Annotated in this window: 178 protein-coding genes, 4 tRNA genes and 1 pseudogene (1 of these 183 cut by a window edge); 61 read left to right on the forward strand and 122 right to left on the reverse strand. The window is 43.6% G+C overall.

The window, feature by feature from the left end:
* Positions 1–509, reverse strand: partial view of a phage shock protein PspA gene (gene pspA / locus AAC006_RS02250; RefSeq protein WP_126871954.1) — the 5' portion only. Its footprint begins 175 nt before the window's first position; only the first 509 of its 684 coding nucleotides appear in the window; it begins with the start codon at positions 507–509; the stop codon falls past the left edge of the window.
* A gap of 199 nt (positions 510–708) precedes the next feature.
* Here pspA and pspF point away from each other — a divergent pair, with 199 nt between their 5' ends.
* The 6 genes from pspF to AAC006_RS02280 are packed head-to-tail and all read left to right on the forward strand — an operon-like array spanning position 709 to position 7186.
* A complete protein-coding gene (pspF, locus tag AAC006_RS02255; protein ID WP_013785054.1) occupies positions 709–1851 on the forward strand; it encodes a phage shock protein operon transcriptional activator in 1143 nt (380 codons plus the stop codon).
* Between the two features lie 4 nt (positions 1852–1855).
* A complete protein-coding gene (locus tag AAC006_RS02260; protein WP_013785055.1) occupies positions 1856–3478 on the forward strand; it encodes an ABC transporter substrate-binding protein in 1623 nt (540 codons plus the stop codon).
* Between the two features lie 59 nt (positions 3479–3537).
* Positions 3538–4506 (forward strand): ABC transporter permease, encoded by a 969-nt coding sequence (locus AAC006_RS02265; RefSeq protein WP_083820196.1) that lies wholly within the window; start codon positions 3538–3540, stop codon positions 4504–4506.
* Positions 4493–5386, forward strand: a complete 894-nt coding sequence (locus AAC006_RS02270; protein ID WP_013785057.1) for an ABC transporter permease subunit — start codon at positions 4493–4495, stop codon at positions 5384–5386. The genes AAC006_RS02265 and AAC006_RS02270 overlap by 14 nt, the downstream gene beginning before the upstream one ends.
* Position 5387: 1 nt before the next feature.
* A complete protein-coding gene (locus tag AAC006_RS02275) occupies positions 5388–6383 on the forward strand; it encodes an oligopeptide/dipeptide ABC transporter ATP-binding protein (RefSeq protein WP_126871955.1) in 996 nt (331 codons plus the stop codon).
* Positions 6380–7186 carry an ATP-binding cassette domain-containing protein gene (locus tag AAC006_RS02280; protein WP_126871956.1) on the forward strand — a complete coding sequence of 269 codons (807 nt, stop codon included), beginning with the start codon at positions 6380–6382 and terminating at the stop codon, positions 7184–7186. Before AAC006_RS02275 ends, AAC006_RS02280 begins: the two co-directional genes overlap by 4 nt.
* 201 nt (positions 7187–7387) lie before the next feature.
* On the opposite strand, the gene AAC006_RS02285 is transcribed toward AAC006_RS02280, so the two are convergent.
* The 10 genes from AAC006_RS02285 to AAC006_RS02330 form a co-directional block, all read right to left on the reverse strand.
* Positions 7388–8518: a sodium ion-translocating decarboxylase subunit beta gene (locus AAC006_RS02285; RefSeq protein WP_013785060.1), complete on the reverse strand. Its 1131-nt coding sequence runs from the start codon at positions 8516–8518 to the stop codon at positions 7388–7390.
* Between the two features lie 3 nt (positions 8519–8521).
* Entirely contained in the window at positions 8522–10321 is a 1800-nt protein-coding gene (oadA, locus tag AAC006_RS02290) for a sodium-extruding oxaloacetate decarboxylase subunit alpha (RefSeq protein ID WP_126871957.1), read from the reverse strand.
* A 25-nt stretch (positions 10322–10346) separates the two neighbouring features.
* Positions 10347–10607 carry an OadG family transporter subunit gene (locus AAC006_RS02295; RefSeq protein WP_126871958.1) on the reverse strand — a complete coding sequence of 87 codons (261 nt, stop codon included), beginning with the start codon at positions 10605–10607 and terminating at the stop codon, positions 10347–10349.
* Between the two features lie 162 nt (positions 10608–10769).
* Positions 10770–11246 carry an acyl-CoA thioesterase gene (locus AAC006_RS02300; protein WP_126871959.1) on the reverse strand — a complete coding sequence of 159 codons (477 nt, stop codon included), beginning with the start codon at positions 11244–11246 and terminating at the stop codon, positions 10770–10772.
* Positions 11247–11437: 191 nt separating this feature from the next.
* A tRNA-Arg gene (locus AAC006_RS02305) sits at positions 11438–11514 on the reverse strand.
* Between the two features lie 54 nt (positions 11515–11568).
* A tRNA-Arg gene (locus tag AAC006_RS02310) sits at positions 11569–11645 on the reverse strand.
* Between the two features lie 41 nt (positions 11646–11686).
* A tRNA-Ser gene (locus AAC006_RS02315) sits at positions 11687–11777 on the reverse strand.
* A 283-nt stretch (positions 11778–12060) separates the two neighbouring features.
* On the reverse strand, positions 12061–12252 hold the full coding sequence (csrA, locus tag AAC006_RS02320) for a carbon storage regulator CsrA (protein ID WP_013785064.1): 192 nt from the start codon (positions 12250–12252) through the stop codon (positions 12061–12063).
* Between the two features lie 133 nt (positions 12253–12385).
* Positions 12386–14983 (reverse strand): alanine--tRNA ligase, encoded by a 2598-nt coding sequence (alaS, locus tag AAC006_RS02325; RefSeq protein ID WP_126871960.1) that lies wholly within the window; start codon positions 14981–14983, stop codon positions 12386–12388.
* 243 nt (positions 14984–15226) lie between these two features.
* Positions 15227–15676 carry a regulatory protein RecX gene (locus AAC006_RS02330; protein ID WP_126871961.1) on the reverse strand — a complete coding sequence of 150 codons (450 nt, stop codon included), beginning with the start codon at positions 15674–15676 and terminating at the stop codon, positions 15227–15229.
* Between the two features lie 104 nt (positions 15677–15780).
* Here AAC006_RS02330 and AAC006_RS02335 point away from each other — a divergent pair, with 104 nt between their 5' ends.
* Positions 15781–17055: a GNAT family N-acetyltransferase gene (locus tag AAC006_RS02335; RefSeq protein ID WP_126871962.1), complete on the forward strand. Its 1275-nt coding sequence runs from the start codon at positions 15781–15783 to the stop codon at positions 17053–17055.
* The gene (locus AAC006_RS02340) at positions 17052–19130 is read left to right on the forward strand and encodes a M13 family metallopeptidase (protein WP_013785069.1); all 2079 of its coding nucleotides are present in this window, start codon (positions 17052–17054) and stop codon (positions 19128–19130) included. The genes AAC006_RS02335 and AAC006_RS02340 overlap by 4 nt, the downstream gene beginning before the upstream one ends.
* 145 nt (positions 19131–19275) lie before the next feature.
* On the opposite strand, the gene betI is transcribed toward AAC006_RS02340, so the two are convergent.
* From betI to AAC006_RS02360, 4 genes are all read right to left on the reverse strand, one after another.
* Positions 19276–19857: a transcriptional regulator BetI gene (gene betI, locus AAC006_RS02345; protein WP_013785070.1), complete on the reverse strand. Its 582-nt coding sequence runs from the start codon at positions 19855–19857 to the stop codon at positions 19276–19278.
* Between the two features lie 74 nt (positions 19858–19931).
* Positions 19932–22346: a TonB-dependent receptor gene (locus AAC006_RS02350; protein WP_013785071.1), complete on the reverse strand. Its 2415-nt coding sequence runs from the start codon at positions 22344–22346 to the stop codon at positions 19932–19934.
* Between the two features lie 184 nt (positions 22347–22530).
* Positions 22531–24168 (reverse strand): SulP family inorganic anion transporter, encoded by a 1638-nt coding sequence (locus tag AAC006_RS02355; RefSeq protein WP_013785072.1) that lies wholly within the window; start codon positions 24166–24168, stop codon positions 22531–22533.
* Positions 24169–24203: 35 nt separating this feature from the next.
* Positions 24204–24851 carry a carbonic anhydrase gene (locus AAC006_RS02360; protein WP_126871963.1) on the reverse strand — a complete coding sequence of 216 codons (648 nt, stop codon included), beginning with the start codon at positions 24849–24851 and terminating at the stop codon, positions 24204–24206.
* A 138-nt stretch (positions 24852–24989) separates the two neighbouring features.
* Between AAC006_RS02360 and AAC006_RS02365 the strand changes: the two genes are divergently transcribed.
* Both AAC006_RS02365 and AAC006_RS02370 read left to right on the forward strand, forming a co-directional pair.
* Positions 24990–25934: a hydrogen peroxide-inducible genes activator gene (locus tag AAC006_RS02365; protein ID WP_013785074.1), complete on the forward strand. Its 945-nt coding sequence runs from the start codon at positions 24990–24992 to the stop codon at positions 25932–25934.
* 100 nt (positions 25935–26034) lie between these two features.
* On the forward strand, positions 26035–26928 hold the full coding sequence (locus AAC006_RS02370) for a LysR family transcriptional regulator (RefSeq protein WP_013785075.1): 894 nt from the start codon (positions 26035–26037) through the stop codon (positions 26926–26928).
* Positions 26929–26942: 14 nt separating this feature from the next.
* Here AAC006_RS02370 and AAC006_RS02375 read toward each other — a convergent pair whose 3' ends face one another.
* The 36 genes from AAC006_RS02375 to AAC006_RS02550 all read right to left on the reverse strand — a co-directional run bounded on the left by AAC006_RS02375 (position 26943) and on the right by AAC006_RS02550 (position 66796).
* Positions 26943–28964: a methyl-accepting chemotaxis protein gene (locus tag AAC006_RS02375; protein WP_126871964.1), complete on the reverse strand. Its 2022-nt coding sequence runs from the start codon at positions 28962–28964 to the stop codon at positions 26943–26945.
* 543 nt (positions 28965–29507) lie between these two features.
* Positions 29508–30104 carry a DUF938 domain-containing protein gene (locus AAC006_RS02380; RefSeq protein ID WP_126871965.1) on the reverse strand — a complete coding sequence of 199 codons (597 nt, stop codon included), beginning with the start codon at positions 30102–30104 and terminating at the stop codon, positions 29508–29510.
* Positions 30097–32721, reverse strand: a complete 2625-nt coding sequence (gene metH, locus AAC006_RS02385) for a methionine synthase (RefSeq protein WP_126871966.1) — start codon at positions 32719–32721, stop codon at positions 30097–30099. The genes AAC006_RS02380 and metH overlap by 8 nt, the downstream gene beginning before the upstream one ends.
* Before the next feature lie 8 nt (positions 32722–32729).
* Positions 32730–33797 carry a homocysteine S-methyltransferase family protein gene (locus tag AAC006_RS02390; RefSeq protein ID WP_126871967.1) on the reverse strand — a complete coding sequence of 356 codons (1068 nt, stop codon included), beginning with the start codon at positions 33795–33797 and terminating at the stop codon, positions 32730–32732.
* A gap of 3 nt (positions 33798–33800) precedes the next feature.
* On the reverse strand, positions 33801–34739 hold the full coding sequence (metA, locus tag AAC006_RS02395) for a homoserine O-succinyltransferase (protein ID WP_013785080.1): 939 nt from the start codon (positions 34737–34739) through the stop codon (positions 33801–33803).
* A gap of 100 nt (positions 34740–34839) precedes the next feature.
* Positions 34840–35280 (reverse strand): DUF2802 domain-containing protein, encoded by a 441-nt coding sequence (locus tag AAC006_RS02400; protein WP_013785081.1) that lies wholly within the window; start codon positions 35278–35280, stop codon positions 34840–34842.
* Between the two features lie 89 nt (positions 35281–35369).
* On the reverse strand, positions 35370–35861 hold the full coding sequence (locus AAC006_RS02405) for a chemotaxis protein CheW (RefSeq protein WP_013785082.1): 492 nt from the start codon (positions 35859–35861) through the stop codon (positions 35370–35372).
* Positions 35836–36687 (reverse strand): chemotaxis protein CheW, encoded by an 852-nt coding sequence (locus AAC006_RS02410; protein ID WP_013785083.1) that lies wholly within the window; start codon positions 36685–36687, stop codon positions 35836–35838. Before AAC006_RS02410 ends, AAC006_RS02405 begins: the two co-directional genes overlap by 26 nt.
* Before the next feature lie 6 nt (positions 36688–36693).
* The gene (locus tag AAC006_RS02415; RefSeq protein ID WP_013785084.1) at positions 36694–37458 is read right to left on the reverse strand and encodes a ParA family protein; all 765 of its coding nucleotides are present in this window, start codon (positions 37456–37458) and stop codon (positions 36694–36696) included.
* Between the two features lie 71 nt (positions 37459–37529).
* Positions 37530–38660, reverse strand: a complete 1131-nt coding sequence (locus AAC006_RS02420) for a chemotaxis response regulator protein-glutamate methylesterase (RefSeq protein ID WP_013785085.1) — start codon at positions 38658–38660, stop codon at positions 37530–37532.
* Positions 38661–38690: 30 nt separating this feature from the next.
* The gene (locus tag AAC006_RS02425; RefSeq protein ID WP_126871968.1) at positions 38691–40907 is read right to left on the reverse strand and encodes a chemotaxis protein CheA; all 2217 of its coding nucleotides are present in this window, start codon (positions 40905–40907) and stop codon (positions 38691–38693) included.
* Between the two features lie 12 nt (positions 40908–40919).
* A complete protein-coding gene (locus AAC006_RS02430) occupies positions 40920–41684 on the reverse strand; it encodes a protein phosphatase CheZ (protein WP_126871969.1) in 765 nt (254 codons plus the stop codon).
* Positions 41685–41718: 34 nt separating this feature from the next.
* On the reverse strand, positions 41719–42102 hold the full coding sequence (gene cheY / locus AAC006_RS02435) for a chemotaxis response regulator CheY (protein WP_013785088.1): 384 nt from the start codon (positions 42100–42102) through the stop codon (positions 41719–41721).
* Positions 42103–42138: 36 nt separating this feature from the next.
* Complete coding sequence (locus tag AAC006_RS02440; RefSeq protein WP_013785089.1) at positions 42139–42870, reverse strand: RNA polymerase sigma factor FliA; 732 nt, start codon at positions 42868–42870, stop codon at positions 42139–42141.
* Positions 42867–43733, reverse strand: a complete 867-nt coding sequence (locus tag AAC006_RS02445) for a MinD/ParA family protein (protein WP_126871970.1) — start codon at positions 43731–43733, stop codon at positions 42867–42869. The genes AAC006_RS02440 and AAC006_RS02445 overlap by 4 nt, the downstream gene beginning before the upstream one ends.
* Positions 43730–45121, reverse strand: a complete 1392-nt coding sequence (gene flhF, locus AAC006_RS02450; RefSeq protein ID WP_013785091.1) for a flagellar biosynthesis protein FlhF — start codon at positions 45119–45121, stop codon at positions 43730–43732. Before flhF ends, AAC006_RS02445 begins: the two co-directional genes overlap by 4 nt.
* 29 nt (positions 45122–45150) lie before the next feature.
* Entirely contained in the window at positions 45151–47250 is a 2100-nt protein-coding gene (gene flhA, locus AAC006_RS02455) for a flagellar biosynthesis protein FlhA (protein WP_013785092.1), read from the reverse strand.
* A 210-nt stretch (positions 47251–47460) separates the two neighbouring features.
* Positions 47461–48591, reverse strand: a complete 1131-nt coding sequence (flhB, locus tag AAC006_RS02460) for a flagellar biosynthesis protein FlhB (protein WP_126871971.1) — start codon at positions 48589–48591, stop codon at positions 47461–47463.
* An 18-nt stretch (positions 48592–48609) separates the two neighbouring features.
* Positions 48610–49389, reverse strand: a complete 780-nt coding sequence (fliR, locus tag AAC006_RS02465; RefSeq protein WP_126871972.1) for a flagellar biosynthetic protein FliR — start codon at positions 49387–49389, stop codon at positions 48610–48612.
* A 1-nt stretch (position 49390) separates the two neighbouring features.
* Complete coding sequence (fliQ, locus tag AAC006_RS02470; protein ID WP_013785095.1) at positions 49391–49660, reverse strand: flagellar biosynthesis protein FliQ; 270 nt, start codon at positions 49658–49660, stop codon at positions 49391–49393.
* Positions 49661–49668: 8 nt separating this feature from the next.
* Positions 49669–50427: a flagellar type III secretion system pore protein FliP gene (gene fliP / locus AAC006_RS02475; RefSeq protein WP_013785096.1), complete on the reverse strand. Its 759-nt coding sequence runs from the start codon at positions 50425–50427 to the stop codon at positions 49669–49671.
* A complete protein-coding gene (fliO, locus tag AAC006_RS02480) occupies positions 50420–50839 on the reverse strand; it encodes a flagellar biosynthetic protein FliO (RefSeq protein ID WP_013785097.1) in 420 nt (139 codons plus the stop codon). Before fliO ends, fliP begins: the two co-directional genes overlap by 8 nt.
* A 28-nt stretch (positions 50840–50867) precedes the next feature.
* Positions 50868–51269 carry a flagellar motor switch protein FliN gene (gene fliN, locus AAC006_RS02485; protein ID WP_013785098.1) on the reverse strand — a complete coding sequence of 134 codons (402 nt, stop codon included), beginning with the start codon at positions 51267–51269 and terminating at the stop codon, positions 50868–50870.
* A 17-nt stretch (positions 51270–51286) separates the two neighbouring features.
* Positions 51287–52345 carry a flagellar motor switch protein FliM gene (gene fliM, locus AAC006_RS02490; protein ID WP_013785099.1) on the reverse strand — a complete coding sequence of 353 codons (1059 nt, stop codon included), beginning with the start codon at positions 52343–52345 and terminating at the stop codon, positions 51287–51289.
* A 13-nt stretch (positions 52346–52358) separates the two neighbouring features.
* Positions 52359–52895 (reverse strand): flagellar basal body-associated protein FliL, encoded by a 537-nt coding sequence (gene fliL, locus AAC006_RS02495; RefSeq protein WP_013785100.1) that lies wholly within the window; start codon positions 52893–52895, stop codon positions 52359–52361.
* A gap of 150 nt (positions 52896–53045) precedes the next feature.
* Positions 53046–55331 (reverse strand): flagellar hook-length control protein FliK, encoded by a 2286-nt coding sequence (locus AAC006_RS02500; RefSeq protein ID WP_339350090.1) that lies wholly within the window; start codon positions 55329–55331, stop codon positions 53046–53048.
* A gap of 269 nt (positions 55332–55600) precedes the next feature.
* The gene (gene fliJ / locus AAC006_RS02505) at positions 55601–56047 is read right to left on the reverse strand and encodes a flagellar export protein FliJ (protein ID WP_013785102.1); all 447 of its coding nucleotides are present in this window, start codon (positions 56045–56047) and stop codon (positions 55601–55603) included.
* Positions 56048–56053: 6 nt separating this feature from the next.
* Complete coding sequence (gene fliI / locus AAC006_RS02510) at positions 56054–57388, reverse strand: flagellar protein export ATPase FliI (RefSeq protein ID WP_126871974.1); 1335 nt, start codon at positions 57386–57388, stop codon at positions 56054–56056.
* Complete coding sequence (gene fliH, locus AAC006_RS02515; RefSeq protein WP_126871975.1) at positions 57381–58166, reverse strand: flagellar assembly protein FliH; 786 nt, start codon at positions 58164–58166, stop codon at positions 57381–57383. Before fliH ends, fliI begins: the two co-directional genes overlap by 8 nt.
* Before the next feature lie 87 nt (positions 58167–58253).
* Positions 58254–59294 carry a flagellar motor switch protein FliG gene (fliG, locus tag AAC006_RS02520; protein WP_013785105.1) on the reverse strand — a complete coding sequence of 347 codons (1041 nt, stop codon included), beginning with the start codon at positions 59292–59294 and terminating at the stop codon, positions 58254–58256.
* A 13-nt stretch (positions 59295–59307) separates the two neighbouring features.
* Complete coding sequence (fliF, locus tag AAC006_RS02525; RefSeq protein ID WP_126871976.1) at positions 59308–61002, reverse strand: flagellar basal-body MS-ring/collar protein FliF; 1695 nt, start codon at positions 61000–61002, stop codon at positions 59308–59310.
* 12 nt (positions 61003–61014) lie between these two features.
* Positions 61015–61344 carry a flagellar hook-basal body complex protein FliE gene (gene fliE, locus AAC006_RS02530; RefSeq protein WP_013785107.1) on the reverse strand — a complete coding sequence of 110 codons (330 nt, stop codon included), beginning with the start codon at positions 61342–61344 and terminating at the stop codon, positions 61015–61017.
* Between the two features lie 392 nt (positions 61345–61736).
* Positions 61737–63077 (reverse strand): sigma-54 dependent transcriptional regulator, encoded by a 1341-nt coding sequence (locus AAC006_RS02535; protein WP_126871977.1) that lies wholly within the window; start codon positions 63075–63077, stop codon positions 61737–61739.
* An 18-nt stretch (positions 63078–63095) separates the two neighbouring features.
* Positions 63096–64259: an ATP-binding protein gene (locus AAC006_RS02540; protein WP_126871978.1), complete on the reverse strand. Its 1164-nt coding sequence runs from the start codon at positions 64257–64259 to the stop codon at positions 63096–63098.
* A 132-nt stretch (positions 64260–64391) separates the two neighbouring features.
* Positions 64392–65843, reverse strand: coding sequence for a sigma-54 dependent transcriptional regulator (locus AAC006_RS02545; RefSeq protein WP_126871979.1), 1452 nt, complete (start codon positions 65841–65843; stop codon positions 64392–64394).
* 155 nt (positions 65844–65998) lie between these two features.
* Positions 65999–66796, reverse strand: a complete 798-nt coding sequence (locus AAC006_RS02550; protein WP_126872080.1) for a flagellin — start codon at positions 66794–66796, stop codon at positions 65999–66001.
* Positions 66797–67165: 369 nt separating this feature from the next.
* On the opposite strand from AAC006_RS02550, the gene pseF reads away from it, so the two are divergent.
* The 17 genes from pseF (at position 67166) to AAC006_RS02635 (ending at position 85528) form a co-directional block, all read left to right on the forward strand.
* Positions 67166–67870, forward strand: a complete 705-nt coding sequence (pseF, locus tag AAC006_RS02555; protein WP_126871980.1) for a pseudaminic acid cytidylyltransferase — start codon at positions 67166–67168, stop codon at positions 67868–67870.
* Positions 67867–68946 carry a UDP-2,4-diacetamido-2,4,6-trideoxy-beta-L-altropyranose hydrolase gene (pseG, locus tag AAC006_RS02560; RefSeq protein ID WP_260563422.1) on the forward strand — a complete coding sequence of 360 codons (1080 nt, stop codon included), beginning with the start codon at positions 67867–67869 and terminating at the stop codon, positions 68944–68946. Before pseF ends, pseG begins: the two co-directional genes overlap by 4 nt.
* The gene (gene pseI / locus AAC006_RS02565; RefSeq protein ID WP_126871981.1) at positions 68943–69992 is read left to right on the forward strand and encodes a pseudaminic acid synthase; all 1050 of its coding nucleotides are present in this window, start codon (positions 68943–68945) and stop codon (positions 69990–69992) included. Before pseG ends, pseI begins: the two co-directional genes overlap by 4 nt.
* Position 69993: 1 nt before the next feature.
* The gene (locus AAC006_RS02570; RefSeq protein ID WP_126871982.1) at positions 69994–70917 is read left to right on the forward strand and encodes a LicD family protein; all 924 of its coding nucleotides are present in this window, start codon (positions 69994–69996) and stop codon (positions 70915–70917) included.
* On the forward strand, positions 70917–71846 hold the full coding sequence (locus tag AAC006_RS02575; protein WP_126871983.1) for an ATP-grasp domain-containing protein: 930 nt from the start codon (positions 70917–70919) through the stop codon (positions 71844–71846). The genes AAC006_RS02570 and AAC006_RS02575 overlap by 1 nt, the downstream gene beginning before the upstream one ends.
* Before the next feature lie 9 nt (positions 71847–71855).
* A complete protein-coding gene (locus tag AAC006_RS02580) occupies positions 71856–72512 on the forward strand; it encodes an HAD hydrolase-like protein (RefSeq protein ID WP_126871984.1) in 657 nt (218 codons plus the stop codon).
* 173 nt (positions 72513–72685) lie between these two features.
* On the forward strand, positions 72686–73687 hold the full coding sequence (gene pseB, locus AAC006_RS02585) for a UDP-N-acetylglucosamine 4,6-dehydratase (inverting) (RefSeq protein ID WP_126871985.1): 1002 nt from the start codon (positions 72686–72688) through the stop codon (positions 73685–73687).
* Positions 73684–74856 (forward strand): UDP-4-amino-4,6-dideoxy-N-acetyl-beta-L-altrosamine transaminase, encoded by a 1173-nt coding sequence (gene pseC / locus AAC006_RS02590; RefSeq protein WP_126871986.1) that lies wholly within the window; start codon positions 73684–73686, stop codon positions 74854–74856. The genes pseB and pseC overlap by 4 nt, the downstream gene beginning before the upstream one ends.
* Before the next feature lie 110 nt (positions 74857–74966).
* Positions 74967–76094 (forward strand): GDP-mannose 4,6-dehydratase, encoded by a 1128-nt coding sequence (gmd, locus tag AAC006_RS02595; RefSeq protein ID WP_126871987.1) that lies wholly within the window; start codon positions 74967–74969, stop codon positions 76092–76094.
* A 2-nt stretch (positions 76095–76096) separates the two neighbouring features.
* On the forward strand, positions 76097–77065 hold the full coding sequence (locus AAC006_RS02600) for a GDP-L-fucose synthase (RefSeq protein ID WP_126871988.1): 969 nt from the start codon (positions 76097–76099) through the stop codon (positions 77063–77065).
* Positions 77066–77138: 73 nt separating this feature from the next.
* Positions 77139–78431, forward strand: a complete 1293-nt coding sequence (locus AAC006_RS02605) for a hypothetical protein (protein WP_126871989.1) — start codon at positions 77139–77141, stop codon at positions 78429–78431.
* A gap of 235 nt (positions 78432–78666) precedes the next feature.
* Positions 78667–79380 (forward strand): SDR family oxidoreductase, encoded by a 714-nt coding sequence (locus AAC006_RS02610; RefSeq protein WP_185864138.1) that lies wholly within the window; start codon positions 78667–78669, stop codon positions 79378–79380.
* Positions 79374–81755 (forward strand): FAD-dependent oxidoreductase, encoded by a 2382-nt coding sequence (locus AAC006_RS02615; RefSeq protein ID WP_126871991.1) that lies wholly within the window; start codon positions 79374–79376, stop codon positions 81753–81755. The genes AAC006_RS02610 and AAC006_RS02615 overlap by 7 nt, the downstream gene beginning before the upstream one ends.
* 9 nt (positions 81756–81764) lie before the next feature.
* Positions 81765–82850, forward strand: a complete 1086-nt coding sequence (locus AAC006_RS02620; protein WP_126871992.1) for a hypothetical protein — start codon at positions 81765–81767, stop codon at positions 82848–82850.
* Positions 82844–83890 carry a class I SAM-dependent methyltransferase gene (locus AAC006_RS02625; protein WP_126871993.1) on the forward strand — a complete coding sequence of 349 codons (1047 nt, stop codon included), beginning with the start codon at positions 82844–82846 and terminating at the stop codon, positions 83888–83890. The genes AAC006_RS02620 and AAC006_RS02625 overlap by 7 nt, the downstream gene beginning before the upstream one ends.
* A complete protein-coding gene (locus AAC006_RS02630) occupies positions 83883–84572 on the forward strand; it encodes an acylneuraminate cytidylyltransferase family protein (protein ID WP_126871994.1) in 690 nt (229 codons plus the stop codon). Before AAC006_RS02625 ends, AAC006_RS02630 begins: the two co-directional genes overlap by 8 nt.
* Positions 84569–85528: a Gfo/Idh/MocA family oxidoreductase gene (locus AAC006_RS02635; protein WP_126871995.1), complete on the forward strand. Its 960-nt coding sequence runs from the start codon at positions 84569–84571 to the stop codon at positions 85526–85528. The genes AAC006_RS02630 and AAC006_RS02635 overlap by 4 nt, the downstream gene beginning before the upstream one ends.
* 50 nt (positions 85529–85578) lie before the next feature.
* Here AAC006_RS02635 and AAC006_RS02640 read toward each other — a convergent pair whose 3' ends face one another.
* From AAC006_RS02640 to AAC006_RS02700, 13 genes are all read right to left on the reverse strand, one after another.
* On the reverse strand, positions 85579–86529 hold the full coding sequence (locus tag AAC006_RS02640) for a hypothetical protein (RefSeq protein ID WP_126871996.1): 951 nt from the start codon (positions 86527–86529) through the stop codon (positions 85579–85581).
* A gap of 6 nt (positions 86530–86535) precedes the next feature.
* Positions 86536–87315 (reverse strand): glycosyltransferase, encoded by a 780-nt coding sequence (locus tag AAC006_RS02645; protein WP_185864139.1) that lies wholly within the window; start codon positions 87313–87315, stop codon positions 86536–86538.
* 386 nt (positions 87316–87701) lie between these two features.
* A complete protein-coding gene (locus AAC006_RS02650) occupies positions 87702–88631 on the reverse strand; it encodes an SDR family oxidoreductase (RefSeq protein WP_126871998.1) in 930 nt (309 codons plus the stop codon).
* Positions 88632–88653: 22 nt separating this feature from the next.
* Positions 88654–89682 carry a glycosyltransferase family 2 protein gene (locus AAC006_RS02655; RefSeq protein ID WP_126871999.1) on the reverse strand — a complete coding sequence of 343 codons (1029 nt, stop codon included), beginning with the start codon at positions 89680–89682 and terminating at the stop codon, positions 88654–88656.
* A 33-nt stretch (positions 89683–89715) separates the two neighbouring features.
* The gene (locus AAC006_RS02660; protein WP_126872000.1) at positions 89716–90750 is read right to left on the reverse strand and encodes a glycosyltransferase; all 1035 of its coding nucleotides are present in this window, start codon (positions 90748–90750) and stop codon (positions 89716–89718) included.
* Complete coding sequence (locus tag AAC006_RS02665; protein ID WP_339890614.1) at positions 90751–94131, reverse strand: 6-hydroxymethylpterin diphosphokinase MptE-like protein; 3381 nt, start codon at positions 94129–94131, stop codon at positions 90751–90753.
* A gap of 2 nt (positions 94132–94133) precedes the next feature.
* A complete protein-coding gene (locus AAC006_RS02670) occupies positions 94134–94370 on the reverse strand; it encodes a hypothetical protein (RefSeq protein WP_260563423.1) in 237 nt (78 codons plus the stop codon).
* A 74-nt stretch (positions 94371–94444) separates the two neighbouring features.
* On the reverse strand, positions 94445–94873 hold the full coding sequence (gene fliS, locus AAC006_RS02675; RefSeq protein ID WP_126872003.1) for a flagellar export chaperone FliS: 429 nt from the start codon (positions 94871–94873) through the stop codon (positions 94445–94447).
* 18 nt (positions 94874–94891) lie between these two features.
* Entirely contained in the window at positions 94892–96325 is a 1434-nt protein-coding gene (gene fliD, locus AAC006_RS02680; RefSeq protein WP_126872004.1) for a flagellar filament capping protein FliD, read from the reverse strand.
* A 24-nt stretch (positions 96326–96349) separates the two neighbouring features.
* A complete protein-coding gene (locus AAC006_RS02685) occupies positions 96350–96838 on the reverse strand; it encodes a flagellar protein FlaG (RefSeq protein WP_126872005.1) in 489 nt (162 codons plus the stop codon).
* 89 nt (positions 96839–96927) lie between these two features.
* Positions 96928–97767, reverse strand: coding sequence for a flagellin (locus tag AAC006_RS02690; RefSeq protein ID WP_126872006.1), 840 nt, complete (start codon positions 97765–97767; stop codon positions 96928–96930).
* 732 nt (positions 97768–98499) lie between these two features.
* Positions 98500–99351, reverse strand: coding sequence for a flagellin (locus AAC006_RS02695; RefSeq protein ID WP_126872007.1), 852 nt, complete (start codon positions 99349–99351; stop codon positions 98500–98502).
* Between the two features lie 660 nt (positions 99352–100011).
* On the reverse strand, positions 100012–100863 hold the full coding sequence (locus AAC006_RS02700; RefSeq protein WP_126872008.1) for a flagellin: 852 nt from the start codon (positions 100861–100863) through the stop codon (positions 100012–100014).
* A gap of 227 nt (positions 100864–101090) precedes the next feature.
* Here AAC006_RS02700 and AAC006_RS02705 point away from each other — a divergent pair, with 227 nt between their 5' ends.
* Positions 101091–102077 carry a hypothetical protein gene (locus AAC006_RS02705; protein WP_126872009.1) on the forward strand — a complete coding sequence of 329 codons (987 nt, stop codon included), beginning with the start codon at positions 101091–101093 and terminating at the stop codon, positions 102075–102077.
* On the opposite strand, the gene flgL is transcribed toward AAC006_RS02705, so the two are convergent.
* The 13 genes from flgL to AAC006_RS02770 all read right to left on the reverse strand — a co-directional run bounded on the left by flgL (position 102054) and on the right by AAC006_RS02770 (position 114835).
* Complete coding sequence (flgL, locus tag AAC006_RS02710; protein WP_126872010.1) at positions 102054–103277, reverse strand: flagellar hook-associated protein FlgL; 1224 nt, start codon at positions 103275–103277, stop codon at positions 102054–102056. The two genes, AAC006_RS02705 and flgL, sit on opposite strands and share 24 nt — an antisense overlap.
* A 6-nt stretch (positions 103278–103283) precedes the next feature.
* Complete coding sequence (gene flgK / locus AAC006_RS02715; RefSeq protein WP_126872011.1) at positions 103284–105413, reverse strand: flagellar hook-associated protein FlgK; 2130 nt, start codon at positions 105411–105413, stop codon at positions 103284–103286.
* A gap of 17 nt (positions 105414–105430) precedes the next feature.
* On the reverse strand, positions 105431–106381 hold the full coding sequence (flgJ, locus tag AAC006_RS02720) for a flagellar assembly peptidoglycan hydrolase FlgJ (RefSeq protein ID WP_126872012.1): 951 nt from the start codon (positions 106379–106381) through the stop codon (positions 105431–105433).
* Positions 106381–107493, reverse strand: coding sequence for a flagellar basal body P-ring protein FlgI (locus tag AAC006_RS02725; RefSeq protein WP_057793370.1), 1113 nt, complete (start codon positions 107491–107493; stop codon positions 106381–106383). Before AAC006_RS02725 ends, flgJ begins: the two co-directional genes overlap by 1 nt.
* Positions 107494–107513: 20 nt before the next feature.
* Complete coding sequence (gene flgH, locus AAC006_RS02730) at positions 107514–108194, reverse strand: flagellar basal body L-ring protein FlgH (RefSeq protein WP_126872013.1); 681 nt, start codon at positions 108192–108194, stop codon at positions 107514–107516.
* An 11-nt stretch (positions 108195–108205) separates the two neighbouring features.
* Positions 108206–108994: a flagellar basal-body rod protein FlgG gene (flgG, locus tag AAC006_RS02735; protein WP_013785145.1), complete on the reverse strand. Its 789-nt coding sequence runs from the start codon at positions 108992–108994 to the stop codon at positions 108206–108208.
* A 48-nt stretch (positions 108995–109042) separates the two neighbouring features.
* On the reverse strand, positions 109043–109786 hold the full coding sequence (locus AAC006_RS02740) for a flagellar basal body rod protein FlgF (RefSeq protein ID WP_013785146.1): 744 nt from the start codon (positions 109784–109786) through the stop codon (positions 109043–109045).
* Between the two features lie 127 nt (positions 109787–109913).
* Positions 109914–111290 carry a flagellar hook protein FlgE gene (flgE, locus tag AAC006_RS02745; protein WP_126872014.1) on the reverse strand — a complete coding sequence of 459 codons (1377 nt, stop codon included), beginning with the start codon at positions 111288–111290 and terminating at the stop codon, positions 109914–109916.
* Positions 111291–111304: 14 nt separating this feature from the next.
* Complete coding sequence (flgD, locus tag AAC006_RS02750) at positions 111305–111994, reverse strand: flagellar hook assembly protein FlgD (RefSeq protein ID WP_013785148.1); 690 nt, start codon at positions 111992–111994, stop codon at positions 111305–111307.
* Positions 111995–112025: 31 nt separating this feature from the next.
* Positions 112026–112448 (reverse strand): flagellar basal body rod protein FlgC, encoded by a 423-nt coding sequence (flgC, locus tag AAC006_RS02755; RefSeq protein WP_126872015.1) that lies wholly within the window; start codon positions 112446–112448, stop codon positions 112026–112028.
* Between the two features lie 2 nt (positions 112449–112450).
* Positions 112451–112882: a flagellar basal body rod protein FlgB gene (flgB, locus tag AAC006_RS02760; protein WP_013785150.1), complete on the reverse strand. Its 432-nt coding sequence runs from the start codon at positions 112880–112882 to the stop codon at positions 112451–112453.
* A 178-nt stretch (positions 112883–113060) separates the two neighbouring features.
* Entirely contained in the window at positions 113061–113891 is an 831-nt protein-coding gene (locus tag AAC006_RS02765) for a protein-glutamate O-methyltransferase CheR (RefSeq protein ID WP_126872016.1), read from the reverse strand.
* 14 nt (positions 113892–113905) lie between these two features.
* The gene (locus AAC006_RS02770; RefSeq protein WP_013785152.1) at positions 113906–114835 is read right to left on the reverse strand and encodes a chemotaxis protein CheV; all 930 of its coding nucleotides are present in this window, start codon (positions 114833–114835) and stop codon (positions 113906–113908) included.
* 208 nt (positions 114836–115043) lie between these two features.
* Between AAC006_RS02770 and flgA the strand changes: the two genes are divergently transcribed.
* From flgA to flgN, 3 genes are all read left to right on the forward strand, one after another.
* On the forward strand, positions 115044–115766 hold the full coding sequence (flgA, locus tag AAC006_RS02775; protein ID WP_013785153.1) for a flagellar basal body P-ring formation chaperone FlgA: 723 nt from the start codon (positions 115044–115046) through the stop codon (positions 115764–115766).
* 103 nt (positions 115767–115869) lie between these two features.
* Positions 115870–116202 (forward strand): flagellar biosynthesis anti-sigma factor FlgM, encoded by a 333-nt coding sequence (gene flgM, locus AAC006_RS02780; RefSeq protein ID WP_126872017.1) that lies wholly within the window; start codon positions 115870–115872, stop codon positions 116200–116202.
* Positions 116203–116212: 10 nt separating this feature from the next.
* Positions 116213–116641, forward strand: coding sequence for a flagellar export chaperone FlgN (flgN, locus tag AAC006_RS02785; protein ID WP_126872018.1), 429 nt, complete (start codon positions 116213–116215; stop codon positions 116639–116641).
* A 97-nt stretch (positions 116642–116738) separates the two neighbouring features.
* Here the strand turns inward: flgN and AAC006_RS02790 are convergent, their stop codons facing one another.
* The gene (locus AAC006_RS02790) at positions 116739–117191 is read right to left on the reverse strand and encodes an LPP20 family lipoprotein (RefSeq protein WP_126872082.1); all 453 of its coding nucleotides are present in this window, start codon (positions 117189–117191) and stop codon (positions 116739–116741) included.
* A 355-nt stretch (positions 117192–117546) separates the two neighbouring features.
* Here AAC006_RS02790 and AAC006_RS02795 point away from each other — a divergent pair, with 355 nt between their 5' ends.
* Positions 117547–118680 (forward strand): flagellar assembly protein FlgT, encoded by a 1134-nt coding sequence (locus AAC006_RS02795; protein WP_260563424.1) that lies wholly within the window; start codon positions 117547–117549, stop codon positions 118678–118680.
* Positions 118681–118817: 137 nt separating this feature from the next.
* Positions 118818–118892 (forward strand) — tRNA-Arg (locus AAC006_RS02800).
* A 41-nt stretch (positions 118893–118933) separates the two neighbouring features.
* Here the strand turns inward: AAC006_RS02800 and AAC006_RS02805 are convergent.
* On the reverse strand, positions 118934–120001 hold the full coding sequence (locus AAC006_RS02805) for a transporter substrate-binding domain-containing protein (RefSeq protein WP_338454100.1): 1068 nt from the start codon (positions 119999–120001) through the stop codon (positions 118934–118936).
* A gap of 312 nt (positions 120002–120313) precedes the next feature.
* Here AAC006_RS02805 and smrA point away from each other — a divergent pair, with 312 nt between their 5' ends.
* Positions 120314–120904, forward strand: a complete 591-nt coding sequence (gene smrA, locus AAC006_RS02810; RefSeq protein WP_013785165.1) for a DNA endonuclease SmrA — start codon at positions 120314–120316, stop codon at positions 120902–120904.
* 91 nt (positions 120905–120995) lie between these two features.
* On the opposite strand, the gene AAC006_RS02815 is transcribed toward smrA, so the two are convergent.
* Positions 120996–121136 (reverse strand): hypothetical protein, encoded by a 141-nt coding sequence (locus tag AAC006_RS02815; protein WP_013785166.1) that lies wholly within the window; start codon positions 121134–121136, stop codon positions 120996–120998.
* 235 nt (positions 121137–121371) lie between these two features.
* Entirely contained in the window at positions 121372–125271 is a 3900-nt protein-coding gene (purL, locus tag AAC006_RS02820) for a phosphoribosylformylglycinamidine synthase (RefSeq protein ID WP_338454098.1), read from the reverse strand.
* A gap of 176 nt (positions 125272–125447) precedes the next feature.
* Between purL and mltF the strand changes: the two genes are divergently transcribed.
* Entirely contained in the window at positions 125448–126815 is a 1368-nt protein-coding gene (gene mltF, locus AAC006_RS02825) for a membrane-bound lytic murein transglycosylase MltF (protein WP_013785168.1), read from the forward strand.
* A gap of 300 nt (positions 126816–127115) precedes the next feature.
* On the opposite strand, the gene tadA is transcribed toward mltF, so the two are convergent.
* Positions 127116–127658 carry a tRNA adenosine(34) deaminase TadA gene (gene tadA / locus AAC006_RS02830; protein WP_126872023.1) on the reverse strand — a complete coding sequence of 181 codons (543 nt, stop codon included), beginning with the start codon at positions 127656–127658 and terminating at the stop codon, positions 127116–127118.
* 396 nt (positions 127659–128054) lie between these two features.
* On the opposite strand from tadA, the gene AAC006_RS02835 reads away from it, so the two are divergent.
* The gene (locus tag AAC006_RS02835) at positions 128055–128282 is read left to right on the forward strand and encodes a hypothetical protein (RefSeq protein WP_126872083.1); all 228 of its coding nucleotides are present in this window, start codon (positions 128055–128057) and stop codon (positions 128280–128282) included.
* A 93-nt stretch (positions 128283–128375) separates the two neighbouring features.
* On the opposite strand, the gene AAC006_RS02840 is transcribed toward AAC006_RS02835, so the two are convergent.
* Entirely contained in the window at positions 128376–130343 is a 1968-nt protein-coding gene (locus AAC006_RS02840; RefSeq protein ID WP_013785171.1) for a cation:proton antiporter, read from the reverse strand.
* 262 nt (positions 130344–130605) lie between these two features.
* On the opposite strand from AAC006_RS02840, the gene AAC006_RS02845 reads away from it, so the two are divergent.
* Positions 130606–131505 (forward strand): GGDEF domain-containing protein, encoded by a 900-nt coding sequence (locus tag AAC006_RS02845; RefSeq protein WP_013785172.1) that lies wholly within the window; start codon positions 130606–130608, stop codon positions 131503–131505.
* Positions 131506–131836: 331 nt separating this feature from the next.
* Here the strand turns inward: AAC006_RS02845 and tilS are convergent, their stop codons facing one another.
* From tilS to rpsB, 17 genes are all read right to left on the reverse strand, one after another.
* The gene (gene tilS, locus AAC006_RS02850) at positions 131837–133150 is read right to left on the reverse strand and encodes a tRNA lysidine(34) synthetase TilS (protein WP_126872024.1); all 1314 of its coding nucleotides are present in this window, start codon (positions 133148–133150) and stop codon (positions 131837–131839) included.
* A gap of 31 nt (positions 133151–133181) precedes the next feature.
* Entirely contained in the window at positions 133182–134138 is a 957-nt protein-coding gene (gene accA, locus AAC006_RS02855) for an acetyl-CoA carboxylase carboxyl transferase subunit alpha (protein ID WP_013785174.1), read from the reverse strand.
* Between the two features lie 68 nt (positions 134139–134206).
* Positions 134207–137671 (reverse strand): DNA polymerase III subunit alpha, encoded by a 3465-nt coding sequence (dnaE, locus tag AAC006_RS02860; protein WP_126872025.1) that lies wholly within the window; start codon positions 137669–137671, stop codon positions 134207–134209.
* Between the two features lie 2 nt (positions 137672–137673).
* Positions 137674–138249, reverse strand: coding sequence for a ribonuclease HII (gene rnhB / locus AAC006_RS02865; RefSeq protein WP_013785176.1), 576 nt, complete (start codon positions 138247–138249; stop codon positions 137674–137676).
* Positions 138242–139390 carry a lipid-A-disaccharide synthase gene (gene lpxB, locus AAC006_RS02870; RefSeq protein ID WP_013785177.1) on the reverse strand — a complete coding sequence of 383 codons (1149 nt, stop codon included), beginning with the start codon at positions 139388–139390 and terminating at the stop codon, positions 138242–138244. Before lpxB ends, rnhB begins: the two co-directional genes overlap by 8 nt.
* Before the next feature lie 15 nt (positions 139391–139405).
* Positions 139406–140176, reverse strand: a complete 771-nt coding sequence (gene lpxA / locus AAC006_RS02875; protein WP_126872026.1) for an acyl-ACP--UDP-N-acetylglucosamine O-acyltransferase — start codon at positions 140174–140176, stop codon at positions 139406–139408.
* Between the two features lies 1 nt (position 140177).
* Positions 140178–140627, reverse strand: coding sequence for a 3-hydroxyacyl-ACP dehydratase FabZ (fabZ, locus tag AAC006_RS02880; protein WP_013785179.1), 450 nt, complete (start codon positions 140625–140627; stop codon positions 140178–140180).
* A 174-nt stretch (positions 140628–140801) separates the two neighbouring features.
* The gene (locus AAC006_RS02885; protein WP_013785180.1) at positions 140802–141317 is read right to left on the reverse strand and encodes an OmpH family outer membrane protein; all 516 of its coding nucleotides are present in this window, start codon (positions 141315–141317) and stop codon (positions 140802–140804) included.
* Positions 141318–141373: 56 nt separating this feature from the next.
* A complete protein-coding gene (gene bamA / locus AAC006_RS02890; RefSeq protein ID WP_126872027.1) occupies positions 141374–143851 on the reverse strand; it encodes an outer membrane protein assembly factor BamA in 2478 nt (825 codons plus the stop codon).
* 58 nt (positions 143852–143909) lie between these two features.
* Positions 143910–145262, reverse strand: a complete 1353-nt coding sequence (gene rseP / locus AAC006_RS02895) for a sigma E protease regulator RseP (RefSeq protein ID WP_126872028.1) — start codon at positions 145260–145262, stop codon at positions 143910–143912.
* Positions 145256–146443 carry a 1-deoxy-D-xylulose-5-phosphate reductoisomerase gene (gene ispC, locus AAC006_RS02900; protein WP_126872029.1) on the reverse strand — a complete coding sequence of 396 codons (1188 nt, stop codon included), beginning with the start codon at positions 146441–146443 and terminating at the stop codon, positions 145256–145258. Before ispC ends, rseP begins: the two co-directional genes overlap by 7 nt.
* Positions 146443–147306 (reverse strand): phosphatidate cytidylyltransferase, encoded by an 864-nt coding sequence (locus AAC006_RS02905; protein WP_126872030.1) that lies wholly within the window; start codon positions 147304–147306, stop codon positions 146443–146445. The genes ispC and AAC006_RS02905 overlap by 1 nt, the downstream gene beginning before the upstream one ends.
* A gap of 54 nt (positions 147307–147360) precedes the next feature.
* Complete coding sequence (uppS, locus tag AAC006_RS02910) at positions 147361–148143, reverse strand: polyprenyl diphosphate synthase (protein WP_082604957.1); 783 nt, start codon at positions 148141–148143, stop codon at positions 147361–147363.
* A gap of 8 nt (positions 148144–148151) precedes the next feature.
* Complete coding sequence (gene frr, locus AAC006_RS02915) at positions 148152–148709, reverse strand: ribosome recycling factor (RefSeq protein ID WP_013785186.1); 558 nt, start codon at positions 148707–148709, stop codon at positions 148152–148154.
* Positions 148710–148731: 22 nt separating this feature from the next.
* The gene (gene pyrH / locus AAC006_RS02920; RefSeq protein WP_013785187.1) at positions 148732–149469 is read right to left on the reverse strand and encodes a UMP kinase; all 738 of its coding nucleotides are present in this window, start codon (positions 149467–149469) and stop codon (positions 148732–148734) included.
* 241 nt (positions 149470–149710) lie between these two features.
* Positions 149711–150583 (reverse strand): translation elongation factor Ts, encoded by an 873-nt coding sequence (gene tsf, locus AAC006_RS02925; RefSeq protein ID WP_013785188.1) that lies wholly within the window; start codon positions 150581–150583, stop codon positions 149711–149713.
* Between the two features lie 123 nt (positions 150584–150706).
* A complete protein-coding gene (rpsB, locus tag AAC006_RS02930) occupies positions 150707–151438 on the reverse strand; it encodes a 30S ribosomal protein S2 (RefSeq protein ID WP_013785189.1) in 732 nt (243 codons plus the stop codon).
* A 362-nt stretch (positions 151439–151800) separates the two neighbouring features.
* On the opposite strand from rpsB, the gene map reads away from it, so the two are divergent.
* From map to dapD, 3 genes are all read left to right on the forward strand, one after another.
* Positions 151801–152595: a type I methionyl aminopeptidase gene (map, locus tag AAC006_RS02935; protein WP_013785190.1), complete on the forward strand. Its 795-nt coding sequence runs from the start codon at positions 151801–151803 to the stop codon at positions 152593–152595.
* A 483-nt stretch (positions 152596–153078) separates the two neighbouring features.
* Positions 153079–155730: a [protein-PII] uridylyltransferase gene (gene glnD, locus AAC006_RS02940; RefSeq protein WP_013785191.1), complete on the forward strand. Its 2652-nt coding sequence runs from the start codon at positions 153079–153081 to the stop codon at positions 155728–155730.
* Entirely contained in the window at positions 155727–156551 is an 825-nt protein-coding gene (gene dapD, locus AAC006_RS02945; RefSeq protein WP_013785192.1) for a 2,3,4,5-tetrahydropyridine-2,6-dicarboxylate N-succinyltransferase, read from the forward strand. Before glnD ends, dapD begins: the two co-directional genes overlap by 4 nt.
* Positions 156552–156636: 85 nt before the next feature.
* On the opposite strand, the gene AAC006_RS02950 is transcribed toward dapD, so the two are convergent.
* The 3 genes from AAC006_RS02950 to AAC006_RS02960 form a co-directional block, all read right to left on the reverse strand.
* Complete coding sequence (locus AAC006_RS02950) at positions 156637–157086, reverse strand: flavodoxin (RefSeq protein ID WP_013785193.1); 450 nt, start codon at positions 157084–157086, stop codon at positions 156637–156639.
* Positions 157087–157154: 68 nt separating this feature from the next.
* Positions 157155–157952: a tRNA pseudouridine(65) synthase TruC gene (gene truC / locus AAC006_RS02955; RefSeq protein ID WP_339890629.1), complete on the reverse strand. Its 798-nt coding sequence runs from the start codon at positions 157950–157952 to the stop codon at positions 157155–157157.
* Between the two features lie 3 nt (positions 157953–157955).
* Positions 157956–158339, reverse strand: coding sequence for a YqcC family protein (locus AAC006_RS02960; RefSeq protein ID WP_339890631.1), 384 nt, complete (start codon positions 158337–158339; stop codon positions 157956–157958).
* A gap of 102 nt (positions 158340–158441) precedes the next feature.
* On the opposite strand from AAC006_RS02960, the gene AAC006_RS02965 reads away from it, so the two are divergent.
* Both AAC006_RS02965 and AAC006_RS02970 read left to right on the forward strand, forming a co-directional pair.
* Positions 158442–159488, forward strand: coding sequence for a DUF3549 family protein (locus tag AAC006_RS02965; protein WP_339890633.1), 1047 nt, complete (start codon positions 158442–158444; stop codon positions 159486–159488).
* 3 nt (positions 159489–159491) lie between these two features.
* Complete coding sequence (locus AAC006_RS02970; RefSeq protein ID WP_013785197.1) at positions 159492–159797, forward strand: DUF3301 domain-containing protein; 306 nt, start codon at positions 159492–159494, stop codon at positions 159795–159797.
* Positions 159798–160385: 588 nt separating this feature from the next.
* On the opposite strand, the gene AAC006_RS02975 is transcribed toward AAC006_RS02970, so the two are convergent.
* On the reverse strand, positions 160386–160553 hold the full coding sequence (locus AAC006_RS02975; RefSeq protein WP_156454627.1) for a hypothetical protein: 168 nt from the start codon (positions 160551–160553) through the stop codon (positions 160386–160388).
* A gap of 344 nt (positions 160554–160897) precedes the next feature.
* Here AAC006_RS02975 and AAC006_RS02980 point away from each other — a divergent pair, with 344 nt between their 5' ends.
* Positions 160898–161311 carry a S24 family peptidase gene (locus tag AAC006_RS02980; RefSeq protein WP_013785200.1) on the forward strand — a complete coding sequence of 138 codons (414 nt, stop codon included), beginning with the start codon at positions 160898–160900 and terminating at the stop codon, positions 161309–161311.
* Positions 161311–162567 carry a Y-family DNA polymerase gene (locus AAC006_RS02985; RefSeq protein WP_013785201.1) on the forward strand — a complete coding sequence of 419 codons (1257 nt, stop codon included), beginning with the start codon at positions 161311–161313 and terminating at the stop codon, positions 162565–162567. Before AAC006_RS02980 ends, AAC006_RS02985 begins: the two co-directional genes overlap by 1 nt.
* A 58-nt stretch (positions 162568–162625) precedes the next feature.
* Here AAC006_RS02985 and AAC006_RS02990 read toward each other — a convergent pair whose 3' ends face one another.
* The 3 genes from AAC006_RS02990 to AAC006_RS03000 form a co-directional block, all read right to left on the reverse strand.
* The gene (locus AAC006_RS02990; RefSeq protein ID WP_288388314.1) at positions 162626–163054 is read right to left on the reverse strand and encodes a GFA family protein; all 429 of its coding nucleotides are present in this window, start codon (positions 163052–163054) and stop codon (positions 162626–162628) included.
* 67 nt (positions 163055–163121) lie between these two features.
* Positions 163122–163784: a GNAT family N-acetyltransferase gene (locus tag AAC006_RS02995; protein WP_339890659.1), complete on the reverse strand. Its 663-nt coding sequence runs from the start codon at positions 163782–163784 to the stop codon at positions 163122–163124.
* Between the two features lie 141 nt (positions 163785–163925).
* Entirely contained in the window at positions 163926–164291 is a 366-nt protein-coding gene (locus tag AAC006_RS03000) for a DUF3192 domain-containing protein (protein ID WP_339890638.1), read from the reverse strand.
* A gap of 245 nt (positions 164292–164536) precedes the next feature.
* Here AAC006_RS03000 and AAC006_RS03005 point away from each other — a divergent pair, with 245 nt between their 5' ends.
* Entirely contained in the window at positions 164537–164827 is a 291-nt protein-coding gene (locus tag AAC006_RS03005) for a hypothetical protein (protein WP_256771721.1), read from the forward strand.
* A 103-nt stretch (positions 164828–164930) separates the two neighbouring features.
* Here AAC006_RS03005 and syd read toward each other — a convergent pair whose 3' ends face one another.
* Complete coding sequence (syd, locus tag AAC006_RS03010; RefSeq protein WP_288388315.1) at positions 164931–165488, reverse strand: SecY-interacting protein; 558 nt, start codon at positions 165486–165488, stop codon at positions 164931–164933.
* Positions 165489–165587: 99 nt separating this feature from the next.
* On the opposite strand from syd, the gene queF reads away from it, so the two are divergent.
* The 7 genes from queF to AAC006_RS03045 all read left to right on the forward strand — a co-directional run bounded on the left by queF (position 165588) and on the right by AAC006_RS03045 (position 173373).
* Positions 165588–166439 carry an NADPH-dependent 7-cyano-7-deazaguanine reductase QueF gene (gene queF / locus AAC006_RS03015; protein ID WP_288388316.1) on the forward strand — a complete coding sequence of 284 codons (852 nt, stop codon included), beginning with the start codon at positions 165588–165590 and terminating at the stop codon, positions 166437–166439.
* 72 nt (positions 166440–166511) lie between these two features.
* A complete protein-coding gene (locus AAC006_RS03020) occupies positions 166512–168053 on the forward strand; it encodes a GGDEF domain-containing protein (protein ID WP_339890640.1) in 1542 nt (513 codons plus the stop codon).
* 2 nt (positions 168054–168055) lie between these two features.
* Positions 168056–169414 (forward strand): nucleotide 5'-monophosphate nucleosidase PpnN, encoded by a 1359-nt coding sequence (ppnN, locus tag AAC006_RS03025; protein ID WP_339890642.1) that lies wholly within the window; start codon positions 168056–168058, stop codon positions 169412–169414.
* 166 nt (positions 169415–169580) lie between these two features.
* Positions 169581–169955, forward strand: coding sequence for a DUF3192 domain-containing protein (locus AAC006_RS03030; protein ID WP_129736873.1), 375 nt, complete (start codon positions 169581–169583; stop codon positions 169953–169955).
* The gene (locus AAC006_RS03035; protein ID WP_339890644.1) at positions 169912–171618 is read left to right on the forward strand and encodes a histidine kinase; all 1707 of its coding nucleotides are present in this window, start codon (positions 169912–169914) and stop codon (positions 171616–171618) included. The genes AAC006_RS03030 and AAC006_RS03035 overlap by 44 nt, the downstream gene beginning before the upstream one ends.
* Positions 171619–171819: 201 nt before the next feature.
* On the forward strand, positions 171820–172827 hold the full coding sequence (locus AAC006_RS03040; protein ID WP_129736869.1) for an isocitrate dehydrogenase: 1008 nt from the start codon (positions 171820–171822) through the stop codon (positions 172825–172827).
* A gap of 228 nt (positions 172828–173055) precedes the next feature.
* A complete protein-coding gene (locus tag AAC006_RS03045) occupies positions 173056–173373 on the forward strand; it encodes a helix-hairpin-helix domain-containing protein (protein WP_013785213.1) in 318 nt (105 codons plus the stop codon).
* Positions 173374–173483: 110 nt separating this feature from the next.
* Here the strand turns inward: AAC006_RS03045 and galU are convergent, their stop codons facing one another.
* The 4 genes from galU to wecA form a co-directional block, all read right to left on the reverse strand.
* Positions 173484–174377: a UTP--glucose-1-phosphate uridylyltransferase GalU gene (gene galU / locus AAC006_RS03050; protein ID WP_013785214.1), complete on the reverse strand. Its 894-nt coding sequence runs from the start codon at positions 174375–174377 to the stop codon at positions 173484–173486.
* Positions 174378–174761: 384 nt separating this feature from the next.
* Entirely contained in the window at positions 174762–175631 is an 870-nt protein-coding gene (locus AAC006_RS03055) for a glycosyltransferase family 2 protein (protein ID WP_126872034.1), read from the reverse strand.
* A complete protein-coding gene (locus AAC006_RS03060) occupies positions 175628–176515 on the reverse strand; it encodes a glycosyltransferase (RefSeq protein ID WP_208804169.1) in 888 nt (295 codons plus the stop codon). Before AAC006_RS03060 ends, AAC006_RS03055 begins: the two co-directional genes overlap by 4 nt.
* A gap of 127 nt (positions 176516–176642) precedes the next feature.
* Positions 176643–177698: a UDP-N-acetylglucosamine--undecaprenyl-phosphate N-acetylglucosaminephosphotransferase gene (gene wecA / locus AAC006_RS03065; protein ID WP_208804167.1), complete on the reverse strand. Its 1056-nt coding sequence runs from the start codon at positions 177696–177698 to the stop codon at positions 176643–176645.
* Between the two features lie 420 nt (positions 177699–178118).
* On the opposite strand from wecA, the gene AAC006_RS03070 reads away from it, so the two are divergent.
* From AAC006_RS03070 to galE, 8 genes are all read left to right on the forward strand, one after another.
* Entirely contained in the window at positions 178119–178523 is a 405-nt protein-coding gene (locus tag AAC006_RS03070) for a hypothetical protein (RefSeq protein ID WP_208804165.1), read from the forward strand.
* A 49-nt stretch (positions 178524–178572) separates the two neighbouring features.
* Positions 178573–180351 carry a polysaccharide biosynthesis/export family protein gene (locus AAC006_RS03075; RefSeq protein ID WP_260563427.1) on the forward strand — a complete coding sequence of 593 codons (1779 nt, stop codon included), beginning with the start codon at positions 178573–178575 and terminating at the stop codon, positions 180349–180351.
* A gap of 2 nt (positions 180352–180353) precedes the next feature.
* On the forward strand, positions 180354–181133 hold the full coding sequence (locus tag AAC006_RS03080) for an ABC transporter permease (RefSeq protein ID WP_126872038.1): 780 nt from the start codon (positions 180354–180356) through the stop codon (positions 181131–181133).
* Positions 181130–181804 (forward strand): ABC transporter ATP-binding protein, encoded by a 675-nt coding sequence (locus tag AAC006_RS03085; RefSeq protein WP_129736851.1) that lies wholly within the window; start codon positions 181130–181132, stop codon positions 181802–181804. The genes AAC006_RS03080 and AAC006_RS03085 overlap by 4 nt, the downstream gene beginning before the upstream one ends.
* Positions 181805–181815: 11 nt before the next feature.
* The gene (locus AAC006_RS03090) at positions 181816–182940 is read left to right on the forward strand and encodes a capsule biosynthesis protein (protein WP_218396098.1); all 1125 of its coding nucleotides are present in this window, start codon (positions 181816–181818) and stop codon (positions 182938–182940) included.
* Positions 182941–183311: 371 nt separating this feature from the next.
* Positions 183312–184832: a peptide MFS transporter gene (locus AAC006_RS03095; protein ID WP_288388342.1), complete on the forward strand. Its 1521-nt coding sequence runs from the start codon at positions 183312–183314 to the stop codon at positions 184830–184832.
* A gap of 145 nt (positions 184833–184977) precedes the next feature.
* Positions 184978–185280: a DUF6170 family protein gene (locus AAC006_RS03100; RefSeq protein ID WP_057796321.1), complete on the forward strand. Its 303-nt coding sequence runs from the start codon at positions 184978–184980 to the stop codon at positions 185278–185280.
* Positions 185277–186299: a UDP-glucose 4-epimerase GalE gene (gene galE / locus AAC006_RS03105; protein ID WP_013785225.1), complete on the forward strand. Its 1023-nt coding sequence runs from the start codon at positions 185277–185279 to the stop codon at positions 186297–186299. The genes AAC006_RS03100 and galE overlap by 4 nt, the downstream gene beginning before the upstream one ends.
* A 146-nt stretch (positions 186300–186445) precedes the next feature.
* On the opposite strand, the gene AAC006_RS03110 is transcribed toward galE, so the two are convergent.
* From AAC006_RS03110 to ccmA, 10 genes and pseudogenes are all read right to left on the reverse strand, one after another.
* Entirely contained in the window at positions 186446–187306 is an 861-nt protein-coding gene (locus AAC006_RS03110) for a VacJ family lipoprotein (protein WP_339350302.1), read from the reverse strand.
* Entirely contained in the window at positions 187306–188604 is a 1299-nt protein-coding gene (gene ccmI / locus AAC006_RS03115) for a c-type cytochrome biogenesis protein CcmI (RefSeq protein WP_013785227.1), read from the reverse strand. Before ccmI ends, AAC006_RS03110 begins: the two co-directional genes overlap by 1 nt.
* On the reverse strand, positions 188601–189044 hold the full coding sequence (locus tag AAC006_RS03120) for a cytochrome c-type biogenesis protein (protein WP_013785228.1): 444 nt from the start codon (positions 189042–189044) through the stop codon (positions 188601–188603). Before AAC006_RS03120 ends, ccmI begins: the two co-directional genes overlap by 4 nt.
* Positions 189041–189661: a redoxin family protein gene (locus AAC006_RS03125; protein WP_013785229.1), complete on the reverse strand. Its 621-nt coding sequence runs from the start codon at positions 189659–189661 to the stop codon at positions 189041–189043. Before AAC006_RS03125 ends, AAC006_RS03120 begins: the two co-directional genes overlap by 4 nt.
* Positions 189658–191703: a heme lyase CcmF/NrfE family subunit gene (locus AAC006_RS03130; protein WP_339890650.1), complete on the reverse strand. Its 2046-nt coding sequence runs from the start codon at positions 191701–191703 to the stop codon at positions 189658–189660. Before AAC006_RS03130 ends, AAC006_RS03125 begins: the two co-directional genes overlap by 4 nt.
* Positions 191704–191843: 140 nt before the next feature.
* A pseudogene (ccmE, locus tag AAC006_RS03135) lies at positions 191844–192290 on the reverse strand (cytochrome c maturation protein CcmE); the annotation flags it as partial.
* Positions 192291–192325: 35 nt separating this feature from the next.
* A complete protein-coding gene (gene ccmD / locus AAC006_RS03140; RefSeq protein WP_013785232.1) occupies positions 192326–192541 on the reverse strand; it encodes a heme exporter protein CcmD in 216 nt (71 codons plus the stop codon).
* A complete protein-coding gene (locus AAC006_RS03145) occupies positions 192541–193290 on the reverse strand; it encodes a heme ABC transporter permease (protein WP_013785233.1) in 750 nt (249 codons plus the stop codon). Before AAC006_RS03145 ends, ccmD begins: the two co-directional genes overlap by 1 nt.
* Positions 193290–193958, reverse strand: coding sequence for a heme exporter protein CcmB (gene ccmB, locus AAC006_RS03150; protein WP_013785234.1), 669 nt, complete (start codon positions 193956–193958; stop codon positions 193290–193292). Before ccmB ends, AAC006_RS03145 begins: the two co-directional genes overlap by 1 nt.
* Complete coding sequence (gene ccmA, locus AAC006_RS03155; RefSeq protein ID WP_013785235.1) at positions 193955–194608, reverse strand: cytochrome c biogenesis heme-transporting ATPase CcmA; 654 nt, start codon at positions 194606–194608, stop codon at positions 193955–193957. Before ccmA ends, ccmB begins: the two co-directional genes overlap by 4 nt.
* 183 nt (positions 194609–194791) lie before the next feature.
* Between ccmA and AAC006_RS03160 the strand changes: the two genes are divergently transcribed.
* A partial coding sequence (locus AAC006_RS03160) for a hypothetical protein (RefSeq protein WP_339890653.1) occupies positions 194792–196452 on the forward strand: 1661 nt, incomplete at its 3' end.

Consider the following 196452-nt stretch of genomic DNA (forward strand, 5'->3'; position numbering starts at 1 on the left):
TGTTCAAAGCGCCCCATAGCTGAATCTACTTTTGTACTATCTAGCGTACGTTTCACTTCTAAGCGTGAACTTACCGTTTTTTGACGCATGATAATCGTTTTTTGACGACTCTTCGCATCAGCTAGCTTGTCTTGAAGCTGACCAATTTCATCCTGAAGTTTGCTAATTTGCTGTTCAACAACGGTCAATTCGTTAGTCAGTGTCTCAGCAGCTTCGGCTGATTTCTTTCTTTCCTGCAGTGCTGCGCGGGCTAAATCATCACGGTCTTTGCTTAACGCAAGTTCCGCTTTCATCTGCCAATCGTTGGCGTCTGCTTCATATTTATTAATTTGGCTTACAATTTCCTTTTTGTTCGCCAACGTTTTAGCCGATGCTGAGCGCACCTCTACTAATGTGTCTTCCATTTCCTGAATAATCAACCGGACCATTTTCTCCGGATCTTCCGCTTTATCTAAAAGCGCATTAATATTCGAATTCACAATGTCAGTGAAACGCGAGAAGATACCCATAATAATTACCTCATAGTCGAAAACTGGTTGTACCAAGATAAACTTGTAGTAAGACTATTCAATATGCTTGCCAGTTTTTTGAATTACCCTAACTTGATAATTTTAAAAGATATTCGTTTAGTTTAAATAATGCTCGAACAACAAGTTTTTTTACTCTACACTATTAATTGGTCGAAATGACTAATATTTGAGGGATTTAATGAGTAGGTATCGTCAGCAGGATAATTTGCTAGGCCAAGCGAATAGTTTTTTAGAAGTGCTAGAGCAAATTTCACAAATAGCACCACTGGATAAACCCGTATTGGTAATTGGTGAGCGCGGAACCGGTAAAGAGCTTATAGCAGCCCGTTTACACTTTCTGTCTAAGCGCTGGGATCAAAATTACGTCAAGCTCAATTGTGCCGCGCTTAACGAAAGCTTATTAGAAAGTGAGCTGTTCGGCTATGAAGCTGGCGCATTTACTGGCGCAGCAAAGCGCCGAGAAGGACGCTTTGAGATTGCCCACAATGGCACCCTATTTCTTGATGAGCTGGCGAACACGTCTGGTTTAATCCAAGAAAAATTATTGCGGGTAGTAGAATACGGCGAATTTGAACGTGTGGGCGGGAATAAAACGGTTAAAACCGATGTGCGCTTGGTTGCTGCTACAAACGAAGATTTACCGGCCTTAGCTGACGCTGGAGAGTTCCGTGCTGACTTACTCGACAGGCTCGCCTTCGATGTTATTACCATCCCTCCTTTAAGAGAGCGACGTGAAGATATCATGATGCTTGCTGAAAATTTTGCCATTAGTATGGCAAGAGAAATGGAGATGGAGCTTTTTAGCGGCTTTACCGAAAAAGCAAAACGCACCTTGCTTGATTACGAATGGCCTGGAAATATTCGAGAGCTTAAAAACGTGGTTGAACGTGCGGTTTATAGAACGAACAACCCACATTTACCTGTTCATGATATTGTTCTCGACCCTTTTGAGTCTTTATTCAGACCAACCTCTCGTATTAAAACAAACGACAGAACCTCGAGTACATCTGAAGCAGAACCAACAGTGCCTTCCAATACAGTTGCAGCTAATGTAGAAGGCATAGTCACCAATAGTGAACCTGCGGCAAACTCATCGCCTGCTGTATTACCGTCGTTAAAACCCGAAACGGTTGAATACCCAATTGATTTAAAAGACCGCTCTCAGCAATACGAAATTGACATGATTAAGCAAGCATTGTCCGACAGTCAATTTAATCAGAAGAAGACTGCTGAGAAACTTAGTCTCACTTATCATCAACTTCGAGGTTATCTAAAAAAATACAACCTGTTAGACTCTTCCCCTGAATCGATGGAGTGCTAACTGAATGCCTGTAAAACCGCTTTTTTACGCTGCCTTTACTGTTGTTATGGTAATACTGGTAGCGGCCTGTTCAAAACAAGATGAACATGCATTTTATAATAGCGGTTTGGTGTATTGCTCTGAAAGCAACCCTGTGACGTTTAATCCTCAGTTAGATACGTCTAGCACTACAACCGATGCGTCATCGCATCAGTTGTATGACAGGTTGCTCGATTTCGACCCTGATTCAGGCCGTATTATACCTAGCGTGGCGAGTAGCTGGTTAGTTTCTGATGACGGCTTAACCTACACCTTTCAACTCAGAAAAGACGTTGAATTTCATACCACCAGCTATTTCACGCCTAGCAGAAACTTTAATGCTGATGATGTCATTTTTAGTATTGATAGGTGGCGACTTACCTCACACCCATACCATTACGTATCGGGCGGACGCTACCCGTACTTTGAAAGTTTGGGGTTGGCACAAAATATTGCTTCAGTTGAGCGATTAAACGGGTACAGGGTAGAAATAAAATTAACGCGCAGGGACAGTTCTTTTTTAGCTAATTTAGCCACGGACTTTTCGGTGATGTTGTCACAAGAGTACGGTGAGGCATTGTTACAACAAGGTCTGCCCAATCGAATTGACCAATACCCTATTGGTACAGGCCCGTTTAAATTCGAAAACTACCGCAAAGATCACTACATCCGTTACCAACGTCACCAAACCTATTGGGGTGAACAAAACAATGCGGAACGCTTAATTTACGATATAACGCCGAAGAGCTCGTTGCGTTTGGCTAAGTTAATGACCGGCGAGTGTGATGCGACGGCATTTCCTGCACAAACGGAATTGGAAATTATCCGCTCCCGTGACGACTTATTACTGGCTGAAAAGCCCGGTTTGAATGTTGGTTTTTGGGCATTCAATACCCAGCGCCCTCCCTTCGATAATCCCGATGTACGGCGTGCATTAGCCGCGGCTATTGATAAAAACACGTTATTAGAAGCGGTTTATTTCGACAGTGCTACCCGCGCGAAAACACTGCTACCAGCCGCAAGTTGGGCCTTTCAAAACGATGCGGATGATACGGCTTACAACCCTGTACTAGCAAGAAAGCTACTAGAAAATGCAGGCGTAGAGCCTGGGTTTACCATGACCATATGGGCTATGCCCATTGAGCGTGCTTATAATCCTAACGCGGCCAAAATGGCGGAGCTGATCCAACGATATTTACGGGAAGTGGGCGTTATCGCCACAATCGTTAGTTACGACTGGGCGACATTTAGACGTCACTTGCAAGAAGGCCTACACGACTCTGTATTAATAGGCTGGTCTGCCGATAATGGCGACCCTGATAACTTTTACCGACCGTTACTGAGTTGTGGTGCCATACCTTCTGGTACTAACCGAGCCATGTGGTGTGATAACGATTATGACGAGCTCTTAGATAAAGCCTTGCAGACAGAAGACCTTGAAGCGCGGCGACTAATCTATCAACAGGTAAATAGACTGCTTTACGAGCGATTGCCGTTGGTTCCTATTGCCCACGCTTATCGTTATCAAGCCTATAGAAATGAACTTGAAGGCATGACCATTAACCCCTTTGGCGGTGTTAGATTTGGCGGAGTAGGTAAATCACTGTGATTCAAATATTATCGCGATACGGTGTGTTATTTATCTTAACCCTTTTGGTGTTAACCGCCATGTCATTCTCATTGGTGTATCTATTTCCTGGTGATGTGCTAGAAAACCTTACCGGCATTGTGCCGCAGAATGAGATTCAGCGTGAGGCGCTTATGCGTCAATTTCGCCTAGACCAACCCTATGTAGTACAGTTTTTTTACTATTTATCGTCTTTACTACAAGGCGATTGGGGTTACAGTCTAGCGTCAGGCCTGCCCCTTCGAGAAGAAATTGGTATCGCCATGCCCGCGACTATCGAGCTCAGCACTTATGCGATGCTGATGGCGCTTTTCATTGGTATCCCCTTGGGATATTACGCAGGGCTGAAAAGTTACTCTACTACCGACCACACTATTAATGCATTGAGCATTACCACTTATTCATTTCCCGTGTTCTGGTTGGCACTTATTCTAATCCTGTTTTTTAGCTTACACCTTGATATTGCGCCTTTGTCTGGCCGGCTTAGTTTATTGTTCGATATTGAACCTGTAACTGGCTTTGTGCTTATAGATATTATGCTGGCCGAGGATATCGATCATGGGCTTGCCTACCGAGATGCTATTTCGCACCTTGCTTTGCCTACGCTGGCAATAGGAGCAATAACAACCGCTTCAATGGTGCGAATTACCCGTCGCTCGGTTATTGATGTTATTCACCGCCCGTATATAGTAGCCGCGCGCTCTAGAGGTGTATCTGAATGGCAAATTTTCTTTAGGCATGTTCTTCGCAATGCATTGCTGCCTATATTGCCCTTAATGGCAATCCAAATTACTACGCTCATCACCAATGCCATGATAGTTGAAACCTTATTTTCATGGCCAGGGATTGGTAGCTGGTTAATTCAAGCAATTTATCAACGAGACTTCCCTGCGCTTCGAGTAGGAATGCTGGCGGTATCAACGCTCGTTATTACGTTAACTATTATGGTCGATTTGTTTAACCGCATTATCGATCCTAGCCGAGAAAAGTACGAACGTGCCACAGTTTAGTTTATACGAAGAGGAGTTTCATCCGTCTCCCTGGCAACGCACTTGGGCAGCCTTCCGTGGCAGTCACATTGCGATTGTTGGTCTTATTTTGCTTGGCTTCTTTATCATTTTTTCACTGTTCGCCCCGGTGGTTTCGCCATACAACCCAGCGGAACAAAATATAGATGCGCTACTCATTCCCCCTAGTTGGGAAAGCAGTGGTTCAATAACTCATTTATTTGGCACCGACCCCCTCGGCCGAGATGTTTTCTCTCGTATTATTTACGGCTGCCGCACTACGTTAGGGTCGGGGTTTCTTATGGTAGTGCTAGCCATGCTGATTGGCGTAAGCATAGGTACATTTGCGGGTATGCTACGGGGCGTGCGTTCAAGTATTGTGAACCACTTGCTAGATGCCTTAATGGCCATTCCAACCTTACTTATTGCTATTATTATCGTGGCTATTCTTGGAACAGGGTTGGTCAATAGTATGTGGGCTATTACGCTTGCGCTCATTCCACAATTTGTTCACCGTACACGTACCTTTGTGCGCGCTGAAATGAAAAAAGAATACATTATGGCGTCGAAATTAGACGGCGCGAATAGATGGCAACTATTCGTACACTCTATTCTTCCTAACATGACAGAAATGCTTGTGGTGCAAGGTACTGTGGCACTTTCGATTGCGGTAATTGATGTGTCTGCATTAGGCTTTTTGAATTTAGGAGCGCAGTCACCACTCGCAGAGCTTGGGGCAATTTTGGGCGACGGTCTTGATGTGGCCTACCTCGCCCCTTGGAATGTGGCATTGCCTGGCATTGCGATTTTCTTATTGGTGTTGTCGATAAATATTGTGGGTGACGGTCTACGTTCTGCACTCAGAAAAAGAGTGAGCCACTAATATGCCTATGCTAGACATTAAAAATTTGACCTTAGAAATGGTAGATGGTGACACCACCATCAAGGCGCTCGACAAGGTAAATTTAACCGTTAATACCGGTGAAATTCGCGCTCTGGTGGGAGAGTCTGGCTCGGGGAAAAGTCTAATTGTATCTGCCATCTGTGGCGCCTTGCCCTCGCAGTGGAGAATGACTGCAGATCGCATGAGTTGGAAAGGGGAAAACTTATTAAGCATGTCAAAATATCAGCGCAGAGAAGTCATGCGCCGAGATATTGCTGTTGTATTTCAAAACCCTCAAACTAGCTTAGATCCCTCAGCCACCTTAGGTGAACAACTTGAGGAAAGCATTCCCGACGAATTTGTAGAAGGTTACTGGTTTTGGCAACGTGCGCAACATAGAAAACGCATAGCCATAAGCACTGTACATAAGGTGGGCATAAAGCAACACAGGCATTATTTGAATGCCTATCCCCACCAAATCCCCAGTGATATTGGGCAAAAGTTTATGATAGCCATGGCCTTGGTATCTCAGCCGAAACTATTAATTGCTGATGATCCCACCCGTGGGATGGAGCCAACTACCAAAACACAAATTCTTAAGTTATTTACTCGCTTAAATCAAACCCGTTCGCTAAGTATATTGTTTGTGAGTCACGATTTGCTGGCTATTGCCAGTATGTCCCATTCCATGACCGTGCTTTACGCAGGGCAAACCGTAGAGTCGGGTAAAATGAAGCACATTAAGAAACGCCCGCTTCACCCGTACACCAAAGCATTGTTGGACAGCGCACCGAGCTTCAGGAAGGATTTGCCGCCGAAATCTCAACTTCCTACGCTGGGCGGCTCTATCCCTACGTTGCAGCATTTACCTATTGGGTGCAGGTTAGGGCCACGCTGTCCTCGTGCACAGCGTGCTTGTGTGTCTAGACCTGCAGTAAGGCATATTCACGACCACACCTATAACTGCCATTTCCCGCTGCATATGGAGAAGTTATGACAGATATCATGCAGGTAGATGGATTAACGTTTAGGCATAACGATAAGAAACGTTGGCTAAAAAAGCCTGAGATATTTGAATTAGGGCCTATCGACCTGACAGTGCAACGTGGCGAAACCATTGCGATTATTGGTGAAAACCGCGCAGGTAAGTCATTGTTAGCAAAATTACTAGTGGGCGCTATTCCTGCTGATGAAGGGGTTATTGAGCTTAATAGCCACAAATATTTGGCGAAATACAACCAACACAACAATCAACAAAAACGCACCCACGACATTCGTATGATATTGCAACACAGTAGTGAGTCGATGAACCCTTCTGTGCCCGTGGGAAAAGTGCTCGACGAACCCCTTCGTTTAAACACAGAGTTAACGGAAGCGGAACGTAAATCCCTTATTGAAGAAATGCTGACAAAAGTAGGCTTGCTACGAGAACATTATTATTTCTATCGTCATATGCTGTCTGACGGCCAACAACAGCGTGTATCCCTCGCCCGCGCCATTATATTAAAGCCGAAAGTACTGATTGCCGACGAACCGTTTGCAGCCCTAGATCCGTCTATACGCTCGCAAACGGTAAACCTTATTTTGAAGCTACAACAAGAAATGGGGTTGGCGTTTATTTTCATAAGCCACAATTTGGGAATAGTTCGACATATCGCCGATCGGGTTATTGTGATGGAAAATGGCAATATTGTGGAAGAGGGGAAAACCGAAACGATTTTTCGTTGGCCAGAACATACCATCACTAAGAAGCTGATCTTGGCCTATCAGTCGTTAATTACGAACAATACCATTAGTTAGCTAACGTTGGTTTTTGAAGGTGCTTGGAAATTGATTTGACGCTACGTCATTCAGCGACTCTGACGCCATTTCTTACAACGCCTTTTAACATTGCGCTTTATACCCAAACAAAAAATGCGGCCTAGGCCGCATTTTGTTATTTATATGAGTGAGTCTATATAACCTCGCACTGTCGCCAATTTAAGCAAATTAGCTTAAACATTAACCTACTAGCGCCAGCAAGATACCCGCAGCAACAGCTGAACCAAGTACACCTGCCACATTCGGCCCCATGGCATGCATCAATAAGAAGTTATGAGGGTTAGCTTCAAGTCCAACTTTATTCACAACCCTTGCAGCCATTGGCACTGCCGATACACCAGCAGCACCAATCAGTGGATTAATTTTACCACCACTCATTCGGCTCATTAGCTTAGCCATTAACACGCCTGTTGCAGTACCAATAGCAAACGCTACAGCGCCTAACCCAAGAATACCCAAGGTTTCAACGGTTAAAAATTTCTCGGCAGATAGCTTAGACCCTACCGCTAGCCCTAAGAAAATAGTAACGATGTTAATTAGCTCGTTTTGCGCTGTTTTGCTAAGCCTATCTACTACACCACACTCTTTTAATAAGTTACCAAAGCAAAACATACCCACTAGAGGCGTTGCTGATGGCAAAAATAGGATAGTTAGGAATAGTGTAGCCAGTGGGAAGATAATCTTCTCACGTTGCGATACAGGGCGTAATTGCGCCATTTCTATGGTGCGTTCTTCCTTGCTGGTCAGCGCTTTCATAATTGGAGGCTGAATAATAGGTACCAGCGCCATATATGAATAAGCTGCGACCGCAATAGCCCCTAATAAATCGGGCGCTAATCGAGAGGCCAAAAAGATAGCCGTTGGACCGTCAGCACCGCCAATGATAGCAATCGCACTGGCATCTTTGAGAGTAAACTCAAAGCCTGGGATCATATTAAGCGCAATAGCACCGAACAAGGTCGCAAAAATACCAAACTGCGCAGCCGCGCCTAGCAACAACATTCTAGGGTTTGCAATTAAGGCACTGAAGTCCGTCATTGCGCCCACACCCATAAAGATAAGCAGCGGGAAAACCCCGGTGTCTATACCGATAGCGTAAATGTAATGAAGCAATCCTCCCGCCTCTGAAAACCCAGCTAACGGGATATTGGTTAATAAGGCACCAAACCCAATAGGAATTAACAACAGCGGTTCAAATTTTTTCACAATCGCTAAGAACAGCAACAGGAAACCTACTGCCATCATGATTAACTGGCCTGACTCAAAATGTGCCAGTGCAGTGCTGTCCCACAGCACCATCAACTTATCCATGAATTACCCCAGCGCAATAAGTGGTTGAGCACTGGCTACGGCATCGCCTTCACCCACGAGTACTTCACTAACGGTACCGGAAATAGCAGAGCGAATTTCAGTTTCCATTTTCATGGCTTCTAAAATAATAACCACATCACCTTCGTTCACTACATCGCCAGCACGCACTAGTATTTTAAACACATTACCGGCTAACGGTGCGTTAATGCTTTGTGCACTTTCACTACTGCTAGCAGATGCCGGCTGAGGTGCGGCTGTCGATGGCTGACTTGGGGTTACACTAGATAATTCACCGGATGCTGCTACTTCAACATGGTATACCTTACCTTCAACTTTCACATCGTAGGCCGCCGGTGCGCCGCTAGCAGAAACCGGTGCCGCAGCAGTTGGTGCACTTGATGCAACATCAGATTCAGTGCCGGGTGCAGGTTCAAATGCGTCAGGATTACCGCGATTCTCTAAAAACTTAAGGCCAATTTGCGGGAACAAGGCATAGGTAAGTACATCGTCAATCTTAGTATCTGACAATGTAATGCTTTTCTCTGATGCTAACTTAGTGAGCTCGGTTTCAAGGCTGTCTAGTTCAGGTGCAATATTATCTGCCGGACGACAGGTAATGGGCTGGCCACCATCAAGCACACGCTCTTGTAATTCTTTGTTCACTGGCGCAGCTGTAGCGCCATATTCGCCTTTAAGGACACCTGCCGTTTCTTTGGTGATGCTCTTGTAACGTTCGCCGGTCAGTACGTTTAATACAGACTGCGTACCTACAATTTGCGAGGTTGGCGTAACCAAAGGAATAAAACCTAAGTCTTCACGTACGCGAGGAATTTCTTTTAATACTTCTTCAAACTTATCTTCAGCGCCTTGCTCTTTTAACTGGCTTTCCATGTTGGTTAACATGCCGCCAGGTACTTGAGCGAGCAAGATACGGGCATCAACCCCTTTCAAGCTACCTTCAAATTTACTGTATTTTTTGCGCACGCCACGAAAGTAGCTGGCGATTTCTTCAAGATCCGGCAATGACATGCCCGTATCTCGTTCTGTGCCCTCTACAATAGACACCATGGTTTCCGTTGCGGTATGACCGTAAGTCATACTCATTGAAGATATGGCTGTGTCGAGCATGTCGATGCCGGCATCGATGGCTTTTTGGTAAGTGGCCGTACTCAATCCTGTGGTGGCATGGCACTGCATAGCAATAGGCACACTGACGGTTTCTTTAAGCCCTTTAATAAGTGCTTCACAGTCGTAAGGCTTAAGCAGCCCTGCCATGTCTTTTACACAAATAGAATGAACGCCCATATCTTCAAGTTGCTTAGCCATATCGAGCCACAGTTGAAGATTGTGAACAGGACTTACCGTGTAAGAAATTGTACCTTGGGCATGAGCGCCACTGTCAACAGTCGCTTTAATCGCAGTTTTTAGATTACGCATGTCGTTCATGGCGTCGAAAATACGAAATACATCAACCCCATTCTCATGTGCACGCTCAACAAAACGTGTCACTACATCATCAGCGTAATGGCGATAGCCTAATAAGTTTTGACCTCGCAACAACATCTGTTGCTTCGTATTTGGCATTGCCGCTTTAAGCTGGCGAATGCGATCCCAAGGATCTTCCCCTAAATAGCGAATACAGGAATCAAATGTCGCCCCGCCCCAAGATTCAACAGACCAAAAACCTGCTTTATCAAGTTTTTCGGCAATAGGCAGCATATCTTCTATACGCATACGCGTAGCAAGTAGCGATTGATGGGCATCACGCAAGACTAGCTCGGTTAAGGCCAGTGGCTTAGACATGGTAACTCCTGAATGATTTGTTTAATTAATTTTTATTGGCTTGACGATGAGTATGAACAGCAGCGGTGATAGCAGCAACAACATTACCATCGACACCAGCTTGAACCGCTTTTCTACGAGGTGCAGCATACTGAGGTGCGGCTTCGCCCGGAAATACTTCACAAAACTTTGCAATTAGGTGAATTCCAACGATTAACAATGCCAGGAATGAAAAAACAAATACCATTCCTATTAGCATCAGTGAGCCGGCTTCAAGCAGCAAACTGCTAACTGATTCTGTTTCCATGGTGAACCCTTCAAAAATTTCGTTGTGAATAAGTATCATGCGAGGGTATAAAACACAACAAAAAAGCAAGTAAAATGCATATGCAATCACACTTTATGCTAATAAAAAGCAATAAAATAACTATTTATGCTAAGTGAATGGATATATTTTCACAAAATGTAATTAATGAACTCCTGTGGTTTTCGTGAAATGCATATCAAGTTGTTTAGTGAAATGTTTAGCGTGCATAGCAACAAGGTCTAACTGGAAGTCGTTTTTCTCTTGAGGAGTATAAGAAGATACATTAACCGAACGTCCTTCTTTATCAATCGCCATGAAGGAGATGAAGCAACGATTCGCGACAGTCATCTTACTTTCTGTTGCCTCACCGGAACTAACAGAAACATAGATATGCATACTAGAGGTACCTGTGTGCACTATAGAGGCGGTTAACTTTACCAATTGCCCCACTTTGATTGGTTTAATAAACCGAATGCCGTTGGCCGACACAGTAACGCAATATTCCTTCGACCACTGCGCCGCACAGGCATAGGCCGCTTGATCTATCCACTTCATCACCACACCACCATGAACATTACCACCAAAGTTCACATCGGTAGGCTCAGCGAGAAATTGAAATGTTATTGTTGCAAGTGACATTAGTACTACACCTTCGTAGGGAAACTGCTATTTATAAAGGTTAGTTCATAATTCGAACAGAGGTTAGCGTAAGGCAACGATAGGAGACTAAAGTGTATAGTGGGCTAGAAGTGAATTATGTAGAACTACAAAAGAATAGAAATTTAATAGGCGGAAATAAAAAAACCCACCAGATGGTGGGTTTTCTTATATGGCGCGTGTGGAAGGATTCGAACCTCCGACCGCCTGGTTCGTAGCCAGGTACTCTATCCAGCTGAGCTACACACGCGTAAACTTTTTTACTTTAGGGTATTACCCCCAAAGGTGACGCATTTGAAAGAAGTGGCGCGTGTGGAAGGATTCGAACCTCCGACCGCCTGGTTCGTAGCCAGGTACTCTATCCAGCTGAGCTACACACGCGCAGTAAAACTTTTGTTGACCGTCACACCATCAACGAACAATGGCGGAGAGGGAGGGATTCGAACCCTCGATACCAGTATTAGGTATGGTTCCTTAGCAGGGAACTGGTTTCAGCCACTCACCCACCTCTCCTTAAGTGGTGCCGCATTTTACGGATTCACCGGCCGGAGTCAAACCTTTTTTAGATAAAAATGTTTACTCGCTGTCATTTTGTACGATTCGTACAAAAAACCTGTATTTTGGTTAGGTTATAATCAAATTTTAGCGGATTAATTTAGGAATGCACGCCTTGGCGCAAAATGAACTTTTATATTAAATATCGAAAAATACCTAAATTTTTTTAAATTAATTTAAAAAAAATCCCTATAAACAAAAAAGGCCAGCATAAGCTGACCAATTTTTGTGCAGAGAGTGATTACTCAGCCGTTCCAGGTTGTCCACCTTTCTCAGCTTGAATTCTCATGTAAATCTCTTCACGGTGCACAGAAACTTCTTTTGGTGCATTCACACCAATTCGGACCTGATTCCCTTTAACACCCAGAACAGTGACAGTTACATCATCACCAACCATAAGTGTTTCACCAACTCGACGAGTCAAAATAAGCATTCGCTTGCTCCTGTTCCTTAATACTGAACATTTCCTTAATTACTCCGCCACTCATCGGCACGACCCGACGGTAGCAACAGTGATTCCATGTTTCTGTGTCACTTCAAAAACTCACTGCAAGTTTCAGATTTGATTATAGCTTATCTTCTAACCAAGCGTTAACTGATTCTAACGCTGTGCTTAGATGCTCTGGCTTATCGCCACCCGCTTGAGCCATATCAGGGCGACCTCCCCCTTTTCCGCCAACCTGCGCGGCAATAAAGTTAACCAACTCGCCTGCTTTCACTTTACCGGTAAGGTTTTTCGTCACCCCAGTGATAAGATTGACCTTATCTTCACTTGCCACACCTAATACTACGATGCCTTCGCCAATTCGGTTTTTAATATCATCCATCATTGAACGCAGTGATTTCGCTTCAACACCTTCTAACTTAGCAATAAGTACTTTTACGCCATTTATTTCAATAGCGTTACTAAGCATATCAGCACCTTGCTGACTCGCCAGTTTTTGTGTGGCAGAAGTGAGAGATTTCTCTAGTTCTTTAGTATGAGTTTGTACTGCGACTACCCGTTCAACCAAGTTTTGCGTATCGGTTTTTAACAAACTAGACAGCTCTGCTAGCGTAGCTTGCTGGTCTTGAACATAATGCAGCGCCTGCTCACCAGTAATGGCTTCTATACGACGCACACCTGATGCTATGCCCGCTTCGCTGGTAATTTTGAATAAACCAATATCGCCAGTACGATTAACATGCGTTCCACCACATAGTTCTACAGAGAAAGGTCCCATAGTGACTACACGTACTTTCTCGTCGTACTTTTCACCGAACAACGCCATTGCCCCTGATGCTTTGGCTTCATCTAAATCCATCAGTTGGGTTTTCAACGCATGGTTTGCACGAATTTCTTCGTTAACTCTGCGCTCAACCTGAATAAGCTGAGCGGGTGTTACTGCTTCAAAGTGAGAGAAGTCGAAACGCATACGCTGCGCTTCTACTAATGAACCTTTCTGGGTAACGTGCTCACCTAACGTCTCGCGAAGTGCTGCGTGAAGTAAGTGTGTAGCACTGTGATTCTTCTTCACAGCATCACGGTTTGAGTTATCAATCGCAGAAGTAACTCGCTCACCTTTTGTAATGGTGCCCTTTACCTTACCTTTATGCGCAAAAGCATTACCCATTTTTTGAGTATCGCTAACGATAAACTCGCCATTCGCGACACGAAGTACCCCTTTATCACCAGACTGACCACCACTTTCTGCGTAAAAAGGCGTTTGATCTAAAACCACAACCCCTTCTTGACCGTCTTCTAAACGCTCACAAAACGCATTATCGGCAATAAGCTCTACAATATTTGCTTCGCCTGCAACATCACTGTAACCGGTGAAGGATGTCGCATGGTCTATAGTCAGCGTATTGTTATAATCGGCACCAAAGTTACTGGCTTGTTGCGCACGGGCGCGCTGTGCCTGCATAGCACTTTCAAACCCTTCCACGTCAATTTTAAGGTCGTGTTCGCGGGCAACATCGTTAGTTAAGTCTGTGGGGAAACCGTAAGTGTCATAAAGCTTAAACACCACATCACCTGGAATAGTGTCACCTTCGAGGGTTTCTAGCGTATCGTTTAGCATTGCCATTCCACGGGCTAAGGTTTTGCTGAACTGCTCTTCCTCTACTCGTAATACCTTTTCAACTACCGGTAATTGGTCTACAAGCTCTGGGTAAGCTTCACCCATTTCTTTGCTTAGTGCTGAAGCCAATTTGTAGAAGAAAATATCGCTGGCACCTAGCTGGTAACCATGACGTACAGCACGGCGAATGATACGGCGAAGTACATAGCCTCGGCCTTCATTAGAAGGCATTACGCCATCACAAATCAGGAAGCTACAAGAACGAATGTGATCGGCAATAACCCGTAAAGATTTATTCTCTAAATCTTCGCTGCCTACAATTGTGGCCGCCGCTTGAATCAGGTTTTGGAATAGGTCAATTTCGTAGTTGCTGTGCACATTTTGCAAAATAGCTGAAATACGCTCAAGCCCCATACCGGTATCGATAGACGGCTTAGGCAATGGCTCCATCGTGCCATCAGCTTGCTTGTTGTATTGCATGAATACCAGGTTCCAGATTTCGATAAAACGATCGCCATCTTCTTCTGGAGTTCCTGGAGGCCCGCCCCAAATATGCGCGCCATGGTCGTAAAATATTTCTGAACACGGACCGCATGGCCCTGTGTCACCCATAGACCAGAAGTTATCTGATGTACTGATGCGGATTATCTTTTCTTTAGGAACACCAATGTGGTTTTCCCAAATATCAAAGGCTTCTTCGTCTTCTGAATAAACGGTAACCAGAAGCTTTTCTTTTGGAAGGCCGATTTCTTTTGTTAAGAAATTCCATGCAAACTCAATGGCTTCTTTTTTGAAATAATCACCAAAACTGAAGTTACCTAGCATTTCAAAGAAAGTATGGTGACGGGCGGTATAACCAACGTTTTCTAAATCATTATGCTTACCACCAGCACGAACACAGCGCTGAGAAGAAACCGCACGCGTGTAGCTGCGTTTTTCCGCTCCTAAAAACGTATCTTTAAACTGGTTCATTCCCGCGTTAGTAAAAAGAAGCGTTGGATCATCTGCTGGAACGAGAGACGAGCTAGCCACAGGCTGGTGACCATGACTCTGGAAATAATCTTTAAACTTTTGGCGTAAGTCAGCAGTTGATAATGTCATTGAAAACCTAACTTCCTTAATACATTGAATGAGAATGTGCGGGATTGATGCCACTAGCCGATTAATCCTTAGATTAACCTTTCTAATAAGCGCCTAGCTGTTTATGCATTTCATGCCCTCGCACGGATGTGCGCAACAATACCATGGTTAGCGCTTTTTTGTTAAGCCCATAGCCTGCTCTACTAGTATAAATAAGCCCTTTTATACCCGTTATAAAGGGCATAAATGAATTTTATGCGATTTTTATTCACCTTTGACGGCATATTCAATGTGTTCGCTGTAAAAACCTCGATATTGAAGAAACTGCTTTTGCTTCATCAATAGCTTAAAATCGGTTTCTTTGAAGGGGCCAAATTTTTTGTCTTTAACCCATTTCGCTTTTTCAAACCAGTCAGGTTCTATTTCATCAAGGGCCTGTTCAGCGGCAAGTTCATCCACCCCGTATTGCTGCAAATCGAGTTTAATTTTTCGAGGGCCAGAGCCTTTCATGTACAAAGCACGGGCGCGACTTTCAGCGAACCGCTCGTCACTTTGAATATCCGCCTCCCGAAAGGCTTCCAGTACAGGCATAAACGCCTCACTCTCGATGCCTTTTTGTGAAAGCTTGCGGCAAATCTCTGAAAAGCTATGCTCTCGTCGTGCAAGCATGCGGGTAATCGCGTCGGTAATGAATTTTCTGTCAAATTCTGACATTTTATTAATCGAAACCTTCTTAAAATACTTTTCAATCTCGTTATATTACTATTAATGGTAATCTTTAGCGTCGTTGAACGAAAGTGAATAAAGTAAACGTAAGCATGGAATATAAGGTAAAAGTTGTTAGTGCGGTGTCGGATGTTCCCCAAGCTACATGGGATGCGCTTGCAGAAGGCGAAGGCCCATTTTTACGTTACGACTTTTTAAATGCGCTAGAACAAAGTGCGTGCTGCGATGAAGCGTCAGGCTGGTTCCCGCAACATCTTGTCATTGAACAAGCGCAAACGACTGACCAGGCGGCTATTAACAAGGATGCGTGCCCTTCGTCTGTTGAAAGCACGGTAATAGCCATTATACCCGGCTATTTAAAGACACACAGTTACGGCGAGTACGTGTTTGATCATTCATGGGCAAATGCCTACCACCAGCACGGTATTCCTTATTACCCTAAATGGGTTGCTGCTATTCCTTTTACGCCAGTCTCTGGTTCGCGAATACTAACGCATGAAAAGGCGCCCTTTAGTGACGCGCTTTTAGCCCTTATTTCTCAAGCCGTGCAGTCCATGGGCGAAGAAGCCGTCTCTTCCTGTCATTGGCTATTTACTAATAGCCTCACTCAAGCGTTACTCGCTAATCATTCAGGCTTGCTCACCCGCTACGCCGTTCAATTTCAATGGCACAATTACCAATATACCAATTTCGACAGTTTTTTGAATGCGCTAACATCACGCAAGCGCCGAGACATGAAAAAAACACAGCGAAAGCTTGTTGAACAAGGCATTCGCTACCATCATTTAACCGGCAGTGAAATAACCGATGAGGTCATCGACTTTTTCTTGCAGTGTTATCAAGCAACGTATTTAAAGCGCAGCGGGCATACAGGCTACTTAAACGAGACGTTTTTTCGGCAGTTGCGTAACACCATGGCCAAGAACATGCTTATTGTCACGGCTTACAAACATGACTCTCCTATCGCCAGCGCTTTGTTCTTTTTTGATGATACAGGCTTATATGGCAGATATTGGGGCGCGTTAGAGGAAGTCAGCGGCTTACATTTTGCGTGCTGTTATTTTGAGGGTATTGCTTTTGCGATTGAAAAAAAGCTTCCACTTTTTAACCCTGGCACCCAAGGCGAACATAAAATTCTTCGTGGTTTTGAACCTATTTACTGCCAATCGCAACATGAACTATTTTCGGCCCCCTTTCATGATGCTGTAGCGTCATTTTTACAACAAGAATCAGAACATATTGTGGCGTATTTCAATCAGGCCCAAGATGTTTTACCTTTTAATAACGATATAACACCTACCCTTAAAACGACAAACACCCCTAATCCTTTATTAGCGGTGAATAATCATAATGAGAAAACGATATGAAACAAAAACTACTCGCGCTAGCCATAGCAGCATCGCTGGGCTTAGCAGGCTGTGGTCAGCCAGAACAAAATAAACAACAAGCAGCTGACAAGACGGCGATGGAAGAAGAAATGGGTCAGGCTGAACTCGGTTCATTTGGCGTAGATTTATCTGCCCGAAACGAGGCGGTTAAACCTGGCGATGACTTCTTCATGTACGCTGGCGGTACCTGGTACGACAATTACGAGCTTCCTGCAGATAAAACCCGATTTGGTGCTTTTACTGCCCTAGCCGAGCGCAGTGAAGAGCAGGTTAAAAATATTATTGACGGGTTAATGGAAAAAGAAAACTTGAACGCTGATGAGCAGCTTGTTCATGATTTCTTCGTCTCCTATATGGATGTAGAAACCCTTAATGAAAAAGGCCTTACACCTATTTCTGATGTGTTGTCGTCTATTGATGCTATTGCTTCAACCAAAGATTTGACCGAAGTATTTGGTAAAAGTTGGCTCACCGGTGCTAGCTCTCCTATTGATACTGGCATGTGGTACAACCGTTTAGATCCTAATGAGTACCAGCTTAGCGTTGGTGTTGGTGGCCTTAGCTTACCCGATCGCGATTACTACATTAGCGATCACGAAAGGTTCGTAAAAATTCGTGAAGCTTACCTTGCGCACATTGAACAGATGTTAAACTTTGCAGGCGTTGAAAATGCCGCAGAGGAAGCAGCCACTATTCTTCAACTTGAAACCGAAATAGCAAACATCCAGTGGCCGCGTGAAAAACGCCGCGACCGCGACCTTACATTGAATCAAATTGAACGCAGCAAACTTACCGATGCTTATCCTCAATTTGATTGGGACACTTTTCTAGCACAAACCGGCTTTCAAGCCCCTGAACTTAATATCACCCAACCTGAGCCTATCAAAGATGTCATTGATATTATCAATGAGACCAGCCTTGATGACTGGAAGGCTTACCTGACGTACCACACCATTAAAAACAACGCTGGCTTACTATCGGAAGATATTTATTTAGCCAACTTTGATTTCTATGGTACTACGTTAAGTGGTCAGCAAGAGCCTCGCCCTCGCTGGAAACGTGCAGTAAGCCAGATGTCGAGCACGGAATCTCTAGGGTTTGCTATAGGTAAGATATACGTTACTGAGTACTTCCCAGAAAGCTCGAAAGCGCAAATGGCCGAGCTGGTTGAGAATTTACGTACCGCGCTAGGTGAGCGTATCGATAACCTAGACTGGATGGGAGAGGAAACCAAAGTAAATGCGAAAGAAAAGCTTATGGCGTTTCGCCCTAAAATTGGCTACCCAGACAAATGGCAATCTTTCGATGGACTAACCATTAACAGTGATGATTTGGTGGGGAACGTACGTCACCTAAGAGAATTCTTTAAAGCTGAAGATATCGAAAAAGAACTAGATAAAACCGACCGTGAGCGCTGGGGCATGACCCCGCAACGGGTTAACGCGTATTACAACAGTTCGTTTAATGAAATTGTTTTCCCTGCCGCTATTCTTCAGCCGCCGTTTTTCGATCCTAACGCAGATGCCGCGGTAAACTATGGCGCAATCGGCGCAGTTATTGGTCATGAAATGGGACATGGCTTTGACGATCAGGGCTCTAAGTCTGATGCTAATGGTATTCAGCGCAACTGGTGGACTGACTCAGACCGCGCTGCATTTGAGAAAAAAGCAGATATGTTAGCCGAGCAATACAACCAATATGAGCCGATTGAAGGTAACTTCGTTAATGGCCGTAATAGCTTAGGCGAGAATATTGGTGATGTAGGTGGTTTGTCGATGGCTTATCATGCTTACAAACTAAGCTTAAATGGTGAGGAAGCGCCGGTTATTGATGGCCTAACTGGCGATCAACGTTTCTTCCTTGCATGGGCGCAAGTCTGGCGTGAAAAGCGTACCGAGGAAAGCATGTTAAACCAGCTACGTGGTGGAACGCATGCTCCGGGTCGTTACCGTGCACAAGCCCCACGCAACCACGACGCCTGGTATGAAGCGTTTAACGTGCAACCTGGCGATGACTTGTATCTTCCGCCAGAAGAGCGTGTTCGTATTTGGTAATGTAAGTGGATACCCATGCGGACGCTTTGTCCGTGTGGGCTTCTTTGATGACTGTATTTTTAAATGCCGCTTTCATGATTGAAGGCTTTTAACGTCAACTTCCCGGCGACTTACATGCCGATTTTACTGGTAATAAGACACCGTTTTATTGATATTGTGATAGCACCAATCGTACATAACGCTTAACTGCGTTGCTTGCCTTAGTCACATTTTCCTTAGTATTTTGCCTTTCACCTTCAAGGGCATTACGTAACCAAAAACCATCAATCATGGCTGCGGTAGACAACGCTGCCTCTTTCGCATGCTCTCTAGGGATAAGGTTTGTAAAACTATAAGTTAGGTTGCTTTCTAGTCGTTTGTGGTTAATTCGCTGAAGTCTATGTAAGCCCTCACTATGTAACGACAAAGCCCAAAAGTTTAGCCATGTATTCGTTGCCGACGACTCTTGCTGTTCAACCGAGAAGTTGCTTTCTATAATGGTGTCAATACGCTCTAAATGACTACTAAAACTCCCTTGGAGTTTGAGCTTTTCGAGCAGGTATCGCATAGCGGCTTCAATTAACCCCTGCTTACCGCCGAAATAATGACTAATAATACCGCTTGAAAGACCCGCTTGTTTACTAATTAAACTAATTGTGGCGCTGTGAAACCCGTACTCAGCTATGACCACCAAGGTGGCATCAATTAGCTGCTTCTTTCGAATGGGCTCCATTCCTACTTTTGGCATGTAACTGCTCCATACCGTATGAGCCGCTGCAACGCACTCGAAATGTACGTTACAGCAACCCGTCTTACAGTGAATTAAAACGTTAAACGCGCATTAATGGCAACCGCGCGTGGCGCACCTATCCAAAATGCATTAGGGGCAATGGTAGACGCATAATCTTCATCTAGCACGTTGTTTACGGTTAAGCGAACTTCAAGTTCTTCCATGCCTTGACCTATATTGCTAATGTAACCACCAATATAAAGGTCGCTAACTAAATAGTCATCTACTTCAGCGGTATTGTAAATATCGATGAAACGAGAGTCGACATACTTTGTCGATATACCTGCGAAATAATTGTTTTTACTCCAATCTAGGCTAATAACTGCCATGGTATCTGGCGTACCAATAACCGTATTTCCTTTTACAGCTACCAGTGAAGACTCAGCGTTAGTAGTATCGGCAATAGCGGCTTGTGCGCTAGCCAGTGAGTCATACTGCGTACCCGTGCCACCAATGGTTTCAATGTATTCCGACTCGCTTAACGTTAGTGACGTAAATACAGTAAGGTTATCGGTAATCGCAAAGTCTGCAGACATTTCAAAACCGCTAGACTCAATACCACCCACATTTCTATATCCACCTGCCGCGGCTTCTAAGAAGTCGATACCGCTAGCAGTTTCATTGCTGGTGAATTGAATGCGGTTATTGAACTCGATGGTGTAATAAGTAATATTGGCATTGAATTTAGCACTTGAATAACGAAGACCCACATCAATGTTCTCTGCGGTCTCTGGTTCAATGAAGCGTAAATCCGTGTCGTCGCGCTCAAGTTGTGCATCTTTAATTGAAGCGAAGTTTTCACCGTAACCAGCGAAGAGCTCCAACCCATCTACTGCGATAGGCGCTACAAAACCGGCAGAAAATAGCGTGTCAGAATCTGAATTAACCTCTAAGTTGTTAGCGCTGTCGAAATTATCGTTCTTCGCAATATCAACGTTGAAACGCTTAGCGCCTAGACGTACTTTCGCTACCCCAAAATCAATTTCGTCTTCTACATAATACATTAGGGTATCAACGGGGAAACTGCGGTCATACTGTACCCAGTAAGGCGAGTTATTAAAATCGTACCCAATCGCTGAGTCGGTAATTTTGTGCCAGTCTCGGTACTCATCACGCTCATAATCTTCCCACCACAAACCAAAGCGAAGCGTGTTATCGAATTCGCCTAACTTGGCGTACCAGATACCATCTGCATTAAAACCGATGCGTTCTTTGTTGTAGTGGGTGTGTCGGTATGAACCAACTGGAATTGCACCTTGTTCATGACAGCTTGGATCGTACTCTGCACCCGCGCCACCATAAGGAAAAGTAATTGAGCTTTCGCAGCCAGCAATAGGAGAAAGCTGCATGCCATCGCGGTCGACAAAATAAATATTGCCCAGTGCGCTCCCACCGTAAACCGTATTCCCATTAACCAACTCTGAATGACCTTCAGTGCCGTCATCTTTTACGTCTACAAGGTAAGGCGGTACCCAATCACCACGCCCTTCGTTCTCATGATAATAGGCACTAGTAGAAATATCGACCGCGCCAACAGAGAACTCAGCTTTTAAATAGGCCAATAGGTTTTCCCGTAGCGTAGACCAGCCTCGACGATAAGATTGATCTTGATAAGGAATACCCGTCCACTCACTGGTAAGCTGATCCCAGTCTGGGTTTTGCGCATATTGCTCTAGGCTATAGATACGCTGGTAGTTTTCTTCGTGGGTATCGTCGTACGAGACGTAACCAGTTAACGCAACGTTTTCCACCATAGAGGTAACTTTCAACGCTAGATGGTCACGGGTGTTTTCAGCTACCTGATCCATGAAATCACTGCTTTCTTGCGTAGAAAGACTTATCCATGCATACGTATCTTTTAAGATCTCGCCGGTGTCATAACGCACATAGTATTTAGACGCATCGAACTCACCCGCCGTAACACTTGCAACAAAGCCTTCTTCCTCACTAGGATTGATAGTAGTGAAGTTTAAAGTGCCACCCAGCGCTTCATGAGAGCGAGAAGCAATATCGGACGTGCCTTGCGATACCTCAATGGTTTGTAAGTTTTCGGTATCGATATAGCGGTTTGCTTTAGCACCGCCACCATAGTTAGAGTTGCCGTTGGCAATACCATCTACTGTCATACCGATTTGCTGTTCGTTCAAGTTAACTTGAAAGCCGCGAATAACAATAGAAGTAGACCAATCATCGGCCCCAAAGGTATCCCCTTCGTTAATTAGTACACCCGGTAAGTTATCTACAACAGCAAGCACACTGCTTAAATTAGCTTGTTGCTTTTGCATGTCGTCAGAAGCGGCGTTATTAGCGTATGACACGCTTCGGCCAACAACCGTAATTTCCTCTATTTCATTAGATTTATCTTCGGCTATCGCTTCGGCGTGGCTATTCGATGTGCCTGATAATCCGGCAAGTACACTAAGTGCAATGAGATGGTAACGCGTCATGTGTAATGTTCCCTTTTTAATCGTTTGAGTGTGTTTTACCCAACCACCTTAAAAAGCAGATGTGACAGTTACGTTAAGTTAAATTGAACATTCAATTAATAAAAAGTGACAGGAAATGAAAAAAGCGAAAAAAAAAGCCCTTCATGAGAAGGGCTTTCATTAAATAATCTTATTTAACAGTAAGTTAAGATTGCGATACAGCCTTAAAATTAACTTCTTGGTTAGGTGTTTCCGTCACTTTTTTTTTCGCATAAAGCAATGCATCATGCAGGTTGTCATAAATAACGATGCCTGGATGATTAACACAGATACTCTCTAACACTTCGTTCACAGCGGCATTAGCACCGCAGATCACTAACTGTCTACCAGCCGCTATAGCATCCACAGTCACTGTTTCTACCGCCATTGCTGCAGAGACATCCACAGTAGGCACACGGGTGAAATCTAAGATCATCACCTTCGATCCCGCTTTCACGTTATCTCTTACATGGTGACCTACATCAGCAGCAGCACCAAAGCTTAACGGGCCACCGAAGCTGAAAATAGAGACCTTGCCTTTAAGCGACTCAAGTAATGCATTTTCTTCTGGATCGTTAAGCGACTCTGGAATTTTGCGAAGCTCTTCTAATTGCAAGTGAGCAACTTGGCGCACATAAGCAAGGGCTGCGAATACCACGCCCACACCCACAGCAGTGATAAGGTCAACAAACACAGTGAGTGCAAGTACCAATATCATCAGACCGAAGTCCCAACGAGGCCCCTTATGAGCACGCTTTAAGTAGCTCCAATCGATAATATCTAAGCCCACTTTAACCAAAATACCAGCAAGTACAGCATGAGGAATTTGCGCCGCGAGCGGGCTAAGACCCAACACTATCGCAAGTAAAACCAATGCGTGAACCATACCCGAAATACGGTCTTTACCACCGCTACGAATATTCACAACCGTTCGCATGGTTGCACCGGCACCCGCAATACCACCAATTAAACCCGCTACGGTGTTACCAATACCCTGACCGATTAGCTCTCTATTGCTGTCATGACGAGTACGGGTCATGTTGTCTGCTACCAATGACGTCAACAAACTGTCGATAGCGCCAAGAACTGCAAGAATAAACGCAGCTTCTAAAATTAGTAATGCTGTACCTTGCTCGAATACTGGCATTTGGATGCTTGGTAAGCCCGTAGGAATTTGACCTAAGATAGGTACAGATAACGCCAAGCTTACAAGAGTACCAATGATCAGTGCTGCTAGCGCACCCGGTACATATTTACCTAATGACGCAGGCCATTTGTAGGCAATAATTAATGTACCAATACCTAAGCCTAGCGTTGCAAAATTAATATCTGCAAGTGCTGTGGGTAGATAGCTTAATGCGCCAATAGTGCCACCTGGAGGCTCATGCCCCAACAAGCGGCCTAATTGTAGAATGATAATAATGGCACCAATACCCGACATAAAGCCTGAAATAACAGGGTATGGAACTAGGCGGATATATTCCCCAACTTTTAAGAAGCCGAAGATAATTTGAAAAATACCGGCGAGTATAACTGCGGTAAAGATCAAGCTTGCATCGCCTGAGAGGCTGGCAAACAAACCTGCTAATACAACAACCATAGGCCCTGTAGGCCCAGAGATTTGTGAGGGTGTGCCACCAAACAACGCGGCGAAGAAACCCACCGCAATAGCACCATAAAGGCCGGCCATCGGACCAAGTCCTGAGGCTACCCCTAGCGCTAAGGCTAGCGGCAAGGCAACAATACCGGCGGTTAAACCACCGGTGATGTCACCACGTAAATTACTTACATTTAACTTAAACATGGAATGTTTCCTAAATTCTTATCGCGCAAAAGTGCTTATCGCTTAAGCTGCGCTTCTGCGTGAGATTGATCCATTACCTCAAACTCACCAGACTCGCTGTTGTAGCACAACACTTCGCCACTACCTATATTATAAACCCAACCATGAAGCGTAACGTGTTTGTTCGCAATTTTTGCGGCAACAGCAGGGTGTGTACGTAAATGCTGAATTTGCTGTACCACGTTTTCTTTCGTTACATCTTCTAGGTGATCGTGGGTTAGTTCAGAACAACCACTACGCTCTTTAACAACTTCAGTTGCAGCGCGACAATGGCCCAGCCACTCTTTAACGTGCGGCAATGAAGAAAGCCCTTCTGGCTTTAATGCGCCTTTCATTGCGCCACAATCTGTATGTCCACAAACAACGATATGCGTAACGCCTAGTGCTGCAACAGCAAATTCGATTGAGGCAGTCATACCGCCCGTTTGGTTGCTATGCGGCGGCACGATGTTGCCCGCGTTACGACAGATAAACAATTCACCCGGCTCGGTTTGCGTTACCAAGTTTGGATCTATACGAGAGTCTGAACACGTGATGAAAAGCACTTCTGGGTTCTGACCGTTCGCCAGTTTTTGGAAAGCTGCTTTTTTTCCTGGATAAACTTCTTTCTGGAATTTAGCTACACCTGAAATTACGTGATCCATAAATATCTCCATTGAATAATTATTTTTTTACTGTCTGCACCAGTGTCACCTGATAGATTAATAGTTTAATACACTAGTTCGTGATAGCCTACACCTATCAAGCGTGAGAATTAAAAAAATTAAGGCGACGTAATAACCATGTTACTGAACGGTAAAACTCCATCTATTAACCAAATTCGTTATTTTGTTGCAGTAGCTAAATACTTAAGCTTTCGTCAAGCAGCCACAAGCCTAGGTATTAGTCAGCCTACTTTAACGAGTCAAATTAATGCCCTTGAAAACAGTTTAGATTTAGTCTTATTTGAACGTTCAAGAACTGGCACCTTATTATCGCCTCAAGGCAAAGCGCTACTCGAAGCGGCGGAAGAAGTACTTCAAGCGAATCACCGTTTCAATGAAATAGCACGGGATCTGGCTGAAGGTGAAGTGGTTACTTTCCGCCTTGGTATCCCCCCTACGCTTGGTCCTTACTTGTTGCCCCATATTTTACCCGAATTGCATCAGCGCAAGCCAGGGCTTCGATTCTACGTGCGAGAAGCTGCACCACAGGCACTACAACATGGATTGCTGCACGGTGAATACGACTTAATTATCTCACCACTTTCCAGTGAATATTCGCAGCTTATAACTGAGCCTCTGTTTAACGAACCGCTTAAATTCGTTGTGCCTTCTGATCATAAGCTTGCCGGAAATGCCTTTGTTCGCCCTGAGCAAATTGCTGGAGAAAAAGTACTCACGCTAGAAGATAGACACCACTTTCATCATCAAGTGCAACATATTTGCGATGAAATTGGCGCAGACCTGCAACGAGACTATGAAGGAACAAGCCTAGATACACTGCGACAAATGGTAGTCATGGGTATGGGCGTTGCATTTTTGCCGGGGCTATATATACATTCAGAGTTGCATCACCCTGAAGCACTTCACGTTTGTGAAATAGAGGGTATGCCTATTGAAAGGCAGCACTCCTTGGCATGGAGAAATACCGCCCCGGGGCGCAAGACCTTTAGAGAAATTACCTCTGTGATAAGAGATATTATAGGTAATCGACTTTCCACTGCGGTGGAAGTTATTAACGATTAATCACTTGTCTAGATATTATCGCGAGCTACCCCATGTTCATGACACGATTGATAAAAAAAATGGTATATTTGCGTTAATACATGAACAAAATTCATAAATTATGATTGAACGTCAGCACCTTAAAATAATTAGCGCTATTCATAAACACGGCACCATGACGGAAGCTGCCAAGTCGTTGTTCGTTACTCAGTCAGCGCTTAGTCATTCGATGAAAAAGCTTGAAGCAAGCTTTTCGTTGCCACTGTGGCAAAAGGAAGGGCGAAGGTTAGTGTTAACCCAAGCTGGCAAAAGCCTGGTTGGGCTTTCTCAGCGAGTGCTTCCTCAATTCGAGCATACCGAAGCACAGCTTCGCCGTATGGCGGAAGGCAAGCAAGGTATATTGCGTATTGGAATGGAATGTCACCCTTGCTTCGAATGGTTGTTAAAAGTGGTTGCACCGTTTTTAAAGGCCTTCCCCGATGTAGACGTTGACGTAAGACGGGCCTTTTCATTCGGTGGCTTACAAGCCTTACATGGCTACGACATCGATTTATTACTCACGCCCGACCCATTACATTTAGATACAATAAGTTACACCGGCGTATTAGATTACGAACAAGTATTGGTGATGCATAATGAGCACCCTTTGGCTGAATGCGCCTATATCACACCTGCGCAATTAGCCAATGAAGTGGTGATCACTTATCCGGTAGAAACCAATAGACTGGATATTTTTTCAGGTTTCCTTACCCCTGCTGGGGCAAGCGTGAAACAACACAGAACCATTGAAACCACAGAAATTATTTTGCAAATGGTGGCAGCGGGGCGCGGTGTTACCGCACTACCTAAATGGTTGGTTGATGAAGCGAAAGAATCTGCGGTGTTAACGTATAAGCCCTTAGGTGAAAAGGGCTTACAGAAAACCTTATATTTGGGTCACCGAAAAGAGGTTGACCCAATTGGGTTTGTTGACGAATTTATCTCGTTAGCCAAAGCAACCGTGCGGCCTCAATAAGTACTTATAGGTACTTAAATTTTAAACTGCCCTACCAAATCATTTAACTCAGTTGATACACCGCTAAGCTGGGTTGCTTCAACCGCCAGTTCTTCTGCGTGTTGGCTTGTACGATCGCTTAAACCTGTAATTGCCACCAAAGATTTATGAATATCTTGGGCGACTTCAGTTTGTTGCTCAGTAGCATGGGCAATATGCGTGCTTTGTTCATGCACGGTGCCTATCGCTTGATTGATTTGCTCCAACGAAGTCACCACTTTAGCGGTTTTTTCAACGCCACTTTGAGAAAGGCCCTTGCCTGTTTGCATAACTGAATCAGTTTGCTCTGCCATATGCTGCAAACGCTCTACCATTTTACGGATATCCGTGGTGGACTCTTGCGTACGACTGGCAAGAGAGCGGACTTCATCTGCAACGACAGCAAATCCTCGGCCTTGCTCACCAGCTCGAGCAGCTTCTATGGCAGCATTTAGTGCAAGTAGATTAGTTTGATCAGCAATACTGTTAATAACATCGATTACCGCGCCAATGTTATCCGATTCCTGACTTAACCCACTCACCACTTCCACCCCTTGGTCGATGGCTTCGGCTAAAGAAGTGATTTCAGCCATGGCGTCTTTTGCTTGTTGACTACCTTGAGTAACAATAGCTTCTGCTCGGTTAGCCGCTTCACTAGAGTGCGCCGCATTTGTTGATATTTCCACGACTGTGGCGGCCATTTGAGTAACCGCAGAAGATACATTATCAACTTGGCTTCGCTCTTGATGAATTTCTGCACTGGTACTTTGGGATACGTCTCGTAAATGATCAGCTGCATCGGAAACAGCCTTAGTGTTTAATGCCGTTTCCGTTAACAAACCTCGGAGCTTGTCGGTAAAACGGTTAAATTCTACCGCCAATGCTCCAATTTCATCTTTACTAGTAATGTCTAATCGTTTTGTTAAATCACCGTCGCCACTAGCGATATCCGCCATTGCAACACGCATTTTGGTTAACGGCTGAGTGATTTTTGCACTGGCTACATAAGTGATAAGTGCAATAAGGCAAATAATCGCTAGTGCCACAATAACTGCGGTAGAAATAGCGTTATTAATTGGTGCCGCTATAATACTCGCGGGGATCAAAATACCTAACGACCAATCCATCGTAGGGTTATCAAGCTTAGCGTGCCTGAATATCGCCACGTATTCTTCACCTTGCCATATTACTGACACTTGCCCTGATGATGTCGACGCTATCTTTCTCGACAAGGCACTAAAACCCTTAGTATCACTAAATACTGAATCAAATGACGTTAACGACGAGCTCAGCGGGAGCGGTGTGGTTTGCTTTGGAAAGTAAACAATGTTTTGGTTCTCATCCAGTAGGAACGCAGTACCTTGACCTTCAAACCGAATATTGTCGATAACCGACCCTATGGTACTGATAAGAATATCAATGCCACCTACGCCTATCAGCCTACCGTTTTGATAAACAGGTGATTGTACTACCGCTGACACACTGCCATCCTGCGAATCTACCGCGGGAGGGGTAACGTAAAGCTCTCCCTTGCTTACCGCCGTTTGGAACCAGGGTCGTTTAGATGCAAAGTAGCCTTTATTCACATCTCCAGCATCAGGGCCGCTTTCATCAACCCCAACACGCCCTTGCTCAAAAAAGTACTCACTGGTAGCGGCAGATGCAAAAAAAGCCGACTTAATATTAGTGTCTTGGCTACTTATATTGTCAAAAACAGTGTAGACAGTGGCGGCGTCAGACAGTTGGGCTTCACTGGCACCACGACGGGTGTGTTGTATAAAGAAATCTTTAAGAAAAGGGTTACTTAAAAAGGTTTTGGCTACACCACCATAGAGGGAAAAAAAAGCTTCCACTGAATCGGCTTCGTTAGCCACTAGTGCTGCAACTTCTTGTTCTACTTGGTGCCTCGTACTATCACCAACTATATTCACCAAAAAGAACGCGGTGATAAGCAACATAACTGCAATGCTTCCCCCCACGATCAACATAAACTTCTTCTGAAGGGACAATGAACTCATGATTACTACTCTATTTGTTTTTTTATTTTAGTCGCGCGCAATAGATAATGAACATCTGGCGCTTAATATCGTCCACTCTCTTAAAATAGTAAAAGGCGCTCCCTTCCACTTTACTCATAATAATCAGTGCATTATTACTTTCCAATACAAGCGAGTCGATTTCAACTCATATTTAACGCAAAAAGCCAATTCAACTAAAGTTTAAAAAACAGATTAGATATTTTTGTTTATTTTGCACACAAGTTAGCTTTAAGTGGTTAAATTTACTGCAATCAATGAAGGGAAGTCGATACAAAAAGCTGTAAGCTGTAAGCTGTGATGTCAGTAAGAAATGCTACAGTGAATAAAACACTGATAGAGAATAAAGCCAACAGAGAATGAGATGCTGAAAACTGATTAGAGTAATAACAGAAGATAGGTCTTCGAAAATTTCCAAAATTTTTAAACTATTTCGAAACGACTTCAAGACTCTTTTAAAAATACAAGATGAACAATACAGCCACGACCAAATACATCATGGCTGTATGCGGAAAAACATAAGGGTTACGGCTTATGCCACCCCAATAACAAGTTATTGGCCGGCATCTTATGTATTTCACGCAGCACTAAGTCATTACTCCATGCTGTCAGCTCGCTGATATCACGATAGCCACCATATCCACGTTCGATAAGTGATTCATGAAATACTCTGTTACTTTCAGAAGAGAATTCGCCGCCAATAGTAAAGGGGCCATATTGACAAAAAACACCACCCGAAGGTAAGTATTCACTTACTGATTTCATCAACAGTTCAGCTTCATGACGCTGCATAATGTGGGCGGTATTAGCACTGTAGATACCTTGAATGGGTAGCGATGGAAAGCTGTCTTTACCTATAGTTAACGCCACGGGCTTTGTGACATTGGGTAACGAAGCTTCTTCTAACCAGGCTATAATACCTTCATGATAGTCAGGTTGGTCGCTACAATACCATTGCAAATGCGGCAAGTTTTCAGCGAAATATACCGCGTGCTGACCTGTCCCACTGCCAACTTCTAATACGCCTTTACAATTAGCAAACGTGCGATTAAGCACAGCTAAGATTGGCGCTTTATTGTTTTCGCACGCTTGGCTAAACGGCTTTGAGAACGACTCAGTCATGTAAATTAGGCCCCAACCATTTCTCAGCTTCTTCCAGTATCCAACCTTTGCGCGTGGCATAGTCTTCCACTTGGTCTTTTTGTATTTTAGCCACGGCAAAGTATTTACTTTGAGGGTGGGAGAAATACCAACCCGACACCGCCGCACCTGGCCACATGGCGTAGCTTTCGGTTAGTTTCATGCCGGTGTGTTGTTCCGCCGATAATAAATCCCAGATAAGCTGCTTCTCGGTATGCTCTGGGCACGCGGCATAACCTGGCGCAGGGCGAATACCTTGGTACTTTTCACGAATAAGGTCGTCATTGGTTAAGTTTTCACTCTCGGCATAGCCCCAATACACTTTACGCACTTGTTCGTGAAGGTATTCGGCAAATGCTTCGGCTAACCTATCGGCCACGGCTTTCACCATAATACCGTTGTAGTCATCACCAGCTTTAATGAAGCTATCGGCTAGCTCATCTTCACCTATTCCGCCTGTCACTGCGAAAGCACCGATATAATCATTAATACCTGATGATTTCTCTGCAACATAATCGGCTAAGCAGTAGTTAGCAAATTTATCTTTTAAGGTTTGTTGACGAAGATGATGCGCTACACCTTGCACTTCTGAGCGCGACTCATCGGTATACACTTCAATATCATCATCTACGCGGTTGGCAGGAAATAAGCCAATAACCCCTTTAGCGGCTAATGAGTTGTTAGCAATAATGTTATCTAGCATCTCATTAGCATCGGCGAATAAGGATCTTGCTTCTTCCCCAACGACTTCATCTTCTAAAATTCGTGGGTATTTACCAGCCAAAGACCAGGTTAGGAAGAAGGGCGTCCAGTCGATATACGGACGCAGCGTAGCAATATCTACATCCACTGGCGTTACGCCTAATTTTTTAGGGGTTACCGGTGCTTCTGTAAAATCTGGCGTGAAGGCATTAGCTCGCGCTTGCGCTAAGGTCACAGGCTTACTTCGAGGCTTCTTACGAGCATGCTGATCGCGTACTTTGTCGTATTCTTTTGCCAGTTCTTCGGCGTAAATATCTCGAGAGCCACGATTAAGTAGTTTTTGACACACGCCAACAGCGCGACTCGCATTGGGTACGTAAACCACAGGCGCATGATAGTTTTGCTCTATCTTCACCGCAGTGTGTGCTTTGGAAGTAGTTGCGCCGCCAATTAATAACGGTAAGTCGAAGCCTTGACGCTCCATCTCTTTTGCCACATGCACCATTTCATCAAGTGAAGGGGTAATAAGGCCAGAAAGGCCAATCATATCTACGTTTTCATCTTTTGCCACTTGCAAGATAGTGGCAGCGGGCACCATCACCCCAAGATCAATCACTTCAAAGTTATTACATTGAAGTACAACGCCTACAATGTTTTTACCAATGTCGTGAACGTCGCCTTTCACGGTAGCAAGCAATATTTTGCCATTGCTCTTAGTACCATCGGATTTTTCGGCTTCAATGTAAGGCTGTAAATGAGCCACGGCTTTTTTCATTACCCGCGCCGATTTTACAACTTGAGGCAAGAACATTTTGCCTTCACCAAACAAGTCGCCAACAATGTTCATGCCGTCCATCAACGGCCCTTCAATTACGTGTAGCGGGCGCTCGGCTTGAAGGCGGGCTTCTTCAGTATCATCAATGATGTAATCGGTAATGCCTTTTACAAGCGCATGGGCCAAACGTTTATTCACGTCTTGCTCTCGCCAGCTTAAATCTTCTTTTGCCGCTGCTTTACCGTCGCCTTGATAGTTAGGGGCAATATCAAGCAAACGCTCCGTAGAGTCACTACGGCGGTTAAGAATGACATCTTCTACCGCTTCGCGAAGCTCCTTTGGTATTTCATCATAAACTTCAAGCTGCCCCGCATTCACAATAGCCATATCCATACCAGCACGAATGGCGTGATACAAAAACACCGAGTGCATCGCTTCGCGAACAGGGTTGTTACCTCTAAACGAGAACGATATATTAGAAAGCCCCCCCGAGATATGCGCATAAGGGCAAAGCTCACGAATTTTTCGGGTTGCTTCTATGAAGTCTACGGCGTAGTTATCGTGCTCTTCTATACCCGTTGCTACCGCAAAGATATTCGGGTCAAAGATAATGTCTTCTGGCGGAAAGCCGATAGACTCTGTCAGTAATTTATAACTGCGCTGACAAATCTCTACTTTTCGAGCTTGCGTATCGGCTTGGCCTTTTTCGTCAAAAGCCATGACTACCGTGGCAGCACCATAACGTTTGATTTTTTGTGCTTGGGCAAGAAAGCTTTCTTCGCCTTCTTTAAGGCTGATTGAGTTTACAATCGCCTTGCCTTGCACACATTTTAGCCCCGCTTCAATCACTTCCCATTTTGATGAGTCAATCATAATAGGAACCCGACTGATATCGGGCTCGGACGCAATCAGGTTTAAAAAGGTAACCATGGCCTGCTTGGAATCAAGCATGGCCTCGTCCATATTGATATCGATAATTTGCGCGCCGCTTTCCACTTGCTGGCGGGCAACATCAAGAGCCGTTTCATAATCGCCTTCAAGAATAAGACGCTTGAAACGTGCTGAACCGGTAACGTTAGTACGTTCACCAATATTAATAAATGTAGAAAATTGTGCGCTCACGCTGCCTCCTAATGTACAAACGGCTCAAGGCCAGACAAACGCATTTTGGGTTCGAACTTAGGCACTTTTCTTGGTGCTATGCTGCTTACCGCCTCGGCAATAGCACGAATATGTTCTGGCGTACTGCCACAGCAGCCGCCCACAATATTCACTAAACCTGATGCTGCCCATTCTTTGATATGCTCGGCCATTTCAGGCGCTTCTAAATCATATTCGCCAAACTCGTTGGGTAAACCCGCATTGGGGTGAGCAGAGACAAGGCACTCGCTAATAGTTGAGACTTCTTCAACATATTGGCGTAACAAGTCAGGCCCCAAAGCGCAATTTAAGCCAAACGAAAACGGGCTAATGTGGCGCATTGAATAATAAAAGGCTTCAGAGGTTTGCCCCGAAAGCGTTCTGCCTGAGGCATCGGTAATGGTGCCTGAAATCATCACTGGCAAATACTTACCTAGTTTTTCGAACACGGTTTCCACGGCGAAAGCTGCCGCTTTAGCATTTAGCGTATCGAAAATGGTTTCAAGCATAATCAAATCTACGCCGCCTTCGATTAGCGCTTCGGTAGACTCTGTATAGGCTTCTACTAAGGCGTCGAAAGTCACGTTGCGCTTACCTGGGTCGTTAACATCAGGAGAGATAGACGCAGTACGATTCGTTGGGCCTAATACACCAGCGACAAATCTGGGTTTATCAGGGGTTTTCGCTGTGAACTCATCAGCGGCTTTTCTGGCTAATTTAGCGGCAGCAATATTGATGTCTCTAGACTGCGCTTCCATGTCGTAATCGGCCATGGCTATTGTGGTAGCATTAAACGTATTGGTCTCAACGATATCGGCGCCAGCTTCAAAGTAATCACAATGAATTTGATAAATAATATCCGGCTGTGTAATGGCTAAAAGGTCGTTGTTGCCTTTCACATCACAGTGCCAATCGGCAAACTGGGTACCACGGTAATCTTCTTCTTCCAGCTTATGCTGCTGGATCATGGTTCCCATCGCACCATCTAATACAAGAATACGTTGTTGTGCAGCGCGTAGCAGTGTTGCTTGGGCGCTAGAAACTGGATGTTGACTCACGCGTTACCTCTTTGGCTGTGATTTTTCAGCTAACTGATTTAAGTCATATGGCGTTGTTTGGTAAACATAGTAGTTTAACCAGTTCGTAAAAAACAGACTCCCGTGGGAGCGCCATCTGACGATAGGTGGCTTGGTCGGATCGTTATCCGTAAAATAGTTTTTGGGTATAGACGGTGTCTGCCCTGCCTTTACGTCTCTAAAATATTCATCGCCAAGGGTATCAGCATCGTATTCTGGATGCCCCGTAACAAACACCATGCGCTTATCTTCTGAGGCGACAATATAAGCGCCTACTTCTTCAGACTCTGCCACCACATGCAGTCCATCTACACTATTGTAATTCGCGGTATCGATATGACCATAGCGAGAATGAGGCGCATAGAATACCGGGTCGAAGCCACGCAATAATTCATTATGGGGGTCGTTTACTTTGTGCTCGAACACGCCTGAAAATTTTTCTTTGCGCAGCGTGCGGGTAAAGTTATAAAAATGGTACATAGCAGCATGTGCAGCCCAGCATAAATATAGCGTGGAGTTAACGTGACGCTGTGCCCATTCTAAAATGGTAGTCATGGTATCCCAGTACTTTACGTCTTCGTATTTCAACAATGCTAGAGGAGCACCAGTCACGATAAGCCCATCGTACTTTTTGTCTGCCACTTGTGAAAAGTCGTGATAGAAAGCATCCATGTGAGACTGAGGGGTATTTTTGGGTGCCTGACTATCGATGCGAATAAAATCTACATCAATTTGAAGTGGCGTGTTGGAAAGTAATCTCAACAGCTGTACTTCAGTCTCAATTTTATTAGGCATCAAGTTTAAGATACCCACTTTAAGAGGACGTATATCCTGATTCGCCGCCCTATTGCTCTCCATGGTGAAGATGTTTTCGCCCAACAACACATTCTGCGCAGGCAGTTGTTCTGGTATACGAATTGGCATAGAAGGCTCCAGTCATAAGTTACTATGACTGTATTGTGGCAATTACCACACAGATGTCAACATCTTTACGTCTAGACGTCTAAACGGACGTTTAATTACATTACCCAGAAGGGGATTGTTTGTGTACCATAAATAACATTTCTGCTTCGGCACGAGGAATATCACAAGCCTCCATCACTTCCTCGATACTAGCGCCTTGCTTTACTAACTCGGCCGCTCGCTGATAAAGCCTTAGGGAGGGATCCTGGAGTTTTAGTTCACGAATCTGATTTTCGAAGTCATCTTGTTTAGTTTGAAGGGCTTGTAGATGGCGAGTGACCACTAAGCTTCTGGTTTGTGCTTCATTTTGTTGATGACCAAAATCTCGAATTTGGGTATCCATGTCATCGGTTCTACGCGTTACCAGGTCTTGCAGTTCGCTTAATGCCGCATGTGTTTTTCGCTCTTTAAACGTCAGCCATATTGCAAAAACACCAAGTGCTATCACAAGCGCAAGCAATATAAGTTCGTTGATTGTTGGAGCAATAAACTGCAGATCCATATGCGAAGAAGCCTTAATTCGTACCTATGTAAACCGGAAATAAAAAAGGCAGATAACTTAGTTACCTGCCCTTTAGACGTGTAGGTTGACTAAATTGAACTTAGTTCATCCCACTCTTCGTCACTTAAAAGCTTGTTTAAATCCACGAGAATAAGAAGCTCACCGTCTCGGTTGCTTACACCTTGGATAAACTTAGCACTTTCTTCAGTACCCACGTTTGGCGCACTGTCAATTTCAGACGAGCGAAGGTAAACCACCTCAGCCACGCTATCAACAAGTATACCCACGACTTGTTCATCAGACTCGATGATCACAATACGGGTATTGTCCGTTATTTCTGTTGGTGGTAATCCAAAACGTGCACGTGTATCTATGACCGTAACAACATTACCACGTAGGTTAATGATACCTAGTACGTAGTCAGGTGCGCCGGGTACAGGTGCAATTTCAGTGTAACGCAATACCTCTTGTACTTGCATTACGTTAATACCGTATGTTTCCTCACCTAAGCGGTATGTCACCCATTGAAGGACTTCATCGTTACTATCGGTGGTATTACTGTTCGTTCTTTCGTCGCTCATGAACCTGGCTCCCAATACTCGGTGTCTGGTCGTTACTGCCTAAGCCTTTGTTAAGCATAGATATTAATTCGTTAACGTCAATTAACGCGCACATTTTCTCTTTAACCATCCCCGCTAACCAGGGACGCTTACCGGTAGACTCACGCCATTTGACGTCAGCTTTTGCCAAGGTGACCGTGTTAACCAGTTTCTCACTGGCCAATCCCCACGAACTATCCCCTAACATAATAAGATATCGGTAGTTCAATGACTCTGCGAGACTCTCATCATACTTTTCTGGCATGACCCATCTTGCAGAATCTACAACGCTAAGCTTCTCTTCGCGATGTATCATTACCCCCATGAACCAATCCGGCTTCCCAAATAGAGGGCCTATCTTTTCAATCTGATGTATACCACCTAGGGTGGTTAATGGCACTGCTAATGTTAACCCTGCCACTTCAAAAAATAATGCCTGAAAATTATTTTCGAGGCTGTCGACCAACAATGCTTTTTCTAAAGGTTGCTCCTCTTCTGAAGAGGCATCGACTGATTCAGCAGTCTCATTATCTATTTCATTGTAGTCGCTTTTTTCGTATTGCGTAGTTTCTTCGACATCTTTGCCTGTGCTAGATGACACTGCTTCAATAATGGCTTCTTCAACCACTACTTGTTCAGTGGTAGGTGCTTCATCAAATGTGGCTTCTTCGGCTAACGTTTGCACCGCTTGCTCAAGCAATTTTGCCGTTCGCGCAGTCACGTCTGCCGGATCATCTGGCTCTTTTAATAGGCTATCGAGATAAGCCTCTACAACGTCTTCCCGTGCAAAAGGTCCTTGATTGCTCATCTAACTTTACTTCTCCAAAACCTCAAGTAACTTGCTATAAGCCGTTACCCCTCGGGTTTTCGGGTATGCTGCGGAAATTGGCAACTGTACTAAACTCGCATCTCTAAAATGCGTATCTACGGGAATTACACCTTGCCAAACCCGCTCTCCATAATCGCTCATTAAACGCTTTCTAGATTCAAGCGCCGCGTTAGTGCGTTTGTCGAACATAGTAGGAATAATCACAGTGTCAAAAGACTTTTGAAGAGAGCGCCCCATTATTTCCATAGTGCGTATCATTCTGTCTAAGCCTTTCAGCGCCAAATACTCTGTTTGTGTCGGCACTATCACTTTATTGCATGCTGCCAATGCGTTGACCATAAGTACACCAAGTACTGGCGGACAATCAATAATGACCACATCAAATTCTTTCTCTACTTTGGCCAGCGCTTTTTTTAGCACTAAGCCCATTCCTTGCTCGCTACCCATTGTTCTGTCTAATGTGGCTAGCGCCATGGTAGCGGGCAAAACGTACAAATTATCTAGCTTAGTTGGACACAAACAGTCCATGACCATATCGGCAGTAATTTCAGAAGACTTAATAAAAATGTCGTAGACAGATTGACTGAGTAACTCTGCGTCTATGCCAAAATAGTAACTCAATGAGGCGTGGGGATCGGTGTCGACCATCAATACCCGCTTCCCGCGTTGAGCTAACAAACCACCTAAGGTTACTGTTGTTGTTGTTTTACCAACTCCGCCTTTCTGGTTTGCAACTGTCCACACCTTCATCGTTTTAATTCCCAGCTTATATTTACTTGGGTTGTCATTCACTCACAGGCAATACTATCGCTGCGCTTAGGCTATGTCATTTCGGTTAAGATACAGCTGCTCATATCATCTATATCAATACTGTTAACCGATATGTTTGCAACAGCTACCGCTTGAGGCATGCCATAAACAACACATGAATCCTGATCTTGCGCCCAAATAGTGGCACCGTTGTCTTTCATCAACCGGCAACCTTCTCGCCCATCTGCACCCATACCAGTTAATATAATACCCAATAAATCGCCACCATAAGCTTTGGCCAGCGAACCGAAGGTTAAATCAACACTCGGCTTATAGTTTATTTTATCAGACGGGTTAGCGTCGGTAATTACTACTTTCTTATGAGAGCCTGAACTCTCTATCAACATTTGTTTACCGCCGGGCGCTAAATAAGCGCAACCTGGTTTCAATATGTCACCATGTTCAGCTTCTTTAACCGCAATATCGCAATGTGAATTAAGTCGCTGTGCGAATGCGTTAGTAAAAGTGCCTGGCATATGTTGCACCAACACAATTGGATAAGGAAAGTCTGATGGCAGTGCTACCAGTATCTTCTGCAATGCCACTGGTCCACCCGTAGATGCTCCAATTGCTAAACACTTATACCTTTTACCAGAAGCCTTAATCGAGGAAACGGTGGGCTGCCTCGTGGCATCTTTCCTTCCGCTAAGTAGATTAGAACTCTTGAAAAACGCTGGTTTCGGCGCGTTATCAGGAAACTTCCTACTTTCAATACGCTTTAATACAGGGCGTTTTATACCGACACCACGCCGTGCAATCAATCTTACTTTTGTACACAGCAGTCGTGCTGCGTCTTTACGGTCTTGGGCGATATCTTCGAATTTCTTTGGTAGAAAATCTAATGCTCCGGCTTCTAACGCATCTAGGGTCGCTTGTGCACCATGGTGCGTAAGCGACGAAAACATCAAAATAGGCACGGGCCGTTTTTCCATAATGGCTTTTACCGCTGAAATGCCATCCATTATCGGCATTTCCACATCCATTGTGACTACATCAGGTAGCAGTGTATCTATTTTATCTAGTGCATCTTGCCCGTTACGAGCTTCACCAATAACTTCAAGCTCTCTGTCATCGTCGAGAATCTCGCGAACTCGACGACGATAAAAAGTAGAATCGTCCACGACCAGGACTTTAAAGACCATGGATGTTAATTTCCTATTTGTTACGCCGTTTTACTTTAAGGGCTTTTTAGCATAACGCTTCAGTAAGCTAGGAACATCTAAGATGAGTGCAATTCCACCGTCGGATGTGATAGTTGCTCCCGCCATACCTGGCGTTCCTTGTAATAAGGCATCTAATGGTTTTATCACCACTTCTTCTTGGCCTATTAGCGCATCAACAACAAATCCAACTTGCTGGGTGCCTATTTGAACCACGACGACGTGACCTTTTTCTTTGCTTATATTTTTAGGTCCGCGGATCAACCATTCTCCGAGGAAGAACAGTGGTATCGCTTTAGAACGAACTATCATGGTTAATTGGCCATCAACCGTATTGGTTTTCTTGATGTCCATATTGATAATTTCGTTGACCGCACCTAACGGTAACGCGAACGTTTGTTTCCCAACCACAATCATTAGGGTCGGTAATATTGCAAGCGTGAGTGGGACTTTAATATCGAGTCGAGTACCTTTCCCAAGCTGGGAATCAATATTAATAGTACCGTTAAGCTGGTTAATTTTTGTTTTAACCACATCCATGCCTACACCACGGCCCGAGATATCACTAATCTCAGTTTTCGTTGAGAAACCAGGTGCAAAAATAAGATTGAACGCTTCAACATCAGACATACGCGCAGCCGCATCGGCGTCTAAAACACCTCGGCTTATAGCAATCTCTTTCAGTTTTTCAGCATCCATCCCCTTACCATCATCTTCAATGGTAAGTAAGATATGGTCACCTTCCTGAGAAGCCGATAATCTCACGGTCCCCATTCGGGTTTTACCTGTAGCAGCACGGTCATCAGGCATTTCAATACCATGATCCACTGAGTTTCTTACTAAGTGAACTAAGGGATCAGCCAATGCTTCTACCAAGTTTTTATCTAAATCTGTCTCTTCACCTTCCAATTCCAAGGTAATTTCTTTTTTCAAACTACGTGCTAAGTCTCGAACAACGCGAGGGAAGCGGCCAAACACTTTCTTAATTGGCTGCATACGGGTTTTCATAACCGCACCCTGCAAATCACCCGTCACCACATCTAGGTTAGCAATTGCCTTCGACATACTTTCGTCGGCATTGGTTATTCCTAAACTCAGCAAACGATTTCGTACTAATACTAACTCGCCAACCATATTCATAATTTGGTCTAGGCGCTTGGTATCAACACGAACTGTAGTTTCTGCTTGAGGAGGTGCTGGGGTTGCTTTTTTGTCGTCTTTCTTAGCCGCTGGTTTAGCGGGCTCTGACGCTTTTTTAGCTGCTGGACTAGGCGCTGGCGCTTTTGCGGCAGGCGTTGATTTAGCCGGCGTACTAGCGGCAGATTGCTCTGCCTTGGCTTTCTGAATTGCTTCTGTCGCCTTTTTATCTACGGGCGGCGTATTTGCTGCTGGTTCAGCACCTTGCGCTGTAGGGCCTTGTCCTGAACCATGTAATTGGTCAAGCAATGCTTCAAATTCATCGTCGGTAATTTCTTCACCGCTAGGCGCTGCCGCTTTCGACGCAGCTACAGGCGCTGGTTCTTCTTCTTTGAATTTACCTTTACCGTGCAATTCGTCTAGCAGTGCTTCAAATTCATCGTCGGTAATATCATCACCTGAACCACCAACCGCGGGGGCTGCCGCTTTTGGTTCTGCTTTCGCAGATTTACCTGGGGCATTTGAACCATGAAGTTCATCCAGCAAGGCTTCAAATTCATCTTCAGAAATCTCGTCGATGCCGCCATCGCTACTTGCGGCAGGCGCTTCAGGTACAGGCGCTTCTTCTAACGCGAATTCTTCTTCGGCAGCGGGGACTTCAGCCGCTTCACTACTGTCACCAAAGATGTTTTCGTCTGGGGTTTCTGGGGTGCTTAACTTATGCAGCAAATCAACTAACTTTGCGTCTGCAGGAATTAGTGGTTCTTGCGCTTTAACACGCTCAAACATATCGACTACTACATCGGTGGCCTGAAGAATGGTATCCATTAATTCAGGCGTAAGAGTACGTTGTCCGTTTCGCATTACATCGAAAACGTTTTCTGCACCATGGCAAATTTCAACTAATTCGGTAAGCGACAAAAAGCCGGCGCCACCTTTTACGGTATGGTAACCACGGAAGATAGCATTCAGTAAATCTGCATCTTCAGGATTATTTTCCAGATCAACGAGCTGTTCTTGTAATTGTTCAAGGATCTCCCCAGCTTCAACTAGAAAGTCCTGTAATATATCCTCGTCAACATCAAACGCCATGCGCCCGCTCCCCTAAAAACCTAAGCTAGACAAAAGATCATCTACGTCATCTTGGCCAGATACCACATCATCGCGTTGGTCTGCATCAATAATTGGACCTTCGGCTTCGACACTATCGATCTTGTTAACTTTTTCGACTTTCGCTTCCAATGGCTTGTCTTGCTCCGCCTGTTCGGGTTCACCGAACATCGTCAGCATATTAACTAAGCTATCTTCCACTTCTTTTACGAGTTCAATCACTCTGCGAATAACTTGACCGGTAAGATCTTGATAACCTTGTGCCATTAACACTTCGGTAAGCAATGATGTAAGCTTAGCTGATTGTTTCGATCCGTCTTTTAGCAATTCGTCTAAATCTGCACATAAAACTTTGAATTCGCCCAACTCAAGTTGACGATTCATCAGTTTCTTCCATTCCGGCATAATTTTTTCGATACGGGTAGAGAGCACTTCAGCAATTGGCATACTCTCTTCAACTGCGTCCATGGTGGTATTGGCAGCTTTTTCCGTTTCTTCGATAACGTACATCAGTCGCGTTTGCGCATCAGGAATGTCATCAACGGTTAAATTTTTAATACGTTCATCGATTTGGAAGTTATTCAACGAGTCATGAAGTTGACGCGTTAATTTACCCACTTCAGCAAAGAGCTCAATGGACTCTTTCATCGAAACAGCTTCTAAGACAGCGTTCGCTGATGCGTTATCGCCCTCTTCAAGATACGCTACCAATTTTTTGGCTTCTTCGAGCGTTATGGAGACACTTTCATTTGTCGACATCCAGTAAACCTCATTTCTCTGGTGAGCGTCTGGATCAACCTAAACGTTCGAAGATTTTATCTAATTTTTCTTTCAACGTAGCGGCAGTGAAAGGTTTAACAACATAACCATTCACACCAGCTTGCGCTGCGGCAACGATTTGTTCTTTCTTCGCTTCTGCTGTCACCATAAGAACCGGTAGGTGTTTCAACTTATCGTCGGCACGTATAGCGCGTAATAAGTCGATACCTTGCATACCTGGCATATTCCAATCTGTTACAACAAAGTCAAAATCACCTTGTTGTAGCATAGGCAGCGCGGTGTTACCGTCGTCCGCTTCCTGGATATTGGCAAAACCCAAATCTTTTAGCAGGTTCTTTATGATACGTCTCATGGTAGAAAAATCGTCAACCACGAGAATTTTCATACTTTTATCCAAAATAGCCTCCAATGAGGGGTTAATTGTTATTAATTTCTATTCTTCGTCAACTTGCCACGATTTCATTCGTGATTTGAGTTTTAACATGGCCTGACTATGAATTTGACTTACTCGCGATTCACTAACATCAAGAACTTCGCCTATTTCTCTAAGATTCAGTTCTTCATCATAGTATAAAGAAAGTACAATCGCTTCCCGTTCGGGTAATGTAGTAATAGCATGTGCTAGCGCTTTTTGGAAAGCCCCTTGCATCAAATCTTCTAACGGTGCGTCGCTGCCTCGGTTTTTTTCTGTAGAAATGACATCTTCAGAAACCCCAAGGTCTTCAATCCCCACCAATTTTCCGGCATTCACTTCGTTCAGCATTTGATGATAATCTTGCATGCTAACATTCATTTTAGCTGCAATATCTACATCTCGCGCGTCTCGGCCTGTTTCACCTTCAACTTGAGAGATGGCTTCTGTGATTGCCCTACCGTTTTTATGAACGGAACGAGGAGTCCAATCACCTTTTCTTATTTCATCAAGCATGGCGCCACGAATACGAATACCTGCAAAGGTTTCGAAACTTGCCCCTTTGGAACCGTCAAAGTTTCGTGCAGCTTCTAGCAGTCCAATCATACCTGACTGGATTAAATCATCGACAAGAACACTGGCTGGTAGTCTCGCCATTAAGTGGTGTGCTATCCGCTTCACTAGCGAAGCGTGACGCTCAACTAATTGTGACTTGTCTGTTTGCTGTTGATAAGCGGCTGCTTTGCTATTCAACGCTGACTTCCTACTGCTTTATCTGCTATTAGTTGCTCAATAAAAAATTCTAAATGGCCACCCGGTTGCGCAGGTATAGGCCATGATCCTGCTTTGGCTGCTAGCTGGCTAATCGCCACTGCTGCCGGAGAACTTGGATAAGCATCTACAATTGACGTTTGCTTACGTACTGCTCGGCGTATGTTCTCGTCAAAAGGAACTATTGCTACCAATTCTAGCGCAACATCTAAGAATCGCCCTGTTACTTTAGATAATTTGCTGAAAAGTTCCTGACCTTCTCTAACATCGCGGACCATGTTAGCGACCACTTTAAAGCGAAAGACACCGTGTTCTCGGTTAAGAATTTTAATTAATGCATAGGCATCGGTAAGTGAAGTGGGCTCATCACACACTACCACCATAATATCTTGGGAGGCTTTGGAGAAGCTTAGCACCATATCGGAAATACCCGCTGCGGTATCCACAATAAGCACATCAATGGGCGTGCGCAACTCGCTGAATGCTCTTATGAGTCCTGCATGCTGCGTTGGTGATAGCTCTGCCATTGATTGAGAACCTGATGTGGCTGGTGCTATTTTTATACCGTGAGGACCCGTAACGAGAACATCGTCCAAGGTACACTCACCAGATAATACGTGGGAGAGGTTTTTCTCTACTCGCAATCCTAGCATTACATCCACATTGGCCAGACCTAAGTCTGCATCCAATACCATTACCCGCTTTCCCTGCTTTGCCATAGCAATAGCTGTGTTTAGCGTAATATTTGTTTTACCAACGCCACCTTTACCTCCGGTGACGGCGATAACTTTGATTAATCGTGATTGCTTCATTTTTCGTAAGCTACTCGCTTGATCATCAATCATACTGCTCGTGCTGTTTTAACCACATTGTTACTAGTAGTATGATTCAAACCGTACTTTTTATAAAGCTTTGCAGCAGCAGATACTAAAGATTTTGCTTCTGCAATCTTAATGTCTTCAGGAACTTTCTGTCCATCTGTTACATAACTGACAGGTAACTGGTACTCCACCGCTGCGCTAAGCACTTCGCCTAGAGAGTAGCACTCATCAAGCTTTGTAAAGATACAACCGCTAAGTTCCACCCCTTCGTACGCATCTATAATACGTTGTAATGCAGCATATTGGGTATTCGCTTGCGCTACTAGGTATTTTTTCACTGGCTGCATTTGACCGTTATCAAATTGATTTATCTGTTTAATTAATCGACTATCTCGTTGACTAAAGCCTGCCGTATCAATTAACACTAGTCTCTTATGGCGTAATTGAAACAATAAATCTGATAATTCTTCACTACTTTGTGCTTTACGCACTGTGCAGCCAATAATTTTTCCATATGTGGCTAATTGCTCAAACGCTGCAATACGATAGGTATCAATCGTAATCATGGCAACGGAGTCGGCGCCGTATTTCTGTGCGTAACGAGCAGCTAATTTAGCAACTGTAGTGGTTTTACCTGTTCCGGTAGGACCCACTAACGCTACTGCGCCCTTTTGCGTAAGTATATCGTTACCTGTCACATTAATGCGATTAGCCAATAGGTTTAAAAGATATACCCAAGCGTCACGCTCGTTGTAATGCGACGGCGTATAACTAATCAGTTGCTCTGCCAATGATTGGCTTAACCCCATGTCGGTTAAACGCTGAATTAAATAATGATGTACAGGCTGCTGACGACGACTTTTTGCTTCCATCAAATCAGCAACTTGGTATTGAAGCACATTTCGTAGTGACGCCAACTCTTCTTTAATTTGAGATAATTCGTCAGACTGAGGAGCACTGCTGTTATCAATGCTTTCATTAAGACTTGACGCTTGATGGCTTGGGAATTCTGAGGCGACTTGACTGGCTTCTACATCGTCGATAAAGGCTTCTGAAAAGTCTAAGTGTGATGCAATTTTATTGGCATGCTGAGCGTTAGCACTAGGTGCTGAAGCTGGGCTTTGAATACTGCCACCATGTTGTTTTTCCAACAGCGCTTTTAAGCTATCTGGGCCATCATCACCGATGATTTCGCTAAGACTTGGAACAGCCGCTTTCGCTCGCCCTGCTGCACTAGGCGCTGGCTTTTTAATCGACAGTTTGGCTTCCGGTTCTTTATCGTAAGCGGCGACCAATTCGATACCGTCAGCAAGCTTTCGGTTTGACATGATAACGGCATCGCTGCCCAATTCCGCTTTAACTTGGCTTAAAGCTTCTCGCATATCTTTGCCAAAGAAACGTCTGATTTTCATTGAAAACTCTCCAATCACCCAGTGTCAGATTATTGACCGACCGAACTGACTATTTTTATCTGCTTATCGTCGGGTACTTCCTGATAGGAAAGTACATGTAAACCCGCGACCGAATACTTTAAGAAGCGAGATAGTACGGGGCGCAACATACCGGAAGTGAGAAGTACTGCAGGCTCACCTTCTAATTCTTGTTGCTGACTAGCTTGCTGCAATGATTTTTGCAGCTTATCGGCCAGTCCTGGTTCTATACCAGCGCCATCTTCGCCACCTGCTTGTAATGACTGGTGCAACATCTGTTCCAACTCTGGCGCCAAGGTTATGACGGGTATCTCTTTCGCACCTTGGGTAATTTCTTGGGTGATTAGGCGTTTAAGCGCAATACGTACCGCAGACACTAGTACATCTGGGTCTTGGCTACGCGGGCCGTATTCGCTCAAGGTTTGTACAATGGTACGCATGTCACGAATAGGCACTCCTTCAAACAGCAAGGTTTGCAGCACTTTAACAATGGTGCTTAACGGCAGAATATCAGGCACTAACCCTTCAACTAGTTTAGGATGCTGCTTAGCTAGCATATCTAGAAGCTGCTGCGCTTCTTCATGTCCAAGTAGTTGGTAGGCGTTGTTAGTCAGCAATTGACTTAAATGAGTAGCAACCACAGTAGCAGCATCAACCACGGTATAACCCAGTGTTTGCGCATGCTCACGCTTATTCGGTTTTATCCATACCGCATCTAAGCCAAAGGCAGGGTCTTTGGTTGCACGGCCTTCCAGCTTGCCAAATACTTGACCCGGATTAATCGCAAGTTCTTCATCGTGACTTATTTGCGCATCGCCAATAGTTACGCCCAACATCGCAATGGTGTATAAATTAGGTTCTAAATCTAAATTATCGCGAATGTGCACCGGTGGAATAAGAAAGCCTAACTCTTGAGATAACTTCTTACGCACCCCTTTGATACGAGTGAGCAGTTCTCCGCCCTGAGACTTATCTACTAAGGGGATTAATCGGTACCCGACTTCTAAACCGATGGTATCTACGTGCTGCACATCATCCCACCCAAGCTCTTTTATTTCGGGCGCAACAGTGTCATCTTTCACGATATTCGCTGGGGTTTTAGGTTTTTCTGCCTCGCGTTTAGCCGCAACACCCTGCCAATAAGCGTAACCAGCGATAAGCACTGAAAACCCAATAAAGGCCAAATGAGGCATACCAGGAATAATCCCCATGACAAATAAAACACCAGAGGCAATATAAAGGGCTTGGCTGTTACCTAATTGACTACGTATTTCTTTGCCCATTTCTTGGGTTTCGTTTTCACGAGTAACAATAATAGCGGTAGCCACAGACAGTAACAGTGAGGGTATTTGCGCCACCAAACCGTCACCAATGGTTAAAATGGTGTATACCTCGATGGCGTTACCAAAACTTAATCCGTGTTGAATCATGCCAATAAAAAGGCCACCCACAATATTGATAAGCATGATAAAGAGTCCGGCGACCGCATCACCTTTCACAAATTTTGACGCACCGTCCATTGAGCCATAAAAGTCTGCTTCGGCGGTTATTTCTTCTCGGCGAGCACGCGCCTGATCTTGGTCGATATAACCCGCATTCAAATCGGCATCAATAGCCATTTGCTTACCTGGCATGGCATCAAGCGTAAAGCGGGCACTTACTTCTGAAATACGCCCAGCACCGGCGGTGACTACTTTAAAGTTGATAATAAGCAAGATAGCAAAGACCACCACACCCACTGCATAGTTGCCGCCAATAACCACCGCACCAAATGCTTCGATAACCTTACCAGCCGCATCGCCCCCCTCATGCCCATAAAGCAATACCACACGGGTAGAGGCCACGTTTAGCGCTAAGCGCAAAACAGTAGCGATAAGTAATACTAGGGGAAAAATACCGAAATCAACTGGCTTTTGCGTTAATACTGCCACCAAAATAATGACTAAAGACAGGGCTATATTAAAGCTGAACAATACGTCGAGCAGAAATGGCGGCATGGGAAGAATAACCATGCCCATAATGGCAAGAAGAACAATGGGAGCGCCTAAGCCACTGGTAATGTTCTGCAGCTGACTTTTATCGAATCGCTGAAGGTAACCGGATAACTGCATTACAGGGAGTCTCTCTATCGGAAAATTGACGCTTAACGCTATCTTTCAATGAGTATTACAACTACCGTGCCAGCTTTATACAAAACCGATTAAACGTAAGTAGGAGGGGCGCAATTTACAGAATTACAATTAAGAGGGGCTCACTTTGAGCCCTGGCCTTAGCGATATCTTAGCCGTAATTTAGCGCTAATTTAGGCCAAAAGCAGCGCTCTAACGGCGTAGCTCTGGTGGTATGGGTAAATCACGTTTAAGCGGTTTGGGTCGTTTCCCTTTACCCGCTCTGTGTGCTTTTAACTGATAAACGTGGGCTAATACTTGCGCTACCGCCATAAACAAGGCATTAGGCACTTCACCGTCAATCTCAGTTGAGTAGTAAACGGCTCGGGCTAACATGGGCGATGGAATAAGCGGTACATCGTTAGCAGTGGCTATTTTACGAATATGCATGGCTAATTCATCGGTGCCTTTTGCCACAACGACTGGGGCACGATTACCACTGTCATCATATTTTATTGCTACAGAGTAATGAGTTGGGTTGGTTACCACCACATCGGCCTGAGGAACTTCTTGCATCATTCGTTTAGTGGCAGCTTGATACTGCAAGCGACGGATGCGCCCTTTTACCAAAGGATCACCTTCAGAGTTTTTACGCTCGTCTTTCACCTCTTGCTTAGTCATCTTAATTTCTTTGTTGTGCTTATAAATTTGATAAGGCACATCAATAAGCGCAATAGGTATCATGCCGCAAACCAACATGATAAAAGCCCATTTCAGCATATCTAACGCGTGAAAAATATTACCCGGGTACAGATCTAAATCAAGGTGCAGCGCTTCGTCTTCAAAAAACAGCAGTGCACCTAATGCCATCCCAACGATGACAACCACTTTGGCGATAGATTTAATTAATTCTACCAAGCCATTCATGCCAAACATACGCTTAAATCCACTAAGCGGACTCATTTTAGAGCCTTTAAATTTGGCACCTTCCCAGGTGAAGTTGTAGCCGCCTAACGCAATAGAGCCATATATTCCGGCTAACATGGCCACCGTCATATAAAGCAATACAGGTACACTGACTGTCGAAATTGCTTCACCCCATGCACCAAACATATGGGTGGTATCGTAGGTTTCATCTCGAGACAGAACAAACATGCGCTGCGTCAGCTTAAATACCGACTCGGCAATCCAGCCTCCAACGAACAAAAACATAAAGGCACTGACCACTAACACTAAGGTTGTGGATAGCTCTCGGGATCGGGCTATCTGCCCTTTTTTTCGGGTGTCTTCGAGTTTTTTCCCCGTGGGGTCTTCTGTTTTTTCGCTAGAATCTGAATCAGCCATGTATCACCTGACTTATTTTCATGGGCAAATCCTAAGAAGTTGACACATAAACTGCTCTGCCCGCAGCCACTGCGTTTCAAAATGCGCAGTAAAGTTATCTAGGGTTATCCAAATGATGAGCAACCCCATCACCTGGGCAATAGAAAAGCCGATACTGAAAATATTAAGCTGAGGTGCCGCTTTGGTCATTACGCCAAACGCTAAATTTACAATGAGAAGGGACACAATGGGCGCCAATGACAACGTAATCGCTGAGATAAACATCCAACCGCCCCAGTGGGCAATTTCCCTAAACTGCTCCCCTGTCCACCATGCTTCTCCTATTGGGAACGCATGAAAGCTCAACACAATCATGTGGATCATCGCGAGATGCCCGTCTAAGGTCCAAAAAAGCAAGGTAGCTAGAATTAAGTAAAATTGGCCTACGGCTGGCACGTTAATACCATTGACGGGGTCTACGATTGAGGCGAAACCTAAGCCCGTTTGCATCGCGATAATTTGCCCAGCCAGTACAAAGGTATTTAGCACCATCATGGAAACAAACCCGATAGCGACACCAATTAACAACTGCTGAATGCCAAGAATGAATGTACCTAGATTCACTAAATCATCAACAGGTGCTGGCGGCACTACCGGCATGATAATAAGGGTCAGCATAATACCTAGCAAAGCACGAACTTGCGGAGGAATAGATTGTGCACTTAAGCCAATCATCGCCACAAACAGGCCACTAATGCGCATAAAAGGCAGCATTAAATCAGCAAGAAACTGATTGATGGTAGCCAGTTCAACGACCATATTAACCGACAACCTGAGGTATCATTTCTACCATGTGGAAAGTGAAGTCCATTAACTTTTGTACTAGCCAGTTACCACCCCAGCTAAGCGCTAGTAAGGTAACAAGTAAGCGCGGCAAGAAACTCATGGTCTGCTCGTTAATTGAGGTAGCAGCCTGAAACACGGCTACCACTAACCCTACAATAAGACTTGGAACAATAACCGCAGACACCAGAACGATAACCATAAACATGGCTTCGCGGAGTATTTCAACAAAGACTTCTGGTGACATAAGCCCTCCTACACACCCATACCGAAGCTGGTAGCCAGTGTGCCAAATATTAGATTCCAGCCATCAACTAACACAAACAACATGAGCTTAAATGGCAGTGAAACAATCATGGGCGACAACATCATCATACCCATGGCCATCAATATTGAGGCCACTACAAGGTCGATAATAAGAAACGGAATAAACAACATAAATCCGATTTGGAACGCGGTTTTTAGCTCGCTGGTCACGAACGCAGGAATAAGGATAGTTAGCGGTACTTCGTCTGTATCTGCATATTTCCCCTCATCACCAGCAATACGCACAAAGGTTTCTAAATCTTTCACCCGAGTTTGCGACAGCATAAAGGCGCGCATAGGCCCTTTAGCTTGCTCTATGGCATCCAAACTTGTCATTTGTTCCGACAGATAAGGCTGCAATGCGCGTTCATTAATTTCTTCAAACACCGGTGCCATAATAAACATAGACAAAAACAAACTCACCCCAACCAAAATTTGGTTAGAAGGAGATTGCTGCAAACCAATCGCTTGGCGCAAAATTGATAACACCACTATGATGCGGGTGAACGAGGTCATCATCATGATGAATGCAGGAATAAGACTGAGCGCTGTCATGATAAACAGCGCTTGTAACGTCATAGTGTAATCTTGCGACCCATCGTCATTAGTCACAACGGTCACGGCTGAAATGCCTTGCTGTGCCAGTGCAGGCTCAGCAATCACCCAAGAAGCTAACACTACAAAAAATGCGGTCCAAAACTTACGCATCGTTTTTATCTTCCTTTATTGAAGGGTTCAGCTTACCTGCCATGGCGGCAACCAGCTTTTGTTTAAATGCGTCACCGCTGCCTTGCTGCCCATTTGCCACTGGTGTGTCCAAGTGCTTTTCAAGTTTACTTAAATGGGAAATATTATGACTGGTCACGCCCACTAGGTGCTGTTCATCGCCCACCTGAATAACCATTATTTTTTCTTTAGTGCCTGCCACCATACTGGCGACCACCTTCATTTGCCCACTACCCATGTTACCGACATTAAACCGACGCATGAGGTAAGCAAGCGCAAAAATAATTCCAACCACTAAAAGAAGTGATAGAAAAATTGACACTACAGAGGTGGGGTTAGTGATTGATTGGGTAGATTGCGCATTCACTACTTGCGTAAATATAAGGGGCAGCATTGCGCAACCCCTTGCTATGTAAGAAGATTTATCGAAGCTTCTTGATTCTCTCGATTTGACTAATAACATCCGTTAACCGAATACCGAATTTATCGTTGACCACTACTACTTCACCATGAGCAATCAACGTGCCATTTACCAATACATCTAATGGCTCACCAGCAACTCGGTCCAGCTCCACCACAGATCCCTGGTTCAACTGTAGCAGATTTCGGATACTTATTTGACTACGCCCTACTTCCATCGAGATAGTGACTGGAATATCCAAAATGGTATCCAGCTTCTTTTTCTCTTCTTGGGTTATGGGTGTGTCGTCGGTTAATTCGTCGAGTTCTGCAACCTGAACATCATCATTTTCCTGATCGTCAGCCTCAGAATCGGCTTGCTCCGCCATGGCGGCAGCCCAATCGTCCATACCGTCTTCACTCATGGGATATTCCCCTCACCTTACAGGTCTTCTTCGAGTACTTGCAGCTCGGCATCATTATCTATAATGCGCCCGCCGCGGGTTAATAATTGTAGCTCAGACTTCACAGAAGTCGGTCTTGCAATCTTTTCTACTATCTTCAGGGCTAAGTTATCTCGTGAGCGACCTAGCTTAGCTCTGAACGTAGGTAAATCTTCAATTAGCACAGTAATGGTTTCTGGCATTTCCACAGGAATAATTTCTCCTGGCTTAAATTCCATTACTTGGCGTAATGACACATCCACATCAAGCATGTGGGTTGTCAGTGCCACTTTTACGTCCATGATTTCATCGCGAAGTGCTTTACTCCAACGTAAATCAGTGTCTTCTTTATCACTTTGCACACCCGCATCTAGCAATTCGCGGATAGGCTCTAGCATTGAGTATGGAAGTGACACGTGGAAATCACCACCACCACCGTCAAGCTCTATATGAAACGAGCTAATCACCACCACTTCAGTGGGGCTCACAATGTTCGCCATCGCGGGGTTTACTTCTGAGTCTAAATACTCAAAAGACACGTCCATTACTGGCGCCCACGCTTCTTTATAATCTTCAAAAATAATTTTAAGCAGCATTTGAATAATACGCCGCTCTGTTGGCGTAAATTCCCGCCCTTCAATTTTTGCATGATAGCGGCCATCACCACCAAAGAAGTTATCTACCAGAATGAAAACCAAGCGGGCTTCCATGGTAATAAGGCCAGTGCCCTTAAGCGGGCGAAACCGCACCATGTTCAAGCTAGTGGGTACAAACAAGGTATGAATGTATTCACCGAACTTAATCATTTGAATACCGTTAATTGACACTTCCGCAGAACGGCGCATCATGTTGAACAAACTCACCCGCATGTGACGGGCAAAGCGTTCATTAACGATTTCCAGCGTAGGCATACGCCCACGAACAATCCTATCCTGTGACGAGAAGTCGTACTCTAGCGTAGAAGCATCGGAGTCGGCATCGCCAACCTCGTCTTCTTCTACATCGTCTACCCCGTGTAGAAGGGCATCGATTTCATCTTGAGATAATAAATCACTCACAGTTATCTACCTGTTATTGCATCACAAAACCAGTGAAGAGCACACGCTCAACCACATCACTTCCCGCGATGTCTTTAAGCACTTTTTGTACTTCAGTCACCGCTTGTTCACGCAGTTCAATTTTTCCTGCTTCAGTCACCAAATCATCGGCATTTGATGTACTAAAGACTTGCAGCAAAGTGCCTTCAATCAACGGTATGTGGGTTTTAGCCAACTCTTCATTGTCTGAGCCCCGCACTAGAAGCTGCACTTTAATTTGTACTAATCGGTCTCGACCTGTACCCGGAACGTTAAAAACGAAAGGGCGCGGCATAGCAACGTACAAGGCGGTACCTACTTCTGCGCTTCCGCCTGGGGCCGCGGCTTCAGTGGCGGCTTGCTCGTCGGTTTCGGCAAGTTGCTCTGCAGCTACAGGCTCTTCACCACCAGCGAATAAAAGAAAATAGGCTGCTGCACCACCGCCAACTAACACTACGGCGATAATAATAATCAGCATCATTTTGCCTTTCTTTTTACCACCTTCTTCAATCTGTAACTCTTCTTCAGCCATGTCTAATCCGTCAATATCCCACGAGGAACTCGTATTATCAGGCTTACGACGCAAATGGCAACGTAAGCCTGCATAAATTTGCAGTTCTTATAGCAGATAGCGCAATTGTACATCAACCCTACTTAAGTCTTTGCCTTCGCTATCAACCTACTAAGCGTAATAGTCTATACCGCCTTTCGCTTCCCTTGTGACAGACTGCTCTATCACCGTGGAACCCTCGTCGAACTCACCGTCGATATCTTGGCTAGGTACACCGTTACCTGCAAGTTGCTGGCCACTTCCATCACCATTTTGTGATGAGTTATCTTTACGCACTTCTGATTCACCTAAATTAATGCCTTGCTCTGCTAGCATATCTTTTAACCTAGGCATGGCATCGGCTAGTGCATCTTTAGCGTGCTGTGACTGCACAATGAAGCTCACACTGGCTGCATCACCCGATACATTCACTCGTACCTGCATACTGCCCAGTTCAGGCGGATCGAGCCTAATTTCTGCCATACTGTTTCGCGCATTCACCATCCAGCGAATTTTCTCATGCAATTGTTGCTGACCTTCAGGCTTTAAAATATTGACCGGTTTGTCAGCGCCCTCAAATTGAAGCTGAGCTTTGGTCGACTCCGCGCGAACTTGGTTGTTTTCATTCATGTGAGAATCGATACTGACGAGCTCACTTTGCAATGCTTGATGAGCGCTTTGCTGGGTGCCGTTTACCAATTGCATAAATTGGCCTGCGAGCGCATCAGTTTGCCCCGCTACATTTTGCATTTGTGTTTGTGTTAACCCTGCTTCAGACGCTGCATGGGCTACAAGTGCCGAAAGATCTATTCCTGGCTCACGCCCTTGAGCGACTTGTTGCTGAAACTCGTTTATGCCAGCAATCAAGTTAGACTTAACCGCTTGCTGTTGGGCTGCGGTTGTCGCAGTAGGTAATGATGCCGCTACGCGTTCGGCAAATGCTTCAGCCGCCTTTTGCGCACTTTCTGGTGACATCATCGCAATTGACTGCAATAAAGACTCGCCTTGGCTATCGGTAAGTATATCGCTAGCTTCTGTGGAGACTGTATCGATAGGATTGCTATTCGTTTGCGTTGATGCAGTAGATTGGCTTGAAACACCGTTGGCTAGCGCTGCATTTAGCGTCTCTTTGGTGTCAGTTTGCGCAGTAATTTGCTCTTGAAGAAGACTTAATACTAACGCCTCATCGGCACTCAAGGCTGGTTCATCTGCGGCTTCTTGTTCGACTAATAGCGCGTGCTCTGAGTTCTGTGTTTGAGCATCAGAACTTTCTTCGCCATTTTCGCTAGCATCACCTAAAAACTGCGCAAGCAGGTTAGCTAAGGGATCGACTTTTTCAGACTGCCCTGCATCGACATCGCTTGTTGCAGCGTTATCATTTGCTTTAGCCAATAAGGCCGCGGTGAGTGCTTTTACTGCTTCTAAGGTTTCCCTACTAAGCCCTTCGCCTGCATCTTGACCAAGTTCCTCACCGGCTTGATTCTCTAGCAAGTTCATTAAATAAGCGGTTATTTCTGTTGCTGAGCTTGTATCAACATCCTCAGGAAGACTCGTTGAGGTTAATGTATCGTTTACTGCTGCATCGCTTTCGTTGCTGCCGTTATTTAACGCCAACGCACTTAGTACGTCTTCGCTCATCAACTCATCACCCGCTAGCAAAGCTTGTGCTGATTGCTTCGCAGCTAATTCGGCATCCTCTATCTCGCCAGCGTTTAATAAATCATCGATACTGGCCGTGTTACTGCTAGCTTCGGCATCTGAAGAAACCTCAGCGTCACTAGAAGCGCCTATCATTGATGTTACATACTCAATCCAGTCTGTGGAGCTTTCGCTATCCCCGCTTCCAATACTCGTTAACTCTTCGGGTGGTAAATCGATATGGCCGCCAAAGAAGTCTTTCTTATTATCGTTATTTTCACCGTTATTTAGGCCATCGTCTTTACCGCCTTTGTTTGCATCAGCGTCAATTCGACGTGCCTGCGCATCAGCAATGTCAGTATTTGCCGATTCATCCGTGTCTTCGCCAGGTGGGGTTACATCCCCCACTTCGCCTTTATTGCCTGTTTGGTCCGCTTGATCGCCATTTCGCGCTTGCGCTTCATCATCTTTTACCGGAGGTAAGTCAACATTTCCTTCCTCTGGGTCAACCGAGCGGTTATTAGCCGATTTCTTATCGATAGCAGGGTTTGCACTGTCGCTGACTGAGGCGCTGGTGTGTCGCGAGGAATGACTTTTGTTCTGGGCCTCGAGAGACTTTGCACTCGATTCTTTAGCTTGAATATACGCAGCTTCAAACGCGTTGTTATTCTGCGATGAATCATCTGCGCCCATGCCAGCTTCTACGGCTTTTGCCGTTGATGAAGCTGAAAAAGGCAATGCGGCAATGTCTGTTTTTTGTGCGGCAACTTGTTGCATCATATTTTTACCGTCCTGCTATGACTTTAAAAGTCAGAACCATGAAAACCCAGATTGAATCGTTTTATCTCTACATCCCCAGTGTCCGTGGGCTGTAGGCCGACACTTAACTTTAAAAAAGCTTCCGTATCAGTATTCAAATTAGGCGAATAAACACATTAATGACTAACGAATTTGCAAAGAGTGTTCCATTGTGGAGATTAAACGACGAGGTATTTAAAAAATCGAAAGGATTGAACGACTTGGGGTAAGTAGCAAATTGGACAAACTGACTAGAAGAATGTTTTTCCGCTTCTAAAAAATTTCTGTGTGGCAAATTCGTCCATCATAGCTTGCTCAGCCCTCGCCTCTTTTGCCACTTTAGCTAAATGGCGTTTATTAAGAAGCAACTCTACCGCTTTCACTTTTTGCTGCTGCTTAAGCCAAAGCTGCTTGCGTTGATCGGCAGCCATATTCGCTTGTGCTATCACATTCATTTGCTGTTCACAGGCTTTATCTAATTTGCCTACAAACGATAAATGCTGTTGGTAATGGGTAGCAGTCACACCCGCCTTTCCCGTTTGCTGAATGCCTTTTAAGTAATCAATTCTATATTGCTCGAGGCTGGTGAGCTTTTGTTTCTGCTGCATCACATTTTGCTGCGCTTGTTGGAACATTTGCGCAATGCGTTGCTCTCTTTCTCGTTCAAACTCAGCCAGACGCTCTAGTTGTTTAGACATAATTAATTACCCTTGTCCTAAGCCTTTCGCTAATGCAGCCATGCCCTCTAAACATTCATCATAAGGCAACACGTTCTTCATACCTTGCTGCAGGAACGCGTTAATTGCAGGCTCCGCTCGTATGGCTAAGTCGATACGAGGGTCTGAACCTTTGGCATAAGCACCAATAGAAATGAGGTCTTGGTTTTGTTTATAGTTTGAATAAACTTGCCTTACTCTGCGTGCCATTTGTTGATGTTCATCGCTGACCACCATAGGCATAACACGGCTAATAGAAGCTTCAATATCGATGGCGGGGTAATGACCGCTATCGGCGAGGGTCCGTGATAACACAACGTGGCCATCTAAAATAGCCCGTGCGGCATCGGCAATGGGATCTTGTAAATCGTCACCTTCGGTAAGTACCGTGTAAAAGGCGGTGATAGAACCTTGTTTCTCACTTCCGTTACCCGCCCTTTCTACCAATGCAGGTAATCGGGCAAATACCGAGGGCGGATACCCTTTTGTGGCGGGAGGCTCACCCACCGCTAATGCAATTTCACGTTGGGCCATGGCATAACGAGTAAGAGAGTCGATAAGCAGTAATACTTTTAAACCTCGATCGCGAAAGTATTCAGCAATGGTAACTGCCGTTTCGCAGCCCTTTAAGCGCATTAACGGTGAAGTATCAGCAGGCGCTGCTACCACTACCGCACGGGCACGCTCTTCTTCGGTTAAGATATCGTGGATAAATTCTTTTACTTCTCGGCCCCGCTCTCCCACCAAGCCAACCACAACCACGTCGGCTTCGCAGCCCCGGGTCATCATACCGAGTAAAACACTTTTCCCCACGCCACTGCCTGCAAAGAGCCCCATACGTTGACCTACGCCAACGGTATTCAATGCATTAATGGCGCGAACACCGACATCCATAGGTTGGGTAATAGCGCGGCGAATTAAGGGGTTAATAGGAGGCCGCGTAGTAGGTACGCGGGTTTCAGTTTGAATTTCGCCAAGGCCATCCAGCGGGTTGCCGTTACCATCAACCACACGGCCCAACAGCCCCATACCCACAGCAAGACCACTTTGTCGATTTAGCGGCATTACCCGACTTCCTGGCACTATGCCCCGTACGGCTTCGGTGGGCATGAGGTAAGTAATATCGGCGCCAAACCCCACCACCTCAGCCTCAATTTCACCTTCAATGGTTTGCACAAGGCACTGGCTACCGACTGGTAGTTGGCACCCAACAGCTTCCAGTGTAAGGCCTATGCCTCTGACCAGTTTACCTGCCGCCACAATAGGCGGCGATGACACTTGCTTCTGCAAGCTGTCGAAATGCGCATGCCAAGGGCTAGTCATCTGATAAACCCTGATTCACCATGAATTTATCAATGACATCGCGACAGCGGCGTTCAATGGAAACATCTACAGCGTTTTGTTCAGTGGCAATGTCACAGCCACCGCGCTCCATGGTAGGCGCTTCAATGAATTGCCACTCTTTCTCTTTCAACGTAGCTTCAGAATAATGTTCTGTTACTAGCGCTATATCATCAGGATGCATATGAATTTGATATCGAGTTTGATTAACCGGCAGGGCTTTCATTCCTTCGCTAAGCGCTTGTAAAATCACTTGATGATTCGATGTGATTTCGGTTTTAATCACCGATTTAGCAAGGGTAACTGCAAGCTTTACTAGCTGGTCGCGGGTTTCGTCGTTGGCTTGTGACAATGGCGTATGAAGCTTTTCGATGAGTTGCTGCCAGACTTCAACTTGCGCAGAAATTAAGCCTTTACCTTCTTCTAACCCTTGTTCAAGACCCTCAGCGTGTCCAGACTCACGTCCTTCACTAAGCCCCAACTCTAGGCCTTCGGCTTTTCCTTCTTCGAAACCTTGCGCCTTGCCTTGTCCGTAGCCTTCATCATGAGCAGCTTGTCTAATCGCTTCAATTTCTTGTGCAGTAGGAGGAAGAATTTCAGCTTCTTCCTCTTCCGGTGGCTCGTATTTCCAATCTGAACGGAAATTTAGCGCATTGGTTTTGTCTTTATCTTGTGGCTTTTCGGGCTGTTCAACGAAGGGCAAATCCCAAGGTTTTGCATCATTTAATTCGTCGTCGCTGAAGCCTTTATTTGATGACATCAATCTACCCAGGTAACGTTTATGAGGCCTTTGGAAAATTAACGCAAAGGCCTATTTTAACCACAATGGCGAATAATTAATGAAGGGTTATAAGAACTCTTCACCGCCTCCGCCGCCCAGCATAATTTCACCTGAATCAGACAGTCTTCTGGCAACAGAGAGAATTTCTTTCTGTGCGGTTTCAACTTCAGATATACGTACAGGTCCCAAGGCTTCAAGGTCGTCGTTAAGCATTTCTGCTGCACGCTTCGACATATTCTTCATGATCTTGTTCTTAAGCTCTTCATCGGCGCCTTTAATTGACTTAAGCAGCGCATCTTGTTGCACTTCGCGCAAGATAGCTTGAATACCTTTATCGTCTACATCGACTAAATTGTCGAAAACAAACATGAGATCTTGAATTTGCTGGCTCATCTCTTCGTCTTGTTCACGGATGGCATCCATCAACTGACCTTCAATAGCGGTATCAAGGTAGTTCATGATGTTCGCGGCAGATTTCAGGCCGCCCATTTTAGCCGCTTGCGTACCCGCTTGACCGGCGAACTGTTTCTCCATGATTTCGTTAAGCTCTTGCAGTGCAGCAGGCTGAACTTCTTCAAGGTTAGCAATACGCATTAACAAGTCTAGGCGCACTTTTTCTGGGAACTGCGCCAATATTTCGGCACTCTGCTCTGGCTCTAAGTACGACAATACAATGGTTTGAATCTGAGGATGCTCGTTTCGAATGATACTGGCCACTTGCTTCGAGTCCATCCACTTCAACGAATCTAGGCCTTTCGCCCCACTTCCCATCAGAATTTGGTCAATTAAGTTAGCCGCTTTATCTTCACCTAATGCAGCAGTAAGCGCTCGCTTAACAAAATCTTGACTCTGGAAGCCGATGGTACTGTAGTTTTGAATCTCTTCAATAAAGTGTTTATGCACAGACGTAATTTTTGTCTGCGTCATATCATCCACTTTTGCCATCTCAGAGCCCAGCTTTTGAACTTGCTTTGGCTCAAGATGTTTTAATATTTGTGCAGCGTCTTCTTCAGACAAACTCAGAAGCAAAATAGCGGCTTTTTCAACCCCTTCTAGCTTACTGACGTCATAGGACGCTTCTTCAGTAGTGGCAAGTTCTTCAGCCATAATACGCTCTCACTTACTCATCTTGCATCAGCCAGCCCTTAACAACTTGGGCTGACAATTCAGGTTCGTTCGCAACCAGTGCACGAACCGCTTTTAATACATCTTCATCTTTATGTAAATCTGGCAACATTAGTGAGCCATCTGCCGCGAAGCCCACCTGACCTTCATCGAAGTCAGTAGATAGCATACTAATAGTTTCGTCACCAAGATCTAGGCCTTCATCTGCATCAAAGTCGTCAGCTTCTTTCGACTCATCAGGGTTAATCAAGCGACGTAGCATGGGTCTTATCACAAAGATGATAAGCACGATAATAACCAAACCACCAATGACTAGCTTGAGTATAGGCAAAAATGCGGGCTGTTCCCATATTGGCGCATCTTCAATAACACCATCATCCATACGAGTGAACGGAACACTCACCACTTCTAGCGAGTCGCCACGAGTCACATCAAACCCAACACCACCTTGTAGTAAACGGCGAATGTTTAATAACGCTTCTTGATTGCGAGGCTCTGCCGAGGTAGTACCATCTTCACCAGCAACTTGAAGATAGTCTACCGCCACCGATACACTTAACCTACGGATTACGCCACTTTGTTTTTTGGTATGACTAATGGTGGTGTCTAGTTCGTAGTTACGAGTAGATACTTTCGATGTGCTTCCTGGCAAAGTAGCTTGTGCGCCTGCTTCTGGATTTTCAGGAATATTCGAGTCTAACGGTGGTTGATTGCTTAGCGCGCCGGGAATGCCCATAGCACCACCACCCACACTATTTTGTTCATTGATCATTTCGCTGCGAACAGCTGGCAAATCGGGGTTATAGCTACGCTGAGTTTGCTCTAGTGCAGTAAAGTCCATACTCACATCCGCTTGCGCGGTGTAGTTACCAATTCCCAAAACAGGAATAAGAATAGCGTCAATTTTTTCTAGGTATTCTTGTTCGCGCTGTCTTTCAATTTCATATTCTTTTCGTGCTCGAGCACTTAGCGAGTCTTGTGAACCCGAATTTAGTAATCGGCCATTGCTATCGGTCACCGTTACCGCAGATGGCTCCATGTTTTGTACCGCTGACGCCACAATATCGATAACTGAGTCAACTTCCTCTCCCGCAATCACTTTGCCGCGCTTAGCGGTAAGTACTACCGTAGCCGAGGCTTTTTTCTCTCGGCGAGCAAATACGTTCTCTTTTGGCATAGCCAACAAAACGCGTGCTTTTTGTATACTTGAGATATCTTCAATAGTGGCGGCTATTTGTTGTTCACGGGCATGTTTCAAGCGTTCCATCTCTACCCGCTGACTTACTCCGAATCCCATGTCCTGCATGATAATATCGGTACCAGCATCAGAAGAGCCGGTTAAGCCCTGACGTGTCATACCCAAGCGTATAGTTTGAAATTCGTCACTTCGAACGTATACCGTGTTTCCCTCTAAACGATATTCAATTTGATTGGCGTCCATATAATCCAAGGTTTCAATAAGCTCTTGGGTTTCCATTTTTGCTAACGGACGAAAATCAGGCTCTTGCGCCCAAATTAATATAAAAACTGCAATCGCGACACAAATAACAAGCACTACCACTAGCGCCATCTGGCGCATCATGTCAGCACTGCCTAAGGTATCCATGAATCCTGATTTATTCTCAGGCTCGTTATCGTTCCCCATGGAAGGGTCGTTAACGGTTAAATTTGTGCCTGTTGCTTCAGCCATGACTTACTCCAACTACACCGGCATGTTCATAATGGTTTTATACGCTTCAAGCACTTTATTTCGTACTTGAACTGTGGCCTCAAAGGCTATGCCTGCTTTCTCTTTTGTAAGCATAACTTCGGCAAGGCTTAGTGACTTATCACCCATTTCAAACCGCTGCTGTAAATCTTTAGATTCTAATTGCATGCCATTAACCCCATCTACCGCTTGCTTAAGCATGGTAGAGAACTCGTTGGCCGAGGGATTAATCTCGTTTGATGGTTGAAGTTCGTTTGCAGGCATACGAGTTTGCCCAATCATGCTCTGCATTTCTTGGTATAAACTATTGGCTTTAACGTCCATAACCACTCCTTCGAATGTCGGTGGGGAATTGCCGCTTAACGACAATGCGCTTTAATTACTTATGCTTAACTATAAGCAAGCGGCAAGCCAACTTTAAAAACCATCTGAAATCAATTTAAAAACAATGAGTTATGTGGTTTTTCAAGGGAATTGCCAATTTTATGACAGAGAGGGGAGAATAGCGTCAAGAAAGTGAATGGACGTAAGATTATGTAAATACGCGATGCAAAAATGCTCGGTGGCAGCGCAGAAGGTCTCGCACGTTGCCGTGACGCCCAGTCCAAGCCAGTATAAATACAAGCACAACTGCAAGTACAATACTAAAAGCACAGCAGCTAAAGCGTTAAAAATAAGGGGCTAATCGCCCCTCATTATCAAACTAGTTTGAGATGTTAGGCCGGTAATTCAATCCCGTCTTCACGCATTCTGGCTAACTTATAGCGTAAGGTTCGAGGGCTGATACCCAATTTTTCCGCCACATCTTTACGCTTACCATTACATAGAGTAAGTGTATCAAGAATGATTTGATGCTCCTGCTGGCGAAGCTCTGAGCCTAAGCGACTATTGTCTTCTGGCTCATCCTGCTTTACTTCCATCTCATCATGCACAGCCATATCAATCATTAAGTCACCAGACTCTATACTGCCGTCTTCACACAGTATAAGTGCCCGCTGAATAACGTTTTCAAGCTCTCGCACGTTACCTGGCCATGTATATTGCGCCAATTTGTTTCGTGCAGCTGCACTGAGACGTACATTGCCTAGGCCTTGCACACTTGTGTGACGATTAATAAGGTGTTCCGCTAACGGTACAATATCACCTGGACGCTCTGCGAGCGGGCGCCATGTGATAGGGAAAACATTTAGGCGGTAATATAAATCTTCTCGAAAGTTTCCAAGCTCTACCGCTTTACGTAAATCTCGGTTACTGGTTGCAATCACCCGTACATCTAATTTAATCGTTTTACGTCCACCAAGCCGCTCTACTTCACGCTCTTGAATAACACGAAGTAGCTTTGCCTGAAGTGCTAAATCCATTTCAGTAATTTCATCTAATAGCAGTGTACCACCTTGGGCTTGTTCAAACTTACCTGGGCAAGCTTGAATAGCGCCGGTAAACGCGCCTTTTTCATAACCAAACAATGTCGCTTCAAGCATATTTTCAGGAATAGCTGCGCAGTTGATTGCCACAAAAGGTGCATCTGCGCGAGAAGACTGGTCGTGTATATAGCGGGAAAGTACTTCCTTACCAGAACCACTTGGCCCAAGCACCATCACGGTCGCTTCTGACTTCGCCACTTTTCTTGATAATTCGAGTAATTTTAAACTAGAAGGGTCAGCCACGATAGGCGTGCAAGATTCGACTTTTTGTGCAGGCGCATAGCGTCCAACAAGATTAAGTAGCACTTCAGGCGCGAATGGTTTGGACAGATAATCAGTAGCCCCATCTCGCATGGCCTGCACGGCATCATCGATGGTGGCGTACGCTGTCATTAATAACACCGGAAGTTGAGGGTATTTCGCCTTAATGCTTTTTAATAATGCTAGACCACTCATTCCACCCATTTGAATGTCACTTACCACGAGGTCTATCTTGCGCCCCGCTAAGACCATTAACGCAGCTTCGGCACAGTCGGCATCTACAACATCGTAATCGCCTAGTAATAAAGTGTCGTACAACGCTTCGCGTAATCCAGCATCGTCTTCCACGATAAGAATAGTTGTTTTAGACATTTCTAATTCTCCTAGCAATTAAGCGACATTTGAGTGAGGCTTATTGTGTTGCCCGATAGCCTGAGTGTTACAAGGCAATGCAAGCGTAAAGCAAGCACCTCCTTCATTAAGATTTACCACGCTAAGCGAACCGTTATGTGCTTTAGCTACCGATTTCACCACGGCTAACCCCAGCCCTGTGCCATGGGTTTTGGTGGTAAAGAACGGCTCGAATATTTTATTGATTAGGGTATTGGGTACACCTGGTCCCTTATCATTAACGCAAAGTAGCACCCTATCTTCATGTACTACTGCATTAACTGAAACCGTGTAGCCCTTAGGCGTAACTTGACTCGCATTTTGAATAAGGTTCAGCACAGCACCTTGCAGCGCGGTGAGATTCCCAGTGATAAGTGCATCTGTTGAATCGAAGCCATTAAAAGCAATTTTTTGTGCTTGCTGCGCAGTGATGGTTTGCGCATTAGGCTCTATGGCTTCTCGCAAGCTGGCAAGCGACAAGGTATTCACAACTTGTTGCTCACCAGACTTGGCGAACAACAGCATGTCATTAACTTGGCTTTCTAACTCTTTCAGTCTGTCTGTCATCTTTCGAGCAAATTGCTCAGATGCATGCTGGGGCAAATCTTTTCGCGTTAAATTGGAGGCATAAAGCATAGCGGCGGATAAAGGCGTTCGAATCTGATGCGCAAGGGATGCCACCATTTTGCCTAATGAAGATAAACGCTGCATATGGCTGACACTGGCTTGAAGCCGACGTGTTTCCGTCAAATCTGTAATAACAATCAACTGCCCTGGCTCGTCTTCAAGTGGCGTTATAGAAAGTTTAACGCGACGACCATCTACCAATGACACTTCATGACCATCGTCTGCACGAGGATTAAATGAGCGAGCAATGATGCTACGCCATATTTGTTCTTCTAACGGCTCACCCAGCAATGCCTTAGCTAAGTCATTGGCTTGACGTACAACCCCTTTACCGTCAATAACGATGACGCCTGCCGGCATGACTTGAAGCAAGTTTTCCAAACGACTGGCTTGGCGACGAAGTGAGCTCACTTCTGCTTCACTCACATACGACGGCGTTGTAGCCTCAAGCGCATGCTCGACACTAGGCACATCATAAGATGAAGTGAATTGTTCAGAAGATGAAGTACTGCTGTCGTGTGTGCTATCAAAAATCATATGGCTCTCGTCAATTTAAAGACGGTTTGTGTATATGATTTTATATAGCAGAAGCCATGCCAGTTTTTTAGATTATATTTATCAGATAGTTACGATAAATTAAGGCAGAAGTTTAACGTCAGGTAATTGACGTTAAACTTCTTCCATACGCTGAATATCGTACTTACGCATTTTCTCAACAAGGGTAGTTCTGCGCATTCCGAGCTTATCTGCAGCGCGAGCTACGACCCACTCTTGTTGTTCTAAGGCTTGGCGAATGAGGGTGATTTCAAGCTCAGAAAGATACTCTTTTAGATTAACCCCTTCTTCTGGAAGTGAGGAGGAAATTGGCAAGCTAGACTCTTCTTGTGGTTCATCATACGGGTCTTGCGAAGCTGATTCTGCGAAAAGCGCATTAAATGCGTCTCGCTCTAGCAACTCTTCAGGGTAATCCGGTTCGTACGCTTGAATTTCACCGTACTGGTATTTCTCTGGAAGGTCGGCCACATCAACGATTTGACCGGGATAAAGTATACTCAGGCGCTCAACTAGATTCGATAGCTCACGAACATTACCCGCCCAATTATGCTCCATTAAAGATTCTATTGCGCGTTCTGTGAACCTCACACTATCTACACCATCCCCTTGAATACGGCTGTTGAGTTCTTGCAGCAGTAACGGGATGTCGTCTTTTCGTTGACGTAATGCAGGGCTATCGATAGGGAACACGTTTAAGCGGTAGTAGAGATCTTCACGAAACTTATCTTCTTTGATCATAGTTTCTAGATGACGATGGGTAGCCGCAATAATACGAACATTGCATTGTTGAGGCTTGCTACCACCTACTCGCTCGTAAATACGCTCTTGCAGTACCCGAAGCAGTTTGACTTGCATCTGCAACGGCATGTCGCCAATTTCATCTAGAAATAATGTTCCACCCTCGGCTAATTCAAAACGGCCTTTTCGAGCACTTATAGCCCCAGTAAACGCGCCTTTTTCATGACCAAACAATTCACTTTCAAGAAGCTCGCCGGGAATAGCACCGCAGTTAACAGGAATAAAGGGGCCATCTTTACGTTCTGACAAGAAATGTACATTACGTGCCACCACTTCCTTACCTGTACCAGACTCCCCCAAAATTAGCACTGTTGCCTCTGTTGGAGCCACTTGCTCTACCAACCTACGCACAATCTGAATTTCGTCGCTTTTACCCACCAAACTTCTAAACAGGCGAGTTTTAGACCCACCAGCGCGGGTTTTACCCGGCTTTCTGCGGCTGTATTCTTGGCATCGGTGAATTGATTGCGTAAGTACTGGGTAAGTAAGCGGTAAGGTGATCACGCTGACTAAATTGCACGACGCGGCCACTTCGCCATTTGAATGTAAAATGGCAACAAATGGTATGTGTGGAAAACGAGCAACCAGTGAATTCACCACTGACGGTGACGCGTACTCAATAAGTACCGCATCTGCGCCCTTTTCTTTCAGGTAACTTTCACAGTCAGAAAGCCCTCGTGACTGACACGACTCTCCCAAAAAGGTGACTATGGTTTCTAAGCTATGAATTAGTTCCTGGCTATCACTAACCAGCAAAATATCCTTCATCAAATCCCCGAGAACGCTTTGTTATTATTTACAGTTTAGCGCATTTGTAAATTGTAACGACAAAAGATCGCAGCGCAACTGGTGTTTTCGGAAATGTAGCAATAAAAAAAGCAGGATTCCCTGCTTCTTTCGAATAACTCACTCAAATTTAATGTTTAACTGAGCAACGCTAAAACCTGCCCTTGCTGCTGATTCGCTTGGGCTTGAACCGTTAAAGCAGCTTGTCCTTGCACATCATTTGCCGCTTGTTGAGAGCTAGCTTGAGCGTAATCTAAATCTTGAATTCGACTACGTGCTTCTGCGGTGTTCACATTGGATTGGGTTAAATTTCGAGCAGTACTAGCCAAACTATTTTGCGTAGCGCCTAAATCACCACGTGCGCCACCCAAAATTTCAATCGCTTCGTCGGTAGCATTTAACGCATCATCAATACTGCTACCAGAAGTTAAATCGATAGAAAGTACGTCCGATAGTTGGCTACCAATATCTTGGGTTTTAACATCAACTGAGTTGCCACCATTCGCCCCAACTTGAAAACTCAACGCGCCATTGTCAGACAACAAGGGTTTACCAGCAAAATTGGTTTGTTCAATGGTAAAGCTGATGTTCTCTTGAAGCTGTGATATTTCAGATTGCAGTGCTTGACGGTCGCCGTCGCTTAACACACCGTTACCAGACTGAATAGTAAGCTCGCGTATACGATTTACATCATCGTTAATGGTGCTTAAACCGCCTTCAGCGACTTGAGCTAACGAAATGCCATCATAAACGTTGTTCACCGCTTGGCGATTACCCTCTACTTCAGAGGTGAGGCGGTCGATAATTTGCTGGGCAGCTGCGCCGTCTGAAGCGCTATTAATTTCTTTGCCGGACGCAAGTTTTTCCAAAAGCGTATTTTGCTTTTCTTGTACTTGGTTCAGCAAAGAACTTACACCGCCATCTACGATTTGCATAAAGTCGTCTCCAATGATCTCTTGCATAGATAATAGCATAGAAACGGTCAACATCTAACCGATTCAAAAGTATTACCAAACATACCTGTATGTGGAATTAGATAATCGTAACGTCAATTCTTTTCGCGACAAACGCTTAAATGGACAGCAAACACACTATTTTTTATAATTACCAATTACGTAAAATGGAGGTCCAATCAACACTAATTTGAATTCTGACGTGTTAACATGTCTGTTAGTATAAACAAATTCAACTTTTTGCAACGTGTAAATCGTAAAGTTAAACAGTACTCGGCCGATGTAAATACAGGTTTGTTCCGCTCAAAGAGAAAATGGGCGCAGATTTGTTAAAAAAGATGGTGAAAAAGTATGAATGTTGCAGTCATTCCGGCTCGAGGCGGCAGTAAGCGAATTCCTCGTAAGAATATCAAAAATTTTTGCGGTAAACCTATGATCGCTCACGCTATTGAGAACGCACTTACTAGCCAATTCATTGATAAGGTTGTGGTCTCCACCGATGATGATAATATCGCCGATGTTGCGTTGCAGCATGGCGCTGAAGTTCCATTTCTACGTCCGAAAGAACTAGCCGACGATTATACTGGCACAAGCCCCGTTGTAAGACATGCGATTTCAATGCTAATGGATTTAACGTGGCCCATTAATAATTGCGCATGCATTTATGCTACTTCTCCTTTGCTTTCACCCTCAATAATAAACTCTAGCTACAAAACACTCATTAATACGCCAGAAGTGGATTATGTATTTACTGCTGCAAGATTTTCGTTTCCCATTCAACGGGCGATATTACAAACTGAAAATGGTGGTGTAAAACCTTATGATTCGTTTGGGATTACTCAACGATCTCAAGATTTACCACCCGCTTTTCACGATGCCGGCCAGCTCTACTGGGGTCATTATTCGACATGGCTCAATACTAACAAGCATATTTTCGGTGCTAATTCAAAAATGGTAGTAATGCCAGACCACCTTGTTCAAGATATTGATACACCAGAAGATTGGAAGAGAGCAGAATTACTCTACAAGCTAATTAACGACGAGAATGCCCAGTGAAAATAGCATTTCGTGTGGACGGGTCTACTACAATGGGATTCGGCCATATCATGCGCTGTTTAGCTTTGGTAAAACAACTAAAGCAAGAGCACGACGTTTATATTTTATCCAGCGCACTTCCCTTAAATGTCACCGCACAAATAGATGCTGCGGGAGCCACATTAATTTCGGTTAACATTGAAAATGTAGATTTTGGTGCTATTGATGACGCTGACAACGAACAATTAGAAGCCATGCAGAAGCTGCACGCAAAAGATTGTTTAGCAGACTTCAATGAACAACTGGATTTATTATTCGTCGACCATTATCAGTTGTCAGCCCCCTTTTGCTATATTATGCGCTCAAAAATAAATACGATTGTTGTAATAGATGATTTGGCCAATCGCGTTCACAACTGCGACGTACTTATTGATACAAATTTCTATCACGATTATCAAACACGCTATAACGGATTAATTCCGTCTCATTGTCATACCCTACTTGGTCCAACGTATGCTTTCTTACGAAGCGAATTTTTCTGCATTGACAATAGAATACGCGCAAACAATCATTTTTTAGTCTGTTTTGGAGGGAGTGATCCTATTAATTTGACCGAGCGAGTGGTCGATATTTTAACAACATTAAAGTCATCCCCCTTCACTGCCGATATCATTGTAGGTCCGGGATATAAGCACATCAACAGTCTGCGGCTTAAAATTCAAAGCCTTGTTGGTGTAAACCTTCACCAAAATTGTACGTACATGAGTTCGTTAATGCAGGGGGCCAGTTTTATGCTTGGCGCTGGCGGAAGTATGCACTGGGAACGAGCAAAATCGGGTGTAGCTGGGCTTATAATAACCCTTGCAGACAATCAGATAGAAACGACTCGCGCATTACATGACAGCGATTGCTGTTTATGGCTCGGCGGTGAGAATGAATTAGCAGATGATCATATATGTAAAGCAATTGAAAAAGCGTTGCACTCACCTGACCAAATGCGCTACTTAGCATCCAATGCTGCTAAACTCGTTGAACCAAATCAATCTCCATCCTTTGTGGTGGACACAATATTAGAAATAGTTAAGAGGTATTCATGAAGCCAATCTCTATCGGTGACTTTCAAATTGGTCGAGGGCTAGCGCCTTTTGTCATTGCGGAAATGTCAGGTAACCATGGCCAATCTCTTGAAAAAGCTTACAAGTTAATAGACGCCGCAGCTGAAGCTGGCGCACACGCGATTAAATTTCAAACCTACACTCCAGACACCATCACACTAGATTGCCACGAGGGTGAGTTTTTCATCGAAGATCCTAATAGTTTATGGAAAGGAAATTCGCTATATAATCTTTATAAAGAAGCCATGACACCCTGGGAATGGCATAAAGAGCTTTTTGACTATGCCAAAGAAAAAGGGTTGATGGCATTTAGTACTCCCTTCGATTTAACTGCCGTGGATTTTCTCGAAACATTAAACCCACCTTGCTACAAGGTAGCCTCATTTGAAAATACTGACCATGCTATTTTAGCCGCTGTGGCAAAAACCGGTAAGCCCGTAATAGTCTCAACGGGTATGGCAAGCCAAGCAGAAATTGCTGAATCGGTAGATGTACTCAAAAATAATGGATGTCGCGATCTCATACTGCTTAAGTGCACGAGTAACTATCCTGCCAACCCAGTTGATGCAAATCTTAAAACCATTCCTCACCTAAGCGAGCTTTTTGATTGCCAGGTTGGACTTTCCGACCACACACCGGGGGTTGGAGTAGCGGTTGCTGCAGTGGCTCTTGGGGCTACAGTGGTTGAAAAACATTTCGTTCTAGACCGAACTGGAGGTGAAGTGGATGCTGAGTTCTCTTTAGAACCCCATGAATTAAGGCTTTTGGTAGAGGAAACTGCTCGCGCCGCCGTAGCAATAGGGGGGGTAAGTTACGGCGCAACAGAGAGAGAGAAAGCATCGTTAGTGCATAGACGCTCTCTTTACATTGCTGAAGATTTAAAAGCAGGTGATACGCTAAACGATGAAAATTTACGCTCTGTACGTCCTGGACTAGGCTTACCACCCAAATACTTACCTTTATTGTTAGGCAAAAAAATTAACAAAGATGCTGCAAAGGGCACACCAATGAGCTGGGAGCTTCTTTAGCATGAAGGTTATTTTGTTTGGTGCAGGTAAAGGTGGTGAGAACTTCATCTTACAGCATCCTCAAATGAATATTGTTGCCATTGCTGATAACGATGAAAGTAAGCATGGAAAAACCGTACTGCGTATTCCCGTCATATCACCTGTAGAAATCCAAAATGAAAACGTTGAGAGCATTATCATTACAAGCCAATGGGTTGACCAAGTTTACCGACAGCTCACCAACGATTTAGGTTTCTCAGCATCTCTTATTACCATTCCAAACAAACAAGCAGTAAAGGCCGAACTTCCCTTCCAAGACAAACAAACGAAAGTGTTTGCGCAAGATTTGCTGAAGTTTATTAATCAATATTGTAGAGAAAAAGGAGCCCCAGCGTGTTTAGACTCGGGAACACTCTTGGGCGCAATGAGAGACGGCGACCTGATTTCTTGGGATGATGATATCGACCTTGCAATTGACCCCTTTAGCTTTAGTGTTTTAATCAATCACCTCCCTGAAATGATTGAAAAACTGAGCACTAAATTTGATGTTGAATGGCAAGTAATTGTGATTACTGTAAACGGAAGACAATCATGTATTAATGTAGAGTTTTTAAATAGTGAGGGTACGGCGTTCATCCCCTTCGATTTAAGTATTCAATTACGAGAATCAATTAACGGATCTTCAGAACTAATATCATCCGGTGGATTATTTTTTGCGCCAGCCCGTCATTTTGATAATCTAGATACTATTCTATTTCTTAATGAAGAGTTTTTCGTTCCCCACGACCCGTCGTCGTTTCTGACATTTATGTACGGAAACTGGAAGACACCTAAAAAAACAACGCAAATTACTGAGTATGAAAATAGACGCGCGTCTTTACCTAGCCCGAAAGGTGGTATTAAGGTAGAAAAACGCATTTTTTGTCTAAATGGCGAACGACGCTAGTGAATGTTTTATTAAGCAGCGCAAATAACAAAGTCCCTTTGTTAAAGGCTTTGCAAAATGCTGTCAAACGAATTGTCCCAGACGGCATAGTCACTGCGGGAGATATAAACGCAAAAGTATTGACGCGTTATTTTAGTGATGCTTTTTGGCATATGCCTAGTACTACTGAAAGCAACGTTTCTCATATTATTTCGGAACTCGTACGCTTAAACATTACCCATGTGTTACCTACTCGCGATGGTGAGTTATTGTTTTGGGCGAGATTGAAGCCCAAACTCAAAACCTTGAATATCGCAGTTCTGGTATCCGACCCTAGCGTTGTCGAAGTATGTTTAGATAAGTTGGCTTTTGGCCAACTGCCTATATCGTCAGTCATTCCCACTTACGATAGACTACCAGAAGGCGACAACTCAGAATGGGTTGTTAAAGAACGATATGGTGCAGGCAGTCAAAGCTTAGGGATAAAACTTGCTACCAACAATGCCTTAGCCCACGCAAATGAGCTAACCAACCCGATATTCCAGCCTTATTATAATGGCCAGGAAATAAGCATTGATGGGTGGCTCACCCACGACAGTAAAGTAAAAGCATTGGTTTGTCGCGTCAGAGACATTGTGGTCAATGGTGAATCTCAAGTGACTTACACCCTGCCCGATTGCCCATTTGAAGATGTATTTACTGACATTTTAGAGGCGTTAAAGCTGACAGGCCCGGTAGTACTTCAAGCAATAATCAGTGAAAACACGGCCTGGATCATAGAGTGTAACTCTCGATTTGGTGGAGCATCTACCTTAGGAATTCAAGCTGGGGTAGATAGCTTGTATTGGAGCCTATGCGAATCGTCTGGAATAAATATTACAGACATTGAGGTTAAAATGGCTACCAAAAGCGTCAGGCAAGTTAGAGTTGCTGTGGATTTTTATTTATGAATAAACTGTATGATTTATATTTTTGATCTGGATGACACCTTATACGACGAACGCCAATATGTGGAATCAGGGCTTCGTGCTGTGGCAAATTATGTCGAATATAAGTGGCAAGTCGAAAAAATAGCAGGGTTCGATCAACTCATCAACTTGCTAGATAGGAATGGTAGGGGCCGAATATTTAACGATTACTTAGCCAAAAACAACATTCCTGCGACTAAAAAGAACGTAAAGGAGTGCGTAACAGTTTACCGCCTTCACAAACCGGTGTTATCCATGGCGCAGCAACACTTGCAATTGTTGCACGAGCTACCCAAGCCACTCTATCTTGTTACAGATGGGAATAAAGTGGTGCAAGCGAATAAAGTCGAAGCCTTGAATATTCGTCACCTTTTTAAGCGTATTTTTATTACTCATCGGTTTGGCGTAAAGCACGCTAAGCCTTCAACTTACTGCTTTGAGAAAATTAGGCTCGCTGAGGCCTGTGACTGGAATGATATGGTTTACGTGGGAGATAATCCCGCAAAAGACTTCGTAAATTTGAATCGACTTGGGATGCACACAGTAAGAGTGCTTACTGGAGTGCATAGAAGCGCCGTAGCTAAACCCCTTTATGATGCACATTACACGGTTAAACACATCACCGACCTCAGGTCGCTAGAGGTCTAACGGATAGACTCTCCGTTACATTAATTATCGCCTTAAATATCTACGATTTTGACCGTAATATAGAACTTTAGACGGTTTATTACTCGTATAAGTCTATACTTCCTAAAGCTTTATGGCATTCGTGCCGACAAGTGATATATTGTATTTATAACCATAAAAACAGCGAGCAAGCCATGTTCGACGGAAAATCGATTCTCATTACAGGTGGAACGGGTTCATTCGGCCATAAATACACTGAAACCTTGTTAGCGAAACACAAACCAAAACGTCTAATCATTTATTCTCGAGACGAGCTAAAACAGTTCGAGATGCAGCAGAAATTTAATGCACCATGTATGCGTTACTTCATTGGCGATGTGCGTGATAGAGAGCGACTCAATCGTGCAATGCAAGGTGTAGATTTTGTTATTCATGCTGCGGCCATGAAACAGGTGCCTGCGGCTGAATATAATCCCACCGAGTGTATCCGTACCAATATCGATGGCGCTGAAAACGTTATAAATGCAGCCATTGATAACAACGTTGGCAAAGTCATCGCCTTGTCTACAGATAAAGCTGCCAACCCCGTTAATTTATACGGCGCAACAAAACTCGCATCAGACAAACTTTTTGTTGCCGCAAACAATATTGTGGGCGAAGGTTCTTCGCGATTTTCAGTAGTTAGATATGGCAACGTGGTAGGCTCGAGAGGCTCTGTAGTGCCGTTTTTTGATAAACTTATTGCGGAAGGTAACGACCACATACCTGTAACACACAAAGATATGACGCGATTTTGGATAACCTTACAGCAAGGTGTCGATTTTGTACTTAAAAACTTTGAGCGAATGTTAGGAGGAGAGATTTTTGTCCCTAAAATTCCATCTATTCGAATTGTTGATCTTGCTAAAGCGATGGCACCAGATACGCCGATAAAATATGTCGGTATTCGCCCCGGAGAGAAACTACACGAGATGATGTGTCCTGGAGATATGTCACTTCACACGTTCGAGTTTAATGACCACTATGTTATCGCGCCGGCAATTAAATTTTTCCATAGAAGTAACAACTTCACCAGCAATGCACTAGATGAACAAGGGAGGCCGGTGGAGTCGGGTTTTGAGTACGTTTCTGATACCAACGGTCACTTCCTTAGTATTGAAGAAGTCGCCCAATTCAACGAGGAAGCTAAGCTTTGATACCTTATGGGCGTCAGCAACTTGATGACGATGATATCAACGCAGTTTTAGATACGCTTAAGTCTGATTGGCTAACACAAGGCCCTACAATACCTAGATTTGAAGAGGCGTTAGCTAATTACTGTGGCGCAAATTATGGCATAGCGGTTAATAGTGCTACGTCGGCCTTACATATTGCCTGTTTGGCGTTAGGCGTTGGTGAGGGCGATAGCGTTTGGACATCGCCTAACTCTTTTGTTGCTTCATCTAATTGTGCTCTTTATTGCGGCGCCAGCGTTGACTTTGTCGACATTGACCTTGAATCAGGCAACATGAGTATTGACGCTTTAGAGACTAAACTCGAAAAAGCAAAAATTAATGGTACTGTCCCAAAAGTCATAATTCCTGTGCATTTTGCGGGTCAACCATGCGACATGGCTCAGATTCATGCGCTATCTGAATCCTATGGGTTTCATATTATTGAAGACGCCTCACATGCTGTTGGTGCGAAATACAAAGGTGATTTTGTAGGGTGCGGTAAATATGCTGACATCTGTGTGTTTAGCTTTCATCCGGTAAAGATTATTACTACGATGGAAGGCGGAATGGCGCTGACCAATAACACCGAAATCGCTGAGAAAATGCGTATGTTACGGAGTCACGGTATTACTAATAATCCGACTTTGATGACAGAGCCCAGTCACGGCCCATGGTATTATCAACAAGTGGACTTGGGTTTCAATTATCGCATGACCGATGTAGAAGCAGCATTGGGCCTAAGTCAATTAAAAAAGCTGCCTAGCTTTCTAGAAAAACGCAACGCATTAGCGCAGCAATACGATGAACTTTTTTCTGCCCATGACAATATAGTCCCATTAAAGCAGCGCAGCGATGTTGACAGTAGCTACCATCTCTATGTAGTAAGAATACTTGGCCTCAACGATGAAGAAAAAGCGGTTCTTGTGTCTCAACTCAGGGCAGCAGAAATTTTCGCACACGTGCACTATATCCCAATTCATTTGCAGCCTTACTACCAGAACTTAGGTTTCAGTCAGAGAGACTTCCCTAATGCAGAACGTTATTATGAGCAAGCTATCACGCTTCCATTGTTTCCTGAATTATCCCTTAATGATTTAACCTATATCGTCGATACAATTACTAAGTATGTAGACAACATTTATAGCCGTTAAAAATGTATTGGATTATCTAGTAAAGCTTCAACTTTTCATAACGATAGTAAAATCAATATTCAACGTAAGTAAAAAGGCAAAATACTGATGAGTTTTAATAAGGTGAAAGGATGAACTTGCAAAAGGTAGCGTTTATCACAGGCATAACGGGTCAAGACGGCTCCTACCTCGCAGAGTTGTTACTTGAAAAAGGCTATAAAGTACATGGAATCAAACGCCGTTCATCGCTTTTTAATACTCAACGAATAGACCATATTTACCAAGGACCTCAAAAACAAAATAGAGATTTCATCTTACATTATGGCGATTTAAGCGATAGCTCCAATCTTGTCCGACTCATTCAACAAATTCAACCAGATGAAATTTATAACCTAGGCGCTCAAAGTCATGTCGCGGTTAGCTTTGAATCACCAGAATACACAGCCGACGTTGATGCTCTGGGTGCCTTAAGAATACTAGAGGCTATAAGGCTTTTGGGCTTAGAAAAAAAGACGCGCTTTTATCAAGCATCTACCTCTGAGCTATACGGGTTAGTACAAGAATCACCTCAAAAAGAAAGTACACCGTTTTATCCACGCTCTCCCTATGCGGTCGCTAAACTGTATGCTTATTGGATAACAGTGAATTATAGAGAATCGTACGGTATATATGCCTGCAACGGAATTTTGTTTAATCATGAATCACCAAGACGGGGGGAAACTTTCGTTACCCGAAAAATTACCAGAGGCTTAGCTAACATTGCACAAGGTCTAGAGTCATGTCTTCATATGGGAAATATCGACGCGCTTCGAGATTGGGGACATGCTAAAGACTACGTGTATATGCAATGGCTCATGTTACAGCAATCCCAACCAGAAGATTTTGTGATTGCCACAGGGCACCAGTATACAGTGCGTGATTTTATTCAGTGGACCGCCAATGAACTTGGTATTGAAATAGCGTTTAGAGGCGAAGGTATAGACGAAATTGCTATAGTAACTAATGTTAATGGCGAAGATGCACCAGCAGTGAAAGTGGGTGACATCATCATGCGAATTAACCCTAAGTACTTTAGACCCGCAGAGGTTGAAACCTTGCTTGGTGATGCCAGTAAAGCGCGAACAAAGCTTGGTTGGAAACCAGAAATTGACGCATACACACTATGCAAAGAAATGACGCAGCACGATTTGACTGAAGCAAAGCGCCAAGCATTCTTAAAGCTGAATGGTTTTCACTTCGACGCATTGAGAGAAGAATAGAAATGGTCTCTAAAAATATCTTCGTCGCGGGTCACCGAGGTATGGTAGGGCGCGCACTTTGCAGAAAGCTAGATAGTATGGATGGTGCAACCATTGTTACTGCAAGTAAGGATGAGCTAGATCTCACTCATCAAGAAAGCGTTATTTCATTTTTCGAAAATAATCAAATTGACGAAGTTTACCTTGCGGCAGCGCGAGTTGGAGGCATACATGCTAACAATGCCTTTTCAGGTGAGTTCATTTATCAAAACTTAATGATTCAGACAAACGTAATTCATTCTGCTCATCTGAATAATGTGCAAAAACTATTGTTCCTTGGTTCAAGTTGTATATACCCCAAGTTTGCAAGCCAGCCTATACGTGAGGACGCGCTGTTAACAGGGCAATTAGAATCCACCAATGAAGCTTATGCAGTGGCAAAAATTGCAGGTATCAAGCTTTGTGAAAGCTACCGGCGGCAATATGGTAGAGATTATCGTAGTGTTATGCCTACAAATTTGTACGGACCGTACGATAACTTTCACCCTCAAAATGGTCACGTTATTCCAGCGTTGTTTCATAAATTTTACCAAGCAATACGCGATGATGCTCCCTATGTTGAGATTTGGGGTAGCGGAAAAGTAAGGAGAGAGTTTCTTCACGTAGATGATTTGGCTGAGGCATGTCAACATTTGATGAATCAAGATGAACTCACGTTCTGGGATAGCCTTGATACTCATTGTTCCCACATCAATGTTGGAACAGGTACTGATTGCTCAATAAGAACATTAGCTGAAATGATTCAACGAATCTCGAATTTCAAAGGAAGTCTAAAATTTGACGAGACTAAACCTGAAGGAACACCCGTGAAGCGCCTAAACGTAGAGAAAATTAACGGGCTAAAATGGCAAGCCTCACATAGCTTAGAAGAAGGCCTTCAACAAGTTTGGGATTGGTATTGCCACCAGCTAAATGATTCATTTAGCTGTTGATAGTGTTTGTTCCACTCTTTTTAGTCTACCACCAAGAAAATTTAGTATTTAACCAAACAATAGTTAGAAACATATGAAGAGTAATGACGTCGCAAGGGCGATATTAGCAAAAATACCTCCGCCCCAATATTATGACGATCCCCCCCTATTTGTGGAAGCTGATTATTATGGTGCCTCAACGAATATTGCTCATCAGCTTGGTTTACCTCATGCTCCTTTCAGTGATAGTGGATGGCGTCACGGTTGGATGTACTACCGAGCTAAGTTCATCTCACAACTCACCGTCTGGGGGCAGCAAGAGTCACAGTACTTATTAGCTCAGCAGGAGCATGTCGACTTTCTTAAATCTTTTAACATTGATTCAACAGCTGTAGGTATGCCATTTATTTATGCCGATGCAATCGATGAGTCTCTAAGAGTTCCGAATACGTTACTGGTCATGCCGCCACATACTTTGCCTTATGTACCCGCTGTTGGTAACGAAGAAAGCTATATATTAGAGATTGAAAACATACGCGACGAATTTGATGCGGTTGTTTTTTGTGTGCACCACTCTTGCTATGAACGTGGAGTCTGGCCTGAACTCATAAAGAAATATAACTACCCCATGATTATTGGTGCCAGCGCACATCAATCGAACGCGTTGGTAAGGCTACAGAAGTTATTTTCAAGTTTCGAGTACGTTACATCTAACATTGTCGGATCTCATATTCCCTATGCGGCGTATTGCGGCGCTAAGGTTTCGTTTTATGGTACGTTCTGTGACCTTACCCAGTTTAACTATGAAAATGATCCACAAGCTCAAGCAAACCCAGAACTATGGGACTATATTGTAGAACGTTCAACAGAGAAGCCGGTTAGAGAGGCGATGCCTTTTATATTTTGCCAACACCCCAAAGAAGCGAGTTTTCATACTGAGTGGGCCCAAAAAGAATTGGGGCAATCTCACAAAAAACCTTCACATGAAATAGCGGAGTTACTTGGGTGGAATAATGCGGCTTTTCAACTTAACAGTGCTAAAAGATACAATGATATTGTTAAATGTAAATCGAAAGAGCGTTTACTCGACAGTTTAGTTGAAGTCTTCAACACGGTCGGAGGTAGAAGCTTTGCACTTTACGGAGGCGGGAAAGTAGGTTCTTTGATACTTAACCTGCTAGTTGCTAACGGTCATAGGCCGCATTGTATATTTGATCAGAACTTTGAAAGCTTAAAAGAGCTCAACGGAATTAAAGTATGTGACCCTCAAGACATTTCGACCACGGGCGCCTCTTTAATTTTGATCGCTTCTTTTACTCATCAAAGAGAAATTCGTGAAAATATTTATACAATGCGCCCCGACATAGAAATTTGGTCGTCAGATTGAAGCGTTTTTACTTTTTGTAATACCTTTGATTTAATTAAAAACAATCAGGCATATAATGATTTGACACCATCGCCTTGAAGACGCATACAGTCCAATCTAATTGCACATCACTGATAAAAAAATGCCACCATACAAATCTTAACTCTCTTCGCATTCAGCTAAAGTTTCTTCCACTGCAGCGGATAAATAAGATAATTACCAAGTTTATACTTGTATAGAGCAACAGGAATTTCAATTGAAAAAAGTCATATTAACCGGTGCCAATGGTCAACTAGGACAGAGCTTCGCTAGCATGCTAGTAAAACAAGGCTTTCAGGTTATCGCTGTTGACAAGAATATTGATAATTTAACAGCTACTAAAGAATTAAACTTAGTTAAGCTTGATATTACCAATAGCCAAGATGTCAATGATTTCTATAGCGAGCTAAAGGATATTTATGGCCTTATTAACAATGCGGGTACTGCCGTGTTTACTCCATTTGAAGAAAGGACAGCAGAAGAGTTTATGTCTGTTGTAGAGGTTAATTTACTCGGGACTTTTCTCATGGCCCAAGGCGCCGTAAAAATCATGAAAAACAATCAAATTGGAAAAATTGTAAATATTGGTTCCATCTATGGTGTTGTGAGCAGTGATGAACGAATTTACGGGCAAAGCAAACGCAATAACTCAGAGGTTTATTCAGTTACAAAAGCAGGGGTTATTCAGCTATCTAAATATATGGCTGCGCATTTCGGGAAGTATAATATTCAGACTAACTGTATATCGCCAGGTGGCGTTTTCAACCATCAAACCGACGATTTTATTGATAACTATAATTCCAAAACGCCCTCTGGAAGGATGGCTCGCCCTGCTGATTTTGATGCTGCCATGCGCTTTTTGCTTGATGAAAACAATAGCTATACCAATGGACAAAATATTGTTGTAGATGGAGGATTTACTGCATGGTAAATCATCATTATATTTTAGGAGCTGGAGTAACCGGCCTCAGTCTCGCCTATGAATTGCTAAAAAAAGGCCAAACCGTAGTTCTTATAGAAAAGTCAGAGACGGTAGGTGGCTTGGCTAAAAGCCTTTCTTGGCATGGTCGACAAATAGATTTAGGCCCTCATATCTATCATACCCCAGATCAAGACATCGAAGATTATTGGAAGGAAGAATTTCCTGAGCTTTTTTACGAGCGACATCACTGGTCGAAGAACTTAAAAGACAACACGTTTTTTGACTACCCTGTCAATAGACAATTCATTGACAGTCTTCCTGATGAGATACAAAGCAAAATTAAGTACGAACTAGAAAATGTCGATGCCGATAAGGTAGCTAGCGCTAACAACTATTATGAATATATAAGAGCACTAGCGGGAGAGACGCTCCAAGAAATGTTTTTCATTAAGTACCCAGAGAAACTTTGGGGCATGTCTGTGAAGGAACTAGATGCGAATTGGGCTCCGAAACGGATAAAAATTAGAGATAAAGCTGGACCGTTTTTTGAGGGGCAATGGAGTGCTGTAGGGAATCAAGGCAGCGGCACTATTTTAGAAAGCCTCAAAGAAAAAGTCCTCGAACTAGGCGGTGTAATTCGACTAAATGAGACGATTGAGCGGGTATTATTAAGCAACCAAAGAATTAGTGTTATATCTACAGATAAAAGCAATATTAGCGTTGCTAGCAATGATGTTGTCATCAATACAACTTCATATTGTACAGCATGTGAATTTTTGGGCCAGACAACAAATTTACAATACCGAGGCGTCACCTTAATTTACCTAGCCGTTGAAACGGCTGATGTTTTCCCCGATGGTGTAGACTTCGTTTACATTGATGATCCAGATATCTATTTCAACAGAATTTCTGACCAAAACTCTTTCGTAAAAAGGCCCGAATCAAACTCAACAATTCTTTGCTTTGAAATTACATATAGCAAAAATGATCAGATAGACATAATGGAGCCAGAGTTATTAGTAGAAAAAGTAAAACATCAGTTTCTTTCACTTAATTTGATTTCTGATCGTTCACTTATTGTAGATGCAAAGATAGTCAAACTTCCTGAAGTCTATCCCATGTTTTTCCTTGGCTACGAGAATGAACTCGCTAAAACAAAAGCCAGCATAGATGCTATTGAGAATTTATACACGCTTGGAAGCCTCGCAGAATACGCATATTCAGATCTTCAAGTTCTGTTCAGTAAAGCCATTGATTTAGCGGAAATTTTAACCAGCTCGACATTTAAAATCAATAAAATAGACAAAGCCGCGCCGAGACTTGATTTTGAGAAGCGTTTTTTATTAGGAAATAGCTTTGTTGGGGAGGGAGAGCCCGCATATGTAATAGCAGAAATCGGCTTAAATCATAATGGAAGTATGCACATCGCAAAAAAATTGATTGATGAAGCGGTTAGCGCTGGTGCAAATGCTGTAAAATTACAAAGCTACAAAAGTCATCTTCGCGTTGCTTCTGAAGGAAAAACATCTCGCTACGTTGAAAAAGTGTTAAGTACCCAAGAAACTGACTATGAGATGTTTAAGAAAAACGAATTATCTGTAGCGCAAACAAAAGAGTTATTTAGTTACGCTAAGGCGAAAGGCATCACCCTATTCTCAGCTCCTTTTGATATTGAAAGCGTCGATGAACTTGAAGAGCTAGGGGTAGATTGTTATAAAATAGCCTCCTTTGACTTGGTCAATTTACGTCTAATTGAGAAAGTGGCGCTGACAGGTAAACCCATTATCCTATCAACAGGTATGGCATTGCTTTCTGAGGTCGAAGATGCCCTTCGTATTGTTTCCTATACCGGAAATCGACAAGTTATATTGCTTCAATGTACCTCCTCCTACCCTTGCCCACCCGCATCTATGAATATTCGCGCGATTGATACAATGAAACAAGCATTCAACCTTTTGCCTGTCGGTTTATCAGATCATGTCATTGGTGATGTTGTGAGCCTTGCAGCAGTCAGTCGAGGAGCTGACGTGATAGAAAAGCATTTTACAATGGATAAAAAAATGGAAGGTCCGGACCATGTGCTTTCTCTAGAACCCAACGAATTAAAGAATATGATATTTAGTATCAGACAAATTGAAGAAAGTTTAGGAGACGGGATAAAGCAACCCTCTACCAATGAGGTCAGTACACTCATTCGCTTTCGAAAAACCATGTATTCAAGTGTCGATATACCAAAAGGTACAACAATAAGAACAGAGCACATCACTTATAAAGGGCCAGCCTATGGCTTGTACGCAAAGTATGAAGACTTAGTAGTGGGTTGTGTTACCAAAAGTGACATTCCAGTAGATACACCTATTACATGGGATCTTATCAGTTCTTAGGAGGCATTCATGAGCTCGTTTATACAAAAAGTCAGTTCTCTTATCGAAGATTTGTCGGCGCAACCTGTCAGTCGAATATTTACCATAGCCACAACTTCGAAAGGTGAAGAAGATCCATATCTTACGCCTCTTAGAGTGACGAGAGACTTCGCGGTAGCGGGTTGTGTTATTTTCAAACAAGAGTGTCTGCTTCAAATAATTGAGCTTGTCGACGGTGCAGTCGATATAGTATTAGTGGATACAGAAAAGAAAATTCCCCTTTCGATAAATACGCAAGAACAACTTGATAATGACAGTATATACCTAAAAAGAAATACGATTGGGCCTGTAGAAACGGGCAACTTGTCAAAAATATGCTTTCAGAAAATATCAAAAAGCGAGACGTTTGAATTTAAACCTAATGACTTAACAGTAAACAGCGCTTGGTCATTTCTAAGTCAAAGATTGGGCATTTTAAGTGGAAAGAAAATTGCTATTCTTGGCGTAGGGAACATTGGTAGTAAGTTGGCTCTCAAGCTTGTCGAGTGTGGAGCTGACGTACACACTTGTCGCCAACAAGCATATGTAGGTCATCAAATCACAAATGGTCTCAATCTAATAAAACATGAAAATACCGTTTCTAATATTACATTTCACAATAGTTTACTTTCGACATCATTTAATGCTGATGTTGTCATCGGATGTACGAATGGCGTACCTATAATTGACAGTGACGTGATCCAGACGATAAAGAGAGATGCCTTAGTCGTTGATCTCGGAAAAAATAATATTACGCCTGACGCGATTAAATTAGCCATTGAAAATAAGCTAGAAATATATAGGGTCGATGTTACAGCGGCTCTAGAAGGCTTTATATATGAAATGCTTAAAATGCGAGAAGTACTGAACTCTTCCTACGGAAAAAAAACGTTACCTCTTTGCAATATTGTCTCTGGTGGGTATTTGGGCGAAGATGGAGACGTTATTGTGGACAACATTTCAACCCCTCGAGTGATATATGGCATAGCTAATGGGTATGGCTCTATAAAAAAATCGCTAAGTTCATACGAGAACGAAATTATCGCTAAGTTAAAAAAAGAAGTTTGCCAATGTTAAATCAATTTGGAAAGAATGCCTCTGCCCTATTGCTTCAAAAAAAGTCGTTTTTTGAAGAAAATGAAACACACGTGGAAAAGCAGAGAAAAATAGCACACTTGTATGTGTCGCAACCTGAACGGAATAAGTGTAAAAATTGCGACTCTCAACTAGGCTCCCAAGTCGATTTCACAAAAGATACTATTCCCTACAAGATATGTCGAACATGTTCTCATTTGAATGGAGCGCACGAGGATACTTCCGAATTCTGTGAAACAGTCTATGCTGTTGATGATTCGGAATATGCGCAAAATTACAATTCAAAAGACAAAAGTGAGTACGAGTATAGAACTGCAAGTATTTACGTACCCAAAGCAGAGTTTTTGTTCACCGCACTGAAATCTCTTGGTATCGATCCTCATGATCATACTTATTTTGATTATGGTGCTGGGTCGGGTTATTTTGTTTCTGCTTTACTTAAATTGGGGTTAAATGATGTTACAGGTTCCGATGTATCAAAATCCCAAGTTGACTTAGCCAACACTCTCTTTTCTACGCCAAGACTATCATGCCACTCAATATACGATGGACATGAAAAGCTCGCAACGACGAAGTCTCAAGTAGTATCAATGATTGGTGTCTTAGAGCACCTACAATCTCCCCGATTGGCATTGAAGCGCCTTGTTGAAAATACGAGTGTGGAGTACATTTTTATTTCCGTACCAACATTCAGTTTGTCTGTGTATTTAGAGATGCTTGATGACAACGTTTTTCACCGACAGCTCCATGGAGGACATACGCATTTATATACAAATGATTCGCTAGATTACATGTGCAACGAATTTAATTTGGAGATTATAGGGCAATGGTGGTTTGGAACAGACTTGGTCGACTTATATCGTCAGCTGCATATTAAATTAGAGAAAAATGCGGTCTCTTCATATGTCAAAGATGACTTCAGCAAGCGCTTTTTAACGTTCTTGGACAGTGCACAACTCGAAATAGACAAACAAAAAGAATCATCTGAAGTTCACCTACTACTAAGAAAAAGTAATGCCTAAAATTCTCGCTGTCATCCCAGCTCGCTCAGGAAGTAAGTCACTTCCCCACAAAAACATTAAAAACCTTAATGGAAAACCACTCCTTGCCTATTCAATTGAATATGCGAACCAAAGTTCTCTGATTTCAAAGACAATTGTTTCAACAGATAATGAGGATTACGCCAAGATTGCAGTAGAGTATGGGGCCAGTGTTCCTTTTTTAAGGCCACCTGAATATTCACGAGATGACAGTCCCGATTACGAGTTTATGAAGCATGCTTTGGAGTATTATCTTGACCATGGAGAAAGTTTCGACTTACTCATATTGCTAAGACCTACCTCGCCTGTTCGCCCACCTGGTTTAATTGAGCGGGGTGTGAAAATAATTCTCGCAGATCCGATTGCAACCTCCGTTCGCTCAGTAGCGCCAGTTACAGAGCACCCTTATAGAATTTGGAGTAAAAAAGAGGATGGCAGCATTGAAGGCTTTGTACCTTTTGTAAAGGAACCCTATAACTTACCGAGACAAAAACTGCCTCCATTACTATTTCAAACTGGCGATATTGAAATAGTCAAAGCAAGTACGCTTCTTTCAGGCTCAGTCAGTGGCAATAAAGTTTTACCTCTCATAATAGAGCACGGTGAAATGGTAGATATTGACTCAGAAGTTGATTTTAAAGAAGCTCAGAGCAGAATGTTATGAAAATTTTAATTTGTGGTATGGGCTCTATCGGCGTTCGCCATTTCACCAACTTAAAAAAGCTTGGTATCAACGATATTGTCTTTTACAGCAGTGGCAAAAGTACTTACCCTCAAATAGAGGAAATCATGGATGGGTCAAAAGTCTTCAACTCTTTTAGCGTTGCGCTAGCCCAGAAACCTGATGTATGCGTGATAACTAACCCCACGTCATTACACGTAGAGACAGCCATAGAGGCTGCAAAACAAGGCTGTCACCTATATATTGAAAAACCGCTTTCACACACGCTAGCTAACTTAGGTGAACTTGACGAACTTATTAAAAAAAATAACCTTATTTCTTTCGTAACTTATCAGTTCCGGTTTCACCCCCATATCATGTTGCTACGTAATTTGTTAAATCAGAATGAGTCATATGGTGAAGCTATTTGGGCAAGAGCTGAGTGGTCAGAATACCTTCCTGACTGGCACCCGTGGGAAGATTACACTCAGGGATACAGTGCAAGAAAAGATCTAGGGGGTGGTGTTGTTAGAACACAGATACACCCTCTTAATTACTTAGCATTCATTTTAGGTGAAATTGAAGACGTAACGGTTCAAAGTCAATCAAGCGGTTATTTAGGTATAAACGTAGAAGATCTTGCCGATATTCAAGTTCGCTTTAAGCGAAATATCACTGCGAATATTCACATCGATTACCTTCAAAAACCTAGAGTCCATACACTTACCGTATTGACGAATAAGGGTAGGTTTTCTTGGGACTGCCACGCTAACGAGTTGTATTTCATCGACCATGCCGCAAAGAAAATTGATTTCCCCAACGAAAACTTTGAAAGAAATGACATGTTTTTGTCTATGCTTGAACACTTTATAGACTGTGTTAAGACGGGACGACAAAGTGCATTCACTGTTGAAGATGCGACGAAGGAGCTTTCCAAGCTCCTTCGTGCTTGCGAATAGATTTTTTGATGGCGTTGGAGTAATCTACCTACTCCACGCCATTAGGCTAGCTACTCGCTTTGTGAGTACTGACTTAAAGGGGCACTTTCCCCCGTTCTTACGTCAACTACAAGTAACTTTTCTATAAGTTTAGTGCGATCCGTTCCTGATACAAAACTCAGTTTCCCCTCTTTGTCCCGGGATTCTCTAATTTTGGACTCTACATAACATTCAGCTGGGGAGAGAGGCTTTAAATTTCCCACACGATCATTTCGTACGAAGAATAAGTTATTACCTGCACTATTTGTACCTACCAATTTATAGCCTTTTTCTTCACCAAGATGGTGAAAAGCCGCAATAGAGGCACCATAATACAAGTTAGAATAATGAGCTTCACTTCGCTGAAATGTAGGTGAATATGGCACAGTAACAGCCGCTTCGGCACCAAATAAACTGTTCCATTCTACAACGACAATTATGGGGTTAACTACTTCAAGGGCTTTCCAAATCCAGAAATCATTGCCATCCACATCGATACTTAACAAGCCTACTTCGCCCTCGAACCCTTCGCTCTTTATCAAATCGTTGATATTTTCCCGATGTATCCATGCCGCTTTGGCAGTTAAATCATGACGCCAGTAAATGTCTTGTTTTATAATGCTTTCAATATTCTTCCCATCACCATCCATGACCAAGCCTTTCCAATTATTATTCATCAACAAAAAGCGCGTATTAGATTCGAGGTAGTTTTCAACACCAAACTCGATAAATGTTCTTTCGCTTTCTTTTCGTATAACGTGCTGCTGCAGATATTGAATAATTCCATCTTCACCAAATTGTGAAAACACTTTAAATTCGGCATCTTGTAGAGAATCGATAACCAATTCTTTATTAAGGTTAGCAATCGAACGTCCCTGCAAAACAAAAAGATCATTGAGACGTTTATGCATTCCGCCGATAGCACTGGCCTGTGAAGAAACTATTTTATCTTGTTCTTTTTTTTCTGTTTGTTCTTTGGTCATTAGAAGTCACTCCTTGTAAGGTATTGCTTCACATAATCGGTCTAACGTTTTAACGTAGGAATTCGCAAACCGTTTGCGCGATAATTCGTAATTTTTATTATTTATGCGATATTTTGAGGCTAAAGACTCTATTTTTGACGCGTACATTTGTTCAAGCAAAGCAGACAATGCATTTGCATCGTCCGGATCAAAATAAACTGCGCTTGAGTGGCATTGTTCCCGATGGACGGGTATATCAGACAGTATCATTTTTTTCCCTAACGCTTTCGCCTCTTCAACCGTTGTACTCCACCCTTCAAAATATGAAGGGTTAATCACCGCGATTGCGCCAGCCATCAATTCTATAACCTCTTCTCGAGAGACGAGCCCTCGAATGACAAACTTATTTTGAAGGTCATTCTGTTCAATGAATTCAAGCAAATTGCTGAAGTGTTCGCTATTGCGATGATCTTCTGTATGCCCAGTAGCAATTACCTTAATGTCTGTGGTAGCGTTTTTTAATGCGTTTAGCACTACAATATGGTTTTTATGCGTCCAAAATTGATTTGGTAAATAGAAATATTCGGAGCTTGCCACGGACTTACCTGTAACCTTATTGGCTAAACTTCGCTCTACATGTTTAAAATCTTCTGGCGTTATATAGGGTGAAAACGGCACTACATGTGTTTCTGTTGATTCGTATTCGGGGAAAAAACGTCTAAAATCCTCTGCAGCTGCATAGCTGCTTAATAGCAAATGTCCCGTTCGCTCTGCTGCCATTGAAATAAGACGATTTCTTGATTTCAATTCCTCCTGAGAAAAGAGGTGAGGTAAATGACAGTGTTGGAAGTCAGGCATCCAGTAAAGTGTTGGCGGAGTAAATCGAACGCCAGGTGGCGCATGAGTTAGCACTGAAAGCTTCAATTGACGCGCGTAGTATGACAACCGGATATCTGTTTTGAAATACTTACTCAGCCTCCTTATTCTTGGGGAGGTGGCTGTCAAATGGTCACACTGAATGACCTCAACTCTCTTCGAGTAAGAATTGGGAAAAAGGTCACTTCTATTTGTAAGACAAAAGAAATGATAGTGATCTGGGGCATAACAATTCAACACATCCAACAAACTCAAAAAATAATTCCTTCCCCCTAGCCATGTATCCCCCTTTATCACGACAGGAATCCCGACCCTTATCATTTTGACACCTCGTTGAACCAAGTTATGTAGCGCAAAAGACCTTCATCAAAATTGGTAAGTGTATTTAATAATTCGGTATTCAATTCAACTCTAGCTGCAACTAAATCGCAGGGATCACCTTTCCTATCTTCTGTTGCGATAAACTTAGGGATATTGTCATACCCAGCTGCTGACAATACAGACGTGATTGCAGAAGATACGCTTATTGGATGTCCTGTGCCTACATTGAATATTCGCTGCCTTTGTTCCCATTGTGTTTGAGAAGAAAATAAAAGAAAACGCACAAAGTCGTCGATATACATCCAGTCTCTCAACTGATTCCCGGTGCCAGAAAAAGAAAAATTTCCTCTACGGGCTTTGTTTAGTACATCCCAAAACAATTGCTTCTTTAAACCAGGGCCATATAGAGAAAAAGGTCTGATAATCTTTAGCTGTAAATCGTATGTCTGGGCATAAAAAGAAAGCATTTCTTCTGCTAATTTCTTGTGAAAACCGTACGGGGAGATAGGCTTTAGAGCAGTAGAAACTGACGTATTACTACTTGCATTACTCCCGTACACTGCCGCACTCGATACATATATCAATTTGCTTTTACGCCAATCGTTTTTCATCTTATTGAGAAGAGTATTCAAATTTGGCAAAGTTTTAGTAAAATCTTCTGATGGCGAAGAGATTGAGGCCACTACAGACGCTCCTCCCGCCACATGAAAAATAACGTCTGGCTCCTCGCAATTCCCAAGAAGCTTTTCATCAATATCACCCGATAGAGGGGACGATAATTCACTACGGACCGTTCTCTCTACATTGAACCCACGTGATTTAAGTTCGTTATATAAGTGAAGACCAACAAACCCTTCGCCACCTAATACTAAAAATTTTTGCAGCATCTTATCTCCCGGTTCAATAACTACTGCATCTCGTAACATAGCGCTAAAACTACATGTATGTTTACAAATTTCGCCAGCTTACAATTTCGGCGCATTTAACGTGACGCCGAATATCCTCAGCAATGGCATGTTCGTGTTTTCCTTCAATGCAGTTTATGACGAAATCAATTGGTAACCGCTCTAGAGAGTACAATGATTTTACAGAAATATTCTTTAAATTTAATAACCTTTGCTCTTCAGAAGTGACGAAACATTCGAGGTTAGCGCCAACGCTTTGCAATGCTTGCGCTATGATGACAGAGAGCTGTCTAGTTCCAAAAATGGCTACAGACATACCGTGATATCGCTCAAGGCTATCTTCTTTGCACAGGATTTTTTCCAATAACCCTTTTAAGTCAATTACGTTTAAATCTAGTTGATGTTCTGTACTAGGCGCACTTTCACCTAATAATAGTGACACTGCCTTAGCTTCCAATTGCAATGTCGATCTATTAGCACTTAACGAGCTACTTCCTCCCTGCCTGAAATTTGCCGAGATGACATCAAGGCATATTCCATTAAATTGCCGTATTGCCGTTTTCATAAAAAAACTATCGGCATAAAGCCTAAAGCACTCATTGAAAGGACCGATTTTTTGAAACAAGCTTTTGCGGCAGAAGAAACCTTGATGGCAAACATTGGTACCCTCGCTCTCGCTCGCATGCGTGAACCAAACTTGCTCTGTTTTTTCATCGAAACAGCGAACTCGAGTCGATACATAATCAACCATATCATTAGAGAAGGTAGATAAAACTTTAGACAATGTAGAAGTGTCGTACAAAGTATCGTCAGCTCCAAGAAAGTAAATAATATCACCCTCTGCCATTTCAACACCGCGATTGAATGCATGATAGATACCTCTGTCTGGACTAGAGTAAATTTTTCTAACATGAGGATATCGAGCGGCAACAGAAAGCGTAGAATCACTAGAACCACCATCAACGATAATGTGTTCAATATTCTCGATGGCGTCTTGAGCTGCGACGCTATCTAAACAATCTCCAAGAAAGCTATCGCAGTTGTAGGTTGCAGTTATTATTGATAATTTCACTTTTTTCTCACGAATTCTAAGGCATCTTGAACATTAGGCTAAAATAAAAAAATCGAGACCTTCTTTCATATTCAGGGACGCTAACTTAGCAGTAATCTCAGCGCGCACCGGTTGCGCAGCTATGATCAACACTTTATTCGCTTTTCGCGATAAAAAATGACTAAGAGATAGTACTGGAATATGCGTCGCGACATCGATCATTATAGAGCTATTACTTTCTTCTCTCTCAACAAAGCCGCTAACCTCTATATTTATCTTACTTGAGTGCTTACAAAATGAGCGCCCCATTTGTCCCGAGCCGAAAACATAAACTTCTTTACCGCTAACACACGTTGTTAAACGTTCGATTTTTTCGTTAATAACAGCAGCAAGCCCTTCATCAAAGTTCCTTTGCGAAAGCGTTGCGGTTGTTGATGTATCGCTTACTCGCATATGAACTAGCGTTTTCTCTACACAATCGAACCGAGCGCCTTGCTTATGCAATCTCAAAAAAAGAACGTAGTCTTCAAACATTCTTAGATGAGGATAGCGTACGCTTTTGATGACATCGGTTTTAGCGAAGTATGTAGTATGTGGAAAACAGGGCCATTGCGGTAAGAATACATTTATATCGTCAGGACTCGCAATTCCATTAATTGCACGTTCTTTGTCGTTTTTAAATGAAGTGAAACGTGAAGAGCCGGCAACATCTTCATTATCAGAAAAATAGCTAAAATGAGATTTAATGATGTCGGCATTATGTTTCTCTATAAATTCAAGTTGTGTCTCGAATCTGTTCGGCACACTAATGTCATCAGCGTCAACCTTCGCAATGTAAGGTGTTTTGACTAGATCAAGTGCTTCATCCAAACGACATCCAACGCCTTTGTTCTCATCATGGGTAATCAGTATTATTCTTGAATCAGAATACTGCTGTATCTTTTGGACTGTGCTATCTGTGGAACCATCATCAATAACGAGGAAGTCAAAATTCAAAAGTGTCTGGGCTAACACCGAGTCAATCGCGCTTTCTACCCAGCTCGATGCGTTGTACGTCGTAAGCAATGCGGTGACTTTTTTGTCTTCCATTTATTCTTCCGATAGAGTGTCGAGCAAATTATCCACTCCTTTTACTCGGCCTATATACTCTTCCTGAGATATTGATTCTTTCCTGAAATCATTTTTCTTTAGCCTTGGAATAAAAACTAGGCGATCTCCGGTTGGAAGCAGAAGTTTGTCACTTTGCAAAGTAGTTCGGTTCAATATAAGGAAGTCAGGACCTGCGTAACAAAAATACCCACGACTAAGAGTAATTAACTTGTCGAAATAATCTTGTGCTAGCGAAGGATGGAAGCTAACTTTTTGCAGAAATATCACTCCCTTAATTCGACTTGACATTGCAACCATAGCAGCTTCGAATAAGGTGAGATAATTATTCTGATAGGGTACTTTGTCATCTTTGATTTCACCGAGTGACAGCAATGTAATACCCTTACTTGGGGGAGCGATACTGTCTATATCTCTCAACTTTACTATGTTGCAGGTGTTATCTGCATCAATAGTAGAGTGTTCATCATTTTCTACCCAATTAATGACTACCGGTAAAGAATTATTAGTATTTTTTGTTGCGAGTTCTGTTAGTCGTGTTTTTGGTACGAAAGTAAGGTTTCTGTGCTGAACAGAAAAGGGGGTCTTGTCCCACAACTCTGCTAACACTTTATTTCTTCTAAGGCTAGTATGCGGAGAAACAGCATCTAGCTCGTACTGAGAATATTCCAAGAGCGTTAAAAAGTCACTTGCAAACCCTTTCCAAGTCTCTCTTAGACTATTTCCAGTTTCTACAACAAGTTCTTCGTCCATGACATTGAGTAGGTTACTAAAAATACTGTTAATGTAATTAAAGGTTCCATTCAAGTAGTAAAAAACTAGGCTCTTATTACGAAGTAAAGAAGATACGATGAACTCTCTTTGCTCACTAACAAGCTCTTCAATATCGGACTTAGCGACAATAGGTTTTGCCAACAATTTTTCCAAAACGGTAAGTTCTTCGAATAAAAACTCCAAATCATAGCGAGCATCGAACTTCGAAAGTAAAACCTCGTTTTCGGCTGGCGAAAAAATATCGCTAGAGATCTTTGATAAGGCTTGTTGTTTTTGTTCTGCTGTAGACACTATGAGCACGTCATCAGCGAAAAGGGCTTCGGCGCCTTTAATCTGAGCACCATTACTCAAGTTATAAATATAGGAGCTTTTACTTGCAAATATCTGCTCTAAAACGTTTTTAGAAACTTTAAATTCATATTTTGTTTTCACCCATGGCTTAAAGTTACCTTTTACTACGAGTGATATCTGATGATTAGATGCGTAGCTGTAGAGCTCTTGACCTTCATTATCATAGTAACCCGACGACTTGGAATGATGGTAATCATCGCTTACAAAACCTAAGTCTGTACCAAATAGGTAAACATCTTTAAAGCCTATCGTAGTAACTAAATCGGCTGCAAAATTTAGCACTGTTGGATAAGAAAAATTAAGTAGTTTAAATGGGTGTTTTTTATATACTTCAGTAAAAGAAACTGTCGAAGCTTCGCCTTGTTTAAATGCAAGTAATGTATTCCCAAATAAGCGTGCAGAATCAGGGTGTATTCCATTGCAACTTAATAGCGTAATACTTTGAAGATAGTTGGTATCATCAATGCGAGATAGCCAATCAAACGTTGAGCGGTTTGTTTCTATCTCTGCATGAAAATCTGGTGTTATTCCATTTTTGTGAAGCGCGTATAATGCTGTTCCACAAGAAATAACAATTGCGCGTGAACATTCAGCTTTTAGCGTTTCAAGTAAATCGTCTAAAGAAGGGCCATTACCTACGATAAATACTGGCACATCAAGAAATTTAGACGTCAGTCGACGCTTTTCATCTGATAGTAGAAAGGGAATATTACTTTCAAGAGCCCAACGCGTATGTGCTATACCATACTTCGCGTTGTCAAAATAATCACCCATTGCAATTATAACAAGGAGTTGTTCGCGCAACTGCGCAACGGCATCCGTTAGTTTTTCGTTGATGTAAGCTTGATAAAAGAATGTGTTCGCAAGTACATAGGGGCCAACCGACTGAAATTGAACAAGCAAGTCGTTAGTTAAATTCGAGCCATCATCACCAATATTGAGGTAAAGACGTTTTTTACCCTCGTCGAACGACTGAATTATCTCAGACCAGTCGATAGCATAGAGTGACGCGTAAAAAAAATCTTTGTTGGGTTCACAAATGAAAAGCATCTCTGTATCGTGATTTTTCATTAATGCTTCTACAGAGTATCCGATGCCAACACCGAACATAATGAGAGATTTCACCTTTTCAGGGAGCGTACTCTGCACTTCAGTAATATTCTGAATCATTGCGTTACAGGCTTCAACGAGCTGATAGTGCAAATAACCCTTTAGCTTTTTTCCTTTATAGCTCAGTAGTAAGCCATCTTTGTTTGGTTTTTTGGTAAAAGCACTAAAACTGGTTACAGCATCATCCTTCGGGGAATTCGAGAACAATGAGCCAGTTTCTATATGTACAACACTTACTGCACCGTCTGCGCCCACAATAGGTCGCCAATTTTGCGGTCTGTAATGTGAAAACTCTTCATAGAGATTGGGGAAGTACTTTTTTAGCGCTGTTAGGTTAGCCTTTTTTTTGTTTTCATCCAGCAGTGCGTCATCAGACTCACAGTGAGGCTGCAAAGGTGCCCATAGAGGCAGATAGCTTTCGTTTAGTGATTTTGTTTGTCTATTCGGTAGCCAACGCTCTACTTCGCTCCACTCACCTGAATTCAGCTTTGCTTCCAAGCTATTAAATAAATTTAAATTTAAATGCTTATAAAAAACTAACTTATTCACTCCTACGTGATGCGAAAGCTCCATCATATCTTTTGAAAAATGGGTCACATCGGAACCAATTTGAAGATATAAAGCGATGTTTTTATCCTTCGCTTGCTTAAGGATATCTCTCCAATTAATGCTAGATAGAGAGCAAATAAAGTAATCAATATTAGGCTCGTACACGACTAAGTGCTTGTGCTCACCTTTGTTGATAATATATTCAATATGATACCCAAGTCCTAGACCGAAACAGATCAATGCTGTCGTCTCGATCGTGTTATTGCTTGGTAAGTCTATCGATGGAGAAATTGAAGTGTATTGCTTTAAATGTTGCAGTACATCCGATCTTGGGTGCATCCCATAGAGCACCTTCCCGCTGTTATAATTTACAATATTTAACTCGCTAAATTTATTGCATAAAAGCGTAGATACTCTTGATTCACTCTCTTTAGCAAGCTTCGCAAGTGTAGGTATAATACGTTCAAATGCACCAAGACTTAGCCTGTAATTCTCTTTGATATTTCGAGCTAGCGAGTGCTCGACGGCTTGCTGCTGTATTTCATCCTGATGAACGTGAAATTGAATTTGATCTAGCATGATTATTTATATTTCTTCACGGCGGTACGGCCTCTCGAAAATTTGACGGCGTCGTCTTTAGCATTCTCAAGCAAACCACGCGCCAGCTCTTCGAGCTTTTTATTGATAAATATTTCTTTTTTAGCGAATGCTTTTTTTTCTTCAGAGTTAAGACGGCATAAGAAGCGGGTAACGACCTTGTGGCGGAGTGAAATGAGTGTTTGAAAATCAGTTGTAGAAAACTCTTCACCGTTCAACATGAGACAGGCAGCCAACTTGGAATTGACTACCTTAAGAAAAAGCGGGGTTTTATTGTGATTAAGTATCGAATGCTTCACACAGCTTGACGTTTTTGACGTTGAGTTTCGTAAGCTTCCTGTTTAGCTTCTTCAGGAATCTGCACCCATGCGTCACGAATAGGAGTTATTAGGCTAGACACTTCATCTAACATTTTCAAGTCATTATTGACGTGCGCATCACCGAGTCGCTCGACCATGTAGTTATAAAGTGCAAATAAGTTTTCTGCGACCTCACCTCCAACCTCTACGTCAAGCGTATCTCGAAGGTGTATGATGATTGCACTCGCTTTAGAAATATACTCAGCTTTAACAATTAACTCTTTTCGTTCCATTGCACCTTTGGCGTAGGCGATACGATCTAATGCGCCTTGAAGCAGCATAAGAGTCAGCTTATGCGGGTCCGCAGATGCTATATCTTGTTTTAAGTTACCTTTGCGGTAAGCGTTTATGCCTTTAAGTGCCATAATATCTCCGAAAACTTCTTAGCCTAGCGAGGCAAGTAATGCTGAACTAGTCTGGTTTAGCTGAGCGACAGTTTGATCTAAATTTAGATACTTATCACGAAGAATTTCTTCATAGCTAAGCATTCTCAGTTCCAACGTCTCGCGCTCGTCGTACAAATCATCTCTATCATCTTTCGCTGCAGTTTCGCGTAAGCTAATTAAACCGCTGTATGAGGTATATTGATTAGCAAATTCATAAAGTCTAACCGCAACACCTTCATCGTCATCAGTAAATAGCGATGCTATTTCATCAAAGCTATCTTCAAGGGCATCAGCAAGACGATCTTCACCTGACCCCAATCCATAATCAGTGGTCCCGATTTCTAATTTACCATCGTCATCAAATTCAATACCTAATTGGAACAAGCCTCCAAGTGCAGATGCGCTGTTACTATCACCCACAATGCTGGCTAAGCCTGATTGAATGCCACGAAGTAGCGAATCACCCGCCAATGCACCATCATCTTCTAACTCTGACTCACCGTATTTTGTTAGTACGCCTATTTCGTCAATCAAACTATTATAGTTGTCTACGAAATCACGAATTTTTTTATCGAGGCCTTCTTTGTCGTAACCAATCTCTAATTTTGTAGAAAGGAAATCGCCAACAGCGTCTTTGGGCGAAATTTCGTTAACTTCAAAAGACACGTTTTGAATCGTATTTTCAAACTCATTCGATTCACTTTCAACCGCGATACCGTCTATATAGGCAATCGCATTTTGTGCAGATTCGATGTTCGCAGGGTCGATGCTACCTGCACCACCAGTGGTGGAAAGCCTATCTAACTCCGCGTTACCATTATCATTAGTAATCACCAAATCGTTGCCTGTACCCGTTTCGCTAGAACTAAATACTAAACGAGGGCCGGCAGCTGTGCCGGTATCGATAATGTTGGCAGTTACACCGAAGTTATCATCTGCGTTATTAATTTTTTCTCTGAGCGCGGTTAAAGAGGTACCAGCAGTAATATCAATCGTGAAGCTGTCGCTTCCGCCTACATCAAACGTAAGTGAGCCTGTTCCCGACGTTAAAACGGGATCAGAACTGGCGGTAAACGCACCATCGTCGGTAGTAATTCGGCTGCCTTGGGCTAATTGCTCAACCACAATATCGTACGAGCCACGAAGGGCCGAATTAGATGCTTCTGCAGACAGTACATCATCGTCTTCAGAAGGATTAGTAATCGTAGGTTCACGACCGTTAATGTCGTTATCGCTTCGTAGATCATCAACCGCATCTTTAAAATCAGAAAATTTGGATTTGATCTGACCTAAGCCTGAGATTTCCGCTTCAATCTGTTCTTCTTTTGCATTCAACCGATCTTCTTTCGGCTGACGTTCAGCAGTAAGAAGCTGTTGAACTAGGTCGTCAAGTGCTAAACCTGAACCTACCCCTAATGATTGAATTGTCATACTTTACCTCGTTAAACACGGTTGCTAGACGCGATTGTTAATAAATACCCCTACACTGTCGCCAACGTCTTGCTGCAAATCTTGAATACGTTCAGCAAGCGCTAATACTTCTTCAGAGGGTATTTGTCTTATTACATCACCAGACTCAGAATCTTTTACCGTAACAACCGAGCGCTTAGTTTCGTCATCAATAGAAAACGCCAAATTCCTATTTTGCGTTTGCAAGAATGATTCTACCTCTTGAACTGCATTCTCTAGCGAAGCTTGATTCTCTATTCCAGACTCTTTATCGGCCGGAGCATTAGAACCTTGAGGCAAATTTTGTACACTAGATACATCATTTTTTAGTGCAGAATTGGTTTGACTACTGTTCGCTTGCTGTTGGCCAGCACTATTGTTTTCGCTGTCGTTGCTCGCTTTCGCTGAGCTCTCGTTTGGTGCTACTTTAGACACAGGTGCTGACTCAGAAGCTAATGCAAAAGCCTGACCAGTTTGATTATTTACAATTTCCACTTATTTCACCCCCCTTTTGAAACGACAAAACGGGCCCTTGCAAGTAAGCAAGCACCCGTTACATTCCAACTAAGGTATTAAATTATAGCTTATCCAAGCAAAGATAGCGCAGTTTGAGGGCGCTGGTTTGCTTGACTTAGTACAGAAATAGATGCCTGCTGAATAATCTGATTACGTGTCAGATCTGCAGTTTCAGATGCAAAATCTGTATCACGAATCTGAGAACGTGCAGATGACAAGTTCTCACTGATATTGCTTAGGTTACGAATAGTTGATTGGAAACGGTTTTGAAGCGCACCCAGGTCAGCTCGAACCGCCCCAATACCTGATATTGCAGCGTCTACGTCAGATAGAAGCGAAGACGCACCATCAGCTGTGGCAACACTGTTAGTAGTAATGCCCAATCCAGTCGCACTAAATCCATTGATAGAACCTAAATTACCGCTTGATAAATTAACAGAGATAGTTTGGCCCGCGTTTGCACCCACTAAGAAAGATGCAGAAAAATTTCCATCCAATAAATTTACACTTCCGAACTGCGTATCTGTCGCAATGCGTGAAATTTCAGTTCTAAGCGCCGACACTTCTTTTTGAAGTGCTAAGCGGTCAGCTGAAGAGTTAATTCCATTTTGTGATTGAACTGCTAATTGACGAATACGCTGTAAGCTAGACGTTACTTCGCTTAGCGCACCTTCAGCAGTCTGTGATAATGAGATAGCATCGTTAGCGTTACGAACAGCTTGGTTCAAACCTTCAACTTGGGACGTTAGACGGTCAGAAATTTGAAGACCAGCAGCATCATCAGCCGCACTGTTGATACGAAACCCCGATGACAATCTCTCAAATGACGTGTTCAATTTATCACTTACGTCAAAAAGCTGACGTTGAGCGTTAATTGATGACACATTAGTATTTACAAATAAAGACATTAGATTACCTCCTAGGGATTCAATGATGCCTGTGCTATCATCAAACCCTTCCAGTTCAAATTAGCTGGGTCACTACTCCCGACTAACTTCCTCTTGCAAAGTAAATTACATTACCCCTCAACAATAGGTATCGGCCAAGTCTTTAGCTTCTTTAGTTTTTTTTTGATTTTTTTTGATTTTTTTTTCAAATAAATTCAAAGAATATTTAAGCTATTGATTTATAAAAATTAATTATCTTTTTATTTTTAAGTCTTTTTGTCTTTTTAGCCATTAAATAGACACAGATGCTAATCAATTAGTGATAAATCGATTCACATTTTGGCTGACAACATTTATTTTGAAGGTAATGCGGCATCGTTAGGTTTAACAATGATTCGTAGGTTTGACATATTAAATGAATACACTTGGCATGGAAGGTGCATTTGTATTTGTGAATCATTAATTTTGCTCAAGTTAATGATTTTAGTTTGGCAGGGTGTTTCGGCTTAGAATAAAAAAAAGGCCGAGACATTAAATCTCGGCCAATCTGCTCACGTTAGGAGATTGAGCAAATACTGTTTCAGTCGGCTGGCAGGGTTTTAGTAGGATAAACTGGCCTCTCAACCAACACTTCTACACTCTCAGTCCTGTTAGTCGGCGCTTTATCAAAGGGGGCGGCCTTAAATGGCCGCCATTCCTTCATTAGGGGATGGCCTCTCAACTCCTTCCCAATTAAAACGCCTTATTTACTTCTTACCCTAGTAGTGACAATGCCGCTTGTGGACGTTGGTTTGCCTGGGCAAGGATAGTTGTACTTGCTTGTTGAAGAATCTGGTTACGGCTCAACTCTGCCGTTTCGGTGGCAAAATCTGTATCTTTAATTCGTGATCTTGCCGCTGATACGTTCTCAGAAATATTACTTAAGTTTCTGATTGTTGACTGGAAGCGGTTTTGAAGCGCACCCAAGTCTGCGCGAAGACCACCTATTGCAGATATCGCATTATCCACTGACCCAAGTAGTGCCGATGCATTCGTTTCTGTTAATACGTCATTAATTCCACCAGTGATCCCCAAACCTGTTGCACTAAAGCCGTCAATGCCTGCGCGGCCCAATGCTTGTGTCGACAAGTTAACAGATATGGTTTGTCCTGCGTTGGCGCCAACTAAGAAGCGAGCTGAAAATGCGCCAGATAGCACGTCTACGCCAGCAAACTGTGTTGTGGTAGCAATACGTGAAATTTCAGTACGAAGTGCCGACACTTCTTTTTGAAGCGCAAGTCTATCCGCAGAAGAGTTAATACCATTTTGCGATTGGATGGCAAGGGTACGAATTCGTTGTAAGGCAGTCGTTGTTTCTTGCATTGCGCCTTCAGCAGTTTGCGATAATGAAATCGCATCGTTTGCATTACGTACCGCTTGGTTTAGGCCTTGAACTTGCGAGGTCATACGGTCAGTAATTTGCAGACCTGCAGCATCATCAGCGGCGCTGTTAATTCTAAAACCAGATGATAAACGTTCAAATGCAGTATCTAAGTTATTGCCTGTTGAAAACAACTGGCGCTGCGCATTAAGCGATGACACATTAGTATTTACAAATAGACTCATGAGAGGTCTCCTAACAGTTTAAGTTTTGCGCTATTGATTTTATTATTTGCGCGAGTTAATTAAATATTTTGGCATATCTTGTGCTTCACATAATTGTCAGGATTTTATTCTGACGCTTTAGCGGGTCACTCCCGGTGAAGCTTGTTACACAGAGAAGGAAACTTCTCTTTTGCTGACTGTCGGGTTTGTTGTTCCAGACCTCAAACCTCTCACTACCTCCTGGCTTCATTCTCGCCAGTCAGCAGCCCAATCAGCAAACTTAACTCTTTATCGACTTACCTCACTATTTCCTTTAGAACTTTATGAAAATAATTTTTATGATTTTAAGCTATTGATCTCCTGACAATAACTAAAACCTAGCAGTCAATTAACACTCTTTAAAACACCATAAACGTATTACTTTTATTAATTGTTATAGGTCTTAAAGAGAGGAAGTAATGTTTACCTTCCCTTTGTTATAGTTATCGTACCGGTTATCCATTTACTTTAGGTTTTTTTGATCTTTTTGATAAACCTATTTAGTTCAATAACTTAATTCGCTGAAATAAAAAAAGGCCGATTAAAAAATCGGCCTTTTTGAAATTAAATCACTGTGGAACAACTGAGGTTAAAGGTTCACTACCTCCTGGCCCCATTCTCTCACTATTATCAACTAGAGTATTAACCTAGAAGCTGTAGTGCCGCCTGTGGACGCTGATTCGCCTGAGACAACACGGTAGTGCTCGCCTGCTGTAGAATCTGGTTACGGGTCAAGTTAGCAGTCTCTGTGGCAAAATCAGTATCTTTGATTTGCGAACGTGCCGCAGATACGTTTTCAGAGATGTTACTTAAGTTACGAATAGTAGACTGGAAACGGTTTTGAAGCGCACCTAGGTCAGCACGAAGGCCACCTACCGCTGAAATAGCCGTATCTACACTAGCTAGCATGCTTGATGCGTTTTCACTGGTAAGTACGTTATTGGTGCCACCTGTAATTCCCAAGCCAGTCGCACTGAAACCGTTAACACCAGCATTTGCCAATGGTTGCGATGAGAGGTTTACAGAAATCGTTTGACCAGCGTTTGCACCTACCAAGAACTTGGCAGAGAAGTCACCTGACAATATATTTACACCAGCGAACTGAGTCGTTGTTGAAATACGCGATATTTCAGTTCTTAATGCAGATACTTCTTTTTGAAGTGCTACACGGTCAGCAGAGCTGTTGATACCGTTCTGTGATTGAATTGCTAGTGTACGAATACGTTGAAGAGAAGTCGTCGTTTCAGACAACGCACCTTCAGCAGTTTGCGATAGTGAGATCGCATCGTTAGCGTTACGTACCGCTTGGTTAAGACCTTGAACTTGTGAAGTCATTCGGTCGGTGATTTGTAGACCTGCGGCGTCATCTGCAGCACTGTTTATACGGAAACCCGAAGACAGACGCTCAAAAGACGTACCCAAAGAATTGCTTACATCAAATAATTGACGCTGAGCATTCAATGAGGAAACATTGGTATTGACGAACATAGACATAAAGTCTCTCCTACACTCTCAGTCCAGCGTGAGCTGGCTGCCGGGGATCCGGCTATTACAATTTTAATAGTCACCAATACCTGAGGGGTAATGATGAACTGGCTCTCTCAGTGTTTGTATCGACATAACAGCAGTTCCCTTTAGAATTATTTACAAAAATTGCCGTAGTGCGGTATAAAATTGCCGTTTAAAATTACATAACAGACGGTTTTTAAAAGGGTATTAGCGTGAATATAAATTTGAAGATTAACGCGGTTGAGCGAATTTCATCGGAAGGTGAGCACTGCGCGTTTACTGATTTAATCGAAAATCCCTTCGACAATAGTCGCAAATCACTACTGTGCTGCTATCGACGAGCCTTGAACCATATAAGCCCAGATGGCGTTGTAATTGTCTGCAAAGAGAATATTGATTCAGGGGCGAAAACTTACCAGCGACTGGCACTACCCTCTTGGGATTTACGCGATCCAAAATTTTGTTTTGATGGACGAAAGTTAATCATCACAGCCTACGCTAAGCACAAAGACGCAAATACGGGCGCGGTAACTACTAAAATGGTGAGTTACTTTTCTACCACGGGAGATTCTTGGTCAACACCTCATTTTTTTGGGCATTCCGGTTGGTGGCTTTGGCGCATCACATGGAACAAGGACAAAGCTTATGGTTTTGCCTATAACCGCAAAAGTCAAAGAATTGATTTGTATGTAGGCAACCCACGCAAACAACTTTACCTTCAAAAGAAAGGCGCTATTTCTTTTGAGAAGCACTCATTTGGCTACCCAAATGAAAGTCATATATTGTTTGATGATACTGATAAAGCAACGGCGATTGTACGCCGAGATGCTGATAGTTTCAGCGCCAAACTAGGTGTCTCATCTCCGCCCTATACCAATTGGAAATGGCACGATTTGAAACAGTACGTTGGAGGGCCGGTTATGTTATCACTTACCGAAAATACGTATGTGGTAGCAGGCAGAAACTGGGATGGTAAAAGTCTGACAACGGCAATTTGGTTACTTTCATCAACTGACTATTCGCTGAAACTTCTGATGACCTTACCGAGTAAAGGAGACAATAGTTACCCGGGGTTAGTATGGCAAGACGACACGCTGTATGTCTCTTATTACTCAGATCATATCGATAACCAAACCCGAGTATATCTTGCTACATTGTCAGGGATGAATAGCCTATTAAATGAAGTTAAACAGGGATAAATTAGACACTTGCGGAAAAGTAGCCAATGCCGCATTGAGTGCCGTTTCTTGTTTGGCAAATTCCGTAGAGGCCTCTGCATAATCAACATCTTGGATTGATGAACGGGATGCCTTTGCTGCAATTTCCATATCAAGGTTACTTTCGTAAGTCGATTCAGCGATATTTAGACGGCTACCTATAGAGGCGCGTTCTAGAGATATTTTTTCTAACCCATTATCTAACCCAACTAATGAGTCGGCAATGGCTTCTTGCAGCGCACTATCATCAATGGTGCTATCCATAAGTATGGTTTGAATTTCATGAAGCGATTGAGCCATACTCTTTTTCTCAGGCGCATCCAAAGAAAAATTAATGGTATCGCCAACGGCAGCACTCGCTTCAAACTGCATACCCTTGATAGTAAATGGGCTACCGGAAGTGTAGCCAACCGTTCCCACAACTGCACCTGTGCCTGTATTAGTTAACTGTGCTTCTCCCGATGCTAAAAACTCCACTTGATAGTCATTATTAGCACTGGTCACTGGGTCATAATTCTTATTGAAAAAGGTATCAAACGTACCTTGTTCTTTTACCACTGTGTTTTGTAAATCGGCTACTGTACTGCCGGTTACTGAGAAATCAAAACGGGATAGTACGTTCTCAAAAACTTCATAACCGTTGCTGGTAGATTGTATCTTTGAGCTAGACGATAACTGAATAAAACTTACACCTGCATCACCTGAAAATGTAATGGCATTTCCTGATGATGCGGGGTTGTAGGTAAAGGCTTGGTTCGCAGATTGATAACCTGCATACATGTAATTGCCATCGGCATCTTGCGTATTCATTAAGTCGAATATTTCCAACTTAATTTGTTCTAACTCAGCCCCGATAGCGCGTTTGTCAGGGTCATCAAGAATACCCGAGCCTGCTTGAACGACTAATGTTCTAGCACGGTTAATCGAATTAGTAATATTCGTTAGCACTGCTTCTTGCTGTTCTAAAGAGCCTGTTACCAAATCATTATTTCGTTGAAATTGCGTCAGCCCATCAAGCTCTTCGGTCAAGCGCAGTACCTTTGCAGCGCCCACAGGATCGTCTGCCGGCGTAATGATCCGCTTACCCGTCGCTAACTGCTCTTGCGTTTTAACCAAATTTTCTTGGTTTTCCATAATGGAGCGAATGCTTTGGTCGTAAACTTGACTCGTCGATATACGCATAATCTGTTACCTCGCCGCACTTAGAATAGTATCAAACAACTCTTGCGCTGTACTTAAAATTCGTGCTGCGGCAGAATAAGACTGCTGAAACTTAACCAGGTTTGCCGCCTCTTCATCTAGACTTACTCCAGATACTGACTCAAACCAATTTTCTGATTGGGTTTTCATTGCCTCTGCTGCAGTTAACGAAATGTCAGCCATGGCTGCGTCTTCACCAATCCGCCCTACCATAGATGCATAGGCATCTTGAAAAGTACGTTGCTGGTTGGTTGATTCACTGCTCACTTGCACGAGGTTCTCATTCTGCAACGCTGCGATCTCAAGTGCATTACTGTTGTCGTTGAAACCATCAGTGTTGTAACTAATAGTAAAACTATCACCTGCTTTAGGTACGCCATCTAAACTAATGTCATAACCTGGGTAGTCATCCAGTGCCGAAAACGCTGCAGGCCAAGCGGGGCCGCTCCCGCTAGATTCAGCCTGTGCTAATAAATTGTTTAAGTTAGTTGCACCTGTGACATTTGTGATCACATTTGGAGGGGTTTCTCCGTCAAGCACTTGGTAACTATCTTCTGCGGTAAAGACGATTTGTGATGGTGCTCCAACAGTACCACTAGGAGAACTTGATAAATTATGTATTCCACCTGCACCGTCAAATGCAGATTGTTCAGTACCACCGCCGACTTCTGTGTTAGTTATTGCTATTGCACTAACATTAGCACTACCTAAATTTGTTGCATCCGCTTGTGCTCTTACCGGAGCAGCGAACGCCAGATCTTCAGGTCTATTGGTAGCTAACTCAATGGACGATGCAATCGTTTTTGTAGGTCGCATCAAAAATTCATCGCCAACAGCATAAGTTGCTGTACCACCAAACTCTACTTCAATGCCCCCTGGTAATTCATTGAACCCACTCGTCACCGTATAGTTTGAATAGACAAGATCATTTCCAGAGCCATCTTTTTTAGGGGTTCCGTCTGGGTTTAAGAAAGTAACTTCTATCTCGCTGGGAACACCACCCGCTACTGCAGTAACCTCAATTTGATAATCAGCATCGGTGAGCTCTGCGCCCTTTCCAGCTATAAGCTGTCCGACTACTTGATAGTCTCCGCTGGTATCCTCTGTTTCTAAGCCTCTGAAAGTAGGAATATCAAAAATGTTACTGCCTAGCTGACCATCTAAATCCATTCCCAGCTTATTTTGAGCATTCACGGCATCAGCAAAAGCAACAGAAAGCTGGCCTACATCACGCATTGCGCTGCCAAGCACTTCATTTCTGTAGCGAAATAACCCACCTAAACTGCCACCTAAGTCACTTTCTACAACACGAATAGTGGCATCGTTCTTTGTTTGCGAACCAAAATCTGTTTCTAACTTCAGTTCTTTAGTGGTTAGGTCTGCACTGGTGCTCACTTCAAATAAATTAAATGCACCGTTTTCTAGTATTAGCGATTCGCCGGTGGTCAAATTCACGGTAATCGCACCGTTTTGACTTTGACTGTCTTTCACATCGATAGCCATAATAGAGGCAAGCTCTTCGACGGCGGCATCTCGTTTATTCATTAATGCGCTGGGTTCGTCGCTAGTGTTGTTTCCTTTGGCAATCACGATGTTTTTGTTGAGTTCGCCAATAGAGCTAATCAAGCTATTGGTTCTGTTCACCAAAGAGGTGACTTCAAGGTTAAACTCTTCTTCCTTTTCCACCATGTAATCTGACAGGGTTTTCATACGTTGATACAGCGACTCTGATTTCCCTAATACCTGTTCACGAGACGCTAAGTTTGTGGGGTCGTCTGAGGCAGTTTGTACCGCTGCAAAATAGTCACTAATGCCTTTAGATAAAGAGTTTGCCTCACTGGCTAAAAGGGTATCAATCGCTGAAGTTTTGGAAGAAAAAGCCTCTAGCTCACCTACCGAAGTTATATCGCGGCGAAGCTGGTTTTGCGCAAATACATTTATAATTCGCTCTGTATTTCCGATTTCAACACCGAATACATCACTGTTAACCAGCTCGGTGCGTTCACGTACGTACCCAGGCGTATTTACATTGGCAATATTATTACTGGTAGTTTGTAAAAGCTTACTACTGGCGTTTACACCACTGGTGGCTAGGGAAAATAAATCAACTGCGCTCATATATTAAACCCCTCTTCTTACGGCATTAAGCCGTTAAGCCTATCGCTGTGGTAAACCGCCATGATTTTACTGGCGTAGTTAGGATCCGTAGCATATCCAGCGCTTTGTAGTTCTCGCGTATAACTGTGTGCATCTGAGGCTCGTTCCACCGCTTGCTGATAACGGGGCTGAGTGGTAATAAAACGACCGTAGTCATTAACCGCCTCTTCCAATGACGCATAAGAACGAAAAGCTGCTTTTTGCTTTTGTGGAATACCGCTATTAAATTCAAGTGTGTCGACAACCGCTTGCTCGCCTTCCCACTTCGAGTTCGCTTTAATACCAAAAAGATTGTGCGAACTTTCACCGTCGGCATTGTGAATAACGAACTTACCCCAACCTGTTTCGACCGCAGCCTGCGCGATAATGGCTTTAGCATCCATACCGTACTTTTCAGCCACTTGTTCAGCGTAGGGGCGCAGAGTTTCAACAAAATCTTCAGGGGTATCGAACATGCTGTCTTTTGCGGCTGATTTCACCCCTTTAGATTCAGAAGCGAGCACGGTTTCTTGCGCTTGCTCTACAGCGACAACACGGTCGCGGTTCAACGAATTCAAGTTACCATCACTACGAATAACGCTGGCAGGTAAATAACTGTCTTCGGATTGGCCCATTTGTTTAACGATAATGTCAGCCAACCCCATACCGCCACCTGCCGTTAAATCGGTTGCAAGCTGTTGGTCGTGCATGTCGCGATAAAATTTAACTTGTTGAGAATTGAACGGGCTGTCTTCATCTGCTAGGGCGTCTTGCGCTTTACGCATCGACTTCAGCATCATTTGCACAAATATGGCTTCAAATTGTTCAGCCGCTTCTTGCAATACACTTTCATCACCCGAAGCAATGGCCTCGCGCATTTTATTAATACTGCCAAGATCGTGAACATTGCGTGCCATATCAAGCTGATTTTTTGAGCTGAATGCTTCCATTAGATGATCACCAATTCACCATGTAACGCACCGGCCTGCCTTAATGCTTCTAAAATCGCCATTAAATCACCAGGTGCAGCACCCACTTCATTAACCGCTCGCACTAGCTGATCAAGTGTCACTCCCGGTTCAAAAGAAAACATGCGACTGTCTGATAAATCCACATCTACAATCGACTGTGTCGTTACCACCGTTTCACCATCTGCAAACGCATTAGGTTGGGTAACTTGTTGGTTTTCTGAAATTGTCACCGTTAATCCACCATGGGTAATAGCGGCTGGCAGTAGACGCACGTCTCGACCAATCACAATCGTACCGGTACGACTATTGATGACAACCCGCGCAGGCGCATCAGCCGGCGTGAATTCAAAATTTTCTAGTGTGGCCAAAAAGCCCACTCGCTGACCAACATCTCGTGGCGCTGATACACGTACTGACGCGGCATCAATGGGCGTTGCTATGGAATACCCTTTTTCTGGCTGTGCGCCTAATCGCTCATTAATCACATCAGCTAATGCCTTTGCTGTTGAAAAATCAGGGTAATGCAAGTTCAGTGTTAATGAATCGCCATTGGCAAAACCGCTTGGTACGGTTTGCTCAACCATGGCACCATTTGGAATACGACCAACAGTAGGCGTATTCACCACAATTCGCGAACCATCGCCACCTTGAGCACCAAAGCCACTCACTACCAAGCTACCTTGCGCTACTGCATACACTTTGCCATCTACCCCGCGAAGAAACGTTTGTAGAAGCGTGCCGCCTTGCAAACTACTCGCTTCACCTACTGACGACACGGTAATATCAATGGTTTGCCCTGGCTTAGTAAAAGCCGGCAATTCTGCGTGAACAGCCACGGCTGCCACGTTCTTAATTTTCGGTTTGGTGTTGGAGTCTAAGCTAATACCGAAGTTACTTAACATGGTACGGAAGCTTTGCTCGGTGAAAGGACTTTGCTCGCCGGTGCCAGGTAAACCTACCACTAGACCATAACCTACTAATTGGTTACTTCTCACCCCTTGGATACTTGCCAAGTCTTTGATGCGTTGTGCATTAGCATTGTTAGACAACACCAATGTTAATGCGATAAGTACCACTGAAAACAAACGCATAATGATTCTCCTAGCCCCGCTTAAAGCGGCCACCATGATGATGTGAAAAACTTCGTTAGCCAGCCTTTCTCTTGCGCACTGGCAAATGAGCCCGTTCCGCTGTACTGAATTCTGGCGTTGGCGATTTTGGTCGATAGCACTTCATTTTCGGGGCTAATGTCAGATAAGCGAATAATGCCCGTTAAACGAATATATTCATCGCCATGATTTAAGGTAAGCCACTTTTCGCCGCGAATAACCAAATTGTCATTGGGCAGCACTTCCACTACGGTGACCGAGATATTTCCCGATAAACTATTGCTTTGATTTGTTGCGGCATCACCTGCGAAGTCGTTTGAAGAACTAACGCCAAGCTGAACAGATTGGCCGCCAATATTTAACGCTTGCCCGCCTAATCCGGTGATTGTATCTAAATCAACCGTGGTGTCTTTTGATGTAGATGTACCCGCTGATTTACTCGCGTTGGTATTTTCACTTAACGTAATGGTAATAATGTCGCCAACCCGTCTAGCCGTCATATCTGAGTATAAGCTATTAGCCATATAAGAGCGGAACAGCGAACCATCTTCTACAATCTTCTCGCGAGGATAATCAGGTACCACTGGGGCAAACGACGGGTCGTTTGCTTGAACCGGTGGCTGGTTAGTGCTTGCACAACCTGCCATTATTGTCACTGAAAGAAAGAGTCCGAGAATTCGCATAACATTACTCACTAAAGTTGCTGAATGACTTGCCCAAGCATCTGATCCACCGACGAAATCACTTTCGAGTTCATCTCGTACAAACGTTGACTTTCAATCAAATTAACCAGCTCTTCGGTCACATTCACGTTACTGGTTTCTAGCGTACCTTGTGCAATAGTGCCTATACCTTGAAGGCCTGGCACACCTTGAATAGGTGCGCCACTTGATGCGGTTTCAACGTAGAGGTTCTGTCCTATAGGCTGAAGGCCAGTTGGGTTAATGAAGTCTGATAGGTTCATTTGGCCAAGCACTTGCGGCTCGGCTTGACCACGAATTGACACGCTAATTTCACCGTCTTGTGAAATGGTAATTTGCTGCGCATCCTCTGGAATTGCCACTTCAGGTTGGAGTAAAAAACCCGCGCCAGAAGTCACTATCTGACCTTGATCGTTCATTGAAAACTGACCATTTCTTGAGTAGGCAATGGTGCCGTCAGGCTGCAATATTTCAAAATAACCGCGCCCCTGAATAGACATATCTAACGCATTATCCGTGGTTAGCAAGTTGCCTTGGGTATGTGCTTTTTGTGTTGATACCACCTTTGAACCAGAACCTAACATAAGGCCAGAAGGTAATTCGGTATCAGCTGATGAGCGGCCACCAGGTTGGTTTATATTCTGATAAAGCAAATCTTCAAAAATTGCTCTGTCTTTTTTAAAGCCTACCGTTGATGCGTTAGCCAGGTTGTTCGATACCACCGCGACATCTGTTTGTGCGGCATCAAGACCTGTTTTACTTATCCACAATGCTGGGTGCATGGCGACCTCCTAACCTTTAAAGTTCGTATAACAAAATTGTTAACTATTCTATAGAATGCGCAGTAATTGGTTGCCGCGAGCATCTAGCTCATCAGCTTGCTTCATCATCTTCACTTGAAGCTCATAGTGGCGCTGAAGGCTTATCATATTGACCATTTCGTCAACGGCATTCACGTTCGAGCCTTCCAACATGCCAGACATTACTTTCACACCAGCACTTGCTGGGGCTACCGTGCCGTCTTCCATTCTAAATAAACCATCAGTGCCTCGTTCCATATCGGCATAGTTCGGCTTAACCAGTTTCAACCGGCCAACATCTTCAATTACATTTTCTGGCGCGCCAAGCTGTCTCATTGACAACGTGCCGTCCATACCGATATCTAAATTATCTAGCGGCACAGGAAGGAAAATTGGACCGTTATCGCCTAAAACGGGGCGATTGTGCACATCTGTCAAAATACCGTCGTCACCAAGCTTAAAGTTACCGTCACGAGAATAGGCTTCTTGCCCATTGTCATCTTGAACGGCAAACCAGCCATCGCCTTGTATCGCAACGTCTAAATCACGACCCGTTTGAATCATAGGACCTGATTCATAGTTGTTTGACGGACTTTCGGTCATTGAAAAAACGCGAGACGGCAAACCTTCGCCGTAGGCAGGCATTGACCTTGCCTGTTCTAACTGAGCTCTAAACCCAGTTGTTTGCGCGTTAGCCAAGTTATTGGCACGAAGCCCAGTACCTAAAAGGTCTTGAGATGCACCACTGGCAGCAATGTAGAGAAGTTTGTCCATGACTGACTTTTGACTCTGGTTAAACCATATACAGGTTTTGCAATCCCAGTGCCAACATGCACAAATAGAAGTGGATACAAAAAAACCGCAACTAAAGTTGCGGTTTTTGCTAGTTAAACGTCAATGTTTATCGGATGTTCAGGATAGTCTGGTTAAGCGAGTTATTCACTTCGAGTGCTCGAGAGTTAGCCTGGAAGTTCCGCTGTGCAATAATCATATCGATAAGCTCAGTGGTTAGGTTAACGTTGGCTTGTTCAAGGGCTGATGAGTTAATTTCACCGAAAGTCCCCGTCGTCGCTTCACCCGCCAATGCTTCACCAGATAGGATACTTTCTTTCCACTCAGTGCTGCTTTGCTGCGTTAAGCCCTGCTCATTAGCAAATCTCACTAAGGCCACACGCACGATAGGTTCTGACGTACCGTTTGAGAACGTCGCTCGAACCAAGCCGTCTGGGCCAATATCAATACCCGTCAAACGACCAACAGGCAAACCATCTTGCTCTAATGACGTCACTTCGAATGCTGATGCGTATTGCGTAGGTTCCACCGTGGTAGCATTTGAAGGGTCTAAGTTAAAATCGATCCCTATTTGTTGAGTCGCATCCGCCCCATTTGATAATGCAGAACCTAGCGCTTCAGTCGTTAACTTGTAATCGGTAGTTTGAATGCCATCTGGTGATTCAATACCAATAAAGTCACCACCTTGAGAAAACACAAGCTTAGCTGCTGTAACGCCGTTACCCGTGTTAGTACCCAGCGAGTTTACCGCTGTAGTTGGATCGGAATCAGTACCGGTAGAATTCACTAAATCAGTAAGTTGATCGTCTACCGCTGTCGCCACATACCATTCATTGTCTGCCGCCACATCTTTAACGAAGTAATAAGTCATCACGTGGCTGTCGCCTAGTGAGTCATAAACCGTTACCGAGGTTGCCGCGTTGTAGGTAAGTGGATCTTGTGGATCAAATGCGGCTGGATCTAACCCCTGCTCACTAGCAGGTAAGTTCATACGGATATCAACTTCTGAGGTTTGTGCTGGAGAACCTGATGAATCTGGGATTTGCACTGGCTCTGTAGTACTCAATGCAACCGATGAACTGGTAGAGTCTGAATTAACAGGGAAACCTAAAAGTAAGTCGCCGTTACTGTTAACCACGTAGTTGTCGTCATCTAACTTGAATTGACCGGCACGGGTAAACGAGAAGTCTCGTGAGGTTTCATCAGGCACGGTGGCAAAGAAACCATTCCCAGTAATCGCCAAATCAAGTGCAGTATTGGTGAACTGCAAGCTACCTTGCGAAAACTGCTGGGCCACATCTTGTGTCAAAACACCGTCGCCCACTTTGGTTTTACTTCCAGCCAATAGTGATGTGGCGTACACGTCGCCGAATTCAGCGCGAGACTCTTTAAAGCCAACCGTATTTACGTTTGCGATGTTATTCGCGGTTACATCTAAATCTTTTTGTGCGGCAGCTACGCCACTTAGTGCAATATTAAAAGACATGCTTCTTTCTCCTGCTAACTGCCGATTTGAATAACGTCATCAAGACTAATGCTGACTTCGCCATCTAAATTTAAAATTACGCCCTGACCACTGCCGGCCAAACTAACACTTCCTACATGACGGTTAATGGCAGTATTCAATTGAACGCCTTCACCGTTTAATTCGCCTGTAGCGCTAATTACGTAGTCACCCGCTGGCATATCGTTGCCTTGAGTATCCTTGCCATCCCATTCAAATTGAATGTTGCCAGCGGCTTGTGTGCCAGCATCAATGGTCTTAATCACTTCACCGTATTGATTTTCAACAGTGATCGTCATGTTTTGTACACTTTGCTCATTGACCACAACACCCGATACGCCTGCAGCGTCGCTAGACATGTGCCCTACGTTGCCCTGCACCAATACGTTCTGACCTATCAAGCTAGATGCTTGTAATGCCTGGTTAGATGTCATCGAGGCGGCGAATGACTCAAATTTATCATTCAACTGAGAAATACCATCAGCCATAGTGAATGACGTCATTTGCGCCACCATCTGATCGTTATCTACGGGTTTAGTAGGATCCTGATTCGCTAATTGCTCGGTTAACATGGCAAAAAAGTCTTCTTGCGAAAGCTGTTGCTCTGTTCCATCGACAACCGGAACCGTCTCTTCTTGCCAGTAGAGTTCGTTGTTCAGGCCAGTAGTGTTGTTAATTGTGGTCACAGTATTTTCCTCACATTACCTACGCGGCAACTTATTGCCCTTGCCCTAGCTGCAGAACCCGACGAAATATCTTTTTCGTGGTATCTGCAACCTGAACGTTGGTTTCATAGGCTTTTGATGCCGACATCATATTTGCCATTTCTTCCACGATGTTGACGTTAGGCTTATAGATATAACCCTCTTCGTCAGCCATTGGGTTATGCGGAGCATACTCCACTTGCAATGGCGCATCGCTTTCTACAATTCCCTTAACTTCAACACCCACACCCTTGCTTTGGTCGCCCATGGCGCGCTGCAACTCAGCGGCAAACACTGGGTGTCTTGCACGATACGTTTCGTCATAACTACTGCTTACCGAATTCGCGTTAGCAATGTTACTAGCGGTGGTGTTTAAACGAACATTTTCAGCTTCCATACCGGTACTGGAAATTGACATCACATTAAATAAGCTCATGATTACTGGCCTCCAGAACTAAGGGCTTTTTTCATACCTTTAACTTTACCGTTAATAAACTCAAGTGTGGCTTGGTAACGTAAACCGTTATCTAAAAAGCGGTTACGTTCTGCCTGTACTTCAACCGTATTGCCGTCTCCGGTATCCGGTTGAGTGGGTATGCGGTATTGCATTTCAAAATTTGATGCAACCGACGATACATCGCCACCTATGTGTTTATCGTGAGTTCTTACTAAGCTTCCACCGCCCAATTTGTGCTGCCCATCTTGGGCGCTCATGGCTGACTCCATCGCTTTATTAAAGTCGATGTCTTTCGCCTTATAACCAGGGGTATTGGCGTTCGCTAGGTTTCCAGAGATGACTTCCATCCTGTCGGTGCGTATTGCTAACGCCGACTGATGAAACCCGACTAACTTGTCGAGATTTATGGCCATATTGAAAACTCCTCGCTGCGAAATTCCGGAAATACGCCATCAGTAAATAATGACGAATTATCTGTTATAGGATTTTACTAGCAAGGCAGATGCCAACCTGAAGATTGGCACTGTATAAAAATGAGAAAAGAAATAGAGGGGAATTTAAATATTTTAATAAATTCAGTATTTTAGGTATTTATTTCTTTTGATAGTACAAGCCAGGATTACATTTAATCATGGCATACGTATCGCTTGCCGCACTGATAGATTCAGACGCGCCAAGGAAAAGGACACCGGCAGGTTGCAGCTGTCCGGCAATTTGTTGCAGTATCTTTTGTTTCACATCTGCCGAAAAATAAATCAGCACATTGCGGCAAAAAACGATGTCGAAGCGGCCAAGTGCTGCATAGGAAGTTAACAAATTCAAACTTCTGAATGAAACCATGTTGCGCACTTCTGGCTTAACCTGCATCTGCCCACTTTCATGAGGTTGGAAAAACATAGCCCTACGTTGTGGCGATAACCCTCTAGCAAGCGAAAGTTCATCGTATAGCCCTTGGCTACACTTGCTGAGCATTTCAGAAGAAAGGTCAGTGGCTATAATTTCAACCCCTTGCCTAAGCAATCCGGGTCGCTGTTTTTGAAACTCTAATATCGACATAGCAATAGAATAAGGCTCTTGTCCAGACGAACAAGCTGCACTCCAAATTCTTAGCTTTTGATTTTTCGTTGCAAGTTGAGGAAGTAAATCGCGTTGTAGCAACTCAAACGGATAAGTATCTCTAAACCACAACGTTTCGTTTGTGGTCATCGCATCAATGACGCTTTGTAAAAGGTTACGATCGTAACCTTTTACTACTACATCAATAAGCGCATCAGTACTGTCATAGTCATGCTTATATAACAACGACGCAAGCCTGCTTCTTACAAGGTATTGCTTGTTTTCCCCGAGTACTATTCCACATTGTTTCTCGAGGAAGTGCCGAAACTTTTCATAGCTTGCCGGCGACACACTTTTATTATCCAACCCCTACCGCTCCGTTATTCACAATCCGTCATTAACCACTTCTGAACTGCTGTTGCTAGTTCATCGGGGTGAAATTTCGCAATAAAGTCGTCCGCTCCCACTTTCTGAACCATGGCTTGATTGAATACGCCACTTAAAGATGTGTGAAGTACAACATGAAGCTTTTGAAGTTCTGGTGTATTTTTAATTTCCGCCGTAAGGGTGTAACCGTCCATCTCTGGCATTTCTATGTCAGACACTAGCACCCCAATTCGCTTGGTAATATCACCATATTCTTCAGCGATTTCCTTCAAGCGGTTTAACGCTTCTAAACCATTCTTTGCCAGCTCAATTTCTAACCCAAGTGAGGTTAGCGCTTTTTTAACTTGATTTCTTGCCACAGCTGAATCATCAGCAATGAAGATAATTTTATCTTCCTTACCTTCCGTAGTTAGCCCTTCGGCAACATCTGCGCTTACTTCTGCATTTAGCGGTGAAATTTCATTGAGGATTTTTTCTACGTCGAGAATTTCAATTAATTCGTTTTCTACTTCAGTAACAGCGGTTAAGTAACTTGCTCGGCCTGTCCCTTGGGGAGGCGGCATGATGGCATCCCAGTTGGTATTAATGATGCGCTCAACAGCGCCCACTAAAAAGCCTTGTACAGAACGGTTGTATTCAGCAATAACGATAAACGCATTTGATAAATCTTCAATACGCTTGCCACCCGTCGCCATGCTTAAATCGATGACAGAAATAGTTTGCCCACGAATATGTGCTACTCCGCGAACTAACGAGTTCAACTTTGGCATTGAAGTCAGTGGTGGACACTGGAGCACTTCACGTACTTTAAACACGTTGATACCAAAGCGTTGACGGCCATTAAGCCTGAACAACAATAACTCAAGACGGTTTTGACCAACTAATTGGGTTCGTTGGTTAACCGAGTCTAAAATTCCCGACATATCTCACCTCTTTTTAATACTGGGCATGATCATTGCCTTCACTAAAGAGAATAGACAATATCACTAAATGTATGCAGGTCAAACGACAGAAAAATGACGGTTTCGCTGCATGTACAACTTAATCACGGACGTACGCAAGTTATTGTCTCAACCTAATTTGTCTTATAAGCATAGACAATAACTCAGTAAGTGAACACGAAAAGTGACTATGAAAAATTTAAAAAACGTAAAATCTTGGCTTACAGGAGTTCGTCTGCCACTTTTCACTGTTGTGGTGACCGTTGCTTTAGCGCCTTACAGTTACGCTGAAACAATGCACGATGTAGTGAATAAGGGCGCAGAAGAATACCTGCTGTCGGCGCTTAGTATACACGATGAAAACACCGATATTGCTGTGAGCATTGCTGAAGTAGACGAAAGAATTAATATTCCTCAGTGTCCAACCGGATTTCAATTTCACGCGTCTGATGAATCTTTGAACCAATCGTATGTTTCGGTACGGGTAAGTTGCACAAATAATGACTGGTACTTGTTTACCAGCGCCCAAGTGACCAGAACGAAAGAAATTGTGGTTACTTCTGGCGCGGTTAGCCCTGGCACTGTGCTTTCTGCATCTAATCTGACGTTGGCATCGGTGGATATAAAGCGTCTTCGATACAGTGCATTTACTGATGTAGATGCATTGATTGGCGCTCGAATGAAACGTCGAATTGTTGATGGCCAAGCTGTGCAATCAAATATGCTATGCTTTGTGTGCAAGGGCGATAGAATTACCATTCGTGCATCATTGGGTGGGATGGCGGTTAAAACATCTGGAATAGCACAACAAGATGGTGTTATTGGCGATACCATAAAGGTGCTCAATGCCAGTAGCCAAAAGCCCGTGATAGCGGAAGTCGCCAGCGCTCAAGAAGTCGTGGTACACTTGTAGTTCAGCGTGCTAAAAAACTACGTTTTCGTTGTATAAAAACCTAAAGAAAAGAAGGTTTGTGCCGATAACTTGTACAGAGGCGAAAAGGTAGTGGAGAAATATTATGGCAATTAACAATGTAAACAATGGGTTACCCAAAACACCCGTTGATAATACAAAAATTTCGCAACAGAATCAGGCACAGCAGTCGCAACAGCAACAAGCGACGTCTAACAATGCATCTGTTGCTCAAGCACCACGACAAGATTCAGTATCCTTGACTCAGTCTGCACAGCAGTTGAATCAAGTTCAGAAGAAAGGTTCTGAAGCGCCTGTAAATCAGGAAAAAGTCGATCGTCTTAAAAAAGCGATATCAAGTGGTGAATACAAAGTTAACCCTGAAGTGTTAGCGAATAAAATCGCTAAGCTTGAGGGTGAGATTTTTGGCCAAAAATAATTAGGTTTCTATGACTAGTCATCTTTATTCAGCGTTATCACAACAGGTCACTAACTTAGAGGGCCTGTGCTTGATGCTGGAAAAAGAATTACATTTAATTAGCTCACGAGATGCAGAAACCTTGATGAGTCTTTTAGAAGATAAGTCTAAATTACTAGAGTCTATTCAATCTACGGACCAAAAAGTCGAGGCGTTATATCGCCAAACTACAGACGAAACGATTAGTGCAGATGAACAAGGGTTAATGGATAATGCGAAAAGTCTGTTAGAAGACTGTAAGTATAAAACCCAAATCAATCAGAAAGCCGTAGAGCAAGGACAGCTTCGCCTCACACACTTACGGAATCTGATGTTGGAAGTTCGCGCTAAAGAGTCGTTAACCTACGATAAGAAAGGTAAGCCAAATGCAGGCCGTTTAGGTTCAGGTATTAGCGCCTAAGTAATGCACTCGTTACCGAAAGCCCCAATAAAAGCACAAAAAAGCGCGTTTAATACGCGCTTTTTTGTGGGTGCTATTTAGCCATACATCGAAATACTTAATAGTATTTGATGTCTTTTATTCTTTGTGGCTTCGCTGTCGTCAAATAAATGTCGTACACGCGATGCATATCTAGCTCAAGTTCGGTGGCATAGGTGTCTTCACCCACGGGGTAACTTTTTATTACCCTAGCCCCTCTAATAACGCCCTCTACAGAAGCCCGCAAGGTTTCATTATCCACCACAAGGCTAGACAGTGATTGATTACCTTCAATACGCTGTCCGTACACCTGCTCTGCAAGTTCTCTGTAAGCCTCTAGTTTTGATGCTTTAATTGCCATCAAGGTTTTCACGGTTTCGCTTTCACCCCGTTGCGACATAATTGGGGCATATCCAACGGCACTTAGCACAGGGTAACTGTCTGGCTCAACCGTCTCCCACTCCACATGTTTGTCTACAAATAGACTACATCCTGATAAACCTGTTAGTGCAGCAAATAAAGCCATCGTCATCCATGCTCGGCTACGAATCAATTTTTCAAAAAACACCATTAGAGAAACCTCATTCTCAATTTTTCTATTAGTGGATAAGCAATGTTTACGCCTAAATTTTAAATTTGAAACATTGGCATCTATTTCGCTTATTATAAGTTGGAGCAAAAATTGACATAAAGTCGAAAAAAACCGATTAAAGAATCTGATACAAAAGAATACTGACTTAAATTAACTGATGTAGTGCCCTCTTATCGCACTGCAACAAAAGGACAAGACTGTGCTTGGCATACAAACATTCGCTAAACTAACGTTAACTAGCGTGTCTTCTGTGAAAAGAAGATATCAAGCTAGATACGCCAAGGTCGCCTTTTTTATGGCGCTGTTTTGCCTTGCTTTAGTGTCAACAGGGCAAAGCCATGCCGCTTGGTATGAAGCCAAAGGCCAAGCAGTTATCGTGAACGGTAATAAAGAAAAAGCACGTAGAGACGCCACAGAAGAAGCCCTCAAACAAGCATTGTTATTCGCAGGTGCCTCGATAAGCAGTGTTCAGCAGCTCACAAATGGGTTACTTGAAAGTGAAGACATTACCATTAGTAGTTCAGGTGAAGTGGATCATCTCGAACTCACTGATGAAGTATGGCATAGCGACTATGTTACCGTAAGCGTCAGGGCGGATATCTTTCCTGCGGCTAAACAATGTACCGCAGTTGAGTATGATAAAAATATTGCCACCAGTTACTTCATGGTAGAAAACCGCAATCATTTAGTTGAAGGAAAAATCCCTAACTTTTCCGAGGCAGTCACAAGAAAGCTGGCTACCGAAATGTCGGCGCAGGCGCAGAATTTGAATTTAGCGTACATTGCTCCACACACCACACGATGGGGAGTTAATGGGCTTGAAGAAAATGTGCGCGCATTATCACAACAATCAAATGCACAGTTTGTTTTAATCGGCAGCATTAATGACGTTAGTGTTGAAAGACAACGCCCTTCTTCGATTGCATTCTGGAAAGAAGAAAAAGCCACCCGTTACTTTTCGCTAAGCATTAAGGTTTTCGACGGTATAAATAGCGGCTTGCTGCTGCAGCAAGATTACATAACTGAAGCAAATTGGCCTTTTGACCGGTTTACCGATGTAGACGAATTTTCGTCAACCTTTTGGCGGACAGATTACGGCAATGCAATTAGAAAGCAGATGCAGCAGTTAACCGCTGATATTAACGAGACTATTGCCTGTCAGCCTATGACTGGCAGAGTGCTTAATGTTGCCGGTTCGCATATTTCAGTATCATTGGGCCGCGATAATGGCATACAAAATGGTGATGAGCTTTTTGTCTATCAAACCAGCGAAATTATCGACAGACACGGTAAAGCCTATTTGCAGTACCATATTTACCCCGGTGCATTTGTTGTTGAAAATGCTTATGGCAATACTGCAAGATTGATTCATAAAGACAGTGGTATTATTGCGAATATTCAAGAGAGTGATTTCGTTATCAAACGATAGTTCGGTTACAGCGTCTACTAATTACATAGAAGAACTAAACAACCGCTCACCCTTTATAGCAGGGTACAAAACTTAGATAAAGGTTTTTAAACCAAAGGGTTCCGTTCGCGGATTAAGTTCGTATAATAGCCTTGTAGGTCCCCATAGTTTAATGGATAAAACAAGGCCCTCCTAAGGCTTAGATGTTGGTTCGATTCCAGCTGGGGACGCCATCAATCTTAACCGCAGTCACGGAATGTAATCTTACCTAACGCTATTTCCCAAGATAGTGGTCTACTATCTCTTGCCACTCGTCAGTCTCTATCACTCTAAGTAACGCAGTATTAATCTTTTCTCTTTGCGCACTGTTTTCTGGTAACGCAATAGCATAGTCCTGACGTTCAATAACCTCGGGTAAAATAAGAATACTGTCATCAAAGTTGTTTTTAGTTAAGTACTGTAAAATGGGCTTATCGTAAACAAAAGCATCTAGGTCGCCTGATGCCAATTGTGACAAACCTTTTTCAACGCTTTCAAGTCGCTTAAATCCTATATTTTCTTTTCGTAAAAATACACTACTTGCAGAGTTTGCCAATGTAGCCACCCGCACATTAGGTAAGTCCTCAAGCCCTTTAACGCTCGAAGATAGTTGGCTAACAGTAAGGCTTGTGGCAATTGCAGCGGTAAAGCTACTGATTAAAATGATCGCTGCAAACATCCATATAAAACCGATTACCCTTCCACCAAGGGTAACAGGGGCTTTATCGCCATACCCTACTGTGGTCATTGTCACCGCCGCCCACCAAAAGCTAGCACCTAAACCTTGCTGGGTTGAGCCGCCAAACATCTCGGCGTTGCGCTTTCTTTCAAACAGCCACAGTAACGCCCCTACCGCGAGCAGCAACCCGCACAAAGCTGAAAGTGCAACTAAAAATTCCCAGCTGAAAAAACCTTTAACGGCTGACATCCAACGATTACCTTCACTAGGCACCGCAATAGCCAACCCTGTAGTATAAAAAGGATGCGTAAAATCGATAACCGACTCTCGCTGCGAATTTACGGTAAGCGCAGCAACAGATGCATCAAAACGACCATTTTCTACTCCCTCCACCAGCTCAACCAGTGAAGCTTCGGTCAACACATAATCGGTAGACGTTAATTCTGCAATTTGTTCCCAAAGTGCAATACTTATACCTTCAAAAGAACCGTCTTCATTTTTAATGACAAACGGCGGCGCGACCTTCGTAGCAATAACCTGTTTTGGCTCATTATCATTGGTTTGCGCCATACTTGGCAGCATGACACTCAAGCTAAACACTATAATAGTGATCATTCGACTCATTGTATTCATACCTGTCCCTGTGGTTGGTTTACCTCTAAACTACTTTTAAGCCACTTCTACTAATAGTAACCCATCGGTAAATTTGCGACGTATAAGATTCAATCGCCAATAATTAAAAACTATCTCGACTTCAGCTTTTAAAATGATGCTACTTTAAGATTAGCCCATGATATATGAGCATAGAAAATTCAACAAACAGCCCCATATTGATTCTTAGTAAGACAGTGCTCACTCAGGCCAACGTTATAAAGTAGTATTGGCGTAGCGAATACATTCATGGCAGTGACGCTTCGTTGAGTGTTGGAGAAAATTATGACTGATATTGAAACCAATGATGATTTACATTCATTCTTTGCAGAGATGCAAGATGTAAAACCTATTAAACCTTCAAATAAAGCATTGCTGCATGATACAGAGAATGCGATAGCTGAAAAAAAGCGGCGTGCTGCGCGTCAACGCAGTGAACGGGAAAAGCTGAAAAGCCCGCTAAGCTTAGAAGGGATAACACCGGTAAAGCCTGACGATTTCATTTTGTTCCAACAACCGGGTATTCAAGACGGTGTGTTCAAAAAATTACGCATGGGTAAATACCCATTAGAAGAAACCCTTTCTCTCAGTGGCATGACGATTGAGCAAAGTAGAGATGCACTATACAAAGCGATAACCGACTCACATAAACGGGGTGTAAGGGCATTATTGATTAAGCACGGCAAGGGTGAAGAGAGTAAACCTTTTCCTGCTTACAAGAAAAGCTTTGTTAATCACTGGTTGCTTGAGTTAGAAGAGGTCATTGCCTACCACACGGCGCAGCCTATGCACGGTGGGTTTGCAGCTACGTATGTATTGTTGAAGAAACATCCCGATCAGAAATTGATCAACAGAGAGAAAAATAGAAAAGGCTAATAGCGCAAGATAGGTAAAATGAATTGGTAAAGCTGAGTGATTAACGCCAGTATCTGACAACAGATACTGGCGTTAGAATTTCACTTTCAGACTACTTAACTGAAGACTGCACAACTAGCGTTGAAGTAACGTCGGCAGATTTAGCTGAACTGCTGAAAACAGCAGTAACAAACATCAGCACAACCGCTATGGCTACTCCGGTTAAGCCAAACCCTTTTGATGAACGATTCATTCGTCGTCTCTTGTTATCAACACCAACAATATTTTTTGTTGGTACAACCCTTAAAACAAACTCCTGTAACCTGTCTGCAATCCCTGCATTGCACTACAATAGATCAGTGACTTATCGAAGACAAGCCCTCAGTACAATTTTTTGACACTTTGCCAATCTATTGACACGCTTTACGCTCATTTAAGTAAAAAGTAGAGATAAGAACATCTTACCTCTACTAAGCTTAAGCGCGTTTTTATCCTACAAAACGACGGGCATTTCTAAAGATGCGCATCCACGCACCATCTTCTTGCCAATCGTCTGGACGCCATGAGTTTGCCACCGCTCTGAACACGCGCTCAGGGTGCGGCATCATTATGGTGCTTCGTCCATCACTAGAGGTTAGCCCAGTGATACCTTCAGGCGAACCATTCGGGTTAGCTGGGTATTGCATAGTAGGTTGGCCGTAGTTATCAACATAACGAAGTGCCACTTGCGATGCTACAGACGAAAGCGCGCTGTCGCTTGCAAACTCTGCTTGCCCTTCACCGTGTGATACAGCAATTGGCATGCGTGAACCGGCCATGTCTTGCAACAACACAGAGGCAGATTTAGTCACTTCTACCATGGCTACACGGGCTTCGAAACGTGCCGATTGGTTAGCAACAAAGTGCGGCCAATGTTCAGTACCAGGAATAAGTGACTTCAAGTTAGACAGCATTTGGCAACCGTTACAAACCCCTAAACTAAAGGTACTGTTACGGTCGAAGAAGGCAGCGAATTGATCCCGTGCAAGCTCGTTGAACAAGATTGATTTCGCCCACCCTTCACCGGCTCCAAGTACATCACCGTAAGAAAAACCACCACAAGCAGCTAAACCGGCGAAGTCATCAAGAGTGACTTTACCGGCTAAGATATCGCTCATGTGTACATCAACAGCGTTAAAACCAGCGCGATTAAATGCAGCAGCCATTTCAAGGTGCGAGTTTACGCCTTGTTCACGTAAGATGGCGACTTTAGGCTGCACACCTTTCGCGATATATGGCGCAGCAATATCTTCATTTACGTTATAGGTTAGCGCAGCATGTAAACCTGGATCGGCAGCATCTTGCTTAGCGGCATGTTCTTGTTCAGCACATACTGGGTTATCGCGAAGTTTTTGCATTGCCAAAGTGGTTTGGGCCCACGTGGTACGCATGGCTACGCGGCTATCGTTTAGCACTGCCACGTTGTCACGGGTAAATTCAATGGTGTCGGTGGTATTTAACGTACCGATGTAATGACTAATATCCGTTAAATCGAAAGACGCGAGTACCGCATTAATCTCCTCTATGTCTTTGTCTAACACTTGAAGTACGCCACCAAGCTCTTCGTTAAACAACACAGATAAGTCTGAACTCGCTTCTGAACCTGAAATGCCGTCTAGCGCAACACTTACACCGGTTTTACCGGCAAAGGCCATTTCAGCTACCGTGGTGAATAGTCCACCATCAGAACGGTCGTGGTAAGCCACTACCAGTTGTTTCTCTATTAGCGTTTGTACCGCATTGAAGAAGGCTTTCAAACGTTGCGCACAAACCACATCTGCAGGAGCATCACCTAATTGCTCGTACACTTGTGAAAGACAACTCGCGCCAAGGCGGTTTTTGCCTTCACCTAAATCGATGAGTAATAGTTGGCTGTCACCCTTATCGGTGCGAAGCTCTGGTGTGACCGTTTTACGAATATCTTTTACTGCACCGAAAGCAGAAATCACTAACGATAACGGTGATGTTACCGCTTTATCTTCGCCTTCCTCTTGCCATGCAGTTTTCATCGACATGGAGTCTTTGCCTACCGGAATGGTTAATCCCAATTCAGGACAAAGCTCTTCACCCACGGCCTTTACCGCTTCATACAACCCAGCGTCTTCACCAGGGTGACCTGCCGCTGCCATCCAGTTTGCTGAAAGCTTAATACGGGTTAAATCGCCAATGTTCGCTGCGGCAATATTGGTTAACGCTTCACCTACGGCTAAACGCGCTGACGCACCATGAGATAACAAGGCAACGGGGGTTCTTTCACCCATCGCCATGGCTTCACCGTGGTAAGTATCAAAAGCAGTGGCGGTAACCGCCACATCGGCTACAGGTACTTGCCAAGGGCCAACCATTTGATCTCGGTTAACCAAACCTGTTACCGAGCGATCGCCAATAGTAATAAGGAAAGTTTTTTCCGCCACAGTAGGTAGCGACAATATACGTGATGCCGCATCGGCCAATGTAATGTCGCTTTCATTAAAGCTTGTGGTTTCTAATGGTTTACTTGTCACATCGCGATGCATTTTAGGCGGTTTGCCAAGTAACACATCAAGGGGCATGTCTATAGGCTGGTTATCGAATTGGCTGTCGTTTACATTCAATTCTTGTTCAGCAGTGGCTTCCCCTACTACAACGTAAGGTGCGCGTTCACGGGCGCAAATCGCCTCAAACACCGGCATGTTTTCTGGTGCTACTGACATCACGTAACGTTCTTGTGATTCGTTACACCATAATTCTAGTGGTGTCATACCTGGTTCGTCAGATAATACATTACGCAGTTCAAACTTACCGCCACGTCCGCCATCGTTAACTAATTCAGGCAGCGCGTTCGATAAACCACCCGCGCCCACATCGTGAATAAACTGGATAGGATTGTTATCACCTAACTGCCAGCACGCATCAATAACTTCTTGGCAACGACGCTCCATTTCTGGGTTTTCACGCTGTACCGAAGCAAAGTCTAAATCTTCATTTGACTGACCTGATGCCATGGAAGAAGCTGCGCCCCCACCAAGGCCAATGTTCATTGCAGGGCCGCCAAGTACGATAAGTTTGGCACCTACGGTAATTTCGCCTTTTTCAATATGCTCACGGCGAATATTACCTAAGCCACCAGCAAGCATAATAGGCTTGTGGTAACCACGTACTTCAACGCCATTAAAGCTATTCACTTCTTGCTCGTAGGTACGGAAATAACCAAGCAAATTCGGACGACCAAATTCATTATTAAATGCAGCGCCACCTAGTGGGCCATCTAGCATAATATCTAACGCGCTCACGATACGTTGTGGTTTACCGTAGTCTTTTTCCCACGGCTGTTCTAACCCTGGAATACGTAAGTTAGACACACTAAAACCACCCAAACCTGCTTTTGGCTTAGAACCACGACCGGTAGCACCTTCATCACGAATTTCACCACCTGAGCCTGTTGCCGCACCTGGGAAAGGTGAAATAGCGGTTGGGTGGTTATGGGTTTCTACCTTCATCAGAATATCGATATTCTCATGATGGTATTCATATTGATGAGTTTGTGGGTTCGGGAAGAAACGCCCTGCTTCCCATCCAGACATAACAGCAGCGTTGTCTTTATAGGCCGAATAAACATGATCGGGTAACACTTCAAATGTGTTCTTGATCATTTTGAACAAGGATTTTTCTTGCTCTTGACCGTCGATGGTCCAACTGGCGTTGAAAATCTTATGGCGGCAATGTTCAGAGTTCGCTTGCGCAAACATGTAAAGCTCTACGTCGGTAGGATTGCGCGCCAAACGCGTAAAGCTTTCGAATAAATACTCTATTTCATCATCAGCCAGTGCTAAACCAAGTTGAATATTGGCATCCACAAGCGCTTGCTTGCCATCTTCGAGTATCGCTACTGATGTAAAGGTTTTCGCCTTAGTATGTGCAAACAATACTTCTGCCGCTGCTGTATTAGGAAAAACAGTTTCCGTCATGCGATCATGCAAGTGGGCAGCAAGAAGACTATAGTCAGCATCGCTAAGCGGTTGCGCTGCTTCTATATAAAAAGCACAGCCTCGCTCTATACGATTAATCGTGTTCAGACTACAATTGTTTGCGATATCAGTTGCTTTGGTAGACCAAGGAGAGATGGTGCCTGGTCGGGGTGTTACCACGAAGAGATTGCCAGTTGGCGTTTGGGTTTGTCGGGCAGGCCCGTAGGTAAGCAGCTTTTTAAGTATTTCTAATTGCTGCTGCGAGAGTTCACCTTCTGAATCGATAAGGTGAATATATTCGCTATATAGGTTTTTCACCTTAATGCCGGATTGACCCAGCTTTGCAATCAGTTTAGTTTGGTGAAACTCTGATAGTGCGGGAGCGCCTCGAAGGACCAACATATTGCTTTACCTGGTTGTTCAGAAACAACGACCATCAATGGGACGCGTTGCCTCTGTAATTGATGAATATTTCGGCGCGGATTATAGAGGATTTATGTTCTATTGGTAACCTTCAACATAGGCTATGTTGCAGTTTTTTTTCTCAAAACCCAATTTACAACAATAAGAAAAGGTTTATGCCGTTACAACAATACAAAAAGCGATTAAAAACAACTTTTTTTATCGCATTATGCTTTTTCGCTTCAAGTTGTGGCTCTCCTACCGTTCCGAACGCTCTGTTGTCATTAATTGAGCGCGGTTCAATAAAGGTAGGCACGCTTTATGGCGCGGCGACTTATTATAATGGCGCCGAAGGTCCGCAAGGTTTTGAATATGAATTACTTGCCGGCTTTTCAGATTATGTCGGGGTAACGCTCGACTTATATCCTTTCTACAGTTACGACGCGATGCTAGAGCAACTTGCTGAAGGCAACCTAGATATTGTGGCCACAGGTGACGCGGTTACCGATGCCTTACTGATGCGCTTCACCTATGGTCCTGCATATCAAACTGTTGCGCAACACTTGGTATACCGCGCGGGCACCACACGACCTCGAGAACTTGATAGCCTTGTCGACCCTGTTGTAGCAGTGTCGGGAAGCAGTCAAGCGCAGCTACTTGCAGTATTAAACGGCGCTAGTGAATCCCTGTTAGTCACTACAGAAGATTCTGATGCCGAGGAACTGCTACAAAAAGTGGCTACAGGTGAAATTGCCTATACCCTTGCAGATAGTAACCGTCTTGCGCTGCAACGAAGACGACACCCTAATTTGGCCGTAGGCCTAACCGTACGAGAAGAAATGCCAATGGCATGGGCGCTAAACCCTGAATTAGATGATTCTATTAAAGCCGCCATTATTGAATATTTTGGTACCGTGCATCAATCAGGGTGGTTTACCGTATTAGAAGAAAAGTATTTTGGTCACATTAGGCAATTTGACTACGTAGACAGCCGTGCATTTAATCAATCCGCCGAGTCGCTGTTAAAAGATTACAAAAGTATGTTTCAGCAATATGCAGGTGATTTGGATTGGCGCCTATTAGCCGCAATGAGTTATCAAGAAAGCCACTGGGATCCTGATGCAATCTCTCGTACTGGCGTTCGCGGTTTAATGATGCTGACCATGGACACGGCTAATGACTGGGATGTTGAAGATCGTACCGACGCAGAACAAAGTATTCGCGGTGGCTCTCGCTACTTCGCCAGCTTATTAGGACGAATTCCTGCAAGAATTGGCGACCCGGATAGAACTTGGATGGCAATGGCGGCGTATAACCTTGGCCTAGGTCATTTAGAAGATGCCCGAATTCTTACAGAGCGTCAGGGCGGCAATCCAGATTTGTGGGTAGATGTAAAACAACGGCTTCCACAGCTAAGGCAAAAGAAGTACTACAGAACAACACGTTATGGGTACGCTCGGGGCGATGAAGCGCTTCAGTATGTAGACAATATTCGCCGATATTACGACAGTCTTCTTTGGCTAGATGAACAAGGAAGAATTTAGCTGGCGCCATATTGAATTTTGTCATTATGATGTCATCTAAGATAAGTAATATCGAATGTACCTAGCCTTTTCGGCTAGCTAAGGCATAAGTGCAGAAATGATGAAATGATGAAATGATGAAATGAAATCATGCCTTATTCAATTTCCCAATTTGTATTAACAAGGAGGGCAAAATGAAAAGAAACAAATTATTTAGGAAAGGAATAAAATTGAAAAATAATAATAGACGTAGAGTGATGCTAAAAAGAATGCATCAAAAAGTACTACAACGCCGCAAACTGTTTGTCACCAGTGAGATGTTTACTCAGTTGACCCGCAATTCTTAAGCGCCGCTTGTTTGGCTTTTTTATCTAGTTTTATCTGCGCTCGACGACGTTTAAAAAATGCTGAAATCTTATCAGCACAGTCGTCGGCCAACACCCCTGATATGACATCTACCTGATGATTGAGTGATGGATGGTTCAAAATATTCATCACTGACCCTGCCGCCCCAGTCTTAGCATCGCTGGCACCATATACCACTCGCTTAATTCTGGCGTGAACCAACATTCCTGCGCACATTGAACATGGCTCTAAAGTGACATAAAGCGTGGCATCGGTAGTACGGTAGTTTTGTAAGTGCTTTGCCGCCATTCTTACCGCATTCATTTCTGCGTGAGCGGAAGGATCGCTATCTGTGATAGGCGTATTCCACCCTTCACCAATTAATTCACCATTGTGTACAACACAAGCCCCTACCGGCACCTCTCCCATTGCTTCTGCTTTATCCGCTAGGCTAAGGGCGTGCTGCATCCACTTTGTATGCTTTACCATGCGTTTAGAGTTGTTAATTTCGTCATTCATTCGTTAATTTAACTAATTTTTTGTGAATTAGATTTTCACCAACATAATCCAATTAATAGAAATTACTATAAACAATTGATTTATAGTTAATTTATAACAATGGCAGCCATCTTGCTATCTTTGTTATAGACATACTTGCGAATTACAGAGTGATAACGTAAATACAAACTTGTCCATCGGCTTATTCTATATGAAGTAGCTCAAAAGCTTTAATGTACAGTTACGTATTTATTTACACTTTTTTCCCAAAAAGCGTATTTATAAGCGCTATAGTAACGAAAAAAGTGGGTTTAGCGTAGTCGCTTTGTAAGCTTGGCTTGTAGGAAAGAATACAATTTTTCACCTACACTGAGTGCAGAACAATTCAAAACAAACTGAAGGGAAAGTTCCATGAATATGACCGCCATTGCTATTGTTGCTATTATCGCTTGGGCTATTGTGAGCATCACAGACTCAGTAAAAACAAAAAAGTCGAATAAAGTATCTGACAAGGCATCGAAAGCTTATGAAGCCGAAATCGCATCACTCAAAGAACGGGTTTCTGTGCTTGAAAAAATTGTAACCGATGAAAAATACGACCTGAAAAAACAGTTTGCCGACTTGGAAAAAGACAAAGTTGCATAGGCTTTTTGTAAAACGCTTTTCCTAAGTGCCTTTTTGAAAGCGTGTTCGTACTTCGAATTTTTATCAGAACGGTCTAAAGCATTCTGTTGTCGGCTAGCTGCCTTCCAGTAGTTTTCTCTCAGCGCGTTCTACGCGCCGAGGTTTGCCGGCAATAACCAGCACATCATGGGGTTGCAACACAGCTTCATGGTCGGGATCTTTTACCTCGGTGCCATTTCTTCTTAATCCCCGTACACGAACCCGCATTTTGGCAAAGTCGATATCTTTAATTTTGCTTCCCATGCATGCAGCATGTTCTGAAAGCACCACAGCGTGTATGAATTCGAGTTTATCCTCAGTGCCGTAGCTAATTTCAGTCGTTTCCCCTGGGTAGAATCCATGCAAGTGATCGTAGCGTCCTTTTCGTTCCGCGCGAACACGCTTTAAGATTCGAGACATGGGCACACCGGCGTAATGCAGTACTTGAGAAATAAGCATCAAACTACCTTCTTGCAACTCGGGTACGACTTGATTTGCCCCCGCAGAATATAAACCATCTAACTGATAGTCTCGCTTAGTTCGCACCATAACATCTGCGGTGTTATCTATTTGATGGGTGCCACTAATAACTTGTTTTGCTTTATCAGGTTGGTCAAAGGTGACTAAGATAAGCTTTGCTTTTTCAACATTGGCGCTACTAAGAATGTCTTTTTTACTGGCATCGCCAAACAGCACTGGCTCACCAGCGTTCCTACTTTCATGCACACGAACTGGGTCCATATCAATCGCTATAAATGCAATGCCTTCCATCTTCAGCATGCGAGCTACCGATTGCCCCACCCTGCCAAAGCCACAAATCACAACATGGTTGGTTAAATCGTTATCCACTATTAACGTATTGTGCGCATTGTCTTCACTCTTATTGGCCACAATACGCTTTGCAAATACCAAACTGTTGTTCATTAACCAAGGCGTTAGCGCCATGCTCAATACCCCCATGCTCACAATGAGAGAAGATTGCCCAGTGGTAAGCACACCATAAGTGGTCGCCAATGCAGCAATAACGAAACTAAACTCGCCAATTTGACATAACTTAATACCCGCCGACCATGCATCCAGAGGATTAGTTTTCACAAACGCAGCGGCCATTCTTACCATAAGAATTTTGATAATCATCAGCCCAACAACGCCAAGAACAATGGTAAAGAAGTTACTCCACAGCACATTTATATCGAGCTGCATGCCAACGGTAACGAAAAACAATCCCATTAAAATATCGCGAAAGGGGCGAATATCGGCTTCAAGTTGGTATTTGTATTGGCTCTCCCCTAGCATCATTCCCGCAAGGAAAGCCCCTAGCGCCATCGATAACCCAAAGTAATAGGTTAGGCCGCCAGCCAATAGCGCGATTAAAATTGTGGTAAGAACAAAGAGCTCATCGGTGCGGGTTTTGGCTATTTCTCTAAAGACCCAAGGCAACACCCACTTGCCTACCGACATTAAAAACGCGATGACAAATATACCTTTTAACAAGGCTTCACCTAAGGCAAACGCAATGCTCACCTCGCCGCTTTGAGCAAGCAAGGGAATAGCAATAAGGAATGGAACAACGGCAAGGTCTTGAAATAGCAGAATACTAACAGCCAGCTGGGTTCTTCTGTTATTGAGAATACCCATTTCAGTTGCTTGTTTGATGACTATAGCGGTAGAGCTTAGTGCCAGCGCTCCACCAATAATAATGGAAGCTTTGATAGGTAACCCGAATAAATAAGGAATGCTGGTAAATACAGCGGTGGTCAGCAGCATTTGACCACCCCCAACGCCAAATACTAATGAGCGCATGGCCACTAGCTTTGGTAGGGAAAATTCCAGCCCTAGTGAGAAGAGCAAAAAAACGATGCCGGTTTCAGCCAGCAAATGCATTTCTTGAGGGTGAGCGAAAAGCGCAAAGAGCTGTGGGCCCGCTAATATACCTGCAAATAAATACGCTAAAATTGGCGGTAAATGGATGCGCTTAAAAATAGCCACACTACAAACGGCAATAAACATTAACGCGATCACGTTCAAAAAACCGGCACTCACTTCACATCTCCCTACCGTTAATTTGAGGCTTTAATGTTCCGCGCTGGTTAAAACTTACGCACATCTAAATTAAAATACGACTGAACATCAAAGTATTACAGCAGCCCTAGCGACCCTACATTTTTAATAGCCTATATCGCAAAGCAATATTGCAGGAATTGGCATTAAGCTTGCTAATACCTACTAACAAATTAGCATAAGCGGCAAATTTTGACACTTTCCACTTATGTATATTTTTCCGTATTGCTAAAGGGGCATTTCCGTGGATTTCTCTACTACTATCTACGATAGCACACAACATGACAATTTTTATCCTCCTGCTAGCACGGGTCAGGCGTTATCTGCCAGTGAAATAACCTCCTTCATCAGCGAGATTTTGTCTACGTTGGAATTGGAAAAGCTTGGTGAAATTTACTTTCGCCAATTGAATGGTTTTTTCTCATTGACCGGTTTAAGCTTATCGGATTTAGACACCCGTTGGGTATACGGAAATGCCAAACTATCGTCAACACTTGTGGCGATACCATTGCCAGGTGTTACCTCTCAGGAAGGTAAACCCGCAACTGCGCATTATTATTTCGCAGTACCGCTTTCCCTTTCTGAACGTAATGCACTAGAGCAACTTCATGAACTATTTGCTAAACAAGTCGCTCAAGCACAATCTTTTTTACGCCTACACCAGATGACGACTAAAGACGTGCTAACTGGCTTGGGGAATCGCTCAGGCTTCGATCAGGCACTAATACGTCAGTTAGGATGGGCTCAGCGTCACGAGGAAGGCTTTTCATTGCTTGTCATAGACTTAGATAATTTCAAATCGGTTAATGACAGCCACGGTCACCGAGAAGGTGATAACGTTTTAGTCCATGTAGCGTCTCAGTTACAACAAGTACTAAGAGATGAAGATGAAGCATTTCGATTTGGTGGCGACGAGTTCTGCTGCCTTTTAGATTGCCAAACACAATTTCAGTTAGAATGTGCCGCATCGCGTATTCAGCTTAGTATCAACCAATCAAGTTACTTAAGACGCATGAATGTATCGTGCAGTTTAGGTGGCGCTATTTACCGTGAGGGTGACGATACCGGTAAGCTTTTTGACCGCGCCGATGCTGCGTTATACAAAGTGAAGCAATCTGGTAAAAATAACTACTTAGCCGCTTAAGCCACGGGGGTCGTATACCCCGTTAATGACGCTTATTGCGCGTTCGATGAAAACGATAGTAGCAGTCATAGCGAGGGCGATGTTCATAGCGGGGCGATGTTAGTGTTAGCACCCTGCAAAAAACTACGGCAAGTACCTCATCGGAATATTGGTAGCTAATTGAGTGTTTATTGCGGCAGAGGCTGCATGCGTTTTAACATATATTAGCTATAACAAATATATCTAAGCAAATAAGCGTGTTTTGGCACGGTGGTTATTTAATAAATTCACATCTTTGCCCACTGGCAAATATTTGCCGACTCTGCCACCTTATTACTCACGAATATAGACTTTAGTCTATATTCACTAGTTCAACGGTTATTGTCGATGGCATGGTGTTCAAAGTAACAACTTTCTGATTTACGACCAACGCAACCACCTCATCATCTAAAAAGAGTAGAGGCACTTCGGCTCTCTCCCACGTAGGGACTTTCCATTGCTTAAACCAATCTTTAAGTAACTTCGATACCTGTGCACTTTTGGGTTTTACGCGAAGCCCCTTCACGCCAGTTTTAATCATTACTGCGCCCAATGCGTTATGGACCACCCTTAATGTTAGTGGTTCTCTCAACCAATACAGTTCGGTGTCGACACTATCTGTTATGTCCATGGCTTGCGGTACTTGAGTGTTGCGCTTTGATAGCCAGTATAGGTCATTATTGAACCTGGCGAGCTTGCCCCAAGAAAACGACACTTCTGGCGCAGCATCTTGTTTCGCCATTAGCATATTTTCTATTTGCATTAGTTGCGCTTGAGAGGGAAGCAACGCTGATTGTTTTGAAAACCATTGGCGCAATACGGCTCGTTGCCAGTTTTTAGATAAGGTAAGCAGCTCTGCGCCTTTTAACTGAGTATCTGTCACTAAGCACTGACTAAGATATATTTCAGCCTGCTCTGTTACTAAGGCCGTTTGCTCTGCACATAGCTGGGCACTTCTTAGTGCAGTATTGGATAATTGAGGCCATCGCTCAGATAACGCAGGGATAATCTGATTGCGGAGGAAATTACGATCGTAGCGATCATCGGCATTTGACTCATCATTGACCCACTGCAAATCAAGGCGATTCGCGGCATCAACAATATCGCTTTTCTGAAGTGCTAACATGGGACGAAGGGTAAGTACCCCATTTCGCCATTGTTGCGCTCCCATGCCTGACAACCCTTGTGGCCCCGCACCGCGCTTTAACTGCAACAGTACAGTTTCTAGTTGATCTTCAGCGTGTTGTCCTAATAAGAGTACCCCATTGTGGGTATGGCAAAACTCATGAAGCACTTTATAGCGTGCATCTCTGGCTTCAGCTTCAAGACTCTTACGAGCGCCATTATCAACGGCAACGTGGTAATGCGTAAGCGGAATCGATAATTTGTCGCATTCAGATTGGCAGTGGCGTAACCACGTATCGGCATTATTGCTCAACCCATGATGTATATGAACGGCATGCACTGGTGTAGAAGTTTGCTTGCGAAAGACATGCAAGGCGTGAAGTAATAAAGAGGAGTCCACCCCTCCGCTGTAAGCAACAACGAGAAGAGGTGGCGCTCTAAATGAAGTATCAGCAAGTGCTGCGGTGATAGACTCGCAGATGTGATTTACAATCTCACTCACTTGCTAGGCTCATTCTACTCGCTTCGTTTAACTAGCAGTAGCCGAAAGACATAAGGCGTTGATAACGCTCTTCCATCAAGTCGGCGGTATCTAAGCTCTTAAGTTGACTTAATTGCTGTTTAAGCACGGCTTTTAAGTTCGCAGCCATACTAGTATGGTCTCGGTGAGCGCCGCCTAACGGCTCTTCAACAATACTATTAATTAAGCCAAGCTCTTTAATCTGGCCTGCACTTACGCCCATTGCTTCTGCGGCTAATGGTGCTTTTTCTGCACTTTTCCACAAAATTGACGCACAACCTTCCGGCGAAATAACCGAGTACGTGGAATACTGAAGCATATTCACACGATCACCCACACCTATCGCTAAAGCACCACCAGAACCACCTTCACCAATAACGGTACAAATGATGGGCACCGTAAGTTCTGCCATTTCAAACAGATTTTTCGCGATAGCCTCACTTTGACCGCGCTCTTCAGCGCCCACACCTGGGTAAGCCCCGGGGGTATCGATGAAAGTAATAATTGGTAAATTGAAACGCTCTGCCATTTTCATCAAACGGAGTGCTTTACGATAACCTTCAGGTTTAGGCATACCAAAGTTACGCTTAATTTTTTCATTGGTGTCACGCCCTTTTTGATGCCCAATTACCATTACAGGTTGCCCATCTAACATAGCTGGGCCACCAAGAATGGCTTTGTCATCAGCGAAAGCTCTATCACCTGCCAACTCGTCAAAGTCGGTAAAAATACGCGGAATGTAATCTAGCGTATAAGGGCGCATAGGGTGGCGAGCAAGTTGTGATACTTGCCACGCACCTAAGTCAGAAAAAATCTTTTTTGTTAGCTCTGCGCTTTTACCACGCAGCTTGTTAATATCTTCTTCAATACCAACATCGAATTCACCGCCTTGATTTACTAACCTAAGCTCTTCAATTTTTGCTTCTAATTCGGCTATCGGCTGTTCAAAGTCCAAAAACTGTATACTCATTGTATGTCCTATTCGTACTGCGCTTGTCAATGCCAACGCGAGATAGTCAATCTATCGAACTCTACCCATTAATGGTAGAGGATTGAAACGGCTTTTTCTCCCAAACATTGTTTGAGATCGTGCAAAAGTTGATCCTCTGGTGTAACAAACCACCGTGCACCGCACGTAATCAGTGCTTCTGCATCAGGATGCGTTACTAATAAATGCACCGGGCAACTTCCGCCTTTAAAGGCCTGCAAGATAGATTGCATTTGATTAATCTTTTTCGGTTCAAGCAACTGGGTTTCAACATTTAACGCTAATGCTCTCGCGTTTTTCTCCCGTGCCTGAACAATGTCCATTACATCACGGGCGGTGATTGTATTGCCCCCAGAGAAATCATCAAAGCTGACCTGTCCCTTTATAAGCAATATTTTGTCAGTTTCTAGCATAGATTCATACTGTTCGAAGGTATCAGGGAAAAAACGAGCGTCTATTCGCGCGCTTTTATCATCAAGTGTAACAATAGCCCAGCGTCTTCCCCGCTTATTGGTCATTACCCTAACCCCAAGCACTAGGCCAACGGCATTAGCCATTTGCTCCTTGCCTGTGGGTTTTAAGTCAACCAACCTTCCATCGGTGTAATGTCTAATTTCTTCTACGTATTGATTAATAGGGTGCCCTGTAAGGTATAAACCTAAGGTATCTTTTTCACCTTCCAACCATACTTTTTCTGGCCACAACGGCACATCGGCAAAAGCTTGCTCTACTTCATCAGGCTCAGTAGTGAGCAACCCGAACATATCCGACTGCCCAAACGATTCTGCTTTAGCATGTTGCCCCGCGGCCGCAATAGCATCAGGCAAAGAGGCCATGAGCGCAGCTCGGTGAGGGCCTAAATTGTCTAGCGCGCCAGCAAGTACTAGTTTTTCTAGCACCCGTTTATTAACACGCTTAATATCAATCTTTGCGCAAAAATCGAATAGATCTTTAAACGCACCTTGGTTCTCTCTGGCTTCTATAATGGCTTCAATCGGGCCTTCACCTACCCCTTTGATGGCACCAATGCCGTAAACTATTCTACCTTTCTCATCCACGGTGAACTTATGCTTACCCGCATTTAAGTCAGGGGGTAATAATTCAAGACCCATTCGACTGCATTCATCAACCAAGGTAACGATTTTATCGGTGTTATCCATATCGGCCGACATTACCGCCGCCATGAATTCTGCAGGATAATGGGCTTTTAACCATAAGGTTTGATAAGACACCAAAGCATACGCAGCAGAGTGAGATTTGTTGAAACCATAACCTGCGAATTTTTCTACCAAGTCGAAAATTTTCATCGCCAAGTCTGGATCGATGTTGTTGTTCTTCGACCCTTCTGCGAACGCGCCACGTTGCTTTGCCATTTCCTCAGGCTTTTTCTTACCCATAGCTCGACGTAATAAATCGGCGCCACCTAGGGAATAGCCCGCCATTTCCTGCGCTATTTGCATAACTTGTTCTTGATACAAGATAATGCCGTAGGTAGGCTCCAGAATTTCTTGCAAACATTCGTGTTGGTATTCAGCATCGGGATAAGAAATAGCTTCACGGCCATGCTTACGGTCGATAAAGTTATCTACCATGCCCGACTGCAAAGGACCCGGTCTAAATAGGGCTACCAATGCGATAATATCTTCAAAACTATCTGGCTTAAGACGTTTTATTAGCTCTTTCATACCTCGGGATTCCAACTGGAACACCGCGGTAGTTTCCGCATTTAGCAGGGTACGAAAGCTTTTTGCATCCGCCAAAGGAATAGAGGTAATATCAATGTCAATACCCTTCCCTTCCTTCACCATATCAATGGCCCACTGGATAATGGTTAGCGTACGTAATCCAAGGAAGTCGAACTTGACTAGCCCTGCGGTTTCAACATCGTTTTTATCGAACTGAGTAACAGGGTTATTACCTTCATCGTCGCAGTATAGCGGCGCAAAATCGGTAATAGTGGTTGGCGCAATAACTACACCACCAGCGTGTTTACCTGCATTTCGCGTTACGCCTTCTAAAATGCGCGCCATATCGATGAGATCTTTAACCTCCTCGTCTTGGTCGTACACTTCGGGCAAACGAGGCTCGGCAGCAAACGCTTTTTCAAGGGTCATACCAGGGTCTGGTGGAATAAGCTTTGAAATACGGTCCACAAAACCGTAAGGGTGACCTAGTACTCGGCCCACATCGCGCACCACGGCTTTTGCCGCCATGGTACCAAAGGTAATAATCTGCGATACCGCCTGACGACCATAAAGCTCGGCAACGTGGTCGATAACTTCATCTCGTCTATCCATACAGAAATCAACATCGAAATCCGGCATTGATACCCGTTCTGGGTTAAGGAATCGTTCGAATAGCAAGTCGAATTCAAGCGGGTCGAGGTCGGTAATATCTAATGCGTAAGCCACTAGAGAGCCCGCACCAGAACCACGACCTGGGCCTACTGGAATATTGTTGTCCTTACTCCACTGAATGAACTCCATTACGATAAGGAAGTAGCCAGGGAAACCCATTTGGTTGATTACTTCTAACTCGATACGGAGCCTGTCGTCGTACTCGGGGCGTTTTTCTGCCCGTACTTGTTCATCAGGAAACAGAAACGCTAACCTGCGCTCAAGCCCTTCTTCCGACACTTTGACTAAGAAATCTTCAGTGGTCATGCCACCAGTAGGAAACTGGGGCAAAAAGTATTCGTCTAATCGTACTGTAACGTTGCATCGCTTAGCGATTTCAACCGTATTTTCTATGGCCTCAGGAATATCACTGAACAGCTCCACCATTTCTTCGCTGGTACGAAGATATTGCTGGTCGCTGTAACGTTTAGGTCGGCGAGTATCATCTAAGGTGTAGCCATCATGAATACATACTCGTATTTCATGCGCGTCAAAACCTTCTTTATTAATGAAGCACACTTCATTGGTTGCCACTACAGGCAAGCCTTCTCGCTCGGCACATTCTACCGCGCGATGTAAGTAATCTTCTTCACCAGGGCGACCAGTACGAATTAGCTCAAGATAAAAACGGTCTGGGAAATGGGTTTTATAGAAGGCCAATGATTCTGCCAACAAGCTGGTGTTATTTTTAGTCAGTGCAACACCAACATCCCCCAGTTGAGCACCAGAGAGTATGATTACGCCTTCTGCATGTTCAATAAGCCAGTCTTGATCGATTACCGCTCTATGCGCAACGTGACCTCGCAAGTAGGCCTTAGAAATAAGAACCGTAATGTTCTTATAGCCCTCGTTATTCATCGCAAGCAAGGTAAGACGGAACGGCTCATCGCCGAAGGCTTCATTGGTCACCCAGAAATCGGTACCAATAATAGGTTTAATGCCAAGCCCATGTGCGCCAGAATAAAACTTTACCAAACCACACATATTCATTTGGTCGGTAATCGCCACAGCAGGCATGTTGTACTCGGATACTTTGCCAAGTATGGGCTTAACCTTATTAAGCCCATCCATCATGGAGTAATCGCTGTGTACGCGTAAATGAATAAAAGGCGAGGACATAATTATTGAATCTCTTGTAGTAGTGCCTTAACTGGTTTAAAGCTTTTGCGATAACCATCAATCACGCCGTGGGTGGCGAGTGCTTCAAAATGCGCTTTTGTAGGATAACCTTTATGGCCAGCAAAACCATATTCTGGATGTAATTCATCCAATGCCAGCATATCGTTGTCACGTTCTACTTTGGCAATGATGGAAGCGGCAGAAATTTCAGCGTATAGACTATCGCCCTTAACCACAGCTTCTGCAGCATAAGGCCAATCAGGTAATCGATTACCATCAACCCGAACAAAGTCTGGCGTTACCGCTAAACCTTCCACAGCACGCTTCATGGCTAACATGGTAGCATGGAGAATATTGAGGGTGTCGATTTCTTCTGGTGTGGCGCGCCCTATATGCCAATAAAGCGCTTTCGCTTTTATTTCAGCGGCTAACGCAATACGTTTTTTTTCGCTGAGCTTTTTAGAGTCGGTTAACCCTACTATGGGGTTGGCAGGGTCGAGTATAACGGCGGCGGTTACCACATCCCCAACAAGTGGGCCTCTTCCAACTTCATCTACGCCGGCTATTAACTTATGCAAACAATTCCTCCACTACAGCTTGTGCTGCTGTTTTATCAGCATTGCATTTTAGCGTATGGTGGAGGTCGGTGAAACGGGAAATTAAGTCAGTGTTGTCACTGTCGAAATAAGTTAGGGCTTGCTGGCTTAATGTGTCTGGGTTGACGTCGTCTTGAAGCAGTTCTGGTACTAACGCTTCATTAGCCAATAAATTAGGTAAGGCGAAAAAAGGCGCTTTATACAAACGCTGCATAATTTTATAGGTTATTGGCGACAATTTATACGCCACTACCATGGGGCGTTTACACAGCATAGCTTCTAATGTAGCCGTGCCAGATGCGAGCAATATGACATCACTGGCAATCATGGCATCGCGAGACGTCCCCTCAGTAACGTGAATAGGCAGCCTTTCAGTTACGTTTTTAGCCTCTTTCAACATGCTATTAATTTGTTCTAGACGATGCATATTGGCAGCGGGGATCACAAATTCAATATCCGGTCTCTGCGCGGCAATTTTTTCCATCGTCTTAATAAAAATAGGCAGAAGCGTATCAACTTCACCACGGCGAGAACCTGGTAGTACCGCCAAAACCGCTTTATCGATAGGTAGATTGAGCATTTTGCGAGACGCTTGTTGGTCAGGTGTTAACGCTATGCTATCTGCCATAGTGTGACCAACAAAGGTATAAGGTACATCGTACTTATCATAAACTTGCTGCTCGAAAGGAAACAAACCCAGCACTCGCCCTGCCGCCTTGGCAATTTTATGTACCCGCTTTTCACGCCACGCCCAAATAGTTGGGCTAACGTAATGAATGGTTTTAATACCCTTCGCTTTAAGTTCTTTTTCTACCCGAAGGTTAAAATCAGGAGCATCTATGCCAACAAAAATATCAGGCGGGTTATTAGAGAAATGGGCGAGCAGCGCTTTTTTGACTTTTAAAATAGCGGGTAAATGGGACAGTACTTCCACTAAGCCCATTACAGATAAGGTTTCCATATCAAATAAGCTATGAAAACCTTGAGCCTGCATATTAGGCCCGCCTATCCCCTCAATAATTGCATCAGGGTATAAGCGTTTTAATTCGCCAACCATACCAGCGGCGAGTACATCGCCTGATGGCTCGCCTGCCACCATGGCGATACGCAAAGGTTTACTCATGATAGCGGGCTCATGTTATCTAATGATACCGCGCTCTGCGTTCTTTAAAAACGCAGTCATAAGTGCAACACCGCTAGAACCTGCTTCTTGCGAAGAAAGAACCTCTACCGCTTCGGCCACCGTGTTACCTTCACGGTAAATAACTTTATAGGCACGTTTAATCGCCATTATTTCATCTTTATCGAAACCGCGACGACGTAAACCTTCAGAGTTGATGCCCTGAGGAATATTTTTTGTACCGCTGACCATCACAAAAGGAGGTGTATCGCGAAGAATAATACCGCCAGCGCCTAAGAACGCATGTGCACCCACTTTACAAAATTGGTGAATACCAACCGCACCGCCCACAATAACGAAATCATCAATATGAACATGCCCGGCAACGGCAACGTTATTGGCTAAAATAATATCATTACCTAACACACAATCATGGGCAATGTGTGAATTAACCATAAACAAGCATCGTGAACCAATAATAGTTTCGCTGTTATCTTGAATGGTGCCACGATGCACAGTCACGCCTTCACGGAACTCGTTGTCATCACCAATAATTAAATTTGTGGGTTCACCAGCATATTTTTTGTCTTGGCAATCTTCACCAATAGATGAAAATTGATAGAAAGTATTATTCTTGCCAATGCGGGTGGTGCCGCGAACGACCACATGGGACTTCAATACACAGCCATCGCCAATCGTCACATCATCATCAATCACGCAAAATGGACCAATAGTGACGTTTTCGCCAATAGATGCTTTATCTGAAATTACCGCAGTAGGATGGATCACGTTAGGTCATCTCTCTCATTGCACACATAAACTCTGCAACACATACATTTTCGCCATCAACAGTTGCAACGCCTTTAAACTTCCAGATGCCCCGTCTTTCTTTTACCAAGGCAACATCAAACTCTAGTTTGTCTCCAGGTACAACAGGACGCTTAAATCGAGCGTTGTCAATTCCTGCATATAAATACAATTTATCATTTTGGCCCATGGTCTTAAAACCAAGAACGCCCGCGGCTTGTGCCATGGCTTCTAGAATCAGCACGCCTGGAAATATAGGGCGGCCTGGGAAGTGCCCGGTAAAGCAAGGCTCGTTAAAAGTGATATTTTTATACGCTTTAATTGATTCACCCAGAACGTAGTCTGTTACTCGATCAACCAACAGGAACGGGTATCTGTGAGGAAGTAACGACAGAATTTCCTGGATTTCTATGGTATTGAGTGAAGTGGTCAAAAACTATCTCCTATAGTGCAAGCATGACCTAAAAACTGTTTCATGGTCACAAACTCGCCGTAAATTACTAAAACGGCGGCAACCATACGCTGTTAGGCGCAAAAAACAAATCAGACCAACCCCTTTCGGGCGTTGGTCTGATGAAATTAGCGACAAACTGTAAGCATTACTGCCTTAGTTTACTTTGCTAACCTGTTCTAATACTTGCTCTGACATGTCGTATTGTTCTTTTACGAAAGGCGTTGCCGTTGCGTTAAGTACAATGTCATAACCTTGTTTAGCGGCAACTGAATCAATTGCTTGCTTGATAAGGCTGAATAATTTGTTTTGTTCTTCGTTGCTACGACGCTGAATGTTTTGCTTAAGCGGTTGTGCTTTTTCTGCTAACTCTTCACGTACAGCCAACATTTTTTGCTCAAGCTCTTTCTTTTCTTGAGCGCTCATTGTTGCTGCGTCGCGTTGAAGACGTTCTGCGAAGAACTGACCATCACGTTGAAGTTGATTAACTTCTTCGATGCGGTCTTTAAACTCCACCTGAATGGCGTTTTGGATTTCAGCAGCCTGAGGCATAGCTTGAAAAATGCCCTGAACATCAACAACAGCAATTTTTTGCTCTGCCATTACTGAAGTACTAACTAGTGCGCTACCAAGCATTGCACCTGCAACAATATGTTTAACCAACTGTTTCAAAAGGAACTCCTTTTATCCATCTTTTTATCTGGGTGCCAATGGCCCCGTTTAATATTTTAGAATGTCTGACCGATATTAAAGGTGAAGAATTTAGCATCATCACCCTCACGTTCTTGAATAGCTCTTGAGAAGCTAAATACCATCGGTCCCATTGGTGAAATCCATTGTACCGAAATACCAGCAGAACTACGATACAGTGACCAATCAGAATAGTCTACCAATGAACCATACTGAGTACTAGATTGACTAAAGTCTTTATATTGGTCGTAATCGAACTCAGTATCCCACACGTTGCCCACATCCACAAATAGACTGGTTCGTACCGAGTTATCCATATCTGCTTCCACAAAAGGTGTGGGAACAATTAACTCAAGACCACCTAGTGCCATGGCGTTACCACCAAGGCTGCGGCTTGATAATGTAATTACATCATCAATAGGGTCGGTTGGGTACACTTCGCCATCAGGGCCTGTTAAAGAGCCACTTGGCGAGCGAATGATACCACGCGGACCTACGGTGTTGTTTTCAAATCCACGAAGTGAATCCGAACCACCTGCGGTGAAGTTTTCGGTAAATGGCAATATTTGCTCGTTACCGTCTACATCGCCATAGCCGTTACCGTAACCCATTCTAATTCTTGCAAGTACTGACCAACGCTGATTTCTAGACAGTGGGAAATACCACTTCCCATCAAACAAGGTTTTGAAGTAGTTTACATCTGAATTAGGTGTAGTGATACTAAATGAGGCACGCTGTGACGAGCCAGCCGTAGGGAATAAACCACGGTTTAATGTACTACGACTCCAACTTACGCTGGCAAGATAGCTATGGTATTTAATGGGCGCATCAGGATCATCTCCGTCAAGGAACTGATTATAAAACTGTTCCGTTTGCTCATAATAACCACGGTTATAAAGCTCTACGTTGCTGTACGTTAGCCCGAAGTTGATTCGGTTAAATTCATTTATCGGATAACCGACATTTGCACCTACAGACCACTGCTTAGAGTTGTACTGGATAACGTTAAAGTCTGAGCCATCAAATTCACTATACCCTAATGAACCCCCTAAGCTTATGCCATCAATAGTAAAATACGGGTCGTTATACGTGATTTGTGCTGAACGTTGATAAGAAACCGTACTTAAGTTCAAGCCTACACGCTTACCTGTACCCAAGAAGTTATCTTGCTGTATACCCGCTTGAAGGCTTAACTTGGTTTGGTCACCGTAACCGATACCTGCGTTAAATGAGCCAGAAGGTTGCTCTTTAACGTTGAAGTTAACGTCTACTTGATCGTCTTGGCCTGGAATTCGAATGGTTTCAAACTCAACCTCTTCCATATACGTCAAACGAGATAATTGGTTCTTGGATGACTCAAGTAAGTTATTTGATAACCATGTACCTTCCATTTGGCTTACGTTCTGACGTAACACGTTATCAGCAGTAACCACGTTACCGTTGAATTTAATACGTTTAACGTAGATACGTTTACCAGGGTCAACAGACAGTGTCAGCTTAACCGTTTTATCTTCATCGTTGATGTTTGGTACTGTGGTCACTGTTGGATAAGCGTAACCAAATCGACCAAGGTACTTACTAATAAACTCTTCTGTATAAGTCACTTCAGCTTGGTTATAAAGCTCACCTGGCGTAAGTGGCAATACACGCTGAATATATTCTTCATGTCCAAGCACATCACCCACTAGTTCCACTTCTGAAATAGTGTATTGCTCGCCTTCACTTACGTTCATTGCAACGTAAATGCCCGACTTTTCAGGAGTCATAGATACTTGTGTAGAATCAACATTAAAGCGGAGGTAACCACGATCTAAATAGTGGTTACGTAGTGATTCCATATCACCTTGCAACGTTTGTTGCTGATAGCGAGTTTCTGACAAGAAATCCCACCATGGTGTATCGAACTGTAGCTCGAACTGATCCATCAACTCTGCATCAGTAAAAATCTCGTTACCAACGATGTTGATTTGTTGAATTTTAGCCGCATCACCTTCTTCAAAAAGTAATTTCAAATCGACACGATTTCGAGGAAGCGGTGTAATAATCGCTGTTACGTCAGCGTTATATTTACCAATGCTGTAAAAGAAATCTTTCAAGCCATTTTCAATTGACGTTAGAACGGTTTTATCTAAAGGCTCGCCTAAGCGTACGCCATTGCCATCTAAGCTTTCTTGGAGCTGCTCATCTTTAATATCATCGTTGCCCTCAAAAATAATGTTACTTATTGTGGGCCGTTCGGCTACGCGTACTACCAATGTGTTGCCGTCACGCAGAATTTCGACGTTCTCGAAATGCGTTGATGAGTACAGAGAACGGATAAGCTGAGTTACCCGGAAGGTATTTAGCTCATCACCAACCTGAACTGGCAAATAGGTTAAGGCTGCACCTAGTGCTACCCGTTGTAGACCTTCTACTCGAATATCTTCTACAACGAATTCACTATTCTGCGCCGCAGCATTGGCAAAGCTAGCACTGGAAAAAATGGCTCCGGCTGCTACTAACTGTTTTAACTTCATCTATTTTTCTTTTCCTGGCCGCGTTTTATGTTAGCTGTTTTATGTTTCCTGACTTTCATCAGGCTATGCGAGCAATATCGTTCATAATAGCGATACCCATTATCATAAACAGAAGCACGCCACCGATTCTGTAACCCCACTCCTGTACCGCATCAGGTACAGGCTTGCCGGTAAGCCATTCCACGATGTAAAACATCAGGTGACCACCATCTAGCATGGGCAAGGGTAGTAAATTAATTATGCCTAAATTCACACTGATTAAGGCAAGAAAGCTCAAAAAGTAAGCCAAGCCGTAACCGGCACTGGTTCCTGCTCCTTGAGCGATGGATATAGGCCCACTTAAATTTTTCACCGAAACATCGCCGGTAACCAATTTGCCTATCATCTCAACACTGAGTGTCATTAAGCGCCACGTTTTATCTAGCGCTCTTCCAACGGCCTCTACTATGCCATATTGATGGGTAAACACATACCCTTCAGGCCAAGCTTCAAACGTTGGACTGACCCCTAAATACCCAGTTTGCCCTTCTGGTGTATCGCGGCGCGCTATCGTTGCACGCAGTTGCTGGGGTTGTCCATCCCTTTCAATCGACAATACAACCGAATCTCCAGGGCTTTCAACAATCACATCAACTAATGCCTGCCACGTGGTTAATTCATCACCATTTAAAGCGAGTAATTTATCACCTGGTTGCAAACCAGCCTTTTGTGCTGCACTGTCCTCTCCAACAAAACCCACTTCCAAAGTTGGATTAGGACGAAAAGGGGTTATTCCTAGACTGCTTAAAGGAGACTCGCTATCAGGGTCAAAGTTCCAACCCTCAAGTGTAAATGTTACTTCTTTTTCTGTTTTATCTTGGGTCAATACAGTAACTAGCGCTGATTCTTGACCAATATAAGACACCACTTCAAGGTTCACCGCCTCCCAGTCTGGAGTACTACGGGAGCCTACTTTAATGACTTCATCGCCTTTCTCAATACCTGCTTGAGCAGCAATACTTTCAGGCTCAATATTACCAATAACGGGTTTTACGGTTTGTAGGCCAATTAAAAACATCAACCACAATGCAAACACAGCAAAAATAAAATTCACGCCAGGCCCAGCAAAAATAATGGCCATGCGCTGCAATACTGGCTTATGGTTAAACGCTTTGTGTTCTAATTCTGGGGGTACATCGTCAATTCGCCCATCAAGCATGCGTACATAGCCACCAAGCGGGATCATAGCAATCACATACTCAGTGCCTGTTTTACTGGTTCTACGCCAAAGCGGCTTGCCAAAACCAATAGAAAAACGCTCTACTTGCACGCCGCAACGCCGCGCTATGTAGAAGTGTCCCCACTCATGTACCGCGACTAAAATACCTAACGCGACAATAAATGCACCTAAGCTCCATAAAAATCCTAACACGTGAACTTACCTCTAATGACTTGGTCTGCTGCCGCGCGGGCGGCAGTATCCTGTTCAAGGATTTGTTGGATAGATGAAACGGTTACTGGTTCCATTTTGTTTAGGGTTTCTTCATTGACTACTGCAATATCCGTAAACCCTATTTTCCCCTCTAGAAAAGAGGCAACCGCTATTTCATTTGCAGCATTTAAACGGGTGGTAGCTGCCTGCCCTTCTCTACATGCATCAATGGCGAGTTTTAAATTAGGATAGCGCGTGAAACACGGCGTTTCGAAACTAAAATTAGCCATATCGGAAAAATCTAATGGCTTAACACCAGCATCAATGCGAGATGGGTAGGCAAGACCATAAGCAATGGGGGTACGCATATCTGGGTTACCCAGCTGCGCTATAACCGAACCGTCTACATACTGCACCATCGAATGAATAAAACTTTGTGGGTGGACCACCACTTGAATGTCGTCTGGTGAAGCACCAAATAACCAACAGGCCTCGATAAACTCAAGCCCCTTGTTCATCATAGTGGCCGAATCTATCGTGATTTTACGCCCCATAGACCAATTAGGGTGGCTGCTCGCTTCATCAATCGTAATAGCATTAAAGGAACTCAATTCACGCTCTCTGAAAGGTCCCCCTGAGCCTGTTAGCAAAATCTTGCTAATACCCGCCTTCTCCAATTCGCCATACTCATAACCTTGAGGGAGACATTGAAAGATAGCGTTATGCTCACTGTCTATAGGTAAAATTTCAGCGCCGCTTTGTGTTGCAGCATCAATAAATAATGCACCAGACATCACTAGCGCTTCTTTATTTGCTAATAATACCTTTTTGCCCGCTTTTACCGCCGCTAATGTAGGCAGCAAACCTGCCGCCCCCACTATGGCAGCCATCACGGTATCGATTTCGGCTGCACAAGACACGTCTTCTAATGCTTTAGCGCCGCAAAGTATTTCAGCGGTAATGTTGTATTCTGCCGCCAGCCTGCAAGCCTCTTTGTACTTAGCTTCATCAGCCACTACTACGAATCGAGGACAACACTTTTGCGCTTGCTGCATGAGCAATTCAAGCTGGCCATTGCCGGTGATGGCAAAGGTGCGGTATTTTTCAGGGTGGCGATTAATAACATCGAGGGTATTGCAACCAATAGAGCCGGTTGCCCCTAAAACAGTAACGGTTTGCATCACGCCATCCATGTTACATAACAGAACGCAAAGACTGGAAATGCAGCGGTTAAGCTATCTATTCTGTCTAAAACCCCGCCGTGTCCAGGCAAGATTTTTCCACTATCTTTAATGCCAGCGCACCGTTTTAGCATGCTTTCGTTAAGATCACCTAATGCTGAAACCGCCACGGTAACGCCGCCGATAATGAGGTGCAACCAAATACGAGAAGGCTCAACTTGATAGTGCAATGCAGCAAAAGCGATAATGGCAAATGAAGCAGCAATGCCACCTAAAAGACCTTCTAAGCTTTTACCCGGAGAAACATTAGGACGCAGCTTGTGGCGACCAAATTTAACGCCAACAAAGAAAGCGCCTATATCTGCTGCCCACACAATACCTAACACGTAGAAGATAAGTGATGCGCCATAAAAGGGGTCGACATCGTGCAAGCTGGTACGAAGGGCAATCACCGCCACCCAAGTTGGAATTAAGGTCAGTAAGCCGAACACGGTACGTACACTGCGGCTTTCACGCCAAAACTTAGTGTATTTAGGATAGGCTATAACCATGAATAGAGACACTATCCACCACACTACCGCTACACCTAAAATACCGTGATATAAATCGTGAAGCTGGCCTTGATACCAAATAACGCTGGTATCGACAATAAAAGATAAGCTGATGCAGATAGCGAATGCTGCTGCCATAAAGAGTATTTTTTTAGGGCGCTCACATATGCCGGACATATTAGCCCATTCATAAGCCCCTATGGCAACCACACCGGAAATCGCAATTTCAAACCAGAAGATAGGCAGAAACAGTATGGAAAATAGCGCCAAAGGCGCGAGAATTAACGCTGTTATTATTCTTTGTTTTAGCATAATTGGCTCTCGGCTCCTGTGCTCAGGCCTGCCCTGATGCCTGCCTGCATAGAATTAGCTGCTGGCAGTATCAATTTGTTCACCGGTAAGACCGAATCGTCGTTGGCGAACATTAAAATCATCTACGGCTAATTGAAAAACATCTTCATTGAAGTCTGGCCATAGCACATCGGTAAAATATAATTCGGCGTACGCACACTGCCATAATAAAAAGTTGCTGATTCGGTGTTCACCACCTGTGCGTATAAGAAGATCGAGTTCAGGAAGGCTTGCCGTAGAGGTATGTTGATTAAAAACTGCCTCATCGATGTCTTGAAGCGACATTTCACCTTGCTTGACTTTTTCAGCCACTTCTCTAGCGGCATTAACAATGTCCCATCTGCCGCCGTAATTGGCTGCGATATTGAGGACAAGATCGTTATTACCAGAAGTCATTTCTTCCGCTTTGCGGATTTTTCCAACCAACTTGCTATCAAAAGCACTTAAATCGCCTATAACTTTTAAGCGAACGCCATTTTTATGGAGTCGTTTGGCTTCACTGTTTAATACTAAATTGAACAGTTCCATCAATACACTGACTTCTTCTTCAGGCCGCTTCCAGTTTTCACTTGAAAAAGCGAACAAGGTTAAAGAATCAATGCCAGTTTGACGAGCAAAGCGCACCACTGCTCGAACAGACTCAACACCTGCCTTGTGCCCGAAGGTACGAATTTTCCCTTTCTTTTGCGCCCAACGACCATTGCCATCCATAATGATGGCAACATGTTTAGGGCCAGCAACGGTTGCTGGCCCTACTGTATCAGTCGTTTTGGCTGCGTTTGACCGCTTCCCAATCATAATACTTGTTACACTTCCATCAGTTCTTTTTCTTTAACAGCAAGCATGCCGTCAACTTTCTTAATGAAGTCATTCGTTAAAGACTGAATATTTTCTTCCGCTGCGCGGCTTTCATCTTCGCTGATTTCTTTCTCTTTAAGTAATTCTTTTACGTCGCTGTTAGCATCTCGGCGGATGTTTCGAATTGAAACTCGACCGTTTTCTGCTTCATTGCGCACTACGCGAATAAGGTCTTTACGACGCTCTTCGGTAAGCGGAGGAAGTGGAATTCGAATAGAACCACCAGCGCTCATTGGGTTTAATCCCAAATCTGCCTGCATAATTGCTTTTTCAACAGCTTGAATAGCACTTTTATCAAAAACCGTCAGTGCTAATGTACGGCTGTCTTCCGCAATGACGTTAGCGACTTGCTTTAGCGGTGTATCTGTACCGTAGTAAGGTACCATAATGCCATCTAATAAGCTTGGATGAGCACGGCCTGTACGAATTTTGCTAAACTGGCCTTTAAGTGCACTGATGCTTTTATCCATACGCTCTTGCGCATCTAATTCAATTTCATCAATCACGTTATATTTCCTATTTTCTTAATTAACTATTGTCAGCGTGACAAATTAGGGTGCCAACTTGCTCACCCATAACAACACGTTTCAAACAACCTGCTTCGTTCATGTTAAATACACGAATAGGAAGGCTGTGATCTCTAGCAAGTGTGAACGCTGACAGGTCCATCACTTTTAATTCTTTCTCAAGGACTTCTTGATAAGAAAGTTGATCGTACAAAGTAGCATCTGGATTCTTAACCGGATCATCGCTATAAACGCCATCAACTTTTGTGGCTTTTAGCACGGCATCGGCTTCAATTTCAATTCCGCGAAGACAGGCGGCTGAATCGGTCGTGAAGAAAGGATTGCCAGTGCCCGCAGAAAAGATAACCACGCGGCCAGATTTTAATAAGCTAATCGCTTCTGCCCAATTGTAAGCATCGCACACGCCGTTCAAAGGAATAGCTGACATCATACGCGCATTAACAAAGGCACGATGCAGTGCATCACGCATGGCTAAGCCGTTCATTACGGTAGCAAGCATACCCATGTGGTCGCCTACAACGCGGTTCATGCCTGCTTTTGCAAGCCCTTCGCCGCGGAACAAGTTTCCGCCACCAATAACCAAGCCTACTTGAACACCTAGTTCAACAAGTTCTTTGATTTCTTGGGCCATACGGTCAAGTACTTTAGGATCGATGCCAAAGCCTTCTTCACCCATAAGGGCTTCGCCACTTAGCTTTAACAGAATGCGTCGATATGCTGATTTCGGTGTGATACTCATTATTCGATATGTCCTCGTAAACCCATTTTGTCTTATGCTTTTCTATTATTTACACACTGCTTTTGCAGGTAAAAAGAATAGGACAAAATGCTTTCGTAAGCGTTTAAAGATTTTACCGTTTTGCACTCTACCTTACCTTAGCAAAACCGTAACCCGCGGGTAGTAGCTATAAAAAAGCACCTCCGAAGAGGTGCCTTGTAGTTTATCTGACATTAACACAATGCAAAAGATAAACGCCCAATTATTTCTTGGCCGCTTCCATTTGTGCTGCAACTTCTGCTGCAAAGTCTTCGGTTTTCTTCTCGATACCTTCACCAACTTCGAAACGTACGAAGTTAACAACATCAGCAGAGTTGTTTTTAAGCAACTCAGCAACGCTGATTGAAGGATCTTTAACGAAAGGCTGACCAGTTAAGCTTACTTCACCAGTAAACTTCTTCATGCGGCCTGCAACCATCTTCTCTGCGATATCAGCTGGCTTACCAGACTGCATTGCAATACCGATTTGGATTTCTTTCTCTTTCTCAACAACTTCAGCTGGAACATTTTCAGGCTTAACGAACTGAGGGCTAGCCGCTGCAACGTGCATTGCAATGTCTTTAGCCAACTCTTCGCTGCCACCAGTAAGAATTGAGATTACGCCGATACGACCGCCGTGCACGTATGCACCTAGTGTATCGCCTTCAACGTTAATAACGCGACGAGGAGAGATGTTTTCACCGATTTTCGCCACTAATGTGTCACGAACGTCGCTTACTTTAGCACCGTTAAGTTCAGACGCATTCAACGTGTCGATATCGTTGATGTTGTTCGCTGCTGCTATTTCTAGCAACTCGTTACCAAACTTAAGGAAACCTTCGTCACGTGCTACGAAATCTGTTTCACAGTTAATTTCAAGCATAGTCGCGCGACCGTCTTGAACTTTAGTAAGGATTACACCTTCAGCTGCGATACGGCCTGCTTTTTTAGCTGCTTTCGCTTGGCCTGATTTACGCATGTTTTCAATGGCTAGCTCAATGTCACCATCCGTTTCAACCAGGGCTTTCTTACAATCCAGCATACCTGCGCCTGTACGCTCGCGCAGTTCTTTAACTAGTGCTGCAGTCACTGCCATTTTTCAATTCCTCAGCAATAAATATAAATTCGGTTAGGTAAAAGGGGCGTTATCGCCCCTCTCAATACGTTTCGTATTGTTGCACTATCATATGCTTTTGATATGACAGTAAAGCGAACAGAATTACTCTGCTGCTTCTACGAAGTCGTCTTGCTCAGCTTGTGCTTCAAGGTTGCTTTCGCGACCAGAAATCACAGCGTTAGCAGCGGCATCCAAGTAAAGTTGAACTGCGCGGATTGCATCGTCGTTACCAGGAATGATGTAATCAACACCATCTGGGTTAGAGTTAGTATCCACAACACCAACAACTGGAATACCCAGGTTACGTGCTTCTGTGATAGCAATGTGCTCGTGGTCTGCATCGACAACAAAGATAGCGTCTGGCAAGCCGCCCATATCTTTGATACCGCCAAGGCTGTTTTCAAGCTTTTCCATTTCACGCTGAAGCATTAGGGCTTCTTTTTTGGTCAGCTTTTCGAAAGTACCGTCTTGGCTTTTCTGCTCAAGTTCTTTCAAACGCTTGATTGATTGACGAACTGTTTTCCAGTTAGTCAACATACCACCTAACCAACGCTTGTTAACGTAAAACTGGTCACATTTAACAGCTGCATCTTTTACCGCATCGCCAGCAGCGCGCTTAGTACCTACGAAAAGGATTTTCCCTTTCTTAGATGCTACGCTTGATAGGTAGTTAAGAGCGTTGTTGAAAAGTGGAACTGTTTTTTCAAGGTTGATGATATGAACTTTGTTACGTGCGCCAAAGATGTATGGTTTCATCTTAGGGTTCCAGTAACGAGTTTGGTGACCGAAATGCACACCGGCTTTCAGCATGTCACGCATTGAAACATTTGCCATTTTAATTTCCTCTCGGGGTTAGGCCTCCATATACCCATTGTATCGATCCCACCTAAGTAAATAAGTAGAACACCCCGATACGCAGTGTTGGTATATGTGTGTTTTAATTAAATTTAATTTACCCTTTTGACCAAACGCTTTTAAGGGCATTCCGTCAGGGCGCGCGCTTTATACCATATTACGCATACCCACTCAAGTTTTACTGCCAGTTTTGCCATTACTTGCATTCTTTAAGACTGCCCCTATACACATTCAATCCTAATGGCTAAAATATACCTATATAGATATATTCTGTGCGTTAACCTCTGCCCTATTTTACAAGCGGTAGCGTAACGGCCTAAATAAACGAATAGAGAGACGCTGTGTCAGCAATTATTAAGACCTCTGAAGAAATCGAAAAAATGCGCGTGGCTGGAAAACTAGCAGCCGATGTACTCACTATGATTGGACCCTATGTAAAAAAGGGTGTAACGACAGATGAGTTAAATACAATTTGTCATGATTACATTGTTAATGAGCAGCAAGCTATTCCTGCGCCATTAAACTATGGTCACCCGCCTTTCCCTAAATCAATTTGTACGTCTGTAAACCATTGCATCTGCCATGGCATCCCCTCGGACAAAAAATTGAAAGATGGTGACGTTATTAATATCGATGTCACTGTTATTAAAGATGGTTACCACGGTGATACTTCTAAGATGTTTACCGTTGGAAAGCCAACGATTATGGCAGAGCGTTTAAGCCGAGTTACACAAGAATGCTTATATAAAGCGATTAAAGAAGTAAAACCGGGTATGACATTGGGCGATATTGGTCATATCTGCCAAACCCACGCAGAAGCGCATAACTATTCAATCGTGCGCGAGTACTGTGGTCATGGTATTGGCGCGAGTTTCCACGAAGAGCCACAAATCGTGCATTACGGTAAGCCTGGCACTGGCGATGTGCTTGAGGCGGGCATGTGCTTCACCATTGAACCTATGGTGAATGCAGGTAAGCGTTACTCAAAAATTCTTCCTGACCAGTGGACGGTAGTAACCAAAGACAGAAGTTTAAGTGCACAATGGGAGCATACCTTACTGGTTACCGAAGACGGTGTGGAAGTATTAACATTGCGTGACGAAGAAGACCTTCCGCGAGTGATTTCACACAGTTAACGTTTTGCACACTGACAAATAATGGTCAGTTTCGATAAGCACTCTTTATTTAGTGTTTGAATCGCCTATATAAACATATAGCAGCTTAACTTTTTTGGTTGCTATATGTTTTTATACTTCTACTACGCCTTCATGCTTTTTTCCTTTCTTTCGTTGTTGGTTACGAATGTACATCACAGGTTTTTAGCAGGAACGACAGCACACTAGTTACCACGCTATTCCTCTGAGCTATCGCATTGACTGTTACTTTCAGTCCTATTGCTATCAGTCCTATTGCTATCAGCCCTATTGCTATCAGTCCTATTGCCCGCCTTGAAAATAGCGCTGTCATATTTCATCTTATGCTTGCAGCATACCTATAACATTTTCGTATATTTATTCACAATATTGCCTTGGGTATGCAACTAATCGGCACTGCGATTTCGTTTCATTTCATGGTAAGGTTCAGTGTGTTCAAAAAGCTGTACGCATAGAAGGTGTAATTTGACGCTGCAATCCCTAATAAAAAATATTGATCAAATAACGTCGGTTGACGACTTAGTTGCCATCAAGTCGTGTGTAGAAGATAGCTATGCATGGATAAAAGCGTCATTCGATAGCATTCCTGTTAACCAACTTGTGACTGGGCGTGCACAATTCGTTGATGCCCTTTTGTGCCATTTGTGGCACCTCTACGGTTTAGACAATGAAAGTGAATTAGCATTATGTGCCGTAGGTGGCTATGGACGCGGGCACCTTCAACCTTATTCCGACATTGATTTGCTGATAGTGAGCAAACGAACCCTTAAGCCCGACACCCAAGAAAAAGTCAGTCGTTTTATTACTCTGCTTTGGGATATTAAGCTTGATGTGGGTCAGTCAGTACGTACCATCAAAGAAACCGTCAGCCTTGCCAAAGACGACATTTCCATTGCCACTAACCTCGTAGAAAGTCGATTGCTTTGCGGCAGCGAATCTATTTTTGAAAAGCTGTGGGATGAAGTAAACGGGCGAAATTCTTGGTCGAGTAAAGCGTTTTTCTCGGCCAAGTACGATGAACAAAAGCGACGTCACGCTAAATTTAACGGTACAGCGTACAACCTAGAGCCTAACATCAAAGAAAACCCAGGCTGTTTAAGGGATATCCAGTCTATTGGTTGGGTGGCAAAAAAACACTTTAAAGAATATGACGGCTGGAACCTAGTGGGGCACGGCTACTTTACCGAGCAAGAACACAGCGAATTAATCACCTGTAGAATGCATTTGTGGAAAATGCGTTGTGCCTTACATTTGGTTGCAGGGCGAAGTGAAAACCGCCTTCTTTTTGATTACCAACCTGATGTTGCCGCCATGCTGGGGTATGGAGAAGAAGGAAAAAGTTCAGTTGAAAAGATGATGCGTGACTTCTTCCGCACCGTTGCCCGAGTTTCTGAATTGAACCAAATGCTTTTGCAACGGTTCAAGTATGACATGCTTAATCAGAGTGTTCAGCGTACCGCGATTATTAACGAAGATTTCGAATTACTCGATAATATGATTTCGCCTCGCCATGAGAATGCTTTTTCTTCGCCAGAAGCCATTTTAGACTTTTTAAATGTGGTCACTAATACCCCTGAAGTTCAAGGTTTAAGCACCACTTGTATTCGCCAAATAAGAAACGCACATCGTACATTTGAGAATGCTTACTTTGTTGAGCGCCCCGCTTGCCGTGAAAAGCTCATGGTCTTGCTAAAACAACCCGACTTTTTTAATTTTGGTTGGGACATTATGCATCAGTACGGCATTTTACAAGCTTACTTACCTGAGTGGGATGCCATTGTAGGGATGATGCAATTTGATTTGTTTCACGCCTACACAGTGGATGAACATACGCACCGCTTAGTGAAGCACGTGAATTATTTTTTCTCGAAAGAGAACAAAGATTTTCCACGCTGTGGCCGTATCTGTCGCAATCTAGACAAGCCAGAAGTATTGTATATTGCTGCTATATTTCACGATATCGCTAAAGGTCGTAACGGCGACCACTCAACGCTAGGCGCCATTGATGTTGCTAAGTTCTGTGAACAGCATGATGTACCGGCGAACGACGCGGCCATGATAAGCTGGCTAGTGGAAAACCACCTGCTAATGTCGGTAGTGGCGCAGCGCAGAGACATTTACGATCCAGACGTTATCAGTGAATTTGCTGGCGCGGTAAGAAGCCACAACCACTTAAATTTACTTTATACCCTTACCCTTGCAGACATTCGGGCAACCAACGATAATTTGTGGAATGATTGGAAAGCATCTCTGCTTAGAGAACTTTATTTAATGACGCAAAAAGCATTAGATAACGGGTTACAGTGCCAAGTAACATTAAGTGAGCGAGTGACTACTCACAAATATCAAGCGCAACAAATTCTGCACGAACGCAGGGTTAGCTCTGAATCCATTGATGGATTATGGGCGCGGTTAGATGATGACTATTTTGTACGATTCAAGCCCACCCAAATTGCATGGCATACCGAAGAAATCGTTAAGGCTCAGGATGATTGGCTAACACCAGATAGCGACCAGCTTCTCGTTAAAGCCAATGACAACAGTGCAAAAGGCGGCACGGAAATTTTTCTTTTCGGTAAAGATAGAAAAGCCTTATTTGCACAAGTAGCTTCCGTTTTAGACAGTCGTAATTGCTCTATTCACGACGCCCATGTTACCGTAACCCGCGATGGCTATGTGTTTGACAGTATGTTGGTGCTTGAAAATGATGGTTCCAGGCTAACATCTGAGTCCCGAATTCAATCGCTAGAAAAAGCGATTAGCACCCAGCTTGAAAAACCAGGCCGTTCACACGAAAATAAGCGTAAACTACCTCGACAAATGAAACAGCTAGACGTGCCTACTAAAGTACGCTTTTTCGGTGTGAGCGATGAAGCGACACTCGTTGAGTTAGAAGCACTAGACGCGCCAGGCATATTAGCTAAAATTGGCCATGCTTTTGTTGATACTAACGTCACCTTGAAGCTGGCAAAGATTGCTACTATTGGCGAGCGCGCAGAAGATATATTTATTGTCAGTAATGATGCTGGCAAAGCATTAACCCAAGAACAACAAGTGAGCTTGAAAAAGCGTATCTTGTTTAAACTCGATCAACTTGAAGATATCACGATACCATGAATGAATTGAAAGCCATTATTGAAGACGCCTTCGAAAACCGCGATAACATTAGCCCTTCTTCTGCTCCAGCAGAAGTGAAACAAGCCGTTGCTGATGCTATTGCATTGCTTAATAGCGGAAAAGCGCGTGTAGCTGAAAAAATCGCGGGCGAGTGGGTTGTTCATCAGTGGTTAAAGAAAGCTGTTTTACTTTTCTTCCGCCTACACAACAACGATGTTATTGAAGGCGCTGAAAGCCGTTACTACGACAAAGTGCCATTGAAATACAGCAACTATACTGCTGAACAATTTGCTAATGACGGCGCGCGTATTGTGCCTCCTGCTGCAGTCCGTACCGGTACCTTCGTGGGTAAAAATGCGGTTGTTATGCCTTCATACGTAAACATTGGTGCATTCGTTGACGAAGGCACCATGGTAGATACATGGGCAACGGTTGGTTCTTGCGCACAAATTGGTAAGAACGTTCACTTATCTGGCGGCGTAGGCATTGGTGGTGTTTTAGAGCCACTTCAAGCGAACCCTACTATCATTGAAGATAACTGCTTTATTGGCGCACGTTCTGAAATTGTTGAAGGCGTTATTGTTGAAGAAGGCGCAGTTATTTCAATGGGCGTTTACATTAGCCAAAGCACCCGTATTTACGACCGTGAAACCGGCGAAGTACATTATGGCCGCGTACCTGCGGGCTCTGTAGTAGTTTCAGGTAACATGCCAAGCCCAGACGGAAAGTACAGCCTATATGCTGCCATTATCGTGAAGAAAGTAGATGCTAAAACCCGTGCAAAAGTAGGTATTAATGCCCTACTACGTGGTGTTGAATAAGTCTGTATTCACGTATTAAACGTTTTGCATTAAAAAAGGGCGCCTAGCGCCCTTTTCTATTTTTTGAGATTATTGTCGAACCCCGTTACACGCCTAACTGAGCTTTAATACCATTAACCCACTCAATAACCATGGTTTCAGGTTCAAGGGTCTCAAGGGCATCCACTTCTAGCATGTCGGCTACTGCTTTACCTTGCAGCTCTAATAACAATTCATTGAATTGACGACCGGCTCCACAAAAACTTTCCCCGTAACTACTATCACCTAACGCAGCAACAGCAAAAGGCTTGTCGTTTAGCAATGGAAACTCGTCTTTCAAATCAGAGAAGACAAATTCTAAGTTTGGTGGAACATCGCCTTGGCCAGTCGTAGAAGTAATCAATAAGATAGCGTCGGCATCGGTAAAGTCGCTTACTGAAGGATCGCTCTCAAGCTCGCAATCTACACCTTGCTCTGCAAGATTTTCTTCAACTTGCTCTGCTACATGTTGCGCATTGCCATACACGGTACCTGCAAAAATTTTTAGTGTTGCCATTACTTCCTCATTATCTTTTCAAATCGTGTGGGTTTCCCGTTTAAGCATCACACTTTCTAGCCCAAACCTTAAACCTGATATTCTTGCCACGCATCTAACACTCGTTGCATTTCTGAATGCATTCTAACAGACACCGATAGCCACTTTCCGGTTATCGGGTGATAAAAACCCATCTGCGTACAACTTAAGGCCAAATTCTGAAAACTAAAGTGTGTTTGCAAAAATTTGTTCTGTTTTCCGTCTCCGTGGGTGGTATCTCCCAAGATAGGGTGCCTAATATGTACCATATGACGACGCAATTGATGTTTGCGTCCTGTCGAGGGCAAAAGTTTTACTAATGAATAGCGGGCGGTTTCATATTTACCTACGGCGAAAGGTAATTCATAGTTCGCTAAACTTTCGTATACCGTTGTGGCTTGCTGAGGTGCCTGCTGCGGGCGCTTATGTTTATCGGCAATTTTATCGTAACGATATTTGAGCGCATAATCGATAAGCCCTGAATGTTTAACATAACCACGAACAATAGCGTGATACTGCTTTTGCACCTGCTTATTCATCAACTGCTGGCCAAGCAGCGCCGCTGTTTTACTGTCAAAACTAAACAATAGTACACCGGATGTGGGCCTATCTAGTCGGTGAGCGGGAAATACGTGCTTGTTGAGCTGATCCCTTAATGTCTGCACGGCGAAGCGAGTTTCATGCCTGTCGATAGGACTTCTGTGCACTAATAAACCCGGCGGTTTATCAATGGCCACGATATGCTCATCTTGATATAAAATATTAAGCGGCGGGTATGGCTGCACACTATTGCTGTCAGCCTTTTCACTTGGGGTTTCACATTGGGTAAATGGAAATTCTTCAGGCATAAATTACTTCTTATTGCGTTCGGTAAGTTTATCAAGAGCAAGCAACGAAACTAAGATAGATTCGGGGCAGTTTGGCACATACATCTGCGCCGCAGGGGAAATTGCCATCTTCCCTGGTAACTGACCCATCGCTATTAAGTAATGACATTTAGGCACAAAAACATACGCCAGCCATTCGAAAAAAGACAGGGTATCAATAGCAAAAGGGGCAGTACTGGCTAGTTGCGCCTTGCTAGGTGATTTGTTCGGCCACGTTTTAGTTTGGCGCATCGCTGTTTCTAGCGTATTTAAATGATACTCGAATTCTTCTATTAACTTCATCGTCATTACATGGTTTAAGGTTTGCCCTATAAATCTGGACGGCAGTATACCAGAGGCAGCACTCATTCCGCTCGCACCTTTAAAAGAACAATGCCGTTGCCTGTCGACAACTAAAATATGCTAAACTTTGCGCCCTAAAATCAGTTTTATGAAGTGAGAACGCCTGAAATGAACGCAAACAGTATTAACTCTATCAGCGAATTTTTATTGCATGCAGGTACAGAATATATTGTTTTTGATATGGGTCGAAGACTTACCCCTTTAGACAATCAGGCGTTTTTGGATATTGAGAATGGCTCAACTGTTGCGCCCTTCCCTCGTCAACAACATGCGTGGTTCGGCATTGTTTTTTGGAATAAAAACAGCTCAAATCAGCACTATATTTGGTTTATCAAACTCCCTCTAGACGAGCAGGGATTAGTGGTAGCGGCTTCAAGAAACCATTTTCTTCAAATTATTGTTGATGCACTAGGCCAATCAATTTCTGATGATTCTGAAGCGGCTAACACATTGCCAGATAATCCTTATTCATTTGTGCCCGCGCAGTCATTACTTGCGCAATTTAATGCACTGGTTCGTGCGAAGCTGAATCAACCAATTAGCGCCAGCGCACAGCATGTTATCGCCTATGTGAAAGCGCCTCAGGTGGCTGACTGGCAAACCATTCCCTTACAGGCAATTGCGGATGTGGTCATCAGATTAGACTCAATGGAAAACGCTCAAGAAGTGCAAGACAGCGTGCTGCGTAATTTTTCACTTTTTGCCGAACCATTTCAACGGGCTTTTATGGAAATGGCCGAAGTTGCGAATGTATCTGAGCGGCTTAACCAATGCATGCTTTCAGTGTTAGACGGTGATGAAATAAGTTTAGCCGCCCTACGGGGTTTGTCTTGTGAGACCAAAAACGACACTATATATACGCAATTAGTGACTCACTTTGAAGCTAAGAAATTGAACCGATTAGATATATTAAGTGTGATTGCTGCCCGCCATTTTCAACAAATGGACGAGAAATTATTGCTACTATTTTTCGAAGCGGTTGCCGAGGTTGATAGCAAAGAAAACTACAATGGCGAAGTATTCCGCGGCTTCTTCTCAGATCTTGTTCAAGTACCCCAGTTACGTGAATTAGTGCTAGGCATACTAAGAACCCCAGAACGCAGTCACTTACTTGGCAGCGCAATTGGTACTTTGTTCTCGCAAACCAAGGGATAATGAATGACGCTTCTTGAATTAACGTTATGGTTAGGCTTGGGCTTTGTCGCCTTTCAGTTTTGGCGCATACGAAGTATTTCTGAATTTACCGATAGTTACTTGCGCCAGTATTGTAAAAACAATCAACTGCAACTGCTCAGTATCGCCAGAGCCAAAACCCGCATTACCTTCAACTACAGCAAGCCCGATTGGCATAACATTTTTGTGTTTGAGTTTTCAGGCAATGGAGAAGACAGATACAGCGGAGAAGTTGAATTGGTAGGTAAACATATTATTAGAACTACTTTACCACCGCATAGGGTAAATTAAGTTTGTCAGGCTTGTGCCACCCGCCATACAAATAGTCATAAACAACATAACCGTGCCGTATAGCAGTGGATGTCTAGTAACGTTAACATCTAGTAAAATTAACGTTTTTAGTGGTAATGCTAAAAATCACGCAAAAAAAGGGGTAGCCTCTCTGCTACCCCTTTTCCTGGAATTTTGAGTTTCCCTCTCTGCGTTCCTTTGCGACTAAAATCTTCCCGATTAAAATCCATATACGCCCCTTTCCATCTTCTCTCGCGTGTTCCAGTGCGAGTTACCCATCCTTGCGTAAGTCCCTTTCCATTTATCCTTAACATCCCACCTATCCTACACGTGGGGGCCTCATCCTAAGGCTGTTCCTTGCCAGCAAAAGCTGGTGTTCCTATCCTTTCATCCTTTCTACATTACACATCCTGTGCAACTTGCTCAATCCTTAAGCGGTCCGTTCGTTCCTGAGCTGCCTTGCTTTTACGCATCCTGCGCAAACTATCCCTGCTTAAGCCTTCCAAGCTTTCCTTTACGATATATCCTATATCTTTCCTTTTTATGACGATCCTTCGCCAAATCCTTTCTACTTCCTGTTGCGATTCCTTATCGCTTGCGCTTTCCTTGCTGGTCCCTTTGGTAATTCCATTTCAGCACGTCCGGTGCGCTAATCATCCCTGTGATGCTTCCTGCTTTTCCCTCTCCCCTCACTCCTGTTAAGGGATTCTCTTCCTTAAGTTGTCCAAGGTTGTCCTTAAAATCATCCTGACTCATCGTGTTTCCCTGTGACGCCATTAATAATATCCCTACCAAGAATTCCCGCTAGTCAGAATTACAATAAATTAAGGAGAAAATAAGGAGTTAATATGATCTAAAAATAAAAAAGCCATACAAATCAATGATATTAGACTTTAGTCTAGATATAAACCACGAAAAAAAACCCACATTTCCTACACTTTTGTAGGAAATGTCGTACAAAGCTTGTCGTCATTATGACCAATTGCGAATTTTGCCGGTCATTACAGTCGCCATTAAGACGAGTATTTTCTGTACTGAGATTGATTGATGAGTATGAACCCACTAAAATACTGTACAAATAAACAGTATTTTTGAAGTGTATGCTTAAATTTATTCCTATCACTGCACAAGCGGGCATCGTAGGCTTCGAGTCGCCTGCTGCAGAATATACCGAACTAGGCTTGAGTCTAGATTCTCTGCTTATTGATAAACCTGCTGCTACCTTCATTGGCTACGCACAAGGCAAGTCGATGATGGACGATGGCATTCATGACGGCGACCTGCTGATTGTCTCAAGAGCTGAAGATATTTCTGACATGTGCATTATTGTGGCGACCTTAAACGGTGAGTTCGTCTGTAAGCGTGTAGACAAACGCCACGGCTGCTTGCGTTCTTCATCACCCTTGTACAAACCTTACTTTTTAAAAGAAGGCGATGAATTTTCAATAGAAGGGGTGGTAACGCGCTCCATTAGGCTTCACAAAAAACTCTCCCGTCGACTAGGAGGTGAGTAGTGTTTGCGCTAGTAGATGTCACGTCCATGTATGCATCGGTCGAGAAAATCTACAACCCTAATCTGCGAAACAAACCCGTTATGGTGTTGAGCAATAACGATGGCTGCGTGGTCGCAGCCTGCCCTATTGCCAAAAGATTAGGATTTAAAAAGTTCGTTCCCTATTTTCAGGTGAAAGAGGAAGCAAAAAAAGCAGGGGTTGTTGTTTGCTCGTCTAACTATGAGCTTTATGCCGATGTGTCTTCAAAAATGTTTTCTGTCATGTCTCAATTCTGTGATGAATTGCACGAATACAGTATTGATGAAGCTTTCATGCGCTTTTCGCCACGCCTACATGATAGTGAATGGCTGGCCCTAGGCTATGAGATAAGAAAAACTATTTGGCGTGAGGTAAAGCTTCCCGTGGGCGTTGGATTTGGCCCCACTCCAACCCTTGCTAAAGCAGCTAATCACGCTGCAAAAAAGCTGGACGGCTTTCGAGGTTCAGCGGTTATTAATACGCAGCAAGAAAAGCAGGCATTATTACCCCGCATGGCAGTAGCAGATGTATGGGGTATTGGTGGGCGCTTGGAAAAACGATTGATGGCCATGGGTATTAATAATGCCTATACACTGTCACAACAATCCCCCGCTAAAATGCGTAAGTATTTTTCTATTGTGCTAGAAAATACAGTGAGAGAACTTCAGGGTGAACTAAGAATGACGTGGGATGAGATAAGACCCGCTAAAAAAGAAATTTACAGCACCCGTAGTTTTGGAAAGAGAGTTACCACACAAGATGAATTGAGAGCAGCGTTAGCCACCCACGCTGAAATAGCCACTAAAAAACTACGCGCTCAACACTCACTCGCTCACAGCGCCACCTTCTTTGCGGCAAATTCGCCTCATGACGATAGCAGATATGTTAAGCAGTCGGCGCTTTCCAGCTTTGCTGTTCCTACCAATGATACTCGACATATTATTCACGCAGCGTCTGATGCGCTCAATAAACTGTTTATTCCAGGCGTGCGTTACTACAAAGTGGGTGTGGGTCTGTTGGACATTTGCGACGAAAAATATCGCCAAGACGATTTATTTACACCCAGTACGGACAACTCGGCATTAATGGCAGTGCTTGACAGTACAAACGCTAGATATGGCAGAAACACGATGCATTTTGGGGCTAGGGGCTTTCAACAAAATTTTGCCATGAAAAGAGACTTCTTAACGAAAAGAGCCACTACCCGATGGGAAGAGATCCCGCGCATTAAATGTTGATACGTCGGATAGCTTCTTTCCCGTGTTAATAGCGGTGCATGCTTTGCCTGTTGGTAACTCAAGACTGTTGAGCGAAATACGCCAGAATTTCAGCCTTGGTCATTTCTTTTGTTTTATTAGAAAAGCAATAGTAGTGCGGGCGTTGATCGCTGAAGTACTGCATATCCATTTCTAACCCATCTAGTGCTTGAAATATACCGACAGGAATATTGTACTCACCGGTCTCATTGAGCTTGTAAAATAGATGAGTACCACAGTTGCCACAAAAACCGCGAGAAGCCCAATCTGACGACCGGTGAATGCTAACGTTATTACCACTAGAGGTCATGTCTTCGAATTTGACCTGCGTACCGCATTGTAATGCAAACAGCGCCGAACCGCCCCACTGTCTGCAAGAATCACAATGGCAAACAGTGAATTTAGGGTTAATATTCTCCGCCATTACGGTAATAGCCCCGCACAGGCAACTTCCTTGAGCACTTAGCATTTACATACCACCATATTTATTAAACGACGTAAAGTCCTCAACCAGTTTACGCATTTTTTATGACAATTTATGCAGGCTTTCGCCTAAACATTACATCGCCTTTTACGTGAGATAGGCTTAGCTCTCCCACCACATCATAGTTATCGTCGTTAAAAAAGGGCTTATGTTTATCTACTGTAACAAACACTGCTACCCCTTCACTTTTAGCATCTTCTTCCACTACGCTGTCAATAGCACCTAATAGTGTATGACCTAGTCCATGGTGTTGATAATCTGGGTGAACGGCAATGAAACTTAGCATATGAAAGTTAACTGCGGGGACCAATGCTCGCACTTTTTCTTCTTTTTCTAGCATTTGCTTTGTGCCAAAAAGGCCAGCGGTAAGTAGCATACGCAAACGCCAATGCCAGTAACGCCCAGAACCAAATGCAGCGTCTGGCGCGGTAAGGCATGCGACCGCGAGTAGTCGCTCGCTATCGAACAGCCCTACAATAGGTTGCTCTGCCACCCAAAAAGCGTTTAACTCTTCTCTAATAGCAGAGCGCAACCGACTCTCATAACCTTCTTTTTCAGCCTGAAATATGTCGCTAAAAAGTGGATCATCTACGTACGCATTAAATAATATAGAAGCAGCAACCTTCAAATCATCCACACCAAGGTAAATGGCTTTGATAGCTTCAAGGGATGACCCAAGTGGCTCTAATGCTTCATTGACCCCTTGTGCATTCATCGCTTGGCCGTCGGTTAGTGTGTCATTTGTCATAGGTGCAGCCCTCAATAATCTATAAATTAATAGTCACAGAATGCAAAAAGTGACCAATTAATGGTCACTTTACGGCAAAAACACCAAGATGTTAAATTAATGTTACTTTTAATTCATTAGGTGGTAAGCGCTATCACCCCACCCTACTAGGCCACTATCTTTGAATACTATTGGCGTACATTCATCTTTCGTTGTTATGCCATCACCCATGGTTCTTTGAGTACGATAAAACAATACGCGATAGGTACCGTCTTGCTTTTCATAAAGCTCGTTGAAATCAGCCACCCCCATTTTTCTTAATACGCTTTCATAGCTCATTCCTGTTTCAAGGTTCGAGATATGTTTGCGGTTATTGTATTCTCGGTCTTCTACATCAGTAGCATAATGGCTATCACTCCCCCCACCTACAGATACCACGCAACCAGTAAGTAAAAATGATGATGCTAATGCGAGTGGTAAGATAATCGATTTCATGTGATTTCCTCTGATTTTTATCGTTTATAGTTTTGTTATATGCAAATAGGTAATCAAGAATGAGACCAATTATTTAAGCTTATGATTTTAATAGCTTTAATTAAATTCAGTGATTATTAAATTCATAACACGTGGTTCATTATATTAATTAGTGGTCAGTTTGACACAATTTATTGGTTAAAAACCCTAGCGAAATCAAGCTTAAGTGGATAAGCTGAACCTCTTATAATTTATTGGCCAATGAAATGTCACTGCAAAACAATAATCTGCAGAAATTAATGATTGTATGTCAGCAAATGGTGCAAAAAGGCACATCGCCTTCTGTTGCACTACTTAGAGCAAAAGCGCCTTTTAAAGCATCAGTAACAGAGGCTATTGAAGCTATCAAACATTTTAATGCGGCGAATGGCGCATCAGATCCTGCATCTGTTAACGGGAAGGAAGTAGAAACCATTGCGTCGCTTTCAAAACGGGTTGCGTTACTTGAACAACAAATGGCGGTGCTACAAAAGCGGCTAGAAGCATCTATTGAGTAGGCCTAAACACTTAATAAAGTCCCTGACGCCACTAACCTTAAGCGCCACCTTCATTGGTAACGACTACATGCCGTGTTTTTTCAGCACGGCATAACACAAAAACTCATTCAGCTCGTAGTGTGGCAATAAATGCCAGTAGGCTTGGCGAAATGACTTTTTTGGGTGGCCTTCCAACTTGTTCTAACACCACTTCTCCAGTGCTATTTAACACACTTAAAACAAAATCATCTTCATCGGTTAATGCAAAAAAGAGTGTTGGCGCTTGTTTCAGTCTCTTTTTCATTAATAGGTGCCCAATTAAATTTTGTTGAAGCCGCTCAAAATCTTCTTCATTCCAAACTTGCAATAACTCACAAGCCCCATGCTCAGCAACTACTGGTAAATTATTACTGAAAAATTGGGTAAAGAACTGACAAAAATCAGCGTTGAGTTTAATGTCCAATGCCTCTTCAACATTCTTAAAGCTTAGCGCTGACTGCTGACTGTCACTTTGGCGTTTGGGCTCCCACGGTACCAATTCCCCCTCATCGCCCTGCTTTAAGTAGCAAGGTGAGGGCCATTGACTATCATAAGGTATAGTCAGCAGACTACCACTGCGCTCGTGGTGGGAAGTGAAAGCACCGATAAGTTGGGTTAATTCATTACTAATTGTTAAGGCCATTATGGGGTTACACCAATATTTTTGAGGTACACTATAGGTATAAGGTGCCAAGTTCAAGTAAGGCGGCACATCTAAAACGGTTAGAATATATAGGTAAATATGACTTCGAAGGTAAACGATAAAATTTCTATTTCTGCGCCCAAGGATCTTTCATTGGGGAAGCAGGTTGAATATGAATTTCATTACAACCCCGACCTACTTCAAGGCGTACCCCGTAGCTTAAGCCGAGATACGTTATCGTTGGATGCTGAAGCCCTGCCCTTTAAAGGTATTGATACATGGACTGGGTACGAACTGTCTTGGCTCAACAAAAAAGGAAAGCCTCACGTAGCCTTGCTTGAATGTAATGTACCTATCACCTCTGTAAACCTCATAGAGTCGAAGTCATTCAAGTTATATTTAAATAGCTTTAATCAAACCGCCTTTGAAAGCCCGGAAGATGTGCGAGCCACACTGGCATCCGACCTGTCAAAATGTGCGGGTGAGCCCGTGATGGTCAGCTTAACGCTTCCCAATCAATTCAATACATTAACTTTTAAAGAATTTGAAGGTGTACTGCTTGATGAACTTGATATCTCAGTTGAAACTTACGAGCCTGACACATCGCTGTTAAAAGTAACGGACGAGAAAAAGGCTGAAACTTTGGTTTCCCACTTACTTAAATCGAATTGCCTTATTACCAGTCAGCCTGACTGGGCCAGTGTGCAAATTCGTTATGAAGGGAGAAGCTTAGATCACGAAGGCTTACTAAAATATTTAATTAGCTTCAGACAGCACAATGAATTTCATGAACAGTGTGTAGAGCGTATTTACTGTGACATTATGCAACACTGCCAACCTAAAAAGTTGACAGTATGCGCGCGTTACACAAGACGTGGAGGGCTCGACATTAATCCTTTCCGCTCAAATTTTGAAACACCCTATGCAAATAAAAGGCAAGCTCGCCAATAATTTAGCGCACAGATTTAATAAAATCACTAAATGTGCAGGATGACTTCACCTAAGGTTGAGTAAACAACAATTATGGACGCCAAACAGCTTCAAACTTATAAGCAACACAATACGCTACTTTCACAATTTATCGTTCGCTTGTCTGCCTTTTATGAAGGGTTTTCCGACAAAGTTGATAGCGAACTACAAATATTGAGAGGGCATTTGTCCGGCACGCCAAACTTTACTCTTGCTACGGTAAGCATCAACAAGCTTAATAGCGCGCTTCAACATCAAGAACTGACATTAAAAAAATACAGTATTGAAACTGTGGCTTTGCTGGAAAGTGCAACTAAGCGTCTTCAAAAAGTAGTGTTTGAAGATGAAGTGCTTCAAAAACGAGCCACACAGCAATTGATAACCCTGAACCAGCCGGTAGGGGATATTTTTAGTATTTACAAGCTATTCCAGCAGGCTATTGAGTTACATCATGCGGCATTGGCGAGTAGTGCAGTAAGTGAGCCTGAAGTTGGGCAGAATAAGGGTGAAGCACCTGTAGCAGATAACAATAAAGACACCACGGCAAACCCGCTTTATAAGTCTATTTTAGAGGAACTAAACCAACTTATTGCCAGCTATGCCCAGCGCCAACCTGACGACAGTCAATTAGTTGATATACAGAAAAAACTAACGGAAGGCATGTCGGAAGACCAATTGCTTAAAAGCTGTGTTGTTATCCTTCGAATGATAGTGCAAGACGCCATGGCTGAGGCCAGCCTAACTGGCAAGGTTATTCAAAGTTTGCATAACTCCATAGGCAAAATGGGAGGAGACATTCAGCTGAGCATGGAAAATAGCCGGACTCAGTTTGAGCAACGACAAGTCGGTAATGCGCAGCTTCAGTCTCATATTGAAAGTATTGAGGAAGCGGTATCACACAGCGACTCTTTGGAGTCACTAAAAGAACACACACAATTCTGTGTTCAAAATATTGCCAGCACCTTGAATGAACAAGCGCAGTTAGACTCTCAAGGTCAAGCGTCGTTAATGGGGTTACTTGGCTCAATGCAAAGCAGAATTGAGCAACTGCAAAAGCAAACCCTAACCTATAAAAAGAAACTGGCTGAACAAATGATGCTGAGCCAAACCGACCCGCTTACCCGCTTACCTAATCGCCAAGCTTACAATGAAAAGTTATCGAAAGCAGTTCAGTCTTGGCAAGATAACGGCGATGATTTAGCGGTGGCCGTCATCGATATAGACCACTTTAAGTCAATCAACGACCGTTTCGGTCATGCTGCAGGCGATAAAACACTACAAGTGGTAGGAAAGAACCTTAAACAACAATTAACAGAGAACACCTTTATGGCGCGCTGGGGCGGTGAAGAATTTGTTTTGCTTCTACCCGGTATGAATAAACAAAAAGTCATTAGTTTACTTGAAACCATGAGAACTAAACTGGCCTCTTTACCGTTTAAGTTTAAGCAAGAAAAAGTCACTATAACGGCATCATTTGGTGCTTCATTTTTTAATAAAGGTGACACCCCAGACGCTGTTTTCGAACGTGCTGATAACTTGCTATACCAAGCTAAAAATAGCGGGCGCAACCGCGTTATCACTGACAGAGACGAATAAGTATGAAGAAAGTGCAGTTAAATCCTGTTGGTTGGATGAGTCAGTTATCGCAGATTGAAGTGGCTCAGTTGCAAGATACGACAAATAGCGCACTTTACGGCATGTTTCGAAACTGTTGTTTAGCGGTGCTAAATAGTGGAGTTGATGAAGATGATTACGAAGTGCTTTTTGCGCCTTACGAAAATTTCGATATCAAGCTGGTACGTAGAGAACGTGGCGTTAAAATTGAATTAGTAAATCCACCAGAAGTTGCTTTTGTGGATGACACTTTAGTTACTGGTGTACATGAGCATATTTTTGCCGTGCTTCGCGACCTGCTTTATATGGGTAATAAGTATGCGTTTACCCACAAAAGTGCACCAGCCGATAGTGTAAGTATTACCGACATGGTGTTTGACATGTTACGCCATGCACAGGCACTTGAAGGAAACGATAGCCTTAATACCGTGGTGTGCTGGGGCGGACATTCTATTAATCTAACTGAGTATAAATATACAAAAGAAGTGGGCTACCAGTTAGGGCTCAGAGAAATGAATATTTGTACCGGCTGTGGGCCAGGTGCAATGAAAGGCCCCATGAAAGGAGCTACCATTGGGCATGCTAAACAACGATATAAGGCAGGCCGTTATATTGGTATCTCTGAACCTAGCATTATCGCAGCAGAGCCGCCCAACGCGATTGTTAATGAATTAATCATCATGCCTGATATTGAAAAACGCCTTGAGGCCTTTGTTCGCCTAGCCCATGGCATTGTGATTTCCCCCGGTGGCGTTGGCACCGCTGAGGAGTTACTTTATTTGCTTGGCATATTAATGAATGAACGGAATGCCCAGCAGCCCTTCCCTGTGATCCTCACCGGTCCAGCGGGTTCTGAGGCTTACTTTGAAGCCATTGATGATTTCATCGGTGCGACCATAGGGAAAGAGGCACAGAATAAATATCAGATTATCGTTGACGATCCTGAAGAAGTTGCTCGGGTTATGCGTACAGGGCTTGGGAGAGTGAAAAAGTACCGAGAAGCAATGGGCGATGCCTACAGCTTTAATTGGTCACTAAAAATAGAAGAAGACTTTCAGCGCCCATTTATTCCTACGCATCAAACCATGTCAGATTTAGCTTTACATCATGACCAGGATAATGCTTCGCTAGCGATAGCGCTAAGGCAAGCATTCTCAGGTATTGTGGCTGGTAACGTTAAGGCGGAAGGCATTCAGCATATTAAACAGCATGGGCCATTTAGGCTGACAGGTGATGCAACGTTGATGGAGCGGGTTGATACACTATTAGAATCTTTTGTTTCGCAACAGAGAATGAAGCTTCCCGGCTCTGCATACACACCGTGCTATACCATTGAGAAATAGCTAGACGCATTTCCTTACGTTTAACACTTACCGTCGATGAACTTTTTACGGTACACTGTAGACTTAAGTAGTTATTCAAATAAAGGAACTGCGAAATTACAGTTTGTAACCTATATACATGTTGTAAATTGTTTATTTTAGCGCAGAAAAACGAAAAGTTAGGGTTATGAACTCCAAGGTAATTCGACTCATTTTTGCTGGCATAGCATTGTATGCTGCTTTTGTATTTCTGGTAATTTCAGTTTATCCCGATAAACCTGAGAATATGGACTGGAAAGACCGCGAAGAGTATAACCGCGTGCAAATTACCAAATTAAAGCTGGGTAGTACCCGAGAAGAAGTGCTGGCTTTACTTGGTTCGCCTGATATTACTGAAGCCAAGCGACAGAATGACAATGCCATTCAGGTGATGTTTTACCGAACCCAGCACGTTCGTGCTGATGGTTTAACCACTCAAGATGAATGCACGCCATTATTGTTTGAAAACGAAAAACTCATTGCGTGGGGCGACGGGGCGTATTCAAGCTACCAGCAAAGCTAGCCAAATGGAGCTCAATGATGCTTCTGAGCTTTCGGACGCTTTGCTTTCGTTACCTGCACCGACATCGACGCCCCAAAATATCGTTAATACTTGTCTTCAACGCGCTAAGCTTACCCTCTCATTCACTCAAGCCCACCCCGCCATTCCTTTAGCGCTTCAAAAATGCACAAGTGATATTGATGCCCTCACCCGTCACATATTGAACCTTGCACTGTATGGCAAGCTTAATAATTATAACGACCATTTTTTACAGCATATAATCGCAGCTCACTTGGCTACGTATTATTTAGTATCTTCAAATTTTGCTTCTTCTAATGTGGCTAATACCTCAAAAGACCAGATAATTAGTCAAAAAAAAGCGTTACTTACGCTCATTAACGACCATAACCTCACCATGTGGCGACAGATTATCGCGTTACAAAAAGTGCTTTTTAGCTCACAATCCATAAAACATGTTGGCGAAGCAAAATTAACCTCATTGCAACGCATAAGCCTAATAACCAGTGTGTTTTCTTATTGTACTGACAGTCACTCGAGGTCGAGTCTTCTGGCGTTTATCGCTCAGCGTGTACCCACCATGCAGCGAACTTTCTTGCATCCTATTGCATCACTCATTTCAATACCTTCACCTGGAGCTAGGGTATACGTAAAAGCGCACCCCGCTATTGTGATAGATATACAAAAACAGCATGCGCTTGTTCATTCACCAAGTAGGAATGAGGACGAGAAAATACTATGGGTTAAGCGTAATACCCTTTTAGCCCCTAAAGAGCTGTATCTGAGCTTTGAAGATTTTTCAGATCAATATCTAGCTTGTGAGAACGCCCGAAGCGTGAAAGGAGAGCAGCCTTTTTTACCCACAACCTTCCCTATTCAGCGCCCCCCCTTAGCCCTGATAGAGATTATTGATGAATTGCAAAAAGCTGATGTGGATGTACCTAATTTATGTCAAAAGGTAGAGAAGGTACCCAGCTTCCAGCAGTTCTTGCTTTCCACTGCTAGCCTAGACAATCGCCTTAAACTCCCGGTTACAAGCCTTAAACAAGCAATATTAACCTATGGTTTGGAAAGACTGGGCGATATGCTGGTACAACATGCCTTAATAGAACGCTTAACCCAACATCAATATCCATTGCTTGCCATCAGCAAACAATTTACCTCTTTGGCGTGTGGTATTGCAGCGCAGTTAGCATCAATAACAAAAACCAAATTTACCCCTCAATCTGCCGCTCTAGTGACCACATTTTTGTGTGCGCCTTTATTCACGCTGCCAGGATTAAAAGTAGCGACTCAACTACCCGTTAATCACAAAGACTACTTTCAGATAGATAACGCTTTCAAGGTTAAAGGCGTTTCTTCATGGCATATTATTTCAGGTGAACTTGCAGGAAATTGGCACCAAAGTGCGACATGGCGAGCAGTGATTCACCAGTCAGGTCGGCGCCACGCAGAGGTGGTCGCTTCGTTGAAAAAGGAACATGCCATTTTACAACTGTCTTTCGGTCTTGCCAGAGAATACTTATTCCCGTTGAAGGCGCGAGATACCGCCACTGGCAACACCTTCGATACACTGCGAAGAACCATAGACTTGAAAAGCGAAGATGTTTGCCGCGTGATGGAAGGACTCGGCGAATATCTGTTTTGCCCACTTAATTTGCACTAGTAAAATTAATCTTTACGAATGGCTATAACTTAGCCCCGCTATCGTATAAAATACGCCGCTTAGCGCCGCTTCAATGAGCTCCCCCTAATTTTCATAACAATAACAAGATGAGGCGGTCTTCTTTGGCGCGTTTCGCTCGCTAAGCTAAAATGTAGTAAACCTAACGATTTTGACAATAGAATTATCAGAGGATCCTTCCACATGACTCAGCAACACATTACAGTCATTCGCGGTGACGGCATTGGCCCAGACATTATTGATGCAACCACTAAAATTTTAGATAAAGTTGGCTGTGATTTTGCCTATGACTACGCAGATGCAGGCTTAGTTGCCCTTGAAGAGCATGGTGAACTTCTACCACAAGCAACACTAGACCTGATTGCTAAAAATAAAGTGGCACTTAAAGGCCCACTAACTACACCAGTTGGCGAAGGTTTCACATCAATTAACGTTAGCTTACGTAAACAATTTAAACTTTACGCAAACTTACGCCCTGTGATCTCGTTCAAAGGCACTAAAGCGCGTTACGAAGATATCGATATCATTACCGTGCGTGAAAACACTCAAGGTATGTATTCGGGTCTTGGGCAAGTGGTTTCAGAAGACGGTAACGAAGCTGAAGCGATGAGTAAAATCACCCGTGACGGCGCTGAAAAAATTGTAACCTTCGCATACGAATTAGCGCGTCGTGAAGGCCGTAAGAAAGTTACTGCCGTTCACAAAGCTAATATTTTGAAGTCTACTTCGGGTTTATTTTTAAAGGTAGCTCGTGAAGTGGGCGAACGTTACCCAGATATCGAATCTACAGAAATGATTGTAGATAATACCTGTATGCAGTTGGTAATGAACCCACATCAGTTCGACGTAATTGTTACGACTAACTTATTCGGTGATATCCTTTCTGACCTGTGTGCAGGACTTGTTGGCGGCCTTGGTATGGCTCCTGGTGCTAACATTGGTGAAGACTGTGCTATTTTCGAAGCTGTTCACGGTTCTGCTCCTGATATTGCAGGTAAGAACTTGGCTAACCCAACATCAGTTATTCTTGCAGCGGCTCAAATGCTTGAATACTTGAACATGGGTGATAAAGCAGAAAAGATTCGTAGCGCATTAAAAGATGTTATTGAATCTGGCGACCGCACTACTCGCGACCTTGGTGGTGAAGCCGGTACAAATGAATTTACTCAAGCGTTAATTGACCGCCTTTAAGGCTAAATAGACGTCATTGATAAAGCGGGCTTCAAGCCCGCTTTTTTGTATCTGTCTCTTACTGCATACATTCTTCTCTTTTCTCCTCCCTCACACAAAAAAGAAAAAACGCCTTAAGCTAGTGATGGCCGTCTAACAAAAACTGTCCCAAAACTGGTCTTTTCATATTTGTCTCTGTAGGTAACATCAACGCTGTACAAATGGTGTACACCCAAACAAGGAATGACAATGAAAAGACAATTAACAAGCTTACTGGTTTTATCTGCGCTATTTATTTACACACCAGGCATATCGGCTGCCCCATTAGATAATGATGCTTCATCATCGATGGTAAGTGTTGGTATCGCGACAAAAATCGACCTTAATATCGCGAGTATTGAAGAGCTTCAAACATTACCCGGCGTAGGTATTTCTAAGGCAAAAGCGATTATCGCTTACCGTCAAGATGTTGGACCGTTTTTAGAAGTTGCCCAAATAACTGAAGTAAAGGGCATTGGTGAAAAGATGCTATCTAAGTTACAGGGTTATGTTGTAGTAAAAGACTAAAAAACACAATTGGTGTTACTCAGTTTGGAAGACACGCACAAAAAAGCGCGCCATGAGCGCGCTTTTAAATAGCTGTAATTTTAGATACTGTGATCCTAGATACTGTAACCCTAGATGCTAAGACTAGCAATATACTCTTTAAATTCTTGGCCTAACGCTGGGTGTCTAAGCGCGTACTCTACGTTAGCTTTCATGTAACCTAGTTTACTACCACAATCATGGCTCTTACCTTTCATGTAGTAAGCGTCAACCTGTTCAACCTTCATTAATGCATCGATAGCATCTGTAAGTTGAATTTCATCGCCGGCACCAGGAGGAGTGAACTCTAGTAAATCCCAAATTTTCTCAGATAGCACGTAGCGACCCACGACAGCTAAATCAGACGGTGCTTCATCAAGCGCAGGTTTTTCTACCATTTTGTGGATTTTCGCAGACTCACCGGGCTCAATTGCTGCGCCATCAAGGTCAGCAATACCAAATTTAGTTACATCTTCTTGAGGAACTTGCTCGACCATAACTTGGCTAACACGGGTGGTATTAAACTTAGCAACCATGTCTGCAAGGTTATCTTTTTTCGGATCACTTGCTGCATCGTCAATAATCACATCGGGTAATACTACCGCAAAAGGTGCATCACCAATGATAGGACGGGCACACAATACAGCGTGACCGAGACCATTCGCTACACCTTGGCGTATATGCATGATGGTGACATCTTTCGGACAGATTGACTGTACTTCTTCAAGTATCTGACGCTTAACACGCTTTTCCAATGTGGCTTCAAGCTCAAAAGACGTATCGAAATGGTTTTCAATACTGTTCTTACTAGCGTGGGTTACCAATATAATTTCTTTTATCCCTGCTGCGACACATTCTTTCACAACATATTGAATAAGTGGCTTATCTACCACTGGAAGCATTTCCTTAGGAATTGCTTTTGTAGCAGGAAGCATTCGGGTACCTAGACCCGCAACTGGAATAACGGCTTTCTTTACTTGACTCATAATTTAATGTCCTTGTACTGATAATCCTCAACCTAAAATGATGTATGCAATCCACATTCCATACTCACAACTTCATTTTGGCTCGAAACGGTTACGCTTTAATAAAACTCAAAGTTCACTTCACTATGATTTCTATTATAAAAATAAAAAGCTTCATCATGAAGCACATATTTCAATTCATATCACATATAACTGGTGCTAATCAGCGCAACATCATTGAAAAATAATGTTTTTGAAATAAAAGGATTTGGCTAATCAACGCCCCTTTTTAATTCAGCGATATGCACCAAAAATTATCACCTGCACATCTTTAGTGAAAGCTTACATTCGTTAAGCAGTGCTTTTAGAATTCCAACTAAAACCATTGCATAAACAACGTAAAGCCTACTTTATACTAGGCTCTTGAATCTTTCCTTTCTTCGCACTAATACCGTCGGCCAGCCCTTTCAATAAATAATGCCCACGCTTCTTCCCATCAGGAAAATAGAATCGATTGACAATATAACGTAGCGGTATTGCGGGAAGATGACGGCACTTCCAATAAAGTGGTACATATCCCCTTCGCGCTAAGAGTAATACGTTCCTCATTTGATAGTAAAGTCGAATGGGTGCGCCTTGCTTGAATGTTAGGCCTAGCACCTTTACACGATCATCGCCCTGACGGTGCGGCATGCATACTGATAAAGACTGAAATATAGAAAAACCGAGCTTATTGGCGCGCCAGCACCACTCATGATCCACACCGTCTATGAATAAGCCTGTTTCTTTATTTCCGACTTTAGAAAATGCTGAAGAAGATAGCATCATACCTGAAGCAATAATTTGTTTTACTTCTCTAACCTTGCTATCGATTTGACGTCCCTTTTGAACTCGGCCTACGGCAACCTTATCAGTAAATTGACAATGTATTGAAGGGCCAAGTGCCGCTATTTTATGGGAACGCTCAAGCTCGTGGTACTGAGCTAATAAGTCTACTGCCATATTTACCGTAAATAGACTATCTTGATCTAGCACCACCGCATGTGAAAGACCATTTTTAAATAGATAATTGAGGCCTACATTCTGAGCCTCGGCAATGCCTACGTTTTCAGGATAATGGAAGTACTGGCAGTGAGAAGAAAGCGATAAGACAGTTTTTTCAGAAGAATTGTCGACTAATACAATCGGCCATTCACAGTGAATGAACCCATCGATGAGTGATTGCACATGTTGAATATCAGGGTGATAAAGTACAACGACAATTCCACAGTTCAATGTTTACCAAACCTATCCAATAAATGACGATCGAGTTTATACGCTAATTTAACGACTTTACCTGGCATCAATCGAAGCGCTAGCACACCACATGCATATGCAGCATTGTAAGGCGTTAACTTTTTTAGTTTAAGCATGGCATTGAACCTTGCTCTAAATTCGTTGAGTGATTTACTAAAGCCTCTACGCTTATAAAAGTTGTTTACGCGTCTGAAGTTCAATAAACGATCTTTAAGGTTTCTAAATACAAAGCCGTTAGAAGCCAGGGTTACCCAAAGAAAGTAGTCTTGTGTGTTCATTAGGTTGCTGTCGTATCTATAACCCTGTTCAAACACCGTGTAACGTATTACTACAGTTGGATGATTCAGTGAACACCGCCGTGGTAATATGCTGACAATTTGCCTATGTGATGAAGGCATAACTCGCGCCCCCACTTTGCCACCGTGCTCGTTTATTTCTGTCAGTGCTGAACCCAGTACTGATATATAAGCATGCTTTCGCAAATAATTTATTTGCCGTGCGAGTCGAGTAGAAATCGAGATATCATCCGCATCCATTCTCACGAAGTAGGAAGGGTTCAACGATAATCCCCATTCGGCCGCTTTGTTCATGCAGCTAGCCAAACCCGGTTTAACCACATTTTGAGCTAGTATAATCCTATGATCAGAAAAGGCTTTATCTTTGAGTTTATTCATCATCTTAACGGTAATTTCCCCGTCAATTACAATGATAAAGACAAAATCTTGATAGGTCTGATTGAGGATACTATCAATTGCTTGCTCTACCCACTCAACCTTGTCTCCCCCGTAAACCGCCATGGCGACTAAGGTTTCAACACGTTTTTTCTTATAGTTGTTGTGAAGAATTGAAAGGTTTGAGTCCAAACAGAATTACCAATTTTAAAGCGTTGATACATGGGAAAGTAAAAGAAAAGCGCTTTCTAATCTTATTACACCGGCGTTCGAAATTTGTTTCTAGCATTCAATTTATCAACGCATTAGAAATATTACTCTAACGCTTTTTGATAAAGCGAAGTACGCTCCAAATGTTCTGAATGACGATACTATACAAGACAAGTAAACAAATAAAACCCCAAAACATGACGTATTCAGGCACAAGGTGTATTTCACCCAAGATCCCAATTACGCAATAACAGGCGCCCATGCATAGTATCGCGATGAGAGATTGACGACTAGATAACCCAGCACGCATAAAAATGTTATGTAAGTGCTGGCGGTCGGGACGGAGCATAGATTGCCCCTTGCGTGCACGGCGGTACATAATAGCTGCCATATCCATCAATGGCAGTCCAACCAACCACACGGCGGTAATTGGTCTAAATGCAGCACTATCACCTTGGGTATGGTCGACTAATAACCATACTATTGTTAGGCCCACGAACATACTGCCCGCATCACCCATAAATATTTTATTTCCTTTAAAACCCTTCCAACTTAAGTTAAAGGCTAAAAAAGGTACGATGGCAGCCACAATAATTAACGGTTCCATAATGGCAGCACCGTTGCCAGTAGCAGTGAGAAACCCCGCCAAGGTAAGCAGGATGACCAAACTCATGCCTCCTGCAAGACCATCTATACCATCAATCATATTAAAGGCATTGATAACACCCACTACGCAAATAACAGTAAAGAAATACCCACTTATATCTAACGCAATATCGCCATTACCAAAAATATTACCTAACGAGGTGACATAATTTTGCGCACTCCACGCCATAATTGAAGCCACACCGAATTGACACATTAAACGCCCTTTGGCGCTTAAGTCGAAACGGTCGTCAAGCATACCAAGAAGCACAACAAAAGCAGAAGCAGTAAAAAATAGAGGATTATTTTTCATCCATACATCAGTAGCAACACTCGCAACCAATACCGCCATAAAGATGGCGACGCCGCCAGTTAATGGGATAATGCCCGCATGGCGCTTTCTTGCGCTTGGTTGATCAACCAAGCCAAATTGATGTGCTAACGGTGTCATCACCACTAACAAAATGAGAGCTACAAAAAACGCAGTAAAAAGGGGAACAAACTGCAGGTACGCTAACATATTAAACAAAACCTCGTGCCACCACGGCCCATACCACCAACAATCAGTGCTTCACTGATAGGTGTTCTTCTAAAGTGTGACATGTGAACCAAATTGGTATCCATATTAAAACAACGTCCTTTAACGACCTACCGAGGGTTTCATTCTTTTATTTGAACAGGATAGGAAAACCCTCCTTATCATAATAAACATTCTTTGTTGTAACCACCCTTAGTAGCAAAAACTTTTGTAACAGAATGAATCCAGGCTAATTAACACAACACTTTGAACAAATTTCATACACAATGCCTTGTGAACACTGTCTTTAGAGCAAATAAGCATCCATCAAAACGTAATTCATGTCGAACCCGTGACGAAAGCATGTTTTTTTTTATTCTTATGGTATCCTAGCGCCAAATTGCTATATGGATATGACAGTCAATGTTAAATACGCAAAAAAGGGCTTTCTTACTCGTTGCGCTTACCAGCTTGCTCGCGGCGTGCAGTAATGTGCCTAAATCGACAACCGCCGATATTCCACTAGTACACGCTTCGCTAGCATACTCTTTGTCTGCCGAAGAAGGTGTAGCAATAAGCATTCCAAATTTAAATTCTTCGTTTAGTCAGGGCCAGAGCATTCAAATTATGCTTGAAGGCATTGATTACGAGGCGACTAAATTGTATACCTCGGCAACCGGTAACGACTGCATTCGCTTTCAAGCTACACTTTCTGCCACCCAGTCCAAAAATGAATATACCAAAGACAAGGTTACCGTTTGTAAACGCGACGGAGCTTGGTCTATTTTGAGCCCATTAGTAGCCTCGGCTCAATCACGAGGAGAATAAGTTGAAGTTGTTAAATTTAGTTTCTTTTACCGCTGCAGCTGTACTTTCAATCAGTTTATTTTCTCAAACAGTTTACGCGCAGAGTGCGGAACAAATAGAACAGTTAAGACAACGCGCCCAACAAACAGGCTCGTCATCAACCTCTAGTACTGCAGCTGGCGTGTCCCCTCTCAGCGTTCAGAGTCAACGTACACTGCCCGGCGCAGGTAGCGCACAAAGTACAATGGGGCAATTTAGCACTCAGCCAAGAGACGGCCTTTCTCTTCCGGGTGAGCCGACTATTGAAAGTGTTTTCCCCCAACAAAAAGCAATGGCTAACCCACCGTTTGCTGCGAACCTTTTTCTTGGCGGCTTCGAGTCAGAAAGAACCACAGGTTTAAACGATAACTACTTGGTTGCGCCTGGGGATAAAATTTCTATATGGCTTTGGGGTGCAATCAATTATTCAGATGTTTCTACTGTTGATAACCAAGGCAACATATTTATACCCAATATTGGCCCAATTCGGGTTGCTAACACGCCAGCGGGTTCAGTAAACCAGACAGTCAGTAGTAAAATTCGTCAGGTTTATACCAACGATGTAAACGTATACGTCAACCTACTTACTTCAACACCTGTGGCAGTCTATGTTTCTGGTCCAATTTTACGTCCTGGGCAATATGCGGGCTTAGCATCTGATAGTGTTCTGTATTACTTGAAACGGGCGGGAGGTATCGATTTTCAACGTGGTAGCTTCCGTAAAATAGATGTTATTCGCGACAACGAAGTTATTGCAACCGCTGATTTATATGCATTTTTCAGGAACGGCAAGCTTCCAAAAATTTCTTTTAAAGATGGTGACACCATATTAGTTCGCCCTATCGGCAATACTATCGTGGTGGAAACCGGTGCCAGAAATAGTTTCACCTTTGAGTTTTCAGATGAGGAACTCACTGGCGAGGTAGTGAACTACTTTGCACGACCGGGTGAATTTGCTTCTCATGCTTCTGTCGCTGGCGTAAGAGATAATAAACAGTTTGCACGTTACTTAAGCTTAACCGACTTTGAAAGCTTGCCTTTAAAAGCCGGCGATACAGTAGAGTACGTGGCTGATAATGAAGCACAAATTTATCGTATTAATGTAGCTGGCGCATTTTCAGGTGCATCACAATTGATGGTAGACAAAGGTACACGCTTGCTTGATGTGCTTGATCATATTGAAGCTGATACAACCTTGTCCGATACGCAGAATATTTATCTCCTGCGAGAAAGTGTTGCTATAAAGCAAAGAGAAATTATCGAGCAAGGCTTAGAGCGATTAGAGCGCAGTATGTATACTGCTCCTATCAGTTCTACCGGTGAAGGTGCTATTCGCGCACAGGAAGCTCAACTTGTAGCTGATTTTATTGCCAGAGCACGCCAAGTTGAACCCCAAGGCCGCGTGGTTGTGTCTGAAAATGGCGACACTGCGAACATTCTTTTAGAACCTAATGATACGATTGTGATCCCAGAAATTACGGATCTTATTCATATTGGTGGCGAAGTTTTACTCCCTCAATCGGTTGTATTTAACCCTGACGCAGATACTGAAGATTATATTGCATGGGCTGGCGGTTTTACCGAACGGGCTGAAGATGAGCGTATCTTGATTGTGCGCAAAAATGGCAACGTTGCGTTTGCTAATATTGATAATGGTATTTTAACGGCTAACGGCAGTGGCGCTAAATTATTACCTGGCGATCAAATCATTGTGCTGCCGGCTATTGATACCAAAGTGCTTCAGGCAGTAAAAGATATTACGCAAATTGTCTATCAAATCGCCATTGCTGCGAACGTAGCCACAGACTAGTTATGGTAACGTTCAAAGAACAAGTTTACGCTTGGAGAAGTGTGATTTTCGCACTTTTCCTGCGTGAGTTTCAAAGTAAGTTCAATGATAAATTTGGGCTCAGCTGGGCCTTTATAGAGCCTTTTATTTTCATTGCTGCCCTTTCGTTTATAAGAGGCTTGATCAGCGGTGACGATGTTCACTCTATACCATTATTCATATTTATGATGATTGGGCTCGTTGGTCTGCAAACCCTAACCACCAACCTTCAATCAGTGTCCACGTCTATTCGCCGCAATAAACCTTTGTATGCGTTTAGGCAGGTTCAACCGCTTGCCGCTGTAGTGACTGCGGGCTTTGTAGAATTATCGATAAAAACCGTAGTGATTGCACTCCTTGCGTTGTCACTTTATCTTTTGGGTGATGGCTTTGAGATTCATGACCCACTGCTGTTGATCACCCTTTACATCCTACTTTGGCTATTCTCTGTTTCAATTGGTTTGGTGTTTGGTATTGCGCTTGCTTTCGTTCCTGAAGTAGACAAAATAAAATCAATGCTTACACGCCCCCTTATGTTTATTTCCTGTGTATTTTTCAGCCTTCAAGATTTGCCCGAATACCTCTGGCCGTATTTCACTTGGAATCCACTAGTCCACTTTAACGAGCTTGCTCGATATGCTTGTTTTGAGTCTTACGGACATAAAGGGGTATCGTTTAGCTTTGTGGTAGAAATTACCATTGTATTCTTATTCTTGAGTCTTTCTCTGTATCACATTACGTGGAAAAAGGTATTGTCACGATGATCAAACTAGAGAACGTGACAAAAAGCTACCCAAGTAAAATGGGGCCCCAATATATATTTAAAAATCTTAACTTTGATTTTCCAACCGAGAACAACGTAGCCATATTAGGTAAAAACGGTGCGGGTAAATCCACCCTGTTTCGCATGTTGGCAAAAAGCGAATACCCTGATAAAGGGCGCGTGCTTACTAATAAAGCGATGTCATGGCCAGTTGCACTGCAAACAGGCGTGCATCCCCAAATGACAGGCCGTGAGAACACACGTTTCATCGGTCGTATCAATAACGTGGCGTCGTTACCGGAATACGAAGAGAAGGTTCAAGCTTTTGCTGAACTAGATAAGCGCTTTGACTTACCCGTGCGCACTTACTCATCAGGTATGCGGGCTAAGTTTGTATTTGCTTGTTGTATGAATATTGACTTTGATATTTATCTTATTGACGAAGCCACTTCCGTAGGCGACCCACTTTTTAGAAAAAAAGCCAGGGCGTCACTTAAAGAAAAAAGTGAAACTGCCGGCGTTATCATGGTAAGTCATGAACTCGATCAAATTCGAGAATTCTGTACCTCTACCGTTATTATCGATGACGGCAAATTATCGTATTACGCTGATCTCGAAGAAGGCATTGACGTGTACACGCAAGATGCAGCTAACAAAAAATCGTTAAAATAGGTTTATTAAACGTGGAAAAAACTCTTACTAAGCTGAATGAACTGATGAAACAGCATAAAACGCTTTTGCTTGTGCTGCCTTGGTTTTTATATGCCTTCTATCTCATTGTATGGGCTGCACCTCAATACGAAAGCCAAAGTCAGTTAATCGTAAAATCAAGTGATGGCGGTAGCAGTTTCGACCCTTCATCTATACTTATGTCGGCAGGCATGGGGTCAAGTGGGTTTAGCAACGAGAGTCAGTTGGTAGAAGCCTATATCAAGTCTGCAGATATGATTAAGTACTTAGACGAAACCATTAACCTAAGAGAACATTACATGTCTGACGAGGCCGACTTTTTTAGCGGCTTATCAAGTTCTCATAAGCAGGAAAGCTTCTATCAGTTTTACTTAGACCACGTTGAAGTGAGTGTAGATTCAGCCTCTTCTGTTATTTCACTTCGTACCCGTGCTTTTAACCCCGAATTCGCGCAAGTCATAAACCAAGCTATTGTGGTAAAAGCGGAAGAATTTATAAACAATATCAACAACAATCTAGCCAAATCAAAGCTAACCTTCGCTAAGGGTGAGCACGAGATTGTTGAGCAAAAACTTCAACAAGCTAAAACAGAAATTTTAGGCTTTCAGTCAAAATATAATGTGCTTGACCCTACCGCAGAAGGCGCAGCTTTCCAGCAAATTGCATTTTCGTTAGAAGCCACCTTGGCACAAAAGAAAGCGGAGTTGAGCACCATTTCAACCATGATGTCTGATGCCGCTCCTGAGGTGATTAATATCAAGCGAGAAATTGGTGCACTGCAGAGTGAAATTAATAAGCGCAAAGAGCAGATTAGTACCACTGATCCAGATAGCTCTGATACTGACCTTTCCGTAGGTGAACTGATGGCACAATACAGCAACCTACAGGTTCAGTTACAGTTAGCTATACAAGCATTTTCTTCTTCACTGATTACTCTTGAAAATGCCCGAGTGGAAACCTATCAGAAATTACAGCACTTGGTAACTATCGAGACGCCTACTCTGCCGGATGACAATAAGTACCCAACAGTGGTTTACAATTTGGTGTTATTTGGCGTAATACTTTTATTGCTTTATGGCATCATTCGAATTGTATTAGCTACAATTAGAGAGCTATAACGGACAATACCTTGAAACCTTATTTGTATCGCACTTCGCTGCTATATTCTTAATAGCATTCGTTGTAATACATTCGTTGTAAAAAAGAGTGCGATACAAATTTTCAAGTAAACGACAAACAGTAGGCGATTCCCCCATATTTTTAGCGCCAGCCCGCGAAAATCATAAAGAGTAACCCAAGCGACAACGCTCAATTTTCAAACAAAACGTGCTTTTGACAGGCTTAAAAGTAGAGTTTATCGCCCAAATCTTGTGTCTTCACTCGAGCTTTAGTATAACGGATTATCCTTTATTGGACCTATATCAAAAGAGTGTATGCATTAAGCGCTCTACTATAACAACCATAATTAATATGGAATGATAACGTGACTATAAAAAAATCTAACGACACCAGCTTTTTCGGCCATCCAGGGGGCCTTCGAACGCTGTTTTTCACAGAAATGTGGGAACGCATGAGTTATTACGGTATGCGTGCCCTTCTTGTTTTATTTATGACAGCCAGCCTACAAACTCAAGGGCTTGGTTTTACGGTAGCCACCGCAGGGGCAATTTACGGCCTTTATACCGGTGCAGTTTACTTTTTAGGTTTACCAGGAGGTTGGTTATCTGACCGTCTCATTGGTGGTAAAAAAGCCGTATGGTACGGCGGTATTATCATCTTCTTAGGGCATGTAGTACTTGCTATCGACTTACAGAACTTATTTTTTGTAGGTTTAATCCTTGTAGCAACCGGTACTGGTCTATTAAAACCCAATATTTCGGCCATGGTGGGGCAGCAGTATGGCGATGATGATGCTCGCCGGGACAGTGGTTATGCCCTTTATTATATGGGTATCAACATCGGCTCTCTTATTGCCTATTTGGTAACGGGTTACCTACAAGAAAACTGGGGCTGGGACTATGCCTTTGGTGCGGCAGCAATTGGTATGGCTATTGGTCTTATTCAATATTATTTCACCAACTCGTCGCTAGCGTCAGACTCAACCGCTCCAACTAATCCTTACATGGGCAGCGCTAAGAAAACCGCGTGGACAGCCGTTATTGCAACCGTAGCGTTAGCCGTCGTTGTTATTGTTCTTGCTCACATGGGGACAATTGTTATTGACCCTCTTGCACTCGCTCAGCAAGTGGCTGTATTTTTCACTGTCGTATTTTTTGCTTATTTTGGTTTTATCTATTTCAAAGGCGCATTAAGCGACAATGAAAAAAGACGCATGTGGGCATTATTTTTAGTTTGTATTGCCTCGGCTTGTTTCTGGTCAGGCTTTGAGCAAGCCGGTTCATCTTTAAACTTGTTCGCTCAAAACTATACCGACAGAGCTTTATCCGCTGGTTCAATTTTCACATCATGGTTCGGGCTTTCTACCATTCCAACCGTATGGTTCCAGCTTTCTAACTCGCTATTTATTATTATCCTTTCGCCTTTCTTCGCTGCGCTTTGGATTAACCTTGCTAAGCGTATGATTGACCCTTCGTATACCCTTAAGTGTGCAATTGGTCTTGTGATTATGGCAACAGGCTTCTTGGTAATGTTTATGGCCTCTCAGTACGCTGCTCAAGGTTTAAAAGTAGCCCCAATGTGGTTGGTCACTACTTACTTCTTACATACTGTTGGTGAGTTATGTTTAAGCCCCGTTGCACTTAGTGCGGTAAGTAAACTATCGCCTAAGCGTTTTGCTGGTCAAATGATGGGGGTTTTCGTTCTAACCTACTCTATCGGTAACATTATTGCCGGCCTATTGTCAGGTAATTTCGATCCTGAAAATGTAGCCGAAATGCCTAACCTTTACCTACAAATCGCGTTGTTTAGTATTGCTATCGGTATTGTTATCGCACTGCTGAGTCTCAAATCACGTTTTTGGGAAAAAGCTGGCGTTGAGTCGCAAGCCTAAGTTGATTAATAGGAAATAGGAACAGGTGATTAAATTTTTGTTGAAAAGAGCTCATTAGACCAATTACGGTTTGAACCTTTCCTGCAATCACCTACAATAACCGCCGTTACACAATATGTGTCGGCGGTTTTTATTTGAGTACGCTATGAAATTTTATTTTTCCACCCGAAATATTCCTCAGCTAAAAGGTCTCCCTCTTACTGAACGCGTTAAGCGTTTAGACAGAGCAGCTTCACGAATGACCGTTCCAGAAAAAACACTCATGAACGTGCTCAAGCTACTGGTTTTCATACCCGCTTTTGTGCTTATATTACAAACCGCATCGAACTGGACATCACTGTTGTGGGCGGGACTCGTATTTCTTCTGTACCCGCTTTTAGTTAAGCCTATACAACATTCTATCTGTGCTAAATATTTGGCACCTAATTCAGACAAGGAGCATGCATGAAAACCATCTTGGTTACCGGTGGCGCAGGATACATTGGAAGTCATACTGTACTTCAACTACTCGAACAAGATTACAGCGTTGTTGTCTTGGACAACTTGGCGAACTCGAGTGCAGAGTCACTGAGACGTGTTGAGGCTATCTCAGGAAAATCCGTCACTTTCGTTCAAGGTGATATTCGCGACACTGCTGTGCTTGATGGTATATTTAGCGAGCATACGATTTATGCGGTGATTCACTTTGCGGGCCTAAAAGCCGTAGGAGAATCGGTTCAGCAGCCCCTGTCTTACTATGAAAACAATGTGTATGGCACGCTTACCCTGTGTAAATCAATGCAAAAGCACAATGTTAAGAATATTGTGTTTAGCTCCTCTGCTACAGTATATGGCGATCCTGCAGCCCTTCCTTTACGCGAAGACATGGCCACGGGACACCCAACCAACCCTTACGGTATGTCTAAGTTAATGGTAGAGCATGTGTTGGCTGATTTGTTTGTGTCAGACAGCGAATGGAACATTGTGCTACTTCGTTACTTTAACCCTGTAGGCGCCCACGCATCAGGCAGCATTGGTGAAGATCCAAACGGTATACCAAACAACCTCATGCCTTATATTTCACAAGTCGCTACGGGAAAATTAGAAAAACTCAGCGTATTTGGTGACGATTACGATACCCATGATGGTACTGGTGTACGTGATTATATTCACGTAGAAGACTTGGCTAATGGGCACTTGAAAGCGATTGATAGAATTGCTTTGAATATGGGCCTTGATAAATATAACTTGGGAACTGGTCAAGGTTACTCAGTGTTAGATATGATCAAAGCGTTTGAAAAGGCATCGGGTAAAACAATCCCTTATGCTATAGCACCGCGCCGTGGAGGCGATGTAGCTGCATGTTACGCAGACCCGACTAAGGCAGCTACTGAACTTAATTGGCACGCTGAGAAAGGCTTAGAGGCCATGTGTGCAGACACATGGAATTGGCAATCACAAAACCCTCAGGGCTATCCTAAAGCTTAATCAGCCTATCGCATATTTAGTAAGATAGCTCGCAATAGTGCGCTAAGCAGGATTTGAAAAAGCCCCTCAACGAACTGTCGTTAAGGGGCTTTTTTGTTTTATTTTGCTTTGTTAGCTGTAAGCTAGTAGTACCATAGAGCTATGAATTAATTACCTTCAGGGCCATCCTCTTCTGGCTCTTCTTTTGAATCGTCAGCTTCAACATCCGTTTCTTCATACTCCAGCATGGCTTCGAACTCGGCAAAATCATCAAGCTGCTCTTCTTCTAACGCTTTATCACCACTTTTGCCATCGGTAACTTTAAACGCTAGGTTTTCGAAATAAGCATTTTTCACAAACGCATAGTCGTCGACTGATTGTTCAAGTTGTTGCTCTTGGTCAATTAATGAAGCACGCCCCTCTAATAGGGAAACCAAGTACCGAGCAATAGCAAACTGCCCATCGATAATCGCCATAGGATATACCATGCCGTCAACAACACTACCCGTAAAGCTTCTAGGATCGTTAGGCCCTAACGCAGGCAGCATTAAATAGGGGCCGGTATTTACACCCCACACGCCCATAGTTTCGCCAAATTCTTCTTCTTTTTCGACTATTCCAATGTGCGAAGCAACATCAATAGTACCAAATAGACCCACAGTCGAATTAAGTACGAAACGCGCTAAGCTATCCATTCCATCATCAACTTTGCCTTGGAACATATTGTTCATAAAATTTGCCGGTTCTTGCAAGTTTTCAGCGGCATTAAGTAAACCGGTACGGGCAAACTGCGGCATCACGGTAACGTAACCAACCGTGATAGGCCTTAAAACGTAAGCATCTAATACTTCCCAGTTGAAATCCCACATCACACGATTCACAGGCTCGAGGGGATCTCTAGGGTCGCCAGCATCTTGAACGGATGTGTTATTTTGCTCAACTTGTTGAGACACTTGCTGACTTGCGCACCCGCCTAACAAACTTGCTAATAAAAGCGCACTTACCGAGACCCATTTTGAAAATTTAATCACAATAATTCCTTCTCTATCATCACGTTGATGTCTTTCACGTTTTGAGGTGCCACCTCGGTAACTTGACTACCTTCCCATTCCCCAGGCGATACAGATACATCGCCATCAGCAGATACTCGAGCGGTAAGCGTAACTTTGCTGAGTGAGTCTAATGTGTATTGCGGCATCATTGCATTATCCGTATCTAATGCAATAGTGACAGGAAAATCTTGTAACGGGATCTTAACCACGGCCGCCGGCATTCTGTTTTCTGAGTTAGCATCTTGCGCAAACACAATAAGAAAGCCGGATTGCGGTAACGCTGAACGGGCTTCATCAGATACATTAACGGTAATATTAAAACCTGTTTTCGTACTAGTCGTCTTTTCAATCGCGGGCGCTTGCGTACCAGATGATTCATCTATGGGACTATTATCTAGTACAAGCACTTGCCCGTCTTGCGCTTGAAGTTCTTGCTCTCGCATGGCAAGTCGCTGACCAATATCGTTACCCGCAGGTAGCTTATCTTTAACTTGCCCGTAATAACGGGTTAGGTTTTCTAAATCGCCTAGCTGCGCAGAAACCACCGCCATCATTAGCGCTAAATTATCATTTTCTGGCGTACTGCGTAATAACCCCTTAAGCACACCTTGTGCGCGATTGAGGTTATTCACATCACCCGTAGTCATCAAAGCTTGGGCTAGCGTAATTTGGTGAGACGTATTTCCAGGTTTTAACGCAACAGCCTTATCTATGGCTTCAATGGCCTGCACTTCTTGGCCTAGGCTTAACATAAGCCGCCCCAAATATAGCCAGCCCGTATCATCTTCAGGGGCTTCTCGTAGGCGTTGACGAATGGCCAATGCCAAATTAGCCACGTCTTCGGGCCCTAAATCACTTCCATTGCCACTGGCTAATTGTGCGCTTAACTCTGGTAACGCTGCAATAGCATCAGAGGCACGCTGCACTTGGCTAAATTGATTCACCGAAGCGTATACCACTACACCCGCAACGACGGCGACTAGACCACCAATAAGTAAAGGAAGACCTGCCGTGCCAGTACGTGTTGATTCAAAACTACTTTCATCAACCAATGCGACTTTTAGTTCATCAACAGCCACTCGCATATCGTGCTCGGTGATTAAGCCTTCTTGCACTTCTCTTTCAAGCTCTTGCAATCGCTGCTTTACAATTTGCGTGTTGCTTAGGTTATCCGCTTTAGCGTGATTTTTTCTACGAAGCCAAGGGAATGCCAACAGCATAAGTACTAAGGTAATTAACCCTGAAACAACAATATAAAACTCAGTCCAACTCATTCTTTTTCCTGCTCAAGCAATGCATCTGCCTTAGCCAGTTTGGCTTTGATATCCTGCGGAGCTGTCGAAGACTTCCGGCGTACTACAAAAAAAAGCGCGAAAACGACAAACAACACAGGTGCAGCCCACAGCCACATGGTGGCAATGGTTACCGGTGGTTGGTAATGCACAAAATCCCCGTAACGGGCTTTCATAAAATCAATAACTTCCTGCTCAGACTTGCCTTCTTTCAACAACGCATAAACTTTACGGCGCATATCGTGGGCAATCATGGCATCACTGTCGGCAATATTCTGGTTCTGGCACATAGGGCAACGTAGTTCGGCGGTTAAACTCAAAAACTGAGCACGTTGCGCAGGCGTATCAAACGCAAAGTTATCTTCAGCGCTACAAGCAGAAAAAGCGATAAATAAAGTGATAACGAATAGTAAACGTTTCATTCGCCGACTCTCTTAGTGCTTTCTGCTTCCTTTTTACCATCGGCCTCGGCCACTAACTGTTGATAAAGCGGCCCCACTTTGTTTTGCCATACACGTTCGTTGATATCACCAATATGATGCATGCGAATAACCCCGTTAGCATCCAGTACAAAGTGTTCTGGGGCGCCAGTAACCCCTAAATCTAGAGACGTATCGCGATATACATCAAAAATATTAAATGCATAAGGGTTACCGTAACGCCTTAGCATACTAGTAACTTCTTGTTGCACTCGGGTGAGTGTTTTTGTCCCAAAGTCAGGGTCAAGATCTTGGTCAAAGTATAAACCTACAAACTTTACTCCTAGCTCATTTTTAAGCTGGGTTAAATACGGCATTTCTACCGCACAGGTTACGCACCACACTCCCCATACATTCACAATAGTCACCTCACCTTTCAGTGAATCTGGGGTGTAGGTGGTATCGGGTTGCATTAAATCGGGTAATGTAAATTCAGGCAGTGGCTTGCCTTTAACTTGTGAATCTAGCTCTCGTGGGTCTGAAAACAACCCTTGGAACAAGAAAATCACCAGCATCGAGAACAGCACCAATGGAATGACAACTAAAGGCGCCTTTTTCATTGTGTGACCTCCTGACTGCCAGCATCACTTGTATTTTTCGTATCCGCTTCTAGGGGCTGTGCCTTTCCTGTCACGCGGTTAATAGCTTTCGTCACTTTTTTCACTTTGGTCATGCGATAGCGTTTATCGCTGATCGAGAATATACCGCCAATCGCCATGACAACCGCGCCCGCCCATAACCATGCTACAAACGGTTTTATGTAAATACGAACTGCCCAAGCGCCATCATCAAGGGGCTCGCCCATGGCAATAAATAAATCCCGCGATACCGTAGAATGAATTGCTGCTTCTGTCATTGGCATACGCTGAACTGTATACATACGCTTTTCTGGTTCTAAATGTACAACAAATTCATCCGCCTTGTTCACATCAAATACACCCACATCAGCGGTGTAATTAGGGCCTTGGAATGGCTTAACATCGGTAAAAGTAAAAGCATAACCGCCAAGCTCTACTGTTTCGCCCACTTCCATTCTTACATCCCGCTCTAACTCATAGTTAGACACTAAAGTAATGCCGATAATACTGATGGCAAACCCGATATGGCCTAATACCATGCCCCAATGACTTGGCGTAAGCTTGCGTAGCTTTGTAAATGTACTGGTATTACTTGGGTTAGCATTAACGCGCTGAAGCACTTCTTGCACGGTAGTAATCAAAATCCAAAACACGAGTATCATGCCCAGTACACCCATATACTGTGGAGTGTCGTAACTAAAATTGACCAAAAGCGCTGCACTTATTGCAATTCCACCAGCGACAAGCAACTGATTTTTGAGTGCACCTGCAGTCTGGTGTTTCCAGCGAGTTAAAGGCCCAAGGCCTAAGAACAACACAAACGGCACAATCAACAGGGTAAACATTTGATTAAAAAATGGCGCCCCCACTGAAATACTGCCTAGCCCTAGTTCTTTATGAACAAGTGGCAATAAGGTACCAAGTAACACCACTAACGTAGCGGCACACAAAAATACGTTATTACCCATGAGCAATACTTCACGAGAAAACGCTTGGTATCGACCGGGGCTCTTTAAAGCTGAAGCGCGCATGGCATATAGCAACAAGCCAAAGCCACTCAACACGATAAGAATACCGAGTATGAATAGCCCACGTGTTGGGTCGCTTGCAAAAGAGTGAACGGAAACAATCACTCCTGAGCGAACTAAGAAGGTTCCCAACAAACTCAACGAAAACGCAGCAATAGCGAGTAATACCGTCCACGACTTAAAGGCTTTTCGTTTTTCCGTTACCGCCAAAGAGTGCATCAAGGCGGTTCCCACCAACCAAGGCATAAAGGATGCGTTTTCTACGGGATCCCAGAACCACCAGCCACCCCAGCCAAGTTCGTAGTAAGCCCACCAGCTACCAAGAGCGATACCTACAGTAAGAAACGCCCAGGCAGCAATGACCCACGGACGAGCCCAACGCGCCCATGTGGAATCGAGTTGACCTGAAATCAATGCAGAAATAGCAAAAGCGAACGCCACTGAGAAGCCTACATACCCCATGTATAACATTGGCGGGTGAATGATCATGCCAAAATCTTGCAGAAGCGGGTTTAAATCTCGGCCATCGACAGGGAAAAACGGCAACATGCTATTGAAGGGATTTGAGGTAAGCAGCATAAACAAATAAAAGCCAATACCAACCATACCTAGCACCGATAGCACCCTTGCAACCATGGTAAGAGGAATACCTCGGCTAAATATGGCGACTGCTACCGTCCAAATTGACAGCATTAAAACCCACAGCAAAAACGAACCTTCATGCCCGCCCCAAACTGCAGTAATTTTATAGACAAGTGGAAGCTGGCTGTTGGAATGCTGCGCCACATACTCAACACTGAAATCATCGGTAACAAAGGCATAGGTTAAGCACAAATACGCGATTAGGGTAAAAACAAACAATCCAATCGCCAAGGGCTTTGCGGTAGCCATTAGCGTGTCGTGTTGACGATGAGCCCCCCAAAGCGGGTAAACTGCAAGCAATATAGATAATACTAAGGCGAGTGTTAACGCAATGTTCCCAATCTCAGGCACCATGGTTACTGGCCTCCTGGCTTAGACTTTAATATTGGCTTTGAACTTGGCTCTGCTCCCGTCACTGATGCTGTTTCTGACGCTAATTCTGGACTTGCTTCATACTGATAAGAAGATGACGCATCGGTGACGGGCATATTGGCAGGTTTTTCATGTTTAATTCCCTTCATTTTTTCTGCCAGCTCTGGTGGCATGTATTCTTCATCATGCTTAGCAAGAACTTCTTGCGCAGTAATTTCTGTTGCCGAAGTAAGCACACCGGTAGCCACAATCCCTTGGCCTTCACGAAACAAGTCAGGCAGTATCCCCGTGTAGGTCACCGTAACGATGGGGCCCGTATCTATCAAATCAAAGGACACCGCTAGGCTTTTGCTGTCTCGGCTCACGCTACCAGGTACGACCATGCCGCCAATACGAAGCCGCTGACCAACATGAGGCATTTGCCCTTGCTTACCTTCAATAATTTCACTTGGCGTATAAAATAAATCGATACTGTCGTTTAATGCATAAAGCATTAAACCAATTGCGCTGGCGATTAACAGCCCAACAATGCCCACTACCGCCAAACGCTGCTTTCTTCTAGGGTTCATGCCACTATCTCACTTTAAAAACTACTGACTACAACTTACTGTGCTGATGAAGCGTGTGATTTTTCTCTCGCTTCTTTAATTCGCACCTGACGCTGTTGTTCTTTTAAAACCGACTTCAGTAACCCTTTATGTTGCCTAAAGCTTAATACTACTAGCAGTATCATTGCTCCAAAGGTCACACCAAAAGATAACCAAACATAGAAGGCATAACCTCCCATGTCTAAAAATGCTGAGAATGAATCAAACTGCATTAGCTATTCTCACTTGTTGCGTGCGCTAATTTTTGCACCCAAGGGCGATGCATCTCACGGCGCACAATTTCGCTGCGTAGCCTTACCGTAGTCACTGCCCCAATAAAAAATGCAAAACCTAATAAACTAATTAATAACGGCCACAACATTTCAGGCGCAATAGAAGGCTGATCGAACTTGCTGATGGTGGCCCCTTGATGCAAGGTATTCCACCATTCTACGGAGTAATGAATAATAGGAATATTTACTACGCCGACTAAAGCCATCACGCCTGCTGCTTTACCCGCCTGTTGTTTATCTTCAAAGGCACCATAGAGCGCAATAACCCCGATATACAAAAATAACAAAATAAGTTCTGAGGTTAGGCGTGCATCCCATACCCACCACGCGCCCCACATAGGTTTACCCCAGGCTGCACCGGTAAATAACGCAATAAAAGTCATGACAGCACCCACTGGCGCCATGGCTATCATGCTCATATAGGCCGTTCGCCATTGCCATACCATTCCTACCAAGGCCGCAATCGCCATAGCCACATAGGTGCCCATAGACAACATGGCGCTGGGCACATGAATGTAGATAATGCGAAACGAATCACCTTGTTGATAATCTTGTGGTGCAAAGGCTAGCCCCCACACTGTACCTACGGCCAAGCATAACAATGCACCAATCCACAACCAAGGCTGCAAAGTTAGGCACAATTGGTAAGCATTTTCTGTTTTAGCGTAAGGATGTAACCACTTCCACATCAGTTTTGACTCACTTTCAAAGAATAAGCTATGGCAAACGGCGCAGCGGCAGCAGCCAGTAACAGCATGGCGCCAATAATAGCAAGTTGAGGGTGATAAGGTAATTGCAGTGCGGCAGAATCTACAGCAGACGTGGCAAAAATCAGTAACGGAATAAAAACGGGAATTAAAAGCAATGCTAAAAGCAGTCCGCCCCGTGCTAACCCCACCGTTAATCCCACTGCAATAGCGCCAATTAGCGACAGCAAAGGTGTGCCAATTAGCAAAGTAAGCATTAATGCTATAAACATATCCATGCTTAGGTTTAAAAACATCGCGAGCAACGGCGACAAAATCAATAATGGAACAAAACTCACTAGCCAATGTGCCAGTACTTTAACCGTAGCAACGGCCGGCAATGACATGCCACTTAAGGTATATTGTTCTAAAGAACCATCGATAAAATCATCACGAAAAAGCCGTTCCATCCCTAATAAGGATGACAATATAGCCGCGATCCAAATAACGCCGGGGCCAATACGTTGCAGCGTTTCTGGAGAAGGGCTTACGCCCAAAGGAAATAGGGTAACCACCATCAATAAAAACATGAGGGGTTGAACCAGCTCAGCTTTTTGCTGAAACGCAATCTGCATATCACGTTTGAAGATACCGAGTAGTAAGGGATTCAAAACCGGTACTCCAAATCGACACAGCGGTGCGGACCCGCTTCAGAAGACAGCGCTTGGTGGGAAGTAGTAATAATCATGCCGCCGTCTGCCACATGCTGTTTCATTTTACGCTCAAGTAATATTACACCTGCGCTATCAAGTGCGGTGAAAGGCTCATCTAATACCCATACTGTTGCACTCTTGAGCCAAAGCCGACTCAGTGCAACACGACGTTGTTGTCCAGCAGATAAGAATCTGACAGGCACATCTTCAAGGCCAACTAACCCTAAGCGTTCAAGCACTTGATAAATGGTGCATCCGATATCGGATGCTTGGGTAACATCTTGATTTTGAATACCGTGTTGCGCTAGCCAAAAGCGTAAATTATCAATGGCAGACAATGCACCATTTAATGCGCTTTTGTGGCCTAAATAAATAAGATTTTGATAATATAATGAAGGATTGCTACTGATATTCACGCCGTCGAAAGTCACGTCACCGTATTCGGGCGAACTTAAGCCAGTAAGGATACGCAAAAGGCTGGTTTTGCCTGCACCGTTAGGCCCACGCAAATATACTAATTCCCCTGCATTAAGATTTAACGAAAAATCGTCAAATAAAACACGATCGCGTTTTATGCAAGTTAGTCCAGATGCACATAAATCGGACACACACGCTCCTTTACTATTCACTGTTCAAAACCGGCGTAGTTTATCACAGTAAGTTTCTTTCGCAGTCGCGAATTATGATTAAATATGATTTACTTCAACAACAAACACGGTGATATGCCCCGCTTATTACCTATACTTTCCATTACGGATTAAACTCGTCGCCCCCTGGCCGATAAGCTCCATATGACATCACAGTTAAGCGCACTGCTTTCAAACATTACTCAGGATACTTCAGGGTCGAAATCGTCGGCAGCATCCGTGTTGAATAATTTATCCCAAGCTGCGGCGCTCGATACCGCCGCAAAGGTAACGGTGGCGCGATTGCCTGAACAGATACTTGCTATTCAAACGCAAGGGCAACCGGCAACACAGGTTTCACTGTTGAAAAGCGCAGATTTATTGCCGCCACAGCGCCCTCAATTAACCTCTTTCAGCCAAGGTGGAGTAACTCAAGCTGCCCTTATTAGCACTGAAACAGGCATGAGTACCAGTCAAGTTACCGCGATGCAGCTTAAAACCCTTTCACTTTCTCTAGCGACAATGCTGGCGTCTATGCCGACACCACAACAAAGCATGCGTGTTGACGTGCAAGCAACCGTTACGCAATTAACGAGTAATCAACTGAGTCTAACGCTGGCAGATGGTCAGCCGTTAAATTTATCACTAAACCCTGACGCCGCTGCGCAATTGAGCGCCGATATCAAAAACAATGGCAAGCTGGTTTCACTCTCACTTAATCAAGTGCCTGGTGATACCGGTAAATTAACTGTTTCAATAACCTCAGCGAAACAAGCAAACTTAGCGAGTCAAGGTACTCAATCAGCAGCTTCCACGTTACAAACCGCCCCTTTATCAGTGACCGACAGCAAAATTACGACTGTGCTCACCAATGCATTGCGTTCCCAAGGTGTCGCCTTTGGACATGGTACCCCGGTTAACGGAAATGTACCTGATGCCATCGCTAAGCTTCTGCCTAACATTCAAACACAAAACACCTTGCAGCAAGTATCTATGCTCAGCCTTAAGGGCAATACGTTAACATCGTATTCCGCTGCCAGTCAGGCAGTATTGACGTTCCCTACATCCGATAGCGGTGCTGTCATTCCAAGAGCTTCAGAGCAACTTACCACCAAACTTAGCGCTTTAGCTATTCCTGTGGGAGCAATAGTTGGAAAAGGGATTGGAAAAGGGATTGAAAAAACGGCTGGAAATAGTTCCAATTTGACTGATACCACAGGAAAAGCTTCGGAAAATGGTAGTGAAAATGTAGTTCAACGAGCAAAAGCAGGCAGTGCTAATCATGCTTCCAATTCGTCATCAATTACGTTGTCACCAGAATTTTCAACTGCGGTAGATAGCAAAGGAGCTTCGATTCAAGGGACCGATGTTCACAAGGCTATTGTTACTTTATCTCGAGCATTACTTAGCCAGACGGGGTCCACTCAACAAGCGCTAACACAATTGACATCAATACTTAGCGGGACTGCAGAAGGCAGCGATAAAACCACTGCCGTATTAAGTCAAATAGCAAAGCAAATTACAGGCATAAACAGCAACGCATTGCCCAGTGCTAGACCATTAATAGCACCGCAGGTATCGAATGCAACTACCACACCTGCTTCACCTAACTCGAGCCAAGAGACTAACGCTTTTACAAATGACAATACTGTTGGTTTAAAAACGGGCGCTGGGGATGTTAATACAGGTAACGCGGATAACAGTTTACGAAAAGGCATTTCTCAGCTAATAGCTTTGCTCGGTGGCTCGGGGAACAGCATTCGGGGTAATGTTACGCAGAGCAATGCTTCTCAAGGTTCTGCTACTCAAGGTACTGCTACTCAAGG

It is taken from the genome of uncultured Alteromonas sp., assembly GCF_963976965.1.
Lineage (GTDB): Bacteria > Pseudomonadota > Gammaproteobacteria > Enterobacterales > Alteromonadaceae > Alteromonas > Alteromonas naphthalenivorans.

What these genes read in the sequence shown, in the direction of transcription:
- accA (WP_013785174.1), bottom strand. Translation starts at nt 134,138, where the DNA reads ATGAGTATACAGTTTTTGGACTTTGAACAGCCGATAGCCGAATTAGAA.
- pseI (WP_126871981.1), top strand. Translation starts at nt 68,943, where the DNA reads ATGAAGCCAATCTCTATCGGTGACTTTCAAATTGGTCGAGGGCTAGCG.
- AAC006_RS02635 (WP_126871995.1), top strand. Translation starts at nt 84,569, where the DNA reads ATGAAAATTTTAATTTGTGGTATGGGCTCTATCGGCGTTCGCCATTTC.
- mltF (WP_013785168.1), top strand. Translation starts at nt 125,448, where the DNA reads ATGCCGTTACAACAATACAAAAAGCGATTAAAAACAACTTTTTTTATC.
- AAC006_RS02695 (WP_126872007.1), bottom strand. Translation starts at nt 99,351, where the DNA reads ATGAGTCTATTTGTAAATACTAATGTGTCATCGCTTAATGCGCAGCGC.
- AAC006_RS02770 (WP_013785152.1), bottom strand. Translation starts at nt 114,835, where the DNA reads ATGTCGGGAATTTTAGACTCGGTTAACCAACGAACCCAATTAGTTGGT.
- flgE (WP_126872014.1), bottom strand. Translation starts at nt 111,290, where the DNA reads ATGTCTTTTAATATTGCACTAAGTGGCGTAGCTGCCGCACAAAAAGAT.
- flgH (WP_126872013.1), bottom strand. Translation starts at nt 108,194, where the DNA reads ATGCGAATTCTCGGACTCTTTCTTTCAGTGACAATAATGGCAGGTTGT.
- fliI (WP_126871974.1), bottom strand. Translation starts at nt 57,388, where the DNA reads ATGACTAGCCCTTGGCATGCGCATTTCGACAGCTTGCAGAAGCAAGTG.
- AAC006_RS02690 (WP_126872006.1), bottom strand. Translation starts at nt 97,767, where the DNA reads ATGTCTTTATTTGTAAATACTAATGTGTCATCAATTAACGCTCAACGT.
- betI (WP_013785070.1), bottom strand. Translation starts at nt 19,857, where the DNA reads ATGCCAAAAGTAGGAATGGAGCCCATTCGAAAGAAGCAGCTAATTGAT.
- AAC006_RS02370 (WP_013785075.1), top strand. Translation starts at nt 26,035, where the DNA reads ATGATTGAACGTCAGCACCTTAAAATAATTAGCGCTATTCATAAACAC.
- AAC006_RS02605 (WP_126871989.1), top strand. Translation starts at nt 77,139, where the DNA reads ATGAAGAGTAATGACGTCGCAAGGGCGATATTAGCAAAAATACCTCCG.
- dapD (WP_013785192.1), top strand. Translation starts at nt 155,727, where the DNA reads ATGAATGAATTGAAAGCCATTATTGAAGACGCCTTCGAAAACCGCGAT.
- AAC006_RS02545 (WP_126871979.1), bottom strand. Translation starts at nt 65,843, where the DNA reads ATGAAGGATATTTTGCTGGTTAGTGATAGCCAGGAACTAATTCATAGC.
- AAC006_RS02625 (WP_126871993.1), top strand. Translation starts at nt 82,844, where the DNA reads ATGTTAAATCAATTTGGAAAGAATGCCTCTGCCCTATTGCTTCAAAAA.
- dnaE (WP_126872025.1), bottom strand. Translation starts at nt 137,671, where the DNA reads ATGTCCTCGCCTTTTATTCATTTACGCGTACACAGCGATTACTCCATG.
- AAC006_RS02815 (WP_013785166.1), bottom strand. Translation starts at nt 121,136, where the DNA reads ATGAATCGTTCATCAAAAGGGTTTGGCTTAACCGGAGTAGCCATAGCG.
- AAC006_RS02795 (WP_260563424.1), top strand. Translation starts at nt 117,547, where the DNA reads ATGGCGCTGTTTTGCCTTGCTTTAGTGTCAACAGGGCAAAGCCATGCC.
- AAC006_RS02275 (WP_126871955.1), top strand. Translation starts at nt 5,388, where the DNA reads ATGCCTATGCTAGACATTAAAAATTTGACCTTAGAAATGGTAGATGGT.
- truC (WP_339890629.1), bottom strand. Translation starts at nt 157,952, where the DNA reads ATGCCTGAAGAATTTCCATTTACCCAATGTGAAACCCCAAGTGAAAAG.
- AAC006_RS02265 (WP_083820196.1), top strand. Translation starts at nt 3,538, where the DNA reads ATGTCATTCTCATTGGTGTATCTATTTCCTGGTGATGTGCTAGAAAAC.
- AAC006_RS02640 (WP_126871996.1), bottom strand. Translation starts at nt 86,529, where the DNA reads ATGACCAAAGAACAAACAGAAAAAAAAGAACAAGATAAAATAGTTTCT.
- AAC006_RS02570 (WP_126871982.1), top strand. Translation starts at nt 69,994, where the DNA reads ATGAAGGTTATTTTGTTTGGTGCAGGTAAAGGTGGTGAGAACTTCATC.
- flhF (WP_013785091.1), bottom strand. Translation starts at nt 45,121, where the DNA reads ATGAAAATCAGACGTTTCTTTGGCAAAGATATGCGAGAAGCTTTAAGC.
- AAC006_RS02550 (WP_126872080.1), bottom strand. Translation starts at nt 66,796, where the DNA reads ATGCAAATCGTAGATGGCGGTGTAAGTTCTTTGCTGAACCAAGTACAA.
- AAC006_RS02805 (WP_338454100.1), bottom strand. Translation starts at nt 120,001, where the DNA reads ATGAGTCGAATGATCACTATTATAGTGTTTAGCTTGAGTGTCATGCTG.
- AAC006_RS02295 (WP_126871958.1), bottom strand. Translation starts at nt 10,607, where the DNA reads ATGGAAACAGAATCAGTTAGCAGTTTGCTGCTTGAAGCCGGCTCACTG.
- fliS (WP_126872003.1), bottom strand. Translation starts at nt 94,873, where the DNA reads ATGGCACTTAAAGGCATAAACGCTTACCGCAAAGGTAACTTAAAACAA.
- fliF (WP_126871976.1), bottom strand. Translation starts at nt 61,002, where the DNA reads ATGGCTGAAGCAACAGGCACAAATTTAACCGTTAACGACCCTTCCATG.
- AAC006_RS03125 (WP_013785229.1), bottom strand. Translation starts at nt 189,661, where the DNA reads ATGAAAAAGGCGCCTTTAGTTGTCATTCCATTGGTGCTGTTCTCGATG.
- tadA (WP_126872023.1), bottom strand. Translation starts at nt 127,658, where the DNA reads ATGAATGACGAAATTAACAACTCTAAACGCATGGTAAAGCATACAAAG.
- galU (WP_013785214.1), bottom strand. Translation starts at nt 174,377, where the DNA reads ATGAGTCAAGTAAAGAAAGCCGTTATTCCAGTTGCGGGTCTAGGTACC.
- AAC006_RS02500 (WP_339350090.1), bottom strand. Translation starts at nt 55,331, where the DNA reads ATGATGCAACAAGTTGCCGCACAAAAAACAGACATTGCCGCATTGCCT.
- flgN (WP_126872018.1), top strand. Translation starts at nt 116,213, where the DNA reads ATGACTAGTCATCTTTATTCAGCGTTATCACAACAGGTCACTAACTTA.
- flgC (WP_126872015.1), bottom strand. Translation starts at nt 112,448, where the DNA reads ATGAGCTTATTTAATGTGATGTCAATTTCCAGTACCGGTATGGAAGCT.
- AAC006_RS03000 (WP_339890638.1), bottom strand. Translation starts at nt 164,291, where the DNA reads ATGAAATCGATTATCTTACCACTCGCATTAGCATCATCATTTTTACTT.
- AAC006_RS02410 (WP_013785083.1), bottom strand. Translation starts at nt 36,687, where the DNA reads ATGAGCAATCAAGGACCTTTTGCACGGGAAGACGTTGTAGAGGCTTAT.
- flgK (WP_126872011.1), bottom strand. Translation starts at nt 105,413, where the DNA reads ATGAGCGCAGTTGATTTATTTTCCCTAGCCACCAGTGGTGTAAACGCC.
- AAC006_RS02340 (WP_013785069.1), top strand. Translation starts at nt 17,052, where the DNA reads ATGAAACAAAAACTACTCGCGCTAGCCATAGCAGCATCGCTGGGCTTA.
- AAC006_RS02700 (WP_126872008.1), bottom strand. Translation starts at nt 100,863, where the DNA reads ATGTCTATGTTCGTCAATACCAATGTTTCCTCATTGAATGCTCAGCGT.
- flhB (WP_126871971.1), bottom strand. Translation starts at nt 48,591, where the DNA reads ATGGCTGATTCAGATTCTAGCGAAAAAACAGAAGACCCCACGGGGAAA.
- AAC006_RS02620 (WP_126871992.1), top strand. Translation starts at nt 81,765, where the DNA reads ATGAGCTCGTTTATACAAAAAGTCAGTTCTCTTATCGAAGATTTGTCG.
- lpxB (WP_013785177.1), bottom strand. Translation starts at nt 139,390, where the DNA reads ATGAGTAAACCTTTGCGTATCGCCATGGTGGCAGGCGAGCCATCAGGC.
- galE (WP_013785225.1), top strand. Translation starts at nt 185,277, where the DNA reads ATGAAAACCATCTTGGTTACCGGTGGCGCAGGATACATTGGAAGTCAT.
- alaS (WP_126871960.1), bottom strand. Translation starts at nt 14,983, where the DNA reads ATGACATTATCAACTGCTGACTTACGCCAAAAGTTTAAAGATTATTTC.
- AAC006_RS03030 (WP_129736873.1), top strand. Translation starts at nt 169,581, where the DNA reads ATGAACTCCAAGGTAATTCGACTCATTTTTGCTGGCATAGCATTGTAT.
- fliL (WP_013785100.1), bottom strand. Translation starts at nt 52,895, where the DNA reads ATGGCTGAAGAAGAGTTACAGATTGAAGAAGGTGGTAAAAAGAAAGGC.
- AAC006_RS02300 (WP_126871959.1), bottom strand. Translation starts at nt 11,246, where the DNA reads ATGTCACTTGCAACAATAACATTTCAATTTCTCGCTGAGCCTACCGAT.
- AAC006_RS02660 (WP_126872000.1), bottom strand. Translation starts at nt 90,750, where the DNA reads ATGGAAGACAAAAAAGTCACCGCATTGCTTACGACGTACAACGCATCG.
- AAC006_RS03100 (WP_057796321.1), top strand. Translation starts at nt 184,978, where the DNA reads ATGAAATTTTATTTTTCCACCCGAAATATTCCTCAGCTAAAAGGTCTC.
- AAC006_RS02540 (WP_126871978.1), bottom strand. Translation starts at nt 64,259, where the DNA reads ATGATTTTTGATAGCACACACGACAGCAGTACTTCATCTTCTGAACAA.
- fliN (WP_013785098.1), bottom strand. Translation starts at nt 51,269, where the DNA reads ATGAGTGAAGACGGTATGGACGATTGGGCTGCCGCCATGGCGGAGCAA.
- fliO (WP_013785097.1), bottom strand. Translation starts at nt 50,839, where the DNA reads ATGCTGCCCCTTATATTTACGCAAGTAGTGAATGCGCAATCTACCCAA.
- AAC006_RS02350 (WP_013785071.1), bottom strand. Translation starts at nt 22,346, where the DNA reads ATGACGCGTTACCATCTCATTGCACTTAGTGTACTTGCCGGATTATCA.
- AAC006_RS02650 (WP_126871998.1), bottom strand. Translation starts at nt 88,631, where the DNA reads ATGTTACGAGATGCAGTAGTTATTGAACCGGGAGATAAGATGCTGCAA.
- AAC006_RS02335 (WP_126871962.1), top strand. Translation starts at nt 15,781, where the DNA reads ATGGAATATAAGGTAAAAGTTGTTAGTGCGGTGTCGGATGTTCCCCAA.
- AAC006_RS02965 (WP_339890633.1), top strand. Translation starts at nt 158,442, where the DNA reads ATGAACGCAAACAGTATTAACTCTATCAGCGAATTTTTATTGCATGCA.
- AAC006_RS02330 (WP_126871961.1), bottom strand. Translation starts at nt 15,676, where the DNA reads ATGTCAGAATTTGACAGAAAATTCATTACCGACGCGATTACCCGCATG.
- metA (WP_013785080.1), bottom strand. Translation starts at nt 34,739, where the DNA reads ATGCCAATTCGTATACCAGAACAACTGCCTGCGCAGAATGTGTTGTTG.
- pseB (WP_126871985.1), top strand. Translation starts at nt 72,686, where the DNA reads ATGTTCGACGGAAAATCGATTCTCATTACAGGTGGAACGGGTTCATTC.
- AAC006_RS02670 (WP_260563423.1), bottom strand. Translation starts at nt 94,370, where the DNA reads ATGTTGAACGGTGAAGAGTTTTCTACAACTGATTTTCAAACACTCATT.
- AAC006_RS02430 (WP_126871969.1), bottom strand. Translation starts at nt 41,684, where the DNA reads ATGTCGACAAATGAAAGTGTCTCCATAACGCTCGAAGAAGCCAAAAAA.
- AAC006_RS02980 (WP_013785200.1), top strand. Translation starts at nt 160,898, where the DNA reads ATGCTTAAATTTATTCCTATCACTGCACAAGCGGGCATCGTAGGCTTC.
- AAC006_RS02995 (WP_339890659.1), bottom strand. Translation starts at nt 163,784, where the DNA reads ATGAATGCACAAGGGGTCAATGAAGCATTAGAGCCACTTGGGTCATCC.
- AAC006_RS03070 (WP_208804165.1), top strand. Translation starts at nt 178,119, where the DNA reads ATGTTAAATACGCAAAAAAGGGCTTTCTTACTCGTTGCGCTTACCAGC.
- AAC006_RS02535 (WP_126871977.1), bottom strand. Translation starts at nt 63,077, where the DNA reads ATGTCTAAAACAACTATTCTTATCGTGGAAGACGATGCTGGATTACGC.
- AAC006_RS02425 (WP_126871968.1), bottom strand. Translation starts at nt 40,907, where the DNA reads ATGGCGTTTGATGTTGACGAGGATATATTACAGGACTTTCTAGTTGAA.
- pspF (WP_013785054.1), top strand. Translation starts at nt 709, where the DNA reads ATGAGTAGGTATCGTCAGCAGGATAATTTGCTAGGCCAAGCGAATAGT.
- AAC006_RS02360 (WP_126871963.1), bottom strand. Translation starts at nt 24,851, where the DNA reads ATGGATCACGTAATTTCAGGTGTAGCTAAATTCCAGAAAGAAGTTTAT.
- AAC006_RS02835 (WP_126872083.1), top strand. Translation starts at nt 128,055, where the DNA reads ATGACCGCCATTGCTATTGTTGCTATTATCGCTTGGGCTATTGTGAGC.
- ispC (WP_126872029.1), bottom strand. Translation starts at nt 146,443, where the DNA reads ATGCAAACCGTTACTGTTTTAGGGGCAACCGGCTCTATTGGTTGCAAT.
- rpsB (WP_013785189.1), bottom strand. Translation starts at nt 151,438, where the DNA reads ATGGCAAATGTTTCAATGCGTGACATGCTGAAAGCCGGTGTGCATTTC.
- AAC006_RS02415 (WP_013785084.1), bottom strand. Translation starts at nt 37,458, where the DNA reads ATGAAGGTGTGGACAGTTGCAAACCAGAAAGGCGGAGTTGGTAAAACA.
- ccmD (WP_013785232.1), bottom strand. Translation starts at nt 192,541, where the DNA reads ATGCAGTTTGATTCATTCTCAGCATTTTTAGACATGGGAGGTTATGCC.
- AAC006_RS02975 (WP_156454627.1), bottom strand. Translation starts at nt 160,553, where the DNA reads ATGAGTCAGGATGATTTTAAGGACAACCTTGGACAACTTAAGGAAGAG.
- AAC006_RS03145 (WP_013785233.1), bottom strand. Translation starts at nt 193,290, where the DNA reads ATGTGGAAGTGGTTACATCCTTACGCTAAAACAGAAAATGCTTACCAA.
- AAC006_RS02445 (WP_126871970.1), bottom strand. Translation starts at nt 43,733, where the DNA reads ATGATTGATGATCAAGCGAGTAGCTTACGAAAAATGAAGCAATCACGA.
- pyrH (WP_013785187.1), bottom strand. Translation starts at nt 149,469, where the DNA reads ATGAGTATCACACCGAAATCAGCATATCGACGCATTCTGTTAAAGCTA.
- pseF (WP_126871980.1), top strand. Translation starts at nt 67,166, where the DNA reads ATGAATGTTGCAGTCATTCCGGCTCGAGGCGGCAGTAAGCGAATTCCT.
- AAC006_RS02630 (WP_126871994.1), top strand. Translation starts at nt 83,883, where the DNA reads ATGCCTAAAATTCTCGCTGTCATCCCAGCTCGCTCAGGAAGTAAGTCA.
- oadA (WP_126871957.1), bottom strand. Translation starts at nt 10,321, where the DNA reads ATGTCTAAGCCACTGGCCTTAACCGAGCTAGTCTTGCGTGATGCCCAT.
- fliQ (WP_013785095.1), bottom strand. Translation starts at nt 49,660, where the DNA reads ATGTCACCAGAAGTCTTTGTTGAAATACTCCGCGAAGCCATGTTTATG.
- bamA (WP_126872027.1), bottom strand. Translation starts at nt 143,851, where the DNA reads ATGAAGTTAAAACAGTTAGTAGCAGCCGGAGCCATTTTTTCCAGTGCT.
- purL (WP_338454098.1), bottom strand. Translation starts at nt 125,271, where the DNA reads ATGTTGGTCCTTCGAGGCGCTCCCGCACTATCAGAGTTTCACCAAACT.
- flgJ (WP_126872012.1), bottom strand. Translation starts at nt 106,381, where the DNA reads ATGGAAGCATTCAGCTCAAAAAATCAGCTTGATATGGCACGCAATGTT.
- AAC006_RS03085 (WP_129736851.1), top strand. Translation starts at nt 181,130, where the DNA reads ATGATCAAACTAGAGAACGTGACAAAAAGCTACCCAAGTAAAATGGGG.
- ppnN (WP_339890642.1), top strand. Translation starts at nt 168,056, where the DNA reads ATGAAGAAAGTGCAGTTAAATCCTGTTGGTTGGATGAGTCAGTTATCG.
- AAC006_RS02280 (WP_126871956.1), top strand. Translation starts at nt 6,380, where the DNA reads ATGACAGATATCATGCAGGTAGATGGATTAACGTTTAGGCATAACGAT.
- flgL (WP_126872010.1), bottom strand. Translation starts at nt 103,277, where the DNA reads ATGCGTATATCGACGAGTCAAGTTTACGACCAAAGCATTCGCTCCATT.
- queF (WP_288388316.1), top strand. Translation starts at nt 165,588, where the DNA reads ATGACTTCGAAGGTAAACGATAAAATTTCTATTTCTGCGCCCAAGGAT.
- AAC006_RS02405 (WP_013785082.1), bottom strand. Translation starts at nt 35,861, where the DNA reads ATGAGCGACGAAAGAACGAACAGTAATACCACCGATAGTAACGATGAA.
- fliG (WP_013785105.1), bottom strand. Translation starts at nt 59,294, where the DNA reads ATGGCTGAAGAACTTGCCACTACTGAAGAAGCGTCCTATGACGTCAGT.
- AAC006_RS02285 (WP_013785060.1), bottom strand. Translation starts at nt 8,518, where the DNA reads ATGGATAAGTTGATGGTGCTGTGGGACAGCACTGCACTGGCACATTTT.
- AAC006_RS02400 (WP_013785081.1), bottom strand. Translation starts at nt 35,280, where the DNA reads ATGGATCTGCAGTTTATTGCTCCAACAATCAACGAACTTATATTGCTT.
- AAC006_RS02790 (WP_126872082.1), bottom strand. Translation starts at nt 117,191, where the DNA reads ATGACGATGGCTTTATTTGCTGCACTAACAGGTTTATCAGGATGTAGT.
- fliJ (WP_013785102.1), bottom strand. Translation starts at nt 56,047, where the DNA reads ATGTCTAAACAACTAGAGCGTCTGGCTGAGTTTGAACGAGAAAGAGAG.
- fliD (WP_126872004.1), bottom strand. Translation starts at nt 96,325, where the DNA reads ATGACAATTCAATCATTAGGGGTAGGTTCAGGTTTAGCACTTGACGAC.
- AAC006_RS02260 (WP_013785055.1), top strand. Translation starts at nt 1,856, where the DNA reads ATGCCTGTAAAACCGCTTTTTTACGCTGCCTTTACTGTTGTTATGGTA.
- ccmI (WP_013785227.1), bottom strand. Translation starts at nt 188,604, where the DNA reads ATGAGTTGGACTGAGTTTTATATTGTTGTTTCAGGGTTAATTACCTTA.
- AAC006_RS03045 (WP_013785213.1), top strand. Translation starts at nt 173,056, where the DNA reads ATGAAAAGACAATTAACAAGCTTACTGGTTTTATCTGCGCTATTTATT.
- syd (WP_288388315.1), bottom strand. Translation starts at nt 165,488, where the DNA reads ATGGCCTTAACAATTAGTAATGAATTAACCCAACTTATCGGTGCTTTC.
- AAC006_RS02380 (WP_126871965.1), bottom strand. Translation starts at nt 30,104, where the DNA reads ATGACTGAGTCGTTCTCAAAGCCGTTTAGCCAAGCGTGCGAAAACAAT.
- AAC006_RS02420 (WP_013785085.1), bottom strand. Translation starts at nt 38,660, where the DNA reads ATGGTCTTTAAAGTCCTGGTCGTGGACGATTCTACTTTTTATCGTCGT.
- AAC006_RS02600 (WP_126871988.1), top strand. Translation starts at nt 76,097, where the DNA reads ATGGTCTCTAAAAATATCTTCGTCGCGGGTCACCGAGGTATGGTAGGG.
- AAC006_RS03080 (WP_126872038.1), top strand. Translation starts at nt 180,354, where the DNA reads ATGGTAACGTTCAAAGAACAAGTTTACGCTTGGAGAAGTGTGATTTTC.
- uppS (WP_082604957.1), bottom strand. Translation starts at nt 148,143, where the DNA reads ATGATTGGGAAGCGGTCAAACGCAGCCAAAACGACTGATACAGTAGGG.
- AAC006_RS02990 (WP_288388314.1), bottom strand. Translation starts at nt 163,054, where the DNA reads ATGCTAAGTGCTCAAGGAAGTTGCCTGTGCGGGGCTATTACCGTAATG.
- wecA (WP_208804167.1), bottom strand. Translation starts at nt 177,698, where the DNA reads ATGTTAGCGTACCTGCAGTTTGTTCCCCTTTTTACTGCGTTTTTTGTA.
- AAC006_RS03040 (WP_129736869.1), top strand. Translation starts at nt 171,820, where the DNA reads ATGACTCAGCAACACATTACAGTCATTCGCGGTGACGGCATTGGCCCA.
- flgM (WP_126872017.1), top strand. Translation starts at nt 115,870, where the DNA reads ATGGCAATTAACAATGTAAACAATGGGTTACCCAAAACACCCGTTGAT.
- AAC006_RS02665 (WP_339890614.1), bottom strand. Translation starts at nt 94,131, where the DNA reads ATGCTAGATCAAATTCAATTTCACGTTCATCAGGATGAAATACAGCAG.
- AAC006_RS02375 (WP_126871964.1), bottom strand. Translation starts at nt 28,964, where the DNA reads ATGAGTTCATTGTCCCTTCAGAAGAAGTTTATGTTGATCGTGGGGGGA.
- AAC006_RS03005 (WP_256771721.1), top strand. Translation starts at nt 164,537, where the DNA reads ATGTCACTGCAAAACAATAATCTGCAGAAATTAATGATTGTATGTCAG.
- AAC006_RS03130 (WP_339890650.1), bottom strand. Translation starts at nt 191,703, where the DNA reads ATGGTGCCTGAGATTGGGAACATTGCGTTAACACTCGCCTTAGTATTA.
- AAC006_RS02355 (WP_013785072.1), bottom strand. Translation starts at nt 24,168, where the DNA reads ATGTTTAAGTTAAATGTAAGTAATTTACGTGGTGACATCACCGGTGGT.
- AAC006_RS02365 (WP_013785074.1), top strand. Translation starts at nt 24,990, where the DNA reads ATGTTACTGAACGGTAAAACTCCATCTATTAACCAAATTCGTTATTTT.
- AAC006_RS02615 (WP_126871991.1), top strand. Translation starts at nt 79,374, where the DNA reads ATGGTAAATCATCATTATATTTTAGGAGCTGGAGTAACCGGCCTCAGT.
- flhA (WP_013785092.1), bottom strand. Translation starts at nt 47,250, where the DNA reads ATGCAGTTATCCGGTTACCTTCAGCGATTCGATAAAAGTCAGCTGCAG.
- AAC006_RS02905 (WP_126872030.1), bottom strand. Translation starts at nt 147,306, where the DNA reads ATGCTAAAACAAAGAATAATAACAGCGTTAATTCTCGCGCCTTTGGCG.
- smrA (WP_013785165.1), top strand. Translation starts at nt 120,314, where the DNA reads ATGACTGATATTGAAACCAATGATGATTTACATTCATTCTTTGCAGAG.
- flgG (WP_013785145.1), bottom strand. Translation starts at nt 108,994, where the DNA reads ATGCACCCAGCATTGTGGATAAGTAAAACAGGTCTTGATGCCGCACAA.
- csrA (WP_013785064.1), bottom strand. Translation starts at nt 12,252, where the DNA reads ATGCTTATTTTGACTCGTCGAGTTGGTGAAACACTTATGGTTGGTGAT.
- AAC006_RS02950 (WP_013785193.1), bottom strand. Translation starts at nt 157,086, where the DNA reads ATGGCAACACTAAAAATTTTTGCAGGTACCGTGTATGGCAATGCGCAA.
- AAC006_RS02580 (WP_126871984.1), top strand. Translation starts at nt 71,856, where the DNA reads ATGATTTATATTTTTGATCTGGATGACACCTTATACGACGAACGCCAA.
- flgB (WP_013785150.1), bottom strand. Translation starts at nt 112,882, where the DNA reads ATGGCCATAAATCTCGACAAGTTAGTCGGGTTTCATCAGTCGGCGTTA.
- AAC006_RS02740 (WP_013785146.1), bottom strand. Translation starts at nt 109,786, where the DNA reads ATGGACAAACTTCTCTACATTGCTGCCAGTGGTGCATCTCAAGACCTT.
- AAC006_RS03020 (WP_339890640.1), top strand. Translation starts at nt 166,512, where the DNA reads ATGGACGCCAAACAGCTTCAAACTTATAAGCAACACAATACGCTACTT.
- fliH (WP_126871975.1), bottom strand. Translation starts at nt 58,166, where the DNA reads ATGTCATCAAATAAAGGCTTCAGCGACGACGAATTAAATGATGCAAAA.
- fliR (WP_126871972.1), bottom strand. Translation starts at nt 49,389, where the DNA reads ATGGTCGTTGAACTGGCTACCATCAATCAGTTTCTTGCTGATTTAATG.
- AAC006_RS02725 (WP_057793370.1), bottom strand. Translation starts at nt 107,493, where the DNA reads ATGCGTTTGTTTTCAGTGGTACTTATCGCATTAACATTGGTGTTGTCT.
- AAC006_RS02970 (WP_013785197.1), top strand. Translation starts at nt 159,492, where the DNA reads ATGACGCTTCTTGAATTAACGTTATGGTTAGGCTTGGGCTTTGTCGCC.
- AAC006_RS02960 (WP_339890631.1), bottom strand. Translation starts at nt 158,339, where the DNA reads ATGAGTGCTGCCTCTGGTATACTGCCGTCCAGATTTATAGGGCAAACC.
- fliE (WP_013785107.1), bottom strand. Translation starts at nt 61,344, where the DNA reads ATGGACGTTAAAGCCAATAGTTTATACCAAGAAATGCAGAGCATGATT.
- fliP (WP_013785096.1), bottom strand. Translation starts at nt 50,427, where the DNA reads ATGCGTAAGTTTTGGACCGCATTTTTTGTAGTGTTAGCTTCTTGGGTG.
- tsf (WP_013785188.1), bottom strand. Translation starts at nt 150,583, where the DNA reads ATGGCAGTGACTGCAGCACTAGTTAAAGAACTGCGCGAGCGTACAGGC.
- AAC006_RS03120 (WP_013785228.1), bottom strand. Translation starts at nt 189,044, where the DNA reads ATGAAACGTTTACTATTCGTTATCACTTTATTTATCGCTTTTTCTGCT.
- flgA (WP_013785153.1), top strand. Translation starts at nt 115,044, where the DNA reads ATGAAAAATTTAAAAAACGTAAAATCTTGGCTTACAGGAGTTCGTCTG.
- gmd (WP_126871987.1), top strand. Translation starts at nt 74,967, where the DNA reads ATGAACTTGCAAAAGGTAGCGTTTATCACAGGCATAACGGGTCAAGAC.